General features: G+C 48.1%; 203 protein-coding genes, 2 riboswitches and 1 other annotated feature (2 of these 206 cut by a window edge). Of the genes, 149 read left to right on the forward strand and 54 right to left on the reverse strand.

The genetic code is table 11. The annotated features are described in order from the left end of the window. The 3 genes from B9N86_RS00615 to B9N86_RS00625 form a co-directional block, all read left to right on the forward strand. Positions 1-199 carry the 3' portion of a transposase gene (locus tag B9N86_RS00615; protein WP_208917236.1) on the forward strand. The gene continues 125 nt to the left of window position 1, outside the view, so only the last 199 of its 324 coding nucleotides appear in the window; its start codon lies beyond the left edge, outside the window; its stop codon occupies positions 197-199. Between the two features lie 11 nt (positions 200-210). Beyond that, complete coding sequence (locus tag B9N86_RS00620) at positions 211-1,116, forward strand: IS3 family transposase (RefSeq protein ID WP_280174990.1); 906 nt, start codon at positions 211-213, stop codon at positions 1,114-1,116. A gap of 439 nt (positions 1,117-1,555) precedes the next feature. Continuing rightward, positions 1,556-2,320 (forward strand): TrmB family transcriptional regulator, encoded by a 765-nt coding sequence (locus tag B9N86_RS00625; protein ID WP_208920022.1) that lies wholly within the window; start codon positions 1,556-1,558, stop codon positions 2,318-2,320. A 129-nt stretch (positions 2,321-2,449) separates the two neighbouring features. Here B9N86_RS00625 and B9N86_RS00630 read toward each other — a convergent pair whose 3' ends face one another. After that, positions 2,450-3,643 carry an MFS transporter gene (locus B9N86_RS00630; protein WP_208917238.1) on the reverse strand — a complete coding sequence of 398 codons (1,194 nt, stop codon included), beginning with the start codon at positions 3,641-3,643 and terminating at the stop codon, positions 2,450-2,452. A gap of 246 nt (positions 3,644-3,889) precedes the next feature. Between B9N86_RS00630 and B9N86_RS00635 the strand changes: the two genes are divergently transcribed. The 3 genes from B9N86_RS00635 to B9N86_RS00645 all read left to right on the forward strand — a co-directional run bounded on the left by B9N86_RS00635 (position 3,890) and on the right by B9N86_RS00645 (position 7,218). After that, complete coding sequence (locus B9N86_RS00635; protein WP_208917240.1) at positions 3,890-4,759, forward strand: AraC family transcriptional regulator; 870 nt, start codon at positions 3,890-3,892, stop codon at positions 4,757-4,759. A gap of 134 nt (positions 4,760-4,893) precedes the next feature. Then, entirely contained in the window at positions 4,894-5,859 is a 966-nt protein-coding gene (locus B9N86_RS00640) for an N-acetylglucosamine kinase (RefSeq protein ID WP_208917243.1), read from the forward strand. Positions 5,860-5,910: 51 nt separating this feature from the next. Next, the gene (locus B9N86_RS00645) at positions 5,911-7,218 is read left to right on the forward strand and encodes a 6-phospho-beta-glucosidase (RefSeq protein ID WP_244562909.1); all 1,308 of its coding nucleotides are present in this window, start codon (positions 5,911-5,913) and stop codon (positions 7,216-7,218) included. Between the two features lie 116 nt (positions 7,219-7,334). On the opposite strand, the gene trpS is transcribed toward B9N86_RS00645, so the two are convergent. From trpS to B9N86_RS00665, 4 genes are all read right to left on the reverse strand, one after another. Beyond that, positions 7,335-8,321: a tryptophan--tRNA ligase gene (trpS, locus tag B9N86_RS00650; protein ID WP_208917247.1), complete on the reverse strand. Its 987-nt coding sequence runs from the start codon at positions 8,319-8,321 to the stop codon at positions 7,335-7,337. Positions 8,322-8,374: 53 nt separating this feature from the next. Continuing rightward, positions 8,375-8,657: a binding site (T-box leader), on the reverse strand. A gap of 111 nt (positions 8,658-8,768) precedes the next feature. Then, positions 8,769-9,623, reverse strand: coding sequence for an SDR family oxidoreductase (locus B9N86_RS00655; RefSeq protein WP_208920023.1), 855 nt, complete (start codon positions 9,621-9,623; stop codon positions 8,769-8,771). Between the two features lie 14 nt (positions 9,624-9,637). Further along, a complete protein-coding gene (gene uxuA, locus B9N86_RS00660) occupies positions 9,638-10,729 on the reverse strand; it encodes a mannonate dehydratase (RefSeq protein ID WP_208917250.1) in 1,092 nt (363 codons plus the stop codon). 40 nt (positions 10,730-10,769) lie between these two features. Continuing rightward, positions 10,770-11,450: a GntR family transcriptional regulator gene (locus tag B9N86_RS00665; RefSeq protein WP_244562910.1), complete on the reverse strand. Its 681-nt coding sequence runs from the start codon at positions 11,448-11,450 to the stop codon at positions 10,770-10,772. An 88-nt stretch (positions 11,451-11,538) separates the two neighbouring features. Here B9N86_RS00665 and uxaC point away from each other — a divergent pair, with 88 nt between their 5' ends. The 7 genes from uxaC (at position 11,539) to B9N86_RS30080 (ending at position 17,535) form a co-directional block, all read left to right on the forward strand. Then, the gene (gene uxaC / locus B9N86_RS00670) at positions 11,539-12,942 is read left to right on the forward strand and encodes a glucuronate isomerase (RefSeq protein ID WP_208917252.1); all 1,404 of its coding nucleotides are present in this window, start codon (positions 11,539-11,541) and stop codon (positions 12,940-12,942) included. Between the two features lie 178 nt (positions 12,943-13,120). Next, positions 13,121-13,366, forward strand: coding sequence for a glutaredoxin family protein (locus tag B9N86_RS00675; protein WP_208917254.1), 246 nt, complete (start codon positions 13,121-13,123; stop codon positions 13,364-13,366). A 128-nt stretch (positions 13,367-13,494) separates the two neighbouring features. Next, positions 13,495-13,818, forward strand: coding sequence for a metal-sensitive transcriptional regulator (locus B9N86_RS00680; protein ID WP_208917256.1), 324 nt, complete (start codon positions 13,495-13,497; stop codon positions 13,816-13,818). A 364-nt stretch (positions 13,819-14,182) separates the two neighbouring features. Further along, a complete protein-coding gene (locus B9N86_RS00685; protein WP_208917258.1) occupies positions 14,183-14,383 on the forward strand; it encodes a cation transporter in 201 nt (66 codons plus the stop codon). A gap of 44 nt (positions 14,384-14,427) precedes the next feature. Further along, positions 14,428-16,869, forward strand: coding sequence for a heavy metal translocating P-type ATPase (locus tag B9N86_RS00690; RefSeq protein ID WP_208917260.1), 2,442 nt, complete (start codon positions 14,428-14,430; stop codon positions 16,867-16,869). A 28-nt stretch (positions 16,870-16,897) separates the two neighbouring features. After that, the gene (locus B9N86_RS30075) at positions 16,898-17,257 is read left to right on the forward strand and encodes a hypothetical protein (RefSeq protein WP_244562911.1); all 360 of its coding nucleotides are present in this window, start codon (positions 16,898-16,900) and stop codon (positions 17,255-17,257) included. Next, complete coding sequence (locus B9N86_RS30080; RefSeq protein ID WP_244562912.1) at positions 17,215-17,535, forward strand: hypothetical protein; 321 nt, start codon at positions 17,215-17,217, stop codon at positions 17,533-17,535. The genes B9N86_RS30075 and B9N86_RS30080 overlap by 43 nt, the downstream gene beginning before the upstream one ends. 143 nt (positions 17,536-17,678) lie before the next feature. Here the strand turns inward: B9N86_RS30080 and B9N86_RS00700 are convergent, their stop codons facing one another. The 3 genes from B9N86_RS00700 to B9N86_RS00710 are packed head-to-tail and all read right to left on the reverse strand — an operon-like array spanning position 17,679 to position 21,169. Further along, the gene (locus B9N86_RS00700; RefSeq protein WP_208917262.1) at positions 17,679-19,295 is read right to left on the reverse strand and encodes an extracellular solute-binding protein; all 1,617 of its coding nucleotides are present in this window, start codon (positions 19,293-19,295) and stop codon (positions 17,679-17,681) included. Positions 19,296-19,341: 46 nt separating this feature from the next. Next, positions 19,342-20,226, reverse strand: a complete 885-nt coding sequence (locus B9N86_RS00705) for a carbohydrate ABC transporter permease (protein ID WP_208917264.1) — start codon at positions 20,224-20,226, stop codon at positions 19,342-19,344. A gap of 13 nt (positions 20,227-20,239) precedes the next feature. Further along, positions 20,240-21,169 carry an ABC transporter permease gene (locus tag B9N86_RS00710; RefSeq protein ID WP_425298592.1) on the reverse strand — a complete coding sequence of 310 codons (930 nt, stop codon included), beginning with the start codon at positions 21,167-21,169 and terminating at the stop codon, positions 20,240-20,242. Positions 21,170-21,563: 394 nt separating this feature from the next. Between B9N86_RS00710 and B9N86_RS00715 the strand changes: the two genes are divergently transcribed. Together B9N86_RS00715 and B9N86_RS00720 are read left to right on the forward strand one after the other, a co-directional pair. Further along, positions 21,564-23,846 carry a helix-turn-helix domain-containing protein gene (locus B9N86_RS00715; protein WP_208917268.1) on the forward strand — a complete coding sequence of 761 codons (2,283 nt, stop codon included), beginning with the start codon at positions 21,564-21,566 and terminating at the stop codon, positions 23,844-23,846. 342 nt (positions 23,847-24,188) lie between these two features. After that, positions 24,189-24,575: a MarR family winged helix-turn-helix transcriptional regulator gene (locus B9N86_RS00720; protein ID WP_244562914.1), complete on the forward strand. Its 387-nt coding sequence runs from the start codon at positions 24,189-24,191 to the stop codon at positions 24,573-24,575. A 131-nt stretch (positions 24,576-24,706) separates the two neighbouring features. Here the strand turns inward: B9N86_RS00720 and B9N86_RS00725 are convergent, their stop codons facing one another. From B9N86_RS00725 to B9N86_RS00750, 6 genes are all read right to left on the reverse strand, one after another. Continuing rightward, positions 24,707-25,750: an LLM class flavin-dependent oxidoreductase gene (locus tag B9N86_RS00725; protein WP_208917270.1), complete on the reverse strand. Its 1,044-nt coding sequence runs from the start codon at positions 25,748-25,750 to the stop codon at positions 24,707-24,709. Between the two features lie 251 nt (positions 25,751-26,001). Further along, positions 26,002-27,288, reverse strand: a complete 1,287-nt coding sequence (gene serS, locus B9N86_RS00730) for a serine--tRNA ligase (protein WP_208917272.1) — start codon at positions 27,286-27,288, stop codon at positions 26,002-26,004. 286 nt (positions 27,289-27,574) lie between these two features. After that, positions 27,575-28,351, reverse strand: coding sequence for an ABC transporter permease (locus tag B9N86_RS00735; RefSeq protein WP_208917274.1), 777 nt, complete (start codon positions 28,349-28,351; stop codon positions 27,575-27,577). A gap of 169 nt (positions 28,352-28,520) precedes the next feature. Next, on the reverse strand, positions 28,521-29,219 hold the full coding sequence (locus B9N86_RS00740) for an ABC transporter ATP-binding protein (RefSeq protein WP_208917276.1): 699 nt from the start codon (positions 29,217-29,219) through the stop codon (positions 28,521-28,523). 82 nt (positions 29,220-29,301) lie between these two features. Continuing rightward, positions 29,302-29,826 carry a PadR family transcriptional regulator gene (locus B9N86_RS00745; protein WP_208917278.1) on the reverse strand — a complete coding sequence of 175 codons (525 nt, stop codon included), beginning with the start codon at positions 29,824-29,826 and terminating at the stop codon, positions 29,302-29,304. Between the two features lie 118 nt (positions 29,827-29,944). Next, complete coding sequence (locus B9N86_RS00750) at positions 29,945-30,271, reverse strand: YnfA family protein (RefSeq protein WP_208917280.1); 327 nt, start codon at positions 30,269-30,271, stop codon at positions 29,945-29,947. 240 nt (positions 30,272-30,511) lie between these two features. Here B9N86_RS00750 and B9N86_RS00755 point away from each other — a divergent pair, with 240 nt between their 5' ends. The 6 genes from B9N86_RS00755 (at position 30,512) to B9N86_RS00780 (ending at position 36,022) form a co-directional block, all read left to right on the forward strand. After that, positions 30,512-31,237, forward strand: coding sequence for a threonine/serine exporter family protein (locus B9N86_RS00755; RefSeq protein WP_208920026.1), 726 nt, complete (start codon positions 30,512-30,514; stop codon positions 31,235-31,237). 14 nt (positions 31,238-31,251) lie between these two features. Further along, positions 31,252-31,701: a threonine/serine exporter family protein gene (locus tag B9N86_RS00760; RefSeq protein WP_208917282.1), complete on the forward strand. Its 450-nt coding sequence runs from the start codon at positions 31,252-31,254 to the stop codon at positions 31,699-31,701. Positions 31,702-31,855: 154 nt separating this feature from the next. After that, positions 31,856-32,005, forward strand: a complete 150-nt coding sequence (locus B9N86_RS00765; RefSeq protein WP_208917284.1) for a hypothetical protein — start codon at positions 31,856-31,858, stop codon at positions 32,003-32,005. A gap of 247 nt (positions 32,006-32,252) precedes the next feature. Further along, entirely contained in the window at positions 32,253-33,548 is a 1,296-nt protein-coding gene (locus B9N86_RS00770) for a GntP family permease (protein ID WP_208917286.1), read from the forward strand. Positions 33,549-33,585: 37 nt separating this feature from the next. Continuing rightward, a complete protein-coding gene (locus B9N86_RS00775) occupies positions 33,586-34,776 on the forward strand; it encodes a glycerate kinase family protein (protein ID WP_208917288.1) in 1,191 nt (396 codons plus the stop codon). Between the two features lie 211 nt (positions 34,777-34,987). Continuing rightward, on the forward strand, positions 34,988-36,022 hold the full coding sequence (locus tag B9N86_RS00780; protein ID WP_208917290.1) for a CdaR family transcriptional regulator: 1,035 nt from the start codon (positions 34,988-34,990) through the stop codon (positions 36,020-36,022). Between the two features lie 5 nt (positions 36,023-36,027). On the opposite strand, the gene B9N86_RS00785 is transcribed toward B9N86_RS00780, so the two are convergent. Next, positions 36,028-36,894, reverse strand: a complete 867-nt coding sequence (locus B9N86_RS00785; RefSeq protein WP_208917292.1) for a class I SAM-dependent methyltransferase — start codon at positions 36,892-36,894, stop codon at positions 36,028-36,030. A gap of 222 nt (positions 36,895-37,116) precedes the next feature. Between B9N86_RS00785 and B9N86_RS00790 the strand changes: the two genes are divergently transcribed. Both B9N86_RS00790 and B9N86_RS00795 read left to right on the forward strand, forming a co-directional pair. After that, positions 37,117-37,848 carry an HAD family hydrolase gene (locus B9N86_RS00790; RefSeq protein ID WP_208917294.1) on the forward strand — a complete coding sequence of 244 codons (732 nt, stop codon included), beginning with the start codon at positions 37,117-37,119 and terminating at the stop codon, positions 37,846-37,848. A 99-nt stretch (positions 37,849-37,947) separates the two neighbouring features. Beyond that, entirely contained in the window at positions 37,948-38,904 is a 957-nt protein-coding gene (locus B9N86_RS00795) for a class I SAM-dependent methyltransferase (RefSeq protein WP_208917296.1), read from the forward strand. Between the two features lie 60 nt (positions 38,905-38,964). On the opposite strand, the gene B9N86_RS00800 is transcribed toward B9N86_RS00795, so the two are convergent. Further along, positions 38,965-39,447, reverse strand: a complete 483-nt coding sequence (locus B9N86_RS00800) for a glutathione peroxidase (RefSeq protein WP_208917298.1) — start codon at positions 39,445-39,447, stop codon at positions 38,965-38,967. Between the two features lie 182 nt (positions 39,448-39,629). Between B9N86_RS00800 and B9N86_RS00805 the strand changes: the two genes are divergently transcribed. Both B9N86_RS00805 and B9N86_RS00810 read left to right on the forward strand, forming a co-directional pair. Beyond that, entirely contained in the window at positions 39,630-40,538 is a 909-nt protein-coding gene (locus B9N86_RS00805; RefSeq protein WP_208917300.1) for an ABC transporter permease subunit, read from the forward strand. 12 nt (positions 40,539-40,550) lie between these two features. Then, a complete protein-coding gene (locus tag B9N86_RS00810) occupies positions 40,551-41,447 on the forward strand; it encodes an ABC transporter permease subunit (protein WP_208917302.1) in 897 nt (298 codons plus the stop codon). 24 nt (positions 41,448-41,471) lie between these two features. Here B9N86_RS00810 and B9N86_RS00815 read toward each other — a convergent pair whose 3' ends face one another. Together B9N86_RS00815 and B9N86_RS00820 are read right to left on the reverse strand one after the other, a co-directional pair. Further along, positions 41,472-42,947, reverse strand: coding sequence for an alpha-amylase (locus B9N86_RS00815; RefSeq protein ID WP_208917304.1), 1,476 nt, complete (start codon positions 42,945-42,947; stop codon positions 41,472-41,474). 382 nt (positions 42,948-43,329) lie between these two features. After that, the gene (locus tag B9N86_RS00820) at positions 43,330-44,355 is read right to left on the reverse strand and encodes a YeiH family protein (RefSeq protein ID WP_208920027.1); all 1,026 of its coding nucleotides are present in this window, start codon (positions 44,353-44,355) and stop codon (positions 43,330-43,332) included. A gap of 171 nt (positions 44,356-44,526) precedes the next feature. Here B9N86_RS00820 and B9N86_RS00825 point away from each other — a divergent pair, with 171 nt between their 5' ends. The 12 genes from B9N86_RS00825 to B9N86_RS00880 all read left to right on the forward strand — a co-directional run bounded on the left by B9N86_RS00825 (position 44,527) and on the right by B9N86_RS00880 (position 58,975). Continuing rightward, on the forward strand, positions 44,527-45,426 hold the full coding sequence (locus tag B9N86_RS00825; RefSeq protein ID WP_208917306.1) for a LysR family transcriptional regulator: 900 nt from the start codon (positions 44,527-44,529) through the stop codon (positions 45,424-45,426). A 47-nt stretch (positions 45,427-45,473) separates the two neighbouring features. Beyond that, the gene (locus B9N86_RS00830) at positions 45,474-45,923 is read left to right on the forward strand and encodes a hypothetical protein (RefSeq protein WP_208917309.1); all 450 of its coding nucleotides are present in this window, start codon (positions 45,474-45,476) and stop codon (positions 45,921-45,923) included. Between the two features lie 101 nt (positions 45,924-46,024). After that, a complete protein-coding gene (locus B9N86_RS00835; RefSeq protein WP_244562915.1) occupies positions 46,025-46,888 on the forward strand; it encodes an HNH endonuclease in 864 nt (287 codons plus the stop codon). Between the two features lie 10 nt (positions 46,889-46,898). After that, positions 46,899-47,114 (forward strand): DUF378 domain-containing protein, encoded by a 216-nt coding sequence (locus B9N86_RS00840; RefSeq protein WP_208917313.1) that lies wholly within the window; start codon positions 46,899-46,901, stop codon positions 47,112-47,114. A gap of 644 nt (positions 47,115-47,758) precedes the next feature. Continuing rightward, positions 47,759-48,721, forward strand: a complete 963-nt coding sequence (locus B9N86_RS00845) for an ABC transporter permease (RefSeq protein ID WP_208917315.1) — start codon at positions 47,759-47,761, stop codon at positions 48,719-48,721. Between the two features lie 17 nt (positions 48,722-48,738). Further along, positions 48,739-49,647 carry a carbohydrate ABC transporter permease gene (locus B9N86_RS00850; protein WP_208917318.1) on the forward strand — a complete coding sequence of 303 codons (909 nt, stop codon included), beginning with the start codon at positions 48,739-48,741 and terminating at the stop codon, positions 49,645-49,647. Between the two features lie 41 nt (positions 49,648-49,688). Beyond that, positions 49,689-51,296, forward strand: coding sequence for an extracellular solute-binding protein (locus B9N86_RS00855; RefSeq protein ID WP_208917320.1), 1,608 nt, complete (start codon positions 49,689-49,691; stop codon positions 51,294-51,296). Positions 51,297-51,421: 125 nt separating this feature from the next. Beyond that, positions 51,422-52,810: an alpha-L-fucosidase gene (locus tag B9N86_RS00860; protein WP_208917322.1), complete on the forward strand. Its 1,389-nt coding sequence runs from the start codon at positions 51,422-51,424 to the stop codon at positions 52,808-52,810. A gap of 70 nt (positions 52,811-52,880) precedes the next feature. After that, complete coding sequence (locus B9N86_RS00865) at positions 52,881-54,167, forward strand: alpha-L-fucosidase (protein WP_208917324.1); 1,287 nt, start codon at positions 52,881-52,883, stop codon at positions 54,165-54,167. 106 nt (positions 54,168-54,273) lie between these two features. Then, positions 54,274-55,296 carry a carbohydrate-binding family 9-like protein gene (locus B9N86_RS00870; protein WP_208917326.1) on the forward strand — a complete coding sequence of 341 codons (1,023 nt, stop codon included), beginning with the start codon at positions 54,274-54,276 and terminating at the stop codon, positions 55,294-55,296. 6 nt (positions 55,297-55,302) lie between these two features. Next, positions 55,303-57,921: a transglutaminase domain-containing protein gene (locus B9N86_RS00875; protein WP_208917328.1), complete on the forward strand. Its 2,619-nt coding sequence runs from the start codon at positions 55,303-55,305 to the stop codon at positions 57,919-57,921. A 19-nt stretch (positions 57,922-57,940) separates the two neighbouring features. Further along, the gene (locus B9N86_RS00880) at positions 57,941-58,975 is read left to right on the forward strand and encodes a glycoside hydrolase family 18 protein (protein ID WP_208917330.1); all 1,035 of its coding nucleotides are present in this window, start codon (positions 57,941-57,943) and stop codon (positions 58,973-58,975) included. A gap of 186 nt (positions 58,976-59,161) precedes the next feature. On the opposite strand, the gene B9N86_RS00885 is transcribed toward B9N86_RS00880, so the two are convergent. Then, positions 59,162-61,456, reverse strand: coding sequence for a helix-turn-helix domain-containing protein (locus tag B9N86_RS00885; protein WP_208917332.1), 2,295 nt, complete (start codon positions 61,454-61,456; stop codon positions 59,162-59,164). Positions 61,457-61,963: 507 nt separating this feature from the next. Next, positions 61,964-62,824, reverse strand: coding sequence for a lipoate--protein ligase family protein (locus B9N86_RS00890; protein WP_208917334.1), 861 nt, complete (start codon positions 62,822-62,824; stop codon positions 61,964-61,966). A gap of 248 nt (positions 62,825-63,072) precedes the next feature. Here B9N86_RS00890 and B9N86_RS00895 point away from each other — a divergent pair, with 248 nt between their 5' ends. From B9N86_RS00895 to menA, 6 genes are all read left to right on the forward strand, one after another. Further along, the gene (locus B9N86_RS00895; protein ID WP_208917336.1) at positions 63,073-64,125 is read left to right on the forward strand and encodes an ABC transporter substrate-binding protein; all 1,053 of its coding nucleotides are present in this window, start codon (positions 63,073-63,075) and stop codon (positions 64,123-64,125) included. 119 nt (positions 64,126-64,244) lie between these two features. Further along, positions 64,245-65,063 (forward strand): ABC transporter permease, encoded by an 819-nt coding sequence (locus B9N86_RS00900; protein WP_244562916.1) that lies wholly within the window; start codon positions 64,245-64,247, stop codon positions 65,061-65,063. Between the two features lies 1 nt (position 65,064). After that, positions 65,065-65,805 carry an ABC transporter ATP-binding protein gene (locus tag B9N86_RS00905; RefSeq protein WP_208917338.1) on the forward strand — a complete coding sequence of 247 codons (741 nt, stop codon included), beginning with the start codon at positions 65,065-65,067 and terminating at the stop codon, positions 65,803-65,805. Between the two features lie 51 nt (positions 65,806-65,856). Further along, positions 65,857-66,771 (forward strand): cysteine synthase A, encoded by a 915-nt coding sequence (cysK, locus tag B9N86_RS00910; protein ID WP_208917340.1) that lies wholly within the window; start codon positions 65,857-65,859, stop codon positions 66,769-66,771. Positions 66,772-66,985: 214 nt separating this feature from the next. Then, complete coding sequence (locus B9N86_RS00915) at positions 66,986-67,510, forward strand: DoxX family protein (RefSeq protein ID WP_244563109.1); 525 nt, start codon at positions 66,986-66,988, stop codon at positions 67,508-67,510. Between the two features lie 481 nt (positions 67,511-67,991). Beyond that, positions 67,992-68,945 (forward strand): 1,4-dihydroxy-2-naphthoate polyprenyltransferase, encoded by a 954-nt coding sequence (gene menA, locus B9N86_RS00920; protein ID WP_208917342.1) that lies wholly within the window; start codon positions 67,992-67,994, stop codon positions 68,943-68,945. 345 nt (positions 68,946-69,290) lie between these two features. Here the strand turns inward: menA and gdhA are convergent, their stop codons facing one another. From gdhA to B9N86_RS00940, 4 genes are all read right to left on the reverse strand, one after another. Beyond that, entirely contained in the window at positions 69,291-70,661 is a 1,371-nt protein-coding gene (gdhA, locus tag B9N86_RS00925; RefSeq protein WP_208917344.1) for an NADP-specific glutamate dehydrogenase, read from the reverse strand. A gap of 189 nt (positions 70,662-70,850) precedes the next feature. Next, positions 70,851-70,982, reverse strand: a complete 132-nt coding sequence (locus B9N86_RS00930) for a DUF4023 domain-containing protein (RefSeq protein WP_208917346.1) — start codon at positions 70,980-70,982, stop codon at positions 70,851-70,853. A 286-nt stretch (positions 70,983-71,268) separates the two neighbouring features. Then, the gene (locus tag B9N86_RS00935) at positions 71,269-71,580 is read right to left on the reverse strand and encodes an antibiotic biosynthesis monooxygenase (RefSeq protein WP_208917348.1); all 312 of its coding nucleotides are present in this window, start codon (positions 71,578-71,580) and stop codon (positions 71,269-71,271) included. Positions 71,581-71,707: 127 nt separating this feature from the next. Next, positions 71,708-72,919 carry a DUF418 domain-containing protein gene (locus tag B9N86_RS00940; protein ID WP_244562917.1) on the reverse strand — a complete coding sequence of 404 codons (1,212 nt, stop codon included), beginning with the start codon at positions 72,917-72,919 and terminating at the stop codon, positions 71,708-71,710. Positions 72,920-73,059: 140 nt separating this feature from the next. Here B9N86_RS00940 and B9N86_RS00945 point away from each other — a divergent pair, with 140 nt between their 5' ends. Then, positions 73,060-73,782 (forward strand): response regulator transcription factor, encoded by a 723-nt coding sequence (locus tag B9N86_RS00945; protein ID WP_208917350.1) that lies wholly within the window; start codon positions 73,060-73,062, stop codon positions 73,780-73,782. Next, a complete protein-coding gene (locus B9N86_RS00950; RefSeq protein ID WP_208917352.1) occupies positions 73,779-75,518 on the forward strand; it encodes a sensor histidine kinase in 1,740 nt (579 codons plus the stop codon). The genes B9N86_RS00945 and B9N86_RS00950 overlap by 4 nt, the downstream gene beginning before the upstream one ends. Before the next feature lie 110 nt (positions 75,519-75,628). Here B9N86_RS00950 and B9N86_RS30085 read toward each other — a convergent pair whose 3' ends face one another. Continuing rightward, a complete protein-coding gene (locus B9N86_RS30085) occupies positions 75,629-75,817 on the reverse strand; it encodes a hypothetical protein (protein WP_244562918.1) in 189 nt (62 codons plus the stop codon). A 517-nt stretch (positions 75,818-76,334) separates the two neighbouring features. On the opposite strand from B9N86_RS30085, the gene B9N86_RS00960 reads away from it, so the two are divergent. The 9 genes from B9N86_RS00960 (at position 76,335) to B9N86_RS01000 (ending at position 89,239) form a co-directional block, all read left to right on the forward strand. Continuing rightward, positions 76,335-76,658 carry a transposase gene (locus B9N86_RS00960; protein ID WP_208914383.1) on the forward strand — a complete coding sequence of 108 codons (324 nt, stop codon included), beginning with the start codon at positions 76,335-76,337 and terminating at the stop codon, positions 76,656-76,658. Positions 76,659-76,669: 11 nt separating this feature from the next. Beyond that, positions 76,670-77,575, forward strand: a complete 906-nt coding sequence (locus B9N86_RS00965) for an IS3 family transposase (protein ID WP_280174990.1) — start codon at positions 76,670-76,672, stop codon at positions 77,573-77,575. A gap of 555 nt (positions 77,576-78,130) precedes the next feature. Then, positions 78,131-78,232: riboswitch (purine riboswitch) on the forward strand. A gap of 196 nt (positions 78,233-78,428) precedes the next feature. After that, complete coding sequence (gene ade / locus B9N86_RS00970) at positions 78,429-80,234, forward strand: adenine deaminase (RefSeq protein WP_208917354.1); 1,806 nt, start codon at positions 78,429-78,431, stop codon at positions 80,232-80,234. Between the two features lie 240 nt (positions 80,235-80,474). Beyond that, a complete protein-coding gene (locus B9N86_RS00975; protein ID WP_208917356.1) occupies positions 80,475-81,878 on the forward strand; it encodes a cytochrome ubiquinol oxidase subunit I in 1,404 nt (467 codons plus the stop codon). After that, positions 81,868-82,881 (forward strand): cytochrome d ubiquinol oxidase subunit II, encoded by a 1,014-nt coding sequence (gene cydB, locus B9N86_RS00980; RefSeq protein WP_208917358.1) that lies wholly within the window; start codon positions 81,868-81,870, stop codon positions 82,879-82,881. The genes B9N86_RS00975 and cydB overlap by 11 nt, the downstream gene beginning before the upstream one ends. Beyond that, positions 82,881-84,632: a thiol reductant ABC exporter subunit CydD gene (gene cydD, locus B9N86_RS00985; protein ID WP_208917360.1), complete on the forward strand. Its 1,752-nt coding sequence runs from the start codon at positions 82,881-82,883 to the stop codon at positions 84,630-84,632. The genes cydB and cydD overlap by 1 nt, the downstream gene beginning before the upstream one ends. Next, positions 84,629-86,398 (forward strand): thiol reductant ABC exporter subunit CydC, encoded by a 1,770-nt coding sequence (cydC, locus tag B9N86_RS00990; protein ID WP_208917361.1) that lies wholly within the window; start codon positions 84,629-84,631, stop codon positions 86,396-86,398. Before cydD ends, cydC begins: the two co-directional genes overlap by 4 nt. A 225-nt stretch (positions 86,399-86,623) precedes the next feature. Further along, positions 86,624-88,012, forward strand: a complete 1,389-nt coding sequence (gene fumC / locus B9N86_RS00995) for a class II fumarate hydratase (RefSeq protein ID WP_208917362.1) — start codon at positions 86,624-86,626, stop codon at positions 88,010-88,012. Between the two features lie 168 nt (positions 88,013-88,180). Next, on the forward strand, positions 88,181-89,239 hold the full coding sequence (locus tag B9N86_RS01000) for a hypothetical protein (protein ID WP_208917363.1): 1,059 nt from the start codon (positions 88,181-88,183) through the stop codon (positions 89,237-89,239). A 167-nt stretch (positions 89,240-89,406) separates the two neighbouring features. Here the strand turns inward: B9N86_RS01000 and B9N86_RS01005 are convergent, their stop codons facing one another. Next, positions 89,407-90,996 carry a PTS sugar transporter gene (locus B9N86_RS01005; RefSeq protein WP_208917364.1) on the reverse strand — a complete coding sequence of 530 codons (1,590 nt, stop codon included), beginning with the start codon at positions 90,994-90,996 and terminating at the stop codon, positions 89,407-89,409. Between the two features lie 169 nt (positions 90,997-91,165). After that, on the reverse strand, positions 91,166-92,512 hold the full coding sequence (locus tag B9N86_RS01010) for a hemolysin family protein (protein ID WP_208917365.1): 1,347 nt from the start codon (positions 92,510-92,512) through the stop codon (positions 91,166-91,168). 177 nt (positions 92,513-92,689) lie between these two features. Between B9N86_RS01010 and B9N86_RS01015 the strand changes: the two genes are divergently transcribed. Beyond that, complete coding sequence (locus B9N86_RS01015; RefSeq protein ID WP_208917366.1) at positions 92,690-92,944, forward strand: hypothetical protein; 255 nt, start codon at positions 92,690-92,692, stop codon at positions 92,942-92,944. A 175-nt stretch (positions 92,945-93,119) separates the two neighbouring features. Beyond that, on the forward strand, positions 93,120-94,025 hold the full coding sequence (locus tag B9N86_RS01020; protein WP_210190628.1) for a GNAT family N-acetyltransferase: 906 nt from the start codon (positions 93,120-93,122) through the stop codon (positions 94,023-94,025). A 58-nt stretch (positions 94,026-94,083) separates the two neighbouring features. Here B9N86_RS01020 and B9N86_RS01025 read toward each other — a convergent pair whose 3' ends face one another. The 3 genes from B9N86_RS01025 to B9N86_RS01035 all read right to left on the reverse strand — a co-directional run bounded on the left by B9N86_RS01025 (position 94,084) and on the right by B9N86_RS01035 (position 97,230). Beyond that, a complete protein-coding gene (locus B9N86_RS01025) occupies positions 94,084-95,949 on the reverse strand; it encodes an LTA synthase family protein (RefSeq protein ID WP_208920031.1) in 1,866 nt (621 codons plus the stop codon). 223 nt (positions 95,950-96,172) lie between these two features. Further along, complete coding sequence (locus tag B9N86_RS01030) at positions 96,173-96,862, reverse strand: CidB/LrgB family autolysis modulator (RefSeq protein ID WP_208917368.1); 690 nt, start codon at positions 96,860-96,862, stop codon at positions 96,173-96,175. Continuing rightward, positions 96,859-97,230, reverse strand: a complete 372-nt coding sequence (locus B9N86_RS01035; protein WP_208917369.1) for a CidA/LrgA family protein — start codon at positions 97,228-97,230, stop codon at positions 96,859-96,861. Before B9N86_RS01035 ends, B9N86_RS01030 begins: the two co-directional genes overlap by 4 nt. A 127-nt stretch (positions 97,231-97,357) precedes the next feature. Here B9N86_RS01035 and cidR point away from each other — a divergent pair, with 127 nt between their 5' ends. The 7 genes from cidR to B9N86_RS01070 all read left to right on the forward strand — a co-directional run bounded on the left by cidR (position 97,358) and on the right by B9N86_RS01070 (position 106,858). Continuing rightward, positions 97,358-98,248, forward strand: coding sequence for a cidABC operon transcriptional activator CidR (gene cidR, locus B9N86_RS01040; protein ID WP_208917370.1), 891 nt, complete (start codon positions 97,358-97,360; stop codon positions 98,246-98,248). Between the two features lie 214 nt (positions 98,249-98,462). After that, positions 98,463-100,064, forward strand: a complete 1,602-nt coding sequence (locus B9N86_RS01045) for a catalase (RefSeq protein WP_425298593.1) — start codon at positions 98,463-98,465, stop codon at positions 100,062-100,064. Between the two features lie 149 nt (positions 100,065-100,213). After that, positions 100,214-101,254: an oxidoreductase gene (locus tag B9N86_RS01050; protein WP_208917372.1), complete on the forward strand. Its 1,041-nt coding sequence runs from the start codon at positions 100,214-100,216 to the stop codon at positions 101,252-101,254. A gap of 109 nt (positions 101,255-101,363) precedes the next feature. Next, complete coding sequence (gene pdaA / locus B9N86_RS01055; protein ID WP_208917373.1) at positions 101,364-102,158, forward strand: delta-lactam-biosynthetic de-N-acetylase; 795 nt, start codon at positions 101,364-101,366, stop codon at positions 102,156-102,158. 139 nt (positions 102,159-102,297) lie between these two features. Then, positions 102,298-104,586 (forward strand): ATP-dependent DNA helicase, encoded by a 2,289-nt coding sequence (locus tag B9N86_RS01060; RefSeq protein WP_208917374.1) that lies wholly within the window; start codon positions 102,298-102,300, stop codon positions 104,584-104,586. A gap of 537 nt (positions 104,587-105,123) precedes the next feature. Continuing rightward, the gene (gene rsgA / locus B9N86_RS01065; RefSeq protein WP_208920032.1) at positions 105,124-106,182 is read left to right on the forward strand and encodes a ribosome small subunit-dependent GTPase A; all 1,059 of its coding nucleotides are present in this window, start codon (positions 105,124-105,126) and stop codon (positions 106,180-106,182) included. A 100-nt stretch (positions 106,183-106,282) separates the two neighbouring features. Beyond that, the gene (locus B9N86_RS01070) at positions 106,283-106,858 is read left to right on the forward strand and encodes a MarR family winged helix-turn-helix transcriptional regulator (protein ID WP_244562919.1); all 576 of its coding nucleotides are present in this window, start codon (positions 106,283-106,285) and stop codon (positions 106,856-106,858) included. 149 nt (positions 106,859-107,007) lie between these two features. Here B9N86_RS01070 and ccmA read toward each other — a convergent pair whose 3' ends face one another. The 6 genes from ccmA to B9N86_RS01100 all read right to left on the reverse strand — a co-directional run bounded on the left by ccmA (position 107,008) and on the right by B9N86_RS01100 (position 112,038). Then, on the reverse strand, positions 107,008-107,730 hold the full coding sequence (ccmA, locus tag B9N86_RS01075) for a heme ABC exporter ATP-binding protein CcmA (RefSeq protein WP_208917376.1): 723 nt from the start codon (positions 107,728-107,730) through the stop codon (positions 107,008-107,010). Next, complete coding sequence (locus tag B9N86_RS01080) at positions 107,723-108,544, reverse strand: ABC transporter permease (RefSeq protein ID WP_208917377.1); 822 nt, start codon at positions 108,542-108,544, stop codon at positions 107,723-107,725. The genes ccmA and B9N86_RS01080 overlap by 8 nt, the downstream gene beginning before the upstream one ends. An 18-nt stretch (positions 108,545-108,562) precedes the next feature. Further along, the gene (locus tag B9N86_RS01085; RefSeq protein WP_208917378.1) at positions 108,563-109,147 is read right to left on the reverse strand and encodes a nitrous oxide reductase accessory protein NosL; all 585 of its coding nucleotides are present in this window, start codon (positions 109,145-109,147) and stop codon (positions 108,563-108,565) included. Next, a complete protein-coding gene (locus B9N86_RS01090; RefSeq protein ID WP_208917379.1) occupies positions 109,144-110,487 on the reverse strand; it encodes a right-handed parallel beta-helix repeat-containing protein in 1,344 nt (447 codons plus the stop codon). Before B9N86_RS01090 ends, B9N86_RS01085 begins: the two co-directional genes overlap by 4 nt. 77 nt (positions 110,488-110,564) lie before the next feature. Then, positions 110,565-111,206 (reverse strand): response regulator, encoded by a 642-nt coding sequence (locus tag B9N86_RS01095; RefSeq protein WP_208917380.1) that lies wholly within the window; start codon positions 111,204-111,206, stop codon positions 110,565-110,567. Further along, positions 111,175-112,038 (reverse strand): sensor histidine kinase, encoded by an 864-nt coding sequence (locus B9N86_RS01100; protein WP_208917381.1) that lies wholly within the window; start codon positions 112,036-112,038, stop codon positions 111,175-111,177. The genes B9N86_RS01095 and B9N86_RS01100 overlap by 32 nt, the downstream gene beginning before the upstream one ends. 192 nt (positions 112,039-112,230) lie before the next feature. Between B9N86_RS01100 and B9N86_RS01105 the strand changes: the two genes are divergently transcribed. After that, on the forward strand, positions 112,231-113,529 hold the full coding sequence (locus tag B9N86_RS01105; RefSeq protein WP_208917382.1) for an NCS2 family permease: 1,299 nt from the start codon (positions 112,231-112,233) through the stop codon (positions 113,527-113,529). 174 nt (positions 113,530-113,703) lie between these two features. Here the strand turns inward: B9N86_RS01105 and B9N86_RS01110 are convergent, their stop codons facing one another. Further along, positions 113,704-115,263: an FAD-dependent oxidoreductase gene (locus tag B9N86_RS01110; protein WP_208917383.1), complete on the reverse strand. Its 1,560-nt coding sequence runs from the start codon at positions 115,261-115,263 to the stop codon at positions 113,704-113,706. 269 nt (positions 115,264-115,532) lie between these two features. On the opposite strand from B9N86_RS01110, the gene B9N86_RS01115 reads away from it, so the two are divergent. From B9N86_RS01115 to B9N86_RS01130, 4 genes are all read left to right on the forward strand, one after another. After that, on the forward strand, positions 115,533-116,891 hold the full coding sequence (locus B9N86_RS01115) for a spore germination protein (protein ID WP_208917384.1): 1,359 nt from the start codon (positions 115,533-115,535) through the stop codon (positions 116,889-116,891). Continuing rightward, on the forward strand, positions 116,884-118,002 hold the full coding sequence (locus B9N86_RS01120) for a GerAB/ArcD/ProY family transporter (RefSeq protein WP_208917385.1): 1,119 nt from the start codon (positions 116,884-116,886) through the stop codon (positions 118,000-118,002). Before B9N86_RS01115 ends, B9N86_RS01120 begins: the two co-directional genes overlap by 8 nt. Beyond that, complete coding sequence (locus B9N86_RS01125) at positions 117,999-119,108, forward strand: Ger(x)C family spore germination protein (RefSeq protein WP_208917386.1); 1,110 nt, start codon at positions 117,999-118,001, stop codon at positions 119,106-119,108. Before B9N86_RS01120 ends, B9N86_RS01125 begins: the two co-directional genes overlap by 4 nt. A 76-nt stretch (positions 119,109-119,184) precedes the next feature. Further along, positions 119,185-120,126: an aldo/keto reductase family protein gene (locus tag B9N86_RS01130; RefSeq protein WP_208917387.1), complete on the forward strand. Its 942-nt coding sequence runs from the start codon at positions 119,185-119,187 to the stop codon at positions 120,124-120,126. Between the two features lie 59 nt (positions 120,127-120,185). On the opposite strand, the gene B9N86_RS01135 is transcribed toward B9N86_RS01130, so the two are convergent. From B9N86_RS01135 to B9N86_RS01150, 4 genes are all read right to left on the reverse strand, one after another. Beyond that, positions 120,186-121,304: a GGDEF domain-containing protein gene (locus B9N86_RS01135; protein ID WP_208917388.1), complete on the reverse strand. Its 1,119-nt coding sequence runs from the start codon at positions 121,302-121,304 to the stop codon at positions 120,186-120,188. 134 nt (positions 121,305-121,438) lie between these two features. Then, entirely contained in the window at positions 121,439-122,542 is a 1,104-nt protein-coding gene (locus tag B9N86_RS01140; protein ID WP_208917389.1) for a sensor histidine kinase, read from the reverse strand. After that, positions 122,535-123,230 (reverse strand): response regulator transcription factor, encoded by a 696-nt coding sequence (locus tag B9N86_RS01145; RefSeq protein WP_208917390.1) that lies wholly within the window; start codon positions 123,228-123,230, stop codon positions 122,535-122,537. Before B9N86_RS01145 ends, B9N86_RS01140 begins: the two co-directional genes overlap by 8 nt. A 400-nt stretch (positions 123,231-123,630) precedes the next feature. Next, positions 123,631-124,617 (reverse strand): D-alanyl-D-alanine carboxypeptidase family protein, encoded by a 987-nt coding sequence (locus tag B9N86_RS01150; RefSeq protein ID WP_208917391.1) that lies wholly within the window; start codon positions 124,615-124,617, stop codon positions 123,631-123,633. A 185-nt stretch (positions 124,618-124,802) separates the two neighbouring features. Between B9N86_RS01150 and B9N86_RS01155 the strand changes: the two genes are divergently transcribed. The 6 genes from B9N86_RS01155 to B9N86_RS01180 all read left to right on the forward strand — a co-directional run bounded on the left by B9N86_RS01155 (position 124,803) and on the right by B9N86_RS01180 (position 129,855). Beyond that, positions 124,803-125,198 carry a Fur family transcriptional regulator gene (locus B9N86_RS01155; protein ID WP_208917392.1) on the forward strand — a complete coding sequence of 132 codons (396 nt, stop codon included), beginning with the start codon at positions 124,803-124,805 and terminating at the stop codon, positions 125,196-125,198. A 26-nt stretch (positions 125,199-125,224) separates the two neighbouring features. Next, positions 125,225-126,004: a winged helix-turn-helix domain-containing protein gene (locus tag B9N86_RS01160; protein WP_244562920.1), complete on the forward strand. Its 780-nt coding sequence runs from the start codon at positions 125,225-125,227 to the stop codon at positions 126,002-126,004. Positions 126,005-126,153: 149 nt separating this feature from the next. Further along, on the forward strand, positions 126,154-126,975 hold the full coding sequence (locus tag B9N86_RS01165) for a uroporphyrinogen-III synthase (protein WP_208917394.1): 822 nt from the start codon (positions 126,154-126,156) through the stop codon (positions 126,973-126,975). 126 nt (positions 126,976-127,101) lie between these two features. Beyond that, positions 127,102-127,740: a ThuA domain-containing protein gene (locus B9N86_RS01170; RefSeq protein ID WP_208917395.1), complete on the forward strand. Its 639-nt coding sequence runs from the start codon at positions 127,102-127,104 to the stop codon at positions 127,738-127,740. 126 nt (positions 127,741-127,866) lie between these two features. Next, a complete protein-coding gene (locus B9N86_RS01175; RefSeq protein ID WP_208917396.1) occupies positions 127,867-128,184 on the forward strand; it encodes a phasin family protein in 318 nt (105 codons plus the stop codon). After that, positions 128,185-129,855, forward strand: coding sequence for an AarF/UbiB family protein (locus tag B9N86_RS01180; protein WP_208917397.1), 1,671 nt, complete (start codon positions 128,185-128,187; stop codon positions 129,853-129,855). It abuts the gene before it with no gap. On the opposite strand, the gene B9N86_RS01185 is transcribed toward B9N86_RS01180, so the two are convergent. Continuing rightward, the gene (locus B9N86_RS01185) at positions 129,852-130,415 is read right to left on the reverse strand and encodes a hypothetical protein (RefSeq protein ID WP_208917398.1); all 564 of its coding nucleotides are present in this window, start codon (positions 130,413-130,415) and stop codon (positions 129,852-129,854) included. The two genes, B9N86_RS01180 and B9N86_RS01185, sit on opposite strands and share 4 nt — an antisense overlap. A gap of 137 nt (positions 130,416-130,552) precedes the next feature. On the opposite strand from B9N86_RS01185, the gene B9N86_RS01190 reads away from it, so the two are divergent. The 7 genes from B9N86_RS01190 to B9N86_RS01220 all read left to right on the forward strand — a co-directional run bounded on the left by B9N86_RS01190 (position 130,553) and on the right by B9N86_RS01220 (position 138,417). Continuing rightward, on the forward strand, positions 130,553-132,247 hold the full coding sequence (locus B9N86_RS01190) for a DEAD/DEAH box helicase (protein ID WP_208917399.1): 1,695 nt from the start codon (positions 130,553-130,555) through the stop codon (positions 132,245-132,247). 494 nt (positions 132,248-132,741) lie between these two features. Continuing rightward, the gene (locus tag B9N86_RS01195) at positions 132,742-133,092 is read left to right on the forward strand and encodes a DUF3243 domain-containing protein (protein WP_208917400.1); all 351 of its coding nucleotides are present in this window, start codon (positions 132,742-132,744) and stop codon (positions 133,090-133,092) included. Positions 133,093-133,270: 178 nt separating this feature from the next. Beyond that, on the forward strand, positions 133,271-133,750 hold the full coding sequence (locus tag B9N86_RS01200; protein WP_208917401.1) for a glutathione peroxidase: 480 nt from the start codon (positions 133,271-133,273) through the stop codon (positions 133,748-133,750). Positions 133,751-134,117: 367 nt separating this feature from the next. Next, a complete protein-coding gene (locus tag B9N86_RS01205; RefSeq protein ID WP_208917402.1) occupies positions 134,118-135,479 on the forward strand; it encodes an FAD-dependent oxidoreductase in 1,362 nt (453 codons plus the stop codon). A 154-nt stretch (positions 135,480-135,633) separates the two neighbouring features. Continuing rightward, the gene (locus B9N86_RS01210; protein WP_208917403.1) at positions 135,634-136,248 is read left to right on the forward strand and encodes a DUF4352 domain-containing protein; all 615 of its coding nucleotides are present in this window, start codon (positions 135,634-135,636) and stop codon (positions 136,246-136,248) included. 200 nt (positions 136,249-136,448) lie between these two features. Next, positions 136,449-137,045 carry a TetR/AcrR family transcriptional regulator gene (locus tag B9N86_RS01215; RefSeq protein WP_208917404.1) on the forward strand — a complete coding sequence of 199 codons (597 nt, stop codon included), beginning with the start codon at positions 136,449-136,451 and terminating at the stop codon, positions 137,043-137,045. A gap of 136 nt (positions 137,046-137,181) precedes the next feature. Beyond that, the gene (locus B9N86_RS01220) at positions 137,182-138,417 is read left to right on the forward strand and encodes an MFS transporter (protein ID WP_208917405.1); all 1,236 of its coding nucleotides are present in this window, start codon (positions 137,182-137,184) and stop codon (positions 138,415-138,417) included. A gap of 90 nt (positions 138,418-138,507) precedes the next feature. Here B9N86_RS01220 and B9N86_RS01225 read toward each other — a convergent pair whose 3' ends face one another. Further along, positions 138,508-139,917: an amino acid permease gene (locus tag B9N86_RS01225; protein WP_208917406.1), complete on the reverse strand. Its 1,410-nt coding sequence runs from the start codon at positions 139,915-139,917 to the stop codon at positions 138,508-138,510. A 231-nt stretch (positions 139,918-140,148) separates the two neighbouring features. Here B9N86_RS01225 and B9N86_RS01230 point away from each other — a divergent pair, with 231 nt between their 5' ends. The 17 genes from B9N86_RS01230 to B9N86_RS01310 all read left to right on the forward strand — a co-directional run bounded on the left by B9N86_RS01230 (position 140,149) and on the right by B9N86_RS01310 (position 164,897). Beyond that, positions 140,149-140,994, forward strand: coding sequence for a formate/nitrite transporter family protein (locus B9N86_RS01230; RefSeq protein ID WP_208917407.1), 846 nt, complete (start codon positions 140,149-140,151; stop codon positions 140,992-140,994). A gap of 284 nt (positions 140,995-141,278) precedes the next feature. Further along, entirely contained in the window at positions 141,279-143,342 is a 2,064-nt protein-coding gene (locus B9N86_RS01235) for a molybdopterin-containing oxidoreductase family protein (RefSeq protein WP_208917408.1), read from the forward strand. A 324-nt stretch (positions 143,343-143,666) separates the two neighbouring features. Continuing rightward, positions 143,667-144,644, forward strand: coding sequence for an ABC transporter permease (locus B9N86_RS01240; RefSeq protein ID WP_208917409.1), 978 nt, complete (start codon positions 143,667-143,669; stop codon positions 144,642-144,644). 28 nt (positions 144,645-144,672) lie between these two features. Further along, a complete protein-coding gene (locus tag B9N86_RS01245; RefSeq protein WP_208917410.1) occupies positions 144,673-145,572 on the forward strand; it encodes a carbohydrate ABC transporter permease in 900 nt (299 codons plus the stop codon). A 66-nt stretch (positions 145,573-145,638) separates the two neighbouring features. Next, positions 145,639-147,336, forward strand: a complete 1,698-nt coding sequence (locus tag B9N86_RS01250) for an extracellular solute-binding protein (protein ID WP_208917411.1) — start codon at positions 145,639-145,641, stop codon at positions 147,334-147,336. A gap of 183 nt (positions 147,337-147,519) precedes the next feature. Next, positions 147,520-149,094 (forward strand): response regulator, encoded by a 1,575-nt coding sequence (locus B9N86_RS01255; protein ID WP_208917412.1) that lies wholly within the window; start codon positions 147,520-147,522, stop codon positions 149,092-149,094. A gap of 11 nt (positions 149,095-149,105) precedes the next feature. Continuing rightward, a complete protein-coding gene (locus B9N86_RS01260; RefSeq protein WP_208920033.1) occupies positions 149,106-150,869 on the forward strand; it encodes a sensor histidine kinase in 1,764 nt (587 codons plus the stop codon). Positions 150,870-151,066: 197 nt separating this feature from the next. After that, positions 151,067-152,299 carry an MFS transporter gene (locus tag B9N86_RS01265; RefSeq protein WP_208917413.1) on the forward strand — a complete coding sequence of 411 codons (1,233 nt, stop codon included), beginning with the start codon at positions 151,067-151,069 and terminating at the stop codon, positions 152,297-152,299. 458 nt (positions 152,300-152,757) lie between these two features. After that, entirely contained in the window at positions 152,758-154,008 is a 1,251-nt protein-coding gene (locus B9N86_RS01270; protein ID WP_208917414.1) for a sugar ABC transporter substrate-binding protein, read from the forward strand. Positions 154,009-154,131: 123 nt separating this feature from the next. Beyond that, on the forward strand, positions 154,132-155,019 hold the full coding sequence (locus B9N86_RS01275) for a carbohydrate ABC transporter permease (protein ID WP_425298594.1): 888 nt from the start codon (positions 154,132-154,134) through the stop codon (positions 155,017-155,019). Positions 155,020-155,063: 44 nt separating this feature from the next. Continuing rightward, a complete protein-coding gene (locus B9N86_RS01280; RefSeq protein WP_208917416.1) occupies positions 155,064-155,882 on the forward strand; it encodes a carbohydrate ABC transporter permease in 819 nt (272 codons plus the stop codon). A 42-nt stretch (positions 155,883-155,924) separates the two neighbouring features. Next, positions 155,925-156,914, forward strand: coding sequence for a LacI family DNA-binding transcriptional regulator (locus tag B9N86_RS01285; RefSeq protein ID WP_208917417.1), 990 nt, complete (start codon positions 155,925-155,927; stop codon positions 156,912-156,914). Between the two features lie 40 nt (positions 156,915-156,954). Continuing rightward, positions 156,955-157,716, forward strand: a complete 762-nt coding sequence (locus B9N86_RS01290; RefSeq protein WP_208917418.1) for an alpha/beta hydrolase — start codon at positions 156,955-156,957, stop codon at positions 157,714-157,716. 204 nt (positions 157,717-157,920) lie between these two features. Then, on the forward strand, positions 157,921-160,086 hold the full coding sequence (gene bglX / locus B9N86_RS01295; RefSeq protein WP_208917419.1) for a beta-glucosidase BglX: 2,166 nt from the start codon (positions 157,921-157,923) through the stop codon (positions 160,084-160,086). A gap of 40 nt (positions 160,087-160,126) precedes the next feature. After that, complete coding sequence (locus tag B9N86_RS01300; RefSeq protein WP_208917420.1) at positions 160,127-163,501, forward strand: GH36-type glycosyl hydrolase domain-containing protein; 3,375 nt, start codon at positions 160,127-160,129, stop codon at positions 163,499-163,501. A gap of 71 nt (positions 163,502-163,572) precedes the next feature. Further along, positions 163,573-164,067: a GNAT family N-acetyltransferase gene (locus B9N86_RS01305; RefSeq protein ID WP_208917421.1), complete on the forward strand. Its 495-nt coding sequence runs from the start codon at positions 163,573-163,575 to the stop codon at positions 164,065-164,067. Positions 164,068-164,243: 176 nt separating this feature from the next. Beyond that, positions 164,244-164,897: an MOSC domain-containing protein gene (locus B9N86_RS01310; protein WP_208917422.1), complete on the forward strand. Its 654-nt coding sequence runs from the start codon at positions 164,244-164,246 to the stop codon at positions 164,895-164,897. Positions 164,898-165,058: 161 nt separating this feature from the next. Here B9N86_RS01310 and B9N86_RS01315 read toward each other — a convergent pair whose 3' ends face one another. Together B9N86_RS01315 and B9N86_RS01320 are read right to left on the reverse strand one after the other, a co-directional pair. Continuing rightward, positions 165,059-165,607, reverse strand: a complete 549-nt coding sequence (locus tag B9N86_RS01315) for a GNAT family N-acetyltransferase (RefSeq protein ID WP_208917423.1) — start codon at positions 165,605-165,607, stop codon at positions 165,059-165,061. A gap of 235 nt (positions 165,608-165,842) precedes the next feature. Then, positions 165,843-166,097, reverse strand: coding sequence for a DUF2164 domain-containing protein (locus tag B9N86_RS01320; RefSeq protein WP_208917424.1), 255 nt, complete (start codon positions 166,095-166,097; stop codon positions 165,843-165,845). A 248-nt stretch (positions 166,098-166,345) separates the two neighbouring features. Here B9N86_RS01320 and B9N86_RS01325 point away from each other — a divergent pair, with 248 nt between their 5' ends. After that, positions 166,346-168,079, forward strand: coding sequence for a glutamine--tRNA ligase/YqeY domain fusion protein (locus tag B9N86_RS01325; protein ID WP_208917425.1), 1,734 nt, complete (start codon positions 166,346-166,348; stop codon positions 168,077-168,079). Between the two features lie 90 nt (positions 168,080-168,169). On the opposite strand, the gene B9N86_RS01330 is transcribed toward B9N86_RS01325, so the two are convergent. Then, complete coding sequence (locus B9N86_RS01330; RefSeq protein ID WP_425298566.1) at positions 168,170-169,408, reverse strand: MFS transporter; 1,239 nt, start codon at positions 169,406-169,408, stop codon at positions 168,170-168,172. A 195-nt stretch (positions 169,409-169,603) separates the two neighbouring features. Between B9N86_RS01330 and mobA the strand changes: the two genes are divergently transcribed. Both mobA and B9N86_RS01340 read left to right on the forward strand, forming a co-directional pair. Beyond that, the gene (mobA, locus tag B9N86_RS01335; protein ID WP_208917427.1) at positions 169,604-170,302 is read left to right on the forward strand and encodes a molybdenum cofactor guanylyltransferase; all 699 of its coding nucleotides are present in this window, start codon (positions 169,604-169,606) and stop codon (positions 170,300-170,302) included. A gap of 39 nt (positions 170,303-170,341) precedes the next feature. After that, a complete protein-coding gene (locus B9N86_RS01340; protein ID WP_208917428.1) occupies positions 170,342-170,959 on the forward strand; it encodes a LysE/ArgO family amino acid transporter in 618 nt (205 codons plus the stop codon). Positions 170,960-171,100: 141 nt separating this feature from the next. Here B9N86_RS01340 and moaA read toward each other — a convergent pair whose 3' ends face one another. Then, positions 171,101-172,105 (reverse strand): GTP 3',8-cyclase MoaA, encoded by a 1,005-nt coding sequence (gene moaA, locus B9N86_RS01345; protein WP_208920034.1) that lies wholly within the window; start codon positions 172,103-172,105, stop codon positions 171,101-171,103. Positions 172,106-172,503: 398 nt separating this feature from the next. On the opposite strand from moaA, the gene B9N86_RS01350 reads away from it, so the two are divergent. Beyond that, positions 172,504-173,208 carry a TorD/DmsD family molecular chaperone gene (locus tag B9N86_RS01350; protein ID WP_208917429.1) on the forward strand — a complete coding sequence of 235 codons (705 nt, stop codon included), beginning with the start codon at positions 172,504-172,506 and terminating at the stop codon, positions 173,206-173,208. Positions 173,209-173,397: 189 nt separating this feature from the next. Here B9N86_RS01350 and B9N86_RS01355 read toward each other — a convergent pair whose 3' ends face one another. The 5 genes from B9N86_RS01355 to B9N86_RS01375 all read right to left on the reverse strand — a co-directional run bounded on the left by B9N86_RS01355 (position 173,398) and on the right by B9N86_RS01375 (position 179,087). Beyond that, positions 173,398-176,700 (reverse strand): efflux RND transporter permease subunit, encoded by a 3,303-nt coding sequence (locus B9N86_RS01355; protein WP_208917430.1) that lies wholly within the window; start codon positions 176,698-176,700, stop codon positions 173,398-173,400. A 67-nt stretch (positions 176,701-176,767) separates the two neighbouring features. Beyond that, the gene (locus B9N86_RS01360; RefSeq protein WP_244563111.1) at positions 176,768-177,703 is read right to left on the reverse strand and encodes a TetR/AcrR family transcriptional regulator; all 936 of its coding nucleotides are present in this window, start codon (positions 177,701-177,703) and stop codon (positions 176,768-176,770) included. 107 nt (positions 177,704-177,810) lie between these two features. Next, positions 177,811-178,125: a DMT family transporter gene (locus B9N86_RS01365; RefSeq protein ID WP_208917432.1), complete on the reverse strand. Its 315-nt coding sequence runs from the start codon at positions 178,123-178,125 to the stop codon at positions 177,811-177,813. Beyond that, positions 178,125-178,472 (reverse strand): DMT family transporter, encoded by a 348-nt coding sequence (locus B9N86_RS01370; RefSeq protein WP_208917433.1) that lies wholly within the window; start codon positions 178,470-178,472, stop codon positions 178,125-178,127. Before B9N86_RS01370 ends, B9N86_RS01365 begins: the two co-directional genes overlap by 1 nt. Before the next feature lie 33 nt (positions 178,473-178,505). Next, positions 178,506-179,087 (reverse strand): TetR/AcrR family transcriptional regulator, encoded by a 582-nt coding sequence (locus B9N86_RS01375; RefSeq protein WP_208917434.1) that lies wholly within the window; start codon positions 179,085-179,087, stop codon positions 178,506-178,508. 252 nt (positions 179,088-179,339) lie between these two features. On the opposite strand from B9N86_RS01375, the gene cls reads away from it, so the two are divergent. The 7 genes from cls to ychF all read left to right on the forward strand — a co-directional run bounded on the left by cls (position 179,340) and on the right by ychF (position 187,436). After that, positions 179,340-180,842, forward strand: a complete 1,503-nt coding sequence (gene cls / locus B9N86_RS01380; protein WP_208917435.1) for a cardiolipin synthase — start codon at positions 179,340-179,342, stop codon at positions 180,840-180,842. A 194-nt stretch (positions 180,843-181,036) separates the two neighbouring features. After that, a complete protein-coding gene (locus tag B9N86_RS01385) occupies positions 181,037-181,945 on the forward strand; it encodes a MerR family transcriptional regulator (protein WP_208917436.1) in 909 nt (302 codons plus the stop codon). A 170-nt stretch (positions 181,946-182,115) separates the two neighbouring features. Then, entirely contained in the window at positions 182,116-183,156 is a 1,041-nt protein-coding gene (gene fni / locus B9N86_RS01390) for a type 2 isopentenyl-diphosphate Delta-isomerase (protein ID WP_244563113.1), read from the forward strand. Positions 183,157-183,506: 350 nt separating this feature from the next. Next, positions 183,507-184,337: a UDP-3-O-acyl-N-acetylglucosamine deacetylase gene (lpxC, locus tag B9N86_RS01395; RefSeq protein ID WP_208917438.1), complete on the forward strand. Its 831-nt coding sequence runs from the start codon at positions 183,507-183,509 to the stop codon at positions 184,335-184,337. 24 nt (positions 184,338-184,361) lie between these two features. Continuing rightward, the gene (lpxD, locus tag B9N86_RS01400; protein ID WP_208917439.1) at positions 184,362-185,372 is read left to right on the forward strand and encodes a UDP-3-O-(3-hydroxymyristoyl)glucosamine N-acyltransferase; all 1,011 of its coding nucleotides are present in this window, start codon (positions 184,362-184,364) and stop codon (positions 185,370-185,372) included. Between the two features lie 37 nt (positions 185,373-185,409). Then, complete coding sequence (gene lpxA / locus B9N86_RS01405) at positions 185,410-186,192, forward strand: acyl-ACP--UDP-N-acetylglucosamine O-acyltransferase (protein WP_208917440.1); 783 nt, start codon at positions 185,410-185,412, stop codon at positions 186,190-186,192. 143 nt (positions 186,193-186,335) lie between these two features. After that, the gene (gene ychF, locus B9N86_RS01410) at positions 186,336-187,436 is read left to right on the forward strand and encodes a redox-regulated ATPase YchF (protein WP_208917441.1); all 1,101 of its coding nucleotides are present in this window, start codon (positions 186,336-186,338) and stop codon (positions 187,434-187,436) included. A 65-nt stretch (positions 187,437-187,501) separates the two neighbouring features. Here ychF and B9N86_RS01415 read toward each other — a convergent pair whose 3' ends face one another. Continuing rightward, entirely contained in the window at positions 187,502-188,641 is a 1,140-nt protein-coding gene (locus B9N86_RS01415) for a DUF4179 domain-containing protein (protein ID WP_208917442.1), read from the reverse strand. Next, a complete protein-coding gene (locus B9N86_RS01420; RefSeq protein WP_208917443.1) occupies positions 188,613-189,182 on the reverse strand; it encodes an RNA polymerase sigma factor in 570 nt (189 codons plus the stop codon). Before B9N86_RS01420 ends, B9N86_RS01415 begins: the two co-directional genes overlap by 29 nt. A 279-nt stretch (positions 189,183-189,461) precedes the next feature. On the opposite strand from B9N86_RS01420, the gene prfA reads away from it, so the two are divergent. The 40 genes from prfA to B9N86_RS01620 all read left to right on the forward strand — a co-directional run. Beyond that, on the forward strand, positions 189,462-190,529 hold the full coding sequence (gene prfA, locus B9N86_RS01425) for a peptide chain release factor 1 (RefSeq protein ID WP_208917444.1): 1,068 nt from the start codon (positions 189,462-189,464) through the stop codon (positions 190,527-190,529). A 4-nt stretch (positions 190,530-190,533) separates the two neighbouring features. Then, on the forward strand, positions 190,534-191,409 hold the full coding sequence (prmC, locus tag B9N86_RS01430; protein WP_208917445.1) for a peptide chain release factor N(5)-glutamine methyltransferase: 876 nt from the start codon (positions 190,534-190,536) through the stop codon (positions 191,407-191,409). A gap of 100 nt (positions 191,410-191,509) precedes the next feature. After that, positions 191,510-192,694, forward strand: a complete 1,185-nt coding sequence (locus tag B9N86_RS01435) for an FtsW/RodA/SpoVE family cell cycle protein (protein ID WP_208917446.1) — start codon at positions 191,510-191,512, stop codon at positions 192,692-192,694. Between the two features lie 187 nt (positions 192,695-192,881). Beyond that, the gene (gene spoIIR, locus B9N86_RS01440; protein ID WP_208917447.1) at positions 192,882-193,577 is read left to right on the forward strand and encodes a stage II sporulation protein R; all 696 of its coding nucleotides are present in this window, start codon (positions 192,882-192,884) and stop codon (positions 193,575-193,577) included. A gap of 221 nt (positions 193,578-193,798) precedes the next feature. Beyond that, the gene (locus B9N86_RS01445; RefSeq protein ID WP_244562921.1) at positions 193,799-195,031 is read left to right on the forward strand and encodes an L-threonylcarbamoyladenylate synthase; all 1,233 of its coding nucleotides are present in this window, start codon (positions 193,799-193,801) and stop codon (positions 195,029-195,031) included. A gap of 104 nt (positions 195,032-195,135) precedes the next feature. Continuing rightward, the gene (locus B9N86_RS01450) at positions 195,136-195,696 is read left to right on the forward strand and encodes a manganese efflux pump MntP (RefSeq protein WP_208917448.1); all 561 of its coding nucleotides are present in this window, start codon (positions 195,136-195,138) and stop codon (positions 195,694-195,696) included. A 45-nt stretch (positions 195,697-195,741) separates the two neighbouring features. After that, on the forward strand, positions 195,742-196,320 hold the full coding sequence (locus B9N86_RS01455) for a low molecular weight protein arginine phosphatase (RefSeq protein ID WP_208917449.1): 579 nt from the start codon (positions 195,742-195,744) through the stop codon (positions 196,318-196,320). Positions 196,321-196,440: 120 nt separating this feature from the next. Further along, positions 196,441-196,522: riboswitch (ZMP/ZTP riboswitch) on the forward strand. Between the two features lie 142 nt (positions 196,523-196,664). Further along, on the forward strand, positions 196,665-197,120 hold the full coding sequence (rpiB, locus tag B9N86_RS01460) for a ribose 5-phosphate isomerase B (protein ID WP_208917450.1): 456 nt from the start codon (positions 196,665-196,667) through the stop codon (positions 197,118-197,120). 108 nt (positions 197,121-197,228) lie between these two features. After that, complete coding sequence (locus B9N86_RS01465; protein WP_208917451.1) at positions 197,229-197,816, forward strand: TIGR01440 family protein; 588 nt, start codon at positions 197,229-197,231, stop codon at positions 197,814-197,816. Between the two features lie 59 nt (positions 197,817-197,875). Beyond that, entirely contained in the window at positions 197,876-199,126 is a 1,251-nt protein-coding gene (locus B9N86_RS01470; protein ID WP_280174963.1) for a serine hydroxymethyltransferase, read from the forward strand. A gap of 392 nt (positions 199,127-199,518) precedes the next feature. Further along, entirely contained in the window at positions 199,519-200,148 is a 630-nt protein-coding gene (gene upp, locus B9N86_RS01475) for a uracil phosphoribosyltransferase (RefSeq protein ID WP_208917452.1), read from the forward strand. A gap of 49 nt (positions 200,149-200,197) precedes the next feature. Next, on the forward strand, positions 200,198-201,355 hold the full coding sequence (wecB, locus tag B9N86_RS01480) for a non-hydrolyzing UDP-N-acetylglucosamine 2-epimerase (protein WP_208917453.1): 1,158 nt from the start codon (positions 200,198-200,200) through the stop codon (positions 201,353-201,355). A gap of 176 nt (positions 201,356-201,531) precedes the next feature. Then, positions 201,532-201,765 (forward strand): AtpZ/AtpI family protein, encoded by a 234-nt coding sequence (locus B9N86_RS01485; RefSeq protein ID WP_208917454.1) that lies wholly within the window; start codon positions 201,532-201,534, stop codon positions 201,763-201,765. Then, the gene (locus tag B9N86_RS01490; protein ID WP_208917455.1) at positions 201,758-202,138 is read left to right on the forward strand and encodes an ATP synthase subunit I; all 381 of its coding nucleotides are present in this window, start codon (positions 201,758-201,760) and stop codon (positions 202,136-202,138) included. The genes B9N86_RS01485 and B9N86_RS01490 overlap by 8 nt, the downstream gene beginning before the upstream one ends. A gap of 34 nt (positions 202,139-202,172) precedes the next feature. Next, positions 202,173-202,940 carry a F0F1 ATP synthase subunit A gene (gene atpB, locus B9N86_RS01495; protein ID WP_208917456.1) on the forward strand — a complete coding sequence of 256 codons (768 nt, stop codon included), beginning with the start codon at positions 202,173-202,175 and terminating at the stop codon, positions 202,938-202,940. A 99-nt stretch (positions 202,941-203,039) separates the two neighbouring features. Continuing rightward, entirely contained in the window at positions 203,040-203,252 is a 213-nt protein-coding gene (gene atpE / locus B9N86_RS01500; RefSeq protein WP_208917457.1) for a F0F1 ATP synthase subunit C, read from the forward strand. 95 nt (positions 203,253-203,347) lie between these two features. Continuing rightward, a complete protein-coding gene (gene atpF / locus B9N86_RS01505) occupies positions 203,348-203,836 on the forward strand; it encodes a F0F1 ATP synthase subunit B (RefSeq protein WP_208917458.1) in 489 nt (162 codons plus the stop codon). Then, the gene (locus B9N86_RS01510) at positions 203,833-204,378 is read left to right on the forward strand and encodes a F0F1 ATP synthase subunit delta (protein WP_208917459.1); all 546 of its coding nucleotides are present in this window, start codon (positions 203,833-203,835) and stop codon (positions 204,376-204,378) included. Before atpF ends, B9N86_RS01510 begins: the two co-directional genes overlap by 4 nt. Positions 204,379-204,396: 18 nt before the next feature. After that, positions 204,397-205,911 carry a F0F1 ATP synthase subunit alpha gene (gene atpA / locus B9N86_RS01515; RefSeq protein ID WP_208917460.1) on the forward strand — a complete coding sequence of 505 codons (1,515 nt, stop codon included), beginning with the start codon at positions 204,397-204,399 and terminating at the stop codon, positions 205,909-205,911. A 349-nt stretch (positions 205,912-206,260) separates the two neighbouring features. After that, positions 206,261-207,118, forward strand: coding sequence for an ATP synthase F1 subunit gamma (gene atpG / locus B9N86_RS01520; protein WP_208917461.1), 858 nt, complete (start codon positions 206,261-206,263; stop codon positions 207,116-207,118). Between the two features lie 103 nt (positions 207,119-207,221). Next, positions 207,222-208,622: a F0F1 ATP synthase subunit beta gene (gene atpD / locus B9N86_RS01525; RefSeq protein ID WP_208917462.1), complete on the forward strand. Its 1,401-nt coding sequence runs from the start codon at positions 207,222-207,224 to the stop codon at positions 208,620-208,622. Positions 208,623-208,714: 92 nt separating this feature from the next. After that, on the forward strand, positions 208,715-209,128 hold the full coding sequence (locus B9N86_RS01530) for a F0F1 ATP synthase subunit epsilon (RefSeq protein WP_208917463.1): 414 nt from the start codon (positions 208,715-208,717) through the stop codon (positions 209,126-209,128). Between the two features lie 273 nt (positions 209,129-209,401). Continuing rightward, positions 209,402-209,659: a DUF1146 family protein gene (locus B9N86_RS01535; protein WP_208917464.1), complete on the forward strand. Its 258-nt coding sequence runs from the start codon at positions 209,402-209,404 to the stop codon at positions 209,657-209,659. Positions 209,660-210,082: 423 nt separating this feature from the next. Continuing rightward, entirely contained in the window at positions 210,083-211,423 is a 1,341-nt protein-coding gene (gene murA / locus B9N86_RS01540) for a UDP-N-acetylglucosamine 1-carboxyvinyltransferase (protein WP_208920037.1), read from the forward strand. Positions 211,424-211,882: 459 nt separating this feature from the next. Then, positions 211,883-212,227, forward strand: a complete 345-nt coding sequence (locus tag B9N86_RS01545) for a transposase (RefSeq protein WP_208915517.1) — start codon at positions 211,883-211,885, stop codon at positions 212,225-212,227. Beyond that, positions 212,206-213,135 (forward strand): IS3 family transposase, encoded by a 930-nt coding sequence (locus tag B9N86_RS01550; protein ID WP_208915516.1) that lies wholly within the window; start codon positions 212,206-212,208, stop codon positions 213,133-213,135. Before B9N86_RS01545 ends, B9N86_RS01550 begins: the two co-directional genes overlap by 22 nt. Before the next feature lie 347 nt (positions 213,136-213,482). Further along, entirely contained in the window at positions 213,483-215,294 is a 1,812-nt protein-coding gene (gene spoIID, locus B9N86_RS01555) for a stage II sporulation protein D (protein WP_244562922.1), read from the forward strand. A 59-nt stretch (positions 215,295-215,353) separates the two neighbouring features. Continuing rightward, positions 215,354-216,091 carry a M23 family metallopeptidase gene (locus B9N86_RS01560; RefSeq protein ID WP_208917465.1) on the forward strand — a complete coding sequence of 246 codons (738 nt, stop codon included), beginning with the start codon at positions 215,354-215,356 and terminating at the stop codon, positions 216,089-216,091. 259 nt (positions 216,092-216,350) lie between these two features. Next, positions 216,351-216,638 (forward strand): sporulation transcriptional regulator SpoIIID, encoded by a 288-nt coding sequence (gene spoIIID / locus B9N86_RS01565; RefSeq protein WP_208917466.1) that lies wholly within the window; start codon positions 216,351-216,353, stop codon positions 216,636-216,638. 198 nt (positions 216,639-216,836) lie between these two features. Next, positions 216,837-217,835, forward strand: a complete 999-nt coding sequence (gene mreB, locus B9N86_RS01570) for a rod shape-determining protein (RefSeq protein ID WP_208920039.1) — start codon at positions 216,837-216,839, stop codon at positions 217,833-217,835. A 74-nt stretch (positions 217,836-217,909) separates the two neighbouring features. Beyond that, a complete protein-coding gene (locus B9N86_RS01575) occupies positions 217,910-218,791 on the forward strand; it encodes a flagellar hook-basal body protein (protein WP_208917467.1) in 882 nt (293 codons plus the stop codon). Between the two features lie 49 nt (positions 218,792-218,840). Then, entirely contained in the window at positions 218,841-219,662 is an 822-nt protein-coding gene (locus tag B9N86_RS01580; RefSeq protein ID WP_208917468.1) for a flagellar hook-basal body protein, read from the forward strand. A gap of 12 nt (positions 219,663-219,674) precedes the next feature. Beyond that, positions 219,675-219,875 (forward strand): DNA-directed RNA polymerase subunit beta, encoded by a 201-nt coding sequence (locus tag B9N86_RS01585; RefSeq protein ID WP_244562923.1) that lies wholly within the window; start codon positions 219,675-219,677, stop codon positions 219,873-219,875. Positions 219,876-220,187: 312 nt separating this feature from the next. Next, positions 220,188-220,619 (forward strand): 3-hydroxyacyl-ACP dehydratase FabZ, encoded by a 432-nt coding sequence (fabZ, locus tag B9N86_RS01590; protein ID WP_208917469.1) that lies wholly within the window; start codon positions 220,188-220,190, stop codon positions 220,617-220,619. A 46-nt stretch (positions 220,620-220,665) separates the two neighbouring features. Further along, on the forward strand, positions 220,666-222,384 hold the full coding sequence (locus B9N86_RS01595; protein ID WP_208917470.1) for a phospho-sugar mutase: 1,719 nt from the start codon (positions 220,666-220,668) through the stop codon (positions 222,382-222,384). A 94-nt stretch (positions 222,385-222,478) separates the two neighbouring features. After that, positions 222,479-224,494 (forward strand): DUF5693 family protein, encoded by a 2,016-nt coding sequence (locus tag B9N86_RS01600; protein WP_208917471.1) that lies wholly within the window; start codon positions 222,479-222,481, stop codon positions 224,492-224,494. Then, positions 224,470-225,693, forward strand: coding sequence for a polysaccharide pyruvyl transferase CsaB (gene csaB / locus B9N86_RS01605; protein WP_208920041.1), 1,224 nt, complete (start codon positions 224,470-224,472; stop codon positions 225,691-225,693). The genes B9N86_RS01600 and csaB overlap by 25 nt, the downstream gene beginning before the upstream one ends. Positions 225,694-225,697: 4 nt before the next feature. Next, entirely contained in the window at positions 225,698-226,456 is a 759-nt protein-coding gene (locus B9N86_RS01610; protein ID WP_208917472.1) for a WecB/TagA/CpsF family glycosyltransferase, read from the forward strand. 114 nt (positions 226,457-226,570) lie between these two features. Further along, positions 226,571-227,695 (forward strand): glycosyltransferase family 4 protein, encoded by a 1,125-nt coding sequence (locus B9N86_RS01615; protein ID WP_208917473.1) that lies wholly within the window; start codon positions 226,571-226,573, stop codon positions 227,693-227,695. Between the two features lie 196 nt (positions 227,696-227,891). Then, on the forward strand, positions 227,892-230,686 hold the 5' portion of the coding sequence (locus tag B9N86_RS01620; protein ID WP_208917474.1) for an S-layer homology domain-containing protein. The gene runs 1,078 nt beyond the window's last position; the window shows 2,795 of its 3,873 coding nt (coding positions 1-2,795); the start codon lies at positions 227,892-227,894; its stop codon lies off the right edge, out of view.

Genomic DNA, 230,686 nt, shown 5'->3' on the forward strand with positions numbered 1-230,686 from the left:
GGTTCGTCAATATGAGGATGAGGTGGGAGATCTTATGGTCAAAAAGCAGAAAGAAGCCCAAAAAATAGAGCAGGATGCGGCCAAGTTCCAAGAGCTGCAGCAAAAATATGACGAGGCGATGAAACTGTTGGGGGAGAAGGAACTTGAAAACCACATCCTCAAAGATCTCGTAAAAAAAAAGTATCCCGACTACAAATAGCCTCCTATTGGATTGAGCAAGGCTATCCGATCCGTACCGTCCTACGGATCTGTGACGTGCCGCGATCCACGTACTATTACCGTTTGAAGCATCCTGAACGTCAGCAGCCGATCAGCAACGGACGACCGATCCCGGGCTATTCCTGTGACCAGAACGGAAAGGCCGTCTCTGATACCCGTATTCAAGGGTTTCTTCGTCGTCTGATCCAAGGCCCTCATGGAGCATCTGGTTACCGGAAACTGACGATTTTGCTGCGCCGAAAGTACAAGCTAGTGATTAACAAAAAGAAGGTATACCGTCTCTGCAAGTCCTTGGGGATTCTCCTTCCACAACGAGAAAGAACGAACCCTGTTCCCAAAAGAGTAGCGAATAACCGGGTGGTAAATGGCGCCAACCAGTTGTGGCAGATGGATATTAAGTATGGCTACGTGGCGGGAAAACGCCGGCATTTCTACCTGGCCAGCATTATTGACGTGTTTGACCGCCGAATTGTAGCGTACCATCGCGGGAAAACCTGCCACACCCAAGATATCTTACGTACACTCCAGAAAGCGCTCCTTACGCGTAAAGTGTACGGAGATGAGCAGAAGTTGGTTATTCGTACTGACAATGGCCCCCAGTTCGTCAGCAAGGCGTTCCATGCTTTCTGTGAACAGGCAGGGCTTGAACATGAACGTACTCCGAACCGGACACCGAACAAGAATGCCTTCATTGAGTCCTACCACAGTATTGTGGAACGCGAGTGCTACCAACGACACTGTTTTGAGGATTATGAGGAAGCCTTTTCGGAAGTAGATCGGTTCATTCGCTATTACAACAACGAGCGCATTCATGGAAGCCTTCATGACTGGCCACCTAAGGAGTATTTGCGTTTGGTGAACGAAGGAACGATTACTCCTGCAAAAATTGCGTTATGATGCGATATCCCGAGAATGAGGTGGCTAGTGTCCAAGATTAGGGGGTTAAACCGTCAGGAGCCGCTATTTGTGGCGATTTCGGACATTTCGAATGCTAACGGACACAGATGACGCTATTGCAGGTGCAAATATCCGGTTTCGCCTACTTTTTCGGAAATAAGGTCGCTGGTGTCCGTTAGAATCCAAATCGGCTGATTTTTCACCAAATAAGAGCTGTGGTGTCCGTTAGCCGTAGAATCGTGTAAGCATCAGTATCAGCGTCAGTATCAGCATCAGTATAGGCAAGCGTAACGTATCGGTACTAGCCATTTAGCTAGCCGGAAAGCACTAATTGCTGTTTTGAGTTTCTATAAACATGCATTCCCATTCCACAGTACTGGTCAAGCGTCTCACGCTCCGGTAACATAGAGGGTAACAAGTGAATGTACAAGGAGGAGCTATGCTTCTACAATTCGGTTACTCCCAGTATGAGAGCAAAGTATATGAAACGCTCGTGACGAGCGGCGAGGCGATGGATGCATCGAGTATCGTGAAGTTGTCTGGTGTTCCGAAGGCAAAAATTTATGAGGTGCTGGACCGGTTGGTGGACAAGGGAATTGTCATGGATACGGTATCCGGCAAAAAGCGTACCTATACGGCACTTCCCGTGGAAGCTGTGATTGATAAACTGACGCATGAGTTTGAGAGTGACATTAAGGAGCTTCGCTCAGCGGGTGTTCGCAAAACGGTTGTGGATGATCAGGTGTGGAGTCTGAAATCGCACAGCTCGATCCAGGCGTTCTGCAAACAGATGATAGAGGAAGCACAGGAGTCTGTTCTCGTCTCGATGTGGAGCGATGAGTTTAGTGAAATAACCGATCTGCTGGACCGAAAAGAGCGGGAAGGTGTGCGCGTTGAAGCTTTGGTGACGGGGGATGACCACCCGGAAGTGTCGCTGTCCAAGCTGTATGTGCTGAATCCTACGGCCGATCACGATAAGCTGGAGCGGTTCATGCTTCTGGTGACAGATACGAAGCAGCTTCTATTCGCAGGCGTCGAGCAGGGCAGCTGGCAGGCAATCCGGACACAGGCACAGCCGTTTGTGAAGGTGTTTGTTGAATTTTTCTATCACGATATGGCATTGACTGCATTCAGTCGTAAATATCCAGAGGAAATGTTCAAAGACGAAGAGATTAAAGCGCTTTTGCTCCGGCTGCGCTATTAAGCAAGGACGTAAAGTTTGAAGGAATGATTACTCAGTGCAGCGTCTCACAACAGCAAAGGGGCATCCCACAGGTCAATGGACCTTGTGGGATGCCCCTTTAAGTGTATACTGTATGAATTTGATCCAAGTTTACAACTGCTCTGCGGTTCGGGACGAAGCAGCAGCTTCATCTTTGGCAGGAGCAGAACGGCGAGTTAGCGAGAAGAACGCGACACCGAAGGCAACAGCAGCGATGATACCGCCGACCCAAGGATTGTTGGCTACCGAGCTCTTCTCAATAACGGTGCTGCCGATAATTGAACCCGAGGCGATTCCCAGGTGAAGCATGGAGGAATTCAGACTGAGCTGTGTCTCTGCATTGTCTGGAGCCAGCTGAAGCAGATACGTCTGCTGAGCTGGAGAGATGGCCCAACTGAGCGCACTCCATATCATCATAGCGATCAGGAACACCCAGAACGAGATTTGAGCTGTGAGCATGACCATGAACATCGATACCGAGAAGCATGCCACAATGGCGAGGATCGAACGTTTCGTACCGAAACGGTCAGCTATCCATCCGCCGAACCCGCCGCCTGTTACGGCTGCGATGCCGAACAGGAAGTAAACGACACTCATCATGCCGGGACTGACGTTGAATGTGGACTGTACATAAGGCTGTAGATATCCGTACAAAGTCAGATGACCGGTGAGCATCAGCAGGACGATAAGCTGGGCGCTCACGATTTTACTATTTTTCAAAAGGGCAAGCTGTTCACGTAGCGGTACTACCGGGTTCGGAGCTGTGCGTTTCGTGAATAACGCAATGCCGGCCATAGATAGCAGGCTAAGAATCGCAATAACGAGAAACGGAGCGCGCCAGCCGTAAGCATTACCGATGACCATGCCGAGTGGTACCCCGAGAACAAGCGATCCGCTGATTCCCATATAGATAATTCCGATCGCGCGACCTTTGTGCGATTCCGGAACGAGCGAGGCTGCCATCGAGACGGACAGTACAATGATGACGGATCCGCTCATAGCAGATAATGCACGGGCTGCGATGATTGCTGCATAACTTGATGTGAAAGCTACGATCAGATTACTGATCATAAAGGCAGTCATCATGTACAAATAGAGCTTTTTGCGTTCCATTTTAGCGGTCACATTAATCAGAATCGGACCTGAGATTGCAAAGGCAATGGAAAAGATGGTGATAAACTGACCAGCAGAACTGATGGATATTTGAAGATCCTCTGCAATGAGATTCAGAATGCCTCCAACGATGAGTTCAACCATACCGACGACAAACGCCGCGATGGCCAATATATATACGCGAAAATTCAAACAGACACATCCTTATCTCATAAAGTATCAAATTTAAGTTACTACCATTATAGTAACCTTGGTAATCTGATGCAACCTTTTTCGTGTTCAAATAACCGTATATTCTTTTTAGCCGATTTAAAGTCACCCCGGAGTGATAGCCTGTCCTATATCATCGTGGTAATATTTGATTAATTCGACTTAAAAGGGCAACGTAATGCCTTTTTCAAAGAAATTCAGAACTTTTGATGGAGGTGAATTTGCCAGATGGACAGGCCTCATAGTGTCATTCGTGATCATATTCTTTTTCCGGACAACTCTTTTCCATTTACGGCTTCGACGACGGAAGGGGTTAACCCTGGATTCCAACGTCTGCACTGGCATCAAACTCTGGAAATGAACTACATACGAAGTGGAAACGGTTACTATCTTATTAACGGGATGAAGATTCCGTTTGAACAAGGCGACCTTGTCTTCATTAATAGCAACGATTTGCACCGGGCTTTTGAAACGAAAGATCTGGTGATGGATATTATTATGTTCGATCCCTCGCTTCTGGCCATTGATCTTAAATATGACCCGGAACTGATGCGGCCTTTCCGCGAAGCGGGTGTGGATTTCAGCCATATCATTACTCACGATAAACCTGTTAGCCGTGAACTGGCGCAATTATTCCACCGGATGATGGAAGAGTGCCGTACGAAAGACGATGTTTTCATGAGTCTGATTCGTGCGGATCTGATCCGCTTTCTGGGGCTTGCGAACCGCCACCTACAGGAGACACCTCAGCAGACAGTCCATCTGTCCATGAAGCATCGAGGTATGCATGTGCTGAGAGATGTCCTTCATACAATGGAACTGAATCTTGGTTACGGCTGGACGCTGAATGAACTGGCGGATCTCGCCCATTTAAGTCCGTCGCGGTTCAGTGCTCTGTTTCATCAGGCTGTCGGAACTTCGCCACTGAATTATTTAATTCAGTTGAGACTGACCCATGCGGTACATTTGCTCGAGACAACGGATCTGAAAATTATCGGTATTGCCGAGGAATGCGGGTTTCGGAATCTGTCTAACTTCAACCGGCTGTTCAAACAGCATGTCGGCTTATCGCCAAGTGAACTGAGAGACCAGTCATAATAGGGAGTCAAAGCATATGACAGTAAGATAGTATCAGTTCTTGCGCGTATAGCAGTAGTTTGAGCTGCCGTAGAAGAGTATCTTGTACATATAACAACAGTTTGATCCCGTGATCAGCGGAAGGAGTAATGTACATGAGGAACTATTTGGGCGTGGACGCCGGAGGAAGCAAGACTCATGCCGTTATTGTAGATGAGCGCGGTAATGTGTTAGGCAAAGGAATGGCGGGTAACGGAAATCATCAAATTGACCGTGAAAAGGCGGAAAGCAACATCAACGCTGCCTGCGACGCAGCACTGCTTGAAGCCGGAATCACGAAGAAAGACGTTAGCTTTGCCTACTTCGGATTGGCTGGAGCGGACCGCGAAGCGGATTATGAAATTTTGCGCCCGATGATCGGCGGTATGGGGTATCTGAAGCACGAGATTGCTTGTGATACGATGATCGGCATGCGCGCAGGTACAAACCGCCCTTACGGTGCGGCAATTATATGCGGAACTGGATTTAACAGTGCAGCTCGCAATGCGGATAGCGATGAACTGCAGTATGGCGGTTTTGGCTTTAAGTATGGTGATGGTTACGCTGGAGGGTCGGGTTTAGCCTTGCTTGCGTTCCGGTCCGTTATGAGAGCGTGGGATGGCCGCGGGCCTGAGACGCTATTAACTTCTTTGGTGCTGGATCACATGGGTTATACTTCCGTTGAAGCATTGTTCGGGGACGTGCTGTACGATAAGATATCCATTCCGTCCAGTCTGGTTAAAACTTTGCTGGAAGCGGCTGAAGCAGGGGATGCTGTAGCGGTCTCCATTCTTGAAACCGAAGGTGAAGAGATGGCTAATGCTGTTTGTACCTTGATCAGACGTCTTGGCATGTCGGATGAAACGTTTGATATCGTCTATATTGGAAGCGTTTTGAACAAGGGCAAAAGCTCAATTCTCACCAATGCCATTGAACGCGGAGTTGCCGCACGGGCACCTCATGCAAGATGTGTTCATTTAACCTCTGACCCGGTGGCAGGCGCCCTGATGAGCGCGATGGAGTCGGATGGCCAAGTGATCGACGCCGAGACGGAAGGAAAATTGAAAGCTTTATCTTTTTAAGAGTTCTCATTTCACTAATTCATATAACATCATCTTATGGAGGCGATTCAAGTGGCACAATCAAACGGTCTCAAAATAGCCGTCATCGGCGGAGGTTCCTCTTACACACCCGAAATCGTGGAAGGATTCATTCGCAACTATGATCAAATGCCAATTCGCGAACTGTGGTTCGTGGACATCGAGGAAGGTAAGCACAAGCTGGACATCGTTGGCAACCTGGCTAAACGCATGATTGAGAAATCCGGACTTCCTATTGAAGTTCATCTGACGCTCGATCGCAAGCGTGCGATTGAAGGTGCGGATTTCGTGACGACACAGATGCGTGTCGGCCTGTTGGCGGCGCGGAAGCTGGATGAGCATATTCCGATTAAACACGGAGTTATCGGCCAAGAGACGACAGGTCCGGGGGGCATGATGAAGGCGCTTCGTACGGTACCGGTCATTCTGGATATTTGCCGTGACATCGAGGAGCTGGCACCGAATGCGTGGATGCTGAATTTTACAAATCCGGCGGGTATTGTTACTGAAGCGGTGCTGAAGCACAGCAAAGTTCGCTCGGTCGGTCTGTGCAACTCTCCGATTAACGTCCAGAAGTTCCTGGCTGCAGAGTATCAGGTACCGGAGAAGGACGTACTGCCTGAGTTTGTAGGTATCAACCATCTGCACTGGGTAACCTCGGCCATCGTTCGCGGGGAAGAGAAGCTTCCGGAACTGCTGGACGGCGGAAAAAGCTATACAGCGAAAAACGTACCTACCCTCGGCTGGGATGCCGATTTCCTGAAATCCTTGGGCGCGATCCCGACGTATTACTTGAAATATTTCTACATGAAGGACACAATGTTCACAGACATGAAGGCCTCGCTTGAAAAGGATGGCACTCGTGCCGACATCGTCAGCCGTGTGGAAACAGAATTGTTCGAGCTGTATAAAGACGTGAACCTCGATGTGAAGCCGAAGCAGCTGGAACAGCGGGGCGGAGCTTTCTATTCCGAAGCAGCGGTGAATCTGATGAATTCCATTTACAACGACAAACGTGATATTCAGGCATTGAACGTAGCGAACGGCAATACATTTGATTTTCTGCCGCCGGATGCCAGCATTGAGGTCAACTGCGTAGTGACAGGACAAGGTCCGGTTACATTGGCGCCTAAGAACGTTCCGGAGCATGTAAAAGGCCTGATGCATGCGGTGAAAGTATATGAGAAGTTAACGATTGACGCAGCAGTGACCGGTGATCGCGGTATTGCTCTGCAGGCGCTAGCCCATCATCCGCTCGTTCCTTCCGTTGATGTGGCCAAGAAGGTTCTGGATGAACTGCTGGAAGCACACAAACCGTATCTGCCTGCATTCTTTAAATAATTGATTAGATATTGGACTAATCCTATGGTTTTATAATAAAAAGCCTCCCGTAGAAGAGGAAGATACAGCCTGGTTGCGGCTGTTGTCATCCTCTTCTTGGGAGGCTTTCTACTTGTTTAGAATGTTACAAATCCCATAGCGCGTTTCGCAGCAAGCAGTGTGTCCTGAGCAGCTTCATTGGCACGGCGTGCGCCGTCTTTTAGAATATTGTCCAGCTCTTCAGAGTGGACGATTTCATGGTATGTTTTCTGGATCGGCTCCAGCTTGGTGATGACGACTTCAGCAAGTTCCTTTTTGAGTGCGCCGTAGCCTTGGCCTTCATAGCGCTTCTCAATCGTCTCAATGGAATCGCCTGAAAATACGGAATAAATCTCAATCAGGTTGCTGACCTCAGGTTTGGTATCCCAGTCATAACGGACGTTCATTTCGGAGTCCGTTACGGCTCTGGAGAACTTTTTGCGGATTACGGCTGGATCATCGAGAAGCGACACGTAGCTGTTCTGGTTCGGGTTGCTTTTGCTCATTTTACTGGATGGATCGTCGAGGCCCATGATTCGTGCACCCGTGTCCTGGATGATCGGCTCAGGCAGCACAAATGTATTGCCGAACTTATTATTGAATCGCGTAGCCAGATCGCGTGTCAGCTCGATATGCTGCTTCTGGTCATCCCCGACAGGTACGTGAGTAGTCTGGTAGAGCAAGATGTCAGCCGCCATCAGTACCGGATAAGTGAACAGGGCTGAGCTGACGGTATCCTTACCTTCGGACTTGTCTTTAAACTGCGTCATCCGGCTCAGTTCACCGAAATGTGCCTGTGTCTCCAGTAGCCATGAAAGCTCGGCGTGAGCAGGTACCTGTGACTGAAGGAAAATGACAGCCTTCTTCGGGTCGATGCCTGCGGCAATGTACAGGGCGGCAATGTCCCGGGACCGCTGGTGTAGCTCCTTGGGGTCCTGATACACCGTTACTGCGTGCAGATCAGGGATGAAGAAGTAGCATTCATAGTCGTGCTGGTTAGCCACAAATTGGCTCAGTGAGCCGCTGTATCCTCCAATGTTCAAATCTCCGCTGGGTTTGATGCCTGACAACATTCTTTTGTTCATATTGATTGACCTCCTTAGGTTTATGAAAAAATAAAAAAACACCTCGCCCCTTGCTCAGGGACGAAGTGTTTGACTCCGCGGTACCACCACTTTTCGGCAACCATGTGCCGCACTTTAACATGACGGGAAGAAAGGCTTTAAGTCTGAATGCCTGTTCCGATCACTTCTCCCATGGTAACGGGGGAGAGCCGTCAAAGCCTACTGGCCTGCTGGGCAGGGGTTCGGTTTGAAGCGAAGGGACCCATTCACATACCTCATTGTACCGGACCTCACACCTGCCGCCGGCTCGCTTGGACAATGATGGATAAGCTACTATTTTCCCTTCATCGCTTTCGTGTATTCGTTCCTATAAAGATGCCATACTTCAGAAAGATCGTCAAGCTGGCAACTATCTAGTACAAAAAAAATCCCCGAGCATATAAGCTCAGAGAGTAAGGCTGGTTAATGCTACACGCCGGAATAAGCCATAAATCCGCCGTCCACGGGGATAACGGTTCCTGTTACGAATCCGGATGTGTGCTCATCCACCAACCAGAGGACCGTGCCTAGCAGATCTTCCGGCACGCCAAACCGCCTCATGGGGGTATGGGTAATAATTTTATGAGAGCGTTCGGTCAATGAGCCGTCTTCATGAGTCAGCAGATTGCGGTTCTGCTCTGTCAGGAAGAACCCTGGTGCAATGGCGTTGACCCGAATGCCGGACTCGGCGAGATGCACAGCCAGCCACTGGGTGAAGTTGTTGATTGCCGCCTTCGCTGCACTGTAGGCAGGCACCTTGGTCATCGGCGACGGTGCGCTCATCGATGAAACGTTGAGCACGACTGCGCCCGGACGGCCGACCATACTATGACCGAATATTTGCGTCGGGATAAGCGTACCGATGAAATTCAGCTCCATAACACTCCGGAACCCGGGAACGCTGAGGTCAAAAAAGGTGGATACCTCAGGCATCTCCAAATCCTCCGGCCGAAAAATTTCGTTTGTTGTATTGGCATCCTTGTGATTGCCGCCGGCTCCGTTAATAAGAATATCGCACGGTCCCAGCAGCTCACGTACCGACTGCTCTGCATGGCGCACGCTGTCTGCATCGGTGACGTCGCATAGGGCAGCAACCGCTTCGCCGCCTGCTGCCTTTATCTCGCCTGCAACGAGTTGGCCTTTCTCCACTGTTCGGTTCAGCACAGCTACTTTAACGCCCTGGCGGCCCAGCTCCAGTGCCATTGCGCGGCATAAGACACCGGAACCGCCTGTTACAACGGCTACTTTTCCTTCAAGAGCATGATGCTTCGGAAGCTTCGTGATCTGCGGAGATTCATTCATACGGTGGAAGCCTCCTTTTCCTTGGCGATTCTGGACCTCCCCAAGGAATCCCATACACCCCATAAATACATGATGCCGAGTGCGCGGTCATACAGTCCGTATCCCGGCCGGCACTCCTCACCCCAGATATGACGTCCGTGATCGGGTCTGCAGTATCCATTGAAATCGTTGTCATTATAGGCTTTAACAATGCCTGCGATATCAACGGTTCCATCCTGCGTCCGGTGTGACGTCTCGATGAAATCTCCGTTATCGAATACGCGCACGTTACGGATATGTGTAAACGGAATCCGATCATGGAATTCATGGATCATCCCGATGATATCATTCTCAGGATTCGCTCCGAGAGACCCACTGCACAGCGTTACGCTGTTCGCCGGACTGTCGTATAGCTTCAAGAATCTGCGGATATTATCCTGACTCGTAATGACACGAGGTAGTCCAAAGATCGGCCAAGGCGGGTCATCCGGGTGAATCGCCATTCGAATACCGCACTGCTCTGCCGCCGGAATGACAGCGTTCAGGAAATACTCTAGGTTGTTCCACAAATCTTCTTCCGTCATGTTCCGGTAGGCCTCGAACAGGGAAGTTAAATGAGCAAGGCGCTCCGGTTCCCAGCCGGGCATGGTCAGTGCACTGTTGTCATTAATGTTACGCACCAGCTCCATCGGATCAATGCCGTGAATCAATGCTTTTTCGAAAAAGAGTGCCGTTGATCCGTCGCCAGCAGCCCTATGCAGATCCGTACGCACCCAGTCAAACACCGGCATGAAGTTGTAACAGATGACTTTGACACCGACCTGCGCCAGCTTTTCCATCGTGCGGATGTAGTTGGTTATGTAGTGATCGCGGGAAGGAAGGCCAAGCTTAATGTCCTCGTGCACATTCACACTTTCAACTACATCCAGATGAAGTCCGTACGCTTCTGCTTGTTTATGGACTTCCTGAATCCGTTCCATCGGCCATTCCTCACCGACCGGGATATCGTGCAGTGCCCATACGATGCCTTCTACGCCGGGAATTTGTCTGATCTGGTCAAGCGTGACCGTATCATTGCCATCGCCGAACCAGCGGAATACCATACGCATTTTTCCACCGCCTCTTCCATATAGGATTCGAAACAAACCCTTATATTTTAAAATAATCCGGGTGCTTCTCCTTAAGCACGGTCAAATTCGAGATGATCAGGCTCAAATGCTCCTGCATGACACGCTCGGCATAATCACTGTCATGTCTGCGGATCGCGTCAGCCATTACCCGGTGCTGCTCATACAGGTGGCCCCAATGCGGATCAGCAGACAGCCATAGCATCCGGCTTCGGTTCAGGTGAGCGTTCATCTGCTGAATGACGTTCCAGGTTCCTTGCTTGCGGCAGCCTTCGAATAAAATCCGGTGAAATGCCTCATCCAGCTCGAACATTTGCTTGCCGTCGTGCCGCTCAATGCTTTCCTTCTGCTGTGCCAGATTGGCTTCTAGCTCTGCGAGTTTATCCTCTGGGAAAGATTCGCAGGCAAGCCGGATGACCGCCTTCTCCAACTGCTCTCGCATGAAACGCGCTTCCTCGACGAGCTCGGGATCTATAAGCGACACCCGGGTTCCCCGCTGCGGCAGCACCAGCACCAATCCTTCTTGGGCCAGGCGGACAAAGCTTTCACGGACCGGTGTACGGCTTACGTCGAAGGCAAGGGACATCTCCTTCTCGGACAGCGTCGTCCCTGGCGGAAGCTCCAGGCTCACAATCTGCTGCTTCAGCTTGTTGTACACGATATTTCCGGCTGATCCGGGCTGCATACGCAAAGAATTTTCCACTTGAATCACCTCCTGTCATTCCATACTACCATACTTGTATGGTAGTATGGAACTGATTATTCAGACAAAATCGTGGGAGGGAACAAGTATGAGTCGTTTCGATACAGAATCATTGTTGCTCACCAGTAAAAGCGCTCGAAAGCTTTATTACGATTATGCTGCGGAAATGCCTGTTTTTGATTATCACAACCATTTGAACCCGCAAGATATTGCCGAGAATCGCCAGTTCCGCAATTTGACGGAAATGTGGCTGGATGGGGACCATTATAAATGGAGAGCTCTGCGCTGGCTTGGTATAGACGAAGAGCTAATTACAGGAAATGCCCCCGATAAAGACAAGTTTATGGTTTGGGCCAAAAGTGTCCCGCGTATGGCTGGAAATCCGCTGTACCATTGGACACATTTGGAGCTGTCCCGTTATTTTGGCATACAAGAGAGGTTGACTGAGCACAATGCGGAGGAAGTGTGGGACCGCTGTAACGAGCGGCTGCAGGATCCATCTCTGCGTGCAGCAGGCATACTGGAGAAGTTTAAGATCAAGGTGGCTTGCACGACCGATGATCCCATAGACAATCTCGAATTCCACCGGAGTATCAGAAATAACCCCGACATCAAAACGGTTGTCACTCCGGCTTTTCGCCCTGACCGGGTTCTGGATATTACACATACCGGATTTGCTGGATATGTACAGGAACTGGGAGAGTCCGCTAATGTAACGGTCGATACCTATGCGGGACTCATTGACGGATTGGAGAAGCGAATTTCTTACTTTCACGAGCAAGGGTGCCGCCTGTCGGATCACGGGTTTGGTGCTTTTCCGTATACAGCTGCTACAGAAAAGGAAGCAGCGGAAATTTACAGCAAAGCAATGCAAGGAGTGGCCATTACATCCGAAGAGGAAGGTAAATACCGCACCTTTACTTTGTTGGCGCTCGGCCGGATGTATTGCGCCCGTGGATGGGCTATGCAGCTGCATATCGGAGCGATCCGTAACAACAACGCGCGAATGTTCGCTAAGCTTGGTAAGGACAGCGGGTATGACTCCATTCTCGACTTTCATTTAGCAGCATCATTGAACGCGTTTTTGAGTGAGCTGGATCGGAAGCATGAACTGCCCAAAACGATTGTCTACAGCCTGTACCCGGCACAGTATGAAATGATCGCTGCCACCATTGGCAACTTTCAATCCTCAGAAGTTGAAGGGAAGCTTCAGCTCGGTTCGGCCTGGTGGTTCCATGATCAGAAGGAAGGTATGCTCCAGCAGCTGAAGGCCTTATCCTCGATCGGTCTAATCAGTACCTTTGTTGGCATGCTGACCGACTCCCGCAGTTTTATGTCCTTCCCGCGTCATGAATATTTCCGCCGAGTCCTGTGTGGTCTGTTTGGGGAGTGGATCAAAGATGGTGAGTTACCGGCGGATTATGATTATATTGGTGGCATCATCCAGGATATTTGCTACAGGAACGCTGAACGCTATTTTGAGATCCGGTGACAATTTTACCGTGATAATGAACAATAGACGTACAATTATAAACGATTACTATATTGCCGTAGTTCAGAAGTCTGCAGAAACCCGGGAATATTTTCTTAATAGTAGATAGGGTGGGGGGCTATATGATATGATGAAACTCAATAACGGATGTTTCATTATTCTTTAAGGAGGCCTTCCCATGAAAAAGCTGAAAGTGGAAGTATATACAACGCCAACCTGTGAAGACTGCAGAAACTTCAAGAAATTTTTGAATGACCATGAGATAAGCTATAAGGAATATAGTATCGCCAATGAGCCGAAATATGCTGACGAGCTCCGCAAACGTTCCGGAAAGACGCTTGTTCCTACGATATACATTAATGATCAAGTGTTTTTTGGTTTTGTGTTTAACCGACAGGAGATTGAAAAGCTGCTGTTAGGCTAAACATAATCAAGGATAGGTTTAGGCGGTTGTTTTTATCAAATCTTTAAAGATCCAGCAGATATGTCAGGCATCTATACGGATAGACAGCTGTTATTATAAAATATGTATACCAGAGAGGGGGATCACAAGTGACTGCAGAAAATCAATCACATGCGTCATGTGCAGTTCCAGGTGAACGCAAAAGCCATCATTCCGACAAAACTAAAAACAATCTGATCAGTCGGTTGAATCGGATTGAAGGTCAAATCCGCGGAGTAAAAGGGCTTATCGAGAAAGATACTTACTGTGATGATGTGTTAAACCAGATTTCATCGATCCAGTCAGCGCTGAACGGTGTCGGTAAGCTGCTGTTGGAGCATCACATGAAGAGCTGCGTGATCGAGAGAATTCAGGAAGGCGACGATGAAGTTATTTCAGAACTTCTGGTCACCATGCATAAGTTGATGAAATAAGTTTAATTGATTAGAGAAGGCGTAAAGCTGTGTAAAGGGAAGTACCCGGAACTGCTGATATAAGCGCGTGTATCGTCTGCCACCCATTTTCGGTGTGGCAGTATTATTTTACAGGAATATGAAATTTATTGCTTGACAAATATAGGGTAGGGGGGTAAACTACAAAATGTAAAGAGTTGAAAATGTCAACCGCCCAGAACATGAAGCTAGACAACAGCTTAGATAGATAACAAGTATAAGCGGCAGATAGCACGATAACGATAAAGTCAGCAAGCTGCAAATGATGAATCTTTGGGTTGAAGACTCGATAACTTACAGGTTTCTGTTTAGATTAAATAATCTATTTTGAAGAGGAGAGATTATAATGCAGAACGTTACGCTTAATGTAACAGGAATGTCGTGCGGACACTGTGTCAATTCCATAGAAGGTGCAGTTAAAGAGCTCGGAGCCCATGCAAAGGTAAATCTCGGTGAAGGTACGGTTGCTGTAGAATACGATGAAAGCAAGCTGACGCTTGAAATGGTAAAACAAACGATTGAGGAGCAGGGTTACAGTATTGTCTAATTGCCCTGACCCTACTGCAGACTGAAAAGAGGTGGGATTAGCACATGGGAGTAACAAATGAGTCACTTCAAAAAGAAATGAAAAAAACGACTTTACAGCTAACGGGTATGACCTGTGCGGCATGCGCGAACCGGATTGAAAAAGGTCTGTCCAAGATGGAAGGCGTACAGGAAGCGAATGTGAATTTTGCGCTGGAAAGAGCGGCGGTAACCTTCGATCCGAAGGTCGTCAACGTTCAGCAGATGGAAGAGAAGATTGAGAAACTCGGTTATGGTACGCTTCAAGAGACTGCGGATTTGCAACTCGTTGGCATGTACTGTGCAGCCTGTGCCGTCAAGATTGAGAAGGTTGTAGGAAAAATGCCCGGCGTCTCTAACTCGGCAGTAAACTTTGCGATGGAAAGTCTCCGGGTGGAGTACAATCCGGCGGAAGTAAGCATTCCGGATATTCAACAGCGTATCGATAAGCTTGGATATCAGGCGATGCCCAAGGAAGATCAGCAAGATAAGTCAGAACACCGGGAACTTGAGATCAAGAAGCAAAAGCGCAAACTGCTGATCTCGGCTCTTCTGTCACTGCCGCTGCTCTGGTCCATGGTGAGTCACTTCTCGTTTACATCATGGCTCTGGATACCGGATATATTTATGAATCCGTGGTTCCAATTAATATTGGCAACGCCGGTACAGTTCTATATTGGTAAGCAGTTTTATGTGGGAGCCTATACGGCTCTGCGCAACAAAAGCGCGAATATGGATGTATTGATAGCCCTTGGTACGTCCGCGGCTTATTTCTACAGTCTGTATTTGACCATAGATTGGTTCATTGCGGGAGCGGATGCTCACCACGGACCTGCGATGTATTATGAGACGAGTGCCATTCTGATCACACTTGTGCTGCTCGGCAAGCTGTTTGAGACTTTAGCTAAAGGGCGGACCTCGGAAGCGATCAAGTCGCTGATGGGTCTTCAGGCGAAGACAGCAGTGGTCGTCCGTGACGGTCAGGAGATGTCCATTCCAGTAGAGCAGGTGCTCCGTGGTGATATGGTCATCATCAAGCCGGGTGAGAAGATTCCGGTAGATGGCGAAGTGTTGGAGGGAATCTCAGCGGTTGATGAATCGATGCTGACCGGTGAGAGCATTCCAATAGAGAAGAAGGCTGGCGACGTTGTCATCGGAGCAACGTTGAACAAGAACGGCAGACTGATGATTAAAGCGACCAAAGTCGGTAAGGATACAGCACTTGCACAAATCATCAGGGTTGTGGAAGAGGCACAGGGCTCTAAAGCGAAAATCCAGCGGGTTGCTGACGTGATCTCGGGTGTATTTGTCCCGATTGTTGTAGGTATAGCGATTGTATCGTTCTTGATATGGTTCTTCCTGGTGACACCGGGCGACTTCGCCCGCTCGCTGGAAATTGCGATTGCCGTTCTGGTCATTGCCTGCCCTTGTGCATTGGGTCTTGCAACACCAACCTCTATCATGGCCGGTTCCGGACGTGCAGCAGAGTTGGGTGTCCTGTTTAAAGGCGGGGAGCATTTGGAGTCCACGCACAAAATCGATACGATCATCCTCGACAAAACCGGTACGGTTACGAAAGGGAAACCGGAACTTACGGATGTTGAGGTCAATGGAATAGATGAATTGCAGTTCAAACGATTGGTTGGCGCGGCTGAGAAAAACTCCGAGCATCCGTTGGCGGAAGCCATAGTTGCAGGCATAACTGGTGAAGGCACAACTCTTCCGGCAACGGAACAGTTCGAAGCGATTCCCGGCTACGGTATTCGTGCCGTAGTAGAAGGCCACACCGTGCTGGTTGGAACACGGAAGCTGATGAATCAGCATCAGATTGGAATCGGTGAGGCTGACACCCGGATGTCCCAACTGGAGACAGAGGGCAAAACGGCTATGCTTGCAGCTGTGGATGGTCAATATGCGGGTCTTGTAGCCGTAGCTGATACGATCAAAGAAACGTCCAGAGAAGCAGTCGCTAGGCTGAAAGGTATGGGCATTGATGTCATTATGATTACCGGGGACAACGAACGTACTGCTCAGGCGATCGCCAAGCAGGCAGGCATTGACCATGTCCGTGCAGAGGTACTTCCGGAGGGGAAAGCGGAAGAAGTTAAGAAATTACAGCAACAAGGCAAAAAAGTGGCAATGGTTGGAGATGGTATCAACGATGCGCCGGCATTGGCCATGGCGGATATCGGGATGGCGATTGGCACAGGTACGGACGTTGCAATGGAAGCGGCTGACGTTACGCTGATGAAGGGCGATCTGAACAGCATTCCAGACGCTATCTATATGAGCCGCAAAACGATGTCGAACATTCGCCAGAACTTTATCTGGGCGCTCGGATACAACTCTTTGGGCATACCGATTGCCGCATTCGGCCTTCTGGCTCCTTGGGTTGCCGGTGCGGCGATGGCACTGAGCTCGGTATCGGTCGTATTGAATGCGCTCAGACTGCAACGGATGAAGGTGTAAACACAGCGCGAATGGGAGTTGGGGAGAAATGACGGTTAAGAAATTCGCGGTGACACCGGGCTTTGAGGTCGGGGGAACACTCTTCCGGCCGGAACAGCTCGCTGTGCTCGGTTCCACTGTAGGGCCTGATGCGCTGATTGAAATGACAACCTTCAAACAGCTGTACGTGGCGATGGATGAAGAGCGGATTTCTGAAGTACAGGAGCAGTTGAAGCAGGTCGGTCTGGAGGTACATCCTGCCGGATTCGTATCCAAAAGCCTGATCACATGCACTTTTGCCGGGGTGCAGAGGATGCCGGGCTGGATGTCGCCAAAAGGCTTGACGAAGCGGTGGCCGATCATGAGGTGCCAAGTCCGCTCAAGATTGGATATGCGGGGTGTGCGCTAGGCACAAGCGAACCGCTTTTGAAAGACATCGCCGTTGTCAAAATGAAGGACGTATTTGACATCTACATCGGCGGGGAGCCCAAAGGGATCAAGGCAAACATCGCTCAGCTATTTATGAAAGGTGTAACGGAAGAACAGCTTCTCCCGATTATCCTCAGACTGATCTTTATATTTCAGGAGAACGGAAAGAAGAAGGAGACCTACTCCCGATTTGTAAAAAGAATGACGCCAGAAAAGCTGCATGAGCTGGTTAACAGCTCTATAGAGATTACGGCATAAAGATTCATGACAGGATCTCTGGTCACCGTTGACGGCGGCTTGATCCTGTAAGTATAGTCATTAAACAACAGCCCTCCTTGGAACAGCGTCGAAGGTATACTACGCTTATTCCAAGGAGGGCTTATTTTAAAATATAAGATACTTTATTTACCGATATTTTGATAGCGTTCATAGGCTTTCTTATAAATATCCATATATTCGGACAAGCCCATTTTCTCTACGGTCGATACATACTTATCCCAATCGGACATCGGAACTGCTCCTGTGATGAACTTCGCTTCCATTTCATCGATATAGGTGCCCATATCTGAACCAACTGTAGACATGAAATCCGTCTCTTCTTCCGTATAGTTAAAGGCACTCCAATGCTCTTTGATCTTGTGCGGCTCTGCCTTTTCACCCACAGCAATCGATTCTGGCAAAGATTCGGATCCCTTGAAATATTTCGCCTGCACATAGCCCGGGTAGCTGCCTCCAAGCCACGTGATGTATTTTGCCAGTACCTGGTCCATCGTTAGGCCGTTCGGATTTTTAGTAATCTCCTCCGTAAATTCAAGCTGGCCGTCGGCCGTCTTGGTGTACGTCTGTCCTTCCAATCCCATGAAGTAGAAGGTGGCTCCTTCGTCGCCGTAAAAGTGGTCGATCCAGCGGACGGTTGCTTCCGGATTTTTGTTCTTGTCTGTAATAACGAACGCGCCTGGCCATACAACAGGAACTTTGACGTGGGTATAAAGCTGGTCCCCGTATGGCCCTTTCAGTGCACCAAGTCCGAAGTATCCGGTCTGGTTCATCTGGGTCACCGGATTCGGATTGATGGTCGCTCCGAATATCCCTTCCTGCCCCTTGGCATACAGCGCACTCGTCTTGATTGTGAAAATCTCGTTGTCGATTAGGCCTTCCGTATAAAGCTTTCGTACATATTCAATGACATCTTTATACTTCGGATCTGTTCGAAAGAAACGAAGCTCATTCGTAGCAGGGTCCATATCCACATGCTTGTGGCCGAGTCCCCGGTTGCCGAAGCCCCATGCTCCCCGAAGTTGCTCGATTAACGGGTTGATCCCGGTCCCGGCGTACGGAATTTCATCCTTCTTGCCGTTTCCGTTCAGGTCGGTTTCCTTTACAGCCTTTAAATATTGATAGAACTCCTCCGTTGTTGTCGGTTCCTTCATATTCAGCTTATCGAGAAATTCCTGCTTGACCCATAGCGGTGTTCCAATAAGCATCGGTAGAAACTCAGGGCTGTAGAAGGATGGGAAGGAGTAGATATTGCCGTCGGGCATGGTCAGTCCCTTTTTGAGGTCTGGGTATTTCTCCATCAGGCTCTTGAAATTCGGCGCGTACTGATCAATCAGATCATTCAGCTTGATAAATGTTCCCTGAGAACCGTATTTCATCAGATCGGATGCAGGCACGCGCGCGCTGTAAAAGGCATCTGGATAGTCACCACCGGCCAGCGCCAGGTTGCGCTTTTCGGTCAGGTTATCAAACGGGACCAGTTCAAATTTGACGTTGATGTTGGACATCTTGGCGTATTCTTTCCAGACGAGTGTTTCCTCAAAATTATTGCCGTTCGTAGGCGCCTTTCCCGTGAAAAAAGTGAGGGATACCGGTTCTTTTACGATAGGCATTCCCGTTAAGTTTAAGTTCTCTTTGTTAGCAGCTTTCGTCTGCTCGTCCGTCTTCCCGCCGCATGCGGCAAGCAGGCTTACTATTATGGTTGCAGCCAGCAATAATGAGACCCAGCTTTTTCTTTTCATCAAATCAACATCCTTTCATTCGGGAAAATGAGATTTTATCATCGTGCTAGCCTTTTACGGCTCCGATCATAACGCCTTTAACAAAATATTTTTGGAGGAACGGATAGAGACAGAGCACAGGCAGGTTCGCCACCATGACAGCAGCGTATTTAATAGCCTCGCCTTCCATCACAATTCGGGACTGCGTATCATCTCCAATTCCAAGCATCTCCTGCATTTGGCCTTGAATCAAAATTTCCCGCAGAAACAGCTGCAGCGGATACTTATCACGATCCGTCAGATAGATCAGAGCACTAAAATAAGCATTCCAATGGCCGACACTGTAGAACAAAATCATGACCGCGATAATAGGCATGGACAGCGGCAGGACAATCCGGATCAGTGTGCTCATGTTCGAGCTGCCGTCAATTGCCGCAGCCTCCTGGACTTCGTAAGGAATGCCGTTCTGAAAAAATGTTCTCATAATCAAAATGTTATAAACGGATACGGCCCCCGGTATGATGAGCGCCCACATGGAATTCAGCATTCCAAGACTCTTTACGAGAAGGTATGTAGGAACCATCCCTCCGCTGAAAAACATCGTAAATACCATGAGTGCGGCGATGACATTACGGCCGTAGAAATCTTTTCTTGAGAGCGGATAAGCAGCGGCGATGGACATTACCAGATTGATAGCCGTTCCGACAACGGTATACACGATGGTGTTTCCGTACCCGACGAGGATTTCGTTATTTTGAAAAATTTTGCTGTAGCCGACCAGCGTCAGTTCTTTCGGCCACAGCCACACCTCGCCACGCATGACGGCATCCGGGCTGCTGATGGACGCCATGAGGACGAACACGAGCGGATAGAGCACAGCCACACAAATAAGTATCAAAATGATATGAACGGACCAGTCAAACCACTTTTCGCTTTTACTTTGATTAAACATTGTCATTCACCTCCTACCACAGACTCGTGTTGTTCACTTTACGGGCGATGCGGTTGACGATAACCAGCAGGGTGAAGTTAATAACCGAGTTGAACAGACCAACGGCGGCGGAATAGCTGTACTGCCCGTCGATGATCCCCTTGCGGTATACGTGCGTGGAGATGATGTCCGATGCAGGCATGTTAAGCGTATTTTGCATAAGAAATACCTTCTCGAAACCAACGCTGAGCAAAGAGCCCATATTCAGAATAAGCAGAACGATGATAGTCGGCATAATGCCCGGCAGGTTAATGTGCCAGATCCGCTGCCAGCGGCTTGCGCCATCCACCCGGGCGGCCTCATGCAGCTGCTGGTCGATCCCGGCCAGTGCTGCCAGATAGATGATGGAGCTCCATCCCATCTGCTGCCAGACGCCGGATAATACAAAAATGCTCTTGAACCATTCCGGCTGTGTGAGAAAGTCAATCGGCTTCCCGCCAAGCGAGGTGATTAAGGAATTCAACAGGCCTGTTTGCGGTGACAGGAAAATAAACAAGACGCCGACCATGACAACCGTGGACAGAAAATGGGGCGCATACGTGATTGTCTGGACGAAGCGGCTGAATTTTTTCGAACGAACCTCGTTAATGAGCAGCGCGAGGATGATCGGAATCGGAAATCCAACGAGCAGTTGGTACAGTCCAATGCCGAGAGTGTTGCCGAGCAGTCTCCAGAAATAGTAGCTGTCAAAAAACCGTTCGAAATGCTTGAGTCCGACCCAAGGACTGTCCAGTATCCCTTTGTTAGCGATAAAGTCCTTAAAGGCAATCTGCAAGCCATACATCGGTCCATATTCAAATATGAGAAAGAAAGCGATTACAGGCAGGATCAGCAAGTACAGATCCCAGTTCTTCTTCACGCGTTTGTACACTAGCGAACGGCTCGTTTTGTTTCGGGACTTTATTGAAGCAGTAGGCACAGGGGGGGGAGTAAGCAAGCAAGACTCTCCTTTCTATAGGTCAATCCATGATAGATAAGTTCAAATGGCTCCGGTGCTTACAACTCCCTTTTTGTGAATTTATCCAATTGATTGAATTAATGTTATTGTACAAGGTCCATGTCAACCTCGTATTAACTGAACGTAAACTTGGGTCCGCTCCTTTCCGAAGGTTTGTTATGCATCTTAGCAGGGGAGATGTTAAATGTGAATGAACATTTCTTTAAGTCCTTATCGTCTTATTGGCCGGGATAAAGAAAAGATAACTTTACAAAAAAATGATTGTACATTGCGGAGCCATATTGAGTAAAATGTGGTTGACACATCATCTTCAAACTGTAAAACGGGGGGATATGATAACTTGAAATGGAAATGGTTAAGGCAGAAGAGCTTTGTTTTCCGGATTTATGTCAGTTTCCTGGTCATCATTTTGCTTTTTTCCGTTTTTAATCTCTTATCCGTCCATCTGTTTAGCAAAGGCGTACAGAATGAGATCATTCAATACAATCGAATGATGCTGAAAAATACGGCTGAACGCTATCAGACCCATTTTGAACGGGTCAAAACGCTGGTGTTCGATATATATTCCAAGGATGAAGTGGTGGCTTTTAATCATCAGATTATGAAGAGAAAGGCAGAAGATATTGACTATAGAGCTGCAAAGGACATATTGAAGGATCTGCGGACTCAGACGTCCAATCCGATGTTCTATCTGAACAATTTGGTGATTCATTTTGATAAAGGCAATATTGTTTTGGAGAAAGAAGGCAGTCTCCCAGCAGATATGATGTTTACAAATTTCTATGTGAGCAAGCTTTATCCGGCTTCTTTCTGGAAGAATAATATCCGTTATCCGGGCAATTTTTTAATGCATTCCGAAAGTGATTTCCAGGTATCAGGTCTGAATGATTCGAATACCGCGGGGATTATTCCGGTTTCTTTTCATATGCCGTCATCCCATTATCAGGTTATCGCATTCCTGGATGCGCAGCGGATGAATGAAGCTTTTTATGATGACGCAGAGGATAAGCAGTTTATGATTTTGAAAGGGGACGGATCGGTTCTGTATCGCACGGCGGGCAGTCTGTCAGCGGATGCCATTCCGGAAATTGATGATGATCAGCCTTACAGGTTATCGGACGGCTATTATTTTTTTGAGGAAAAGGATACGGAGAACAGCTTAACCTATGTAACAGCGGTGTCTTCAGCCAGCATTGCCGCCCGGGTGCGGAGCACAAACTGGAATCTGGTGTTCATATTGACGGTGTCAGTTATCATCGGATTATTGATCTCGATGTACTTTATACGGGGTATCCATCGACCGATCAAACAGTTTATGGCGTCTATTCTTCACCGGAATCCCGCCAAACTGGAAAGCAGGGTCCATGAATTCGATCTGATTCATCAGAATATTAGGGATTTAATGCTGGAGAAGGAATCGATTCATCGTGAACTGCAGAACAAGCAATCACTGCTAACCAGCTTTGGTTATATTAACAAGCTCAAGGCGATTGTATCGGATATCAACGAGTGGAAAGATATTGCCGATCTGAACGAGCCGTTCTTCCTTGTCTTGTACCAGCTGCATTTCAAGGCGCAATCTGCGGACAATATGCATGTGAAGAGAAGCAGAATGGCGTACTACATACATGAATACATCAATGTGGTCATCTCGGAATCCATTCCCGGCTCTCATACACTCCAAATCGAGAATAATCAGATCATTTCCCTGATCCGCAGGAATGAGATACCGGGCGATCTCGACAAGGCATTATCCATGCTAAAGGAGCGGCTGGACCATGACCGCAGCTATGTGCTTGTTACGATCGGAATCAGCTCTATATATCCGGACTCTTCTGAGTTTAACGAAGCTTATACCGAGGTGCTGGAACTGGTTCAGCACGGAAGACCTGTAGACGAAACCCAAATTATTCGCGGCCCGCGGCCAGATGCGGCATGGCTGGTGTTTACGATGCAGCAGGAGCATGAGCTGTACGCGAATTTGCAGGCCGGCAATGCTCCGTTCTGCATTTCATTTATTGACCGGATGCTTGATCAATTTAACAGGAAGGAAGCGAGTATCCGTCAACTGCGCAGGCTCGGGGACGGAATTATTACAAGAGTGATGAAGATTCTGGAGCCTTTCAATGCGGCTGATAAAGCCATGGCGCGGCAGCAGATGCAGCTAATGATGGAGTGCTGTACACTGGATCATTTCAAGCAATATTTCTCACAGCTGTTTGATACAGCCGCAGCTATTATCCTGACCAAAAAGGAAGAGCAGGATCCTATTATTTCTTATGTAATGGATTATATCGAGAATCGGGTTGGGAGCGATATCTCGCTGGATCAGCTGGCGGAGAGTCTGAACCTGTCGGCTGCCTATCTTTCCGTATATATCAAGGAGAAGACTGGAGCCAATTTCAGTGAACACTTTAACACGGTACGGATAAGAAAAGCGAAGGATCTGCTCTCCGGCAACGAATTGTCGATACAGGAAATAAGTCTTCAGCTCGGATACAGTAATGTGACCTCCTTCAATCGGATGTTCAAGAAGATGACGGGAATGCCTCCGGGAGAATACCGTAAACGCGAAATGATACACACCGGTCTGGATCGTGATCAGATGCGCACATTATTATAATTACAAAAGAATACCAGCCTTCCCCTTGTAAGGGTGAAGGCTGGTCTTTCTATATATTAGCAACACGGCATAACGATATAACACACCGTCCTGTGACCTCAGGGCGGTGTTTTTGGTATGAGCCCTTACTTTTTGATCTTGAATAGGGTTGAACCTATCTGGGGGATCCTGGCAAATTAGGAATTTCATCGACATTGACTGTCTTATGAGAAAGAGTTAAATTTTTAATTATTAATAGTTTTTAACTATTTAATTTTGCGGGATTTTGGGTTAACACAAAAAGTTATGAGGTGATGGACACTGGACAAAAAAGAGAAATTATCTTACCTGATAGCTTCACATATGAACAGTTTAGTGGTTGGTTTCTCCAAGCTGTTGGACAACGACCTGACGACTTCTCAATATTTTATCCTTCAAATGCTTGCAAGCGAAAATATGTATACGAGTTCTGAGATTGCAAGCGCGTTGGATGTCACTCTTTCAGCTGTAACGAACTTGAGCAACAAGCTCGTCCGCAAAGGGTATGTGGAGCGTATTCCGTCACAGACGGACAGACGAAGTATCTATTTGAAGATTACTGAACAAGGTCTGAACGTTAATGCACAAATGCTAGAGAGGTACAAGGAACTGACCGATGGGTTAGGGTTCGATTTTTCCGAGCAGGAAGTGGATTTGCTCATTGCATCTTACGAAAGAATGATCGAACGTTTACAACAGAACAACCAATAATCGTGACGCTTATAGTTACATACAAACAAAGACCAGCCTATCCCTAGCATGGGGAAAGGCTGGTCTTCTTATATATAAGTAACAGGGCTAATTAGCCTATATTTAGCTATGGAGTTCTGATTCGTAATTAATCAGGGTTTCGTTATGCCGACATCCGCCAGCAATTCATAGGAACGAAGACGGGCTTTATGATCATAAATGGCAGACGCCACAATGATCTCATCCGCATCTGTCATGTCCATGAAGCGATCGAGCTGTTGACGCACTGTAGCCGGGCTGCCGATCGCGGAGAAGCTTAAAGTGCGTCCGACCACGGCTTTTTCCTGTGGGGTCCAGACCGAATCCATGCTGTCGACCGGAGGCTTAAGCTGACCGGTGCGACCACGGATGATGTTCAGAAATTGCTGCTGGGCCGAGGTCGCCAGTCGCTGGGCTTCCTCATCCGTATCTGCACAGATGACATTAACACCAACCATCGCGTACGGCGTCTGCAGTTCTCCGGATGGTTTGAAGTTGCTGCGGTACAGATCAAGCGCGGGAAGTAGATAATCCGGCGCAAAGTGGCTGGCAAACGCAAACGGCAGACCGAGCTGTGCCGAGAGCTGTGCACTGAAGCCGCTAGATCCGAGCAGCCAGATTGGAATATCCAGACCTTCACCCGGAATGGCTCTAACTCTCATTGAGGAGCCGGATGTCGGATGGAAGTAACTACGAAGCTCGCCCAGCCGTTCAGGGAAATCTTGACCGTCGCTGCCGGGGCCACGCCGCAGTGCGCGCGAAGTCAGCTGATCTGAACCCGGAGCCCGACCGAGGCCGAGGTCAATGCGGCCCGGGAACAGGGATTCCAGTGTGCCGAACTGCTCTGCTATGACGAGTGGGGAATGGTTCGGCAGCATGATTCCGCCGGAACCGACCCGCATTTTTTTCGTGCCGGCTGCGATATGCCCAATTACAACGGACGTGGCTGAGCTTGCAATGCCCGGCATGTTATGATGCTCTGCCAGCCAGTAGCGGTGATATCCCCACTGTTCGGCATGCTGTGCCAGCTCGAGCGAGTTTCTCAGCGATACAGCTGCTGTGCTGCCTTCGGTTATCGGAGCCAGATCCAGAATGGATACCGGTATATTTTGAAGCTGCTTGGATGTATGTGAAGAGTTCATATTTTGTTCCGTCATCTAAATAGCCTCCTTAAGATAAGTACTATTTTTTTGTAATACAATAACAATTATATACCTTGTACTGAAATAACCAAAATCCTTTGAATGAAAGGTCAAAACGGTTACTCTGCTCTTTAGATTGACTCAATAAAGGATTGTCATTGGCATGAGAGACACTTTATTTTTATCTTTTATGCCTTCTGTACCGAAATAGCCATGAACAAAGGGACTTCTCAGCGTAGAAGTCCCTTTGTTGTCTAACTTTCATTTTATATTGTCAGCCGCTCCATCCCGTTCAGATAAGGACGGAGAGCTGCCGGGATGGCAATCGATCCGTCCTCCTGCTGATGGTTTTCCAGCAGGGGAATCAGGATACGGGGCGAAGCTACCGCCGTATTGTTCAGCGTGTAGCAGTAACGCAGAGCACCGGTTTTGTCCCGGTATCGGATGTTCGAACGCCGTGCCTGGAAATCAAGCAGGTTCGACGACGAATGGGTCTCTCCATAGGCCCCTCGGCTCGGCATCCATGTTTCAATATCATACTGCTTGTAAGTTTTTTGCGACATGTCTCCAGTGCACACCGCCATAACCCGGTAAGGGAGCTCGAGCAGCTGTAGAAGCTCTTCGGCGTTGGCGGTAATCTCCTGAAGCAGATGCTCCGAAAGCTCTAGACTGGCCTCGCACAGGATGACCTGCTCCACTTTTGCGAACTGGTGAACCCGGTACAGGCCTCGGACATCCTTGCCCGCCGACCCGATTTCGCTGCGGAAGCAGAGCGAGGCGGCAGCAAGTTTGAGTGGTTCGGTAACATCTACCGTTTCACCGCTGTAATACGAGACGAGCGGAACCTCCGAGGTGCCGACCAGCCATTTGTCTTCGTCCGTAATATGAAAGGTCTGGTCTCTGCCAAGCGGGAAGTAGGCCGTATTCATAAGTGCCTCGGTCCGTACCATCAGCGGTACATCGAACAGGGTAAAGCCCTTTTTGACAAGCAGGTCCAGTGCCAGCTGCTGCACAGCCCGGTGAAGCATGACACCAGTACCGGTCAGATAGTAATTCCGGCTGCCGGCAGTTTTGACACCACGAGGAATGTCGATCATTTTGTGCATTTCACCGAGCTCCACATGGTCTCTAAGTGGAAACTCGAACTCTGGAAGCAGACCGACTTTTTTCATCTCTATATTGTCTTGGTCCGAAGCTCCGACAGGGGTGTCCGGCGATACGATGTTCGGCACAAGTGCCAATAGCTCAATGTACGCGGCATCGGTCTCTCGCAGGGTGTTCTCTTGCCCGCCAAGCCGTTCATTGATTTCTTTAACAAGCTGTTTGATATTTTCGGCTTGCTCCCGGTTTCCTTGCCGCATAAGGTTGCTGATTTTCTGTGTGAACCGGTTACGTTCCTGCCGGAGCGCCTCTACTTCTTGCAGCATCGAACGACGTCTCTCGTCCAGATCCATCAGCTCTTTAACCGACAGCTTGATGCCCTTTTGATCCGCTGCCTGCTGAACTTCCGTTTGATTCTCTTTACGTTCCCTTAGCCATTTCATGTCTAACATGGTCACCGCGCTCCTTTGTTTGGATAAAATAAAAAAGCGTCCTAGTCCATATGGGACGAGGGACGCTTTTGCGCTCGCGGTGCCACCCAAATTGATTGAACCGCTAAAGTTTCAGGGTTCAATCCACTTTGATTCCGCGGTAACGGGCGGATCCGGTTAACTTAGGGGGGTATCCCTTGACGAGAACGCCTCGGAGTTGGATGCTCTTCATTGGCCTGATTTCGATATTTGTATCAGTATACCGCAGATATGTTATTTTATTCAAGAGCAAAGCGGAAACCTGTACTCATACCGAGGAAAAATGCTGCTCACGATGTTTACCCGCGCGGCTGGCCGGGCGTTCGCTATCCCAGCGGAAGGTAAATGCAGCCAAGACCAGGCAGACGACGGTAAACCCGGTCAGGATACCGAGCGGCAGTCCTATAGCGGAAAGGGACCCGCCATTGGCCTTTACGGCAATACCCATCGCCTCCACAAGGTAATGAAACGGCTGCAACTGGCCGACGACGCGGACCCATTGTGGCGCTTGCTCCAGGGAATAAAAGGCTTCGCTGGTGAACAGTAACGGAAAGCTCATCAGGTTGGAGATCATGTTGACGTTACTTTCATCACGGGAAAGGTTGGCTGCAATAAATCCGATGGCGGTAAAGCAGACAGTTCCAATAAGAAGTACCAGCAGCATAAGGGCCGATCCGGTTAGGCTGAGTGAGACGCCAAGCAGCAACACGCTGACGATGATTACACATACACTGACGAAAAGTGCCAGCACGGTTCTGGCTCCGGTCATGGCCGTGATGAACGAAAGGGTGGAGAAGGGCGTAGCTCGAAGCAGCTTATAAACGCCGCGGTTACGGTGGGACATTACGTAAAAGGCCGTAACCATGGTCGCGCCAAACAGAACATTAGTGGTCAGTACACCGCTGAGCAGGCGGTCTGAATAGGCCGGATTATCAAAATATAGTCCAAGCCCCACCAGCATGGCGAGCGGAAAAGCGACGTTCCAGACCATCGTATGAATGTCGCGGAATATGCCCCGCAGCATTGTGGTAAGAATCGTAAACATGAACAGGTTCCTCCTTCGTGATTGGCAGCTTTTGCTGCTGTTGTATTCATGATAATTTCAAACATGACATGTGGTCGACCGCCGTCATGCGACACAGCACTGCGCTCTAGGAGCTTCGCGCGGTGAGATTTGAAAAAACTCCGTACACTGAACTGAAGCCACCTCCAGCTTAGGCCTCTGTTAATGAGATATACAGCTCCTCCAGACTTTCAGCCCCGTGTGTGGACAGCAGGAATTCGGGTGAGCCTTCCGCTTGGATTTTGCCGTTACAGATCAGAAGTATGCGCTGTGCAAGCTTATTTACTTCTTCCATGTCATGTGAAGTGAACACGATGGAGGTGCCGGCATCAGCCAGCGACCGGATCAGCTCGCGGATTTCGCGGCGGGCACGGGGATCAAGGGAGGCCGTTGGTTCATCGAGGAACAGCAAATTCGGATCGTGCACAAGCGCCATGGCGATGGCAAGCCGCTTCTGCTGCCCGCCAGATAACCGCAGGGCATCCGTCTTGGCAGCATCAGCCAGTCCGCAGCGTTCCAGGTGGGGCATGAGCTGATGATCTTTCAGCCGCAATCCATAGAAGGCGGCGAACATCCGCAGGTTCTCAAGTGCTGTAAAGCCGGGAAAGAAGGGGGTTGACTGCAGCTGTAAGCCGATGTGGCGGGAAGGCTGAGAAGTCCAGTACGTAACGGACCCGTCATCCGGACGCCGGAGCCCAAGTATGAGATCCAGCGTTGTTGATTTTCCGGCACCGTTTGGTCCGATGATTGCCAGTACCTCACCCTCCCGGATATCCAGATGAATTCCGTTGACGACATGCTTGTGACCATAGGTTTTAACTAAACCATGGGCCTGAATTAATGTTTTCATTCTTTATCACTCCTTTAACCAATGTTTATTATCCAATGTTGGATATATGCTTAAAATAAAAGCCGCAGAGTAGTAGCGGCCTTTATTTCTGTACGAGAGATATTACCTGCCTAAGGAACTTTGCATCCTGGTCCAACAGGGCAATCGCGTTATCAAAGGTAGCTATGGCAATAGGAGTAAGTCCATATTGGCTTTTGATCTCTTTGCCTAATCGCCACTGGGCCAGCGATTCCTCTACCTGCTTCAGGTTCTGTTCCAACAAGCTGACGGCCTCGGAGACAGGGATGTTCTCAATCCAATTGAGTCCCAGTGAGAAGTCTGACTTGGCTGAATGGGGAGGCAGGGTGAGCGTCTCCCGGATCATGCGCTGAAACAGTGACTCGCCATCCTCTGTAATGCTGTATATTTTACGGATCCTGGCGCCGGTTCGTTCTTCAGCCGTGGTAACGATCAGTCCTTCGCTCTCCATTTTGTTCAGTGCGTAGTAGATGGAGCCGGAAAGTACGTTAGCCCACACATCCATTCTGCTGGTCTGAATCAACTGCTGAATTTCATAGCCGTGCATCGGACGCTGGCGCAGGAAAGAGAGCAGAATAAGATTGGTCACGTCATAACTTCCTTCCTGATGGGTTCATGAGTGAAATAATGTATATCCAACGTTGGATATACGGTGTTATCTGGATTATAGAACGTCATGGATATCTTTGTCAATGCTATATTAATGCCTAATGCCTCGGAGCCCCAAGCATAATGGCAACGCCAACGAGACAAACGGCTGCCCCAATCCAGTCATACGTATCGGGCATCTTTTTGTCGATTCCCCATCCCCATAAGACCGAAAGAATGATAAACAAGCCACCATACGCAGCATACACTCTTCCGAAGTCCGGGAATTTCTGAAGCGTAGGAAGAATTCCATACACGACGAGCACGACAGCCCCGATAATCCCGTACCAGTATGGCCGTCCTTCGCGCAGCCACAGCCACACCAGATAACCCCCGCCGATTTCAGCGAGTCCTGCCAGCAGAAAAATAATGATGGAATGTATCATATTTCACCTTACCTATCACAAAAATGTATGTTCGTATTCAAGCCTGGTGATTCAGTTATGCCATATGTTAAGGCCGATGATAAAAATATGCAAAGTATGTTTTTTAGGAGCGCTTTTTCACCCTGTAGTTTCACGGTGCTTATCCCCGGCAAAAATACTATAATAAAGGCAAGTTCTTGACGAGTGACCATAGATCAGGGAGGTACGGGATTGGACGAGCTGCAACGGGAACATGAAATTATGAAAGTCTGCCTCCTCGCCGGCAAAATTATGCTGCAAAGCGGAGCAGAGACGTACCGCGTGGAGGATACGATGATGCGGATCGCCGCATCCTACGGTGTGGACAATAGCCACAGTTATATGACACCAACAGGCATTATTTTTTCAGTGGAGGAGCCGCAGCATATTACGAGGCTGATCCGGATTTCAGAACGTACCACCAACCTATATAAAATTGATCGGGTTAACACGATATCCAGGAGCATTAGCCTGGGCGAGCTGACCATTTCGGAGGCACATCGCTCACTTCAGGAAGTGGAACGAGCGAAGCCGAACTATCCGATGTGGCTTCTTATCCTCATGGCGACCATTTCTAGCGGTTGCTTCCTGATCATGTTCAAGGGAACCTGGCATGATTTTATTCCGGCTGCGATCGCCGGTGGTCTTGGATTCTCCTGCTCGGTCTTTTTGCAGCGGGTCATTCCCGTCCGCTTTTTCTCGGAGTTTTCCGGAGCGCTGATGATCGGACTTGCCGCTGTGTGGATGGTGAAGAACGGCTTTGGTCGGCAGATCGATGTCATTATTATCAGCTCGGTGATGCCGCTTGTCCCGGGTCTGCTCATTACGAATGCGATACGTGATCTGATGGCCGGGCATCTCATCTCGGGGTTGTCCAAGGGAGCAGAAGCGTTTATTACCTCGTTTGCTATTGGCGCGGGTATTGCGTTTATGCTGTCATTTTACTGAAAGGGGGAGGCGACATGTTCATGATATACCTACAACAGATCATAACCAGTTTTATCGCCTCCGCTGCTTTCGGCATGATCTTTAACGCGCCTCGAAAAGCGCTGATGCAGTGTGGCTTCGCCGGTATGGTCGGATGGATGCTGTACATCTGGCTACAGGACATGGAGGTGAAGGCGGTGACGGCGACGGTGGTCGCAGCCTTTTGGGTGACGATGATCAGTTACGTTTTCGCCAAGAAATACAAAACGCCTATCATCGTCTTCAGTGTGTCCGGTATTATTCCGCTTGTCCCGGGAGGCCTCGCCTACAATGCGCTGCGCTACGTCGCTCAGGACCAGTACGATCTTGCCGTTCAGTTCGGAGCCCGGGCGTTCATGATTTCCGGAGCGATCGCGGCGGGCCTTGTACTCGCGGAAGTGACAAACCAGGTGATCAAGAAGATCGCATGGGCTCGGCGTCCATAGAGGAACAACTGTCCGCAGTTTCTGGCTTCAAAGCGGGTGGAATCTGCCCATCATCGAAAATTTTCAAAATATTACTAAATTTAGTAAACTTCCGTCTCATTACTTGTGTTATACATAATAATACCCTAGACGGAAAGGATGCAGGTGATGGGCCGTGAACGAGAAAGAACTGCTGAACAGGAAGGTTATCGTATATTCCTTACTCAGTGCGCTTGTTGTTCTTGCCGGCAGCCGTGCTCGAAACATAAAGTGTACCCGGGATAACAAGAAAACTGCGGAGATGGAATGCCATCAGCAAAAGTAAATGCAACAGTGAAGTACTTATATACAAGTACAGGCCGGGGAAGAATACTCCGGTCTGTTTCTACGTATAAGGGAAAATCAAACTTTGTAACTTACATCACTATTGTGCATATGCACAATAAAATACGTTATGACATCAATAGAATTGACCCCTCATAGTGTTTATACTTAATCCTGTAAGCGTCATCAATTCCATGGAGAATGACAAACATGAAGAGCACCTAAACTTTGCTGAGGAGGCAAACAACATGGATGGGACAGTTATTCATTGGGGCGGAGCCGTTATCGGTCTGATCTTAGCCATTGTACTTATTTTCAAAAAAGTAAACCCGGTCTACGCCTTGTTTGGAGGCGCTGTCATTGGCGGTCTCCTGGGCGGAGCGTCGATTGATCTGACCGTACAGTATATTATCGAAGGAACAAACAGTGTCATGGGTGCGGTTGTACGTGTCCTGGCAGCCGGTGTGCTCGCAGGTATTCTGATTGAATCCGGTGCAGCCGAGCGAATAGCCGAAACGATTGTCGCCAAGCTGGGCGAAAAGAAAGCGCTTTTATCGATTGCGTTGGCCACGATGATCATTACCGCGGTAGGGGTATTTATTACCGTAGCGATTATTATCGTAGCACCGATCGCATTGTCCGTCGGCAAAAAAATCGGTATTTCTAAAACAGCACTGCTGCTTGCTCTGGTTGGCGGCGGTAAAGCGGGGAATATCATTTCCCCGAACCCGAACACGATTGCAGTAGCGAAAGGATTTGACGTGGATCTGGCGCAGGTCATGATCAACGGATTTATTCCCGCAGTTGCGGGCCTTATCGTAACCGTTCTGGTAGCCAAGATGCTAACGAACAAAGGCGTCATGGTATCAGACACGGATCAGGTGGATGATGGAGCATCCAAGAAAGAGAAGCCGAGCTTCGGCCGTTCCATGGTGGCACCGATTGTAGCTATCGTGCTGCTTGCCCTTAACCCGATTGGCAGCATTCTGGACATCGAAGCGCTGAAGGCGTTTAAGATCGATTCGATGATCATTTTGCCAGTAGCTGGCATCATCGGCCTGATCGCTATGAAGCAGACGAAACATATTATTACCTTTACAACCTCCGGTTTGAACAAAATGACAGGCACCGCCATTATTCTGATTGGAGCAGGCGCAATTGCCGGTATAATCTCCAAATCAAATTTGAGCGCAGTTGTCGTTGATACGATTGAAGTGATGGGTGTTTCCGGTACATTTCTTGCACCGCTGGCCGGTATTTTGATGGGGGCGGCTACGGCGTCGACATCCACGGCATCGATTGTAGCGGCAGGATCATTTGGTGAAGCGATATTGTCGATGGGTACGGCTCCACTGAGCGCAGCGGTTATGGTACACACGGGTGCTACTGTTATTGACCATCTGCCGCACGGCAACTTCTTCCACGTCACCGCAGAATCCGTGAAGATGAGCATTAAGGAACGGATGAAGCTGATCCCTTACGAAAGTATTGTCGGTTTGACGATGGCGATTGTCGCTACGATTCTGTACGGATTTATATTTTAAGAAGCTGTAATTTTTAAAGAGATGGGTGGGACTATAGATGAAAAATGATTTCGTAATCGTACTGGCACCGGACTCCTTTAAAGAGAGCATGACAGCCAAAGAAGTGTGCGAAGCGATGGAACGGGGAATCCAGAAGGCTAATCCAGCGATCACTTGCATCCATGTACCGATGGCGGATGGTGGTGAGGGGACGATGCAGTCCCTTGTAGATGCAACAGGGGGTACCATTCATACGATGAAGGTGAAAGGGCCTTTTGGCAACGAAGTGGAGGCTTTCTACGGAATATCGGGTGATGGTGAGACAGGTGTTCTGGAGATGGCTAGTGCAAGCGGTATCCATCTCGTATCCCCGGAGAGCAGAAATCCGCTGGTTGCAACAACTTACGGTACAGGTGAGCTGATCAAGGCGTGTCTGGACCACGGTGTCCGCAACCTCTTGATCGGGATCGGCGGCAGTGCAACGAACGATGGCGGAGCGGGCGTGGTTCAGGCACTGGGCGGCAAACTGTTGGATAGTGAAGGAATAGAACTTCCTTTTGGTGGCGGCCAGCTGGGCAGGCTTGCAAGCATCGATCTAACTCACTTTGATCCGCGGCTTCAGGACATCATGGTGGAAGTGGCCTGTGATGTAACCAATCCGCTGTGCGGACCCAAGGGAGCGTCCCATGTGTTTGGCCCGCAAAAGGGTGCAACACCGGAGATGATTGAACAGCTTGATGATAACCTCCGCAATTACGCGAATGTTATTAAGCGTCAGATGAACAGGGACATTGTTGATGTACCGGGCGCCGGTGCAGCTGGCGGACTTGGGGGAGGATTGATGGTATTCCTAAACGGTGTATTGAAAAAAGGAATCGACATGGTCATTGACTATACCGGACTTGAAGAAAAGGTGCAGCAGGCGGATATGGTGTGGACTGGAGAGGGCGGCATGGACTTCCAGACTCAGTACGGAAAAACCCCACTTGGTGTGGCGATCGTGGCGAAGAAATACAATAAACCCGTCGTAGCTCTAGCCGGACGGATTGGTGATCAGATCGAAGTGCTGTACGATAAAGGCATTGATTGTATTTTCGGAATTATGCCGGGTGCAGCCACAATAGAGGAAGCTTTGGCTAATGGACAGGAAAATGTGGAGAGAACGTCCGAGAACGTGACACGACTGATGCTGTCGCTAAACGGATTGAAACAGCCGGTGATCACTGAAGCCGGAGAGAGAACGAAATAGAGCGCTTTAGAGTAAATAGATATGCAGTAAGATGATGTACTTCAAGAAGCTGGCCGCACATCGGTCGGCTTCTTGCCGTATTCAGCAGGCTGTCGAAAAGCGGTCTGTCTACTGTGAAGATACATCGATCGACGTTTTTCTTATGCGTAAAACGTGTAAACTACGGAGTAGATGTGTAGGCGGAGAACCTGACACTGATAGGAGGCGCAGCATGAAGTTATCCAGACCGCTTGCAGAGAGAATTGCCAATGAGATGATGAACGTCATTCCTTATAATATCAATGTGATGGACGAGAATGGCACCATTATAGGGAGCGGAGACCCGAAGCGTATTGGGACGTTTCATAATGGAGCTTTAAAAGCCATTCATTCAGGCCGGGTTAATGAGGTGTACGAGGTAGGCGGAGGCATGATGCCCGGCGTCAATGAACCGATTATGATGGACGGTGTCATCATTGGTGTTGTTGGCATTACTGGACATCCGGATGAGGTCCGGCCTTTTAGTAAGCTGCTTAAAGTAACGGTGGTTTTGCTTATTGAACAGGAAGTACAGAATAAGAGAAAGCAGGATGAGAGGCAACGTCGGGAAAAGTTCTATCATGAACTGTCCTACCGAAAGACTGCTTATGATCAGGATTTTCTGGAAAGGGCCAAGGATTATGGTTTGGATCTTACCCGGAAGAGTCAGGCGATTCTTGTTCATGGCGCATTGAGCGGCCGGGAGTTCCGTCATTTAGTTCAGGAGTATTCCCATTACTGGAATCTGGAGAATGACAAGACGGTGTTTTTTATGACGGATCATTTCCGGTCAAAGGAATTGCTGGAGAGGCTTCTGGATATTAATGGGATTGTGCGTATTGGTGTAGGCCAAGTTGAGGAACTGGCGGCGCATTCGCTGGAACAGGCTTCATTGGCGATGGAAACAAGCGCGAAGATCAATCCGTCCCGCTCAATAAACCGCTACGATGATCTCAAGTTCATCATTCAGCTGTCTCATGAAGACCGAAAAGAGCTTGGTGCTGTATATAACGTGCTCCACCAGAACGGGGACAAGCTGGGACTGATAGAGACACTGCAGGTATATATTGCAGAGAACGGAGACCATAACCAAACGGTCAAGCGGCTGAATATTCACCGCAACACGCTGAATTATCGGTTAAACCGGATCAGGCAACTGACCGGAAAGGACCCTCGTTCCCTGATTGAACTGTTCGAACTGCTGTGCGGGTTAATGTGGAGACCATAATCTCCTCATTTGATACCGAGTCGCATCCGGTAGCTGAACATAACCTCCCGGGTCTCTCCGTGAAAATATTCCTCTACCTGCTTTCTAAAGGCATCTATCGCCGGATTGAGCTCCTGTATTCCAAGGCGCAACAGAGTTTGAACTCCTCCCTGGCTAATGGCAAGGCCAACATATCTTTCTGCGGTGCATGGTTCCATATGATGAAAGACGATTTCTTTGGCAAAACGAAACAGTCCACTCTCCCGGATATGTTTCAAATGTTCGTTTTTGTTCCATTTATGAGCCTTCCTGCCCTCCTCTATATGCCGATCGATGATGATTTCGCTGAACTCAATCAGCTCATGATAGGATTGCTCAATCGGCCAGTGCAGGCTTGGAGGCCAGTCACAGTCATAGACAGCAAAAATACCCTCTGGACGTAATATTCTTGCCGCTTCTTTAAGTGTGCTTGCCGGCTCCATCCAATGAAAGGATTGCGAACAAGTAATGATATCCACAGAGCTTGCCTCGAGTCCAATTTGGTTGAAGTAGCCGGCAGCGAACGAGATATGTTCCGTGTTATCCTGCTCTTGAAGTTTCTCCTCCGCTTTACCCCGCATGTCGTCGTTCGGTTCAATGCCGATGATCCGTTCCGCTTCGTCCTTCCATACAAAAGAAGATAATCCTGTACCACAGCCGAGATCGACGACAAGCGAAGGCTTTTGCTGCAGATAGCCTGTCAAAATATTAATGACCTGTTCAGGTGCCTCTGGACGGTACTGGTCGTAGGTGTTCTCGTATCCCGAGAATCGCTCCACATTGCTCTGCCGGTTGCCTTCGGGAATGTGCCGAGGGTCCGCACCGGAGCCCAGCGGTTTTGAATGGTTATCCATTGTCTTTTCATCTCCTCACACGGTTTGAACGACTTCGAGCTTAGCTTACGCCCCGGTTAAAGGGACGCTTCTCCCTCCATATTATTAATTATAGCAGAGCTTCTGAATTCCGAATGTATTGTTCTATCACTCACCCCCATTTTTGCAGGTAGCAAGCAGCGAGGCCGTGAAAAAGGTACAATAAAAGGATACTAAACGGATAGTGCAGAGAGAGGGAACAATATGAAACTGGACAAAAGTAAAAAAGCCGTCTTTTTTGATGTGGACGATACATTATATGATCATCTGACCCCGTTCCGCAGGGCCCTCGAGACAATTGCCCGGCCGAAGGAGGGCTTTCCGTATGAGGCAGCCTATCACCGACTGCGTTATTACAGCGACATGCTGTCGCTGGAGCTCGGAGGCGCTGGTTCGGACGACTACGAGAGCGCCGTGGAGGATATGAGACGCCGTCGTTTTCAGCTGGCTTTACAGGAATTCGATATCGAGCTTAGTCCGGAGCAGGCGGAGCGCATGCAAGCGGCCTATATCGGATGCCAGTATGAGATTGATATGTTTGAAGGCGCGCGGGAGCTGCTGCAGCGTCTGGCCGATGATGGTCATGTCGTTGGACTGATCACGAACGGGCCGCTGGAACATCAAATGAACAAAATTGCGGCGATGAATCTCGGGAGTATCATCCCGGCAGATCGGTTATTCGTGTCCGGAGATGTCGGCTGGGACAAGCCGGATCAACGTATTTTTGTTCATGTGAACGAGCGCACCGGAACAAGCCCGGAGCATAGCTATTATATTGGGGATTCATGGCGTAATGACGTCATCGGTGCACTGGCAGCAAGCTGGAACGTGATCTGGTTTAACCACCGGGGGACAACGCCTGAGTCAGAGCACACTCCGCATCACACCGCAGGAAGCTATACAGAACTGGCACAAATCTTGGAGACAGCTCTGTAGTAGTGAAGGCTCATGAGTGTGATTTGCCACTGCTGGCGGCATTCCCATGTTCCACTTATGCCTTCTCGGGCATAAGCTGTACAGAAGGGGGCGGGCGTCTTGAGAATCGACCTTGGGTGCGGCAGTGACAAGCATGCCAATTGTACCGGAATCGATATCCAACCAGGGAAGAATGTCGATATTGTTCATGATTTTGAACAGTCTATTCCACTGTTGGATGATGCGGTTTCCTTTGTCATGGCGAGCCGCAGTCTGGAATATTCCCGTGATTTGCTCACCGTGATGAGGGAAATATACCGGGTCTGCGAGCATAAAGCGCTGGTCTGCATCTTGGCTCCTTATTCTCGGTCCGCCCTTCACATCGCGAATCCGGCAATCCAGACCTATTTCAATGAATATACACCGTTCTACTTGACCTCTAAAGGGTATCACAGAGACCTAGAGATGACCTTTGGATTTACGCCGAATTATATCCCGGAGGAGGCGCCAGGACTTGGGTTTCGCCTTCTTCGAATGGAAATGTTCTATTTCCCGGATGTGAGAGCGACGTACAAAATACCGGACCGTGAGGAAATAAGGCAGTCACTCATCGACGTGGCGGATGAAGTTATGTATCACTTTATGGTTGTCAAAAAACCGGTGACGAACCTGGAGTGTTGTGTGCTTGCAGCCAGTAAACTGGAGGAGCCGAATCGGATAGCGGAGTGGAGGCGAAGGGAGCTTTCTACGTCGGCGACTTCGCAAATTCCGCGGGAGACTTTCGACAATCCACTGTATATCGAACTTGCAGAACCTGAAGACACGGGTTCGACCATTAAACCGGCTGGCAAACCGCCTTCATCGGCCGCTAAAAGAAAAGGGGCATTAAAGATGAAGAAGGGCAAAAAACGAAGCAGGCTGATCCGCGTCAAAAGCGTGGCTCGTGAGGGAGGTGACCCTTCGCTTCAGCGTAATACATCAGCATCTCACGTTTTGTTCGATATCCGCGATCTGTATATAGGAGCTGCCTGGCGCGCTATACGGCAGTCCGGGGAATCAGACGGATCCATAGGTTAAGATACGGAAATGCCTCGCCCTTTTGTTCAGGGGCAAGGCATTTTTGATTTGGATTTGTGATTAGCTGTTAAGTAGAGTTTTGATATGGCTCTCGATCTTCTCTGGTGTATCTGCTGGCGCGAAGCGCTTGATGACTTTTCCGTCCCGATCTACGAGAAATTTGGTAAAATTCCACTTGATCCGTTTCGTACCGAAAGTGCCTGGAGCCTCGGAAGCCAAATGCTTGAACAGCGGGTGTGCACTGTTACCGTTGACATCAATCTTGGCGAATAAAGGAAAGGTGACCCCATGATTGAGCTTGCACGCTTCAGCAATGTCGGAGTTGTTCGCGAGCTCTTGATTCATAAACTGGCTGCTCGGAAATCCGAGTACGGCCAGACCTTTATCGTGGAACGTTTCATGGAGCTTCTCCAGACCGCTGAACTGCGGAGCAAAACCGCATTTGGTTGCCGTATTGACGATCAGCATGACTTGACCCTTATAGGGCTCCAGCGTTTGCTGCTTTCCGCTGATGTTGGTAACCTCGAAATCGTAAATGGACATGAGTGGCTGCTCCTTTTCTTCTGAATGATGTTGGTCCCAAACAACCGCCAAACATACAAGTTTATTTTTTTGCTAAAGAAAATATGTAATTTCTATGGACGAGATTCATAGAGTATGGTTTATTTGACTAATACAACTAAACCAAAATAAGGATATGAAGGGGTATTTAAGGAGGTTATGGTATGCGTTTGAAGACACAGATGCTCCGAACATTAGGAATCAGCCTTCTGGCATTTGTGGTGATCATGTTGATTGTGCTGTTCCCACGCAAGATCGATCTTACTCTAGATGGGAACCTGATTGTTGCTACCTATGACGCGAGTATGGAGCAATTTGTTGCTAATATCAAACAATTTTTCGTGGATGTCTTTCAAAACCAAAGTCTAGGCTATTCCAGATTTAGCGGTGAAACCGCAGGGGAGGCTGTCATTCGAGCGATGGGAAAAAGCCTTGCGGTTATTGGGGCAGCGCTCGTATTAGGCTTTATATTCGGCATATTAAAAGGCATTGCCGATTACAAGCTGTCAAAGACACGCTTTAACATTTTGGGACACTGGACAACCTGGATTTTTCAATCTATGCCGGATTTTTTTGTCCTTTTGATTATTCAATGGTTTATTATTGATCATTTGCCTTTCATAAGGTTTTTTGCTCCAGATGGTTGGCAGTCATTTGCCCTTTCATCTGTTCTGGTATCGTTATACCCGATCGTCTACATAGCCAGCTTGACCTCGGCCTCGCTTGCAGCCCAGGAAGGGAAGCTGTACCTTCTATTTGCCAAGGCTAAGGGCCTCAGTAACCGGATTATTTTGTTCAAGCATATGCTTCGCAACAGTATGGGCACGCTGCTTACACAGCTCCCGACCCTGCTTGTGTACATATTATCTAATCTGCTCATGGTCGAAATTTTCCGGAATTATCCTGGTGCTGCATGGCGTCTCTATACCGCTATAGATTACAACACGTACGAAGGTACCGGCCAAGACTTTGAAGCAGGGATTATAATCGGGATTACGTTCTGCATTATGCTGTTGATTTTACTGGTGCAGTGGATCAGTCATGTTGCCAAAAAATACTATGATCCGATTTAAGAGGTGTGAACGATGAAAAAAGAGAAGAACATTCCTTTATGGATTGGTGTATCTTTATTAGCTATTCTTGGGTTTACTATGTTTGTCGGACCGTATCTGCCGTTTATCGATAAGGAATTGCAGGGTGAACCTCACCGATGGGTGGGGAAAAAGTTGCACCTTCCGGCATATAGCCCTTCCCCTGACAATATCCTTGGCAGTGATAAAAAGGGCGTGGACAATTTGAGCAAGCTCGTCGTAAGCGCCAAAGAGACGATTTTTATGATTTTGACCATTGCTGTGATACGGTATTTGATCGGTGTGCCGCTTGGGCTGCTGGCCCGTAGGAAAAAAGGGATATCTCATTTTATTGTTACGCTGCTGAATAAGGTGTGTTCATTCTTGCCATCTGTTTTTTTCGTAGTTTTGTTGTTAGCGCTTCCGGTGCTGTTATTCTCAACAAGTCGTCTGTACTGGGCCTTATTCATCATCGCGGTGGTTGAAGCAGGGCGGGTTGCTGTCACGGTTCAGGCGAAGGCGAACCGTATTTCGAAGGAGCTGTATGTGGAAGCCGGAACGGCTCTCGGTCTAAGTTCCAAACGGATGATCCGTAAATATTATATACCGGAAATGGTTCCCGAGCTGATCGTTAACTTCTGTACGGATCTCGGAAAAGTGACGATCCTGCTCGGCCAGCTTGCCGTATTAAACATATTTCTGGCCCAGAAATGGATGGAAGTCGATTACTATGTGTGGCAGTTCGTAAACACCCAGTTTAATTGGGCAACACTGATTTCTAACCATCGAACCGAAATTTATATGGGGAAATTCGCATTTGTGTTTTATCCGGCATTCGCGATGATGTTCGCAATCCTAACCTTTAATATGCTTGGGGAAGGGTTCCGTCGCAAGTTTCATCTTAAAGGCTAGAGTGTAACGGTTCCGGCGTGAGTTTCACTTGCCTGAGCCAATATCGACTTCGGGAAGAGCCCAGACGGACACACTGCCGCCATTTACCGGGAAGACCGCAAAGCCATCCTCACCAATGGTAGTGCGGTCTTTCCTCGTGTTGGTGAGATCAACCCATACCTGACCCGCGCGTTCTTTGCCGACATTCATCCGTTTGCTGCCTTCATCGCCATTGGATATAACAACCGCGCAGCCGGAACGGGGAATGTCGGGAACGCCCCAGCGAACCCAGCCGATCGTGTTGGGGTGGTCAAAATAATCATCCTGTTTGCCATATGCCTTATGGTATCGGGCATAAAGCAGCGGATCGATAGCGATTTGTTTTCCGGGTACAGGCGTTTCTCCGCCGATACCGTAGTAATCTCCGTAAAATACGACTGGATAACCATCCTTGCGCAGTAATATCAGGGCATAAGCGCTCTGCTTGAACCAGTCCTGAATCCAGGATTCCAGAGATTCATGGGGCTGCGAATCATGATTGTCAACAAAGGTCACCGCATTTAAGGGGTGGGAATGGACAAGCGTATCGTCAAAAATCTTACGAAGATCATATCCCTTTCCTTCCTTAGAAGCGGCATGGAGCTTGTAATGCAGGGACACATCGAATAAATCGATTTTGTAATCGACAGTATCCAGGAAACTTCGGCATTCATCTAGCTCCGGATTCCAGAACTCACCGACGATATAGAAGGATTCGCCGTGTTCTTGTTTCATCGTGGCGGCGAATTCCTTAATAAAATCATGATTAATATGCTTGATCGCGTCGAGACGGAATCCGCTGCATTGCAGAGTGTTAACAAGCCACTTGCCCCATTCCATCATCTCGCGGCGAACATCAGGGTGACTGTAATCAATATTCGCAAACATGAGATAGTCATAGTTGCCAAATTCATCATCTACATTCTCGCTCCACGTTTTATTCTCACCAACAATCCGGAAGATGCCGCTGCGTTTTTGGCTCGCATCATAATCTGTCCCGTTAAAATGGCTGAAGTTCCATTTGAACGCCGAATAGGTATCACCCCGTCCAGGGAATGTGAATTGTGTCCATCCCTCAATCTCGAAGGGCTTGGAAATGTCCTTAGTCCGATCCTTTTCGTCCACCTGGATCACCTTGAACCGCTCGGTCGCATCGGCTCCCGCTTTATGATTCATGACAAGGTCAACGTAAACAGCTATACCGTGTTCCTTGCATGTCGTTATGGCGTCAATCAGCTCCTGTTTCGTACCGTATTTCGTTGGAACTGAACCTTTTTGGTCAAATTCTCCGAGATCGTAAAGATCGTATACGCCATAACCGGTATCTTTAGCGGATTGGCCTTTTGTGACCGGAGGAATCCATACGGAGTCGATCCCTTTTTGTTTTAATTGCGGCGCAGCATCCTTGAGGCGGTTCCAATGCGACCCGTCGGCTTCAATATGCCACTCGAAAAACTGCATAATGGTATGATTTCTTTGCAATGAACCCATCTCCTCTGTTTTGCTTATCACTATGACTTATGCCATTCCGGCACAGATAGCTAGCTGTGATTACTGTCTTAAGTTCTATAGTTGTTGTTAACCACGTAGAAGAGAGAGTTAAACTCTCCTATGGTTTTAGAGCCGCGCCTATTTAATTTTACCCAAATTACGGATAAAAAAGACGGTCCTCTGACTTCTTCAAAGTAGCATAAAAAAAGCAGAATTTCTCCTGACAGGAAGAAACTCTGCTTTTTTTATTTCTATTGTAGCTGCGTGCCCTCATATTCGTACGCCTCTTCCGGTGAAGTTGGCGTGTGCAAGGTTGTTGTTACGGGAAAACACCGTTAGTTCAGTTGTTCAGCTATCAGCATAGGTGAAATCCTTAGGACATCCAAAAAGTAAGTAATGCAAGCAGTACAGAGGTAATGGTCATCGCTAGCAGCGGGCGCCATGCTTTTCGCAGTGATTGGAGATGAATGTTCAGCCCCAGACCCACCATTGCCATAGCCAGAATAAAGGACGCAGACTTCGCGATACTGCTCTTCAAGCCGTCTGGGATGATACCCTGACCACCCCACTCCACGCTGCCGAGCAGACTCAGGGCAATGAAACCAAGCAGGAACCATGGAAATTCCAGCTTGGAGCCTTTTTCAACCCGTCCTGTACGCCGCATCCAGTACATCAATATAAGACTCAGCGGGATGAGGAGAAAGACGCGGCCAAGCTTTGCAAGCAGGCTGACGGCTAACGCGTCCTCGCCTGCCGGGGCTGCCGCCAAAGCTACATGGGCAAGCTCATGGAGACTGATGCCTGACCATATTCCGTACTGCGTGTCCGTAAGCGGAAGAAACGGCTGAAGCAAGGTGTAGACAACGGCAAACACGGTGCCGATAAAGGCGATGATTCCCGCACCCAGCGCGGTGTCTTCATCTTTCGCTTTCAGGATCGGCGAGACGGCTGCAATGGCCGCTGCACCGCATACGCCGGTACCGATCCCGAGCAGAAGAGAGAGGGAACCATCGGCTTTTAGCCATTTTGCCAGTAGCATCGTTACAAGAATGGCGAAGACCACCGTGACAACATCACGCAGTAGCAGTCCCAGGCCTTGGCTGAATACAATGGCGATGTTGAGTTTTAGTCCGTATAGAATAATGGCGAGTCGAAGCAGCTTTTTGGCTGTAAATTGAATACCGGCTCGAAGTGCTTCGGGATAACCCCATACCTGACGGAACACGGCAGCAATGAGGATGGCCCACGCCAACTGCCCCAGAATGTTTAGTCCGGGAATGTAAGAAAGCCCGTAGCCCATTAGGGCAATGATAAAGGTGAATCCGATCCCGCCGGCCCAGGAAAGAGCTTTATTCCGAAACTCCGGCTGGGGTGTTCTTTGTGGTTCATGGTGTGTCATGGTTTGGTAAGCAGGTTTGTTCATGATTGTAACCTCCGATATGTTCGGTTGGCCTGAATCCATCGTAGCTTAGTTTTTTAAATAAGAAAAATAAATCATTATAATGATCATCATAAGTAAATAGTTATGATAAGCTGATAACATTAGGAAGTCAGTAAGGGGGTTTTTGACATGGATGTATCGTTAGAGGTGTTTGTCACGGTTGTGGAAAAAGGAAACTTTACCCGTGCTGCCGAAGAGCTAAGGATGACCCAACCTGCGGTAAGCCAGTACATACAGGCATTGGAACGCACGGTGGGCGCTAAACTGCTGGAAAGAACGAACAAGTACGTCCGTCTTAATCAGGCAGGAGAAATTGTATTTCATCATGCCAAGGATATTCTGGGAATGTACACACGGATGCAGACATTGGTAGACGATTTGCTGCACCGGGCTAGCGGTGATCTCTCCATTAGCGCAAGTTATACCTTTGGAGAATACGTGCTACCACATCTTTTGGCTTATATGCATGAGGTATATCCCTTGATCCGGCCGAGAATCAACATCGGGAATACGACCGAGGTGGCTGAGGCAATTCTGAATCACCAGGCAGATATCGGAATTGTTGAAGGAGAATACTATCATGAGAATCTTCATATCGAAGCCTTTGCGGAGGATGAAATGTTTGTTATTGTGCCGAATGAGGAGCGCTATGCAGGAAGAGGAGAGATTAGCCTTTCCGAACTTGGCAAAGAGACATGGATCGTGCGTGAAAGCGGATCAGGTACACGTAGAGCAGCTGAACATATGTTTACAAGCCGCCATTTTCAGCCGGATAACAAAATGGAATTCGGTAGTACCCAGTTAATCAAGGAATCTGTGGAAGCGGGACTTGGTGTGACGCTGCTGTCCCACTGGGCGGTCCGGAAGGAAATTTCGCTCGGTACGCTCATCATGCTAAAGCCGGACGGTGAACCGGTGCGTAGACATTTTTCTCTAATTACGCAGGCGACTCCCTACCATACGAAGGCTGCGGAAATTTTTCTGGATCTGCTTCGGATGAATAAAGCCTTTCCAGTTAGTTATGTATGAAACATCTTGCTCTCTAATTGTGTTATAAAGAGTGGAGGTGTGTTTATGTGATGTCGAAATTGTTGGCTGCACTTTTTTCCTCACTGCTGATCTGTCTGGTTGCAGCGTATCTGGATTATACACCGATGGATGTGAGGGAGGCAGGAGTTAGCTACTACTCGTACTTCAGGCTCTTTATTGTAGGTTGGATCATCATATTTCCCATGTATTTGGTTCTCGGAATCCCGCTGTCTCTGATCATGGATGGGGCAGTAGCCCGTTTCTTTTACGAAGCCCCGAAGGGAGTTGCGTTTTGCATGAAGCCAATCTCCTATTTGCTGGCAAGCGTCGCGGCAGGATGGTTATTTTCTCTCTTGGTTGGAACCGGAGGATGGAACACGTATAAATATCCTTTCATGCTGGGTGCGTTGCTCTTTTGGGGGACTCAGGAGATCATTAGGCTCATCGGCAGGAAACTAAGAATGGGCTCGACCCGCCCTCGCCGCAATACCATGTGAGTGACAAATCATGGATTGAGGTATAATAATAGCGAAGAATACATGTTAACCAATAACAGGTTTGGGGTGACATAGACCGGAGCAGTCCGGTGCTGATGCCGATGAACGGAATAGAACAGTCTTTATATAAACAATGCGGACACTGTGGAATGGATAGACCTTTGTCTGAGTTTCGCCGCCGGACGGGGCGCCGTTCAGGACCGAATTCTCGGCGGGGAATCTGCGCGGAGTGCCGCCGTCAGGCGTCTGAAGGAATTTCGGAAGCGATTCTCGAAAAAGAAGATGACCCTTTCAGCCCAATGGATTCATCTCTGGCCAGGGATGATGCGGCTTCCTCTCTCGAGATCGAACCGCCCAAGCCCAAAGCATCCCGCTCGCAGAAACGCCGGGCTGCTCGCAAGCGGGCTAAAACGAGAGCAGCAGAAGCTGCCATTGCAGCCAAATGCAACTATACTGCCGGGGAGCAGCCGGAGCACATTTCTCCAAAGCGGGGTGAAGTCCGCAAGACGGGGGACAAACGCAAGCATACCCCGCCGAATCCGCCAAGACCGCTGCTTCGAACGGCCGTGGCATATGAGCATCTCAATCCGTATGATGTGTCATCGCTTGTGCCAACTCGGGCAGGTACGATACGGATGCGTGGGCGCACCGATAAAGGCCGGGGGTGGCATCAAGAGATTGATCCGGAGCTGGCCATCATCCTGGTGAAAGAGAATGCGGCCGTTGTGGTGAACCGCCATACCATCCGCCGTCTCTACACAAATAAGGGATTCCGCAAATATGTGCTGGAGCGTGATCGTCATACCTGTTATTTCTGCGGGGGATACGGGGATACAATTGATCATTTACTGCCGCGGGCCAAAGGAGGCCATACAACGCCAGTGAATTGTGTCTGTGCATGTATGGAGTGCAATCAATCCAAAGCAGATCGGGATCTCGATGATTTTATGAATTTAAGCCGCTAGAACATCTCCTGTGTCTGCAGGGGATGTTTTCTTTTTAAATCATCCATTCGGCGGAATTAACTGGCTGCTTGTTGGTCTGTTCCAATACGACTTAGTAGCTTCGATCTTCGGAGGACGGGACTCCATCGGGGCGCGGGTAATTTATACAATTGTCGGCCTGTGCGCTTTGTACTCGATTAAATTCTTCAGAGATGTTACAGAAGACGACCGTACATCTGTACGTTAAGCCTCGTTTTGCGATGTTCAAAGGGATAAGGTTTTACAAAAATAATAGGGAGCAACAAACAAGCAGGCCGCCCAAGATTGATTTCTTGGACGGCTTGCTTGTTTGATTTGTTGAAAATATTAGAGTTTATAAATTTCGGCTCAATCTTATAATCAGTTCCTGACATAAAGAGCAAAGTAGCGGAGGGGATGGAATCGATCTGAAGAAGCAAAGCGTTCGCCTTTGTCCCCGAATTTCATCCATTTTAAAAGTTGATTCATAAGAAATTTGGGGACAACAGCGATCGTAAGAACGATCCATCCACGTAGCGGCTTCATTGCTTAATGCAGCACTGATTTTGGATTTGAGCCTAAATTTCACGTGTAAATAATCGAATCTCATCGATGAATCGGGAATTGGTCAAATTTGATTATTGGTAAAAAACGCTTACATTTCAGTCAAAAATGACACATTGTCCAGTTGTCAAAAACGGTTGTCATGAGGTTGAAATCCTTGGTATTAAAGGATTTAACAGTGCACACAAATGACATATTTACGGCGTTTACGAAAGTCGGCTATCGTAAATATGTAAGCGTTATCAAGTTTGACGCACTGTGGGTAACGAAACGAGAGAGAGTCATATCAAATCAGGAAGGGGTGGTCCTATGCAGGATACAAAAACTGTCATTACAAGTAGTCCAGGTGTGACGCTCGGCAAGGGACATAAGAGTGTATGGAAGAGAATGCTTCAGAACTGGGAACTGTATATCTTCATTGCACCCGCATTTTTTTACTTTCTTATTTTCTCCTACGGACCGATGTACGGCATTCAAATCGCATTTAAAAATTTCATTCCCACGATGGGGATTACAGGGAGCCCTTGGGTCGGTTTCGACCATTTTATACGCTTCTTCGATTCTTACTATTTTTGGGACCTGTTATGGAACACATTAAGTATTAGCTTATATGAGCTGGCCATCGGATTTCCGATTCCCATTATTTTGGCACTGGCTTTCAATGAAGTAAGAAATGGCTTCTTTAAGAAAATGGCCCAAACGGTCACCTATGCGCCTCACTTTATTTCGGTCGTCGTTATGGCGGGGATGATTATTACCTTCCTCTCCCCATCGACAGGGATTGTCGTTCATATGATTGAATGGCTCGGATTTAGTGCCCCTGACTTTTTGACGGATCCAAGATGGTTTAAGACAATGTACGTGTTTTCCGGAGTGTGGCAGAGCGCAGGCTGGGGCACCATCATTTACTTGGCAGCGCTTTCGGGCGTGGATCCAGGACTTCATGAAGCTGCAGTCATTGACGGAGCCTCACGCTTCCAGCGGTTACGCCATATTAACATCCCAACCCTCATTCCGACGATGACCATCCTCTTGATTCTGAATATAGGAAGTCTGCTTGGGGTCGGATTTGAGAAAATCCTGCTGCTTCAGAACCCGCTTAACATGGGGTCGTCAGACGTTATTTCAACTTTCGTATACCGCTCGGGGCTTGTGGATGCCCAGTACAGCTTCTCGACTGCGATCGGCTTGTTTAACTCCGTGATCAATGCAGTTCTGCTGGTTGTCGTGAATCAGGTTGTCCGCCGTACGAGCGAAAACAGTTTGTGGTAGAGAGGAGGAGGACATGAATGCTAACGGGTGTTAAAGAAACCAAAAGAGACAAAATATTTCTGATTTGCAACTACTTTTACGTCTTTCTTGCTTTTATCGTGGTGTTCTATCCCTTGGTATATATGCTCAGCGCATCGATCAGTGATCCGAAGCTTGTCAGTTCCGGGGAAATGTGGCTGTGGCCCAAAGGAATCACTTTTGACGGATACAAGAGAGTGTTCGAGAATAGCAGCATTTGGACTGGATACGCTAACACCATTCTTTATACGGTAGTCGGAACCTCCATCAATCTGGTGGTAACGCTGCCAGCAGCGTATGCCCTGAGCCGTAAGGATTTTATCGGACGCAATTTCTTTATGGGCATGTTCATGGTGACCATGTTCTTTGGCGGCGGGCTTGTGCCTACCTACCTTCTCGTCAAGGAGCTCGGCATGATTAATACGATGTGGGCGATTGTCATACCATCGGCCGCATCGATCTGGAATATTATCGTATCGCGTACCTTCTTCCAAAGCTCCATTCCGAAGGAGCTGCAGGAGGCCGCACAGATTGATGGCTGTACCAATATGCGGCTGTTTATTAAAATCATTCTGCCGTTGTCGATGCCGATTATTGCGGTTATGGCATTGTTTTATGGGGTCGGCAACTGGAACAGCTACTTCTCAGCTCTCATTTATTTGAATGATACTGCGAAGTACCCGCTGCAGCTGATTTTGCGCCAGATTCTGGTTCTTCAGGAAATGTCCGCGCAGGGTGGGGGGGCCATCGACGCTTCTACGGCTGCGGCGATGAACAGCAAGGCGGAAATCGCGGCACTCGTCAAATATGCGGTCATCATCGTGGCGACCATTCCAGTTATTGCTATCTACCCATTCCTTCAACGTTATTTTGTTCAGGGTGTTATGATTGGTTCTGTAAAGGGCTGATCTTGCCATAGTTCAATCAACTTTAAAAGGGAGTTGTCGTCATGAAAAAGCTTCGCAAGGCATCATCCATTTTACTCTGCCTCACGCTATCAGCAAGTCTGCTAGCAGCTTGTGGTTCTTCCAAAGGGAATGAAGATGGGTCTTCGGCTTCTGGTTCAACCAACACCGAAGTTAAGAAAGAAGGCTTTCCGATTGTAGAGAAGCCGCTAACTCTCAAGGTTATGTCGCAGGATGCCGGTATAGCAGACTGGAACAAAATGCCTGTACTACAAGAGATGGAGAAATTAACAGGCATCAAGCTGGAGTATCAACTCTCACCGATTGACAGTTTTGAAACGAAGAAGAACCTGGTATTTGCGAGCGGCGATTTGCCGGATATGTTCTACGCAGCCGATATCAAATCGGCAGAACAAGTGACTTATGGCACCCAAGGCGTTTTGATTCCGCTGGAAAAATACATTGATGAAGGTTATGCGCCAAACATCAAGAAAATTTTTGATGAGAACCCGGACATTCGGAAGTCGTTTACAACGCCTGACGGGCATATATATGCACTGCCATTCATTGACGCTGCAGCCGTATGGTACAGAGGCCCTGTGTGGTATAACGGTGAATTCTTGAAAGCGCTCAAAGCAACTGAGCCTAAGACAACAGAAGAATTGTATACGTATTTGAAGCGTGTCAAGGAAGAAGACCCTAACGGAAACGGTAAACAAGACGAGATTCCGCTGACTTCCGTGAAACTGGATGATCTGCGCATGTACTTCTTCGGCTTCTGGGGAATGTACAATGAAGGAATCTATGCCGACAAGGATGGAAAAGTTCACTATCCTTTCCAGGAAGAAGGCTATAAAGGCTACCTTACTTTCATGAACCGTTTGTGGAAAGAAGATTTGCTTGACCATGAAACCTTCTCCCAAACGGCTGAACAGAAAAAGGCAAAAGGGCAAAACAAGCAGATTGCTCTGTTCAGTGATTATCATCCGTACTTCACTCTCGGAGGTGAGCCAAGCGGTGATAACCCGCTGATGACACCAGTGAAGAGTGAAATTGAGGGCTCTCCGGTATACGGCAAGCATCCAGGTATATCTACACAGGGGACCTTTGCTATTACAAACAAAAATCCCGCTCCGGAAGCTACAATGCGCTGGATCGACTATCTGTACAGTTATGAAGGTTCCACACTGTTCAGTCAAGGACCTGAAGGCGTGCTCTGGAAATATAAAGACAAGGAAAACCATGTGAAAGAATGGCTTCCGGTTCCTGGCGGCGGTGACCGTGATGAATACCGCGGCAAACTCACGCCGAACTACGGTATTTTGACACCAGGCATTAATGATCCGGAGGTTGCGAACGGTCTTCGCACCGAGTTTGACGAATGGATTGACAAGCAAAACCAAGAGAAACTTGTACCTATCGGTAAAGCTCCTTTCCCTAACGTTTATCTGACAAATGAAGAGCAGAGCGAGGCGTCGGCTTTATTGTCCGACCTGGACACTTATGTGAAGCAGATGGAAGCGAAGTTCGTTACCGGGCAAGAACCGCTCTCTAATTGGGACAAGTATGTTGCACAAATCAAAAAAATGGGTGGCGACCGTTTAGTCGAGCTGTATCAAGGCGCGTATGATCGTTGGAACTCTGGGAAATAAACCTATTCATGTATAAAAAAACAAAGAAGCCAACATATCCCGGTCAATGATGACCGGGGGTTGGCTATTGTCATTATTGTTCATCCGGAATGCTTACAAGGAAGTCAAGATATTGGAGGTATACCATGCGAGATAACCAATGGGTAGAGGAAGAGCAGGAATCTGTAGTTGAGCAGGGAGTCCACAATTACAGCAGTGAGATGGATTGGGTTAAGCCGGAGGATCCGCTGCTTTTGGAGCGTCTGGAGTGGTTTAAAGACCAGAAGCTGGGTCTGATGATGCACTGGGGACCTTATTCCCAGCTCGGACTGGTTGAATCATGGGCACTAAGCGACAAGGATGAGGAATGGTCACGCAACGAGATCGATTGGGACATCGATGCGGAGGAGTTGAAACGGCAGTATTTTGATTTAAACAAGACGTTTAATCCGCTCCGCTTCCAGCCCGATCTATGGGCTGACCTGGCTGCTGAGAACGGCTTTAAATATTTAAATTTTACAACCAAGCATCATGACGGTTTCTGTATGTGGGATACGCATACAACCGATTACCGTGTCACAGGTCCGGACTGCCCGTTTCATACGCATAAATATGCGGACATTACTAAGCAGTTGTTCAATGCGTTCCGTGCGAAGGGCCTCGGCATCTCCGCTTACTTCTCCAAAGCCGATTGGCACACACCATACTACTGGGCACCCGGGATGCAGCCGGGAACTTTTACATCACGGGGACCTACTTATGATCCGAAGGAATACCCTTGGCTGTGGGAGCAGTTCGTCCAGTTTACACATGAGCAGATTATGGAGCTGATGACGAATTACGGCCGGATCGATGTGCTGTGGCTTGACGCCGGATGGGTCAATGACTACCGCGATCAGAACATCAGACTGGGTGAAGTGGTGGAGAAGGCGCGCAAAATTCAACCATGGCTTCTCTCGGCGGACCGCACGGTCGGTGGGCCATACGAGAATTTGATCACACCGGAGCAGACATTGCCTGAGCGAGCGCTCCATGTGCCGTGGGAGAGCTGCATCACGATGGGATCGGCGTTCTCTTTCCGTTACGAGGACAATTATAAATCGGTGCGTCAGCTCATACATCTTCTCGTGGAAATAGTCGCAAAAGGTGGCAACCTGGCTCTCAATGTGGGGCCGCAGCCGGACGGAAGAATATCCAAGACCGCCATTTCCCGTATCAAGGGCATGGGGGCATGGCTGAATGTTCATGGCGAGGCCATCTATGGAACGCGCGTGTGTGAGCCGTATTCTGTAGGTAACATCCAATTCACTCAAAAAGACGATACAACGTATGCTCTCTACCTATATAGGGATGAGAATGAGGCCGTTTCAGAGGAGCTGTACCTGCCGATTGAGGCTGATTTCAGCCGTATTGATCTGGTGGGCGGTCAGGAAATGCTTGAGTACCGCCGTACGGGGAGCGGCATCACGGTTCAACTTCCGGACAAGGAGCGCCAGGGATTAGCACCGATCGCGCATGTATTCCGTCTTCGGTAAATAGGAAGTAGACCATGCATATAAATAATGGAAAAATCAGACGAGTACATAGGGAAAGGTGTGACCGAATATGCAAAAATGGTTTGAAGACGCAAGGCTTGGGATATTTATCCACTATGGTATTTATGCGGTGGACGGAGTTTCGGAATCATGGTCCTTTTATAACGGGAGAATGTCCTACCAGGATTACATGAAACAGCTGGACGGCTTTACGGCGTCCAAATTCGATGCGGACAAATGGGCCGATCTCATCGAGAAATCAGGAGCCAGATACGCGGTGCTTACGACAAAGCATCATGACGGTGTAGCCTTGTGGGACACACAATACAGCGACTTAAACGTTGTAAAAAAGACTCCAGTCAAACGGGATCTCATTAAGGAATATGCTGAAGCCATAACGAAAAAAGGAATCCGTCTTGGTATGTACTATTCCCTGATCGACTGGTCGCATCCTGATTATCCAAGCGTGTACGAAGGCGGCAAGGTTCCTGAGGACCTCAGCTCAGCCAACCCGCATTCAAGCCCGCTGGATGGCGTTCAGGATCTTGAAAAGTGGCAAAAGTTTCTTGAATTTAACAATAATCAGCTGCGGGAGATATTAACGAATTACGGCAAGGTGGATCTGCTGTGGTTCGACGGCGACTGGGAACGGAGTGCCGAGCAGTGGAATTTACCCGAGTTCAAGCATTATCTGCAATCCTTTAATCCGGATATCATCATAAACTCACGGCTTCAGGGCCATGGAGATTATAAGACGCCGGAGCAGGGGATTCCGATCACAAGACCGGATGGACCCTGGGAATTTTGTACGACCATTAACACATCGTGGGGCTACGTGCCGACGGATGACAAGTACAAATCGCTAAACCAGATTATCCGGATGTTCTGCGATTGCATCTCCATGGGCGGCAATATGCTGCTGGATATCGGTCCCCGGGAAGACGGAACGATTGATAAGAGACAGGAGGACATATTGCTCGGACTGGGAGAATGGATCCGGACCCATGAAGAGGCGGTATTCGGAACCGATGAAGGAATTATGACCCGTTATTATCTGGGTGGCAGCACGGTCTCTAAGGACAAAAAGACATTGTATTTATTCGTATATGACGATCCGAAAGAAAGTGTATGCCTTAAAGGACTGTGCAACCCGATTAAAAAGATCACGGTTCTTCATTCGGGTAAAGATCTTACACATGAAATCCATGGCGGCGTGCCTTGGTTTAATATTCCGGGGACGACATGGATTCATATGACTCCTGAGGATACGCATGAACAGGTGACAGTTCTTAAGCTGGAATTCGACGAAGAGCTGGAGATGTACGGCGGTTCGGGAGCTGTGGTAACCCACAACTAACGATTACAGGGGACGTGTGTTTTTGTACCAGCCTCCCTGATCTAAGGTGGATCATCTGCAAAAGCCACTTGAAACATCTAATGAAAATGAAGCGGAGGGAACGACAATGAACTTAAGTGGAGTGCCGGAGCCGAAGATTGATTACGCACCTAAACACTATATATGCAGACGGGCTCAAGGGACGCTAGTATTGGATGGCCGTGTAGATAAGCCGTTCTGGGCTGAAGCGGATTGGAGTGATGATTTTGTCGATATCGAAGGTGATCTTCGTCCGATGCCAACGAAACAGACCCGGGTTAAAATGCTGTGGGATGATGAGTATTTCTACTTCGCGGCAGAACTGATCGAAGATCAGATTTGGGCGACGCTAACGGAGCGGGATTCCGTCATTTATTATGATAATGATTTTGAGATTTTCATTGATCCGGATGGAGATAGTCATCAATATTATGAGTTTGAGATCAATGCGCTGAATACGGTATGGGACCTGCTGCTGGTCAAGCCTTACCGTGACGGCGGCCCTCCGGTGAATGGTTGGGATATCAGCGGCCTGAAGACAGCTGTGCATATTGATGGCGAGCTGAATCGTCCCGGTGCAGATAACCGGAAGTGGAGTGTTGAAGTGGCGATACCTTGGGCCAGCTTACGGGAATGTGCAGCCGGAAGCCGCCAGCCACTCCCAGGCGAGTTCTGGCGCGTCAATTTCTCCCGTGTTCAGTGGCAGATGGAGGTACAAGACGGCGAATACCGTAAAGTACTGAATCCCGAAACAGGCAAGCCATATCCGGAGGATAACTGGGTGTGGTCACCTATGGGTATCATCAATATGCATTATCCCGAGCTGTGGGGCTATGTCATATTCGCGGACGGCGACACTCCGCAATCCTTTGAGCTTCCGCAGGATGAGCGAGTTAAATGGGAGCTGCGCAGGCTCTATTATCGTGAACGCAATTATTTTGAAGCCCATGGTGAGTTCTCAACGGACAAGAAATTGCTCATGGGCGATGATTCGTGGAGCATTGATCCCGTTATTGAGACGACACGCAGTCTGTTCCAGATTACAACTCCGTCCTTGGACGGGGAAGGCCATATCTGTATCCGGGAAGACGGAAAGCTATGGAAGGAGTGAGAGCAAGTGACAATACAGACATCCATATTTTCAATGGATCACCATACGATGGAGCAAATAGACCGGAAATTCCGTAAGAAGCAGCTCATTGCCAGAGCACGCCAACATGAGTTATTTGATATTTTTCAGGAGGATCTGACCGAAGAAGAGATCTGGGCCTTAAAGTACTTATACGCATACATGCCGGTAAATGATATGGCTGACTATGATGGGTCATTGTTCTTAAGTCATGTTCGTCAGACGCTGGAAATCCGCAAGCGGATGCCTTGGGGTGAACGTGTGCCGGATCAACTCTTCTTGCATTTTGTGCTGCCGTATCGGGTAAATACGGAAAATATCGAGGATTCCCGCGGCATACTGTATAACGAATTGTCCGAGAGAACAAGGGACTTGTCCATGGCGGACGCTATTTTGGAGACAAACTACTGGTGCCATGAGAAGGCAACGTACATCGGAAGCGATCAGCGGACGATATCGCCGCTCACCATGATCCGAAATGCTCGTGGCCGCTGTGGAGAGGAATCCACGCTGGCCGTGGCCGCGCTACGCAGCATTGGTATCCCTGCGCGCCAGGTATACACACCGCGCTGGGCTCATTGTGATGATAACCATGCATGGGTGGAAGCTTGGGCTGACGGCCAGTGGTACTATATAGGCGCTTGCGAACCGGAAGCCCGTCTTAACCAGGGATGGTTCAGTCCGCCTGCCCGCCGGGCGATGCTGATCAATACACGTATTTATGCGGATTACCCGGGACCCGAGGATATTACGGTCTCTGACGAGTGGTTTACAGAAATTAACCTGCTACAGAATTATGCGCCTACACGCACCATCCACGTTACCGTGAAGGATGCACAGGGTGCTCCGGTGAATGGGGCCGAAGTCCATTTCGAACTGTACAATATGGCGGAGCTGTATCCGATCGCTACACTGCCGACGAATGATCAGGGAGAAGCCTGCTTTAAAACGGGTTTCGGCGAACTGGTGATTCGTGCCGTGAAAGACGGTAAGTGGAGTGAAATGAAAGCAACAGTGGCAGAAGACCGCCTTGAGCTTGTACTTGATGCTTTGGATCAGCCCGATGGAACGTTGGACTTCGACTTGGTTCCTCCTCCAGAGCGAGAAGGAGAAGCCGTAGAGACGCTTTCAGGTGAGAAGACCCAGCGGCATAATAGCCGTCTCGAAGAAGGAACGAAGATCCGGACTGATTACGAGAGAACATTCCTGAGCGAGGAGGAGGCGTCCCGGCTTGCCCATACAGCAGGACTTCCGCCGGAGCGGGTATGGGATGTTCTGCAGAAGGCACGCGGGAACAGTCGGGAAATCGCAGCCTTCCTTCAGGAACGTTCCGGTGAGTATGGCGAGTGGCCGCTGCTGATGTTGGAGAGTTTGAACGATAAAGATTTGATCGATACGTTCAGGCCTGTGCTGGATGACCATCTGATCTACGGTCTGCCGCAGCGCGGAGATCTTGATGAGGATACGTTTACCGAATATGTTCTTTGTCCACGGGTCTCATATGAAATGATTGTACCTTACAGACAGATTTTCCAGGAAGCGTTTAGTGGAGACGAGTCCATAGCGTTCAGATCAGATCCCGCGGAGCTTGCCCGAAGACTGGAACGGGGATTTGAGATTTGGGAGGACCTCCCCAACCTGAAGGGAAAAGGGAATCCGCTGGGTACATACAATCTAAAGATGGGCGATCCGGTATCACTGACTATTATGTTTGTGGCTGCATGTCGCAGTTTGGGAATTCCGGCACGTCTGCACCCGAGCGAACAAAAACCACAGTATTTAAAGAACGGTAGCTGGGAAGATGCAGTATTCACTTTAATTGCCTCCGGCCAGAAGGAGAACATAGCCTGGGGAATGCTACGGTTGCTCCGTGATCCAGAGGCAGCGCAGGGCGCTCCGGCAGCTTCTTATTATGAAAACTTCACATTTGCCCGCCTTGAGAATGGAGTGTACAAAACGCTGGTCTATCCTTATGGCAAAACCGACGTTTATGATGAGGCGTTCGAGGTAGAGCCGGGCGCTTACCGTTTAACGTCGGGTATACGCCTTAAGGACGGTACGGTTAGAGTACGCTTCACTTATTTCACCGTACGTGCTAGTGAGCAAACGGACGTTACTCTGACCTACCGTGAGATGATGGAGGACATCCCTGTGCTCGGTATTTTAGACCGCAGCAGCGCCTTTACACAACTGGACGGAAGTTCGAGAACACTGGGAGATCTTATTGGAGCAGAAGGCGCCATTGTTGCATGGCTTGAGCCTGAGCGGGAGCCGACCAAGCATCTGCTCCGTGAGCTGCGAGAACTGGCCGAACCAGTCGATGCGTTGGGGATTCCGGTCGTTCTTGTGGTCGGTGATTCGGAATGGACGGCTTCATTTAGCCCTGAGAATGTTAGAGAGCTACCGTCACGTACGATTTTTGTACGGGATTCAACCTATGCTTCTTTACCGGATTTCATATCGGAATCCCCTGCTCATGAAGCCGGATTCCCACATCTCTTCGTGCTCGATAGTGAGGATCAAATCCGATATACATCATCCGGGTATAAGATTGGCACCGGGAAGGAAGCCTTACACATTTTGACTGGATTACTTCAGAAAGCTTAAAGGATCGGAGTGAAGAGGAATGTCAGAGCAATATATTGCGGCCGGCTATGTCGTCGATGCCGTGCTTCCAGAGATGACGCGGGAAGATTTATTGAAATTAACGCATTTGAATGTGGCCTTTGGTCATGTTCGGAACCATGAGATCAGCACAGAGCATTTGAAGCATACCGAGGTGGTCCGGAAAATAAAGCTGGAGCATCCCGAACTTACGGTGCTGCTGTCGGTAGGAGGGTGGAGCGCTGGCGGATTTTCTGAGGCGGCTTCCACCGAGGAAGGAAGAAATAGCATGGCGGCTTCGGCAGTGCGGGTGCTAAGCGAGATTTCTTTTGACGGAATCGATCTGGATTGGGAATATCCCTGCTACGGCGAAGCTGACATTGAGTCGAGTCCTGATGACAAGCAAAACTTCACTTTGCTTCTCAAGACAATCCGGGAAGCTCTAGATGTGAAAGGCTCACAAGATGGACGTCATTATTTGCTTACGATTGCGGCAGGCGCAGATCAGTATTACGTAGACGGCACGGAGATGGATCAGGTACAGCAGTATCTGGATTTCGTCCAGCTAATGACCTATGATATGCGGGGCGGTTTTCAAATTCTGTCAGGACATCATACGAATCTATACACGCCGCCCGGCGATCTGTTCCGAATTAGTACAGACGCTTCCGTGAACCTGTTTCTCCGGGCAGGAGTGCCAAAGGAAAAGATCGTGATCGGTACCGCATTCTATTCCCGTGTCTGGAATTCGGTTCCGGACCGCAATCAAGGTCTTCATCAAATGGCTGGCAGCACCGGCGGGTACGGACCCGCTTATACTGAGCTTGCTGCTGACTACATCAATAAGAACGGTTATATCCGTTATTGGGATGAAGAAGCTTGCGCACCGTATCTGTTTAACGGATCCAGCTTCATATCCTATGATGACGAGGAATCTATTCAGTGCAAGTGTGAATATGTGAAGGCCAAGGGGCTGGCAGGTATCATGTTCTGGGAGTACAGCTGTGACAAGACGCACCGTCTGCTCGGTGCATTGTATCAAGGACTTCAAAGCTAAACTTTTGATTGTTTATTGTGGTAAAAGCTTTTCGAAGAAAAGCTAGCATCGGGAGCGTTACAAAACTTTTCGAAGAAAAGCTAGCATCGGGAGCGTTACAAAAGCTTTTCGAAGAAAAGCTCACATCGGAAGCACAAAAAAACCAATTCACCCAAGGCAATGCCTCGGGGAATTGGTTTTTGTCTATTATCCGGTGTACTCCTCATCCTCATCATCAGGGGGAACGGAGGCTCCGTTTTGGCTATGCATTTTACGGTACTGGCCAGGGGTGCAGCCCATTTCTTTTTTGAATTTGCGGATGAAGTTTGGTGTGTCCAGGTAACCGACGCGTGTAATGATGTCTTTTAAAGGATCGGCTGTATGCAGGAGCTGCCGGATCACTTCATCCATCCGTTTTTGCCATATATATTGGGAGAAGTTAATGCCCATCTTCTCTTTGAAAGAGCGGCTGAAATAAGAAGAGGAGATGGAGTACTTGGATGAGATGGTTCCCAAACTTAGGTCGTAATCTGTGAAATTTTCGTCGATAAAGGATGTAATCTGTTCAATCAAGCTGCTTTCTTCTGTCTCGCTCTTGGCCTCGACCTGGGCGCAAATGTCTGCAGCAAGGCCTCCAAGCTTCTTCTCCAAATCCTCCAAAGAATCAAAGTTGGTGACTCGCGGAATCTCATTGACGACATGGTGAATGCCGAGCTCCGAAGCGGTTTTCAGCATCGTGTTAAGAATATCGAAGCAAATGCAGCGCAGAAGCGGCACCGCAGGCTTTTCCGCTTTCAGGTTGTTGAGCGCGGTGGACACCATCTGGACGGCCACATCATAGCTGCCCTGTTTCAGGCTCTGAACGAGCTTCAGCAGCACGTCCTTCGGTACCCAGAAGGAACAATCCTGGGTGCCAGAGAGTTTGTTGAAGAAAGTAGTACTGCCCTCACCATTGAGCATGGATGCTTCAAAAGCGGTCGATGCTTCGATGTAGGATTGATTCAGCTGTTCTGAATGGCTGTAGCGTGTACCTGCTCCAATGGCAGGAGATAGACCTGTTTGTTCTGTTACCATCTTACGCAGAGCTTCGACAATGGATTCCATCAGGGCTTGCAGACGGGCATCATGTCCGGTTTCGGTGTCAAATCCGACAATGAGGGCCAGCCGGTTGGGCTGAGGAAGCTCGACACCATACATGTGTGCGGAAAGCTCCGGCAGCTCCACTTCGTTCATCAGTTGCATGATAGATCTCCGGTCTGGATTGTCCTCTATAGGAAAAGCGTGAGCTTCCCAGCCCATGCAGACGACAAAATAATGGGAGCGGTTGAAGCGGATGCCAAGAGTTTCTTTGAATTCGGTAGTGAATTCCTCCGTATGGCCATGCTTCAGCAATAGCTGCAGGATATGATTGCGGGCGTAGGGCTCCTGAAGATCAACGCGCTGGCTGTAGTCATGCAGTGTTTTTTTGATCCATTCCAGCTCGTTGCTGGATGTGGGCGTATCGGTGACGGTTTTTAGCCGCACAAACTCCATCAAGTCGGAAATAGGATGGTACTGCTTCCGCGCCAAAATGATGGCAAGAATGGTACCCATCACGACCACAAGGGAAAAAACAAGAACAATAATGGTCTGGATATGAACAATGCGGCTAAAAAACTGGCTGCTCGGCATGGCTGTCACATAAGTCCAGCCAGCGTCTGACTTGACGGATACGACCGAATGCGGCTCATTGTTCAAGGAGAGACTGTGCGTTCCTGGTTCGAGCCTGAACAAGGCGTTGACGTCCGTCGCGGTAATCGTTTCACCCTGGTGATTGGCGGCAAGCACTTGCCCGTTATTGTCAAAAATATAAGTCATACCATGGTAGTCACTAAGAATAGATTCGATTAAATCGGTCAGATTTGATTCGTTAATCAGAAACATGACCGTTCCGTGTGGAGTTGGATTGTTTGGCGTGATCGGTACAAGGTAGGCTAGCATGGATTGCTGTCCCCGAACTCCTTGATCGACTTTTTCTGCTGGACGCATCATTGGAAAACGCACCGTATTCAAATCATGGATCAGGTCTGTTTTGTTCCAGTTATGAAATGTGTAGCGCCCGTTGAAGACATCTAGGTTCTCCAGGCCCTGAGCGGAATAAATTTTCTCGTCACCACGGAAGAACAGAAAAAGCTCATTAATGATGGAACTTGTCGCCTTGTATTTGGCCAGAGCTCCAATTGCTTCCCGGCTGTAGTAAGGGTGGTGAACCCAATACGACGTAAGCTGCTCATCGTAAGAGATGCGTGATGCCATATCCTGCAGTTCCTTCATGCGTTCATCGATAACGGTCTTGGCCTGTGTCATCTGATTGACGTTTGTCTGCTCGATTTCAGAGCGGAGAGTTTGTACGGCGCTCTGATAGATAAAGAGAGTCAGAATAATGAGCGGAATAAGGAAAATAGCGATATAGGAAAACGTATATTTAAGCAATAGCTTGGACTTGAAATGATTCCATTTCATGAAGAAACCTCCTAGGCCGCATCTCTAAAGGGATAGCTGCTAATAAAATTGTAAGGTAAACGTTTTCATAAATCAATGCATATAAAGGGGGCTTTTTCCTGAATCAGGTAAAAAACAAGAAAAACAAAGAAAAATCAAGTGTGAACGGGCGATTTGAGCCTGAATCCCTAAAAGGAGTGCCCGAATCAGTTATGGTATATCTGATTCAATGTGCCTACCCAACATGTTGGGCAATAGGGAAATAGTATACTATCATTGCCAACCCCGTCCCTGTTGGCTACAATGCTTTAAGCAGTATACATATGATGAGCGTTTAACCGCTCTTGTACAGACTTGGGGTGAGCAATCTGAAATCGTACGTAAAACAACAAGCTCCATTATCATTTATTGCTATATTTCTCCTCCCAGTCGATGACATTATAATGCTTGGTAGAAATTAAATCGCATGCTTCTAAGCCATATGTATAAACCGAAGAAACCGCTCCGAAAGGGGCGGTTTCTTGTGCTTTATTTCCGGATATAACGCTGTCGTAGGGAGCGGGCCATCTCGCGGACATCATCCGGGGTAGGAAGATCCAGCTTGGAGGCGGCGGATGCGATATCTGCTGGGTCCATGGCTGCCTGCCATTGACGGATGACCTTCTTGACCGATTCAGTAAACATCGCGGCTGCATGAGGTCCTAATTCCGCCAACTCCTGAAGGCTCGCGGTCGACTCCGGCTGAACCAGCGGATAGTGGGCTGGATCGGCGTCAGCGGCGGCCCCGTCATAGAAGGAACGGACAAGACCCGCCCGTTCTGCACCGGAGCCTTCGGCGATAATGAACGCCTGGATAATGAAGGACTTGTTCTGTCTGCGCTGGGCAATGCCGCAAAATTTGCGTCCACCAATGCTTAAGTCATATGCGCCTGGACAGAACGCTCCGGCAATCTCTCCAGTATCCACCGTATACCCGGTATCCCGTAATGCTTCGCGGATCAAATGCACCATTATTTCGAAATCTTGATGAAAGTCCTGATTGTGGTGACGGTTCTCCCCGAGTGGCAGAATAAGAGACAAATTTACAACGCCTGGATCCAGAGGCACGGCAGCACCACCTGAGTGGCGGATCGCTGTGTCGTAACCAAGATCGCGGAGCTTCTGCTCGGACTCGGCTGCCTTGGGCAGTCGGCTGTCTCTCACGCCCATAACGAATGCACGTGGATGACGCCATAGATGACAGATTGCGGGGCCGCCACGGCCAGTCTGTCGGCACAACAGCTCGTCCAGCGCGAAGGAGTAGAGCACGTCTGGTTCGGTTAGGTCCTGGCTGCGGTCCAGCAGCAGAATGGGACCTGTCTCAATAGGCAGGCATGAAGTTGTAGTCATGACAGAGGGGCCTCCTTCAATATAAAGAACCGTCAAGTTGGTTCAGTGATTTCCACATATACTCCGTACCGGCTCCTACACTTGTGCTACAGGATCGGCATTTTAAATCGAATATGTACAGAATACCATAACGTGAGATTGAAACAGTTTTTTTCCTTTAATTTCCGGTAAAATCAATTGACATCCCGAGGTATTCTTTTTATAATCCTAGTAAGTTTATCGGCTTTATATATAAAGGGGGATTTACCATGGCAAAAAGTGCCCGACGTATTAAAGGGCTGATGATAGGGCTGCTGTTGATCGCTATGCTGGCGGTTACAGCCTGCGGCAGTGACGCCAAGCAGGGAAACAGCAGTGAATCGGCCGGAGGAAACGGTGAAGCCAAGAAAGATTTTGTAGTCGGATACTTGAATGTCATGGACGATGCGCAGGCTATGCTCGCTTATGAGGCGAAGCTGTATGAGAAGCATGGATTGAACGTGAAGATGCAGCAGTTCAAGAGTGGTACGGACCTTATTAAAGCGATGGTCGGCAAGCAGGTGGATGCAGGGGTGCTCGGGTTTACGAATGCTGTTTCATGGGCCTCTAAGGGTGCTGGGTTAAAAGTTGTCGGTGGAGCACAGCTCGGATTTCACAGTGTGCTCGTAAAAGACGACAGCAGTATCGTGAGTGTGGCAGATTTGAAAGGCAAGAAGCTTGCCTCCCAAGGCCAGGGAAGCACGGCGGATATCGTTCTGAACGGTGTCGTACTGAAAGAAGCGGGACTGACCAGCAAAGATGTGCAGATGGTATACGTTGACCCGGGCCAGGCTATTCAGTCGCTCGCTTCCGGCGCGGTGGATGCAGCATTCGTGTTTGAACCGTACGACAGTATCGCTACCCACACGTTAGCCGCGAAGCAAATATATGAGATCGGCAAAGTATGGCCGTTCCCTTGCATGGTCGTCATTACGACCGATGAGAATTTGGAGAATAATCGTGAAGCGGTAAATCAGCTGCTAGATGCTCAGAAAGAAGCAATCGAAATGCTTCAGCAGGATCCGAAGAAATCGGCCGGCCTCATCATGAAGCATTTTGTGGACTCGGATACGATGGAATCCCATCATGGCGGCACTGTCGAATCGGTCGACGTCATCAAGCAGGCGATCGAAACCCAAGTGTTTAACTGGGATATCACGTCGGACCAGATAACCCGCATGCAGGAAATATCCGACATGATGAAAGAGCAGGGTGTTCTGGAAAAAGAAGTGAAGGTGGCAGATATTATCGATTTAAGCTGGCAGGATCAGCAGAAGAAGTAACGAGTAACAGTAGAAGTCGGATATTTGACTTGTCAAAAGATACGCCCTATCCGAAGCGATTCATCTCATGATTAAAGTTACAAGTTTTCTCGGCTAATTCATAAAAAGGAGAGTTTCTGGTGAATCCATCCTACACGAAAATTCCGCGGACTAAACCGAAATCAGGCTCCTTCTGGCGAAAAGTGCTTCCCTATCTGCTTGCAGTAGGGAGCCTTCTTGCTATTTGGCAGATTACGGCGTTGTTTCTGCCGTCCTATCTGCTGCCTGATGTGCCTGATGTGTTTGTTCGATTGTTCAGCAGCATTCAAGATCCTGAATTCCGAGGCCACATCGGGGACAGCCTAATTCGGCTGTTGTGGGGATATCCGCTTGCGTGCGTGTTCGGTGCGTTGCTTGGCCTAATTGGCGGCATATCCAAAGGTTTCGCGGTATATCTACGGAGCCTGATATCTATTCTTCAGGCAATACCTCCGATTACATGGGTGCCATTTTTCGTTATATTACTAGGCTTTGGCAATAAAACCATCATTACCGTCATCATCATCGCCAGCTTCTTCCCCATGGCGCTCTCCGTATTGAATGCAACGGAGGGCGTAAACCGGACGCATCTGGAGCTTGCACGGGTTATGGGCGCAAGCCGCCGTCAACTGCTGGCAAAGGTGTTCGCGCCTGAATCGCTCCCGGCTTTTGTTACCGGGGCGCAGGTCGCTTTCGGGAATGCCTGGCGTTCATTGATCGCAGCAGAAATGGTCGGTGGTGCTATGGCGGGCCTAGGTTTCTACTCCCGCTGGCGCGGTGAGGTTGCCGACATGGAAGGTGTGCTGATGAGCATCATTGTCATCGGAACGATTGCGGCGTTGCTCGATCTGGTGCTGCTTGAAGGATTAAAAAGAAAGCTGCTGCGTTACCGTTACGTCCAACCGGGAGGAGATGAATAGCATGCAGACCATCCATGTAGATAACGTATCCAAATCCTTCGGGTCATTGAACGTGTTGGAGCAGGTGGATATCACCATCCGCCAAGGCGAATTTGCTGCCATTGTTGGCCCTTCAGGCTGCGGAAAAAGCACGGTGCTCCGCATGATCGCGGGTCTGGAACACCCGTCGGACGGAAAGGTTACAGCGAGTGAGCAGAGTATTGTTGAGCCGGACCCCAGCCGGATGCTGATCTTTCAGGAGCATGCCTTGTACCCTTGGCGAACAGTGGAATTTAACGTAGGTTTCGGTCTGGAGCTTGCAGGTATTTCCAAAAAGGAACGCAAATCCCGTGTTGACGCCATACTGGAGAAGGTGGGGCTTGGCGGATTTCAGAAATACTATCCGCACCAGTTGTCCGGCGGTATGCGACAGCGGGCATCTATCGCCCGAGCCTTGGTCACGAACCCGGAGGTACTGCTACTTGACGAGCCGTTTGGCGCATTGGACGCGATTACCAAGATCTCGATGCAGAATGAGCTGCTTACTTTATGGGAAGGCACAGGCAAGACGGTGCTTCTGATCACACATGATATCGATGAAGCTATTTATTTGGCGGATACGATCTATGTGATGAGCCCTCGTCCGGGCCGGATCGTGGAGTCGATATCTACGGACATGCCGCGGCCGCGCAACCGTAACGGTGCGGAATTTGTAGCCCTGCGGGAACGGATTATGAAGCATCTGGATTTGAGCAATCATTGACTCTTGGAATATCCTATTAATCATTCTGCTATTACAAAGGAGAATACCACCATGGGAATATACGATAATATTGTAGATTTGATCGGCGGAACACCGATGGTCCGGCTGCAGCGTATCGTGCCGGATGGGGCAGCCGATGTGTATGTGAAGCTGGAAATGTTCAATCCGTCCGGCAGTGTGAAGGACCGGGCAGCCTTTAATTTGATCGATACGGCCGAGAAACAGGGAGTGCTTACACCGGGAGGCACAATCATTGAACCGACAAGTGGCAACACCGGCATCGGTCTGGCTATGATTGCAGCAGCCAAAGGCTACCGGGCCATTCTGATCATGCCGGACAACATGTCGAAGGAACGGATTAATATTCTGAAGGCTTACGGTGCGGAAGTGGTACTGACGCCGAGCAGTGAACGAATGCCCGGATCCATCGCCAAAGCCTTGGAACTGAAGGAGCAAATCCCGGGCAGTTTTATCCCACAGCAGTTCGAGAATCGGGCGAATCCGGACATACACCGTGTGACAACAGCGCCGGAAATATTGCAGCAGATGGAAGGCCAGCTGGATGCGTTTGTTGCTACAGCGGGAACGGGCGGGACGATTACAGGCACCGGCGAGGAGCTGCGGAAGCATCTGCCGGAGCTGCATATCGCGGTAGTAGAGCCGAAAGGATCACCTGTATTGTCTGGTGGACAGCCAGGACCCCATAAGCTGGTTGGCACAAGCCCCGGATTTGTGCCGGATATTTTGAATACAGACGTCTACGACGAAATCATTCAGATTGCGGATGATGATGCGCTGCAGACGGTTCGTGATTTGGCCCGGAGGGAGGGTATTCTGGTCGGCCCATCGTCCGGTGCATCGGTCTTCGCTGCGATTAACGTAGCCAAGTCGCTGGGCGCTGGGAAACGGGTTGTGTGTATTGCGCCAGATACCGGAGAGAGATATTTGAGCATGGATATTTTTTAATAAGTGTTTAAGCTGTTCCATTCTTGTTATGGACACAACAAATTTGAAGTTTTCTGAAAATAAAAGTTGTGTCAAATTTGTGAATATGGTTATATATACTATATATGCATTTATATTCCAAGTTATTCTTTGAACAAGAATGGAGATGATGTGTTTGGGGAGGCAGGATTTAAGAGAAGGTCAGTATGTGGTGGTACCTGAAAATCCAGTGTCGATGTTTCTGTTCGGTAGTATCCGCTCGGCGTGGATCTGGTTGATTTTGCGATTGTATTTGGGGTATACATGGCTTTCAGCAGGCAGTAAAAAAATGACCGCTGACGCTTGGACAGGAAGCGAAGCGGGAGCCGCAATCCAAGGCTTTGTTAAAGGAGCGCTTGCGAAAGCGGAAGGCGGTAAGGATGTCCCCAGCTGGTATGCATCATTCCTGGAAAATGTTGTGCTACCTAACGCCAAGCTCTTTTCGTATATGGTGGCGTTTGGAGAAGTATTGATTGGCGTGGGACTTATCGTGGGTCTCCTGACAGGCATTGCCGCCTTCTTTGGCGGAACGATGAATGCAAGTTTCCTTTTTGCGGGCTCCGTGAGCATAAATCCGCTGTTGTTCATCCTGGCGACTTGGCTTGTGCTGGCATGGAAAGTGGCAGGTTGGTACGGTCTGGACCGGTGGGCTCTGCCGTTATTGGGCACCCCGTGGACCCGCCGGCGCAGCACGACGAAAGAGGATGAAGTTACTTCATAACGGAATAGCTTACGTCGAAGCACCCTTTAGGACAGGTTCAAGCCGCATATGCGCTTCTGTCCAAGGGTGATTTTTGTCGTTAAGAGGTTGTTCAAAAAGTCCGCTTTTGATCACGAAGTGAATCAGGAAGTGGGCTCGGCATCGAATCTTGAATTCAGCTAAAATGTTTCCTCCGGAAACATCTCAAGTGCTCACGTACCCAAAACAGCTGATGCTTCCGAAGACGTTTTCTACGAAAACGTGCAGCTCCGCTCCTCAGTCCCTAGCTTCATCCAACTGAGGCGTTTGAAAAAACGCACATCGGAAGCATAAGCTTCGGTGCTGAAAACCGACCTTTTTTAACACGCACTTTAAGTGAAATCAGAGCCGATTTGCAACATTTTTCACAAAACAACCTGTTGTCAAGAACAATTCCCACAGCTAAATGATAAAAATTAATCTATCCTATTTTTAGATAATTTATTAAGAAGGATGGATGGAGATGGGAATCAAACCGTTTTTAAAACTGGTGGAGATTCAGACGAAGGTGGCGAGCATGATCCCATTTTTGATCGGGACGATGTATGCGCTGTTCCGCTTTCAGCAGTTTGACGCATACCACTTCGTGCTCATGCTGGCATCGCTGCTCTCATTTGACATGGCGACCACGGCAATTAACAACTACTACGATTATAAAAAAGCGATCAAAACTCATGGCTTCGGCTATGAATTTCATAACGCTATTGTGCACTATAAGCTGAAGGAGCGGGCAGTAGTGGCTGTAATCGTGATCCTGCTGCTGACTGCATTCAGCACAGGTATTGCCCTGTTTCTAGATACCGGACTTCTGATTCTGCTCCTGGGCGGGATGTCCTTTGCAGTTGGCATTCTGTATTCCTTCGGGCCGATTCCGATATCCCGGATGCCACTCGGTGAGCTGTTCTCCGGTTTGTTTATGGGTTTTGTCATTATTTTTATCTCGACATGGATTCATGTGGATGAAAGTCAACTTGCAAGTCTTGTATTAGATGGAGGGATGGTTCTCCTACAGGTCAATCTGCTTGAAGTCATTCTGGTGTTCCTGATTTCTGTTCCGGCCATTCTCGGTATTGCTAACATCATGCTGGCGAACAATATTTGTGATGTTGAAGACGACATCGAGAACAAACGATATACCCTTCCGGTTTATATCGGCCGCCCGAACTCCATAATCCTGTTCCGTATCATGTATTATTTCGCTTATGTGGACCTGATTGTGCTGCTGTTCTTGAAGGTAAACCCGATCATTCTGCTGCTCGTCCTGTTGACGATTATTCCGGTACACAAAAACATAAGAAAATTCACTGCGAATCCGTCCAAGGAAATGACCTTTGCGAATTCCGTCCAGAACTTTGTCATGATGAACATGGCCCGGATTATCGCACTTGGCACAGCGGTTCTGCTGACCAGTCTGTAGTATATTGAATAAAAAGCATACACAAAAGCCTCCGTCTCAAAGGGATGAAACGGAGGCTTTTGTGCGTAACCCCATCAGCGCGATAAAGCAACAAGGGGGCAGAGATGGCTTTTTCAGTTTATTACAATCCATCCCCTTGCACCGTCAGGTCTCAGGCTGATGACAAAGTCAAAAAGAAGATGATGGATACCGCCTTACCTGATGCGCTTATCAGCTTCCGTTAGACTTTGCCTACAATCTGAAACCCGAGTACAGGGTATGGGCCGAAACATTAACATGTAACAATTAAGGTTTACTGCTTATACCGAGTAACCCAACGAATCAATAAATAGATTTAAAAGTTCTTTAAACAATACCTTGAGCGAGCATAGCATCGGCTACTTTACGGAAGCCGGCAATGTTGGCGCCAACGACAAGGTTGCCAGCACAGTCAAATTCCTCAGCCGCCTGCACGCTACTGTTGTAAATGTTTTTCATAATCTGATGAAGTTTGCTGTCCACTTCTTCGAACGTCCAGGAAAGTCTCATCGAGTTCTGGGACATTTCAAGTGCAGATACAGCTACACCGCCCGCATTTGCCGCTTTGGCAGGACCGAACAGAACGTCGTTCTTCAGGAACAGGTCGATGGCTTCCAGAGTGGAAGGCATGTTGGCTCCTTCACCGATCGCTTTCACACCGTTGGAGATCAGGATGGCCGCAGATGCTTCATCAATCTCATTTTGCGTTGCACATGGAAGAGCGATATCACAAGGAATCGTCCAGATACCCATCCAGCCTTCTGTGTATGCCGCATGCGGATGCTCTTTCACATATTCGCTGATCCGTTTTCTTTCCACGTCTTTCAGACGGCGAACGGTTTCGAGGCAGATACCTTCAGGATCGTACACATAACCGTTAGAATCACTGCAGGCCACAACCTTTGCACCGAACTGCTGAGCTTTCTCGATCGCATGAATGGACACGTTACCGGAGCCGGATACAACGACAGTCTGGCCTTCAAAGCTCATTTCTTTGGAGTTCAGCATTTCTTCTACAAAATAAACACAGCCATATCCTGTTGCTTCAGGACGTCCCAAGCTTCCACCGTACTGAATGGATTTACCCGTCAGGACGCCTGCTTCATTACCGCCGCGAATACGCTTGTATTGGCCGAACATATAGCCGATTTCACGTGCGCCAACACCGATATCACCAGCAGGTACGTCAACGTCTGGTCCGATATATTTATACAGCTCTGTCATGAAACTTTGCGTGAAACGCATAACTTCATTGTCGGATTTGCCTTTTGGATCGAAGTCGGAGCCGCCTTTGCCGCCACCGATCGGGAGACCTGTCAGGGAGTTTTTCAAAATTTGCTCAAAGCCGAGGAATTTAATGATGCTAACGTTAACGGAAGGGTGGAAGCGGAGGCCGCCTTTGTACGGTCCAATGGCACTACTGAACTGAACACGATAGCCGCGGTTAACCTGGACTTTGCCTTGATCGTCTACCCATGGAACCCGAAAGGTAATGACGCGCTCAGGCTCAACGAGCCGCTCTAAAATTCCAGCAGATTGGTATTGTGGACATTTGGTGAGTACCGGAACGAGTGAATCAAGGATCTCTTTGACGGCCTGGTGGAATTCAGGCTCATTCGGGTTGCGCTTTTGTACAGTCTCAAATACGGATTGGACATAAGATACCGCTTCTTGCGATTGTTGTGCAGTAAGATTCATGTACAGGTCCACCTCTCTCATAAATATGTATTATGTTGTATTTATCAAAAATCCAGCATCCTTGCAAGTTAAAATTTATACATCAATGATAATTATATATACATTTTTACCTAAAAAATGCTTTCAGAAAGTATACGATTAGTGCAAATAAACAGCGATCTTAGGATCGCTGTTCTGCTCATCGGCGGTTTACTTCTTCGTACCGTGCTGTTTTGTAGGTAATTGTGCATTCGGCGTACCCTTACCGTGATTTTCCTTGTTATGACGGGCTTTTTCGGCATTATCTTTCATCTTTTCTACGAATTCATGTGTGTTTTCCATGATGAAATCCTCCTTTAAAATGGGATCTGCCGGGTTTCGGCATCGTTCCTGTTTACTATATCCCAATTAGTAAAATTGTATTGATAATGTGAATTTTTATGAAGCTGTTACATGAAGTTTACACCGGTCATAAAACTTTCCTATCATGTGGTGAAAAAATAGTGATGACAGCGCTCTATTTGTGAAATAGGAGTCGAAAAGTACTAAACAAACTCAGCAAATTGATGTTAAATCCACAAATATAACAAACCCGTGAAAAGCCTAAGCTTCTCACGGGTAACAAGGGTTAACCTATAGGTGGGTTGCTGACAAGTAACTCATATTTATTGAGGGAAGCACCCAGAATAAACTCGCTGCCTCCTCCGCGGTGTGACTGACGGAAGGATTCGCTGGAAGTCCAGCCTTTAAAAGCTTCCTCGTTCTCCCACACCGTACAAATCTTGAGTTCCTCGGCTTCGGCACCTTCCTTGGCCTCATGCCATACTTCCATCCGGATGAACCCCGACATCTCCTGTACGCCTTTCGCCTGCGCGAACCGCTCGGATAGTTCCTTGCCATGTCCTGGTTTGACTTTGATCGAATTCGTTACTACCAGCATTTTTGTTCCTCCTTAGGCTGTAATCCGGCTTACCTTATCCGGTATGTCAGTCGATGATATATCTGCATGTCCATTATACCTTATGGGGGCAGGCGATTTCATCTTGGAGGAATCACCCCGAGGCTCCTCAAGAAGAGGAAGCCTCTGTCTGAATTGGAGGACTCTTAGGTTTCTTTGGCTTCGCCTGCCCGCTCCATGACCAATAGGTACCGATACGCAACAGGAACTCGATTGGACCTGTTCGGAAACGGTTCAGATACAGCAGACTGCACATGGCCTGAGCTATATAGATACCGAGTGCAATTAAGATGCCAGTCAAAACACCGAGTCTACCGAACATTCCAAGCCCGTATCCGTAAAAGATCGTTGTACAGATGACGGTTTGCATGAGATAGTTCGTCAACGACATCCGGCCAACCGCTTCAAATGAACGGAAGACAACATTTCTGTTGGAAGAGAGGGCATAAATATAGGCAAACAGATAAATGTATCCAAGCGCTAGAATTTGAGCGCCTGCCATGTGCAAAATCCCACTCCATGCATGGCTAGAGCCGAGCATGATTGATGCCGTTTTTGCGGCGATACCGAACGGGACAAACATGATCGCGTACCGCAGATACGATCCTTTTTCCTGTTCCGGAGATATAAATTTACCGCGTTTGGCCGCAGCCATCCCGAACAGGAACAAGGCTCCGAGAATAAGGGGGGTCAGAAGCAATATAAAGAACATCATCCCGCCAGGCAGACCAAGTGGATCTGAAGTATTCCGGTGGTTCATAATTTCTGAATAGGTCCCGGTACCATATAAATTGATTGTCTCCCTAACGTGGGTCTCCATACGCATTACATCCTCAGGAGACGCTGCGGAGGTACCACCATAGCTGATCCCGATGCTAAGAAGAAGGAAAATAATACCCCAGATCATTAAAGTCTTCGGCTTCCGGTTTACAAATAATAGAAGGAAAAAACTGATGCCACCGTAGAAGAGCAGAATATCGCCATCCCAGAGCATAGAATGCGCAAAACCGAGAGCAATCAGCAATATCGAACGTCTTACCACGTTACGCCCGTATTTCAGACCCTTGGCATTCATACTCTCTTTCATCTTAATCATGCTGTACCCGAACAGGAACGTAAAGATCGGCATGAAGCTGCCTTCGACAAATATTTTTAACATATCATGACCGATCAAATCCAAGGATGAAGGTTTAAACAACCACATTTCATCTTTTCCGAACATACCGTATTGAAAAATTAGCATATTGGCCATCAAAATGCCCAGTAAGCTGAAGCCCCGAATCGCATCAACAGCGACAGCTCTTTTCCGTGGATTTCCCACATTAATCACCTCTTGGAATTCAGTATATCGTCCTAACTTAAATTACTCAGAAACGGCAACCTAACTTTTTCTTAACGATAGGATGATTGTTTAACTGCTGTTAAGGTTGTTGTGCTAGCATGGTATCGGGTGAAGATAATATGGAAAACACAAAAATTTTAATCGTTGATGATGAACCGGCTATTGTAAAAATGCTGCAGATGGTACTTCGCAAGGAAGGTTTTAACCGTATCTATACAGCTGGCAGCTGCGCTGAGGCGCTTCGCGAAATGGAAGTGCACCGGGCTGATATTGTGCTCCTGGATGTTATGCTGCCAGACGGAAGCGGATTTGATATCTGTTCGAGGCTTCGGACGTTTGGAAGTCCGCATGTTTTATTTCTGACAGCTAAGGCGTCCGACCTGGATGTGCTGACCGGCTTCGCCATGGGCGGGGACGACTATGTGACAAAACCGTTTAATCCGCTTGAGATTGCTGCGCGCATTAAGGCCCGGCTTCGGCGGGGCGGATGGGGTAACACAGGAGTTCAGGTACAGGAACAGCCGATACAGCGAGTGTGGGATTTCGGCCGCTTTGTACTGGATGAGACGGCAGGAGAGTTGAAGGTGCTCGGTGATCCGGTGCCTTGTCCAGCCCAGGTGTTTCAGCTGCTGTTATACTTTTGCAAGCATCCTGGCGTTGTTTTTTCCAAGTCACAGTTGTATGAGGCGGTGTGGGGAATTGATGGGATGGGTGAGGACAACACCGTAATGGTACATATCCGCCGAATCCGGGAACGGATAGAAGAGAACCCGAGTGATCCACAATATTTGGTCACAGTTCGTGGGTTAGGCTACAAGTTGGTTAAGGAGTCAAAAAGATGAAGGTAAGCAGACGACTTGCGTTTCATTTTACATATCAGCTGGTTGCCTTCTCGCTGTTCATGTTCATGCTTCTCGTTACGCTTTTGTTTGTGTTGACCAAGCATGTCGCGAACGAGGAAATTCGGCGCAACTTTCCTTCGGGTGTTCTAACCAGTATAACGTCGGAAACGGTGACGGAGAATGGCGTTGTCAATCTGCAAGGATATTGGAAAGAGCTTCTATATGAGCGGAATATGTGGCTCCAGGTGGTTGACATGAAAGGCCGCGTTATCCATGCTACGAACACGCCTAAGGATGTGCCTTCGTCATATTCAGTTAGCCAGTTGCTGGAAATCAAGGAGGAGCGGCGACTTGGCAAATATACGATGGGGTTGGAGATGGATCTGACATATAAGGATCCCTTGTTGTTCTTGCTAGGTGGGGTAAATGAAAGTACGGACCGGCTGAGATCCTGGTTTACAGAGTATCAAGCTGGCGGCTTGCTGGATTCGTCAAAGAAAGAGCGGTTGGAACAAGAGGTCCGAAGAGCAGGAGGCTATCTGTATATCATCGATGGGGAAGGGGCCATCAAGCAGAAGATTGGTGAGGCTATTGGTGACAAAAAGAGCTATCATCCACTTGAACTAATGTCGATGCAGGAAGCGCCGGGTACCTATGCAACGAATGCGAATGTGTACTGGGACCAGGCCAGTGGAATGACCTGGGTGTATCATACGCCGTATGATACGATCGGCAAGCAGCCGATCATGAACCAGCTTCTAAGCGTTGTGGTGTGGATATGCATCGTCGTGTTAGTCGCTGCGTTAGCTATGTCGATCTGGCATGGATACCGATACAGCCGTCCGCTGTTGCTGTTTACCGGATGGTTCGAGCGGATGGGCAGCGGCTCCTACGAGGAAGTGCTCACCCCCAAAGACCGTAAGAAAGTATTCCGAAAGAACGGGAAGCTGCGAATGCCCTACAAGCTGTACAAGGAAGTTATTCATTCCTTCTATCATATGGCCGAGCAGCTGGCAGCAACCGAGAGAGAGCGGAAGGCACTGGAACAAAACCGGGAGGAATGGATGTCCGGTATCTCTCATGATCTTCGAACCCCCCTGTCTTCCATTCAAGGATACGGCTACATGCTGGAAAGCGCAGCGGAAGACTGGAGCCCAGGCGAACTGCGTGAGATGGGAACCGTCATACGGGAAAAAGGGGACTACATGCTGGAGCTTATTGATGATTTCTCGCTTGTATTCAGGCTGAAGACAGAAATCCAACCGCAGGATATGTGCCCGCTTGATCTGAATGAGCTTGTCCGCCGCGGTGTGTTGAAATACGTCAACGACGCAACGCTTGACGGCGTGACGTTTCAGTTCGAAGGCGGTGATGAGCCGGTGCTTACGGCTGGTAGTGCCAAATGGCTTCATCGTCTGATGGATAACCTGATCTCCAATGCCGTTAAGCATAACCCACCCGGGGTTACGGTTACAGTTGGTGTGGAGAAGCGTGCCAATTCTGCTGCGATCGTAGTGAAGGACGACGGTGTTGGTATGGACGAGGAAACGAAGCGGAGCCTGTTTGAACGTTATTACCGTGGGACGAACACGGAGGGAAGCATCGATGGATCAGGCCTTGGGATGAGCATTGCAAAAGCTATCGTGGAAGCCCATCACGGGACAGTAGAGATCCAATCGGAGATCGGAAAAGGAACCTGCATCAGGGTTATTTTGCCCCGGGGTTTGAAAGATTAATGAGCCATTGAATATTTAAGATGAGAGGGCTGTTTCCATGCGAGATGCATATGGGAAACAGCTCCTTTTTGTGTGGATCCGAAGCTATGAAGTTTCGAAAGCTGTGATATTCAACTAGTTGTTGAGAAAAAGCCGGAGGGATAATATTCATCCTCTTCAATCTCAACATCGGGATAACGCCTAAATACGGATTCAAATGATTTGTCTTCAATGAGATCATGAATAACCTGTTCAATCCGTTCCCTGGTCACTATGTCGATTAACACCATATCACTCGACCAAAAATAAGCGCCGTTCATGCATTCGCCTGTCTGATTGTTCTTTTCCCGTAAGGTCTGAATGTTGTTATATGTAAAAAAGGTGGCGATCCACTTTGAACGGTCAGGAAATACAATGATGACATCCGAATTCGTATCTGTCTCATCTCATGTTCCTTTAGCCCATTTCTCTGCTTCAATCCAAATATACATCTTCTTGTTAATATCTTTCATGACTCTCCGCCCCCTTTAATGCTTGAAATAAGTATATCAAGTATAGTTATGGATTAAGTGAGTCAAAACAGCAATTAGTGTTTGACGGCTAACTAATGGCTAGTGCTGATACGATGCGCTTACCCATATTGATACTGATTTTTATACAATTCTACGGCTAACGGACACCACATCCCTTATTTGGTGAAAAATTAGCCGGTTTGAATTCTAACGGACACCAGCGACCTTATTTCGGAAAAAGTAGGCGAAACCTTTATAGCCCCCTAATCCAATTGGACACTCCAAGGTACCTCAGATACACTAAAAAGAAATGAGGAGTCCGTCCATGAAAAGACGATTTCGATGCCCGGTTGAGGCGAAAAAAGAGTATGTCGTAGAGGTGCTGTCTGGTTACCGGACAGAGATCGTTGCGAGAAAACACGGCATGTCTCCCAAAACGTTAAGCGGCTGGGTTCGTCAATATGAGGATGAGGTGGGAGATCTTATGGTCAAAAAGCAGAAAGAAGCCCAAAAAATAGAGCAGGATGCGGCCAAGTTCCAAGAGCTGCAGCAAAAATATGACGAGGCGATGAAACTGTTGGGGGAGAAGGAACTTGAAAACCACATCCTCAAAGATCTCGTAAAAAAAAAGTATCCCGACTACAAATAGCCTCCTATTGGATTGAGCAAGGCTATCCGATCCGTACCGTCCTACGGATCTGTGACGTGCCGCGATCCACGTACTATTACCGTTTGAAGCATCCTGAACGTCAGCAGCCGATCAGCAACGGACGACCGATCCCGGGCTATTCCTGTGACCAGAACGGAAAGGCCGTCTCGGATACCCGTATTCAAGGGTTTCTTCGTCGTCTGATCCAAGGCCCTCATGGAGCATCTGGTTACCGGAAACTGACGATTTTGCTGCGCCGAAAGTATAAGCTAGTGATTAACAAAAAGAAGGTATACCGTCTCTGCAAGTCCTTGGGGATTCTCCTTCCACAACGAGAAAGAACGAACCCTGTTCCCAAAAGAGTAGCGAATAACCGGGTGGTAAATGGCGCCAACCAGTTGTGGCAGATGGATATTAAGTATGGCTACGTGGCGGGAAAACGTCGGCATTTCTACCTGGCCAGCATTATTGACGTGTTTGACCGCCGAATTGTAGCGTACCATCGCGGGAAAACCTGCCACACCCAAGATATCTTACGTACACTCCAGAAAGCGCTCCTTACGCGTAAAGTGTACGGAGATGAGCAGAAGTTGGTTATTCGTACTGACAATGGCCCCCAGTTCGTCAGCAAGGCGTTCCATGCTTTCTGTGAACAGGCAGGGCTTGAACATGAACGTACTCCGAACCGGACACCGAACAAGAATGCCTTCATTGAGTCCTACCACAGTATTGTGGAACGCGAGTGCTACCAACGACACTGTTTTGAGGATTATGAGGAAGCCTTTTCGGAAGTAGATCGGTTCATTCGCTATTACAACAACGAGCGCATTCATGGAAGCCTTCATGACTGGCCACCTAAGGAGTATTTGCGTTTGGTGAACGAAGGAACGATTACTCCTGCAAAAATTGCGTTATGATGCGATATCCCGAGAATGAGGTGGCTAGTGTCCAAGATTAGGGGGTTAAACCGAAACCGGATGTTTGCACTTGCAATAGCGTCACCTGTGTCCGTTTACATTCGAAATGTCCGAAATCGTCACAAATAGCGGCTCCTGAGTCCGTTTGCTCTCAAAACTACTTATTGTTCGACAAATAACCAGTCTTATAGCGAGCAGTGCAGGTATACCTTATGGCGCCATCGCCATTTATTCATCGGTACGATGAAGTCAAAGTCAAGCACTGATTTTGAATTTGAGCCGGATAAGTATTTTAAGATCTGCTTCGAAGCAGCGGGAGCGTTCGCTAAAAGCTTTCCAAAGGAAAGCTCGCATCGAAAGCATACGCTTGCCCCTGAATTTCTCCCCCTTAAGAAATAATTCAGGGAAATTCGGGGGCAACAGCGATTGTAGGAATGATTCGTACGCGCAGCAACTATTATATGTATTAAACATACTCACTCCTCTGATTGACATACTTGCTTTCAAATATCTCCCACTCTATTGACTTACGACACCAAAGGATTATAATTCTTACAACAACTGAAAAGATTTTTATGTATATGCCAGAGAATAAGGCTCAGGCGTCTCTACCAGGTTACCGTAAATGACTTGACTACATAAAAGCTGAGAGAAACATCATCCTTCGAGTAAACCGAGGTCTTACAACACGTTAAAGCCGCGTGACGTATTCGTATGGTATAAATTCAGACTCTCTCTTCCTTTATGTATTGTTGATAACCCGGACAGAAGCGCTGTCCGGGTTATTTAGTGTCTAGTCATGGGGAAACCTGAAGCTATAAAGTTTCGATAATCATAAGGGAGAGTGTCATATATGAGTTCACAAAAGAGACAGAAGCGTTATGAGGTCAGCTACCGGCTTGGACAAATCGCAATGGGACAGGCAGCAGCGGAAACTGTGATCAAGGACGGCACACTCGTTAACGTGTTTACTGGAGAGCTTCAGGAGCATGTCGATGTTGCCATGGCCTTTGGAAGAATTGCTTATATCGGACAAGCTGATCATACAATCGGTGAGAATACGAATGTGATTCAGGCGAACGGGCGATACATTGCACCAGGTCTGCTGGACGGACATATGCATGTGGAAAGCACGATGCTGACGGTAACCGAATTCGCCAAAGCAGCGATGGCTAAAGGCACAACTTCCATCTTTATGGATCCGCATGAGATTGCGAATGTATTCGGTTCAGAAGGCGTACACTGGATGCATGAAGAAGGGCAACAGCTTCCACTTAAAGTATTTACAACTTTTCCTTCTTGTGTGCCAGCTACAACGGACCTAGAAGACGCTGGCGCGGCACTTGGCGTAGCCGATATTGAAGCGGGACTACAGTGGCCGGGTGTGGAAGGCCTCGGCGAGGTAATGAACTTCCCGGGCGTCGTTTATGGTGACCCCACCATGTGCGGAGAAATTGAGGCAACCTTAAAGGCAGGCAAAACCGTTACCGGTCATTTTCCTTCCGAGGATGAGCGTATGCTGCAGGCTTATATCGCTTCAGGTGTCAGCTCTTGCCACGAAACGGTTACTAGGGAGCAGGCGCTGCAGAAGGTCCGACTCGGTATGCATCTGATGATCCGTGAAGGTTCCGCATGGCATGATGTTAAGGAAGTTATCAAAGTAGTAACGGAAGATAACGTGTGTACCGATAACATGTCCCTTGTGACAGACGACGTCTATCCGATGACACTGCTGAATCTTGGTCATCTGAACCATGTTGTACGCCGGGCGATTGAGGAAGGCGTTGATCCGGTTAAGGCCATTCAGATGGGCACGATCAATGTGGCTCGGTACTTCGGTATGGAGCAGGAAATTGGCAGCATCGCACCTGGTAAAGCGGCGGATATTTTGCTTATCGATGATCTGAAGCAAATGGTGCCTTCGCTTGTTATTGCTGATGGTGAAGTGGTGGCGGAATCCGGAAAGATCGTAAAAGAATTCCCGGTTTATGAATATCCAGCGGAAGCCCGCAGCTCGGTACGGCTGCAGCGTGCTCTAACCGCCGATGATTTCCTGCTGCGCAGCAAAGGAAATGCCCCACAGACACAGGTAAACGTGGTGCGTGTTATTGAGAACAGTGCCCGAACCGCCAAAATGACGGCGACCCTCCCAGTGATAGAGGGCATTATCCAGCCAGATTTGGCACAGGATGTCATCCAGATGGCTTGCATTGAGCGCCACAAGGGAACAGGGCAGATATCCCTCGGCTTTGCGAGCGGATTTCAGTTAAAATCAGGTGCAGTCGCCTCCACGGTGGCACATGACAGCCACAACCTGCTTGTTATGGGGACGAGCCCTGAGGACATGGCGTTTGCTGCCAATGAGCTTGCCGCCTGCGGCGGGGGCATGATCGTGGTACGGGACGGCGAGGTGCTAGCCAAGGTGGCGATGCCGGTGGCAGGTCTGATGGCGGATCGTCCGCTGGAGACGGTAGCTGCTGAAGTGGTGTCAATGGAGGAAGCGTGGAAGGAACTGGGTTGCCCGATGAATGCGCCGTTTATGACCTTCTCGTTGATCGCACTGCCGGTTATACCGGATATTCGGATCACGAACCGGGGACTGGCTGATGTGACCGAGTTCAAGTTGATTGAAACCGAAATTGGGCCATCCACGGTTTAAAAAAAACGAAATGATTGAGACACTTATCATTGCAAAAAACAGGGTGACCAACCATGGTTCACCCTGTTTTTTTCGTATTTTTATTGAGAACGTGATTTTCGTCACAAATTTATAACTATTTAACCCCTTCCAGGCACTTTAATGTGATAAATATCACAATTCTTCCGTTCGTCGTCTGAGAAAATAATAAAAGATAAATTTTAAAGCTTTATTACGTGAACCAAAAGGAAGGGGTATTTTATGGATCCGGTTATGCTCGCACGTATCCAGTTCGCTTCGACAACCATTTTTCACTTCATCTTTGTTCCGCTGTCCATCGGCTTGGCATTTCTGATTGCCATTATGGAGACGATGTATGTCGTCAAGGGCAACGAAGTATACAAGAAGATGGCAAAATTCTGGGGTAAACTGTTTCTCATTAACTTTGCTGTAGGGGTCGTTACCGGTATTTTGCAGGAATTTCAGTTCGGTATGAACTGGTCGGATTACTCCCGATTTGTCGGGGATGTGTTCGGAGCGCCGCTTGCGATTGAAGCGTTGCTCGCATTTTTCCTGGAGTCCACGTTTATCGGACTGTGGATTTTCGGATGGGACCGCTTGTCCAAGAAGGTTCACCTTCTTTGTATTTGGCTCGTGTCCTTCGGTACAGCAATGTCGGCTTTCTGGATTTTGGCCGCCAACTCGTTCATGCAGCGTCCTGTTGGATTTGAGATGAACAATGGACGCGCCGAGATGAATGATTTCTTCGCTCTGATCACGAATGGTCAGCTGTTGGTTGAGTTCCCGCATACGGTATTCGGGGCATTGGCCACAGGCGCATTTCTCGTTACGGGGATCAGCGCATACAAGCTGATGAAGAAGAAGGATATCGATTTCTTTAAAAAATCGTTTAACATTGCTATCATTATTGCTCTGATCTCCTCCGTGCTCGTTGCTCTCTTCGGTCACCAGCAAGCACAATATCTGGTGGATACACAGCCTATGAAAATGGCTGCAGCCGAGAGTCTGTGGGAAACGAGTGATGATCCGGCTCCATGGACGGTTTTTGCCGGGATTGATCCGGATAATCAGAAAAATACGATGGAATTGAAAATTCCTTATATGCTCAGCTTCTTGTCCTATAGTAAATTTTCCGGTGAAGTTATCGGAATGAAAGAACTGCAGGCACAGTATGAGGAGCAGTATGGACCTGGTGACTACATTCCACCAGTCCGGACTACATTCTGGAGTTTCCGTATCATGGTCGCTGCAGGCTCTATTATGATTTTGCTCGGTTTGTACGGCACATGGTTGACAATGCGCAAGAAAGTAGAAAAGGCAGGGAAATGGTTCCTGAGAGTATTACTGTTCAGCATATCACTGCCGTTTATCGCCAACACGGCGGGATGGATTATGACAGAAATCGGGCGTCAGCCTTGGACTGTATTTGGATTGATTCAGACGAAGGACAGCATCTCGCCAAACGTAGGCGCAGGTTCCATTCTGTTCTCACTCATTGCATTCAGTACGATTTATGCTGTGCTGGCTGCGGTAATGGCTTATCTGTTCGTTAAAGTTATCAAGAAAGGGCCATATGCGGTGGAGGAAGACGATCACAACGCAGCTGACCCGTTCAATAAGGGGGGAATCGGCAATGTCTCTTAGTGAGCTGTGGTTTGTACTGGTTGCCGTTCTGTTTATCGGGTTCTTCTTCCTGGAAGGCTTCGACTTTGGTGTAGGTATGTCAACACAATTCTTGGCCAAAAATGATACTCAGCGCCGGGTGCTTATCAACTCTATTGGCCCGTTCTGGGATGCAAATGAGGTGTGGCTGATTACGGCAGGCGGAGCGATGTTCGCGGCCTTCCCGAACTGGTATGCTACGCTGTTCAGCGGATTTTACCTTCCGTTCGTCGTTCTCCTGCTAGCCTTGATCGCCCGTGGGGTCGCATTTGAATTCCGTGGCAAGGTCGGGGATGCACGCTGGAAAAAGGTTTGGGATGGTGCCATCTTCACAGGAAGCATCCTCCCTCCATTCCTCTTCGGTGTAGTGTTCGCCTGCCTAATCCAGGGATTGCCGATTGACGAATCGATGCAGCTTCACGCTGGATTCTTTGATGTAGTCAATCTGTATACGGTTGTAGGCGGAATCACGGTAGTTATGCTATGCTTGCTGCATGGACTCATGTTTACGACACTCCGCACCATAGGAGATTTGCAGGAGCGTGCCCGGGTTATGGCCCGGCGCCTGTTGTTCCCGGTTGCAGCGCTGCTTGCGCTATTCGGAATTATGACGTATTTCATGACAGACGTGTTCAAAGTTCGGGGCGGCATATTGTCAGCCGTACTGGTGCTTGGTGTTATTGCATTCCTGGCAGCCGGTTATTTTATGAAAACCAAGAAAGACAGCTGGGCGTTCGGTATGACTGGGGCGGTCATCGTCCTGTCGGTTATGTCCGTGTTCATCGGATTGTTCCCGCGTGTCATGATCAGCTCGATTAACAGTGCGTTTGATCTAACGATCCAAAACGCCGCCTCAGGGCAATACTCCCTTAAGGTGATGACGATTGTGGCGGTTACACTGCTGCCGTTCGTATTAGGTTATCAAATTTGGAGCTACTACGTTTTCCATAAACGGGTACATGAGAAGGAGCATTTAGAGTACTGATGGGTAAAGATCTGCTGGGATACAAAGGAGTCAAGACGGTATTTCTCGTCGTCGCCGTATGTACCCTGGCACAAAGCATGGCCATCATATTGCAGGCAAAATGGTTGGCGGAGGTTATCTCCGCCCTATTTGCCGGATCCTCTCTGCAGGAACAGTACAGTAAAATGGTATTGTTCCTGCTTGCTTTTCTGGCACGCCACGCCATTGGGCTGCTGCAGCAGGGCATAGCGCAGCGGTTTGCCGAGGAGACGGGCACGGACCTGAGAAAGCAGCTGATGGATAAGCTGTTCCATATGGGCCCGAGATTTGTCCGGTCCGAGGGAACAGGCAATGTGGTCACGCTTGTGCTGGAGGGCATCGCCAAATTCCGCAAATATGCGGAATTAACCATACCGCGGATGATGGGGATGGCTTTTACTCCTGCGTTGGTATGGTTGTATGTGTTTTATATAGATCGTATTTCGGCTGTGATCTTGCTCGTAACGATGCCGATTCTGATCATATTTCTAATTTTGGTTGGCTTGGCAGCACGGAAGCAGACGGAACGCCAGCTGCATACGTACCGGATGCTGTCCAACCATTTCGTGGATTCCCTTCGCGGTCTGGAAACACTGAAGTTTCTGGGGCAGAGCAGGAGGCACAGCGAGAGCATCGGAGAGGTGAGCGAGAGCTACCGTAAGGCAACGATGCGCACGCTTCGTGTCGCGTTTCTGTCATCTTTTGCACTCGACTTCTTTACCATGTTGTCCGTCGCCGTTGTGGCGGTCAACCTGGGCTTGCGTCTGATCAACGGCGGTCTGGAGCTGCTGCCGGCTCTGACCATTCTTATTCTAGCACCGGAATATTTCCTGCCAGTACGTATGGTGGGAGCGGATTTCCACGCTACCCTGGACGGCAAGCAGGCAGGTGAGGCCATCCAGGAGATGATTAAGGATGAGCCGAATAGCAGTCCGGTGAATGGGCAGACAAGTGGAGACAGCAATGCACCTGAGCCTGTGTTGAATTGGAAGGACAGTAGCGAGTTGGAACTGTCCGGTATCAGCATGCGGCATGATGAGAATGGTCCTGCATCTCTAGAGGGTGTAAGCTTCCGGTTGAAAGGCAGAGGCCGGATCGGCATCGTGGGTGAAAGTGGTGCAGGTAAATCCACACTGATCGACATTTTGGGGGGATTCCTTGCACCAACCAGCGGCGAAGTTATGCTGGATGGGGTGAAGCTGCAGAATACAGCTTCTGAGGCATGGAGAAAGAACGTGACTTACATTCCGCAGCATCCGTATCTGTTCGGCGCCTCACTTGCCGATAATGTCAAATTTTACGCTCCCGACGCTTCGCGGACTGAGGTGGAGCGAGCGGTGGAGGCGGCTGGGCTGACCGCTGTGGCAGCATCTCTGCCGAACGGCTTGGACGAATTGATTGGCGGCGGAGGTCGGAGTTTAAGCGGAGGACAGGCGCAGCGGGTCGCGATGGCGAGAGCATTTTTGAGCCAGCGTCCTGTCCTGCTGCTGGATGAGCCGACGGCTCATCTTGATATCGAGACCGAATATGAGCTGAAAGAGACGCTGGTATCCCTGTTTCAAGATAAATGGGTGTTTCTTGCAACACATCGCTTGCACTGGATGACGGAAATGGATTACATTCTGGTGATGGATCAGGGACGACTGGCCGAGGCGGGTACACATGAACAGTTAATGGCACGTAAAGGTGTATATTACGGCCTCATCACATCGCAAATGGAGGGAGTGCTTTGAAGCAGGAACAGTGGTTTCGTCCGTATGTCACAGCCTATTTCTGGCGTTTTCTGCTCATTGTGATCCTGGGTGTGCTGACTATACTGTCCGCGTCGATGCTCATGTTTACCTCGGGCTATCTCATCTCAAAGTCGGCGCTTCGGCCCGAGAACATTCTGATGGTGTATGTGCCGGTCGTCGGTGTGCGCACCTTCGGGATCAGCCGGGCGGTTATGCACTATGTGGAGCGATTGGTAGGGCATGATACCATTCTCCGCATCTTATCCAAAATGCGTGTCCGGCTGTATCAGCTGCTGGAACCGCAGGCGCTTCGTTTTTCCTCACGCTTTAAGACGGGCGATCTGCTAGGCGTGCTTGCCGATGATATTGAATACCTGCAGGATGTGTATATTCGCACGGTATTCCCTGCTATTGTGGCTTTGGTGCTGTATGGCGGTACAATCATCGCTATCGGCACATTTGATCCGTGGTTTGCACTCTTGATGGCGGCGTATGTGTTCCTGCTCGTCTTTGTGCTTCCGATCGTGTCGCTGCTGTTTACCAAGCGTAAGAACCGGGAGATTAAGAATGAGCGTGCTGCTCTGTACCAAAAGCTGACTGACGCGGTGCTCGGTATGGGCGAGTGGTTCATTAGCGGCCGGCAGAAAGATTTCCTTACAGGATATGAACAAGACGAAGCCAGCGTTGACCGCACAGACCGGTCATTGAAGCGCTGGGGACGATTTCGCGGCTTTATCAGCCAGTGTGTGGTGGCAGCAATCGTATTGTCCATGGTGTATTGGTCGGGACAACAATATGCGGATGGCCACATAGATGTTACGCTCATTGCGGCGTTTGTGCTCGTTGTATTTCCACTTATGGATGCTTTCCTTCCAATCTCGGAAGCGGTCGAACGGATTCCGCAGTATGAGCAGTCCATAAACCGGCTGAATGGGATCAAGGAAGAAGTGCCTGATCACCTGCAAGGCGCAGGAAGTCAAGCTGGTATGACAAGGGATGAAGCAGCGGCTATCGCCCTTAACGGTGTTCACGTAAAGGTTGAAGATGTCTTCTTTGACTACGGAGAGCAGCGGTCCGGTGATCGGCCTACGGTAGGTGGACTTTCGCTGGACATTCCGCAAGGGGCGAAGATAGCTGTGATCGGACGCTCCGGAGCCGGCAAATCGACGCTGCTGAATTTGATCCAAGGAGTGCTCTCTCCAGTAGAGGGGCGCATTACGATGAATGGTACCGATGCTTATCAGTTTGGTGATGGTATGGCATCCGTAGTGTCTGTGCTGAACCAAAGTCCGCATCTGTTCGATACGACACTGGCGAACAATCTCCGGCTTGGCCGGATGAATGCGTCTGATGAAGACCTTCAGGATGCGGTTCGGAGAGCTCGGTTGAGTGACCTCGTGGACTCCTTGCCAGAGGGCTTTGAGACCCGGATGCAGGAAACCGGGCAGCGTTTCTCCGGCGGAGAACGGCAGCGTGTGGCGCTTGCCCGTATTTTACTGCAGGACACACCGGTTGTCATACTTGACGAACCGACCGTAGGGCTCGATCCGAAGACGGAGCGCGAGCTGCTGTCCACCATGTTCGCAAGTCTGAAGGGTAAGTCGCTGATCTGGGTGACACATCACCTGGTTGGTGTGGAGCAGATGGATGAAATTGTGTTTATGGAAGAGGGCTGCATCGTCATGCGTGGCACACATGCTGAATTGATGAAGCGTTATCCGCGCTATCGCCATTTGTATGAACTGGACCGTCCAGTTCAGCTGTAAACAAGTACAGTTGGCTTTAGCGGCGGAAGAATGAGGGCTGGGATGGCCAGAGGAAACTCTGGTTGATCCGAGCTCTTTTTTGTTTTAATCCCATGCCCTTTGGTGCTTCGGTACGTATTAGACTCATTCGACGTCCAACATTTTCCTTTCAACTGCTAATTATGCGATAATAAGACGATATGGAATATAAAGCCTTTTAGATACATGCAGAGGAGGACAATGAAAATGGATTACCGTATTGAAAAAGATACCCTGGGCGAGATCAAGGTGCCTGCGGATAAGCTATGGGCAGCTCAAACCCAGCGCAGTTTCGAAAATTTCCGAATCGGCACGGAACGGATGCCGATGGAGATTATCCGGGCCTTCGCCATTCTGAAGAAGAGTGCAGCTATTGCCAATGCTAAGCTTGGTAAGATGGATTGGGATAAAGCGGATGCCATTGCAGCAGCGGCGGATGAGATTTTGGCCGGGGAGCAGGATGAACATTTTCCGCTTGTCGTCTGGCAGACAGGCAGCGGCACCCAGTCCAACATGAATGTGAACGAAGTGATCGCAAGCCGTGGCAACCAGTTTCTGCAGGAAAAGGGGATAGCGCAATCCATCCACCCGAATGATGATGTCAATAAATCACAAAGCTCGAACGACACCTTTCCGACAGCCATGCATATGGCCGCATTGATTGCAGTGGAGGAGCAAGTTCTCCCCGCTCTACAGCGGCTGAAGCATACGTTAGCGGTGAAGAGTGATGAATATAAGGATTTGATCAAAATCGGCCGCACCCATCTTCAAGATGCGACTCCACTGACGCTGGGACAGGAAATCAGCGGTTGGCACCGGATGATGGAGAAGTGTGAGCTTATGATTGCTATGGCAATGGAGCCGCTGCGGGAGTTGGCAATCGGAGGTACAGCCGTCGGAACCGGAATTAACGCTCATCCGAGTTTCGGCGAAATGACAGCAACGGAGATTAGTGCCGAAACCGGCAAAAGCTTTTCTACTGCAAGTAACAAGTTCCATGCGTTGACAAGTCACGATGAGCTGGTGTTTGCGCACGGGGCGTTAAAGGCATTGGCCGCCGATCTGATGAAGATTGCGAACGATGTGCGCTGGCTGGCGAGCGGTCCCCGCTCAGGCATAGGCGAGCTGACCATTCCGGCGAACGAGCCGGGAAGCTCTATTATGCCGGGTAAAGTAAACCCGACCCAGAGCGAAGCGCTGACGATGGTCGTCTGTCAGGTGATGGGCAATGATGCGGCCATCGGCTTTGCAGCAAGCCAGGGCAATTTTGAGCTGAATGTGTTCAAACCGGTGATCATCTATAACTTCTTGCAGTCGGCACGACTGCTGGGGGACGCGATGGATTCGTTCGATCGGAATTGTGCGGTAGGGATTGAGGCTAACCTGGACGTGATCCGTGGCAACATGGAGCGTTCCCTTATGCTTGTCACCGCATTGAATCCTCACATCGGTTACGAGAATGCAGCGGCCATTGCCAAGAAGGCTCACAAGGAAGGTTTGACACTACGGGAGGCGGCACTTGAGAGCGGTTTGCTCTCTGGTGAGGATTTTGACCGGATTGTCCGTCCTGAAGAAATGATCCGGCCGAAAGAGTAAACCGGATTCTCCATACCGGAAAGGGTAATGTAAGCAGCAATATCCTATCGAGAGCCCAATTCACTACGGTGAAAATGGGTTCTTTGTTTGTCTGGGGACCACTGGTATAATAAGGTTTGGAAAATGGAACATGATTTTTTAAGTTCTAAATAAAGGAAGGATGCTAAATTGAAAAAACATCAGTGGGTTGCTACGTTTCTCTCTTTGATCTGCACCGGTCTTGGTATGTTCTATATCGGTACACCGGGTATGATTGTGGGCGGTATAATTCTTATGGCACTGCAGGGTGCCTCACTCTTTATTTTTTTTATGACGTTGGGATTTTTAGGACTAATCGTGGCTCCCGTGGCATTGGGAGTGCATATCGTTGGACTCATTATAACTGTGGTCTACTTTAATTACAGAACACCCAAGGATCCGTTTAAAGCTCAGAAGAGGCAGCGGCAGTTCTCCTCTCCATGGAAAATTGCGGTGCGTACGGTGATCGGTGCAGCTCTTTTTGTAGGGGCTATTTATGGCGGATACACTACGGGGTCGGAACCTTTCACCAAGAGTGGTGCGGAGAAACGGGTAGTTCAGGAGGCGGCCGAGAGCTATCTGAAGCAGAAATACAATGAATCATTTAAGGTAACGGATGTGAGATATACCTGGGCGACCGGCACTTATTATTTGAGGGCACATCCAGAGCAAAATCCTGAGCTGGTATTCCGGCTGGAGAGCAATGACGACAATCCTCCAGAAATATCGAATGAGAATTACTTGAATGAGTTGTGGGCGCTTCAGCTCAAGGAAATCCTGACACCTTTGGCTGATGAGTTATATCCACAGACTGCATTCCTAAGTACATGGGTGAACGTCGGTCATAACCAAACAGTTGAAAGAAACTATAGAAATCTAAATAGTGAGAATGGAGCAGCGGTCGGCAGCCAGCACGTTAGCCTGACTGTATTTGCGGATCTTACCGCAGATAACCTCTTAACGGAGCAGGAACGTGTGATGGAGTTGGTTCAGCGAATGCCGGAAGTGATGGTGGAAGGTAAGACGGGTATTCAAATTGATTATTATCCTTCTGAACTGAACACCCCTGGCAACGTGAAGAAGATTAATAAAGGTACCTTTGATGAAGGTTTTAATGGTGGCAAGCAGACTCACATCTTCAGGGTCGATGATATTTCGGAAATTACATCCGCCAATGACATTGAGATCAGAGATCTTAGTAAGGATTAGGTTTTTAAAGAAGACAGGAAATATTCCAAGCGTCTCATAACAGACAAAGGGGGTTCCCAGGTCAAAGGACCTTTTGGGGAACCCCTCTTTTTATTGCAGTCAAGCTAGGTTTGATTGCGGCGCGGGGGGATATTGCGTATCAGTGTCCTGACTCTGAACCACAAGGGCTACATGCTTATGGTCTGTTTAGAGTCGCGGTATAGCGACATTTTATTGACTAAGAACGTAATCAGGAATGAACAGAGTAGGCTGGCCGCCATAGAGATCAGAAAGCCAACCGTATTGTTCGAGGTTACTGGCCCGAGGAAGGAAGGGACATAGGCGGTTCCTCTCACTTCGAACATGCCAACTAGTAGACCGCCGAGACCGGCGGAAGCAATGGCTCCGACAAACACCAGCTTGTTCGAGAACATAAATGGATAGGCAGCTTCGACAAAGGTGCCGAAACCCATATTGATCGCGAAACCTGGGGCCGCAACAGCGGCTTCTCCCTTGTCGCGCGGAGCGATGATGTTGGCTAATGTTATACCTGCGGAAACCATCACGAGGCCTACCATATCGACGGCTCCAAGAAAGCTGTTGCTTGTCCGTTCCATCTCCAACAGCACGATTGGCAGAATGGCAGCATGATAGACACCGCCGATAATAGCAGGCCAGATCAGAATACCTGCGATCAGACCAGCGAAGGCCGGACTCCAGGAGACAAGCGTCTCTATCAGGTAACGGATCGATTCCCCTGCAGCCAGGGCAACAGGAGCAATCAGGAAATAAACGAACAAGCCGGCAATGAGTCCGGATACTCCCCCGGCCACAATGTTGACGGTAGTAGCAGGGAATCGCCATTCCACACACTTGCGGAATACATAGTGAACGATCAGACCGGCACCGATACCGCCGATCATGCCCCCAATGATGCCTCCCTCAACGGAGAGAACGCCCGCAACAATACCGGCGACAATGGAAACCTCATCAAGTTCTGAAATCTGCTTCGCGGCAATGACCGCAATGATAACCGGCAGTGCTTTAATCATCAGGTCAAATACAGCCGTAAGTTGGGACAGACCGGGGATTTTACTGGCCGCGAGTATCAATGCCATTCCGATAAAGCCAGGCAGCGAGGCCATCATGATTCCGCGGATATTGATTCGTTTCCAAGGCGAGGTGCCGGAAGCGGTACTGTCAGCAGATACAGCCGCGCCGCCAATGACCGGACGATAAGGCATCCTCCAATGCTTGCAGAGTGACGTGACAAACGCGACGGCACGGGTACGGTTCGTCGTGCCAGTCGTACCGGATGCAGAAATGACCTGTACGCCCTTGGATTGAAGCATGGCCATCGAGGTGCCCCCGGTTCCCGTGACCGGCACCTTGTGCCGTGCGGCTGCTTCAAATGCACGACGGTTGGTGTTCTCAGGATCGGCACTCATGACGATTATGCCTTCGATTTCACCGAGATCGATCTGTTCGGCGATTTCCTGGTCCAGCCGCTGAGCTGCCTGATTCACCTCTTTAAGAGTGCCCTCGGCAATGATGACGGGTGCTCTCTTAGAGATATTCCAGCTGTAAAGTGCGGCTCCTGTTGTATCTTTGGCTGAATCCATAGAAGTCTGTGCAGCGATAAACTGCAGCGCTATACACGTCAGCCCGGCGCTCTCCATTTGCAGTAATATTTCATCCAGCAGCTTTTGAGGTTCTTTTCCCCCCAGGTTATATAGGTTCCCCCCGCTGCTTCCAATAATTGCGATTTGTCGGTGCATTTCTATCGGCCTCCTATATCATCTGACCATAATATACTATATTACATTAGAGTTGCACTCTATTAAAGTATAAAAATATAAAGTTTTCATATTTTTATACCATTCAAAAAACGATGCCCTGTAGAGAAGGCTTCCTCTACAGGGCATCGTTATGTCTATTAGATTGTGCTTATTTTCCAATCTCTTCAGCAACAGCAGCTTCGGCTTCCTGCTGTTCCGCTGTTTCTTTGAGAATTTGCAGCTTGGTATACCGGTGTGTTTTCTTCTCGAGAACCGTAAAGGTCAAGTCACGGTAGGTCCAGCTGTCACCTTTGACGAGCTCGGAGTTATGACCGTACAGCCATCCGCCGATCGTGTCGAGCTCATCTGTGTTCAGATCGCAGAGCAGCAGATCATTTACACGATTGATGGATACCTTTCCGTCTACGATAAGACGGTTCGGTTCCGGTTGAACCAGATCGCGTTCTTCATCGTCATCGAATTCATCGCGGATCTCTCCGACGATTTCCTCCAAAATGTCCTCAATCGTAATCATACCGGAGGTACCGCCATATTCATCAATCAAGACGGCCATATGCGTACCTTCCTGCTGCATTTTCTTTAGCAGTTTCTTGATCGGAATGGCTTCCGATACAGTCATGGCCGGGTGAATAAGTTTGGAAAGATCGATATTGGAATTGTCATCGAACTCCAAGAAGAACTGCTTCGTGTTCACCATGCCGACAACCTGATCCTTATCCCCGCGAACAACCGGGAATCGGGTATATTGTTCTCTTTTAATAATCTGCAGGTTAGCTGCAAGAGGTTTATCTACATAAAGACATACCATATCGGTACGAGGCACCATAATTTCTTTAGCTAGCAAATCGTCAAAGGCAAAGATGTTGCTAACATAGCCATATTCGCTTTGGTTGATCTTACCGCTCTCATAGCTTTCACTAAGGATCATCCGCAGTTCCTCTTCCGAGTGGGCTTCCTCATGCTCACTGGCCGGGTGAAGGCCGAAAATACGGACGAGGCCGTTCGCGGATCCGTTCAAAAGCCAGATGAACGGATACATGATGCGGTAAAACCATATGATAGGTTTGGCTGTCATGAGTGTGACTTGCTCGGCTTTTTGGATAGCCCATGTTTTAGGAGCAAGCTCACCAATAACGACGTGAATATATGTCATAAAGATAAACGCAAACAAGAATGACATGGCTCCTGAGAGCTCGACAGGCAGTCCAAGTGCGTCAAATATCGGGTGGAATATGGCCTCAAACGTGCTTTCGCCCAAATAACCGAGGCCGAGAGCTGTAATGGTAATACCCAGCTGACAGGCAGATAAATATCCGTCAAGATTGGTAATCACTTTTTTTGCAGCCAGGGAGTTTTTGCGTCCCTCAAGCACGAGTTGGTCGATTCGGCTGGTACGAATTTTTACAATAGCAAATTCCGTCATAACGAAAAACGCTGTAAAAGCAATAAGAAGTGCTACTAAAAATAAATTGAAGCCTATACTACTACCATCCAATCAAAACACATCCTTTTCTTTTCTGGTCCGAATTTGTTTTCAATAGCTTACTACAAAGCAAGATGCAAATATGCATTACCATCAACATAATTCGACCTGAATTTTAAAGGTTCAAGCAGCATGTGCTTTAAAATCAGAAAAATATGAGCAGTCTGTAGACTGAATTTGGTCAAACGGGTGGATATCAGATACATTTGGCGCGGTGCAGCAGACAGAATCCGTTCCGGTACGGGACCGGTCGGTATCGGAGCTGGTGCGACGCGACTGCTCTTAGCCAGTGCCAATTCCTGTGATGGAACAGCGGATTTGGATTTATCCTCCCCACTAATGGGAGTAAATGAAGCCAAAACACTCAAGCCAAGTGCCACATACACGAATCTGCTTATCCTTCGTATGGGGTCCAATTCGTATGTCTCACTCCTATTAACTTAATGGGCGTTACCTTGTAATAAACTTTAATATTGTCGTTTGACTATATTATTCGTAATATATTTATAAAAAGAAAAACCATGCTGAAAAAAAGGTATATGTTATCTATAATAAGAAAAAGTAAGTGCACATGTCAAATGGCGCCATATGGAGAGCTTCTAATCAACCATTTTGGCATGTGGACGAAAAGGAGATCACGATGGAAATTCATTTCAAACGAGCAAGTGAAATTCCCGCAGATAAGTTGCTGGATATTTGGAACGCGTCTTTTGAGGATTATCTGGTCAATATGAGTATGGGACTGAATCTGTTTATTCGCCGCGCGGCCTTTGAGGAATTGGACTTCGAGGGTTCCGTTGTCATGTATGTGGATGATGAGCCCGCTGGATTAACGATGAACGGTTACCGGAAGTATGGGGAAGAGTGGAAAGTGTGGAATGGGGGCACCGGTATCGTTAAATCCCGGCGAGGCCAGGGGTTGGGGCGACATTTGATCGAAGCAAGCCTGAATACATACAGAACACGCGGTGTGAACACTGCTTTGCTGGAGGTTTTTGTACAAAATGAACCGGCTGTACGCCTCTATAAATCATGCGGCTACGAAGAAATTGAAAGACTTCGTTTCATGTCTTGTGATGAAGATTTGGAAGCTTCCATATTCGGTAGCGATGATCCGGGATTTCGCTATAAGACAGGAGTTCCTTCGGAAGTTGGCGCTTTGGATTTCTATGATCATAGCGGCCCGTGGCAGACGCATTGGCAGTGTCTTAAGGGAGGGCAGTCCTTGATTCTGTCGAATGGGCTGACCCCACTCGGATATGCTCTTTACCGTAATGACTTTGATGAGGCCGGCAAGCATGTGTCGGTAGTTGTAACGAATATCGGCGTTCATCCGGATGTGGAGAACCCGGAAGACGTCTTGAAGGCGCTCCTTCGTTATGTGATGAAGCCGGAAGAGCAGGGGCTGAAGCGCCATGCTAACCATGTGCGTTCGACTCGGCCGCTTCTTGGCAGTCTTCTGGATCAGGCCGGATTTACAAACACCTTTGAGCTGCTGCATATGAAGCAGGATATGCACAGGTGACAAAAAACAAGGGGCGTCTCTACAGGTCATCAAGACCTTGGAGATGCCCCTTACTTATTTATTTACTGCTGTGTTCCGGTAATTGCCGCAAGTAGCTATCCGATAGATGAAGCAGCTTAAGCGCCCGGTCAAACTCGTCTTTGGAAGCTTTTGTTGCCTCCTGTGAGGTGTGCGGCAACGGGTGGAGAGTGCCGTCCTCAAAAGTGTTGCCTGGCATAAACAAGGTTGTATTGTTAATGAACGTCCCGGAAGGCAGGTAATAGCGTTCCGGTAGCAGGTTGTAATCCTTTTGGTTCAATAGATCCTGGCCAAAGTGCAGCTGATCATCTAGTGATATGCCAGTCAGGTTGGCGATCGTTGGTAAAATGTCCACCTGGCCGCCGATTGGTTCCATAACTTCAGGCTCGATGTATCCTTCGCTATGGATCATAAGCGGAATGTTGATCATGTCAGCAGACACATAATCACGGCCGTATATTTCTTTCATAAGTTCTTTATCTTTATTATCCAACGAATAAATCGGCAGACCTAAATGGTCTCCGTATACGATGACGAGACTGTTGTCCCAGATGCCGTCTTTTTTGAGTAGCTCGATAAACTGGCCCAGTGCGTAGTCCGCGTAGTTCTGAGAGCGGATATAATCGCCTACAAAGGTCCCTTCATATCGCTCCGGCAGCGTCATCTTATACTTGGATTCGGGAATCGTAAACGGATGATGGGCGGTCATGGATAGGACATGGGCATAAAAGGGATTGCCGGACTCGCTCATTTTTTTAAGCTGTTCCGCTGTTTTTGTATATAACACCTCATCGGAGGAGCCGAAAAATACTTTATCGGGCTCACCGAAGAAATCTTTATCGTAATATTGATCAAACCCGAGTGCCTTATACAGCTCACCGCGGTTCCAGAACTCTACAACATTCGTATGGAATGTAGCGGACTGATAGCCGTCCTTCTTCAGCATCTTAGGCAGGCTTGGCAGCTGCCTGTCCGCATAGTGCTGGGCGGCTGCTCCGCGCGGTGGGATATAAAAGGACGTATTTACAACAAATTCAGCATCGGACGTATTGCCTTGACCGACGTTTTGAAAGAAATTCGGGAAATAAAGGCTTTCATTAGCCAGCTTGTTCATAACCGGTGTAACTTCCTGACCGTCCAGTTTCAAATTTATTAAGAATTGCTGGAATGATTCCATCTGGATGATGATGACGTTCTTTCCTTCAGCAACCCCCTGATATGCGGGAGTGGATACGGGAGTAATTCCTTTTAGTTTATTGACTTCGTCCTGGTTAATGGACTTGGCGTCTGCCAGCTCCGTATCATCCTTCTGGAAGATGGTGTAGGCCTCATAATTGAGAATTCCCATCTCCTGTGCTTTGACAGTTTCATTCATGCTGGCACGGTTAGGGAGAATTTGGAACAGACAGATGACTAGGGAAATGACGAACATCGTCGACGCAAAGGAACGTCTCCCTTTTTTCGAATGTTTCTGTTTCCAGGTCTTGATCCGGTCGCTTCTCCAGAAGAGAACGAACAGCACGATAATGTCTGTGAAGATCAGCAGAAAATACGGGTCCATGAGTGAGAAAACACTGTTGCTGACTGCAGTCACCTGATTTACCTGCTCCAGAGCATGATAGGTTACGATGACACCGTAATATTTATAGTACATAATGGCTGCGAAAAAAATTGCGGTAAGGAGCAGGTTTACGGTCATGTAAGCTGCCATCTTGCGTTTGGAAGCGAACCATTCGATCAGGCTGAACACTAACCAGATGAAGGGGATCTCGGTAATAAGCGGACGCCAAGGTATTATATCATCAAAGATTACCATCCAAGCCAGGTAGCTTTTAAGCAGCATAATGACTGAGAAAAAAATAAATGGTCTTGTAATCGTTAACCGAAACCGGTTCGATGCGAACACCAGTACCGCCTTCCTTTCAATCCGCAAGGGGGCTGATGGATTCAACACAACCTCGCGTTTTCTTATAATTTTTGTAAAAGGATGAACAAAATCATTATGCCTTCTATTGCACATGGTTGTCAAAGACACAGGGCACACGTTCACGATTTCATCCAACAAAAATATAGATTAAACAAAAAAAACCGGCTTAGAAAGCCGGTGGAGGAAAACTTGTTGAATATGGTTAGAACAGAAATGACATTAAGATCGGTGCAGCACCGAGTGTGAACAGCGCGGCGAGTATCATGGAGATACTTGAAATGGTCCCTGAAAGGGAACTGAACTCGAACGCTTTGGAGGTACCCGTACCGTGAGCACTTGTTCCAAACAAGATCCCGCGGGCGATATCGCCCTTGATCCTAAACACTTTCATAACGGACGGGCCGACCATGGAGCCGAGGATACCGGTCATAATGACGAATACGGCCGTCATGTTCGGAACACCACCAATCACTTGGGAAACGTTCATAGCAATCGGGGTGGTAATAGATCTCGGTACGAGGCTGGTCGTCAGGGAGCTGCTTAGATGCAGCCATTTGGCAAAAAAGGCTGACGATATGATCGCCATAACCGATCCGGAGACGACACTGACCATAATTTCGGCCGCGTGTTTTTTGAGTGTCTGAAAATTTTTATATAGGGGTACAGCAAAAGCTACCGTTGCCGGCTGCAGTAGATCGCTGAGCCACCCAGCTCCTTCGTTATAAGCTTCATAGGAAACCCCGGTCTGCGTCAAAATGATAATAATGGCGATTGGGGTGATCAGGAGCGGAGATAAATACACTTTTGATTTTCGTTGATACAGCTTTTTGGCAGCCCAGTAAATGATTGCAGTCAGGGGGAGGCCAAACCATGCCAGCCAGGATAATGTCATGGGTTCTTCCGCTCCTTTCGTCTGGATATAAGTGTAGCCATCAGCCCGGAGCTGACCATAACGGTCACCGTGCTAAGTAATACGACAGCGAGTATTTGAATCCCGTCGCTCTTAAGCATCGGGAAATAGTTCATGACACCAACAGCAGCCGGAATAAAGAACAGTAACAGTTCAGCAAGCAGCCAGCTGGCTCCAAGCTCAATCCATTCCAGGCGGATCACTTTGGTTTCTAGCAAAATAAACACGAGTGCAATACCTAAAATGCTGCCAGGTATGCTTAGATTAAGCAGTCCGGCCAGTTTATCCATGAGTATAGAGATAAGCATGAAACCGGCCACTTGGAGACTTCCTTTGATGATTTGTTTCACGACCGGTCTCTCCTTTCTTTTCATCGTTAATGAAAATTTTACAACAATAACTTTCATAGGTAAAATGCATATATCGAATCAATGTCATTCCATTTAGTAATACATGACATGTAGAGGGGGCTTTTTTTTGGACATCCGGCATTTACAGTACTTTTTGGAAGTAGCGCGTCTTCGCAGCTTTACTAAAGCAGCAGAGATGTTGTACATAACCCAACCGACGATCAGCAAGACGATTAGAAATATGGAGGATGAGTGGGGAGTTACCCTCTTTCATCGGCAGGGAAGGGGTATCGAGCTTACCGATGCGGGCCGGATTATGTATCAGCAGGCACAACAAATGGTTGAGGCCTTTCAGCGGGTTTCGGACGAGCTTGAGGATCTGATGAATTTGAAGCGGGGACATTTAAGAATCGGACTACCGCCAATGATCGGTTCCAGCTTTTTTCCGGAAGTGATCGGGCAGTTTCATCATAAGTACCCACAGATTACGATCCAGCTCATTGAGGATGGAGCCAAGAAAGTGGAAGCGGACGTGGAGAGCGGGCAGACCGACATTGGCGTTGCCGTGCTGCCGGTAAACGAGGAAGTGTTTCACTATTATTCGTTCATTCAGGAGAATTTACTTCTTCTGCTCCATCCGTCTCACCGGCTTGCTGGACGTGATTCGGTTTCCCTTGTGGAGCTGGCGGATGAGCCCTTTGTATTGTTTCGAGAGGACTTTACACTGCATGACCGGATTATCCGGGAGTGCATCGGAGCGGGATTTGAGCCGCATGTCGTATACGAAAGCTCGCAGTGGGATTTAATCAGCGGGATGGTTGCGGCCAATCTGGGCATTGCGTTGCTACCGGAGACAATATGCAGAGAAATCGATGCTTCGCGTGTCACGATCCTTCCATTAGATAATCCGTCCATACCATGGCAGCTCGGCATGGTATGGCGCAAGGATCGGTACTTGTCCTTTGCCGCCAGAGAGTGGATTTCATTTACCCGCTCCCTGCTTGGGGAGAAAGGGTAAGAGGAAGGCTCAAGAAGCCTTCTCGCCTTCAATAGGCGGGGAGGTTTCTTTTGTTATGAGCATGAAAAACTGTAGTAAATGAGAATATCTAGATGTTCATACATTTTGATGCGATGGATATAATATCCATAGTAAAGAACGTAGCGACTCGATTTATTTTGCAAAGGAGATGAATGCAGTGAAAGATCAGGAGTTTACAGAAGGTGGTCGGCAGTTGGATCAGGACCGGGAGAGCTATTCCCGAAATGCCGGGGAAACGGAGCAGCACAACACACTGACAGACCGTCAGGGCCATCCGATTCATGATAACCAAAATGTGAGAACGGTTGGTAACCGCGGTCCTATGACACTGGAGAACTACCATTTTCTTGAGAAAATCACTCACTTCGACCGGGAGCGTATACCGGAGCGTGTCGTTCATGCCAGAGGTGCAGGCGCGCATGGCTACTTTGAGGCATACGGCAAAGCGGGTGACGAACCGGTCTCGAAATATACCCGGGCAAAACTGTTCCAAACGCCAGGTAAGCGTACCCCGGTGTTTGTTCGTTTCTCAACCGTGGTTCACGGCTCGGGTTCTCCAGAAACACTTCGCGATCCTCGTGGCTTTGCTGTAAAGTTTTATACGGAGGAAGGCAACTGGGATCTGGTGGGTAACAACCTGAAAATCTTTTTTATACGCGATCCGTTGAAGTTCCCGGATATGGTGCATGCATTCAAGCCGGATCCGGTGTCGAACGTTCCCGGACCGGTCGGCATGTTCGACTTCGTCTCCCGATCACCGGAAGCGACACATATGATTACATTTGTGTTCTCCCCTTGGGGGATTCCGGCAAACTATCGTCAAATGCAGGGCTCCGGTGTAAATACATATAAGTGGGTGAATGCGGAAGGTACCGGAGTTCTGGTGAAGTATCACTGGGAGCCAATCAAGCAGGGCATCAAAAACCTGACCCAGAAGGAAGCAAATGAAATTCAGGGAATGAACGACAGTCATGCGACACAGGACCTGTACGAGGCGATTGAGCGCGGTGATTATCCGGAATGGGAACTGTGCGTTCAAATTATGAGTGATGACGACCATCCGGAGCTGGAGTTTGATCCGCTGGATCCGACAAAGTTGTGGCCTGCCGATCAGTTCCCCTTCCTTAAAGTAGGGAAAATGGTGCTTGACCGTAATCCAGAAAATTATTACAACGAGGTGGAACAGGCCGCCTTCGGTACAGGTGTGTTGGTGGACGGACTGGACTTCTCGGACGACAAGCTGCTTCAGGGCCGAACGTTCTCCTATTCCGATACCCAGCGTCACCGGGTAGGGACGAATTATTTGCAACTGCCGATCAATGCTCCGAAAAAAAGGGTGGCGACGAACCAACGAGGCGGTCAAATGCAATATTTTGTAGATAAAGCACCGGGTCAAAGCCCGCATGTGGATTACGAGCCGTCCATGACGGACGGTTTGAAGGAAGCCCAGCAGACAGCGAAGCCGCATCAGCCGAACTATCATGCCAATCTCGTTCGCGAGAAGATTGATCGTCCGCTCGACTTTAAGCAGGCTGGAGATACGTATCGGGCATTTGAGAACTGGGAGCGGGATGAGCTGATCAGCAACCTGGTCGCTGCCTTGATCCAGTGTGATACCCGCATTCAGGAGGTAATGGTGGAATACTTCACGAATGCGGATGAAGAATACGGAAGACGGGTAAGAGAAGGTCTTGATCAAGCCAAGAAAGATCGCGGTAGTGACGCTAGCAAGAGCATACGGGATGAAGCGGTGCAGGATGCCGAGAGAAAAAGTCACGATGCTGATCCGTACTAAACAACAAAATATGAACGCCGCTCGCAGATACGATGGTCGGGCGGCGTTTTTTCTTTGCTGAGAGCGGAGTTGAAGTGCTAATATATATATTCTAAGAAGCCTATTGACAGTAAAGTATATTACATAAATAAGAAAGTGGTGGTCGAAAGATGACGATACAAGTGGGTATTATTGGTTATGGATTATCCGGCTCTACTTTTCATGCGCCTCTTCTTACGAGCATACCGGATTATCGAATCCGGGCAGTCGTATCTTCTAATCCAGATAAAGTAAGAAAGGATCTTCCCAGCACCAAGGTAGTTAGTCATGTGGATGAGCTGCTGCAGGATGAAGAAATTGCGGTTGTGGTGGTGGCCAGCCCGAATGCGACCCATTTTGAATACGCTCAAAAGGCAATCGAAGCCGGAAAGCATGTGGTTGTAGAGAAGCCGTTCACAGTCACTTCAGAGGAAGCGGACACCCTGATCCGTCTTGCACAGGAAAAAGGGGTTCTACTGACGGTGTACCATAATCGCCGCTGGGACAATGATTTTCTCACAGTGCGCAACTTGCTGGAAACCGGAGCCTTGGGCAAGCTTTCCGTGTATCAAGTGCATCACAACAGATACCGTCCGCTGGTTCAGCAGCGGTGGAAAGAACAGCAAGGACCTGGAGCGGGAGAGTTGTACAATTTGGGCTCTCACCTGATCGACCAGGCTCTGTTCCTGTTCGGTAAGCCGAAGACCGTATGGGCTGATATACGTGCTGAACGCGAGGGGTCGGAAGTTACGGACTATTTTCATCTTGTATTCGGATATGAGAAGTACCGTGTTATTTTGCATTCCGGCTCTCTCGTTCGGCAGGCAGGACCGCGGTTTGAGCTGCACGGGGATAAAGGCAGTTTCCTGAAGTATGGGCAGGATCCGCAGGAATCGCAGCTGAAGCAGGGAATGCACCCTGGCGATAGCGGGTGGGGAGAAGACCAGCCGGATCAGTACGGCGAGTTGGCAACGGAACTTAGCGGATTGGCTGTTCAGGGTGAAATCGAGACCCTGCCGGGAAGATATCAGGCATTCTATCAGGGCCTTGCTGAAGCGATTTTGGAAGGATCTGAGGTGCCAGTGAAGCCCGAGGATGCACGCGACACGATTTCCATGATCGAGTATGCCATAGAGAGCCATCGAAAGGGCTCCATAATCACCGTGTCCTGATCGGGCACATAAGTTTCCTCTGTTCGTGGGATAGTATGCTGTAATAGCCCTGTCATGACAAGTGACGGTGGGCGACCGACTATACCACGGAGAAGGAGAGTACAAAAGCATGAATAAACGTTGCGTTCTTCGAGTGACGTCTATAATTACGTTGTGTTTTGCACTACTGTTGACGTTTTCGCTCTCGGCTTTCGCATCGGGCAGCGGGCCTTTCCATTTCGGCTTTAAGCGAAGTGTGAACGGTAAGCTTCCGTCTATTGATCAGGAGGGCTTTAAAGAGCTCCTTAAGAAGCATGGCGCTGTCTTTATGGGAGATTCCAGCAAGAAAGAATTGTACATGACGTTTGATAACGGGTATGAAAATGGATTTACCGCGGGAATTCTGGATACGCTGAAAGCCAAAAAGGTGCCAGCAACCTTTTTTGTAACGGGCCATTATGTTAAGACGCAGACAGAACTTCTGAAACGGATGACAGCGGAGGGGCATATTATCGGTAACCATTCCTGGAGTCATCCAGACGTGTCCACGATTTCAGCGGAAAAGCTGACGGAGGAGCTCGATCGGGTAAAGACCGAGGTTACTAATGTAACTGGGCAAAAAGAGATGAAATACCTCCGGACACCGCGCGGAATTTTTAACGAGCGCTCTCTAGCCGTGAGCAAGGAGCTGGGTTATACGAATGTGTTCTGGTCGCTCGCTTACAAAGACTGGGACGTAAACGCCCAGCGCGGCTCCCAGTATGCTTATGAGAAAGTGACAGCGCAGCTCCACCCTGGTGCCGTCATGCTGCTCCATTCCATCTCCCGCGACAATGCGGAGGCGCTCGGTCGTATTATTGATGAAGCCCGGAAACAGGGCTACGAGTTTAAAAGCCTGGACGATATGGAGATAAAAGCGCCGTAACAGCATATATTTAGAGCGAGCACATTTCATGGCATATTATCAGTCATGAAATGTGCTCGTTTTATTTGCATTTTGCACCTCAGGAACGGATGTTTGGTATAATACGGACCAGAAGATTGTGTTCAAAAGGAGACCGCATATGCCTCATACCATTCAAATATCCGTAAGGCCGCTGGTAGAGTATGTCTTTCGCAGCGGAAGCATTACCTCCGGCTTTCGGACGGCGACAACGCTGACCGAGGGAACGAGAGCACATCAGCAGATCCAGCGAGAATACGGAGAACAGGATCAGAAAGAGGTCCATCTGGAAGCCGAAATTCCTTACGAGGATCTGATATTTGCTGTAGAAGGGCGCTGTGACGGCCTTATTGTGGGAGAGGGACCGGTCATGATTGACGAGATCAAGTCCACCTCCGGTAACCTTGACGACATCGGAGAGGATTCTTATCCGGTTCACTGGGCTCAGGCAAAAATGTATGCTTACATGTATGCCAAGCAGCACGGTGACGAGGAAATGGCCGTTCAGCTGACGTATTTTCAAATACCAGTCGGGAATATAAAAAGGTTCCAGCGTACTTTCGGCTTTGAAGAGCTGGAACGTTTTGCATTGGAGGTAGCGGAGGCTTATGCACCTTACGCTACCCTTCTGCGTGAGCATGCCAAGCGGAGGAACGCGAGTATACGTGATCTCGCATTTCCATTTCCCGCTTACCGGACAGGCCAGCGCAAGCTGATGGGCGCCGTATATAAGAGCATCGGAGAAGGCCGGCGTTTATTCGCCAAGGCTCCAACCGGCATCGGCAAGACGATTTCCACGCTATTCCCTTCTATTAAGGCAATGATGGAAGGAACCGTACAGCGGATCTTTTATCTCACTGCCAAAACGATTACCCGGACGGCGGCAGAGGAAGCCGTAGCACTCATGCAGTCCGGGGGATTGCATATGCATACTGTGACACTAACGGCGAAAGACAAAATTTGCTTTGGCGCGGAGGAAGGATGCGGACAAGAATCCTGTGTTTTTTCCGAGGGCTATTATGACCGCATCAACGGGGCAATACTGGACCTTTTGCAGCACGAGACGTCGATTACGCGCCCGGTCGTTGAGGCTTACGCACGTAAGCACCGGGTCTGCCCATTCGAATTCTCGCTAGATGCCGCTTATGCAGCTGACGCCGTTATCTGTGACTATAATTACGTGTTTGACCCGCGCGTCTCGTTCAAACGGATGCCGGAAGAGGTCAAGAAGCGGAGCGTACTTCTGGTGGATGAAGCTCACAATTTGGTGGACCGGGCACGTGGGATGTTCTCGGCAGAACTCAGAAAATCCATGTTTCTGGAAATTCAGCGAACCTTTAAGGAGATTAATCCGGGACTCTATCAAGCGGCGAAGACGGTAAACAACCGCTTTATTGTGTTCCGCAAGGTCAGCAACGAAGAAGAACGTATTGTGGGATCGCATCAGCCAGAGATGATGGATGAGCTGTTGGAGGACTTTGTCCTGCATGCCGAAGCCGAGCTGATGACCGGAAAAGGCGGGGAAGAGGTGGAGCAGCTGCTGGAGTGTTATTTTGCCGCTCAGGCTTATTTACGAATCTCCAAGCTATATGACGATCGGTTTGTAACTTATGCGGAAATGGACGGCAATGAGGTGTTCTTGAAGCTGTTCTGCCTGGACCCCTCGTTTTTGCTCCAACAGGCCGGGAAGAACTACCGCAGCACGGTGCTGTTCTCAGCGACCTTAACCCCGCTAATGTATTACAGGGACATGCTCGGAGCGGAGGAAGAGGACTACAGTCTCTCCATTCCGTCACCGTTCTCCCATGAACAGCTAGATGTCCGGTTGATGCCTACTTCTACCCGATACAAAGATAGGGATCGCAACAAGGACGCTATTGTCAATATGTTGGATAAGTTGGTGAAAGAAAAACCGGTCAATACGCTGGTATTTTTGCCTTCGTATCCGTACATGCAGGCTGTGTATGATGGCTTTACGGTGTTAAACCCAGGGGCGCGGACGCTGATTCAGGGTCACGCGATGCGGGAGGATGAGCGGGAGTCTTTCCTGGACTCCTTTCAAGCGGATGCCGAAGTGCCGTTGATCGGCTTCGCTGTGATGGGCGGTATTTTCTCGGAGGGGATTGACCTAAAAGGGGATCGGCTGGCCAGCGTCGTTGTTGTCGGCGTCGGGCTGCCTCAACTGTCCTTCGAGAATGATATTATCAAGGAGTATTTCGACCGTAATGAGAAAAACGGCTACGACTATGCTTATGTGTATCCCGGCATGAACAAGGTATTGCAGGCCGGGGGTAGGCTGATTCGTTCCGAAGAGGACCGGGGAACACTCGTATTGGTTGACGACCGTTTTCAGAATCGTCAGTACCATGCTCTTCTGCCGGAGGAGTGGCGGTATTACCGTAGGATATAACATCTGTTTTGAAGTGGTAAATGTTGACACATGGGGATGCCGGATCTATAATACGGATATACTTTTGAGAAAAGGAGGCTGATGTTAATGAAAAACTTGATGAAACGTATGTACACGTTAGCGTTGGTCTCTACGGACGGGGAAAGATAGTCGTTTAATTCGTGCCCTTGCGACGATGAAGGCAGGCATGAATTCTGATGACGGGCCGCAGGAGACCTTACACGGTTTCTCGCGGTTTTTTTCATTTCTAAGGTCGTCCTCTTTATCATGTGTGTGATTGATGAAGGGGACAGCTGCCTTGTGGAAAGCAAACCGCAGACAACATTCTGCGGTTTTTTTGAATTATAAGAGAGTATAAATTTGGAATTTTATACTTGGCTTATATTTCTCGAAGAAACGCCGCAGCCCTTAAAAAAGGACACTGAGGGCGTTTCTTCTTGCGTTTAACTATACCAATTGGATAAAGGGGTTATCGGCTTGAATCGTGAAACAGTAGAATTAACGAAGTATGGATGGAATCAACATTGGCAATCACTTATGGACAGTATGCAGGACCCTAATAAGCCGCTTGTTCCCGGCCGGGTTACAGCTCAATATTCTAAACAGTACCGAATCATAACGGAAACAGGGGAGAAAACTGCCGCAGTTACAGGGAAATATGAATACGAAGCATTAAGCCGCAGTGATTTTCCTGCCGTTGGGGACTGGATACTCGTAGAGCCTCTGCAGGGAGAGGCGAGAGCGGTCATTCACAGGCTTCTTCCGCGGGCCACGGCCATGACTCGTAAAGAAGCCGGGAGTGTGCCGGATGAACAGGTTATTGCGGCTAACACGGACACCGTATTTATTGTCAGCGCGCTGAATCAGGATTTTAACGTTCGAAAAATTGAGCGGTACCTGATCGCAGTATGGGAAAGCGGATCACAGCCTGTGGTGCTGCTAACAAAGGCAGACTTGTGTGATGACCCCGATGAATATGTATCACAGGTTGTATCTTCAGCGCCGGGCGTACCTGTACACGCGGTAAGCTCCGTGCTGGATCAGGGGAAAGAAGATATCTCACCGTACCTCATGCCTGGACATACGGTTGCGATTACCGGTTCCTCCGGCGCAGGTAAATCTACATTGCTCAACTGGCTTTCCGGCGAGGAGATCCAACGTGTTCAGGGTATTCGGGAAGAGGATGCCAGAGGAAGGCATACTACGACGCATCGGGAGCTTTTCCTCCTGCCAGGGGGAGCCATTATGGTGGACACACCGGGGATGCGGGAGCTTCAGCTGTGGGACTCAGCAGGTGGCTGGGGGGAGACGTTCTCGGACATTGAAGAGCTTGCCGGACTGTGCCGTTTCCATGACTGTCGCCATGAATCGGAAGCCGGCTGTGCCGTCCAGCAAGCGCTTGATGATGGAACGCTGGACCCGGGGCGCTTTACCAACTATAAGAAAACGGAAAAAGAGCTCGCATACCTCGCTAAGAAGGAGAACAGCGCTTCGAAGCGACAAAAAGAACATGGGCGGCCCCATTCATCTAAATCCCGGAGGGATAGAAGAGCAGGCGGATATTCTTTCTCGAATGACGGTTATGATTACGATTGATCGTTAAGGTATCGCTTTGACTTTAACCATTTTCAGTTGTATATTTGGGTCGCTTAATTAATAGGCATATTATCGATTTATGTCGAGAGAGAGGTGCGTCATGTCAGAGACAGACAAACGGCAAGCTTGCGGCTTCGCTAGCGAAGGGGATTCCAACCAAGAGGAGAAAGCTTTTGGCAGCGACGCTGCTGGAAGGCTTATGCATATCTTCAGTCTGTTCCGCAAGAAGAAGTGGGACCAAATATCGATTTCTGGATATACATCCGGTGAGATTAAGGTCCTGATGACGCTGAAATATAAGGAAAAATCTGATGCGGAGCAGGGTTTCGAGGAACGGTCTGAGGGTGGTCAAGGCCTCAAAGTGTCCGAGATCAGCAATTACATGCGGGTAACTTCACCGACGATCACCCAATTTATCAACGGATTAGAGGGAAAGGGTCTCGTAGAGCGTGTCATGGATGAGAAGGACAGACGCGCGATCCGTGTCAAACTGACGGGTGAAGGAGAGGAAATCGTCCGTCAGGCGCATGAGGCGTTCAAGGTGAATTTCAGAGGCCTGGTCGCACATTTGGGAGAAGTGGAAAGCGATGAGCTAACCCGGCTGTTAACGAAGGTATACCAATATATGAGTGAGACTGAAATCAAGTTGAACTCGTCAGAGACGAAGAAACAATAGAGGGGATGGCCAGTTCAGCGCTACACACGAAGTAGGCTAACCTAACACGAAAAAAACCACCGTAGGGTGGTTTTTTTGTTCACCATTTTGCAAAATTCGATTCCAGTGTTTCATGGATCATATATTGATGAAGAAGAAGTTCGTTTGGATCAATATACTGCGACCAGATCGGAGAAAGCTCCATATAAGCCGCCGGCATTCCGGTACTGCTGCTTCAGCTGGTCTGCACTTCCAGAATACCGGACCTGGCCGGCATCTAGAAAGATGACCTGATCAGCCGTCTGTTCTGCAACATTTAACTGGTGAGTGGAGAACACGATGGTCTGTCCTTCCTTCGCGTTTTGTCGCACAAGAGCAGAGAAGGAATCCATCCAGAACGGGTCAAGCCCGTTGGTGGGCTCATCCAGAATAAGCAAAGGGGGCTTGGCCAGCATGGCCTGGGCAAACAGCAGCCGTTGACGCATTCCTTTGGAGTAGGCCGACACTTTCTTATGCCCGAACTCCTTAAGTCCGGTCATCTGAAGCAACTCCGTGACCCTCTCTTTGGGTGCGTTTCTTAAGGAGGCGTAGAACTGTAGTGTCTCCTGAGCGGTTAGGGCATCCCCAAACTGAAAATCATCCGGCATATAGCCGATGCTGTCCGCATAGGTTTTCCGGTCTTTAGCCCACTGCAACCCGTTTACCCGGATGGTTCCTGCAGTGGGCTTAACTATGCCGGTTATCATTCGAAGAATGGTACTTTTCCCGGCACCGTTACCGCCGCATAGGGCGAGCACATCGCCGGGCTCCAGAGAGAAGCTGATAGGCTGGACAATGGTCTGTGTCTTGATTGATTTGGTCACCTCTTCGAGCTGAAGCACCTTGTCAGACATGTCTTCTCCCCCTCTCAAGCATAAATACAGCAGCCAAGAACATAACGACTATCCACACAATACATACGAACAAAAAAGTGACGGTTCCCTCAGGCTGATACATCCAATTAACCCATTTATAATATTCCGGCCCAAGGACTGAACCGCCGCCTAGTTTAATGACCAGAAAGAGCCGGGAAATCTCTGCCGGGTTTAAGAACTCAAGCAGAAGGAGTAGCGGTTTGATCAGCGTGTACGGAACCAGGCCTAGCACGGCAATAAGCAGGGTTGGCCAGCCCAGAACGAAGAAGAACCAGATAGCTACACTGTAAGTTAACGCTTGCCAGCGGTTTTTGCATAGGGTCCCGATAAACATAGCCGCGCCGAGAAACAGAAGAACAAGCAGCACAGAGAACATGAGAAACAGCATAAACGATTTCCATGTATAGGAATGGGTAACCAACGAGCTGATGATCCCAGATAAGCCGAATCCAATAAATACGATGATGAGCAGAACATACGTCATTCCCGTGAATTTTCCCATCAGATAGGCGGATGAACTCAGGGGATACGTCGACAATAGCTGCCAACCGCCTTCTTCTTTCTCCGCCGTAATAGAGAAGGAACCAAGTAACAGCGTCATGAGTGGGAGCAGGTAAAGAATCAGGTTGATCATCGCACCGGTCGTTCCGGAATAATCTACAGTTCCCTGCTGGGACTGTATGGCCAGGAGTGCCAGACTAAACAGGGCGAACAGGACCATGAAGGAATAAGACCAAGGGTTTCGAAAGCCAAGCTTGATTTCGCGTAGGGCGATCACCCTTATGGCGCGCATATCAGGGAATTCCTCATCTTATTTATGTTCCTTGTGTCCCGGGCTATCGTCTTTTCCCTCATGCTCCTGATCCTCATGAGCTTCACCCTCATGGTCCATGTTCCCATCATCGTGCTTCTGGTCGCCATGCATTTTTTTCATCATTTCTTTGTCAGACTCCCATTTGTGCCCGTCAAGGTTTTCACTGGTCATGATCTGTCCGCTGCCTTGTTCACTAACAAACTTTTCAGCATCGGCTTTTTCCGCAAAGGAAATGACCCCATAAGCCATTGGAGTTCGAATGCTCTTGTCATATATGTAAGTGGCATTTTCCAACAGGATCCATGCTTTTGTATGATAGTCTCTTACAAACTGGGCTCCGATTTGCTCGGTTCCATTTTTTTGCTTCCAGAGGAACAGATCGCCCAGGTCGTCAAACTTCAATGTCTTTTTATCTTTAAGCTGGATTTGGACAGCGTACTCATTGTCCCCGACCTGCATTTGACAAACTTCGCACTTGTCCACATTTTCGTCGATGTCCGCGGCCTTGTATTCTTCCTTGCCACAGCCTGCGGAAATAGCTATCGTCAAGCATAGCGTAATTATGGTGAGCATTTTTTTCATGGTTTACTTCCCCCATACCGGTAAATTGAATATAAACTTATGGCCAGCAGCAGGACAGAGAGCGCTGCAATTTTGTAGTTAGCAGTGATCCCATCTCTGGCTGGAGCCTCCACCGGCTTCAGCAGGGGAGACATGTCTTTTAACCAGTCTTCCGTTCCGGTGTGAAACAGCTCTTCGAGAAATGGCAAGCCCGGCGAATGAAACAATAGCTGAAATGCGGGTACGGTTCCGGTCACTTTCAGAAAGAAAGGATTGATCTCATACGGAAGATCGCTGAATCCTGACCCGATCAGGTCGAGAACTTGGGCGTCGTCCCAGTAATTTCCGTCTACATTATTGTCCGGACTGTTCACAGATTGGGCAGGAACGACATTGGACAGAAATGTGTTGGCGCTTAACCGGTTGTCGTTCGAGTCCAGCATTTGCAATCCGATGAAATTGCTCGTCACCTGATTATGGGTCAGCTGGTTGTCCCGGGATTGCTGGATGAACAGGCCGACACGGTTCCCCTGCACTTCATTTCTTTCGATGATGGATTGGTTCACGTCATACAGCAGAAGCCCTTGAGAGTGGACATTGCTGTTCTGCTTCCTGAAATGGTTGTTCCGTATTTTTGCGTTGCTGACACTCATCACCATTGCTCCGGTCACGTTCATCAAGCCATTGTTGCTGCTCAAGAGCAGATCCTCCGTGAACATGAAATGAAAGCCGTAGCGTGAACGGGATACCTTATTTTCCTGCACGATTAATGACTTGCCTGACTCGACATAAATACCGTCCTGCATGAGATCAATCGTATTTCCCCTAATGGTATTGTCATCGGACTCGAACAGGTCGATTCCATTTCCCCTTAGGACCGTTGCTGGATCCCGGTTACGCATTTTCTCTCCGACGATGATATTGTCTGTCAGCACATTGTTATGAGCCGCCCGCAGGTGGATGCCGGAACCAAGCGTCTCTACTGTAAGAGAATGCAGTTTATTGCCGGATGAACCGACAAGGACAGCCGGAACTGCAGCATTTTGATAAGAATGGACAACGGTCAGGCCGTCCAGTGTAATGCCGCCGGATTTCAGAGTCAGCGCAGGTTGTTCACTTTCGTTCACAATTTTGCCATTTTCCATCTTTAGTGTGAGCGGTTTATCAATTGTTACGGGCCCACTGTATGTGCCCGAGCCCAAATGCAGCACTTTCCCTCGCGGTGTTTTGTCGATCAGCGGCTGCAAGGCAATGACTTCTTCCTTAGCCCTAGCGGTACCGATCAAGGGAAGGATGGCCGTGATAAGAACTAGCAGCAGAATTACACAGAATGCCGTACGTTTAAGATTTATGGCATGCATCAATTTCCCCCTTCCGGTTCCAATGTTCCCTATCTATCCTAAAGAAATGCGCTGTTCATGGGTATGACTCGAAAGAGTCATTTGACCCAGCCCTGATCGTAGGCATAACGTGTCAACTGAACACGGTTATCGAGATGAAGCTTCTGCATAATATTTTTTAGATGGTTCTTGACCGTATGCTCTGAAATGATAAGATCCTCAGATATTTCCCGGTTTGTCTTTCCTTTGGCAACCTGCTCCAATATCTCTTGCTCCCGGGTCGTCAGCGGAGAATGCTCTGATGCTGCTACCGGCTTGGTGGAGAATTCCTTAAGCAATTGGACGGCAAGTTCGCGTGACAGGGGGGCTTCATCCAGAGCGATTGCCTTCAAATACTCCAGCCAGGCTTCTGGATTTAGATTTTTTAGCAGGTACCCTTGGGCACCTTTTTTTATAGCTTCGAACAGATCGGCGATGTCATCCGAGACCGTGACGATAATGATTTTGACATAGGGATAATCCCCTTTGATCTGCCGGGTTGCTTCTAGTCCGCTCATGTCCGGCATGTTAATGTCCATAAGGATCATGTCAGGCATATATTTTTCCGTATACAGGAGAGCTTCCTCTCCATTCCAAGCTTCTGCAACGATTTCAAACGCCGAGTCCATCTCAAGAATTTCCCGGATGCCTTGTCTTGCGTGTTTATGATCATCCGCGATTAGAATTCGAATGGGCTGCATAAGCGACATCCTCTCTTTTTTCAATGCATAAGATAGTCTGTTGACCTTCTCGGGATAACTTCATAAGCCATCCTAGCCTTTCGGCTCGTTCTTTCATAATTTTCAAGCCGAAGCGTTCGGGATACTCTAAAGGTTGTCCGGTAAAACCTTTTCCGTCATCCGTAATCAGCACCTTCCATCCGCCGGGTATATGTTCTCCTTCGATGGAAATGAGCTCTGCATCGGCATGCTTTCGTATATTTTGAAGCCCTTCACGGATAGAAGAGTATAGTTCAACCTTTTCCTTGGTCGAAAGATCTTCATCCCGAATGTTCCAATCTATGCGTACGCGCTGACCGCTCTCATCTTCAAACAGCTCGGCTAAATGTTGTATGGAACTCTGCCAGACAAGAGTTTCGCTTTGCGGAGGCTGACGAAGGCTGCAAATGGCTTGTCTTACGTATTCATTAATCTGCTGGGCCGTCATCCGCAGGCTGGTGTATAAGGTAGAATTTTCATTGTTATCGGTATTTTTAATGCGGTCAACTTTGACGGATAAAAGAAACAGGGATTGGGCGATTCCGTCATGCAGCTCCTGGGCTATAATCTCACGTTCTTGCAAAACAGTTTTAGCGGCTTGTTCTTTCAGCAGCTGTTGTTGGAGCTCTTCCATTTTGCCGAACAGCTTGAGCAGGAGCGTAATGCTAACGAGAAAAACGAGTATCGGCGCGAGCCAGTTCCCGAGTTCCATCGAAATATAGGGGAGCAAATATTCATGGCGGACAAACTCCCATACGCCGATCGTAAGCGTTGGAATAAATAGAATGAGAATTTTGATCATTTTATAATTCATAGGTTTCACCTTCGTTTCAGAATTAGTTGTGAGCCTTCATATAATCTAATTCCAAATGGCGGCTTTTTCAATTGCCCGATGGATCTAAACGCGAGACTGATTAGATTTATCATTTTGCGGGAAAATAAGTCGTTGTGTGATTTATCGTTTGTGCTCTACAATGGAAAAATCACAGCAAGAAGGGATGTTACCATGTTCAAGTTGAAAGAACGCAATACGACGATAAAAACCGAGGTGCTGGCGGGGCTTACGGTCTTTTTGACCGTGGCTTATATCATCATCGTCAATCCGATGATCCTGAAGGACGCCGGAGTACCTTTTGATCAAAGTTTTACAGCCACGATTGCTGCAGCTGTCATTGGCACCCTGTTCATGGCACTGTTTGCGAACTATCCGATCGTGATTGCGCCGGCCATGGGGCTGAACGCTTACTTTACGTATTCCGTTATCGGAGGACATGATATCCCTTATATGGTAGGTTTCTCGGCCGTATTTATTTCGGGGATTATTTTTCTGCTAATCTCTTTAACCTCGCTTCGTACGAAGCTGATTCAAGCGATTCCTGAAAACTTGAAACATGCGATTGCAGCGGGGATCGGGCTGTTTATTGCTTTTATCGGTATGCGATTGTCCGGTATTATTGCAGACCATGAGACCAATCTGGTCACACTCGGCGATTTTACGGAGCCTGGCGTGGCTTTGACATTGGTCGGAATCGCCGTAACGATCGCGCTTCTTGCCCTGAATTTTAAAGGTGCGCTGTTTCTCGGAATGATCATTACCGGAATTATCGCCTGGCTGACCGGTCAGCTGCATTTTGATCAAGGCTTTATTTCCATGCCGAAACTGCCCGAGGGCATTCTCGTGTACAACCCGATCACTTCGATCGGCGATGTTATTGAGTACGGGCTGTACAGTGTAGTGTTCTCGTTTCTGCTCGTCATGCTGTTTGATACGACAGGCGCCATGCTCGCTATTCTGAAGCAGGCAGGCCTGCTGAAAGACGGCAAGCTGGACCGTGCTGGAAGCGCCTTTGCGGCGGATTCTGTCGGTACCATTGTTGGCTCCATGTTCGGGACAAGCCCGACTGCAGCCACGGTGGAATCCGCGGCAGGTGTCGGAGCAGGCGGCAAAACAGGCCTTACGGGCATCACCGTAGTTGTGCTGTTTATCGCAGCGGCTTTTTTCAGCCCGTTGATCAGTTCGTTGTCAGGGGTGGCGGCTATTACGGCACCAAGCTTGATTATCGTCGGTTGCATGATGATCCGCAGCGTTTCGGATATTGAGTGGAACGATTTTGAAGAGGCGTTTCCTGCCTTCCTGGTCATTATCAGCATGCCGCTGACATCCAGTATCGCTAATGGTATTGCCCTCGGTTTCATCTCCTATCCGGTTATGAAAATCGCCAAGCGGAAGTTTCGTGATGTGCATCCGTTCGTGTATGTATTCGCGGTGCTGTTCCTGATTCAGCTTATATTTTTCGCACATTAGAGAGACTTAGAAAGACAGTTAGCTACGCTAACATTTCACATTTTCTGTAATGAATCATGCGCTTCCGTTGATGCGGCTGATGGATATGGAGATCTTATTGGATCTGGTTAAATTAGAAAAAAGGCAGGCTCATACGGACGGAAGTGTCCCCTTGAGCTTGCCTTTTTGGTTTGATTATTCGTAAGGATCTAGCTTTTTAAGCGGGTCAATCGCCGGACCCTCCAACACTTCACCGTCATATCTGTACCGGGAGCCGTGGCATGGACAGTCCCATGACCGCTCGCCTTCATTCCATTCGGTTTCACAGCCCAAGTGCGTACAAGTTGTATCGACCAGATACAGATTCCCCTGCTCGTCCTTATAGGCTCCGGCTCGCTGACCATTATGACGGACGACAGCGCCTTCACCTACCTGAAGCTCTTCAATATTGCTGTTGGTCATATCTACTTTGCCGGAAATAAACTCTTTGGCGACTCCGGCGTTTTGTACAATAAATGTCTTCAGCGCCGGGTCGGCATTGAATCGGGAAGGTGTATACAGTTCCGTGTAAGGATTGTCCTTGCCTAGAATCTGATCCGTAATGATCTTTGCGGCGGCCGCACTGTTCGTCATGCCCCATTTCCGGTAGCCGGTAGCCACCAGAATCCGGTCCTGCTTCGAGGTGATGGGTCCGATGTAAGGCAGCTTGTCCAAGGTAATTAGATCCTGTGTCGACCAGCGGAACGGGATATGGCGGGCGCCGAGGAGTTCTCCGGCAAACTTCTCCAAATTTTCGTAATGGCTGTGTGTGCATTCACTTTTGCCGGTTGGATGATTCTCGCCTCCGACGATCACCAAATCCTCACCGTTATAGGAGACAGATCTCAAGGAACGAGTGGGATTGTCGACACTCAGGTACATACCTCCCGGGTAAGCCTTATCCGGTTTCACAGCAAGGGCATAGGAACGCTCTATATGCAGTCTTGTAAAATAAAACCCCTTCCCCATCCCATCATAGAAAGGAAAGTGTGACGCGGACACGGCAAACTGGCATGTAATGCTGTGATTTCCTCGCTGGGTTTTGATCGTAATCGGCCCTTCGGTTTCCGCTTCGTCCCCGATAGCGGTGTTCTCGTAGATCACTCCACCCATCTTGAGGAATTCCTCAACCATACGCTTCAAATAGGCCAGCGGGTGGAATCGGTGCTGTCCCGGCATCTTAATCGCTCCGCGTACCGGTATAGGTAGCGGTATGGATTCCAGCCATTCTCCGGGAATGTCTAGCTTCTCATATGCCTTGAACTCATCCTCCAACTTTGATCGCATATTTTGCTCATCCAAAGTGTAAATATAGGCATCTTCCTGCTCCCAGCCGCAGTCAATGCCCCATTCACCGATCTGATTCCCGATAAAATTCATCGCTTCAATATTGGCATCATAATAGAGCCGTGCCTTTTCCTCGCCGAAATGCTGTATCAACTCATGATAGATCATACCGTGTTGTGCCGTTACTTTAGCGGTCGTAAATCCGGTGGTTCCGTCCAAAATCCGTCCGGCATCGAGCAAAACGACCTTTTTTCCTGCCTTTGCTAACAAATAAGCGGTAGTAATGCCGGTGATACCGGCACCCACGACAGCTACATCGGTCTCAATATCCTCCGCCAGCCGTGGAAAAGAAGGAAGTTCCGTTGTTGCTCTCCAAAGGGATTCCGGGTATTGCTGAAGTCCTTGCTCCATCCGAACCTGTTCATTCATTCTATTAAAGCCCCCTCTATGCAAAATGCATGCCATGATCTTATCTACCTGTCATCCATTATTACCACGGTCGGGGAAAAAGAAACGAGGCAAGCTTTAAGACAAGTCCATTTACTCCTTCCGGTTAAGTGTAAGGTTGTCCTTTCTGAATGAACACTAGATGGGATATTTGGTGCTTTACTAATAATTTGGCACTTATTTGCAAATCATACCCTCAAACAACTTGCCACGTGAAGCAGATTGATGATAAAGGGACGAGGTGATAGGGAATGGAAAGGCGAAAAGACAGCACGGAGAAGACCAAGCAATGGCTGTTGAACCAGCTTGAGAACGTTGGGGATCAGGAACAGGTTCATCTTACGGACGGCCGCGAGGAAGTCGAGCTTATTTACTTCAAAAGCATGTGTGACCCTACCTTTGTCAGCGAAAATTTGATCAACCGTTATTACGAAATTCACAATATGCAGGAGTATTGCGATTATATAAAGTCATATCCATCCAGTAATGAAGTGCAGGATGAGGATGAATTGCTGGAGAGTTTACTCAAGGGGTATGTAGCGGTATTTACCAAAGAGCATATTTATCTGTTCGATGCACTGCTGGTTGAGGGAGCAGGTGTATCGACGGCGGATACGGAAAATGTCATCCAGGGACCGACGGACTCCTTCACGGAAAATATAGATACCAACATGAATCTGATTCGGCGCCGCTATCAGACGGCACATTTGAAATCCGAATATCTGACTGTAGGTAAAATGTCCAAAACCCGTATCGCTATATTATATGATGATCGCCGGGTGGACCACTCTGTACTTAAAGAACTGAGAAAACGGCTGTCTATAATTGATGAGGATATTGTACAATCGGCATCGGAGATCGAGCGGTTCACGATGAAACCCAGCATGCGGCTGTTTCCTACCATGATGCTCAGTGAACGGCCGGACAGGACGGTTTTGAATTTGTCTCAAGGAAAAATTGCGGTTCTTGTCGATACGGATGGATACGTTATTCTGCTCCCAGCTATCTTTAATGATTTTTTTACAGCGATGGATGATCAGATTCAGCTGCCCCCAATCGGGTGGTTTCTTAAGGGTGTCCGATATATTGGCTTGTTCTTGACGGTGTTGCTGCCTTCTCTTTACGTGGCCTTTACCTCCTATAATCCGGAAATATTGAAGATGCAAATTACTTTGCTCATTGCAGGCAGCCGGTCGACCGTACCGTATCCGTCCTTCATTGAGGTTTTATTTATGCTGCTTGCGATGGAATTTCTGACGGAAGCAAGCGTACGTCTGCCTAAAGCAATCGGCCCTACGGCAACGACCGTAGGCGGTTTGATTCTGGGAACAGCAGCCACCGAAGCAGGTCTTGTCAGCAGCATCATGATCATTCTGGTGGCAGCCGTAGCGATTACGAACTTTGTTATTCCTGTAACCATGATGAGCTTCGGGATTCGAGTGTCGAAATACATATTTATCGGGCTGGCTTCATTATTCGGGTTGGTCGGGATCGTGCTTGGCATCATTACGATGATAATGTATTTGGCTAGTCTCCGTAGCTACGGCAAGCCATATTTGAAAATGTTCGCCGTGGACAAGAGTGCGAAGGAGGGACGAGGAAATGGTTAGAAGCACGTATTTCTTCTACCTCTTTCTGTTGAATGCGCTAATTAATCTGGTCAACTTTGTTCCGCGTACGCTCATCCAAGACCGGTTTCACGGCTCGGTCATGTCTCTAATTATTGCCTTGCCTATTGGCCTCTCACTGATGTTACTATTCGCTAGAATGATCTCTAAATTTCCGCAGCAGGGACTGCCAGAAATTATGAGCCGCTTCCTACCGAAATGGGTCGCCAAAGCATTGCTTATTGTAATGGGTTCTATTTGGTTCATGTCTAGTATTTTAACTCTAGTCGGTTTTTTGGACATGACGAACCGCTACATTAGTCCAGACGTTTCTCCTTTTGTCGTTCTGGTCGGTTTTCTTCTGGTGGTGGGCCTGAGTGCCCGGCTCGATTCCGAGTCGATTCTATATGGCTTGGAAATAGTTCTGTATATGACGGTTCCACTGATCGTTTATATGGTGTGGCGTGTATTCAGCAGTCCGTTTTACAGCTGGGACGCATCCAAGCAGGTTATCACCTACTTATGGGAGAGACCCAAATATCAGGCGCTTGCCAGTGCGACGTATGTGTTCACCGGTTATATCAACATGACTATATTTAACCGGGTTTTCGAAAAGCTTCGGATACGGCATATTTGGTTGTTTTTTATTGTGGGCCTCTGCACGCTTGTCATAGCTATGTTTTCGTCGATCGGATTTCTCGGTGCAGAGGGTGCCGATCAGCATGTGTATCCCTCCTTTTCTACGGTAGATTCTCTGCGGATTCGGTATTTTATTATCGAGCGGATGATTTATGTGTTTTATGTCGTCTACATGTGTTTGTCGCTCGTCAATTCAATTATTCATTGGCATGTGGCAAAAGAACTGTTAATGGGGGTATTCAGTAAAGCCTCTGTCCATGTGCCTAATGACTCCAAAAACATAAAAAAACGCCAGAAGACAGAATGGTGGATCTTGGCTGTGTTTTCCTGTATCGTATACGCTTTTGCACTGACTCTGGACCAATTCACGATGACCCAAATGGGTATTATTTTCCTGAATGTCCGTTTTGCGGGTGAATTTATCCTGCTTGGATTGATGTTTTACTTGGTTATGCAGAGGAGGAAGAGAGTTTGAAACTTCTCAGACGGATACTTGCTGCGTTATTGTGTTCTTCCCTACTGGTGACAACCGGCTGTGAGTTTCGGGACATTGACCTTCGGTTGTTCGTTGTTGCGATGGGAGTAGATTTGATCAAAGATCAACCCGATATGCTGCGTTTCAGTTTTAAGATGGAGATACCTACCGGAGATCCAAAGTCCGGAGAGGAGAAATCGATGGTCATTACCCAGGACTCTTCCACTGTAGCGAAGGCTGTTAGGGAGCTGAAATCCAAGGTAGATAAAGAGCTGGATTTTGGACATTGCAAAGGTATGATGTACGGAGAAGCTTATGCGCGCAAAAACATTCGTGGAATACAAGATTGGACGGTCCGTCGCCGGGATATGCAACTTCTCATGTATCCTGCGGTAGCTATACCTACCGCAGAAGCTGTTCTGAAAACCCAACCTCCCACGGAACGGATTGCTGGCACTTCTTTATTTTTGGCGCTGAGTGAAGACGGCACAGAATCCCCTTATATTATCAAGACATATTCTTTTGATCTGGCTCGCCGGATATCAGAGGAAGGGATGGACCCCATTTTGCCTGTCGTTGAAGTTCAAGGCGAGACGCTGATGAATATTAACCGCATGGCGCTGATGAACAAGGAGAAAGTGAAGGATATTCTGTCCCCTGAGGAAACCAAGTTGTTCAATCTGTTGTACCACAATAATTTGAGAAGTGACTTCAGTACAAAGCTGGATGGCAACCTATTTGAGATCAATGTTACTAGCACAAGAGCAGGTTACAATATTAAGACCCTCGAGGCAGGTAAGGAACGTATTCAATATAAAGTCCGGCTCGAAGGAATACTGGAAGAGAAGGAAGGAGGGGGGCAGCTGACGCAAGGAGAGGTTAAAGAGATTGAAAAAGCTCTGAGCAAAAATATTACTGATGATGTGACCAAGCTGCTTGTGAAAATCCGCAACACCGGTCTGGATCCGCTCGGATTCGGACTGCGTTACTATGGTACGCATTGGAACAACGAGACAGAGGTTAAACAATGGAAAGAGATGTATCCCCGTATCCAGTTCCTTGTTGATGTCCATACAAAAATCAGATCCTCCGGGTACAACCGCTGACGTTAAGCACTATCAATTGTGGAAGATTATGTTAAAATAAGAGTGGGTATCTATCTTGCACAAGGAGGTTCCGAATATGGAATTCAGAAGATTAGGCAGCAGCGGATTAAAGGTAAGTGACATCAGTCTGGGAAGCTGGCTGACGTACGGCGGCTACGTTGAACGGGAGAATGCTGTGAAATCAATCCAGACAGCCTATGGCATGGGTGTAAACTTCTTCGATACGGCTAATGTCTATGAACAAGGTGCTGCTGAAATGGTTGTCGGAGAGACGTTAAGGGGATTTCCGCGTGAATCTTACGTACTTGCTACAAAGGTATTTGGTAAGATGGGTGATGGACCTAATGATCAGGGACTATCCCGTAAGCATATTATGGAGCAGTGCCATGCCAGTTTGAAACGCCTTGGTACGGACTATGTAGATATTTATTATTGTCACAGGTTCCACACGGAAACACCGGTTGAGGAAACACTCCGCGCACTGGATGATCTGGTTCGTCAGGGTAAGGTGTTGTATGTCGGTGTCAGCATGTGGACCGCGGCTCAGATGGAAGAAGCATTGGCGGTTGCGGACCGTTATCTGCTGGACCGGATTGTCGTAAACCAGCCGTTGTACAACATGTTTGAACGCGGCATTGAGGATGAAATTATTCCGCTTGGCGAGAAGAAGGGCATCGGTCAGGTCGTATATTCCCCACTGGCGCAAGGCGTGCTGACAGGCAAATATGCATCCCGGGAGGATGTGCCGGAGAATAGCCGCGCGTCCAAACTCGGGTCGGACCGACTTAAGATTAGCGAAGAGCGTATCAGTCAGGTACAGGCTCTTGGCCACATTGCGGACGAGCTTGGCATTAGTGTAGGACAGCTGGCGTTGGCCTGGATTTTACGTCAGGGCAATGTGTCGAGTGCCCTTGTCGGAGCAAGCCGTCCTGAGCAGGTAGAGGAGAATGTAAACGCGTCGGGCATTAAGTTGTCGTCTGACACGTTGACGGCTATTGAGGATATTCTAAAGAAATAAAAATAGAAACGGATCCGTATGATGACGGATCCGTTTCTTACTATATATAAGCATTTAGATCAAGCATTTAATCTTGTATATCGGCTAAGAGTAGTTGCGGTACAGATCCGATTCCGGCCACCGTTTTTCGCCCGGTATAACTCCCGGTCAGCTTGCTTAAGCAGATCGCCGGCATCCGAAGCTTGTATCGTATCCGGATGTACAGCAGCACCGATCGAGACCGTTATCTTGAGCCTTGTCCCGTCTCCAGGATCAAAGGAATGGCCCTCCACGGCGGCTCGGATCTTCTCGGCAAGTAGCGATATTTCAGCTGGAGAAACCTCAGGAACGAGTATCGAAAACTCTTCACCGCCAGTGCGTGACACTTCGCAAAATGAACGAGTGTGATCCTTCAGCACCCTGCTGAGCTGCTGCAAAACGGCGTCTCCGACCGCATGGCCGTAGGTGTCGTTTATTTTTTTGAAGTGATCGATGTCGATTGCGAGGACTCCGAGCCGTTCATTGAAATGATGGGCTTCAAGAAAGCGTTCGGACAGAAGCTGTTCGAACTGCCGCAAGTTGTTCAGATTGGTTAAATAATCGGTTTCCGAGTTTTTCTTCATTTGCAGAAACAGCTTGTTGGAGGTGTTAATATATTCCGTCAGGGCGTAGATGACTAACGTCCCGAGCACCGAGATGATTAATTGGGTTAAAAAGAATTCAAAGACGCTACCCTGTGACTTTAAATTAATCATCATGACCACCAGAATGACGAGCATACCCGTAACGTTCATGATCATCATTTTGATCAGGCGATGACCTCGAAATCTGGAGATGAGTCCACATAGGATCCCAATCAGAAACATACCTGCGGCAGCGATTGCCGAGGAGGCAGTCAGACCGAGTAACAGCAATCTCCCAGCCGCGATCAGAATTCCTGCAATAAGGGATGGCAGCCAGCCCATATAACTCGCTATGACCACAATCGCCAGGTGGCGCAAATCGGCAAAAAGCAACGGATTGATCGGGTAAGAATAGTACATTAATATGATGCCGTAAATCCCAAAGAGCAGTCCCGCATTTATTTTTACGATAAAGGAGGGGGACTGTACACCGACAACATATTTTTGAGATAACAGTCCCGATATATATATGAAAGTTACAAATACACAGAAATTCGTAAAAAGTATGTTAATCATAAGAAGCATTCCATTCCTTTCACACACCGAAATGAACGGCATGGATTTCATAGGGATGTAAAAAGAAAACGTTACTTCCTATTTTATCGGACAATGGAATTGTATGTCGAATATGAAGTTTAAGTTGAGGCTGTTTATTTTGAACTGCTACTAAATGGAAGACGGACTTCAAACATCGTTTGCACCTCGCTGCTGCTGACACGGATCGTTCCGTTATGCGCATCGATAATGCTTTTGACAATGGCAAGGCCAAGCCCGGCTCCGCCGGTTTGATCAGTACGAGAGGCGTCCGCGCGATAAAACCGATCAAATATATGATTTATGGAATGGGAAGGGATAGGCGGCCCGAAATTAATAACCTGTACGATGGCATGGTGCTGATCCCGGTTGACCGTCAGGTCAATCCTTCCGGCATCTTTGCCGTGCCGGATGGCATTGGAGAGCAGGTTCTCGAAGGTTCGCATCAGCTTGTCCCCGTCTGCTGCAATCATTATTTTTTCTTCAGTTGCCGTAAACATTACTTGAACATTGTCTTGACGCGTATGACCTGCTAAGGAGAAGTCAGCAGCAAGCTGGCCGAGTAGCTCCACGAGGTTAATGTCTGCACGGTTCAGGGGTGAGTATCCCATACGTGTATAATCAAAGAGGTCGTTCACAAGTCTGCCCAGACGCATCGACTTCTCAAAAGCGATGTCTGTATAATACCGCAGCTCTACTTCGTCTTTATACCGGTCTTCGCTAACGAGCCGCAAATAGCCGATAATGGAAGTGAGCGGTGTGCGCAGGTCGTGGGATACGTTGCTAATCAGCTCGTTTTTAGCTTGTACGGCCATACGCTCCTCTTCCATAGAAAGTTTGAGCTGCTTGGCCATCCGGTTAATGTGATCAGCCATCAATCCGAACTCATCCTCGGATTTCACCTTGATCTCCTGATTCAGCTCGCCCCGGGCAAGCCGATTCGTGCCTTCTATCAGCTGATTCATCGTGGTGATCGTTCTTCGGCTGAGCAGCAGCACAATGCACACAAACAGCGCGATGCCGCTGATCGTGGCAAGAATGGGAAACCCAAAAAAATCCTCAAGGAATCGGTTCACCAAAAAAAGCTGATCCACCCATGTGTTATTCCAGTATTTCCGGCCGAGTATCCTTGCCCCTTGACGAATGCCGAACAAAATAAGCAAGGTCAGCGCCCCGCTTATGAAGAACAGGTTAATAATTTTCCACTGAAATTTACGCATTGATCTTATACCCGACGCCCCACACGGTCTGAATAAGCTTATAACCTAGCTCCTTTTCAAGCTTGTCCCGCAGATTACTAATATGAACCATTACGGTATTGTTGGAAACGTAATATTTTTCTTTCCACACCTGTTGAAAAATATCTTCCGCGCTGAATATTCTACCCGGCTGGCGCGCAAGAAGATAAAGGATATCGAATTCCCTGGCTGTGAGGGATACTTCTCGACCGTTCGCTGTTACTTCATGTGTGGAGCGGTTGATCTCGAGTCCGTCCAAGTACAGGCTTGCAGGAACCGAAGCCTGATGCTCAGCGTTATACTGTAGAGAACGCCTTAGAAGCGATTTCACGCGGGTCGTTAACTCCAATGGATTGAAGGGCTTGATCATATAATCATCGGCTCCGGTCATGAGCCCCAGTATTTTATCCATATCCTCACTCTTGGCGCTTAACATCAATATGGGAATAGACGATGTTTCCCTAATCTTTCGGCAGGCGTCCATCCCGTTCAACTTGGGCATCATGACATCGAGTATGATCAGAACAATGGAACCTTCCTTTTGCCCCAGCTGTAAAATCGCCTCTTCCCCGTCATGAGCCTTGATGACTTGATATCCTTCATTCTCTAAATAGATGGAGATCAAACCGGCAATTTCTTTATCATCATCTACAACTAATATGCTTCGCATAAACGATCCTCCATTATTTAAGCCCCATTGGTTTTCTAGTTCTGTAATAGAAGTTGTTCAAAAAGTCCGCTTTTGATAAGAAAACCTCTACCGAGGCCATTCAAGGATGAGCGACCGCGATTCAAAGGTTGGTTTTCTTGCGATATAGAATTTCATCAGCTCCGCTGATAACTTATAAATTCTATATCTAACACGAAGTGAATCAGGAAGTGGGCTCGGCATCGAATCTTGAATTCAGCCGGTCCTAGCATATGCTTACGAAGTATGTTTCCTCCGGAAACATCTCAGGTGCTCACGTACCCCAAAACGTACGCTCCGCTCCTCAGTCCCTAGCTTCATCCAACCTTCTCGGTGCTGAAAACCGACCTTTTTGAACACGCACTAATAGATTCAGTGTACCCTAAAAAACGGACGTTATGGTATCCCAAAAAGCACTCTGTCTGCGAAATCCATAATCCATCAGCTTCCTAGTTTCGGTAAAGCGTTCATTGGAGTTTCCTGCACCCATAACGACGGAAATTAGCCGGCTGCCGCCGCGTTTAGATGTTCCAGTGAAGCAGTAGCCTGCCTGCGATGTGTACCCGGTTTTGAAGCCGTCAATGCCGTTATAAGCGTGAGCTTCACCAGGGAGCATGAGATTGGTCGTATGCAGCGATATTTCCCTTTGGGGGATGTAAATATCTTTTTGCCCGGTCACTTCCAGTACATCCGGATAAGTTTGAAGAAGCCATCTCGTAAGCAAAGCTGCGTCCCGTGCGGTCATTGCCGTATCCGAGTAGGAAGCGGCTTCTGCAAAACCGCTGAGATCACCGGATGTAAGGCCTGAAGCGTTCGCGTATACCGTCTTGGCGGATAAGCCGATATGTTTGGCCTTCTCGTTCATTAGATAAACAAATTCTGTTTCGGATCCACTTAGATGCTCTGCGATCGCTACAGCGGCATCGTTTGCGGAGTGAATGACAAGTGCGTCAAACATCTGCTTCAAGCTGTAGATTTCACCTGCCGCTATACCTATCTGAGAACCCGGTACCCCCGCGGCGTAATGGCTGACAGATACATCCTCATTCCATGAATGATGTCCCGAATCGACAGCCTCTAGGACAATAAGCTCGGTCATCATCTTCGACATGCTGGCTGGGGGCAGTGCATGATCGGCGTTATGTGAATATAGAACTTTACCGGTATCGGCGTTAATCAGTACGGCTGCCCGCACTTTTAATTGTGGAGGGATGAATATCTTTATTATGTATACTGCAATCAAAATGACGCCCAAGGTGAGAAGCATAAGGGAGAGCTTGGATCGTATCCTCCTGTTCTGCCGCCAAGGTCGAACCCGGGGTTTCTGCAAGTTTTGTGCAGCGGATGATTGGTTTGAAATAGATTTCATTACTGACTTTCTCCTCTCCCGTTTCTGGTAATATCCACTAGTGTAGACAAATGGAATTAAGTATTTATAAATTGATTCTTAAGAAATGATAAAGATTAGTTCTCATCAACTTGAACGGGAATGATTGACCTTAGAAGGATTAAGATTTATACTTGATCTAAAAATAAATCAAAAGGGTGAATACCTTGAAATCATTAAATTTAACGACACAGCGTCAAGCAGTTTACGATGTGATTAAGCAGTCAAAGGATCATCCCACTGCTGCGGACATCATGAACCGGTTAATGGAGAAAGGTAATAATCTGGCATACGGTACGGTGTACAATTCACTTCGCTATTTGACAGATAAGCAGCTCATCCGGGAATTGAAGCTTGGTGAAAGTGCGAGCCGCTATGATGCCCGTACCGATGATCATCAGCATATTATGTGTGAGGTCTGCGGCAAGGTGGATGAGGTCATGACCGAAGTTCCCAAGGACTGGGCCGAAACCGTCTCGGAAGAAACGGGGTATGTTGTAAATCACGCTCACGTAGTGTTTGGAGGGGTGTGTCCGGAGTGTCAAATCAAGCGGAACAAATAATTGAAGGATCGAACGATATATATTCGATGAAGGGATGGCAGGCAAGTAATCCATATGGTCGACCTGTTCCGGAGGAGCCGACAGGAGAAACATGTCCGGTGTCTTTATACCGGGCAGCCATGATCAGCCGTTCCCCCGGCCGTGTACATGAGCTGGTCCGTACCTTGTCGGAGAACTGCTTTGACGTCATGGTGATGCGGCGGTGGGAACCGCTACTGCAGTCCGCGCTCAATACGGGTTTAATTGTTGTGGATATGACAGCATGTAGAGATATGGCGGAATTTGAAGGTGAGCGGAATGTGCTGATTCCATTGGCAGACCGTCTGAATGTCCCGGTGATGTATCTCGTGAGCGAAGAGCTGATGAGCTGGGCAAGCGGAAGACTGCTACAGGAAGAGCTTATGGTGTGGCCTCCACGTTCCAAGGAAACGCTGCTGTATCAGGTTCAGCGAGCTATTCGGGTGCATTCCATGTCGGCATCTCCCTCTGGAGATCTTACGGATGTCAGCCTGAATAAGTATAAGGATTTATGGATCGACCGGGACAAAATGATCGTACAGAGAGGACAAACACCTATACATTTAACAAAGACAGAATATAGTCTGTTTATCCTTCTCATGGACAGTGAGGGCGCTGTCCGCACCCGTGAAGAGCTGATGAGTGAAATCTGGGATACCGATTTTCTTGGGGGCAGCAATGTGGTCGATGTTCATATTAAAAGTCTGCGTAAAAAGCTTAATGATAATGCGGGCTCACCGCGCTATATCGCAACAGTTAGAGGAGTCGGATACCGCTTGGCGGATTGACTTCTCTCTTTTTTTTGTTGGCGGAGTCTATGGATGATCACCGTAAATAAGACCAAAGTGGCTTTATATAAACTGGCAGGGCAAGTATACTGTATTAAAATAACAAAACATAGCAGATAAGAGGGAAGAGAAGAACGGGAGGCGAAATTATGGCTCAATATATGAAGGGGAAAGTCATTGCATTGGCGGGCCCCCGCAAGGCAGCAGACATGGCGAAATTGGTGGAGAAAATGGGCGGAACACCTGTGCTGCGTCCAGCTCAGGGAACAGTTTTTCTGGATGATGAGGCACTGAGAGAGTCTATTACGGCTTGGGTGAGCGAGCCTCCGGCCTGGAATGTGTTCACAACGGGGATCGGCTTTGAGGCCATTATGGCGGCAGCGGAACAGATGGAAGTGTCCGACAGATTGCTTGGGATCATAGAAGGTACACCGATTGCGGCAAGAGGGTACAAGACAGTAAACGCTTTGAAAAAACACGGGCTTGTGCCGGTTGTAAGAGACGATGATGGTAGCACGGCTGGTTTGATTCGCTCATTTGAATCCCATGATCTGAACGGAAAACGTGTTATGCTGCAGCTGCACGGTGAATCGGCGCCGAAGCTGGTATCATGGATGCAGGAAAGAGGAGCCGAGATCGTTCAGATCTTGCCGTACAAGCATATCCCTCCAGAAGAGCAGGATCTTGAGCTGCTGATGAATGAAATTATTGAAGGTAAAGTTGATGCGGTTGCCTTCACCAGCGCGCCGCAGTTCCGATTTCTGTTGGAGTTTGCCCGCAGTCAGGGCAAGTTCGAGGAGCTTGTACAAGCTTTCAGCGGCAAGGTTACCGCAGCGGCTGTTGGCAAAGTCACGGCTCAGGGCCTCCGAGAGGAAGGCATTGAAGTGAAAGTGGTGCCGGAAGAAGAACGAATGGGCAGCATGATGGTTGAGTTGGGACGATATTTCGTTGGGGCGTCGATTTCTTCTTGACGGCTATGATTATGTTCAGGGCAGAACGGGAAAATTGGTACTACGCCCCTTGATCTCGATGTGAACAGACCAACGCTGCCATAGTAGCAAAGCGGTTAACATCATAATGTAAGGAGGATTTAAAGAATGGAAAGAAGAAAAGCACTATTAATTGGTAGCTACACGCACCCTAAATTTCATCCGTTGCAAGGAATAGACACGCAAATTTCTCATCTGCTCAATGATATGTTCACGGTACAGTGTACCGAAAATCATAAAATGCTAAAGGAAAGCAATCTGTATCCCTATGATCTTTGCATTGCTTACAGCGATTTGTGGGACGAGAAGGTATCACCTCAGCAGACGGCGGGTCTGCTTTCGTACGTGAGCGGAGGCGGTGGACTGCTGGTGCTGCATAATGGCATTACACTGGCAAACCGTTATGAATTGGCCCAATTAATCGGTGGTCGCTTCGACGGCCATCCGCCGATTCAGAAGTTATCTTTTGCACCGGCTGCCCCGAGTCATGACATTATGAAAGGGATCGAGCCGTTTGAGCTGGAGGAAGAACCATACCGGTTCATATTCGATCCGTTTACGGATAAAACGGTGCTGCTCCAGTATGAATATGAGGGCGATTTCTGGCCGGCTGCCTGGTGCCACACGTATGGAATTGGAAGAGTTGTGTTCCTGATGCCGGGCCATCACGAGCCGTCGTTCTTGCAGCCTTCGGTAAGGTCTATGATCACGCAGGCTGCAAAGTGGGCGTCGCGGTTTCCAGGATAAACAATGATAAGCAAGGGTTAATAAAGACCTTTTCGGCAATGATGGACGTGTGACCGTTTTTTCTTGCATGTATTCAGGTTATAATGATTTCAATGCGACAAAGACAACGATCGGGAGGGAAAAGCGATGAGTGATCTTTTTAAGAAAGCAATCTCGTTAGGATTAGGCCTTACCGTAGTCAGCAAGGAAAAAGTAGAAAAAATTGTAGATGATTTGGTCAAGAGGGGAGAACTGGCTCCCGATGAATCCAAGGCGCTGGTAAACCGACTCATTGAGCGGGGCGAGGAAGAGCAGTCTCAGATCAAATCAATCATTTATGACCAAGTGAAACGGGTTCTGTCCGAACTGGATGTCCCTTCAGAGAACGATGTTGCCAGCCTGGAACAGCGCATCACGGCTCTGGAGATGAAAGTTGCAGAGTTGGAAGGGACACGGTCCGAATAAATGGCTGTCCGCATCAGGCATGCCGGCCGTTACCGGGAAATCGCCATGGCGCTTATGCGTCATGGCTTTGGCTATATGGTGGAGGAGATGGGGTTGTTCCATATTCTCTCCCTCCCTGTAAAGTGGATATCACGGGAGGAGCCGCAGAGCATCAAGCTGGGAGAGAGGATCCGAAGGGTACTCGAAGATCTCGGCCCGGCCTTCATCAAATTCGGCCAATTGGCTAGCACACGCTCAGATTTGCTTCCTGACCATATCATCCAGGAATTGGTGAAGCTGCAGGAGCGTGTTCCACCCTTCTCCTCAGAAAGTGCCAGAGCCCTGATTGAACAAGAATGGGGTATGCCCATTGACCAGGTGCTTCAATCATTTGAGGACCATCCGCTTGCTGCAGCTTCGATTGGTCAGGTGCATGCTGGAGTGTTGAAGAGTGGAGAAATGGTAGCAATCAAGGTCCAGCGTCCCGGGGTCGAGAATATGATTGGAAGAGACCTTGAAATTCTGAAGGATATCGTCTCATTGGCTGAGAAGCATTGGGATTGGGTGAAGCAGTACCGGGTGGACCGGATGGTGGATGAATTTACCCGTGCCGTGATGACGGAAATGGACTATAGTCATGAAGCGAGGAATGCGGAGAAGATCGCAGCCCAGTTCAGCGATAGTAAAGTCATTGGAGTTCCGGCTATTTACTGGGAATACACGACATCCCGTGTACTGATGATGGAATATGTGAAAGGCATTACACTTAGCCGCAGCAAGGAGCTGGCAGACAAGGGATATGACCTGAAGGCCGCTGCCGAGCATTTAATTGAGGGAATGCTCCATCAGATATTTATCGAAGGCTTCTTCCATGCCGACCCTCATCCCGGCAATTTGCTGGTGAAGGAAGATGGAAAGCTAGTATTTTTGGATTTCGGCCTTGTCGGTCATTTGAGCGAGGATATGAAGGATCATCTGTCAGGGCTCGTTATTGCGCTGATGAGGCGGAATACGGAAGGCATGATCCGTGCGGTTCTTCGGATGGGAATCGTACCGGAAGACTGTGATCTCGAACTTCTAAGGGCCGATCTGGAACGGCTGAGAAATGAATATTATGATGTGCCTTTTGCACAGGTGCGTGTTGGTAAGGCGCTGAGTGATCTGTTTGGGGTGACCCAGCGTCATCGAATTGCATTGCCCCCGGATCTGACACTGCTGGGAAAAGCGATGCTGACACTTGAAGGCGTTATTGAGCACCTTGACCCTGAGGTCAGCATTATTAATATGGCTGAACCGTTTGGAAGGAGACTGCTGAAGGAACGATTCAATTCCCGGCGAATCGGCCGTAAAGTGCTGGACGGTGTTACCAATCTTGCGGAGAGTTTGTTGGACCTGCCTGGACAAGCCAAACAGTTGTCGGCACTAATCAGCAAGGGCAAGCTGAAGGTGGAGATCAGTGTGCCGGAGTTGCAGCTGCTTATGCGCAAGCTGGACCAGATCAGCAACCGACTGTCCTTCAGCATCGCGCTCCTCGCTTTCAGCATTATTATGGTCGGATTGATTCTTGGCTCATCCTTAAGCCAACAGCAGACGGCGTTGTGGAGCTTTCCGGCGATTGAGATTGCAATTGTTGTTGCATTACTCATGGTGGTGTGGCTGCTGTACTCTATTTTTAGATCGGGAAGGTTCTAGCCGGGAAGTTTATAGCGGGTTCGTTTGCGGTATTGAATCCATGTCTGGACACCCATAAGCTCCCATTCGATAATATGGTAGAATAGCGCGATTGAAAGAGCTCCAAGCAGCCCACTGATATGAACGCCAGGAATAATGAGTGAGATGAAGTACAGGATGAATGTGTCCGTGATGATTGTGACCGATTGTTTGGCGTACACGGATACATCTCGTCGCACCCATAATCTTAGCAGGGCAATGCTGATGGGATGGATGAGACTCTCGAACAGAAGAAATCCCAGCAGTATAATCAGAGAAAAGCTGAACAGGCTCCCCAGGCTTTCGTAAGATAGCACTTGACGGTATTCACCGTCCATTTGAAAAATGATTGTAAACAGAGCAGAAAATAGTGCAATCGGTACGATAATAAATACAGACAGCATGGGAATGAGCCACAATTTCACCCGTAGGGGGACAGGCTCTTCACCATCGCGCCTTGTAATATAATTGATGGTCATATTCATAATACCGAACAGCACCATCAGTACAAAGAAGGCTAGTATAAGCTCAAGTGCATTCATACCTGGACCTCCTTGAACGAAATAAGTGAGCTACATATTGACATTACCAGAGAGAGGAACATTTGTCAGTTTCTTTCCGTATGTCTTTCTAATGAATCCGGATTATACCGGGAAATAATATAAATGAGGTGGAACGTTTGCCGAACTTTCAACAACTGGGTATAGACGAACAAATGGTACGGACGTTAAAAGAACAAGGAATTACCGTGCCGACGCCGGTACAGCTGGAAAGCATTCCGCTGTTGCTGGATGGAAAGGATGTCATTGCCAGAGCACGTACCGGGACAGGCAAAACGCTGGCTTTTATGCTGCCAATTTTGCAACGTATCGATCCGAAGCGGTCGTATCCGCAGGCACTGATTGTGGCACCGACGCGTGAACTCGCATTGCAAATTACGGAGGAAGCGCGCAAGCTTACTTCAGGTGTGCAGGACGGAGTTAAGATATTAGCTGTATATGGCGGCCAGGATGTGGAGAAACAGTTGCGTAAACTGGAGGGCGGGCGCCATCTTATTATCGGCACGCCAGGAAGGCTGCTGGATCATTTGCGCCGCGGCACACTTGAGCTTGGCGGTGTCAAACAGCTCGTGTTGGATGAAGCTGACCAAATGCTGCATATGGGCTTTCTGGATGAAGTTGAGGCCGTTATTGCGGCTTTGCCGTATCGCCGTCAGACGATGCTCTTCTCGGCGACTATGCCGGCAGGTGTGAAGCAGCTGGCAGGGAATTATATGAATCAGCCGGTGGACATCGTTGTAAAAGGTGCTTCCCCGATCCCGCTGGAGCAGATCAAGCAGGTTGTCGTAGAGTGCAGCGATCGGGCGAAGCAGGATGCGCTCCGAGGCATGATTGAACAATACCGACCGTTTCTGGCGATTATTTTTTGCCGGACGAAGCGCCGGGCGACAACACTGAACGAAGCGCTTTTGGCTCATGGATATGAATCGGACGAGCTGCATGGTGATTTGTCACAGGCGAAGCGTGAAGCCGTCATGAAGCGGTTCCGTGAAGCGAAGCTTCAACTTCTGGTGGCAACCGATGTTGCGGCACGGGGATTGGATGTGGAAGGCGTCACCCATGTGTTTAACTATGATATGCCTCATGATGTTGAGAGTTACATCCACCGGATTGGCCGTACGGGGCGCGCGGGTGGCAGCGGTGTCGCCGTGACGTTTGCGGCTCCGAAGGACCGTGGTGATCTCGAGCGCATCGAGCATGGTATATCGATGCGGTTAAAACGTACACGATGGGATGGACAGAGCGGTGAAATGCGTGAAGCCTCTCCTAAGGGTAGTCTGGATAAAGATAAACCACGGAGAACGGGTAGCGGATCATCCCGTGATCGAGATCGTTCAACGTCTGACCGTGACGGCAGTGGTCGTAAGGGCCGGGATATATCGGCTCTACGAGATTATGATCGGAGTGAGGGACGCAGACGTCCGGATGCCGGAGGACGTGGCGGTAATGCCAGCCGTGCTCAAGAAGGGCGGGGCGGCCGGAATGAATTGTCGGGCGGTACCGGCAGCGCGCGGAAGAACCCGGGTAACCGAGGCCAAAGCAGCCCAGATCGCGGCACATCTGGGGGCCGCGGGCAGTATGGTATGGACCGGGGTACTGGTGGATACCGAGGTCAGGGTCAAGGCGGACCGGACGCTGGCAGAGGACAAGGCAGCCGGAGTCAGAGCGGAACTGGCTCTGCCCGAAAATCGCAAGACGCAGGCAGAGGCAGAGCTTCTGGCGGGCGCAGCTCGACCGGACCGGACCGTGGCAGCTTTAACAGCCGTCAAGGAGGAAGAAGTCAGGGCGGCGGACGGCGGGGCAGAAACCGTTAATAAGTAGGCATATACGTGTAAACCTTGATTCAAGCTTGGCATAGCAGGTTAATTGACACTCCCACCCCTAAAAGGGCAAGTCTGCTGGCGCAGATAGGATTCTTGAGTAGTTAACGCCCTCAATCCATTTCTGTTTTGGACAACTCTCAAGTTTAGGGCGTGTCATCGCCCCTCCTAAGACAGTGCATATAGCATCTTAGGCTCTCACCCTATACCAGATGAGACAGATTGTTTGCTCAAATGTTTTAGCGTCTTGTTCTTGACGACTTATTACATTTTACGTGGCGAAAGAGTTAGTCGCCACAACCCCATATGTATACTATTTTCAAAGAGCGAGCATACGTTCACTATACCCTAACTGGCAATGTAGGACAATGAAGCTGTCTAATGCAGCCCTTGCCCTAAGCCGATTCATCCCATGCCTAAAGGCTAGGGCTTTTTCGGCTAGAATCTGTAAAATACGTTACCATAGTCAAAAATTAGGAGGCGTTACCATGTCTGAACATAATCATGTAGTGAAAAAAGATGGCGAACTGGATATGAGTAAGATGGATGACGCAATAAACCGGATTGACGATGGGGAGAAGGATCGGATATTAAATGATTTCGATTCTTTCAAATCGTATTTACACAAACGTATTCAACTTGCGCAAAGTATCGGCCTGAACGAGGAACAGCTGGCACAAGCTGCCGAGAAAGTGGCTGGATATTTGGCAGCGAACGAAGAGCCCCGCAACAGTGAGGAAAAGCTTTTGCAGGAGCTGTGGAAAGTTGGAACGCAGGAGGAGCAGCATAATCTGGCTCATCTGTTACTGAAATTGGCTCAGGGTGGAACTGTACAATAATCCTCAGTATTGCCTAATCCTTCTCCGGTTGAGACCGGAGAGGATTTTTTAATTCTTGTATCCTGATATTTGTTTTTAAGATATCGTTTTCGGTATGATAGTTAGCAAGAGATGATAAAGGTTCCCAAGTTTCCAAGTACAGGAGCCTTGTCCTCTAAACGAAGGGGAGGGAATGGATTTGACTCTTTACGAATTGAACGCATCAAATTCGGCAGGACGCGATGTATCTTTGGAGGATTACAAAGGTAAGGTTCTGCTTATTGCTAATACAGCCAGTAAATGCGGACTCACACCGCAATATGGAGAGCTTCAGAAATTGTACGATCAGTACCGCGATCAAGGCCTTGAGATTCTTGGGTTTCCGTGCAATCAGTTTGGTGGACAAGAGCCTGGTACGAGTGAAGAGGCAGCTTCGTTCTGCCAGCTGAATTATGGTGTAACATTCCCGGTATTCGCCAAAGTGGACGTGAATGGTGAACAAGCCCATCCGCTGTTCCGGCATTTGAAAAATGAGCAGCCGAGTGACACACCCGATGGTGAAATCGTATGGAATTTTACGAAATTTCTGGTGGACCGTAATGGGAAAGTAGTTCAGCGCTTTGAACCGAAAGAATCGCCTGAAGTGATGAAAGAAGCGATCGAGACACTGCTTGGGTAAGAACTAGCTGCGTATGCTTGCTGCACATCATTAATACAAGAACCACCGGAACAGGCCTTGCAGCCTGTATCCGGTGGTTTTTTTGCTGACCAGAGAGCAGTATGCGAGTGGAGTCAAATCGGGCAATGCATGAGGTTCCGTTATATCCAATATTACCCTATTTATTGTCAAGACGTCACTTCACATATAGTATGTGAAATTGTGAACAAAGTATGACGATTGCGACATACCTATTGCAATGTGAAATAAATCACACTAGAATAAAGGCTAATCAAAGGTGAAATAATTCACAAGAGATCAAGCATGATTCTGTACCAAACAGACCATCTTAAACAAATAAAGATATATTCTGAGGAGGAACCTACCCATGAAAGTAGCAGTTATCGGATGTACACATGCCGGAACGGCAGCCATTGTCAACACAGCCAAGCTTTATCCTGATGCCGAAATTACCGTTTATGAGCGAAATGATAATATTTCCTTTTTGTCTTGTGGTATTGCGCTTTATGTAGGAGGCGTCGTTAAAGATCCGGATGGATTGTTCTACTCTTCGCCGGAGAAACTAGATGAGCTTGGTGTGAACACCAAGATGCTTCATGAAGTTCTTTCCGTGGACACCGATTCCAAGACCATGAAGGTCCGAAATATGACGACAGATGAAAGCTTTGAGGACTCTTTTGACAAACTAATTGTTACGACCGGTTCCTGGCCGATTGTCCCTAAACTGGATGGAATTGATCTTGATAATATATTGCTCTGTAAAAACTACAACCATTCCAATACCATTATTGAAAAAGCGAAGGATGCCAAGCATATTACCGTGGTGGGTGCAGGCTACATCGGTGTCGAGCTTGTAGAAGCCTTCCAGATGAACGGCAAACAAGTAACGCTGATTGACAGTGAGGAACGAATTCTCAATAAATATTTGGACCCTGAATTCAGCGGGAAAATTGAGGAATCCTTCCGGGACAAAGGCATTGAGATGGCGTTGAATCAGACCGTACAATCGTTTCAGGGACAAGATGGAAAGGTCAACCGTGTCATTACGGATAAAGGAGAAATTCAAACGGATCTGGTTATTCTCTGCATCGGCTTTCGTCCGAACACGGAGCTGCTGAAGGGTCAGGTCGATATGCTCCCGAATGGAGCGATTATTGTAGACAAATATATGCAGACTAGTAAAAAGGATATTTTTGCCGCTGGGGACAGCTGTTCCGTGCATTATAATCCGACAGGAAAAACGGCCTATATCCCTCTTGCGACGAATGCCGTACGGATGGGTACTCTGGTAGCGCGAAACCTTGTGGCTCCGACGACAGAATACATGGGAACTCAGGGAACCTCTGGTTTGAAAATATACGAACTCAATATTGGTTCCACAGGATTGACCGAAGGGGCTTGTGCAGCGGAGAAAATGAATGTGGACACCGTCACGATTACCGATCATTACCGTCCGGAATTTATGCCGACGTTCCAATCAGTAACGCTGAAGGTCGTCTTTGAAAAAGACAGCCGCCGGATGTTGGGTGCACAGATTATTTCTGAAGTGGATTTAACCCAGTCCATAAACACCCTTTCAGTATGTATCCAAAACGGGATGACGATCGATCAGCTTGCATTCATCGATTTCTTCTTCCAGCCGCATTACAACAAGCCTTGGAACTTCCTGAATACTGTAGGACTCGCGGCATTGCCTGAGGTAAATGCGAAACAGCCGGTTCACGCATAAGCATGTTGAAGCAATAGAATATTTCTGTTTTCGTTTGATGGAGCCTCCCTGCAAGGGGGGCTTTTTTGTATAATTGGCAGGATTATGGAAGTTTATGGCGAATTAATCCATGTTAGAGAAGAGAACAGAATTTGAATATGGAGGATGAGAGACGATGACTACCCGTAAAATAGTGATCTTAACTGTAGCATTTTGCGGTCTGCTGCTGACCGCTGCATGCACCAATGATAAAGAACAATTTACGGAGACACTCACAACCACAGTAGTACAGAATCAGGGGACAGAGGCTGGAAGTGAATTGGAAAGCAAGCCGGAAAGTGAGGCGGTAGAGAAGGTGGAGGACTCTGAGGAGGCTTCCAAGGAGACGGTTGCTAGGGCGCCTTCGGATCAACCTGCAAAGATCGGAGAAGCGCTTAATTATCACGGTATGATCGTCGCCGTTCATTCCGTCAGGGAATCGAATGGCGATGATTACCTGAAGCCTCAGGAAGGTAACGTTCTGAAAGTTCTTGATATAAGCGTGGAGAACACGGGAGATGAGGAACTGGTCGTTTCCTCGGCTCTTTCGTTCAGTTTGTCTGATGACAGCGGAGAGATGTATATGCCTGTTGTCACTTCCGATATTAAGCAAAGCTTGGACGGCAAGCTCGCCCCGGGTGAGAAACTGCAGGGAGAGATCCCATATGAGGTAAGTAAGGAGGTCAAGGGTCTAAAGCTGACATATATGATTCCGTTAAAGGATGGAGAAGCGGTGTGGACCATTGAATAAGATGACTTTTCTATGTGGATGATATGATTATGGAAGGTTGGATAAGGATGCCGGAAAGCCGGCATCCTTATTCTGAATAAAGCTGCTAGAAGGCTTGTCACTTTACATTGGAAGACATATCGAATAAAATTAAACCGTATAGTCGGTTTTTTGTTGAATACATAAAAGAACCAACTGTTATCTGTAAGGGAGGGTTTGCATTGACTACCGATAAAGCACTCAGAAAACGCGACCTGATCCTCGACAAAGCGAAGGAACTGTTTATCCAGCGCGGATATGCTGCTACCTCTATGGATGATCTGGTCCATTACATTGGTGTCAGTAAAGGAAGCATCTATTACCACTTTAAAAGCAAAGAAGAGCTCTTTCTTCAGCTTCTCGCTCGGCAGAACCGGGAGTGGATGGATGCTTGGACAGAGAAACAAAGCAGTTTTACGAGCTTTGAGGAGAAATTATACGGTATTGCGGAACATATGGTGGATGACTTCCAGAACCCACTCGCAAAGGTGGGAGAGGAATTTTATATCAGCAATCCGGATAATAAGAGTCTGTTGGATCAGATTCTTACCATTGTGCTAGGACCACGGAAGCTGTATCGTGAAATTTTTCTGGAGGGTGCTAAAGAGGGATTTTTGCCAGAAAATGATGTTGATGAAATTTCAGTTATTTTTGCATCGATGCTGGACGGACTTTCCACTTCTCTATATGAACGCTCTACTGAAGAATTGCGTTTATTGTACCGTAAAGGTGTCGGTTACTTTCTGCACGGGGTGATGGGGGCGAAAAGTGTTCAATAGCTAAACCAGCTATAGTCTCTAATTGTTTAAGTGTAATTGTCGCGGACAGTATCCGGCTTAAACGAGCGGGTATACTGTTTCGTCGATTTAATATAAACCGACCAGTCGGTTTAATCTATTATAGGGGGAAATGTCTATGAAACATCTAATTACGAACCGTTCGTTTGTTCTTCTGATGATGTCCGACCTTTTACAAAATGTCGGCATCTGGATTCGTAACATGGCTTTGCTGTACTTTATTATGGAGAAAAGCGGGAATAGTCCGGTTGCGGTATCTCTGTTGACCGTGATCCAATATGCTCCAATATTCATCTTTTCAATTATAGGAGGCGTTCTGGCGGATCGTTGGCGTCCCAAGCGAACGATGCTTTGGGGGGATATACTCAGCTTTCTGTCCATACTCCTCGTTTTGTTTGTCGTTATGGCGGGATATTGGCAGGCCGTCTTTGGTGTAACGCTCATATCAGCGGTGGTGTCCCAATTCTCGCAGCCCTCTTCAATGAAAATAATTAAACGCTGTTTACCGGATGAACACGTTCCGGCCGCAACGGCGCTGTTACAGACGATGATGTCTCTCTTTATTATTGCGGGGCCGATTGTAGGGACAACGATCTACCAGACTTTCGGGCTGGAGGCATCGCTCATCAGTTTGCTTGCGGTATTCGGTGTGTCGGCGATTCTAATCAGTTTCATTCCGTCTTCGATCGACGATTCAACAGGTGTGGAGGCGTCATCCGATAGCTCGTTTATGAAAGAGCTCCGTGAAGGATTCTCCTATATCAGAACGAGCCAGCTGATTAAAACGATGCTTGTTGTTTATGTCATCCTGGCACTGGGTTCTGGATTAATTCAGCCGCTTGATATTTTTGTCATTACGGAACGGCTTCACCTGGATATGACAAGCGTACAGTGGTTCACAGCGTTAGAAGGCTTTGGCATGCTCATCGGCGGTGTCATCGCTGCAGTTATCGCCGGGAAGTTGAAAGGTTCTGTTTTGTTGTTCAGCGGACTTGCCTTTCTGGGTATATCCACTTTTGTTGAGGTACTGTCCATATGGCCGGGCCTGACCGGAACGATGCGTTTCCTGACAGGCTTGCTTCTGGCGATGGCCCAGACAGCCTTGATGGCCGTTATGATTCGGCAGGTGGATGAGAAATTTGTAGGAAGGTTAAATGGGCTCATGACTCCGGTCTTTACCGCCATGTTACTGATTGGGTCGGGAAGCACAGGCATGTTCATGGCTTCCACCTCCATCGTCGTTGTATATTTCACGGCAGGTATTCTGTTTTTACTCGCTTCCGTAGTCAGCCTGAGACTTCCTTTCTCAGTTGAGCCGGCATCATCTATGCAAGATGTGGCTAAGGAGGTGTAAGGATACAGCACTAAAACACAGTATAAAGGGACCATCTTCAAGGCACTAAGTGTGCTTGGGATGGTCCCTTTTATATAGAAGGAAGAAATCTTATTCAGACGGTTCATCTTTACCAAGTCTGCTATTCCGGTATCCGTAAGCGGCGTAAATGATTATCCCGATCACGAGCCATACAATAAAGCCGATCCAGGTGATACGCTGCAGCGTAGTCAGCAAGTATACACAGCTGATGATTGCAATCAACGGAAGCCACGGTACAAAGGGCACGCGGAATGTGCGTTTCAGGTCCGGATGGGTTTTGCGCAGCACGATAATCCCGAGCGATACGGAGATGAAGGCGAACAACGTTCCGATGCTTGCGAGATCGGCCAGATTACCAAGGGGAACGAGGCCGGAGAACAGTGCGACCCCAATACCGGTTACCCAAGTGCTGAATTGCGGCGATTTTGATTTGGGATGAACGGAGCTCATTTTTTTCGGCAGCAGTCCATCCCGGCCCAGTGAATACAGCAGTCTGGATTGCCCGAACATAACTCCCATAAGCACCGTTGTCAGACCAGCGATGGCCCCAAGCGATATAAAGTACGACATCCAGTCCTGCTGGATATACAGCAGTGCAAAAGCGACTGGGTCTTTCACGTTCAACAGGTCATACGGAACGAGACCCGTCAGAACAGCGGTAACAGCTACATATAGAACGGATACGATGGCGAGCGATCCGAGAATGCCGATCGGAAGGTTCTTCTGCGGCTGTTTCACTTCTTCCGCTGCTGTTGCAATGACGTCGAATCCGATATACGCCAAGAAAGCGATGGCTGCACCGGTCATAACCCCTCCGAATCCGAAGGGCATGAAGGGAGTCCAGTTATCCGGTTCGACATAGAACACACCGACTCCGATAAACAATAGGATGACGCCCACCTTGAGATACACCATAAACGTGTTTAGACGGGTAGATTCCTTGGCACCGCGGGAAATGACCCAAGCGACAACCAAAGCGATGAAAATGGCTGGAACGTCAACGTAAGTGCCCTCGGCAGGGTTAAAAGCGCTGCTGATCGCGGTCGGCAGATGAATGCCGAATCCCGCCAGTACGCTCTGAACGTAACCGGACCAGCTGCTGGAGACGAGTGCACTGGCAAAGCCATACTCCAGAACAAGATCCCAGCCCAAAATCCAGGCGAATCCTTCTCCGAAAGTAGAATAACTGTAGGTATAGGCGCTTCCTGATACGGGTACTGTTGAAGCGAATTCCGCATAGCACAGCGCGCAGAAGGCACAGATAATGCCGGCCAACAGGAACGAGAGAATTAGTCCCGGTCCCGCATGGGTAGCCGCTGTTACCCCTGTTAATACAAAAATTCCTGTCCCCACAATAGAGCCGACGCCAAGGACGATGAGGTCCAGTGCGCCCAGCTGTTTTTTCAAAGAGGAACGAACCTCACCGCCATGCAGAATAGGGATTGGTTTTTTGCGAAGCAGATTTTGTTTCAAGCTCATAAATGGAGTCTCCTAGATGTTATTTAGATAGATTTCCCGATGTATGACCCATCCATTCAGTCATTATAGAGAAAAAATAAATCGAATTAAAGCCTTAAAGCGTTAACAGCGAAGAGGTAATGCTTTACAGTACACAAACGTGACATAATTTACGTTCGAAAATTTTTACTTACGTTAAAATGAAATAAAATAGATAACTTTTAAGATAAATAGTACAAAGGGGATAGAGGGATGGCATACTATAAGCCGCAACAGATTGCGGAGATTACAGTGGAGAATGGGGTCAAAAAAGCACATAATCCACTTTTGACCGTATTGATTCTTGGCTTTTTGGCCGGAGCATTTATTGCGCTAGGTTATCTACTTAATATACGTGTAATTGCCGGTACACCTAAAGAGTTGGGCGGAATAGTCAGCTTAATCGGTGGAGCCGTGTTCCCGATCGGACTCATCTTAGTTTTGCTTGCCGGTGGGGAGCTGCTTACAGGCAATATGATGGCGATATCACTGGCTAAAGTGGCAAAGCGGATCACTTGGGGCGAAGCGCTTAAGAATCTGTCCCTCATCACCTTGAGCAATTTTGTGGGCGCGATATTTGTGGCTTACTTTTTCGGACATGTCGTTGGATTGACGAGCAGTGGTGTTTATCTAGACAAAATGGTGGATTTGGCGGGACATAAGCTGGATGACAGCTTCCTGCAGGCATTCATTTCCGGTATCGGTTGTAACTGGCTTGTAGCATTAGCCGTATGGCTCTCCTACGGGTCTGACAATATGAGCGGCAAAATTCTCGGAATTTGGTTTCCGACCATGGCTTTTGTAGCAATCGGATTTCAGCACGTGGTAGCTAATATGTTCCTAATTCCAGCAGCGATTTTTGAAGGCTATTTCAGCTGGGGAGAATACTTCATGAACTTTATTCCTGTCTGGCTTGGCAATATGGTCGGAGGTGCGATATTCGTAGCATTGGCATACTGGGCTGTATACCTGAAGGATGGTAAACCGGCAGCGGTTGATCAGGGGCAAGCTCCGGCTAAAGCGGGCTATTCACCGGAATTGAAGAAGAAACACGCCTAATTTATAAAAGCATATAAAAATAAATTCGCCATGCCAGGTTTCGGGGGAAGAAACAAGGCATGGCGAATTTTTTTGGGAGTAGTCCATGATACGGCAATAAGAGAAAGGGTCTGGTTCCTCTTACATGCTCTTGTTACGAACTTACCCAGCTGGCTGAAGGCTGAAACACATAAGAAGAAGGAATTTTAGAAAAAGTTTTAGAAATGTGTCTACTTTACGAAAAAGCCTTCTTCGTTTTAAGATAAAGTGATCAATGCAGCCAAGTTCAAGGGGGAGATAACGGAATGATTCATGAGGAGAATGGCGTATTCCCAGCGGTTTGTCCGCTGGATTGTCCGGATACTTGCGGCCTGTTGCTGCATAAAGAGAACGGGAAAATTGTGAAGGTGGCTGGAAATCCAGAGCATCCTATCACACAGGGCGCAATCTGCAACAAAGTACGGAACATGGCGGAACGGGTGTATCATTCGGAACGCATATTATATCCCCTTCGCCGGACCGGCCCAAAAGGCGCTGCGATTTTTGAGCGGATTAGCTGGGATGAAGCGGTGTCGGAAATTACGGAGCGGTTTAAGACGCTTTCCAAGGAATATGGGCCCGAAAGTATTTTGCCGTATAGCTTTTATGGTAATATGGGCGTACTCGGCGTAGACGGAATGGACCGGAGGTTCTTCAACGCACTCGGCTCGAGCAAGCTGAAGCAGAGCATCTGCAATTCAGCTGGAAATGAAGGCTGGAAGTCGGTAATGGGTTTTAACGGAGGGACCATTCCGGAAGAGACGGTTCATGCGGATGTAATTATCGTCTGGGGCGGCAACATTGTCAGCACCAATATGCATCAGGTTGTGCTGGCTGAGAAAGCACGGAAAAACGGGGCCAAGGTGGTCGTTATTGATGTACACAGAAACCAGACCGGGCAGTGGGCGGATTGGTTTATTCCGCTTCATCCGGGAACCGATACGGCGCTTGCTGTTGGTATCATGCATATCTTGTTCCGGAATGGTCTGGTGAACGAGGCGTTTATGCAGCAATACACCTTGGGACATGAGGAGCTTAGGGAGCATGTGAAAGGGTATACGCCTGAATATGTATCCTCGGTAACGGGCATTCCTGCCAGCGATATCGAAAGATTAGCGGCTATGTATGGCCAGGCAGAGGCCGCTCATATCCATATTGGCAACGGACTTCAGCATCACGACAACGGTGGTATGGCCGTACGCAGTATCACTTGTCTGCCGGGTCTTACCGGGCACTGGCTGAAGCAAGGCGGCGGTGCAACCAAAATGAACGGCGGATATAGCAGCATGAACAGCGAAGCGTTGGAACGGCCGGATCTGCGCCCGAATCCGGAAGCCCGTAGAATTAACATGAATCGGATTGGTGAGGCACTTGCCATGACGGACAAGCCTATCAAAGGGCTGTTCGTTTATTGCAGCAATCCGCTTGTTGTAGCACCGGATACGGAGCGGGTGCGTGCCGGATTTGAACGGGAGGATCTGTTCACAGTCGTGCATGACTTGTTTATGACGGATACGGCCAAGTACGCCGATATCGTACTGCCTGCGACATCCTCTTTCGAGAATACCGATGTGTTCGCTTCTTACTGGCATCAATATATACAATTACAGGAACCAGTCATTCCAACTCAGGGTGAGAGCAAAAGTAATATGGAGCTATTCTCTCTTCTGGGACGCGCAATGGGCTTTAATGAGGCTGCTTTCTCTGAAAGTGAAGAAGACATGATTGCTCGTGCCCTGGATCATCCGGACAATCCGTACCTGAACGGGGTTACCTTGAGCGGTTTAAAAGAACACCGTCATGTGAAGCTGGATATGACGCCATACGCCTCGTACTTGAACAACCTGCCGACGGCATCGGGCCGGATCGAGCTGTATTCTACTGCAATGGAGACAGCAGGGCTTCCGCCGCTGCCGACCTATGTACCGCTGAAGGAAGGATATGACGGCATTCGTCGGGGACGGGGCCATAAATACCCACTGATGTTTATTTCGCCGCCGAACCATAACTTCCTTAACTCCACATTTGCCAATGTACCCAAACATCAGAAGCTCGAGAAGGAGCCTTTTCTGCAAATCCATCCGGAAGATGCGGCAGAGAGGGACATCGAGGATGGCATGTGGGTTACCGTATATAATGACCGTGGTACATATGAGGTACGCGCCAAGGTGACGGATAAAATGCTGCCTGGTACGGTTGTAAGTCAGGGACTGTGGTGGGAAGGTGAGGGGCGCAAGCAGCGGGCAAATGCTCTCACATCAGATCGGCTGTCTGATCTCGGTGAGGGTGCTACCTTCTTCTCGACTGTGGTTGAGGTAAAGCTTAAATAGTAGGCATAGGTGAAAAATAGGATGTTATAAAGCATAGTTATTCTGGGATAACGGTTAAGCGGCCGAGACCAGAATCTATTAATAAAGGGCTGTCCTTTATGGTCTGTTACGACCTAAGGACAGCTTTTTTTATACTTTTTTAAATAAGCAATTATTAAAATATCCCGTAGAAGTATAAAAAATCGGGGTTTTATTATATAGTTTCAATAAATTCCCAAAGGTAGAATATTCTTAAGTGAAGTGCAAACGGTTACTTACAGATGAATAGAGACGATTTCTGAAGTACCGCAGGTATCTATATCAATTGAACACGGGAGGAAGAACATGCCGAAAGCGACAACAGAACAGCAGCAACCACCGGTGTCCCGGCAGCTTAAAGCTCACAACAAAAGCCTTTTAGTACGCTTTCTGAAGCAATGGGATGTCCAGCTGATGGTCATTCCAGGAATTATTTTGATTTTCATATTTTCCTATCTGCCGATGTACGGGGTATTAACCGGATTTATGGATTACAACCTGTTCACAGGCTCGAACATCTGGGAAAATCCCTGGGTAGGATTTAAGCATTTTGAAGCTTTTTTCAACGCCCCGGAGTTTGAGAGGCTGATCCGCAATACGATTATCATCAGTTTACTGAAATTTTGCATCGGTTTTCCGGCGCCAATTATACTCGCGCTCATGCTGAATGAAGTTCGCCATATGTTTTTCAAGAGAATTATTCAGACCATCACTTATTTGCCTCACTTTCTTTCATGGGTTATCGTGGCGGGTCTTACCATGGCCATGCTCTCCACGGAGAATGGAAGCATAAACATGATTCTGCAACAAGTGGGGGCGATAGACGACCCGATCAACTTCCTCTCATTGAAAGAATATTTCTGGTCAATCCTGATTTCGGTCAATGTGTGGAAAGAAATCGGATTCTCTTCTATCGTGTATCTGGCGGCGATCGCCAGTATCGATCCGCATTTGTATGAAGCTGCGGACATTGACGGAGCAAGCAAGTTTAAACAAATCTATCTCATTACGCTGCCTTCCATCATACCTGTAGTCGTTATTTTCATGATTCTTGCCATCGGAAATCTGCTAAATGCGGGTTTTGAAGACATCTTGCTCTTGGCGACTAATCCGGTGCTGAGGCCAGTTTCGGACGTAATTGATACTTACGTATATCGCGTGGGCCTTGGGACACATCGCTATTCCTATGCGGTTGCTATCGGATTATTCAAGGCGATCATTAGTATCGGGATGCTTACGATTGCAAATTATGTAGCCCGCAGATCCGGTAACAGCTTATGGTAAGAACCAGTCCGCCCGTAGGAGGTACAACATGTTAAAAAGAATTAGCTTTAACGACAAGGTCATGCTTGTCGTGATATATACCTTGCTCAGTTTACTGGCCTTCTCGGCTCTCTATCCGTTCTGGAATGCGATCGCCGTATCATTCAACGTGGGCGTAGATACCGCAAAGGGCGGGATCACTTTCTGGCCAAGACAGTTCACATTGGAAAACTATGAAATCATATTGAAAGACGAACGTTTGATAAACGGATTTCTAATATCTGTAGCTCGTGTCATTGTCGGGACGGTAAGCTCTATATTTATGACTGCCCTCCTGGCGTATGGAATGACCCGAACATACCTAATCGGACGTAGCTACTACATGGTGTTCTTTGTTTTCACGATGTACTTTGGCGGAGGATTGATTCCGACCTATCTCCTGATCCGTTCACTCGGTATGATGGATACTTTTGCGGTGTTCATTATTCCGTCTCTGATCGGTGTGTGGAACATGATTGTTTTCCGGACCTTCTTCAAGGGCCTTCCGGTCGGATTGGAAGAATCCGCAAATATTGATGGCTGCAGCACATGGGGCATATTCTTCCGGATTATTCTTCCTCTGTCCGGACCGGTTATCGCTACGCTGGCTCTGTTGACAGCTGTTGCCCACTGGAACGACTGGTTTCTGCCGAGCATTTATATCACCAACGAGAAATTGCTGCCGATCCAGACGATATTACGTCAAACCTTGAATGCCAATATTGTATCCGGGCAGAGCTCTTTGCTGGATAGCGCATCGGTTGCACTTATGGAGAAGACAAAGCAAATCACTTCGAAATCGCTCACAATGGCGATGATGATCGTTGTGACCATGCCGATTATCGCAGTATATCCTTTCTTGCAAAAGTATTTTGTCAAAGGCGTACTGGTAGGCTCACTGAAAGAGTAGCATGGGGAACGGTTTAAGGCGAATAGCTTTGAACATATATATTCAAGAATGAGAGGGGTTTAGTGAATGAGAAAGATGAGGAAGCCGCTACTAGTCATGGTATCGCTGTTTCTGGTCCTGGTTACGGCACTAGCTGGGTGCAGTAAGTCCGGTGACGGCAATACGTCCAATCCTGGAACAACAGTGAAGAACGAGGAAAAGAAGGAAAACAACGAAAACAAAGAACCACCAGCTGAAAATACAGATAGCAAATGGGTACTTGGAGAAAAACCGTTGGAATTTTCGGCTTACGCCCACTATAATAATTCCGATTTCCCTAAATATGAAAGCACTCCTATCGGTAAATATCTTAGTGAGGAAAAGCAGGTAAAAATCAATATGATCGCGGCAGCAGGAGCCCACTCCCAAAAGCTTAGTGCGATGATGGCGTCGGATGAGCTGCCTGAAATGATCTGGACGGATCGTAATCATCCGGATATGGAAAGACTTCTCAAGGCAGGAAAGCTGGTAGCGTTTGATGAGTATCTGGATAAGTACCCTAACTTGAAAACGTGGATGGGCGACGATCTTAACATGCTACGTGCAGAAGATGGCAAGCTGTATATGTTCCCGAACTGGTATTCAGCCAATCCTTTTGGTAATGCAGGTTACGTTGTTAATAAAAAAATCTATGAAGAGCTGGGAAAACCTAAGCTCGAAACAACCGACGATCTGTACGACTACCTGGTCAAAGTAAAAGCGAAGTACGGTGACAGCATTATTCCTTTTGAGCCGCATCGTGCACAGGATATGCAAGGACTGGGTGTTCTGTACACAGCATTCGGTGAAGGTGCACTTTATACTTATCTCAACAGTGGCTTGCGCGCCGTTCCGAAGGACGGCAAACTGACGTCCGTATTGACTGATCCGGTATTCCGCGAGGCTCAGAAATACATCGCTAAGTTGTATAGAGAGAAACTCATTTCTCAAGACGCCTTTAACCAAACCGAAGACCAGGTATTAGAAAAAGTTATGACAGGAAGAGTAGCCGTATTTGCCGGATCCAGTCCGACAACGTTTGCTGGTGAAGCGCAACCGGAATTAATCAAAAACGATCCGAACGGCGGATATTTCATGATCTGGCCAATACACAAGCCAGGTCTGGATAAGAATAAAATTTACCCAGGCACGTACACGAGTTTTGGATGGAACGCGGCGTATATTACAACAGCTGCCAAAGACCCTGAAGCGATCTTCGCTTTCCTTGACTGGTATACAAGTCCAGAAGGTATGAACGTTCAATTCTTTGGTCCAGAGGGCAAGAACTGGAAAGGGTTTGATGAGGAAGGCAAACCGAATTTCCCTGAGACTTATGATCCGAAAGAAGTAGCCGAAATTCAAACCAAGAATGAACCGGTTATGTTTGTAGGTAATACGAGCTACATTGATCCTGCCAAATACAAATACATGGCAAAGCTTCCGTTCGAGGAGCAGGATTGGAGAACGCGTTATCAACAAACGATCACTTGGCCTACTCAATATAACGTAACTGAATTTATTAATCTTAATCCGGATCCAGAGTCTGAAGAAGGCGTTATTCAGACATCCGTCGATGAAATGTTCCTGGAGATTTACGCCAAATCAGTTATGGCCGGAAGTGACGAAGAAGTCGACCAAATTCTCGATCAGGGCAACAAGGATTTAGTGGGACTTGGCTATGAGAAACTTCTGGAATGGCGTACTGCTAAATGGCAGGATAACTTGACTAAAATGAATAAAAAATAATGGAACTGAGTCAATAAAGTGTTGATGACATCCCAAAGAATCCATGGATTCTTTGGGATATCTCTATTTTAACATCCAATTTTTTTCTTATTTTGTAGTACCTGATAGGTGGCTTGTCGAGTATGATAATGGTATGATCGCGGATTTATAGGATAGGTTCCGACAATGATCTGGGGGGATTCCATGTACAAGGTACTGTTGGTGGATGATGAAGAACTTGACTTGGAAGGGATGAAGAGATTTATTCCTTGGTCCGATCTGGGCATGGAAGTGAAAGGGAGCGTAAACAATGCACTGTCGGCTTGTGAAATTATGGAGAAGGAAACGATTGACATTTTAGTCAGCGACGTCAATATGCCCTACATGTCCGGACTTGAGCTTGCGCGCATTGCGCTTGAACGCAAACCTAATATACGGATCATATTTGTCAGTGGATATCAGGAATTCAGCTATGTACAGCAAGCATTGTCCTTGAAGGCGTACAGCTATGTATTAAAACCGATGAATGACAGCGAACTGGTTTCTTCATTACTTAAGGTAAAGCGGGATCTGGATGAAGAAATGAAACAGCGCGAGGTGGAGAAGGCGTATCACGAGATGATACCTATTGTCAAAAGCGATATTCTCATTCGTCTGCTCGAAAGAGAGGAATCAGAAGAATCGTTATCCAAGATAACGATGTCTTATGGTTTCGATCAGATGAACTGGCCGGTTCGCGTAGCGGTTATGGAGCTGGATAATTTGCCTTGGAGACAAGCAGGGGACTTTACTTCGCAGCGGAAAATGTCGAGGGTATTTTTGCAGCAAATTCACGAAAGTATAACTGGTCTCGGCATGATCCCCTACTGCAAGTTTTCTTCTCAACGAATTGCATTATTACTTGAAGACGATTCGGCCAATCGAATGGTGAGTACATTGACCGAAAGAGTACAGCAGCATCTATCGTCATCGATTACAACGGGAATTGGGGAACCTGCGCACGGGATGGATCAGCTGCAAATGTCCTACCGGCAGGCAGTAGAGGCAGTTGAAGGGAAGATGTTCCTGGGTAAGGGAAGTGTGATTAAGTACGAGGATGTAAGTGCTGAACCGGGGATGCTTGATGCACGTATGCTAGACGAACGGATGACCGCCCTTTTGAACGCGATGGAGGGGTACGAACTTGTTCAAATCTGTGATGAGCTCGAAAAATTGTTCGGAACGATAACGAGTCTGCGCTCCCGATTTACCGTTCATAATATGTCCAACTATATTATTTGGAAGCTGGATCAGTATTTAAGCAGTAGAAATGAAGACTTGTTTGAGCTGCTGGGCATGGAAATTCATCATTTGGATATTTTGATGCAGTTTGAAACCGTCAGTGATATACGTTCATGGTTTAGACAGCGTATGTTTGAAATTTCCGAGAGACTGTATGAGAAAACCAATTCGAAGGATAGCAAATTCATTCGAAATGTCATCAACACCATGAAAGAGCGAATGAGTGAGAATATTACGATTAAAGATATCGCGCAGCATTTTTCTTTTTCTCCCAGTCACATTGGCTTTCTGATCAAGGAGAAGTCAGGAAATACATTTAATGAACTGTTAGTGCAGCTCCGCATGGAAAAGGCATGTGAGCTGCTAAGACAGCCCGGAATGAAAATCTATGAAGTGGCCGATCAGGTAGGGTATCGGTATCTTCCGTATTTCAGCAGGCAATTCAAGGAGAAGTTCGGTATCACTCCGATGGAATATCGAAAGAGAGAGAATGAATGATTATGCGCTCCATGCCATCCATCACAGCTAATAAAAAGAGGCTGGGATACATACCGATCGGATACAAGCTGATACTGACTTTTTTGATATTTATATTGTTACTGGTTTCGGTAAACTTCTATATATCCCATTCTATGTATGACGCTTCCATGCGTAAGCAGACCCGTGTGAACATCCAGGGAACGTTGATGCAGATACGTGATAATGTGGCCTATAAAGTCGATGATATCGTTCAAACATCCTTCACGCTCTACGACGATCAAGCCCTGATCCAGAGTATTCGGAAGAAGGAGACGAGCTATAATAATTATAATCGAATGACTAAGGTGATTAAACCGAAGCTGGAGAGCGCCTCAAAAGCCATCGGACTGAATTTAAGGCTGTCTGTCTATTTTCATAATGAAACGATCGATCAAAAATACCAGATATGGGAAAAGAAAAATAAACAAGACTTTGCCGAGCAAACGTTTGATATTTATCATATGAAGCATATCATTAATAAGTTCTGGTATTTTACGCTGCCGAAAGAAAGATATAACGTGACGATGTTGTGGAAACAGGTTGAAGAGGATGAGAGGGATGGACGTATCTCGCTGATTCGCCGTATAGTTGACATGCAAAACCCGCTTGAAATTGAGGAAGTGGGAATTATGCGGTTTAGCGTACGTATTTCAGAATTGTTCGAAAGTGTCGACTACACGAAGCTTGGGGAAGGCAGCATGCTGTCGGTGGTGGACCCTGTTGGGAATGTCGTATTTACTTCAGGAAAAGCGATTGAAGAAGATAAACAGAACTATTTGACGATTGAAGAGAGTCTGCCACAGCAAAACTGGAAGATCGTTGCGCAAGTTCCACTTAACATTATCGAACAGGAAGCCAAGCGGGTTCGTACCGTTTTTATTATTATTTGTATACTGTGCGTGGTGCTGTTTACATATGCGGGATTTTTAATTTCTCAGTATTTTTCCAAACGAATTATGAAAATTGTATCGGTGCTTAATTCATTCCGGGAAGGGGATCTGCATAAACGGATTGCGTATCGCGGAAAGGGAGAGTTCCCTCAGATTGCTAATGCCTTGAACGCAATGGGCGAGGATATCGAAGCTTTAATCAATAAAGTGTATCTGACCCAGCTGCAAAAGAAGGAAGCAGAGCTTGAAATGCTGCAATCGCAGATTAACCCTCATTTTTTGTACAATACGTTGTCGTCTATTAATCAGCTTGCAAAATTCGGTGAAACCGAAAAACTTCAGAACATGGTTGTGCAGTTGGCGCAGTTCTATCGTCTTACCTTAAATTCAGGAAAAACGATGATTCCGATTGCGGCAGAGGTTGAACAGGCGATCGCTTATCTGGATATCCAAAAGGTGAAGTACGGCCAGCGTATGGAAGTGAGCTTCGATATTGATGCGGATATATGGTCTTACGAAACGGTAAAGCTGATTTTGCAGCCTTTTATCGAAAATGTGCTGAAACATGCCTGGAGCGGGGATCGGATTCATATTCGAATTTCTGTAATGAAGGAAGGCGACTCCGTTATATATCGGATCATTGATGATGGTCTGGGCATGAAGCAGGAGAGAATTGATGAAATATTTGATCCTCGAGATGATAGCCACATGGGCTGCGGTATTCGGAATATCGATCAACGGGTGAAGCTACATTACGGCAATGAGTATGGCGTATCCATCTTCAGCCGGGTCGGGATCGGTACTTCCGTGCAAATCCGTATACCGGCAAGAAAGCGGAATCTGCAGGGCAGAAGCAAAGAGTAGTAACAATAGCTGGCCGGTTTCCGCCTTGTCGTCGCTAAGGTGAAGCGTCACTGAAAGTTCTTGCTTGAGACGCCAATTTGAGCAATACTGTATTTTGAGGCCAATACTAATTTTTTTTGTTATACGAAAAATAGAAAAGCCCATTGGGGCTTTTTTCTTTTGTAGAGATTAATTCTTACGAGTTACGGGAGTGACAGATGAAATTTTTACAGCAGTATCCTAAAGAAGTAAGGGGTTTTCTCGTAGCGAGCCTCGTGAATTCCGCCGGCGGTTCACTCATGTGGCCGCTGACAACGATGTATGTGTTTGATGAGCTCGGACGCAGTATGCAGGACGCGGGGCTTGTTATTTTGCTTCAGTCTGTGGGCGGCATAGCTGGACAATTGTTTGGCGGTGCGCTATATCACCGGATCGGTGTGAAAAGGCTGATCGTCGGTTCGCTGGCGCTGAATGCGCTCGGACTGTTCTCGTTGCCGTTTATTAACGGCTTCTGGCCTTTCTTGCTCCCGATGATGTTGTTTATCGGTTTTTGTAACTCGGTATCCTTGCCAGCGATTCAGGCATTTATCGGTTTCCGATTTGCCGACCGTCGTGGAGAGCTGTTTAACGTTATTTATGTAGCCAATAATATCGGGATTGCTCTAGGGACTGCTATGAGCGGGTTCTTAGCCGAAATTTCGTACCACCTGAGCTTTGTGGCAAATGGATTGACTTCAGTCGGTTTTGCGATCTTTTTCTTGACCTATCTAAGCCGTCTTGACGGATCGGGGGAAAGGGAGGAAGAAGGCCATCATCCAAAGGTAAAGACACCGTTACCTGCAGGACCTGGTGCAAGGGCGCTTTTGGGGAACATCCGGATCTACTTGTTCATGGGTTTTGGGTCGCTCTTTATGTGGTTTGGTATGTCGGTGTGGAATACCGGTGTATCGCCACATATTATTTCAGAAGGGATGCCAAAGACCGCCTTCAGTTACTTGTGGACGCTTAACGGCATTCTGATCTTTGCTGCCCAGCCGCTGACGACACTCATCAAGCGGTGGTTCGCCCGTACCGAAACGATGCAAATGACGATAAGTGCCGTATTTTATGCAGCGGCATATATGGTCATTGTTGTGATGAACAACTACCCAGGCTTTGTGCTAGCTATGGTGCTTGCGACACTCGGTGAAATGCTGATCTCACCAGCGATACCTGCATTCATTGCGGATCGTGCCGGAAATGCCGCCCCGTTCTACATTGGAGTAGCTGGCGGCATGGGCTCGGCCGGAAGAGTTTTCGGACCTTACGCCATGGGCACGCTCTATGATGGCGGAGGACTGACACCGGTAGCCTGGTTAGCTGTGGGAACGGCGGCGATGTCGTTCTTGTCATTTATTATTCATGCTCGGCTCAGTAAGGGCCGTCCAGTACACGAGAGCATTTCCGCATAAAAGTACAAGTCATTCGAACGCTCTAACTACTCTAGGTGATAGAGAAACATACATGGTTATGAAAGCAGCAGGCGCAAATTAGAGCTTGCTGCTTTTGTAATTTGTGCAAACGATGTTACACCATATGTCAAAAAAAGACTTAAAAAAATTTAAAAAAGCATATTGAAATCGCTCTCAGGTGGCGCTATAATGAACCTGTCGAAACGTTTCAAAACATAACACGAATATTTAAGTTATCAAGCAATCAACTAGAATATTACATCATCTCCATGAGCACCTGCATACGTGGACAAAGCATGAGAAGGTGCTTGATACAAGCAATAAAGGGACAAAAGGATTATAAATCAACTCATTATCCGGCGTCTTTATTTTTTCGAACGAAATCGAAACGTTTCGAAGTAAGTGCTTTCAATTTACGTTTTACAGGCAGGTAAATAAAAAAACGGGGTGAATGTAGAATGAAAAAGAAATCATTATCTCTGATCTTGGCAACACTTCTTGTGTTCTCAGCAGTTTTAGCCGGATGTGGTTCGAAGGAATCTGATAGTTCTGCTGGAGAAGGCGGAGCCAAGGACAAAGAATTGAAGGTTTGGCTTATGGGCGACGAAACAGATAAGACCTTGATTAATGAATTTGAAGAAAAAAATCCTGGAATTAAGGTGAATGTTCAATCCATTCCTTGGGGCAGCGCGCACGATAAACTCCTTACGGCAGTTGCATCCAAAAGCGGACCCGATGTAGTACAGATGGGCACAACCTGGATTCCGGAATTTGCAGGAGCCGGAGCTCTGCTGGATCTGACGCCATATCTGGATAAATACCCGGCTTTGAAACAAGAGAATTATTTTGACGGCGCCGTAGAAACGATGAGTTACGATGGCAAGGTTGTCGGTATTCCGTATTACGTGGAAACACGCGCACTGTTCTACCGTACAGATACTTTGGCTGAAGTCGGCTATCCGGAAGGTCCGAAATCTTGGGATGATATGAAGGATGCGGGTAAAAAGCTGGCAGCTAGAGGAGAAGGCAACTACGCTATAACGATCGATGCTAAAGATATGAACTATCTGTCCATGTTTGCTTGGCAGAATGGAAGCGCAATGATTGATGAGAACCGTACGCCTCACTTTAACGAACCGGAATTTATGGGAGCTATGGAATATCTGAAGAGCTTCTATGATGATGGAATGACACCGATCGCAACCGACCTGGATCTGTTTGCTGCATTTAAAGACGGAGTGTTTCCGATGTTTATCAGTGGGCCTTGGATGATTTCGGGTGTCAAGGAGAAAGCACCTGAGATTGAAGGGAAGTGGGCTACCACAACGCTTCCAGCCAAAGAAAACAATTCATCATTTCTCGGTGGCGCAAACTTGTCTGTATTCAGCACTACCAAGAACGCAGAAGAAGCTGTTAAATTCATCGACTTCATGAGCCAAAAAGAAACGCAGCTGAAAAACTACGATATATCCAAAAACCTGCCTGCTGTAAAGAGTGCATGGGAAGACGCGCGATTTGAAGATCCGATCATTGCTACATTCGGAAAGCAGTTAGAAAGCGCCAAACCAGTTCCGTTCATTAAAGAATGGGATGCCATTTCCCAAGAGGCAATCGCAGCCTTTGAGAAAGTTACCGTTGGCGGTGCTGACATGAAGACAGAAATGGATCAGTTGAACACGAAGGCTACTGAGCTATTGTCGAAGAAATAAAAATTAGTGTTACGCAGCCCGGCTTGTTTCGTCATAGGACGAAACAGGCCTGACTGCATCAAGGAGAGTTACGTATTACCGGAAACCTACACTTACAGGAGGTGAATGACATTGCAGAACTTTATCAAGCGCTTTAACCGATATAAGTATCCTTATATGTTTATTGCGCCCGCGATTCTGCTGCTTTTGACGTTCTCGATCATTCCTATCATCATTGCACTGGTCATCAGTTTCACGGATATTGACCTTGCCGGTCTGGCAGATTACTCAAACATTCAAGGCGTCGGCTTCGACAATTTTATTAATGTTTTTAAAGATCCGGTTTTCCTGAAATCCGTTTATAACACTTTGTTCTATGTTATTATCGGGGTGCCGCTCGTTGTACTGCTTGCCATGAGCGCTGCACTGCTGCTTAACTACGGTACGGGATGGTTGTTTAAGATGTTCCGTGTTGTCTATTATATGCCTTCCATTACGAACATCGTGGCGGTCGCGGTTGTTTGGGGTTACTTATACAACAGCCATTATGGCCTCTTTAACTATATATTGTCCTTGGTTGGAATTCCGGCACAGCAGTGGCTGACCGATCCGACACTTGCGAAGCTGTCACTCATATTGTTGGCGGTCTGGAAATCTATCGGTTTAAACATGATTATTTTCCTTGCTGCACTGCAGGGTATCCCGCGTTCTTATTATGAAGCTGCGGAGATCGACGGTGCGAACAAGCGGCAGAAACTTTTCTTTATTACAGTGCCGCTGCTTAGCTTTGCAACCTTCTTTGTAACGATTACAACGCTGATTGGCTGGATTCAATTCTTCGAAGAGCCGCTGGTCATGACAAAAGGCGGTCCGTTGAACGCAACGATGTCGATGGCGCTATTCATTTACAACAACGGCTTCCAGCTCAGCAATTTCGGCTATGCGGCCGCAGGATCATTTGTGCTCTTCATCATTCTCATTATCACGACGATGGCGCAATTCGCCTTGAAGAAAAAAGATGTTGAGTATTAAGTTCACGCGGGAAAACCGTATCGTAACCGAAGGAGGTATAGAGCATGGCATCTAAAAGAATAGAAAAAACACTCATGACGGCTCTGCTCATTGCAGGAGGATTACTAATGATGATCCCGTTTATCTGGATGATCACTTCCTCATTCAAGCCGGAAAATGAATTTACGGCGATTCCGCCGACACTCTTACCGAAAGATTTTACCTTTCAAAATTATGTGGATTTGTTTGTGAAGATGGACTTTTTGGTTTACCTGAGAAATACACTTATTATCGTGTTTTTTGGGTTCATTGGCTTAATGCTCAATGCGATTGCAGGGTATGCATTCGCCAAGTTCGAGTTTCCGGGTAATAAAAAATTGTTTTACCTCGTGCTTGCAACGATGATGATTCCGGGGCAGGTAACGATGATACCTGTCTACCTGATTATTAATGCAATGGGTTTGACGAACACGATGGCGGGCATTGTGCTGCCGGGTCTGGTTGGAGCCTTCGGTATTTTTCTGTTCCGTCAGTTTATGACGACGATTCCGATGGACCTAATCGAGGCAGCCCGACTGGATGGTGCAGGAGAGCTGCGGATATTTTTCCGGCTTATTGTCCCGATCACCAAACCGGTATTTGCGGTACAAGGGATATTGACTTTTATCGGCGCCTGGAACAGCTTTTTGTGGCCGCTCATAATGGCGAACGATCAATCTCTTTATACGCTTTCCGTCGGCTTGCAGCTCCTTAAAGGCCAGCACGGTAGTGATTTCGGTTTGCAAATGGCAGGTGCGGCATTTATGGTCGTTCCGATCATTATCATTTTTTCTTTTTTCCAAAAGCACATTATAGAAGGATATACGATCTCCGGTATGAAATAACAATAGATAGAGTTTTTCTTGGAATAGAAGGGGCGGAATGAAATGGCAACGATAAAGGATGTGGCGAAGCTTGCTGGGGTTGCATTGTCGACTGCTTCGTATGCGTTAAGCGGCGATAGCAGGGTGAGTGCCAAGACAAGGTCAAAGGTGCTGGAGGCGGCAAGGCAGCTGAATTATCGTAAGAACGGTTTTGCCATGGATTTGAAGCGTAGCCGCACAAAGACAATCGCCCTCATTTTGACCGATCTTTCCGGACCGTATTACTCAGAGCTAATCCGCAGCGTGCAGGAAGTGGCGCTGGCCAACGGTTATGATCTGATTGCTTGCAGTTCTATTGGCGGTAGAGATTCCACGGCAGTCAAATTTTTGCGGGAGAAGCGGGCAGACGGCGCAATCGTACTCGCGCCTAACATTCGTGATGAAGTATTGATTGAAACCGCCGGGCCCCGATTTCCGATTGTTGTGATGGATCGGGAAATATCCAGCGAATATTTGGTCAATGTTCTTGTAGACGGTGTGCAGGGCGGTTATACCGCTACCCGCCACCTGATTGACGCCGGTCATAGAAGTATTGCTTATATAAGCGGTCCGAATGACTCGTACGACAGCCAGCTTCGCTATCAGGGATATTTGCGGGCGCTGTCGGAGGCGGGTTTAGAGGAGCAGTCGAAATGGCGGCTTAGCGGCAATTTCGTACGCGAGGGTGGCTATAATGCCACTAAAATGATGATTATGCAGGGATCGCTTCCGTCAGCGGTGTTTTACGGTAATGACGAGATGGCGATCGGGGGACTGAAGGCATTTGAGGAAAGTGGGATATCCGTGCCGGGAGATGTATCCGTCATCGGATTTGACGACATTCAAATTGCCGAGTATGTGAATCCGCCGTTAACGACGATTCGTCAGCCAAAGAGTGAGGCGGGTTCACTTGCTGCACACTTGCTCTTTCAGATCCTGGGTGGTGAAGAAGTGAACAAGGAGTACATGCTGACAACCGAAATGATGGAGCGCGAATCCGTAGGCAAAAAATAAAGTTCTGATGGATGAAGTACCGACAGGGAGGTGAAGAAGTATGGCATGGATAACATGTGATTTTTTTGCAGAGACGCTTGGACTTTCCACGAGTATTCATGTATTTTTACCGCAGTCAGGCTTAGATCCATCCAGCCATTCTTCCAAGCTGCCGGTGCTATACTTACTGCACGGCCGGGGAGCTGATCACACAGAGTGGATGCGGAATTCGTCTATTGAGCGGTATGCTGAGAGTAAGGGCATCGCATTGGTTATGCCAGGTGTGGGACGAAGCTATTATATGGATATGGCTAACGGATTGCCATACTTTACGTTTCTTAGCGAGGAGCTTCCTCAGCTTGTTAAGTCGTTTTTTCCGATATCGGACCGAAGAGAAGACACCTATGTGGCAGGAATCTCGATGGGCGGGTATGGTGCGTTCAAGCTGGCTATGAGTTATCCGGAGCGTTTTGCAGCTGGCGCAAGTCTGTCAGGTGGGCTCGATCTTGCCAGTCGTGCTGCTGGACCGGCCTTTCAGGAGTCTGAAATCCGCGCGCTCTTTGGTAATGTGGACAGGTTGAAAGGTAGCCGGAACGATCTGTTATTCTTGGCCGAGAAATTCGCGGCACACGAAGGGAATAAACCAAGGTTGTATCAGTGCTGCGGAACGGAAGATTTTTTGTATCAAGACAATCAAACCTTCCGTCAATATGCGGAGAACCTGGGGATCGAAGTGACTTATGAGGAAGAACCGGGTGAACATGAATGGGGATACTGGGACTATAAAATCCAGCGTGTGCTGGATTGGCTGCCCCTGCCCTGATTTTTTGCGTCTCTATTTTGTGAAACGTTTCGATTAAGGAGGCGTTATTGGCCCCTTCTTAACCGGATTATTGATAGGTGTTTTAAGAGGTAAAATGCTTTTAAATCAATACAATTTTGGTTTTTTTCGGAGTTAAAGGTATTTTATCAAAACGTTTCGAATATTACATTGCAGTGTCCGACAAGGACAAAAGGAGGATGGGGAATGGCAGATCAACAACTGTTTTCTCTTGTGGAGCGGATGACGCTGGAGGAGAAAATTGCACAGCTTATGCAGCTGGCTGTTCCTTTTTTTGAAGGAGCTGAAGAATCCGGGCAGATTACAGGACCGATGGAATCGCTCGGCATAACGGATGAAGTCGTGCGAAATAGCGGCTCAGTGCTCGGTTTGGCGGGCGCAAAAAAGGTCATAGCCGTTCAGGAAGCCCATCTGCGTAACAACAGGCTGGGTATCCCGCTACTGATCATGGCGGATATCGTTCACGGTTTTAAGACCATCTTTCCGGTGCCGTTGGCCATGGGGTGCTCTTGGGACCCCGGGCTGGCAGAGCGGAGTGCAGAAATTGCTGCCCTTGAAGCTTCGGTATCCGGTCTTCATGTAACGTTTGCGCCGATGGTTGACTTGGTACGTGATCCCCGCTGGGGACGTGTGATGGAATCCACCGGTGAAGATCCGTATTTGAACAGCGAATTTGCCCGAGCTTTTGTGCGGGGATTTCAGGGGAATGACCTCAGCGGTGATGTTCACCGACTTGCGGCTTGCGTGAAGCATTTTGCCGCTTACGGAGCAGGCGAAGGCGGTCGTGATTACAATACGGTGGACATGTCGGAACGGCAGCTGCGGGAGTATTACTTGCCTGCTTACAAGGCAGCGCTGGATGAGGGCTGCGAGATGGTGATGACAGCCTTTAATACAGTGCACGGGGTTCCGGCTACAGGCAATAAACGATTGATGCGTGACTTGCTGCGCAGCGAATGGGGCTTTGACGGTGTGCTGATCTCTGATTGGGGAGCGGTGAAAGAGCTGATCCCCCACGGGGTAGCCGAAGACGAGGCAGAGGCAGCACTAAAGGCGATTCAGGCGGGTGTGGACATTGAAATGATGACATCTTGTTATATTCACCATTTGCCGGAGCTTGTAAGTGAAGGACGGGTGGATGAGAGTCTCATTGATGAAGCCGTACTGCGTATCCTGTCCTTGAAAAAGCGATTGGGGCTGTTTGAGCGTCCGATGAGAGGGGCAGATCCCGAAGCGGAGCGGGAGCTCGTATTCTGCGATGAGCATCGCCATGCGGCACGTGAGGCTGCAGCCAAATCCTGTGTTCTGCTGAAAAATAACTCGGTTCTGCCGCTGCAGCCTGAGCAGCGTGTCGCGCTGATTGGTCCTTTTGCTGCAAGCGGAGATATTCTGGGCCCATGGTCATGGACGGGCTCGAAAGAAGACGCGGTGACAGTGGAACAAGGACTTCGGTCCAAACTGTCTTCAGGAAGGCTCATAACAGCCGAAGGCTGCGGAGTGAGCTCTATGACCGAGCAGCAGCTGGAGGAGGCGTTGAAGGCCGCCAAGGAAGCCGATGTTATCGTGCTTGCGCTGGGTGAGGATTCCGAGATGAGTGGAGAAGCGGGCAGCCGGGCATTCATTACGCTGCCGGAACCACAGCTTGAGCTGATTAAGCGTCTCAAACCGCTGCAGAAGCCGATGGTTGTCGTCCTGTTCAATGGCCGACCACTGGACCTGCACGGTGTGCTGGATAAGGCGGATGCGGTACTGGAAGCTTGGTATCCGGGAAGTGAAGGCGGAGCGGCTGTAGCTGAACTTTTGACAGGAGAAGTGAATCCGTCTGGCCGTCTCAGCATGTCTTTCCCTTATTCGGTTGGACAGGTGCCGGTGTATTATAACCACTTTAACACCGGACGTCCGAAAGACGCACCAGACGCGCAGGAACGCTATGTATCACAGTATTTGGACATCCCGAATGAGCCGCTGCTGCCGTTTGGATTCGGACTCAGCTATACGGATTTTAGTTACGGGAAAATGAAGTTGTCGGCTGAGGAAATGTCACCCGATCAGCCTCTTGAAATTACAGTCTCTGTTACGAACGCCGGAGATATGGCTGGTGAAGAGGTGGTACAACTGTACATCCGTGATATGTCAGGTGAGGTTGTAAGACCACTCAAGGAGTTGAAGGCTTTCCGCAAGTTGCTACTGCAGCCGGGTGAACAACAGGACGTTACCTTTACTCTGACGGAAGAACAGCTTCGATATCACCATTCCGATCTATCCTTCGAAAGTGATGCAGGACAGTTCTGTATCATGGTTGGAAGGAACAGCGAGGACACAGAGACACGACAGTTTAAACTACGGAAATAGAAATAAAGGTATGTATTTTTACAGAATAGGAAGTGAAACGATGACAGCCAAGATTGAAAAGAGAGATTCAAAAGTAGTTCTCCAGGCCGGAAAATTGACGTTTTCGTTTTTGCCAAGTGGTGATCTTTATCAAGCGACTTACGGCAACATGATGATTAACCAGCTGCTCACGAATCCGATTGACGGTGCCGTAAGCAATTTATTTTTAAGAATTCATACCCCGAACGGCATTGAGGCCGTACCGCTTCTGGGTGTGCATTCGAAAAGCCTTGTCACTCGTCTGGATAACCGGATGATGTGGGAAGGAAACGCTAGTGGTGTTACTTACAAGGTTTTGTTCACCCCAACGGACAGCGGTATATGGTTCTGGGATGTTGAGCTTCAAGGGGAAGGGATTCAGGTCGACCTTATGTATGGGCAGGATATCGGGATCGCACATCCGGGCGTAGTTCGGACCAATGAGGCATATTTGTCCCAGTATATCGACCATGCCGTGTTTGAACAGGAAAAGAACGGATACGTCATCTGTTCCCGTCAAAATCAGCCGCAGGGCGGTGTATTCCCATACCTCCAGCAAGGCTCGCTTACTCAGGCGATCGGTTATGCAACAGATGGCTTTCAGTTTTTCGGTCTTTCTTACAAAGAGACGAATACACCAGAAGCTCTGTACAAGGAAAGCTTAGCGAATGAAGTGTATCAATATGAATTCGCTTATACCGCTCTGCAGTCACCGTGCGTGAAGCTTGATGGCTCGGCCCGGTTCGTATTTTACGGGATGTATAAAGACAATCACCCGGATGCTGTCACATCTCTGGAATTCCAGGATGAGCTTCAGGCCGTATGGCAGGTTGAATCACAGCGTATCACAGAGGCTGGGGAGAAGCTCCCGCGTGTGGAGCATTCATCAATCTTGGGAGATCACCTGCGTACATTGCCTATGACGGAAGATGAGCTGAAGGTCTTGTTCCCTGTACGCCGACAAGAGGAGTGGGTTGGGGAGGAATTGCTTTCATTTTTCACGGATACCTATGAACATATCGTCTTGAAGGAAAAAGAGCTTCGCGTTGAACGCCCGCACGGTCATATCCTGATGAGCGGCAATAACGTGTCACTCGGCAGCTCTGCGATAACGACAACTTCATATATGTACGGCTTGTTTAACTCCCAGCTGGTTATCGGCAACACCAATTTCAACAAAATGATGAGCAACGCCCGGAACGCGCTTAACGTACCCAAAACGTCCGGACAGCGGATCTACATCGAGATCGATGGGAAATATCGTCTGCTGAGTATGCCATCTCTGTTCGAGATCGGCTTTAACTATGTGCGGTGGTACTATAAGACGGAAGATGACATGCTGATTATTACGAACTTTACGGCTGCGGCAGCACCGGAGGTGACATTGCAAGTCCGTTCCGAAAGCGGAAGAGCTTATCGTTATCTGGTGACCCATCAGATGACGATGCATGTCAATGAATATGAGGTTCCTTATCATATGGTCCAGGAAGACGATATGCTTACGTTCCGAGCAGATCATACTTCGCTCAGCGCATCAGTGTACCCGGATCTTCATTACCGCCTTCAGGTGACGGGAGCCGATATGCATGTTACAGACGAGACCCGTCTGGCAAGCAACGTCGTACCGGGCAGTGCTTCCTTAAGCGTATTACAGCTCAGCGAAAGCGCCGACTGGACAATGACTATTCAGGGCAGCCTTGATAAAGATGTGGCTCCTTTGCAGGTACGTCAAGCCGAAGAAGAAATAACAAGCTATCGCGCGTTCTACACTTCCGTAATGAATGGATTCAACCTGAGCTTTAAGGATGGTCATGATGACAGCTTGTTCAAGGTGAATGCTCTGGCCTGGTGGTATACCCACAATATGTTCGTTCATTACTCCGTTCCGCACGGTCTGGAGCAATACGGCGGCGCGGCTTGGGGAACACGTGATGTGTGCCAGGGACCTGTGGAATATTTTATGGCTACTCATAAATACGAACAGGTACGGGATATTCTGTTTGAGGTGTATTCCCACCAATATGAAGATGACGGCAACTGGCCGCAGTGGTTCATGTTTGACAAATACGCCGCTATTCAGCAGGAAGAGAGTCACGGAGACATCATCGTATGGCCGCTGAAGGTGCTCGGCGATTATTTGGCAGTTACTAATGATTACAGCGTTCTGGAGCAGGCCGTTCCTTATACTAGAAAACATAGCTTCGATTTCACGGAGGAACGGTATACCGTACTTGAGCATGTGAAGAAGCAACTTGCATACATTCAAAATCATTTCCTTCATGATACACATCTGTCCTCTTATGGGGACGGAGACTGGGACGACACGCTTCAGCCAGCCAATGCCCAGCTGAAACAGTACATGGTCAGCAGTTGGACTGTAGCTTTGACATACCAGACCTTGAATCAGTTCTCTCGTGTCATGGAGAATGCCGACCCGGCAATGGCCCAGCATGTGCGAGGCCTGACGGAAGGAATACAGCGTGATTTCAATCGTTATATACTCAAGTCGGAAGTCATTCCTGGTTTTGTATATATGGAAAGTCTGGAGCAGAGCAAGTTACTGCTTCATCCGACAGACCAGGAGACGGGAATCCAGTACCGTCTGCTGCCAATGACGCGCAGCATGATTAGTGAGCTGTTAACGCCTGAGCAGGCGGAGAGCCATTATGAGATCATCCGTGAACAACTGTTCTGCCCGGATGGGGTAAGGCTGATGAATCGTCCTGCCGTGTATGCAGGCGGCGTCAGCACACACTTTAAGCGGGCGGAACAGGCAGCGAATTTCGGCCGGGAAGTCGGTCTGCAATACGTTCATGCACACATCCGTTTTGTTGAGGCGATGGCAAAGCTCGGCAAGAGCAGTGAGGTATGGAGCGGGCTTGAGCTCATTAACCCGATCGGTATTACCGAGGTTGTGCCAAATGCGGAGCTGCGTCAGAGCAATGCTTACTTCAGCAGCTCGGACGGGAAGTTTAATACCCGTTATGAAGCTCAAGAGTCTTTTGGTGAACTGCGGAGCGGTCGTGTTCCTGTTAAAGGGGGATGGAGAATTTACTCCAGCGGCCCAGGGATCTACATGAACCAGCTGATCTCGAATGCCCTTGGTATCCGTGAAGCGGGAGGGGATTTGGTTATTGATCCGGTTCTGCCTCAATCACTGCATGGTCTGCAGTTCCAGTTCCAATATGCTGGAGCTCCAGTAACGTTCAGCTATCATGTGGATGGTGTGGAACCGTCCCGCGTTACGATTAACGGACAAGATGTGCATACCGATACGCTTCAGAACCGTTACCGTACAGGAGGCGTACGCATTTCAAGAGACGACTTCAAGCGGCTGGCTGGAGACAGCGGAAGTGGTTGCATCGTGGAAATTTACTGCGGGGTGCCTCAAAAATAAATATTTCATTATGTAGTTGAAGCTAGCTGATATAATAAGGAGGATTGTTATCGAAACGGAGGGATGAGACGATGAGTATCAGTCTACAAACCGTGACGATCCGATTCTCCGAAATGAAGGACGCGGCTCATCTTATGGAGCTGGACGATCTGGTATGGGACAGGAATACGGCACCCGAGCCGCTGCACTGGACCTCAAGGGATAACTACTTGCTGCACTGTCCGCCTGGATCCCAGCTCGTGGCTGTCAACGGTGATGACGTATGTGGATATGTCGGATTCTGTGCACCGACCGGGCTTGAGAGTAACAGCCATGTGTACGAGCTGAATATTGCCATACATCCTTCGTATCAGCGAAGCGGGATTGGGCGCCGGCTTATACAAGCAGTCCAGGATATGGCCCGGCTGGAGGGCAAGACTAAGCTCAGACTGCGGGTGCTTTCCTGCAACCCGGGCGCGATCGCCTTTTACAAAGCGTGCGGATTTCAGGAAGAGGGCCGATTGGTTCAGGAGTTCTTCGTGGATGGACGTTACGTGGACGATATATTAATGAGTTACTTCATATAATATTTCTGAGAATTGCCCGGCATATTTCCGGGCTTTTTCCTATGCATCGATCATGCACTGTCACTAAGGGACGGTTGCTGCTGAATACCGGTCTGTTCTCTTCCTCCATTGTGGCTAGACAATGCCTTTGTGTCTGCACTATAGTTAATCAAAAGAAAAGACGGAGGGATTATTCTATGACAGCAGGCATTGGCATTGTGTCCTTGAATGTGGGCAAGCCTGTAACCGTTGATTACCTCGGCAAAGCCTTGTCGACAGGCATCTACAAGCAGCCGGTCCAAGGGCCGCTGTATTTGGGTTCTGCTAATTTTGCCGGAGACGGACAGGCTGATCTTGTGAATCACGGAGGTCCGGATAAGGCGGTGTGTGTGTATCCTTTTGAACACTATGCCTACTGGGAGGAAGTTTTGGGGAAGAAGATGGAACATTCATCATTCGGTGAAAACCTGACGGTAAGAGGCTTGCTGGAAGATGCCGTCTGTATCGGGGATGTGTTTAAGGTTGGAGATGCAGTTGTGCAGGTGAGCCAGCCGCGCTATCCTTGCTTCAAGCTCTCTCAGAAGCACGGAGTAAAGGATATGCCTGCTCAGGTTCTGGCAACGGGCTACAGCGGGTTTTATTTGCGGGTACTGGAAGAGGGGCATGTGTCCGCGGATTCGCAGCTTGTGCAGTTGGAATCCCATCCCGCACAAGTAACCGTTCTTGAGGTTCTAAAACTGCTAACGAACGGAAGACAGGATGAAACGGGACTGCGGCGGATGGTGGAAATTGAGGCATTGGCCGAAAAAGTACGTCACAAGTTTGAAGGTTGGATCGAAAAGCTGCAATAGCAGTGGTACGTTCACTTTAAGTTGATAATAAAAAGTGAAAAAACCGTCCCTCGGCTGGATCGCGGAAGAAGGACGGTTTCGGTCAACAAGTTCATTAGAATTCATGATGATTGCGGGCAATTGCAGATGAAATCCTTTTTTTAGCATATATAAGCACTTTGTTATCTCATCCGTTTCCATTCGCTTTGAATCATGCCGTACACCGCATGATTGACAAATCCCTGTGGAAGCTTTTCCGCCTCACGGATAATGCCTTCCAGGACGAATCCGAGCCGTTCCGGAATAGCTCGGCTACGGCGATTGGTCGTAGCACAGCGGATTTCCACGCGGTTCAGACCCATGCGCATTAGGGCATGATCGGTTAAAGCCCGGCAGGCGCTTGTCATAAGACCTTGTCCTTGAAACTGCTTATCCAGCCAATAGCCGATGCCGACCGACCGGTTGTGCCAATCGATCTCGTGAAACGATATCGTTCCTGTCAGCTCTTCACGTACCCAAATGCCGGCGGAGAATCCGCCATTATCCGCAGCCTGCTTCATGGCTCCCTTGATATAGTTGGCGCTATGGTCCACTTCCGTAACGGAATCCACCCATGGAAGCCATTGGCGCAGACGGTCACGTGACCGATCTGTAAGTTCAAAGAGGGCGCGTGCATGCTCAGGTACAAGCGGCCGCAGTTCCACATGATCATCCAAGGCATAGGTAAACATGATACAACTCCTTTATCTCTAAGAATGTTGATTGAAGAGGTAGTTCAAAAAGTCGTCTTTTGATCACGAAGCAATTCAAGAAGCGGATTCGACATCGAATCTTGTGTTCACCTTCGAAGTCCGGTGCTCATGTAGGTTTTGCCTACACTCCGCTCCTCCTTCTTCAGGTTCTCACAACCTTCTCGGTGCTGAAAACCCGACTTTTTGATCACGCACTTGAAGGGTAAGCTTTAGCTCAGCGCGAAGGCTTCACCTGTTGTTCGAGGGCGTAGATATCCTCCTCCAAGGAGACCATCCGCTGGGTGACCAACTGTCTGCAGTCTTCCAGGGCATGGTTGTATATGTATGGACTGATTCGGGACATAAAAAACTCCAGCATGTTGTCCGCTGCCAGATGCCCGAGCGATTCTCCGCGCTCTTTTTCAAAATATTCCTGAATCTGCTCGATGATTAGCTCGCGCTGCTCTTTTGGAAATTTCATCGGTTTCATCGGTTGAACGGACCTCCTTTTCGCTATTTTCTTCCATGCTACCTTATTAAAAAGCCCTAGTCAAAGCTGTTTTTGTCGATTGGCATACATGTTCTTTTCCGCTCAACTGTCTTTCGGAACAGGATTACGGCCCGTCTGCTATCAAGACGCTTTAATCCCTGCAGATTCCTTGAACAATCGGGGCGTAAGGGGTATATTTAAGAGAAACACGTTTATACAGGAATAGAGAGAATAAACAGGATGAAAGGTTGATTAACGTGGAGAACCAACCAGTAACACCCTCCAACTTTATAAAAAACGTCATTACCGAAGACCTTAAATCCGGCAAAGTGAAAGAAATTGTTACCCGCTTCCCGCCGGAACCGAATGGCTACCTTCATATCGGCCATGCGAAGGCGATCTGGATCAATTTCACGTTGGCGGACGAGTTCGGCGGTAAAACGAATCTTCGTTTTGATGATACGAATCCGGTCAAGGAAGATGTAGAATATGTCAATTCCATCAAGGAAGATGTGAAGTGGCTCGGCTACGACTGGGAACAGCTGCGATTTGCTTCGGATTATTTTGAAGAGATGTATAGCCGTGCTGTTTTGCTGATCAAAAAAGGAAAGGCATATGTGGATGATCAGTCTGCAGAGGAAATCCGCGCGAACCGCGGCACGTTGACCGAGCCAGGACAGAACAGTCCATATCGTGACCGCAGTGTGGAAGAGAATCTGGACTTGTTTGAACGGATGCGTGCCGGAGAGTTCTCCAACGGAGAACGTGTTCTCCGTGCCAAAATCGATATGTCCTCACCGAACATCAACCTCCGCGATCCGGTTATTTACCGTATCTCGCATGCGCACCATCACAATACCGGGGACAAATGGTGCATTTACCCGATGTATGCTTTTGCACACCCGCTTGAGGATGCGATTGAGGGTGTAACGCACTCTCTTTGTTCGCTAGAATTCGAGGATCAGCGTCCGTTCTATGATTGGATTATCGCTGAATGCGAAATGCCAAGCACTCCGCACCAGTATGAATTCGGCCGTTTGAATGTGGCTCAGACGGTAACGAGCAAGCGTAAACTTAAGCAGCTTGTTGACGAGAAGTATGTGGATGGCTGGGACGATCCGCGCATGCCGACGATTTCCGGTCTTCGCCGTCTCGGATATACACCGGATGCGATCCGCAATTTTGTGTACGAGACAGGGATTTCCAAAGCATATGGCCAAATAGACCGTCAAGTTCTGGAGCATTTTATCCGTGAGGATCTCAAGCTGAAGGCACCGCGCACGATGGCTGTGCTTGACCCGCTTAAAGTCGTGATCACCAACTATCCGGAAGGACAGGTGGAATGGCTTGAGGCAGAGAACAACACCGAAAACCCGGAGATGGGTGTACGTCAAATTCCATTCTCCCGTGAGATATATATTGAACAGGAAGACTTTATGGAGAATCCGCCGAACAAATACTTCCGCTTATTTCCGGGCAATGAGGTTCGCCTGAAGCATGCCTACTTCATTAAATGTAATGAGTTCATTAAGGACGAGAATGGTAAAGTCATTGAGATTCATTGCACATACGATCCGGAGACGAAGAGTGGAACCGGATTTACGGGCCGCAAGGTAAAGGGCACGATCCACTGGGTAGAAGCTACCCAGGCTGTCCCTGCTGAATTCCGCCTGTATGAGCCGCTCATCAAGGATGAGGAGCTGGAGGAGGAATTGGAGCAAGAGGTGGCAGGAGATATCAATCTCTCAGAGGAAGCTGTCGAGACTGCCGAAAAGACGTTCCTTGACTACGTGAACCCGAACTCCCTGCAGATTGTAAACGGCTTTGTGGAGCGGAACATGAAGGATGCCAAGCCGCAGGATAAATTCCAGTTCTTCCGTCATGGTTACTTTAATGTAGACTCTAAGTATTCTGAGCCAGGCCGTCCGGTATTTAATCGGGTTGTATCCCTGAAAAGCTCTTTCCAGCTGCCGAAATCCTAAACAGCTGATGTATGATGTGGTTGAATTAGCAAGGCCCGAAAGCTCCCCATTGGGGCAAGCTTCCGGGCCTTGTCCTATGTTCTGTTCATTTTATTCACCGGGTAGCGTCTCTTCCTCAATATCCTCATCAGCTTCATTGGCAGACGTCAGATGGTATTCTTGCTTGCGCAGTATATACCACATCCATCCAAAACCGATTGCACCTACCAACGCCAGCATCATGCCGATCTGGTACATGGTCTGGGCACCGAAATTTTGAAACAGCCAGCCGCCGGCGATGCCGCCGATCACACCAGAAATCCCGCTCCAGGAAAGGGTGTAAATCGCTTGCCCTGAGGCGCGGTACGACCTAGGGACAAATAGCATGGTCAGCTGGGTCCCAACATAGAAATAACCGCCGAAGGTGATGCAGTGCAGGACCTGAATAAAGGCAACTTCCAGTGGAGTAGTGGCCTCAGCCATCAGCAGCCAGCGCAGCGAGAAGAGCAGGCTTACAACGGTTAGACAGGCAATCATTACGTTGATCTTGCGTTTCAAGTAACGGTCACAGAGCAGGAAGACGACTACCTCGAATATGGAGGCGAAAAAAATCGCTAATCCTACCGTCTGTTTGGTGCCTCCGAGATCCAGAATGTACAGGGACATAAATGTATTGTTCATCGTATTCGGAATAGAGACAACAATGCCCAGCAGAATGAACCAGACGAAATACGGATTCAAAAACAGCTTGCTGAGTCCACGGACACTTACTGTGGCAGAGGCGGTCGCCTTCTGGATATTCGGAAGGGACAGCATGAACACGGCGGCTATGACCAGCATAATGGAAAATACAATTGAAATCCGTCCTGATCCTAACCGTTCGATCACAGGTCCAGCCACAACGGCTGTCAGTGCCCAGCCAAGCGAGCCCCACATCCGGAACGAACCGAACTTGTGACGAGTACCTTCAATGTATCCAAGAATAAGCGAGTTTGTCTGCGAGAACATGGGTGTCTGGAAGAAATAAAAGAAAATCATCGACGTATAAATCATGGTGTATGTGTTCGCTTGAAAAACAAACTGGACAAGCAGCAAAGTTCCCGTCATCATGAAAATAAGGACACGTTTGATATTATCGGCCCGGTCGCCCCAATACCCCCAAAATGGGTTGGCAAACACGGAGACGAAAGGGGCAATAGCCATCAGGCTACCGATTTCCACTTTGTCCATTCCGATATCTTGCAGATATAGTTGAAAGAACCCGGTGAATATAACCATGGTTCCATAAATGAAAAAGTTAAAGAGTTTCAGTGACTTTAATGATGATTGATCGTAGTTCATATCCCGCAAGTGGGTGTCATTCCTTTCAAACCGAGTGCATTACAGAGAAATAGCTTAAACAGCCGATTATCCTCTCTCAATGTATCACGCATTGAAAAGGGATACAAACCAACTTCTATGTTTTTACCCATTTTTTACTAATGTAATACAAGTGTAATATATGAGGGGAATTTCTTACATTACAGCTATTGGGGGAGAGTAGGGATGGAAAAACTCCAGAACAAACGGGCATTTGCGGCTGTTCCGGGCACGACGGGAATCGTATTGGCCGGCGGGGCTTCCCGGAGGATGGGGTGCGATAAAGCGATGCTGCCTGTAGGTGGGGTGGCATCTATAGAAAGGACAGCTCTAAGCCTTGGCGAAGTATGCGATGAGGTGCTTCTTTCCCTGAATGATCCGAAACCGTATGGCTTTCTGGGACTGCGGTCTGTAAGAGATATATTTACCGGAAAAGGGCCTATGGCGGGACTTCACGCTTGTTTATCTGCTTCCCGCTCGGCCTGGAATGCCGTAGCGGCTTGTGATATGCCATTTGTTACCGCTGATATTATACAGGTGCTTTTGCGGATAGCCGCTGAAGATCCCTTGACACCAGAGTCAGGAATACGGGTCAGAACAATGGCCCGTCACGATGATGTTGCTCCACGGGATGCCGTTGTTCCTGTTATGGATGGGAAGCCGCAGCCGCTCCTTGCCGTTTACCACCTTGATGTCTGCACAAGTTTGGAAGATCGCTTGCGCCGGAATGAGCTGCGCATGATGGATTGGTTAAGCGATTTGAACGTTCTTTACATTCCGGTAGAGGAACTGGCCCGGCTGACGGGGATAGACGCCGCGAGGGGGCTGTTTAATATGAACCAGCCTGAGGATTATGAGACCGCTTGTCAGTGGGAAGTTGAATGAGGATCATTAGAGAATGATCGTTAAAAGGGGAGAGAGCAATTGATCGAAGCGATTCTCCATGCGGTGCTGCTGGCTTTCGGGCTGATTCTGCCGCTAGGTGTGCAAAATGTATTCATTTTTAATCAGGGAGCGGTAAACTCGCGCTTTATTCGTGCATTACCTGCTGTTCTAACAGCATCGGTATGCGATACACTGTTGATCTTCGCGGCAGTAGGGGGAGTTTCACTCGTTATTTTGAAGTTTGCTTGGCTCGAAACGACGATATACGCCGTGGGGGTTCTGTTTCTGCTCTACATGGGATTCAGTATTTGGAGATCCAAAGGCGGAGGAGGCGGACAATCCGCTCCGCTGTCTGCCCGCAAGCAGGTACTTTATGCAGCGTCGGTTTCCCTTCTGAATCCGCATGCGATATTGGATACCATTGGCGTAATCGGGACGAGCTCACTTGCTTACGAAGGTATGACCAAATGGATATTCGCATTGACTGCGGCAATCGTTTCGTGGCTGTGGTTTCTAGGTTTGGCATTGGCAGGTCGGACGCTGGGCAGAGTAGATACGACGGGCCGGAGCATTGCGGTGCTGAATACCGTCTCGGCCTTGATCATTTGGCTGCTGGCTCTCTATATGGCGCTGCAATTGTTCGGTATACTTACATAGCGAAAACGTCTATCGACGTATCTTTAAAGAAGATAGAGAGCATTTAATGGTAATTTTTCTTGAGAGATAAGGATGCAGTTTCCTCTGTAGTTTTTTATCTCTAAACAAAAGAAGCTCCGCAGCTGCGGAGCTTCTTTTGTTTTACCCGCCGATTTGCGACATACGCCGGTTGGTCGGGGTATGGCTTTGAGCTTTTTTTTCAAGAGCCAGGGCCATCTCGTGGTTTTGCGGTTTGCTGCCGAGTGCTTTACGGAACAAGGAAGCCGTGGCTTCAGGATCGTGAGCAACACGGCGGACATTGTATTCATCCGACCAGTACAGACACGCTTTAATATGTCCGTCAGCCGTCAGACGCAGCCTGTTGCAGGAGTCGCAAAAATGGTCACTTACCGGATGGATGAGTCCAAAAGTGCCTGCAGCACCCTGTATTTTCATATTACGGGAGGGGCCGTTGCCCGCAGGTCCCTGGTCATCTTGAATGGTCCAGCCGGCTTCGTGGCATACATCCGTCACATGGCTAAGCGGAATGTATGTTTTTCGCCATTCCTCTGAAGCCTGCCCGATCGGCATATATTCTATAAAGCGAACGTGCAGCGGACGGTGAATCGTCATCGCTACAAAATCCCGTATCTCATCCTCATTAAAGCCTTTCATAAGTACCATGTTCAGCTTGATTGGATCAAGCCCGACCTCATATGCAGCTTCGATGCCCTCAAGCACCTTCCGTACATCTCCACCCCGGGTAATCTTGGCATAGCGTTCTTTGTGCAGCGAATCAAGGCTGATATTAATCCGGGTAAGTCCTGCTTCTTTCAAAAGACGGGCTTTGGAAGATAACAAAAGCCCGTTCGTCGTAAGTGAAATATCTTGAATTCCTTCTATATCTGAAATCATGGCAACCAATGACTCCAGATCTTTACGGACGAGTGGTTCACCGCCGGTTAACCGTACTTTGGATACGCCCATAGGTGCGAGTACCCGCAGAACGGAAGCAATCTCTTCATAGCTCATAATCTCGTCATGCGGCTGAAACACCATGCCTTCTTCTGGCATGCAGTACACACATCGCAGATTACAGCGGTCCGTTACGGATATTCGGATATAGTCATGTATCCGCCCAAAGGAGTCCGTCAAAGGTTCAATCATCGGTTTCATCTATCGGAATCCCCTTTCCAGCTTGGCATGGTCACATTGTAGCGATTGCTGTAGCGGGAGTCAATGGAAGGGAGGTTAAAAAATATTGAATTTTGAACAGTTAAATTTGTTGTAAAAGCCGGAGCGTGTGAATTGTATCACAGAAAACGTTTACAAAGTTCATTATACTGAGCTTACAGGCACATGCTTCTCCCCTGAAAAGTGTGCCGCTCATAGAATAGCTGAACCATCCAAGTAAGGATGGTAAGCGTGTTTTCAAAATGATTTCCGAAATTTTCCGAAACTTTCGGAAATCATTTTTCATAAAATTACCCCATCCTAGAATCTTTTAAGATATAATGTGAAAGATATCAACATCCAACAAAGAGATCACCATTAGGAGGTTCGATATGACGATATCATCATCTGTTCGAACATTGGAGGTACCTGACGTCTGTCACAGGTGGTTGGAAAATCGAGGGACGATTTATCAGCTACTCACTGAATTTTTGGGCCACTGGCCTACACTGTCTTTAGTTGCACATTGGAGCCGCAGCAGCGGAATTGGTAAAGCGGCGGAGCTGACCCGCGGAGGACGCGAGCTCATGCAGTACTTGAGCGGTCGTTCACCGGAGGAACTCGTACGAATTTGCGAACGGGAAGGCGCAGAGTACCGCAGATTGCTGCAGCACTCGAAGCAGCGGCCGCTTGCAGAATCCCGTTATTCTCCTTATTCGTGCCGTGCACAGGATCTATCTGACTTTTACGCTTCAGCTGGAACCGCCTTTAAGAAAGTCAGCGGAGAGCCTGACGATCATATTGCGATCGAGCTTGAATTTATGACCATACTGCATGATCGCATGCTGAACAGTGCATACTGCGAGGACAGCATGCTGCGTCTGATAGATATACAGAAAAAATTTCTGGAAGAGCATCTACTCACCTGGACTCCAGCGATGTGCAGAGAGCTGAATGCTTCTACGATAAGCCCGCTTTACTTGGCGGTTTCACGTTTACTAGAAGAGTTCCTTGAATATGATTTGTCAATGCTCCGCACCTGGAAGCAGTCTTGTCTGGCTGCAGATGAGCCGGTCCGTGAAGTCGTGTTGGTGTAACAGAGAATAGCGATCAAGGTATATAAGGGCATGCTTTCCAGATGGAGAGCATGCCTTTTTTGTGTGTGGGGTGTAGAAGCAACGCTATATAAACACCAAAAAGGGGTAGCCTCCGCAGTCTAGTTCAGACCTTTGGAGGTAGCCCCTCTATGGAATGTAATTCTTTAAGCGTTACGTTAAGTGCTTGATTTAATCTTCGATCCGCTTTTTGCGGAACTTCATCAGGAATTCATACACAATAGGTACGACGACCAGCGTAAGCAGCGTTGAGCTGATCAAGCCGCCGATAACGGTAATGCCGAGTCCGCGGGAAATGATGCCTGCACTGCTCTCCCATCCGAACACAAGCGGGAGCAGAGCGCCAATCGTGGCGAGTGCGGTCATCAGAATCGGACGAAGGCGTGTCGCTCCGGCTTCAAGCAGCGCTTCGCGAGTAGACAAGCCATCACGTTCCTTGTGAATAACACGGTCGATCAATACGATAGCATTTGTCACAACGATACCGATCAGCATGAGTACACCCATCAGTGCGGATACGTCCAGCGTTACACCCGTAATGAGCAGGGCGATAATCACACCGATGACAATGAACGGAAGCGAGAACAGAATCGCAAACGGTGCGAGCGCACCACCGAAGGTGACAACGAGAACGAAGTACACGATGGCGATGGCTGCCAGCATAGCGAGCCCCAGCTGTCCGAAGGTGTCATTGATCTGTTCTGTAACTCCGCCGAAGCTAACAGATACACCCTCAGGGAGTTTCATCTCGTCCACTTTTGCTTGCAGGTTAGTGGAAGCAGTACCTACGTCGTTTGTAATCATATCAGCATTAACGGTAACGACCATCTTGCCGTCGATACGCATAATAGAGTCAGGTGATGTACCTTTTTCCACTTTTGCGACATCTTTGATCGGAATCTCCATTCCGAGCGGCGAAGTGATGGTTTCGTTTTGAATATCCTCGATACTCTTATATGTTTGACTGTCAGCTTCGATATACACTTTATATGATTTATTGTCGATTTTCACTTCAGTCAATACCGGACGCTCACGAACCGGGCTGAGCTTCATAGCCAGTTGTCCGGCAGTCAGGCCGAGCGAGCTGAGTTTCTCCTGATCGGCTACCAGTGTGTACTGTTCATAGGCTTTAGACAGGCTGGTTTTTGCATTTTCAAAGTTGGCGGTGTCTTTCTTAGCCAGTTCCAAAATGTCTTCAGCTACAGGCTTGATCTGCTCCAGTGTATCACCAAAGACATTGACGGTAAGCTGGCTTCCACCAAAGCCACCCATGTCCATACTGGACCATTGGCCTTCCGGAACTTGTTTCTCCAGTCCTTCCACCAGATCTTTCTTTACATCCTCAAAGTTTTTCGTATCTGGATCATACATGACATAGAACAATCCCGAATTGGCTGAACCCATACCGAGTGGGTTGCTGCCGCCGATGGAATATTGCATGCTTTGGACTCCATCTTGACCGAGAATGTATTTCTCGGCTTTCAATGCACGCTGCTCCACATCTTCCAGACGATCGCCTGGCTGAGGAGAGTAGGTAACCATCGCATATTTGTCCTCCTGCTCCGGCAGGAAGCTGACACCAACGAACTTGGTCAGGAACAAGCTGCCAACCAGAAGAACAATGGCAATTCCGAAAGTGATCAGTTTATGGTTCAGGGACCATCTCAGTACGGATTGATATCCGCGGGCAAGGGCGCCTGGTTTTTCATCATGATTATGCTTGTTCTTAAGTCCTTTGCGGAACATGGAGTGCGCCATTGCAGGCACGAGAGTGACCGCTACAACGAGAGAAGCGAGTAGGGCGAACACCATCGTCATGGCAAAAGGAATGAACAGTTCTCCAACCATGCCGCTGACAAGTACGAGCGGCAGGAACACCGCGATCGTAACAATCGTCGATGACAGGATAGGCGTAAACATTTCGCGGGTAGCCGCGCCAATGAGTTCACGACCTTTCAACTTCTCGCTCGAGAGCGACAATCGCCGATATATATTCTCGATAACGACGATAGAGTCATCGACTACCCGGCCGATTGCAACCGTCATGGCACCGAGGGACATCATGTTCAGAGTAATGTCCATTTGCTGCAGACAGAGCACGGCAATGAGCAGTGATAAAGGTATCGAGATGATCGAGATGATGGTGGAACGGATGTTGCGCAGGAAGATCATAATGATGATCACGGCGAACAGCGCTCCGTATAAGGCTTTAAAGAGCATGGTATGAACGGAATCCTCGATCGGCTTGCCTTGATCCAGCATGATCGTCAGGTCCATGCCCGGATATAGTTCCTTAAGTTCTTCTGCCTTGTCCTTGACGCTGTTAACAACATCCACCGTATTTGCGTCGTTTGCTTTAACGACTTGAACACCGATGGATTCTTTGCCGTTCGTCCGGGAGATGGACTCCGCTTTACCGATGACTTCAATATCGGCAATTTCACCTAACTTCACGGTAGGGATACCGAAGGAATCGAGTCCATTAGGCGTTCCTGCTTGCGGAGAAGTGCCAGGCGCTTGCTGACCTGCAGCGGGTGGTTGACCTGCATTTTGCCCAGCAGAACCGGCATTTGCACCACCATCCGCTCCAGCAGCCGGTGTCCCCCCAGCGGCAGGTGATCCGGCTCCAGCAGCCGGTGTCCCCCCAGCGGCAGGTGATCCGGCTCCAGCAGCCGGTGTCCCCCCAGCGGCAGGTGATCCGGCTCCGGTAGCATTTGAGCCACTGACCGGCATAACCGGAATAGCGATGTTTTTCAAATCATCGATGCCAATGATGCCGCCATCAACCGCGACGGCCTTTTGTGACTGTTCCATCTCGAACAGTCCGAGTGGTGCATACAGAGCAGAGCCTTGAACAATTCCTTTAACGGTATCTTCCGTAAGGCCGAGCTCATCCATTTTCTTCTGGTTAAATTTCAGCTGTACTTCATTAACGAATTGGCCGGAAACCTGAAGGGAAGCAACACCATCCAAATCTTCCAGCTTCGGTACGATGTCGTTCTCAGTAATGCGTGTAAGCTCATCAAGGGATGTGCCTTCCTTATTCGCGATACTTAAGGATACGACTGGCATGGAGCTCATGCTAAACTTGGAAATTTGAGGTTTCTGCACACCATCCGGCAGCTTGACCTCGTTGAGTGCTTCCCGGACCGCTGCCGTAGCGTTATCCAGATCAGCGCCATAATTGAATTCGACCATAAGATTGGACACATTCTCCATCGATGTGGAGGTGACCGTCTTAACCCCGTCCACATTCCGAAGCCGTGTTTCGAGCGGTTTGCTTACATCCTGTACTACGCCTTCAGGCGCTGCCCCCGGATAAATGGCCGTGACACTCAGGAAGGGAACATTAATGTTCGGTATGGTCTCCTGTTTCATGGTCATTCCGCTGTACAATCCACCGAAAATAATAATGATTGTCAGCAGCCAGATGGCAAATTTGTTGCGAAGTGAAAAGTTAATAATTCCTTTCATAAGGCGGTTGTTTCTCCTCTCCAAAAAATCTTTTTTTGTCTATGAATCTACAGGCTTTCCTTGAATCTCATCCATCAGATGCAAGATAAAGATCCAGGACACTGTGGATTGTTGTTTTCAGTTCTCCGTACAGCTCCTTCATGCCTTCAATCCCTTCAAGGTTCCGGAGCATGCCTTGCAGCACCACCCGGCGGGGATGAAGTTCGAGCAGTTCCTTCTCCATCAGACTGAGTGAGTCCAGACAATCGCGCCGGACGTCTGGTTCCAGAGGGAGTTCTTTAAGCTGAACTTTCATCGACTTGATGACCACCAGAGGGTGACGTGAGAAGTGAGACTCCTCTGGAGGAATGCCATTAAGCCGTTCCCAAGTTTCTATAGGTACAAGAGGATCTGGGCGCCTGCGCAGCAGGCTGTCTGTCACATCATCAAGCATGACAACAAGGTGGTCCGCCAAAATACCAACATTCAGCGGCAGGCCTGGCATGAATAAAAACCGGATGTACGAGCCCAGCATGCCACCGACAAACATCCCAATTTCCATCGTGTAAGGCGTAATCTCAGCGCCGTATACGGAAGAAAGCTTATTTTTAAACCACAGAAGAGCTTTACCTATTTCTTGGTGAGCACATTGACGATCAAAAGGGGACTTGCCAGGTCCGGGATTCTCGTGAGTTTGCTTCAGCAAAAACTCGCGTACCTCCAGGAAATGTACCAGGAGCACCTCAGTTTGCTTGCGCAGCTGCTCCTTCGGTGCAAGTTGAGATTCCTGGTCTACTTTAACAACTTCATCCCGGATCCGGAGAGCAATATGTTCATAGATACTTTTCTCCAGTTCCTCTTTGGATTTAAAATGGAGATACAGGCTGCCCTTCGACATCCCGCATACTTCTGCAATCTCCTGCATGGAGGTCGCGGCAGACCCCTTAGTAGAAAACAGCTGCATGGCGGTCACCAAAATTTGTTTGCGTTTCTCCGCCGTCTTATCCGACAATCTTTCATTCACCTCGCCCAAGAACTATGTAGTTCTACGATTGACCCATTGGTCAAAATTAATTATATATAAAAAAAACGACCGTTACAACTTTATGTAACGGCCGTTCTTTTGAACAATTAAGTGAGAACTTTTAAGCCTACAGCAGCGCATAGAATCATGGAAATAAACAACACTCTGCGCCATTCCTTCGGCTCCCCGAACAGAAACATGCCGGTTACAGCACTGCCTACCGTACCGATACCGGTCCAGATAGCATAAGCGGTTCCCATTGGAATTGCTGTCATCGCATAGGACAGAAGAGAGAAGCTGCCGGCAAAAGATGTAATCAACAGGGTCAGGTAGGCCAACCCTTTGCGCTGGGAAACGCCTTTAATTCCAATTACACCTGTAACCTCGAAAAGTCCGGCAAATATCAATGCGATCCAAGCCATTAGTTCGCCACCTCCTGGTCTTGACCAGCAGAATCATCGGTTACGAGCTTAAGCCCAATAACGCCCGTCAACAGAATAGCGATCAGAATTACTTTGGTAAGTTTAAACGGTTCTCCGAATAGGAGCATTTCGGTTGTGACTGTCCCTGCAGTACCAATACCTGTGAAGACGGCGTAAACGGTTCCCACCGGAAGGCGTTTTGCTGATTCTATAATAAGATAGAAACTTATAATTATGGCAATCGCAGTACCAAGCCACTCCCATACACTATTGGAATGACTCAATCCTATAACCCAGATGATCTCAACCAATCCGGCGACTAATACGTATAACCAATTTCGGTTCATAACAGATGCTCCCTTTAGTTAGAATTCTTGATGTTATCTTTCCTTTGTAACGCCCGACCAATACACAGGCCATGCTTGCTCAAGCCGGCGGAGTGAACGCTCTTCACCCCCGTAAAGTATTTCGACGTCGATTCCGTCCATCAGCGTCAGAAAGGCTGAGGCAGCCTGTCTCGGATGCCGGATAATCGGTCCTTTAACAGGGCAGCCAGCGGCCAGAAGACGTGACAATTGATCCTCTTGACTGTCGAGAAAAGGGTAGAGGATACCCATAACCTCGTTATAAAGCGAATTTGGTGGGAAGAACGACATTCGTAAAAAGAACTTCGCCTCATCATCTTCGTGATACTCGCGCTGTCTCTCCGTCAGACATCCTTTTAACTGCTCTTCCAGAGGAAGTTGTTCGTGTTCAATGAAATAGTGTCTGATTCGTTCCTCCTGCCTTTGAAAAACAGACTGAAGCACCTTCATGAATAGATCCTCTTTGCTTGCAAAGTGTGCATAAATCGATGGCTTCTTAATACCGCAATCATCGGCGATATTTTTTAAAGAAGCCCCCTCATAGCCGTCTCTGGCAAAATGGGTTAGTGCCGCCTGCATTATATTTGATGAAGTCATATTTTCAATCCACCCTCCTAACTAACGATCGTTAGGTTTATTTTTTCAAATTGGGAGTCAGTTGTCAAGAAAAAAGCAAAAAAAATTTTCGACAAATATCCTGAACATATGACGCTGAAAGGTTACAACTTTGTCGTAATTGGGGATTTCTGTATCCTGCTCGTAGGAAGAACGTATGACTTCATGTAGAATATGGTGGACAAGGTAAGTGAACATTGGAAAAAGTGATTGGTGAGAGTGGGGTTACAAGAAATGAGAAAGGGAATACAGGCTGTTATCATATCGGCGATATTGTTCGCTTTTTATTACTTCGGTTTCGATTATTTTGGTAAAACGGCCGGTACGGTTGTCAGTGTGTTCTCTACGCTGACGGTTGTTTCCATTGGTTTAATGATTTTTATGGAGAACCGCCATCCGTCAGCAACGATGGCTTGGATATTGCTGCTGGCCCTGATACCGATCGTGGGTCTCTTTTTTTATTTGCTGTTCGGGCAGAACTATTTCAAACGTAGAAAGTACGATAAAAAAGCACAGCGTGATATTTTGGCGTACGAAAGTGAAGTGCTTCAGCGCAGTATTCCGGATCTGACTTCGTTCCGGCAGGATCATCAGCAGCTTCTTCAGCTGTCGCAGCGTCTGGCACGTACGCCGATCTCCTTTTCGACAGAAACAAAGGTGCTCACGAACGGCGAGGAGACGTTCTCCGCTCTTCTTCCTGAACTGCAGAAGGCGCAGCATCATATCCATATGGAGTATTACATTTACCGGGCGGATGAGATCGGTACACAAATTCAGAGAATCCTTATGAATAAAGCAAGAGAAGGCGTGTCCGTAAGGTTTATGGTCGATGCCGTGGGTAGTTTGCAACTACCTAAGTCATTCTTGAATGAGATGAAGGAAGCTGGTGTTCAGGTCGCTGTGTTTGGCAGTCCGCGAACGATTTTTTTTACCAGCCGGGTCAACTACCGCAATCACCGCAAAATCGTTGTCATCGACGGCAGTGTAGGCTTTATAGGCGGTTTGAACATCGGAGATGAATATTTAAGCCGCAACAAAACGTATGGTTTCTGGCGTGATACGCATATGCTTGTCCGGGGCGAAGCCGTACGAACGTTGCAGGTTATATTCATGCAGGATTGGCAGTACGTTACAGATGAAGTTGTAACCGAGCAGGAATATTATTCACCGGATCTGTTGGAGAACCGGAACGGAGTGGTGCAGATCATCGCAAGCGGACCGGATAATGAGCGAAGGGCGCTCAAAAATATTTTTTTCTCTATGATCGTATCGGCTCGTAAGTCAGTATGGATTGCAACACCGTATTTTATTCCGGATGATGATATTTTGACAGCTCTGCGTGTAGCTGCTCTGGCAGGATTGGATGTGCGTATTCTGTTTCCGGCGAAGCCCGATAAGTGGCTTCCGTTTCTAGCGTCGCATTCCTACTTTTCGACTCTTCTCGATGCGGGAGTCCGTATTTATGAGTACGAAAAGGGATTTTTGCACTCTAAACTGTTGATTGTGGACGGTGAGATTGCGACCATTGGAACAGCAAATATGGATATGCGCAGCTTTCACCTGAATTTTGAAGTGAACGCCTTACTCGTCGAGACGGAGAGCGTGCAGCAGATGGTTAATGATTTTGAGCGCGATTTGCAGTATACGAATCTTATTGACCGGGATACATTCATGAATAAGCGGATCATCGTTCGTCTGCTGGAATCAGGTGCACGTCTGATGTCACCACTGTTGTAAGGTTGATTTCGGCAGCTATAGTAATAATTAAAGAACCACCGATGCAGGCAGTAATTGTCTTCAGCCGGTGGTTCTTTGTATGTGCGTTGATTTTATGTCTAATCGACAGACGATTGGTAAAAATGTATAATCGATGTACTAAATTTGTATAAAGTCGGAAGCCCCCAGATCATTACCGAAAGGCAGGGAAGCATTTGTACTCCATTAAGCAGGTGTCCACAATGCTGGATATGCCTACCGTTACAATCCGAGCCTGGGAGAATCGTTACGGTGCTGTAAATCCGCTTCGAACGGAATCGGGTTACCGCATGTACTGTCCGGAGGACATAGAAGATCTACGTTGGCTGAAAGAGCAGGTGGAGCAGAAGGGTATCAGTATCTCTCAGGCTGCCCGCCTGCTGAAAGCGGACAAGGCTGCACAATCCAAGGCAGGCTCCTTTCCCGTTCTGGCACCAATGGGTGCGGATGAGGCTTTTGATCAGCTAAGCGGACAAATATATGAAGCTTTATTTGAGTTTCAGGGAGAACGGGCGAATAAGCTGATAGACTATGGCTTTTCTATTTACGGCTATGACGCAATGTTCTACAAAATCTTGGTTCCTGTGCTTGTGCGAGCGGGGGATGCATGGCAACACGGGCAGGCATCAGTTGCACAGGAGCATTTTATAACCGAACTGGTATCCCGGCGCTTCCTTCAGTTTTTCCATCTCTTCCCCATTCATTCCTATTTACCGAAAGCGTTGTCGTTCTGTCCGGATGGAGAGTATCATCAGGTAGGTCTGATGCTGTTCTCCCTGCTGCTGCGGCGAAGTGGTCTGGATGTCTTTTATCTTGGTCCCAATACGCCGTTGGATGGGCTTTTGCACATTATCGGCGCTCACAGAATCGGCATTGTCTGTATCTCTATAACAGATCCGGACTTCGTGCCTAAAGTGGATGAGTTTATTCGTCTTACTTCTTCACACTATCCATCGGTACGTTTTCTGCTCGGGGGACCAGGGTTTGAGGGGGAGAATACGACAGCGTATCCGAACTCAGTTTTGTCGGAGCCACCGGAGAAATGGCAGGAATGGATAAACCGTTTCATTGGACGAGTCGTTTAAACATGTTTAATGGGTTTAAACAATATATGAATGCAGAAAATACATAGAAGCGTAATCTAGTAACGGCTACTTAACGGGAGGGACGTATGAACAATCGGAACAGGCAAGAGGCTCCTGCCAGCGGGGAGATTAGAGTTTCTGCTAGTGAGATATTTTCGGATAACAAAGGCATGCTCCTGCCGGAGGTGCCCACAGGCGAGCGAAAAATAGAACATGTCCGGTTATGCCTTGAGGAAGAAGTAGGAGGCCGGGATGTGACAACGGGGTTTGAGAATTACCGGTTCCGGCATGCGGCTCTGCCAGAGGTGGACTTTGACGATGTGAGTCTGGAAACCTCTTTTCTTGGGTTCTCTATGGCAACACCTCTTTTGATCAGCTCCATGACTGGAGGTAGCAAGGCAACAGGGGAGATTAACATGCGTTTGGCTGAAGCCGCGGAGCGGCGAGGTTGGGCGCTTGGTGTCGGCTCGATCCGGGCCGCTGTGGAGCGCGGAGAGCTTGCATCTACGTTCCGGGTTCGAGAGAAGGCGCCAAACATTCCGGTTATCGCCAATCTTGGCGCGGTGCAGCTCAATTACGGATTTGGTCCGGATGATTACCGGCGGGGCGTGGACATTGCCGGAGCAGATCTACTCGTGCTGCATTTGAATGGACTGCAGGAAGTGTTCCAGCCCGAAGGCAATACCCGATTCGGAGGGCTGTTGCCCAAGATCGAAGAACTATGCCGGGTACTTGAAGTCCCGGTAGGCATCAAAGAAGTGGGCTGGGGAATTGACGGCTTTACAGCGCGAAGCCTGTTGGATGCCGGAGCTGCATTCATTGATGTGGCCGGAGCCGGAGGCACTTCCTGGAGCCAGGTCGAGAAATTCCGCAGCAGCGATCCGGTCCGTCGTGCGGCGGCGGAGGCGTTCGCAGGCTGGGGCAATCCGACCGCTGACTGCATAATCGAGGTGAGAGAGGCCGCACCAACCGCTGCCTTGATTGGCAGCGGAGGCCTAAACAGTGGTGTGGATGCGGCCAAGGCCCTTGCGATTGGTGCCGACCTGGCAGGCTTTGGCCGAGGACTGCTCGGCTCGGCAGTGTCTTCCGAGGAGGCACTGGACCAGAAGCTGGCGCAGGTTGAGCTGGAGCTTCGCACGGCGATGTTCGGAATCGGAGCGGTAAATATTACGGCTCTGAAAGAGACGGATCGTCTGCTAAAACGGTTTTGACTTCAAAACTTTTTAGTCCTCAATATTCAAAACCAAACGATTACTTCGAAAGACCTTTAATCCGACAAGGATTAAAGGTCTTTTTCTTTTTATAGAAACTAAGCACTGTTTCAACAGGTCTTGATATGTAAATGGCGTCTTATCAGAATTTTTATATATTCGTAAAACATGTTCAAATTCAAAAAAAACTTTTGCCAATTTGCACTAAAAACCTTATATTAGGAGTACGTATGGAAACAAGTGTTCCCTTTTGGGAGTGAGGAGAAGGATATTAGGAAGGACGTCCAAACATAGTCCACAATCGGATTATGAAACGTTATCATATACCAAGGTGAAAGGGCGATCAAATAGTGTATCAACAAACTATTGGTAGCAGTTTTAAATTAGAAGGCATCACCATACACAGTGGAATTGTAACATGTATGACTCTTCATCCTTCACGACCTAATAGTGGAATTGTCTTCAGAAGAACTGATGTGGAGCCATTTGAAATTATTGAAGTGAAAGTTAAAAATGTATCAAACACTGAACGTTGCACCCAACTTACGAATCATAATGGATATTCGGTCTCTATGGTTGAACACGTTATGTCTGCTCTTCGTGGCATGGCCGTTGATAATGCTATTATTGATATCAACGGCGAAGAAATTCCTGTTCTCGATGGGAGTTCTTTAGACATCGCTACTAAAATATCAGAGGTCGGTCTTTCCAGACAGAATGTTGAGAAAAAATATCTTCGTTTAAAGAAAAACGTTAGAGTTGAGATAGGCAAGTCATTTCTTGAAGCTTTCCCCTGTTCTGCCATGTCATATACAATTGGTTTTAAGAACGTACATAATCTGCCTTTTCTTTCTGATCAGATAGCATACTTTGACTTCGAATTAAATGATTACCTGAGTGATATTGCACTTGCACGCACATTTGGATACGAAAAAGATATTAATTACTTAAGAAGCAAAGAACTAATTAAAGGCGCCTCTTTGGGAAATGCGGTACTGATTGGCGAAAGTGGAATCATGTCCAATTTGCGTTTCCAAGATGAATTTGCCCGTCACAAACTTTTAGATGTCATTGGAGATTTGGCCTTGATTCCTCCCTTTTTGGCAAAAATAAAAGGCGAACGAACCTCCCATCATCTAAACATACTTCTGGCACGTAAAGTTCTAAAGCATCTCTATTAATATGAATTAATAAGGAGGGTAAATATGGCATACAACTTAAAATCAATTGCACAGGCATTGAATGGGTCTTTAGTGGGTGATGGTGATATTGTTATACACAGTATTGCCTCCTTTTTGAATGCTAAGGATGGTCAAATTGCTTATGTATCAGGAAAAAACGTCAATAAACTGACTACATGTTGCGCTTCTGCCTTGGTTATTCCTGACAATATTGTATGTGACTTTCTTATTCCAGTCATCAAAGTAAAAAACCCAAGACTGGCCTTCGTTCATTTAGTGGGTATGTTTCAAGATAAAATTGAGAGTAACGGCAAAATTACATCAAGTATGATCGATGTATCTAGTAAACTTGGTTATTGTATACAGATAGATGACGGTACAGTGATAAAAGAAGGCGTTTCTATTGGAGATCATACTGTTATTGGTTCAAATTCGTTCATTGGTAAAAACGTCTTTATTGGGGAAAATTGTTTCATACATCCTAATGTTACTATTTCAAAGGATACGGTGATTGGCAACAATGTTATCATACATTCCGGTTCTGTCATCGGTTCTGATGGATTCGGGTATGAATGGGATGGAGAAAGACATGTAAAGATTCCTCATGTTGGAAACATAGTAATCTTTGATGATGTCGAGATTGGAGCTAATACTACAATTGACCGTGGCACTATTGATTCTACAATAATTGGAAAGGGCACCAAAATAGATAATCTTGTCCAAATTGGCCACAACGTTCAAATAGGAGAACACTGCCTCATCGTTGCAACAAGCGGCATTGCTGGTTCGACAACAATTGGGAATCATGTCACTTTAGCAGGTGGATGCGGTATTACAGGTCATGTTTCTATTGGTGATCACTCTATTATCTTAGCAAGAACATGTGTGGGAAAAGATTTGCCACCAAAATCAGTTGTCTCTGGTATTTATGCTCGTCCTCATAAAGAACAACTGAAAGAGCTTGCGGTGCTCTCCAGGCTTCCCAGAACAATAAAAGAAATTAATAAAAAACTAGAAGTGTTATTAAAAAAATAATGACAAAATCAGTATCTTAAAAACGGAGGGATAAAATTTGATTCATCCCACAGCGATCATACATCATACAGCAATAATCGGAGAAAATGTTGAAATTGGCCCGTTTAGTATAATCGAGGAGAAAGTAAAGATTGGAAGCGGATGTAAAATTGGAAGTAGTGTTTGTATTGGTTCACATACAGTATTAGGCAGGAGCAATCACATATTTCAGGGGGTTGTAGTCGGTTCCGCCCCATTGGATAAAACATATAAAGATGAAAAGACATACGTCATTGTTGGTGATAACAACGTCGTAAGAGAGTACTCAACGATCAGCAAAGGAACGTTAAAAGGCGATGGTATAACACGAGTCGGCAATAACAACTTCATTATGACCTGCGTTCATATTGGGCATGATGTTGTGATGGGTAGCCATATTGTTATCGCTAGTAGTGCACAAATTGGGGGTCATGTTGAAATTGAGGATAATGTGACTATTGGTGGCCTGACTGGAATTCATCAGTTTTGTAAAATTGGTAGGCTTTCTATGATTGGAGCTGTAAGTAAAGTTTCTCAGGATATAGTTCCTTACTCGCTAGTTGACGGTTCTAGAGCAAGTATATGCGGTGTCAATATGGTTGGATTAAAAAGAAGTGGTTTGTCAAATGATGAAATCAAAATCATAAAAGAAATTAATTCCATCTTATTTCGTAGGAAGTTATTACTTACTCAATCTATTGATATTATAAACAAAATGCCCCAATCAGAATTCAAACAGCATACGCTTGATTTTTTGCATAAATCTAAACGTGGCATAGCCAGAATGAAGCGGCTCGCTTAAGGGAAACTTTGCTGTCGGTATTTGCCCGGGCCAACGATTTTGGTATCCTTTTGAATAAGAGATATTCATGGTTTGAACAAAAGGTATGATCTGATATAATTAGTAGGATTGTTTAGAGAAACCCATAAGGAGTTGTCACATAAATGGCTTTAAAAGCAGGAATCGTCGGTCTGCCGAACGTCGGCAAATCCACATTGTTTAACGCAATTACACAGGCGGGGGCGGAATCAGCCAACTATCCGTTTTGTACAATTGACCCTAACGTTGGTGTCGTGGAAGTGCCGGACGAGCGGCTCGACAAGTTGACCGAACTGGTGCAGCCGAACAAAACTGTACCTACCGCATTCGAATTCGTGGATATTGCAGGTCTGGTCCGCGGCGCAAGTAAAGGAGAGGGTCTTGGGAACAAGTTCCTCGCTCATATCCGTGAAGTGGACGCGATCGTGCATGTGGTAAGATGCTTCGAGGATGAGAATATCACTCACGTAGACGGTAAGGTGAATCCGGTCAGTGACATTCAGACGATTAACCTGGAGCTGATTCTGGCTGACCTCGACAGCGTGGAGAAGCGAATTGAACGTACGAAGAAGAATATGAAGGGCGGCAACAAGACTTACGCACAGGAAGTCGAACTGCTGGAGCGCGTGAAGGAAGCTTTGTACAATGATCAGCCTGCCCGCAGTGTGGAACTCAGCGATGAAGAGAAACTGATCATTCGTGACTTGCATCTGTTGACATTGAAGCCGGTTCTGTATGCGGCGAACTTGAGTGAGGACGGCGTGAACGAAGCGGACAGCAATCCGTACGTGCAACAGGTGAGAGATTTTGCTGCAGCCGAGAACGCTGCTGTCGTGCCGATCAGTGCTAAAGTGGAAGCTGAAATTGCCGAACTCGAAGGTGAAGATAAGGCTATGTTCCTTGAGGAACTGGGCCTTGAGGAATCCGGTCTGAATCGTCTGATCAAGGCTGCTTACAGCCTGCTTGGACTCTACACCTACTTTACGGCAGGGGTTCAAGAAGTTCGCGCATGGACGATCCGCAAAGGAACTAAAGCACCGCAGGCGGCAGGTGTCATTCATACTGACTTCGAGCGTGGATTTATCCGTGCAGAAGTGGTTTCCTATGATGACCTTCAAGCAGCCGGTTCGATGAACGGGGCGAAAGAGCGCGGCCAGCTGCGTCTGGAAGGTAAAGACTACACTGTAAAAGACGGCGATGTTATGCATTTCCGTTTCAATGTGTAATTAACAATGTATTGAAAAAGACAGGGGTCTCTTTGTGGAGGCGCCTGTCTTTTTCATAGCCTTTTTTATTTCAATGTTATCGGAAGAGTGATCTCCAAATCTGGAAGATACTCTATTTTTGGGATTCCATTTGAGTCTAGCTCGAATTGATTTCTATTTTCATTTTTATATAAATACTTATATGTCTTAATGGTTATTGATTTGGGGATTGATTCAAACGGTTCAAACCGGGAATCAGTTATCATAACATTGCCGTCTGTTGGATTCCATCCATTTGCATTAATTAATTTTAATTTATTGCCCTTTTCATCGAATATATCGTAGCCCAAAAGAGGAAGAGATGATGCAATCTCTAGATTTTTAGATAACTCAATACGTGTAGTTAGGCTGGTTGTAATCGGCGTAAATTCTACTTTATCCAACTTCAAATTGATATTCTCATATTGACGACTTATTGATGGATTAAGAGCCAGATTATCCTTTGTATTCTTTTCAACTGGAATATCAATTTCAAATGGCTCCTGGATACCCAATACTGAAATTTTCAATGTTAAGTCAAATTTATCAGGAAATACATTTCCCCCTTGGTTATGTCGATCTGAAAATTGTATAATTGCACTATTGTCTTCTATACTGGGAATAATATATGGATCAATAGAATTGCTTGTATTAGCAGGCGCATAAGAGTTGACTGGTTCTCCATTAATGAAAAGTTCTATGCTGCTAATTAGTTCCTGCATATTCTTATCTAAATATTTTTTCACCGAAGACTGATGCTCAATACCAATCGACACACGTGTGCCATCAAACATTACGACTGGCACATTTAGTTTCAAATTGTCATGAGAATCGCTTGAATTAACAGTTGTAACCAGACCCTTTTCATCTGCAGTTTTCAGACCAAGATCACCAGCAAATTTAAAGATTGAATTTATTCCGGGAATTTGTTTAATAGATGCTGCCATCGTTGGCGAAATAAATCCTGAACCCATTAAAATCAAAAACGCAGAAGCTACAGCTATTATTGTTTTACCCGCTCTATTTTTATTGCGAGTGGCTATAACTCTGGAATTTGCTGCTTTACTGTTTACTTCAGCATATTTCTCCATAGTACGCTCAACTAAATCTACTTCAATAGGTGTTTCTCTAATCAAACTTTGTAATTGATTAAAATCTTTATCCTCCAGTTTTATACGAGTGTTCATAGATTTTTCCTCCTTCTATTTTTTGCTGAATCAATTTTTTTCGAATTCGTTCATATTTTTTTCGAATGGTAGTGGGTTTAATGTCCATAATCGAAGCTATTTCGTCATAGCTATATTCCTCAAGAGAACGAAGTAAAAGAATTTGCCTTTCTTCCATATTTAGATTGTCTAATAAATCATGGATCAGATCGGTATATTCATTTTCCATCTTGTAGTCATTATTTATCTCGTATTGCATTAAGGATTTATAACGTTTGCTTCTTATCTTAAGTAGATCTGTACAATGATTTCGCGCTATTGTATAAAGCCAAGCTGAAAAAGAGACATTGTAAGAAAAACGCGTTATATTCTCCAACCCTTTAATAAAAATATCTTGAGCAGCATCCTCAGCCTCTTCATGACTTTTAAGTAAATAATAGCAATATAAAAAAATACGTTTTTGAAAGCGACTTATAATATAAGCGTAAGATGGAATATCCCCTAACTTTATTCTCTCCAGTACGGACATTAATTCGCTATCATCCATATTTGATTGATTCATCTTTATCCCCCCTTTCAAAATATACAACTGAAAAACATGGGCTTTTGTGACAAAGGAGAAAATTCCTTTTCGTTCATACCTTCTATTTCAAGGAAAAAGATATTTCCATCTATATGCTAAACTGGGTATCTCCCTTCTAGTCAAATCAGTTGATTCATGTTAAAATAAAAAGTCGTTTGTTACTGCTGTATTACGGTTTATGCAATGACCTTTGTTAATAAATGACGTGCTTTTGTTTAAACATAATTAGGAAATATATATGTAGAGAGGTGAATTCCCTTGTTGGACCGATTGCAATCCCTTGCGGACCGTTATGAAAAGTTAAGCGAGCTGCTCTGCGATCCCGATGTTGCAAACGACTCGAAAAAGTTGAGGGATTATTCCAAAGAACAATCCGATTTGCAGCCTGCTTACGAGGCCTTTGTTGAATATAAAAATGTGATTGACGAGCTTGACGCTGCCAAGACGATGCAGGGCGAAAAGCTGGATGATGAGATGCGTGAAATGGTGAAGATGGAAATCGACGAACTTAGCGCACGTCAGCAGACACTTGAAGAGACGATCCGCGTTCTGCTTCTGCCGAAGGACCCGAATGACGATAAGAACGTTATTGTCGAAATTCGCGGAGCGGCAGGTGGTGATGAGGCGGCACTGTTCGCTTCGGATCTATACCGGATGTACACCCGTTATGCGGATACCCAAGGCTGGAAGGTTGAGTTAATGGACGTCAACTCGAATGATCTCGGCGGATTTAAGGAAGTTATCTTCTTGATCAACGGCCGCGGTGCTTACAGCAAAATGAAGTTTGAAAGCGGAGCACACCGGGTACAACGTATTCCGACAACGGAATCGGGCGGCCGCATTCATACGTCCACCTCGACAGTTGCGGTTATGCCGGAAGCTGAAGAAGTGGATATCGAAATCCATGATAAAGATATTCGTGTGGATACATTCTGTTCCAGCGGTGCAGGCGGACAATCCGTTAACACGACGAAATCTGCGGTACGTGTCACGCACGTTCCAACAGGTATCGTTGCGACATGTCAGGACGGAAAGTCACAGAACTCCAACAAAGATAAGGCGCTGCAGGTACTTCGTACCCGTATCTATGATATGATGCGTCAGGAAGAAGAAGCAAAATATTCCGGCGAGCGTAAGAGCAAGGTAGGTACTGGCGATCGCAGTGAGCGGATCCGTACGTACAACTTCCCGCAAAGCCGTGTGACGGATCACCGGATCGGCTTGACTTTGCACAAGCTGGATCAGGTGATGAACGGAGAAATTGAGGAAATCGTTTCAGCCTTGACCCTTGCGGAGCAAGCAGAAATGATGGATAGAGGAGAATAACGCTTTGGAGCGGAAATTATTCGTATCGACGCCGGAGCGCAGCATAAGAGAAGCCTATATAGAGGCTTCTTCTTTTTTAGAAAACTGCGGCGTACTGGAGCCGCAGCGTAATGCCCAGTTGCTGCTGGAGTTTGTGCTTAGGTTGACCGGTACAGCCTACTATATGGCGCTGCCGGAAATCTTCCCAGAGGAGCGGCGCACAGCATGGGAAGAGGCCGTTAACCAAAAGGGAGACGGTGTGCCTGCGCAGTATATAATCGGAGAGCAGGAGTTTTATGGTCTTCCCTTTGAGGTGACATCGGCCGTACTCATTCCACGTCCGGAAACAGAGCTGCTGGTAGAGGCCGTGCTGAAGCATGCCGACATGGCATCCAGGCTTACGGTCTTGGATATCGGTACCGGGAGCGGCGCCATTGGTGTGAGCTTGGCGCTGAAATCGCCCAAGTGGCAGGTACTTGCTAGCGATATTTCTCCGGAAGCACTTCAGGTGGCCGAGCGTAATGCGAAGCGATTAGGTGCGATTGTAGAATTTCGCCAAGGGAATCTGTTGGAGCCGTTTGCTGGTCTTGCACCCGATATTTTGGTGTCCAACCCACCTTATATTCCGGCGGAGGATATTGAAGAGCTGCAGCCGGAAGTTCGGGATCACGAGCCGCGCACCGCACTTGACGGCGGTGAGGATGGCTTAAATCCTTACCGGATTATGATGGAACAGCTGCCTCTATTGGCATCAACGCCGCGCATCATTGCCTTTGAGCTTGGCATGGGCCAGGCGGAAGATGTGGCAGACCTGCTGCGTTCGACAGGATATTGGAACCGTATCATTACGGTCCCGGACCTTGCTGGTATTGATAGACATGTATTGGGAATTTCGCTGTAATTGTCATTCGGCCCTTTTTTTCTTACAATAGTAAGTATGAATGTTAAATTGCCTTCAGGGCGCAGGTGGAGCGTGAAGCTCCGGCACAGGGGGACCGAAGATGCTTCAAAAGATTAAAAAGATTGATTTTGTTATAGTGGCTGTATTGGTCATGTTGATGATTATTAGTATTACGTCGATATACAGTGTTACCAAGGGAGATGTGAAATTTGATGGCTCCCATGTCAAGATGATTCTATATTATATAGTAGGTTTTATTGCCTTTTTTGGAATGAGCTTACTGGATTTTCGTTTTCTAATGAAATATGCGTGGTATATTTATTTTGGTGGTTTAGCACTGCTACTGTTTGTCATGTTTTTCGGGGCAACCATAAACGGTTCGCAGGGCTGGATCTCGCTTGGTTTCGCCAGCTTGCAACCGGCCGAGATGTTCAAGCTTGTTTTGATTATTATTCTCACGTACGCACTAGTTCGCAAAAACAAGCCCCGACTGTCCTTTATCCAGGACGTGATCCCGGTTGGCCTGCTTGCGTTCATTCCATTCGTGCTCGTCATGGGAATAAACGACCTCGGGAATGCGCTCAGTTATGTCATTATTTTGTTGGGATTGCTTTGGATTGGCAACGTCAAATTTTCTCATGCTTTGATCGGGCTGGTTCTGGTAGGCGGCATAGCTGTAGGTGGTGCTATGGCCTATGTCCATTATCACGATGAGATTAAGGAATCCCTCGGCACGGGTTCACGCGCCCACTGGATGGAACGGATAGATCCTTGGCTGGTACCGGAGAAGGCTACAGCCAAGGCAAGCTGGCATACCCATAATGCCAAGCTAGCTATAGCATCCGGCGGCATGGGCGGAAAAGGCTTTATGGAGGGAACGTCGGTGCAGTCGGGTCGCGTGCCTTACACGTATTCAGATTCCATCTTTGTGCAGATCGCGGAGGAATACGGATTTATCGGTTCTTCTGTGCTGCTGCTTTTGTATTTTGTTTTGATTCACCGGATGATTCTGATCTCACTGGAGTGCCGGGAACGTGCGGGTCCATTTTTGATCGTCGGCATTATATCGATGTTCTTATACCAGATCTTTGAGAACATCGGTATGTTTATTGGTCTTATGCCGCTGACGGGAATTACGCTGCCGTTTATCAGTTTCGGGGGAACGTCACTCGTCATCAGCATGGCCAGTATGGGTGTGGCAATGAGTGTGAAGCTGCATGGACGGGAGATTGATGAAGATCTGCCGGAGCCGAGCACGCATCGGACAGTTGCCAAGCAAAGCTAGAACCAGTTAAATAGAAAATATATGAATTTCAGTACACTCTGGTACTCTAATGATTAAGCCCTTCGGGGCTTTTTTGTTTGTTTTCTATTCTATCTTTTTAATAAAAATGCTAGATTGCACGTTTATCTCTCTCTCAGCCGGACATACTGATAGACATCATAGATTATCAGGAGAGGCGGCTAGCATAATGAGAAAACATAGCGAGACACTCCGTATTATTGTAAAACAAATGATCATGCTCTTATCCATATTGTTTATGGTTGTGATGGCTTGGGAAGGACAACGGATTGACGCGGCAGTTGCGGGAGGCCCGATTCCGGAAGAATCGATCCGGCTTCGTATTTTGGCTAACTCGGACAATCCGTCTGATCAGCTCGTCAAGCGTGAAATTCGTGATGCTGTTGTAGCTCAAATGCAGAGATGGGTTTTAGAATTGGACAATCCGCAAAGCCTGGAGGAAGCAAGAGAGTTAACACGGAATCATCTGCCAGAAATTGAGCGGTTGGTTGGGGAAGAGCTATCCAAGCGTGGAATCACTTATGCTTATGATGTGAATTTGGGAACCGTGCCGTTCCCGACAAAGCTTTACGGTGGAACTGTGTATCCTGCGGGGGAATATGAAGCTGTCCGGATTACACTGGGTGAAGGCAAAGGCCAGAACTGGTGGTGTGTGCTTTTCCCGCCGCTTTGCTTCATTGATGCAGGCAGTGGCGATGCGGCTGCCCAGCCCGTAGACAACGCAGTAAGAACGGCTTCAGTGCAAGCCGACGACAAGAATGCTTCGGAGGAACGGGGCAATGCTGCTTCAAGTGAGCCTGAGGTGCGGTTTTTCCTATTCGACTTCTTCATCAGTTTGTGGGATTGGATTGTCGGGTTGTTCTAGGCTGCTGGTCAATTCTTCATCGTCATTGGTAGCGAAATATGATACAATTTCAAGCAGAAGAGTGCTTTCTCTTTAGCGAAGGGGCCGCCATGAGGCTGCCGGGGCTGGAGGTTACAAGCGCTTTTTCTTTTGGATAAATGGTGATAGCAATCCATTCTGGCTTGGTGTTTGAGCATGCTGCCGAGCTAGGTGATCTATAATAAAGAAAGCTTGGGATAATAATGGAACGAAAAGAGAACGGGAATCTGGAACAGGGCCTTCACGCCGGGGGTAAGGTTACGAAACTGTGGCGGGTGTGCGTCGATCATGAAGCCGGAGCAGCAGCTTCTGCTACCGTACAACCACTGGTCGGCGGCGCAGATCATGAGCAGGCGGGATTTCCCTTATGGGCTTTGGGATCAGATGATGCCATAGCTCTAAATGAGGCTGGTGCGGTGCTTGCGGGCGGAGGGACTGTAGCTTTTCCAACGGAAACGGTATATGGTCTCGGTGCGGATGCCCGAAATACAGCTGCGGTGGAACAGATTTTTGCTGCAAAAGGGCGCCCTTCCGATAATCCGCTTATTGTGCATATTTCTGATACGTCTCAGTTGGACGAGCTCGTGCTGGGAGTGAATGATACGGAGCGGCGGTTGATGGAGGCTTTTTGGCCGGGACCGTTAACACTGGTCCTGCCGGTGAAGCCCGGCGCGGTATCTCCGCGCGTGACGGCTGGACTAGATACGGTTGCGGTCCGCATGCCGGATCACAGGGTGGCGCTGGCACTGATCAGCGCCGCAGACTGTCCGGTTGCTGCGCCAAGCGCAAACCGTTCAGGCCGGCCAAGCCCTACGCTGGCTGGCCATGTGTTTGAGGATCTGGCCGGTGCCATCGACGGCATTCTCGACGGCGGCCCCGCGGGGGTCGGCGTCGAGTCGACGGTCGTCCAGGCTGGCCAGGACGGTACTGTGACGGTGCTGCGCCCCGGCGGCGTCACGGAAGAGCAGCTTGCCGCGCTCGCGGCAAGCGTGCAGCGCGACCCGGCGCTTGCGCGCGCCGGGAGCGCAGACAGCCCGGCGCCACGCTCGCCGGGCATGAAGTACACGCACTACGCACCCAAGGGTGCCCTGTGCATCGTCCAGGGGCGGACGGCTGATGCCGTGTCCGCCAAGATCCAGGCCGAGCTTGACGCCGCCGGAGCGCGCGGGGAGACGACCGGTGTGCTGTCGTTCGACGAGCACATCGGTCGCTACCGCGCGGACGTTGCCGTCTCGCTCGGCAGCCTGGCCGCACCGGAGGAAGCGGCACACCGGCTCTACGCCGGGCTGCGCCAATTCGATGAAGCAGGCGCGACCTTTATCCTGGCAGAATCCTGCCCGGATAAAGGTCTTGGCGCCGCGGTGATGAACCGGCTGCTGAAGGCGGCGGGTCATCATATTATATTTGCGTCCGATGATGGGCTTGCCTCAGATTAGGCGAGCGCGACACAGGCATGAATCCGTCCACAAGGGTTTTAGGCATCATTCCCCCCTTGTCCGCATATGGTGTACAAGACCATAGGGACTTGGGGGAAAAAGGCATGTTGGAAACGTCTGTCCAGTTAGGGCAACTCGCGACGATCCTGATTATGGCCGTGGCGCTGGGCTTGGATGCATTTTCACTCGGTATCGGTGTTGGAATGAGAGGCATCCGCCTGAAACATGTCCTGATCATCAGCCTGCTGATCGCCTTATTCCACACGCTGATGCCGCTGCTCGGTTTGTTTGCTGGTCGTTATGTTGGCGTTTTGCTCGGACAAGTTACGGGGCTCGCTGCAGGAGGCCTGCTTGTGCTGCTGGGGGGACATATGATCTGGAACTCTTTTCGCAAAGAGGAAGGTCGGCCGGTGAATCACACCACGCTGCTCGGAATGCTTCTGTTTTCGCTTAGTGTCAGTATCGACTCTTTTTCGGTAGGGGTTTCGCTTGGCATGTTCGTGAATGATACGGCGATCATTGTAACTTCTTTCGGCGTGATCGGAGGCTTAATGTCGATTTTCGGACTGATGCTCGGCCGGAAGGCGGGTAGCAGACTCGGTGAATATGGAGAAATGACCGGCGGTGTCATTTTGCTGGCATTTGGTTTGATGTTTATATTTTGATACAATGACGGCAGTAAAAGATACACTTTCGGGGAGGTGGAGACCGTGAAAAACATATTGTTCGTCTGCACCGGCAACACCTGTCGCAGTCCTATGGCTGAAGGTATGCTGCGCAAGCTCGCCAAGGGGAGAGGGATTCCGCTTGAAGTTCGTTCCGCAGGTGTTTCGGCTGCAGAAGGAATGCCAATCTCACGTCATGCTGAAGCAGTACTCCGCGATCAGCAGATTAAGGACGGTATGTCCTCTAAGCCACTGAGTATGGATCTTGTCGAGTGGGCAGATCTGATTCTGACATTGACGTTATCCCATAAGCAGTATGCGATTCGTCAGTTTCCTTATGCGGCGGACAAGGTTCATACGCTAAAAGAATACGTCGAGAATGATGTGCAGGTGCTTACGGATCTGCAGGAGCAGGACAGTCTGCTGGCATCCATGGAGATGATGAGATCCCTTGGCATTGAGCTTCAGGAGAAAGACAAGGTTCGGTTAATCGAGCTGCGTCAGCGTATTCCGAGTTTTGATATTTCCGATCCGTTCGGAGGTTCGCTGGAAGAGTATGAGGAAACTGCGGCAGAAATCCGTTCAGCGCTGTTCCGATTGCTGGACAAGCTGGAGAGAGAGTAAGTAACGTGATTTGCGGCTGTACAGTTCCCGTTATAGTTGAAGTCATTTACCGATCATAATTATGAATAAATATTCGTTGCTTTTCTTTTCCGTATGTTTTAAGATGAAGGGGAAAAACACGGATTCCGGTGTAACTGGCGACGAAGTGGATGAAACCACGATGGAGCACCGGAACATACGGCCGGTCGCCTGGGCAAAGAGCAATTGGTGCACGATACACGTGCGCGGACTGCTCTTTTTTTCGTCTTTTGCTAACAATTTGGGTTATAATGAAACAAGTTGTTGTACGAGCATTTTGCAAAAGTGCCGACACAAAAGATGAAACATACGAGGAGGTTTTTCATATGAAAATCGCATTGGGCACGGATCATGCAGGTATTCGTTTGAAAGAGGAAATTACGGAGGTCATTCGGAATCTCGGGCATGAGGTCGAGGACTTGGGCTGCGGCTGTTCCGACTCGGTAGATTATCCTGACTTTGCGCTTCCGGTATGTGAAAAGGTCGTATCCGGAGAAGCTGACCGTGGAATTCTGATCTGCGGAACGGGAATCGGCATGAGCATTGCGGCGAATAAGGTTCCAGGAATTCGCTGTGCGCTGACACATGATGTATTTTCGGCAAAAGCTACCCGCGAGCACAATGATAGCAACGTGCTGGCACTTGGTGAACGAGTGGTGGGCCCCGGCCTTGCAGCAGAAATCGTTACAGCTTGGCTGACGACAGATTTCAGTCAAGGTGAGCGGCATGTTGGCAGGGTGAACAAAATCAAGGCCATTGAGGAACGCTATCTGAAGGGATAAGCTCGTACTGCAGGGATGAACGGTAACTAAGTAACCTAAGTAACTTAAGTAACTAAGACATCAGGCAGTTGGCTTTCAGACTATCGCATCCAAGGAGGGCTGAAACACATGACAGATTACCCGGTTGACCATGCTTTGAGAGAACAAACGGTAACGATTATGCGGGAATTGGCTGAGGCTGCAGGTCTCAGGGCAGGCAAGGTGCTGGTCGTCGGGACCAGCACAAGTGAAATCACCGGCCGCCGGATTGGTACCGGCGGTGTGCTGGAGACCGCGCAACAGGTGCTGAACGGAATCGCAGAGGTACAGGCTGAGTTCGGTTTCGATACGGCTTACCAGTGCTGCGAGCACCTGAACCGTGCGCTTGTTGTGGAACGGAAACTACTCGAGCGATTGGGACTGACGGAAGTAGCTGCAGTACCCGTTCCTAAAGCGGGAGGATCTATGGCGTCTGCCGCTTACCGGAGCTTCGATGATCCGTGTCTGGCTGAGAGCATCTCCGCTCATGCGGGTATCGATATTGGTGAGACGATGATCGGCATGCATCTGCGCCGTGTTGCGGTACCATTTCGACCGAGTATTCGGTATATCGGGAAAGCTCGTGTGACAGCGGCATTGACGAGACCGAAATTGATCGGTGGAGAGCGGGCTGTATATCGGATGGAGCAGGAGATTGATAGGGCGGCATGTGATTAGACGTAGTTGTGATTGATGATTAACCATATATTATTTTTTAATTTAGGGAGGATACGAATATGATGGAACATTTGCGCAAGAGTGACCCGGCAGTACTGGAAGCGATGGATTTGGAACTGAAGCGCCAACGCAGTAACATTGAACTTATCGCTTCGGAGAACATTGTTAGTGAAGCTGTTATGGAAGCGATGGGATCAGTGCTGACGAATAAATATGCAGAAGGCTATCCAGGCAAACGCTACTATGGCGGCTGCGAGCGCGTTGATATTGTAGAGGATCTGGCACGTGACCGTGCGAAGCAGTTGTTCGGTGCTGAGCACGCTAACGTCCAGCCTCACTCCGGTGCACAGGCGAACATGGCTGTTTATTTGGCTGCGTTGAAGCCGGGCGATACGGTACTCGGTATGAACCTGGCACATGGTGGGCACTTGACGCACGGTAGTCCTGTCAATGCATCCGGCCTTCTGTATAACTTTGTGGCATATGGTGTGCAGGAAGATACCTTCCTAATCGATTATAACGAAGTGCGTAAAGCAGCCTTCAAACATCGTCCGCGTATGATTGTTGCCGGCGCAAGCGCTTATCCGCGAACCATCGACTTTGAAGCACTGGCTTCCATTGCAAATGACGTGGGTGCCTTGTTCATGGTTGATATGGCTCATATCGCAGGGCTTGTTGCTACAGGATTGCATCCGAACCCTGTACCTCACGCACATTTCGTTACCACAACAACTCACAAAACACTGCGCGGACCGCGCGGCGGCTTGATTCTGTGCAAACAGCCATGGGCTGCAGCTATCGACAAGGCGGTATTCCCGGGCACCCAAGGCGGACCACTTATGCACGTCATTGCATCCAAAGCAGTTGCGCTGGGTGAAGCGTTGGACCCATCCTTCAAGGAGCATGCTGAAAAAGTAGTGAAGAACGCCAAAGTACTTGCGGACACACTGATTTCTGAAGGGCTTAACATCGTATCCGGCGGAACCGATAACCACCTGATGCTGGTGGATACCCGTAATTTGGACATTTCCGGTAAAGATGCTGAGAAAGTGCTAGATTCTATCGGTATTACCGTGAACAAAAACGCGATTCCATTTGACCCTACAAGTCCGTTTGTAACAAGCGGTATCCGGATCGGTACCCCAGCTGTGACTTCCCGTGGCATGGATGAGGAAGCTATGGCTACGATCGGCAAAATTATAGCTATGGTCCTCCGTCAGCCGAAGGACGAGGCAACACTCGCAAAAGCTGGTCGTATGGTAGCTGAATTGACAGAGAAATATCCGCTGTATCCGCAATTGAAATACTAATCAATGCAACTTGGTTAGGTGAGGTAATGTAAGGCGCTCTTCGGGCCCCGTCTTCGTAGAAGACGGGGCTTTTGGTTCTTTCAGCACGATTTGGCATCTTTTTGAACAGAATGGAAACGATAGTATAATGCCAGGTTTTGCTAATGCGCCCTGACTTTTTAGAGCGCAAGAAACATGATGGATACAGGTGTAAAATCACCACGGGGAATGATATAATAGACAAGATTTATGGAGCTCACTAGATTTTACGCCCATATTGAACAAGCAGAAACGATTTCGTTGTCCTTTTCCAAAGGGCGATGACGTTTCTGCGAGAAATATAAGAAAGTATAAAATTCCATTTTATGCCTTCTTATATTTTAACATATCGTAACCAACCGGAGGGACCTGACATGGGAAAATTGGTGATTTGTGATCACCCATTGATTCAACACAAACTGACATTTATCCGCGATATGCGGACCAACACGAAAGATTTTCGCGAGCTGGTTGACGAAGTGGCCACACTGATGGCTTATGAGATAACCCGCAGTATTCCGCTGGAATCGATTTCCGTGCAAACTCCGGTAGCTGAGACCGAAGGAAAGGTTATTTCCGGCCGCATGCTGGGTCTGATTCCGATTTTGCGTGCCGGTCTGGGTATGCTTGACGGTGTCGTTAAACTGCTGCCTGCAGCTAAGGTAGGCCATGTGGGCCTGTTCCGCGATCCTGAGACCCTGCAGCCGGTGGAGTACTACACGAAGCTTCCAACGGATGTAACAGAGCGAGAGTTGATCGTCATTGATCCGATGCTCGCGACGGGAGGATCCGCTATTGCGGCAATCGACGTCCTGAAGAAACGTGGCTGCACGCAGATCAAGATGATGAACCTGGTGGCTGCACCTGAGGGTGTTAAAGCTGTACAAGAAGCGCATCCCGATGTTGATATCTATGTAGCTGCTTTGGACAAGGGTCTGGATGATCATGGTTATATCATTCCTGGACTAGGTGATGCAGGAGACCGACTTTACGGAACCAAGTAACAACGTGTACGTATAAGTATGGAATGTATGTAAAGAGGGGGAAGCGAACATGTCTAAAGTGAAAGTGATGACCATATTCGGCGTTCGTCCTGAAGCAATCAAAATGGCGCCGCTCATTCTAGAATTGCAGCGTCACCCCGAGCATATTGAATCGGTGGTCTGCGTTACGGCGCAGCACCGTCAAATGCTCGATCAGGTGCTGGATGTGTTTAAGATTGTCCCGGACTACGATCTAGATGTAATGAAAGACCGGCAGACACTGAATGAGATAACAATCCGGGTGCTGGAAGGTCTGGAGCCGGTTCTGCGGGAAGCTAAGCCTGATATCGTGTTGGTGCACGGTGATACGCTGACGACGTTCCTCGCTAGCTACGCGGCGTTTTTACAGAAAATTCAAGTAGGGCATGTGGAAGCGGGGCTTCGTACATGGAACAAGCTCTCCCCGTACCCGGAAGAGATGAATCGCCAACTAACTGGCGTTCTCTCGGATATTCATTTCGCTCCAACGGATTGGTCTGCGGATAACCTGCGTAAAGAGAACAAAAACGAGTCAACCATTTACGTCACAGGCAACACAGTAACAGATGTGTTTCAATATACGGTACAGCCCGATTACACACATCCCGTTCTGGACTGGGCGTCAGGCAAACGTCTGATTCTCATGACAGCGCATCGGCGTGAATCCCAGGGAGAGCCGCACCGCAATATTTTCCGTGCAATTAAGCGTATAGCGGATGAGTTCGAGGATATCGCGATTGTTTATCCGGTGCATCCGAGCCCTGCGGTCAAGGAGCCTGCACACGAAATCTTGGGCAGTCATCCTCGCATCAAGCTTATCGACCCGCTGGATGTGGTAGATTTTCATAACATCTATGCCCATACGCACCTGATCTTAACGGATTCTGGTGGTATGCAGGAGGAAGCTCCTTCGTTCGGCGTGCCTGTATTGGTGCTTCGCGACACGACAGAACGGCCGGAAGGCATAGATGCTGGAACGCTTGAATTGGTAGGAACGCACGAAGAGGATGTTTATGGGCGGACAAAGGCTCTGCTTACCGATAAAGAGCTGTATGAATCCATGAGTCAGGCAGCAAATCCTTACGGTGACGGCCATGCTTCCGAACGCATTGTCAATGCGATTTTGCACCATTTTGGTGTTGTAAGTGATCGTCCAGAAAAATTTCACAGAATGTTCACAAAATCATAAATAAGTGGCTTCTGGTGACAAAGTTCACAGCATACAGTTGTACTGTACGGTTCTGGCGGCGTTTTGCGCAAGTCAGATTGCGTAAAACGCCTGATTTTACACGCTAAAATGGAGTTGTCGATTGATTGACAAAGCCTTGTTATATTCAGTAAAATGAGTTGGGATTAGAGGTTTATATGAAAAATCCGAATAGTCAAGAACACCCTTGGTTGATTGCACTTTATATTAGTGGTGCCGGTGGTTTGCTGGCAGTTTACATCCTTATCGGTTTTTTTGGAGGGAAGTGGCTGGCTGAAATGCTGGACGGGCCCAGATACTGGCTTGCGATTGGAACCGTTACAGGGCTCTTTGTAGGGATTTTGAATATTGCTCTTCTCATTAAAAAGTTTTTGGGGGCGCAAAGTGAATGATTTGACGACATCCATTGTGAACGCTGTAACGAGAGTGACACTGCTCTTATTGTCCGTCTTCTTCATGGGATGGGCTTTATATGTCGACTATCGCCCGATTTTTGTAGGACTTATATTGGGTTTGGTAGGCGGCTTGATCAATGTTCGCTTTCTTTCCTTTAAAGTGCGGCAGTTGGCTGACTTGGCAATTAGCCAGGAACGTAAACGGTTCAGCTTTGGATTTGTCACAAGACTTTGCATCGCGTTTCTGATTGTGATGATTGCGGCGAAGCTCGAGCAAGTATCGCTCGGTGCAACCATTGCCGGACTGTTCATCCCCCAGCTGTTGACCATTCCAGTCAGCATTATTGTTAGCTTGCGAAACAAGAATTGATTAGCGCTAATTGGAAAGGGGTGAAAACAATTAAATGCATGAATCACCAATTATTAAACTTGGCGGATTTAATCTAGATCTGTCGGCCGTGCTAATGCTTTTGGTAACCGGGATTATTGTATTTGTACTGGCACGGTTATCAGTTCGAAATCTATCCGTAGAAAACCCTTCCAAGCTTCAAAATTTTATGGAATGGGTCGTTGAATTTGTACAAGGTATCGTATCGAGTGCCATGGATCTGAAAAAGGGCAAACCATACATATCGCTTGGGTTGACCCTAATATTATTCATCTTTGTAGCTAACCTGTTGGGATTGCCGTTTTCTGTAATCACCGATTTACCGGCGGATTTCGAAGTTTTCGGTAAACCGATTTTAGCTACAATCGGGCTTGAGGCTGGTCACTTTGCACATGTATTGTGGTGGAAGTCGCCAACAGCAGACGTATCGGTTACCGCGGGACTGGCTCTTATCGTCTTCCTACTCATGAACTACTTGGGTCTGAAGTTGAATCGCAAGCACTATCTGAAGCATTACATTGAGCCGTACCCTGTATTCCTGCCACTGAACATTATTGAGAACCTGGCGAAGCCGGTCGCACTGGCCATTCGTTTGTTCGCTAACATTTTTGCTGGTGAGGTATTGATTACGGTTATTCTGAAGATGGGATTCTTAGGAATTCCGTTCATGGCAGTATGGCAAGGCTTCAGTATATTCATTGGTGCATTGCAAGCCTTTATCTTTACCATCTTGACTATGGTATACATCGCACAAACAACGATTCACGAAGAAGAAGCGCATTAATAAACTCCTAAGAAATTCAGGCGCGTATAGCGAAGAATTTCAGCAGAGATATATTATATTACTACAAATTTGAACCAATTTTAAGGAGGATATTTAATAATGGAATATTTGGCAGCAGCTATTGCAGTAGGTTTGGGCGCATTGGGCGCAGGTCTTGGTAACGGTATGATCGTAAGTAGAACAGTAGAATCCATCGCTCGTCAGCCAGAAGCACGCGGACCATTGCAAACAACGATGTTTATCGGTGTTGGTATCGTCGAGGTAGTACCACTCGCTGCTACCGTTATCGCTTTCTTGATCATGTTTTCTTAATAACATTACAACGGTTTGGCGGGGAGGGCCGATGCCATCCGCGCCTTCGTTTTGTTAAGAACTGCACTTCGCAATAGTGGAAAGGAGTGACTTCAATGACAGTATTATGGGAGAATATTGTAATCACAATTCTAGCATTTGGTATTCTATATTTTCTGCTTCACAAGTATGCGTTCAACAAGCTGTTCGCCATTATGGAGAAGCGTCGTGAATTAGTCATGAGCCAAATGAATGAAGCTACCCAGACCCGGGAGCAAGCAATTACTTATGTTGAACAACAGAAGCAGGCGCTTGAGCAAGCTCGTCAAGATGCGCATGAAATCATCGAACGTTCTAAGCAAACTGGCAACAAACAGGCTGAACAGATCCTGGAACTCGCTAACGAAGAAGCGAACCGTATCAAATCAGAAGCTGTGCGCGACATTGAAAGTGAGAAGAACAAGGCGGTTGCTGCACTTCGCGAGGAGCTGGGCAGTGTATCTGTTAAGATCGCTTCTAAACTGCTTGAGCGGGAAGTGAAGAACGATAACGTACAGGAAGAATTGGTGGATCAATACCTTAAAGAGGTAGGAGGCAGACCATGAGCCAAGAAACGGTAGCAGCCAAGCGGTATGCGCGGGCGCTGTTCGAAGTAGCGGCTCAGCAGCAGAAGGGTCTGGAAGTGGAACAGGAATTGAGAGTAGTTGTATCGGCTATCGAAGGAGACGCTGACATACAGAAATTCATCTCCACCCCCAATATTCCCCGTTCGGTTAAGATGAATGCCTTGAACAAGGCACTCGCAGGAAAAATATCGAAGCCTGTTCTGAACACAATTGAGCTGCTTCTGGAAAAGGGACGCACAGATCTGTTCGCTGAACTGCTGAACAGCTATGTGAAAATTCAGGGAGCTAGCCTCGGAATGGCCGATGCCGCAGTATACTCCACATACCCTCTGAGTGATCAGGAGAAGGAGCAAGTGGCTGCAGAATTCGGACAGATGGCACAGCAAAAAATCCGCGTGACCAATGTCGTTGACGAGAGTTTGCTGGGCGGCCTGAAGGTCGTCATCGGTGACAAGCTGTATGATGGCAGCTTGTCAGGCAAGCTGGAACGTCTTGAAAAGTCTTTTAACAGACAAGCATAGTAGATAGGGGTGAAAACGTTGAGTATCAGACCTGAAGAAATTAGTACTTTAATTAAAAGTCAGATTGAAGAATATAAATCCGACATTACTGTCTCTGAAGTAGGTACGGTTATTCAAGTAAGTGACGGTATTGCTCGCGTATACGGCCTGGAGAACGCTATGTCCGGGGAATTGCTAGAATTCCCGAACGGGGTCGTAGGTTTGGCGCTCAACCTTGAGGAGAGCAACGTCGGTGTTGTTATCTTGGGCCCATATACCGAGATTAAAGAAGGCGACCAGGTTAAACGTACAGGCCGCATTATGCAGGTTCCTGTTGGCGAAGCTTTGCTCGGCCGCGTTGTGAACCCGCTGGGTCAACCACTTGACGGTAAAGGCCCGATTGCGGCTACTGAATTCCGTCCAGTTGAGAGTAACGCACCAGGTGTTATCGACCGTAAATCTGTACATGAGCCGATGCAAACAGGTATCAAAGCTATTGACGCAATGGTTCCAATCGGCCGCGGACAGCGTGAGTTGATCATCGGTGACCGTCAGACAGGTAAGACAACCATTGCTATTGACACGATTTTGAACCAAAAAGGCAATGGCGTGAAATGTATTTATGTAGCTATCGGGCAAAAACAGTCCACGGTTGCACAAGTTGTTGAAACATTGCGCCGTCACGGTGCTTTGGAGTACACAATCATTGTAACTGCTTCGGCTTCTGAGCCAGCTCCGTTGCAATATATCGCTCCTTATGCGGGTTGCGCAATGGGTGAGTACTTCATGTATAAAGGTGAGCACGCTCTGATTATCTATGATGACTTGTCGAAGCAAGCAGCGGCATACCGCGAATTGTCCTTGCTCCTTCGCCGTCCTCCGGGTCGAGAAGCTTATCCGGGTGACGTGTTCTATCTGCATTCCCGTTTGCTGGAACGCGCTGCGAAACTTAGTGATGAGCTCGGTGGTGGTTCATTAACCGCTCTGCCATTTATTGAAACACAAGCTTCCGACGTATCCGCGTATATTCCTACGAACGTAATCTCGATTACAGACGGACAGATCTTCCTGGAGTCCGAATTGTTCTACTCAGGTCAGCGTCCGGCGATCAACGTGGGTATTTCCGTATCCCGTGTCGGTGGATCTGCACAGATTAAAGCTATGAAGAAGGTTGCCGGCGGTATGAAACTCGACCTGGCCCAATACCGTGAACTTCAAGCATTCTCCCAGTTCGGTTCCGACCTGGATAAATCCACATTGGCTCGTCTGAACCGTGGTTCCAAGTTGATGGAAATTTTGAAACAGGGCGTAAACCAACCGCTGTCCGTTGAACAGCAGGTTGTGAGTTTATATACTGCTGTTAAGGGTTACCTCGATGATATTGAGGTTATTGATGTTCGCCGTTTCGAGAAAGAATTCTTGGCGTTTGTTAATAGCAACAGCCCAGAAATTCTGCAATCGATCCGCGATACTAAAGACTTGGTGGCGGATAACGAGAACGCACTGAAGAGTACCATTGACCAATTTAAAAAAGGCTTTGCGGCTTCGAAGTAAGCTCCTCGGCTGAGTAATAGGAGGGGAGCCGGGCAATGAATGCCCGGTATCCTCTTTCATTATATGGAATGCTGTTCTTGGCTTAGCCAAAGCTAGGTTAATGCTTAGGAAGTTAGCTTTGTCTTTGCCGAAGTTTGGTATGCTTACGAAATAACTTTGGCTCGCCAAAGTTTAGTTTACGCTTTCGAAGTTAGCTTTGGCTTCGCCAAAGCAGGTCTGTGCTTACGAAGTAACTTTGGCCTAGCCAAAGTTTAGTTTACGCTTTCGAAGTTAGCTTTGGCCTTGCCAAAGCTTGGTCTATGCTTACGAAGTAACTTTGGCCTAGCCAAAGTTTTGAGGTGGTGAAAACATGGCAAGAGGATTACGTGACATTAAACGGCAGATCAAGAGTATCCAGAACACCAAGCAGATCACCAAAGCAATGGAGATGGTTGCCGCTGCCAAGCTTAGAAAAGCGCAAGAGAAGGCAACTTCCGCCCTTCCTTACTCGGAAAAGCTGAAAGAAGTGGTAGGCAGCATCGCGGCTGGAACCCAAGGGATCAGTCATCCAATGCTGGAGAAGCGCCCAGTTAAGAAAACCGGTTACTTGGTCATTACCTCGGACCGCGGCCTTGCCGGTGCGTCGAACTCCAATATTTTGCGTAAAGTATCGGCTGTTCTAGCAGAACGCCATCAGTCTAAGGATGAGTACTCCATCTTCGTTATCGGACGTAAGGGCCGTGATTACTTCCGCCGCCGTGATCTCCCGGTTGTGGAAGAGCTGACAGAATTGTCTGACAGTCCTACTTACGCGGACATCAAGTCCATCGCGAACGCGGCAGTACGTCAATATGAGTTGGGTCAGATTGATGAGCTCTTTATTTGCTACAACCGTTTCGTGAATGCTTTGACTCAGGATCCGGAAGTGGATCAATTGCTTCCAATGGAGAACATTGGGGGCGGAGTGAACGTATCGAGCTACGAATATGAGCCATCACCAGAAGGTGTATTGGAGATTTTACTTCCGAAATACGCGGAGACGCTCATTTTCAGTGCGATGCTGAATGCAAAAGCAAGTGAGCTTGGTGCTAAGATGACAGCAATGGGAGCAGCTACGAAAAACGCAAGTAAGATGATTTCCGAGCTTACTCTTACGTATAACCGTGCCCGTCAGGCTGCGATTACACAGGAAATTTCCGAGATTGTGGCCGGTGCCGACGCTCAATAATTTTTATAATTAATAGATACTGTTACGGATATACGGCACGATGTGCCGCTTTACGATGATCGTTCGCTATATAAGGCGAGCGGGTAGGAGGGAAAACGAAAAGATGAACAAAGGACGCGTTGTCAGCATTACAGGCGCTGTAGTTGACATTGAATTTCAGCGCGGTCAGCTTCCCGAGATCTTTAACGCCATCAAAATTGAAGGCACCGTGGAAGGCGGCCGTTCTATTGATCTGACTTTGGAAGTATCCAACCATTTGGGTGACAATCTGGTTCGTTGTATCGCGATGTCGTCGACAGACGGTCTCACTCGCGGTCTGGAAGCCGTAGATTTGGGTGCACCTATTACAGTTCCTGTAGGATCCGCTACCCTTGGTCGTGTATTTAACGTACTGGGTGAGCCTATCGATAATGCAGGTGAGGTAGTTTCTGAGACTAGCAACCCGATTCACCGTGAGGCACCAGCTTATGACGAGCTCTCCACACAAGCAGAAATGCTTGAAACTGGAATCAAGGTTATCGACTTGCTGGCTCCATATCAAAAAGGTGGTAAAATCGGCCTTTTCGGTGGTGCAGGTGTAGGTAAAACCGTTGCGATTCAGGAACTGATCAACAACATTGCTCAAGAGCATGGCGGTATTTCCGTATTTGCGGGTGTCGGCGAGCGTACCCGTGAAGGTAATGACCTGTATCATGAGATGAATGATTCCGGCGTTATCAGCAAAACAGCAATGGTGTTCGGACAGATGAACGAGCCTCCGGGCGCACGTCTTCGTGTAGCTTTGACAGGTTTGACCATGGCTGAATACTTCCGTGATCAGGAAGGAAAAGACGTTCTCCTGTTTGTCGACAACATTTTCCGTTTCACTCAAGCAGGTTCTGAAGTATCCGCCCTCCTTGGCCGGATGCCTTCCGCGGTAGGTTACCAGCCAACGCTGGCATCTGAAATGGGTCGTCTGCAAGAGCGGATTACGTCTACGAAAAAAGGTTCCGTTACTTCCATTCAAGCAATCTACGTACCGGCGGATGACTATACAGATCCAGCTCCGGCTACGACGTTTGCTCACTTGGATGCAACAACCAACCTGGAGCGTAAAATTTCCGAGAAGGGTATCTACCCAGCGGTGGATCCACTTGCTTCCAGCTCACGGATTCTGGCGCCTGAAATTGTCGGCGAAGAGCATTACAATGTAGCTCAAGGCGTTAAACAAATTCTTGCCCGCTATAATGAGCTTCAAGATATTATCGCGATCCTAGGTATGGATGAGCTGAGTGAGGACGATAAAGCAATCGTTTCCCGTGCTCGTCGTATAGAACGTTTCCTTTCCCAACCGTTCCACGTAGCGGAGGCGTTTAACGGGATGCCAGGTACTTACGTGCCTGTTAAAGAAACCATACGCAGCTTCAAAGAGATTCTGGATGGTAAGCACGACAATCTTCCGGAAGCTGCTTTCCTGTTCGTCGGCACAATCGAAGAAGCAGTAGAAAAAGCAAAAACTATGTAAGCTGACGCTCCGTGATCGGCGGGCCGTCCGTACAACTACGAACGACGCCTGCTACGCGAGTTTTCTGCGGAAAACGGTGAGGAGGGATGGAAGTGAGCACCTTTTTGTTAGAAATCGTAACACCGGACCGTCTCGTTTATTCCGAGCAGGTTAACAGTGTTACGGTGCGCGGGGTCGAAGGGGAACTGGGAATTTTGCCAGGACACATCCCGTTTGTAACTCCACTTCAGGTAGCGCCTTTGTTCGTGAAGGTCGGAAACGAAAGAACCCCTTTTGCTGTACAAGGGGGCTTTGTGGAAGTTCGAAAGGATAAGGTTGTTATTTTGGCGGAGAGCGCTGAGAGAGCGGGAGAAATCGATCTGGAGCGTGCTGAAGCCGCGAAAGAACGTGCTGAAACCCGCCTGAATGTGCGCGGACGACAAGATGAAATCGACCACCGACGTGCTGAATTGGCTCTTCAACGGGCAATGAACCGGATTAACATATCCGACGGCAATGGACGGTAAAATTAAAGGATTAAAGGCAGTCTGCTATAAACAGCAGGCTGCCTATTTTTTTTGGGGGTAATAGCTTTATATCTTTTAAGACAAATGTGTGGACAGTCATTAAAAAATAGCTTAATAGCTAATTAATTCATTTATGTGACCTTCTGATCAATTTTTTTTATTTCCGAGGAAATGGTATGAGAAAGTACTGGATTCTTACCGCTCTGACAAGTATTATAGAAGAGTCGGTCCTTTTTGAGGATGATATATATCGAATTAATGGAGGAGGGAGCAATGAATCAAGATATTTCGAACACTGTTACCGGTGCCGTTGGCATAAGCGGATTGTTATCTATTGTCATTTCGCTTGTCTGTATAGCGCTGGCGTGGTGGGCATTGCAAACTTTAAAGTTAGATTTGGTAATCCGCAATCCCAAAAGCCCACAGGGCAAGTTGCTGCATCTGCTGCTTGCAGTGGTGCTTGGACGTTTTGTAGCCGAATTCTTTATCGACTATGTCATGTGGAGCCAAATGATCCGATATATGTTTTAAAGCTGTGAATTAGCGCTTGTTTTAATTATTGTTTAAGTGGTTATGTCTCTGTTAGGTTGCTGAGCGTAAGATGTCGAATAAACACATTTTATTATGTCAACACTGAAAATAAGTATTCTGACCGGGCGAACTTTACGACTTCCGGACTATAACGTTCACCCGTTTATGAACTGTGTCACCAAGAATAATTTCCAGCATAGGTTACTTATACAGAGCCAGACTGCGTATAACCCGGATGTTTCTCATAAAGATATCAGGAACATCATTAACAATTGAGGTATTAGCTTCCTGATGGCAGAAATTAGTCCTAAAATCGCTTGAAGGGCGAAAAGCATCAATGATAAGATGGAAGTTAGTGAATTGGAAATTCTTTAATCAATGAATTATATTACAGCAAAATTATGGACGCGGAGGGAAACCATGATGAGCAAATTTATCGTCCGCGGTGGCAAAAGACTGACCGGAAGCGTCAAAGTCAGCGGAGCAAAAAATTCAGTTCTTCCGATCATCGCTGCCTCTCTCTTAGGGGAAGTAGGAGAAAGTGTCATTATCGATGCGCCTCCACTTGACGATGTAATCACAATTAGCAAAGTATTGGAGTCGCTTGGTGCAGGCGTTACATATCAAGACGAAGTCATACGTGTAAATGCAGAGCACATAACTACATGTGAAGCACCTTATGAGTGGGTGCGGAAGATGCGCGCCTCTTTTTTGGTCATGGGACCACTTCTGGCACGTTTCGGTCAAACCCGCATTTCACTTCCGGGCGGATGCGCTATCGGTACAAGACCGATTGATCAGCATCTAAAAGGTTTTGAAGCGCTGGGTGCGGAGATCAGTCTCGGGCAGGGGTATATTGAAGCTAAAAGTAATGGGAGGCTTCGTGGCGCAAAGGTCTATCTGGATGTTGCCAGCGTAGGTGCTACCGAAAATATTATGATGGCTGCCACATTGGCAGAAGGCGTAACAACGATCGAAAATGCGGCGAAAGAGCCGGAAATTGTCGATTTGGCTAATTATTTGAATGGCATGGGTGCCATTATTCGCGGAGCAGGTACCGGCATCATTCGCATCGAAGGTGTCGAGAAGCTGCATGGTGTGAAGCATCATGTTATTCCGGATCGTATTGAAGCAGGAACCTTTATGGCTGCTGCCGCAATCACCGGTGGTGATGTGTATGTGGAAGGCGCTATTGCGGATCATTTGGGACCGGTGATTTCCAAAATGGAAGAAATGGGCGTAACGATTCAGCCGGATGAAAACGGAGTTCGCGTCATTGCGGATAAGCCACTGAAGGCTGTAGACGTTAAGACCTTACCATATCCGGGATTCCCTACAGATATGCAATCACAGATGATGGCTCTCCTACTCGTTTCTGAAGGCACAAGCGTGGTTACAGAAACGGTGTTTGAGAATCGCTTCATGCATGTGGATGAATTCCAGCTGATGAATGCTGAAATCAAAGTAGAAGGCCGTTCGGCCATTGTGACCGGAGGTTCCCATTTAACGGGGGCGAAGGTATGCTCAACGGATCTTCGAGCTGGCGCTGCTCTGATTTTGGCGGGACTTGTTTCGGAAGGAACGACTGAGGTTAGTGGTATTCAGCACATTGACCGGGGATATGTTCATTTGGCTGAGAAGCTCTCCGGGTTGGGCGCAGATATCTGGCGTATTTCGACAGAGGAAAAGGATTACGAAAAAGTGTCCAAGACCACTAAGACCGAAGACAGCAAGTTGTTCACAGTACAGCCGACTTGGGTGTAATAACAATCTGCAACTTCGTATGACGGAACAATGATTTTTATACGAAGGGCCCTGCCGTAATGGCAGGGTCTTTTTCGTGCGCGTAGAAAGATCCAGTTGGTGGGAATCACTGTGCTAAGCTCCCAGAGCGCAGTGCGGCGTCTGGCTTAGACATAAACCAATAGGGATGGCTACTCATTGTTTCTTGTTAGGAATACTATATGGTATAAACGATGGATTGTATCAGAGGGTTTTAAATGAAAGAAAAATATTTAAATGGTTCATGACCAAAGTTTACTGATATGTTTAACGTCTAAACGGGCTGCTATCTGTTAGCGAATGATTAAGGTCCGCGTAATGATCAAACATGATGGGAGAAGTAATGTTGTATGTTATACAACAATGCTATAAAGCCCCCTAATCAACTTGGACACTTTCAGAATAAATAATATACAATTAATTTATCTGGAGGCAGTCACTATGAGAGTACAACATAGTAAGTTCGACGAGCTGCGGATACAGGTCGTCGAAGAAGCACTTGAACGGGGGAATGTAGCACTAACAGCACGAAAACATGGCCTCTCCCCTTACTCATTATATAAATGGGTTAAACAATATCGAGATGAGGTGGAGATGACGATGAGTAGAAAGAAGAACATGGACAGACTTGAAGTTCAACCTCAAACTACAGGTGATTGGAAAGAAAAGTATGAACAAGCCACCAAGTTAATTGGGGAAAAAGAACTGGAGATAGCCATCCTCCGAGACCTTGTAAAAAAAACTCATCCACACATCCAATGGAAGTGGCCCGGCAATGGATCCTAAAAGGTTATCCGGTAAGCAAGATCCTGAAGCTGTGTAATGTGCCTCGGTCTACTTACTATTATCAACGTAAGACCACTACCAATTCAAAACAATCAAATAAATCTGGGCGCCCAAAGCCAGGTTATTCCGTCACGTTTAACGGCAAAAAAGTAAGTGATGGACGAATTAAACAGATAATCTTAAAACTTCTTGAAGGTGAAGAATCTGCTTACGGATATCGAAAAATCACTCTTGTGTTACGTAGACGGCACGCTATTAAGATCAACAAGAAAAAGGTATACCGACTTTGTAAAGAACTCGATATTCTAGGCAAACCTAAAGAGCAGAAAGCGGCCTATCCACGCCGTCTAGCTAACAATATGGAAGTAACCGGTCCGAACCAGTTGTGGCAGATGGACGTTAAATACGGCTATATTGCTGGCCTACAGCGTTACTTCTATACGGCAAGTATTATCGATGTATACGACCGCAACGTAGTGGGGCAGTATCGCGGCAAGGAGTGCCTTACAAAAAGTCTTGTTGATACGCTTTATAAAGCATTAATCAAACGAAATATCTTCTCTCAAGAGAAAGAGTTAGTAATCCGAACGGATAATGGCCCTCAGTTTAAGAGTCACAAATTTGGAAAGTTCTTCGAGACACACAAAGAATTTATTATTCATGAACGTACACCGAATCGCAGCCCAAACAAGAACGCGTTCATTGAGTCGTTTCACAGCATCTTAGAACGGGAGTGTTTTAAGCGCCATATTTTTACGGACTTTCAAGAAGCATTTATGGTGCTGGACCGATTCATGGACTTCTACAATAATCGAAGAATCCATATGAGCTTGTATGGGTACTCGCCTGTCGAATTCGCTGAAAAACTTAAGAAAAATGAAGTGAACGCGTTTAAAATCGCGGTATAGTGCGTTCACTACAAGTTCCTTTACAAAGTGTCCAATATTCGGGGGCCTGACCGAATGAACGAACAGGATGCCTGAACCTACTGATATTGTTGCAGATTCTACAACAATTCTTCCTATCTCTATTATTGTATTTTATGCAACAATTCGTCCTTCGCCGCTATAGGACAGGATAAAGTTGCGTTTTATACAACATTCACTGAATTCTGTTGGATTTCTCTCTCTTAAAAGGGTTCTATCAACTGAAAAGTTCTCATACTTATGAGTACTAGCAATTGGAGGAATAGGAGCACTTATAGAATTGGCGACGAAAACTTATGTGCTCCAATCTGCACAAAGGAGAGAGCCGAATGAAAGATTCGAAGGTTCGAATACAAATTCCGGTTACTCCGGAAAAAGAACGTCAACCGGGTAACCAGAATAACAGGCGGAAAGAGGGACTCAATGTTGTCACTGGATCAAAAACACCTGTACTGGAGTGGAAGTTTCCACCGCTTGAGAGGATGGTTGAGGGAACGGAAGATATAGATAGCTCTGAAAGCATATCATCATCAGGAAAGACTTCTGAAGAGACGGAAAAAATAGTAGATCAATCCTATGTAGAATCAACAGAGCGACTTGAACCATTGCAGGTGGTGGGCACATCTGGATCAGATACAGGAAGGACACAGGGTGACAGGTTCGGTAAGAAGGATAGGATGGAAGTAGGCTCATTGAATAACAACATAGATGCCGGAGAGTTTTCATTGGGTAGTTTGCCAATGAGTGCTGCGTATAACTCTGAGGCTGGACATTCTGGGAGTGGGGGGCATGTGGCCCCGCATCGTGCTGCTGAACAGACTAATGATAAAGTCCACGATACCCTGCTTCGCGTTGTTGCACAGCTTGCCGGTGGCGACCCTGGTGCTCCGCCTCGTGGTGTAGCCCCCGCTGCTCCGCTTGGCGGTGGGGACCCTGCTCCCCCGCCTCGTAGCGGAGACCGCGCTGCCCCGCACGGCGGCCAGCGCTCCGCGCCGCCTCCTGCCGGCGGCGGCGCACCGCGTGAGGACCGCACGTTCCGTGTGCGGCCCTCACGCTTCCGGCGCCGCGGCTTCGCCGCGCGGCGCCCTGCGGCCCCCGGCCGGCGGGTGCGGCTGCACCCCGCCGTCTGGGCCGCCGCGGGACTGCTGGCCCTTGCGCTTGCGGTGCCGCTGCTTGTGGTCGCTCCAGGCGACCACAAGCCCGCACCGCCCGCGCCCGGGCCGGCGCCCGCCTCTTCCGCCGCTCCGCAGGAGGCGGAAGAACCCACGGTGTCCGTCTACTTAACGAAGACGGACACCGTGGAGACCCTCCCGTTGGAAACCTACATTGTCGGCGTCGTAGCCGCCGAAATGCCGGCGGAATTCCAGCTGGAGGCACTCAAGGCCCAGGCCATCGCCGCACGGACATTCATCGTGCAGCGACTTAAGTCCGGCAACAAGAGCGATGTGCCGGACAACAAGAGTGATGTAACCGATACGGTCAGCCATCAGGCTTACATATCGAAGGAGAAGCTGGAGAAGGAATGGGCGGCTCTTGGCAAAGAAGGTGAGCTGGCTAAGCTGCGCCAGGCTGTGAAGGAAACGAAAGGGATTGTGATGACGTACAAGGGCAAGCCGATCACGGCTTCTTTTTTCTCGACCAGCAATGGCTATACGGAAAATTCAGAGGATTATTGGAAGAACGAGATTCCGTACCTGCGAAGTGTGGAGAGTCCATGGGACAAACAAATCTCTCCCAAATATAAATCTACCGTCCGCATGCCTCGTGACGAATTTATTGAGCGTCTGGGATTATCGGATACAGCCATTCCGGTATCAACATCAGGCGGAAGCTCTAGCTTATGGAAAGTAATCTCATACACGAAAGGGAATCGCATCCAGGAAGTGAGAGTCGGAGGCAAAAAGTTTACAGGACGAGAAATAAGAGAGAGATTGGACCTTCGCTCTAGTCAATTCAGCTGGAGTTTGAAAGACGGAGAGGTAGAGATCGTTTCCTACGGCTATGGCCACGGTGTCGGCATGAGCCAGTACGGCGCAGAAGGAATGGCAAGGGAAGGCTATAAGGCGAAGGAGATTCTGCAACACTACTATACCGGTATTTCTTTTGCCGAAACTTCAAAACTTCTCTCTTCAAAAAAATAATAGAGATGCACGTATAAAAGAGTTTACCCCGGTAACAATGATTACTGAGGTGATTGCAAATGAATGAACAGAACAAAAATAGTCAACCCCGCGAAGAAGCTCCTAAAACAGCTCAAGGAGAACCGGCGGTAACGTCGTCTTCGTGGAAAAGAATGTTGTCCAAACGGTGGGTGTTCCCGGCAGCTTATCTGGCAGCAGCGGCAATTATACTAACCCTCGTGTGGGTCTACCAGGACGCTAGCCAAAAACCGCTGAAACAGCAGACAGCCGTAACGGAAGCCGAGAAGGGTATCGATACCAAGACTGCAACGGGTGGTAAAAAAGAGGAAGTCGTAGAAGTCATCGCCAATTCCCAGAGCATGATCTGGCCGACAGCCGATGGCGCAGAAGCTACTGTTGTAAAGCCGTTTTATGATGCGAAAGCTCCGACTGAGCAGCATCAGGAAGCCATGGTACAGTACAACGATACCTTTACGCCGAACTTGGGTATTGACCTGGCCCGTAAAGATGACAAGACATTTGATGTAACCGCAGCGCTGGATGGCAAAGTAACCCGTGTGGAAGATCATCCTGTGAATGGAACTGTGGTGGAAATCACCCATCCTGGAGAGCTGAAGACCGTGTATCAAAGCTTGAGCGGTGTGAAGGTGGAGCAGGGTAAAGAAGTGAAGCAGGGCGAGACGATTGCTTCTGCGGGACACAGCGAGTTTGAAAAAGATCTTGGTAACCACGTACACTTTGAAGTGTATGATGGTGAAAACCTGGTCAACCCGATGGAGCTTCTTCCGAAAAATTAAATTTTTCAGATGATACACAGCGCCCACCGCGCATGAAAGGCAGGATGAATTTCCTGCCTTTTTTCTTTGTCCTCAAGGCTTTGTAAGCACCGGACACCCTGACAGATACCCGATAAAATGGAGCAAAGCGCTCAGTCAGGTCAGCATGTCCCTAAAATAAATGGGACCGATGGAGCTTGTCACCCCGTGAAACCGCGAATATCCCGCCATGCCACTCATATAATGTACCAAACTATCCACACAGTAGGGAGGCGGGAGCGTGCACGATTACATCAAAGAGCGGACCATTAAGATCGGACGCTGTATCGTGGAAACGAGGCATACGGTCCGGACGATTGCCAAAGAATTTGGCGTGTCGAAAAGCACGGTGCATAAGGACTTAACCGAACGTCTGCCGGAGATTAACCCGGACTTAGCGGATCAGGTTAAGCATATTCTCGAGTACCATAAGTCGATCCGCCACCTTAGAGGCGGCGAAGCCACCAAGATTAAATACAAGAAGACGACCAGCGGCAGTCGTGAGCCTGTTGCAACAGCGAAATCCTAACTATAGGGCTTAGGTCGCTAGATTGACGTTGAATCCCTCCCCTGAAGTATGATATGTTAAAAGATGGTATCATATCGAATGATGAGACCTTGTTATGCCGAATAGCATCATGCCATGCTGCTATTTGTCGATCCTCGGCAGTTATGCTCGGAACCAACATTCACGTACCATAAAATAACACTTTGGGGGCTTTTCATGATGCTTAGCAAGGATATTGGAATCGATCTCGGGACAGCAAACGTGCTTATTCACGTCAAAGGGAAGGGGGTAGTGCTAGACGAACCTTCCGTAGTGACCATTGAGAGCGACAACAAAAGAGTCCTTGCCGTCGGGGAAGATGCACGGCGCATGATTGGGCGTACCCCAGGGAACATTATGGCGATTCGCCCGCTCCGGGATGGGGTCATCGCTGATTTTGAAATTACGGAAGCAATGCTTAAGTATTTTATTGACCGCGTAGGCGCCCGCAGCTGGTACAGCCGCCCCCGCATCCTTATTTGCGCACCGACGAATATTACGTCTGTGGAGCAGAAGTCGATCCGGGAAGCGGCAGAACACAGCGGTGCCAAAGATGTGTTCCTGGAGGAAGAGCCTAAAGCGGCAGCGATTGGCGCAGGCATGGATATATTCCAGCCTAGTGGCAACATGGTCGTGGACATTGGGGGCGGCACGACAGACGTGGCCGTCCTGTCCATGGGCGATGTGGTGACTGCTTCTTCCATCAAAATGGCAGGGGACAAGTTCGACGAGGCCATAACAAAATACATTAAGAATAAATATAAATTGTTAATCGGAGAACGCACAGCTGAAGATTTAAAAATATCCATCGGTACCGTCCGTCCGGGTGGACGTCAGGCGGAGATGGATATCCGCGGTCGGGATATGGTTTCAGGTCTGCCAATTACGGTGACGGTAACCTCTGCTGAGGTGCAGGAAGCGTTGTGGGATCCAATCTCATCGATCGTTTTGGCGGCAAAATCGGTTCTTGAGCGGACACCGCCAGAGCTTTCAGCTGACATTATTGATCGTGGCGTTATATTGACAGGCGGTGGTGCATTGCTTCATGGGGTGGACGAGCTTCTGACGGAGGAGCTGCGCGTGCCAGTGCTGATTGCTGAAGATCCGATGCATTGCGTTGTAAAGGGAACGGGCATTATGTTGGACAATTTGGATAAAGTGGTTAAGAAAAGATTCTAATCTTCCGATATAAATAGGGAGTAAATGAATTTTAATGGAGCTTTTTATCGGTCCATGAGAAGGGAAGTGCCTTCATGTTAAGAGGACTTTATAACGCAGCTGCAGGTATGATTACACAACAGCGGCGTCATGACACCATAACGCAAAATATCGTTAACGTTAATACGACAGGGTACAAGCAGACGGACAGCGTTCAGCGCTCGTTCCCTGAAGTGCTCGTGTCCATGATCGGCGGTGAGCCAGGAAACGAGCACCGCACACTAGGTAAGTTGAGCACAGCTGTGTTTGCGGAAGAGAGTTTGTCGCTGCATAAACAGGGAGCTCTCCGTGAAACCGGGAAAACTTCCGATTTCGCCATCGTTTCCGAGCTGGGGCTCGTTGATCCGGGAACCGGGGAGAACATGAGTTTTGACGCTTCGGGCAAATATATTGATGGGAATGGTGAAGTAATTTACCGTCCGCAAGCTTTTTTCACAGTACAGGATGAGAATGAGGAAGTAAGGTACACAAGAAACGGACAATTTCATGTGAGCCAGGATGGGAATCTACTGACATCCACCGGATACCAAGTATTGGATGCCAATAACACGCCAATTGTATTGACAGGCCAAGCTGGTAACTTTACAGTGAATGAGCAAGGGCAAATCGTGGATGAAGCCGGTAATCCTACTGGCGTTACGTTGGGGATTAGTGTGGTAGACAAGCCTCATGAACTTGTTCGGGAAGGCAATGGCGTTTTTCGCCTCAACAGCACGGATGAAGACGGTACACGTTTTCTCGCCGCAGGTGATAATGCGATCGTTCGTCAGGGCTTTATCGAAGCGTCCAATGTGGACCCTTCGCAATCGATGGTCGAACTGACCGCAGCACTCCGTGCGTATGAGACGAACCAGAAGGTCGTTCAATTTTATGATAAGTCTCTCGAAAAGGCTGTTAATGAGATCGGCAGAGTCTGATAAAGTATCTGTCTATAGAGCTAATGTCTACTCCACAGGAGGTTAACGTATGAATAACTCCATGATTAGTGCCATGGTGTCCATGAACGCGATTCAACAGCGGCTGGATGTGATTGCTGATAATATCGCGAATGTAGATACAGTTGGTTATAAGAGCAAGGATTCATCTTTTGAAGATGTGCTGACTCAGGTGCAGGGACATCATAAAGATTTCACTTTGGATGGAAGAGCTACACCTCCGGGATTCAACATGGGTTACGGCATGAGACTTGCGTCGATCGTTGAGAATACGGATCCAGGTTCTCATAAGGAAACGGGGAACCCGCTTGATCTTGCGATTGAGGGCAATGCGATGTTTGCGGTGGAAGGTAACGGCGGTGTCGCGTATACCCGTGAAGGCGGTTTTCATGTATCGCCTGACCCGCAAAATCCGGGCTTCGTGAATCTGGTAAACAACCAGGGCTATAAGGTTCTGAACCAAGATAACAACCCGATCCTCATTCCCGAGAACGGTAAAGTTGCTGTAGATGCAGCAGGACAGGTTCTGGTCGAAACCCCTGCAGGAAGGTCTGTTACCGGAGTGCTGAAACTCGCTGAACTGCAGCGTCCGGAAGGACTGGTACAGATGGATGGGAACCTGTATATGCTTGCCGCCGGCTTGACGGAGGCGGAGGTGTTCGAACAGGCAGCGGCTAATGCTGGTCAGCCACCGAAATCAGAAGTTCGATCCGGCTTTTTGGAGCAGTCCAACGTGAATTATTCGGAAGAAATGACGAAAATGATGGAAGTCCAGCGTGCATATCAGCTGGCTGCACGTGCGCTGAGCTCCAGCGACACCATGATGAACCTTGCCAACACTATGCGAGGATAGGTGGTATGAAGCGTGAGTGAAGCTAGTGAACCAGTACGGCGTAAGACATCTAGATGGAAAATTGCGCTCAGAATTATGGTTCCGATCTTTCTTCTGCTGGCGCTGGCCGGTGGAATGGTTTTCGGTTATGTCATTTTAGGCAAACAGGATATCGGTGAAGCCTTCAAGTGGAGTACTTGGAAACATGTTTTTGATTTGGTCTTTGCTCCTTAATCGGAGCGAGGATTTGACAACGAATAACGAATTGAAACTCCCTTAGGGAGTTTTCTTTTTTTTCAGTATGACGGTATAATGGGATGGACTATTTCATCAATAGCTTAAAAAAGGGCCTCCTCTCAGGTGAATACCTGTAGAGAAAGCCCCTTATCTCAACCTTCACCTCTGCAGTGGTGAAAGATATCCTTAGTTTTTTCCGTAAACGTCTTGTTTTATGCATGATTTGGCATGAAGCAGGCCTCTGTGGAACGATTTACATCTTTCACAGGGAGTGCTTGGCGGGTACGTACATAAGAAAGGAGTTTTTTTGTGCTGAACATCGGACAAATTCAAGAGATTATTCCTCATCGCCCACCGTTCCTGCTCGTGGACAAAATTGTGGAGATCGAGGCCGGCAAGTGTGCCGTGGGAATCAAGAACGTTACAATTAACGAGCCTTTTTTTGTTGGTCATTTTCCGGAATACGCTGTGATGCCTGGTGTGCTGATCGTTGAAGCTCTTGCTCAGGTAGGGGCTGTGGCCATTCTGAGCGTAGAGAGCAACCGTGGTAAGCTCGGTTTCCTCGCAGGCATCGACGGGTTCCGTTTCCGTGGGCAGGTTGTACCTGGAGACACACTGCGCCTTGAAGTGGAAATCACCCGTCTCAAAGGTATGATCGGTAAAGGAAAGGCGACTGCCACCGTGGATGGCCGCATCGTAGCCGAAGGCGAGATTATGTTCGCTCTACAAGACAAAGCATAAGTGAAACTCCGCTAACAATTTTCTTTGGATAAGGAAGGGATGAATCATGGCTGAAATGAGTCAGAGAACAAAGGATACCGTTCAGCGCTGGCTAAACGATCCATATGTGGACGAAGAGACAAAACAGGAGCTACGCACCTTTGAAAATGATCCCCAGGAGCTGGAAGAACGTTTTTATCGTGATTTGGAGTTTGGTACCGGAGGTCTTCGGGGCATTATCGGCCCGGGCAGTAACCGGATCAATAAGTATACGGTAGGCCGTGCTACTCAAGGGTTAGCTCGATATATCTTGGAGGTTCATGGCGCAGCGGAAGGCAAGCCTTCGGTTGTTATTGCCCATGACTCCCGTCATTTCTCTCCGGAATTTTCACTCGAAGCGGCATTGGTGCTTGCTGGTAACGGAATCATCGCGAAGCTGTATCCGTCACTGCGTTCCACTCCGCAGCTGTCGTACAGCGTTCGCCATCTGGGTGCGACCGGTGGTATTGTCATCACGGCAAGTCATAACCCGCCAGAGTACAATGGTTATAAGGTGTATAATTCTGAGGGAGGCCAATTAGTACCCCATGAGGCAGAGGTAGTTATTTCTCATATACAGGAAGTAGATTCTTTTGCTGCGGTGAAGAAGATGACCCAGGAGCAAGCGGAGGCAGAGGGGCTGTTGGTGTGGCTCGGAGACGAGGAGGACCAAGCTTTTATCGATACGGTAGCAGATATTAGCGTGAACCGTGACGCGATCTCCTCCACACTAGGTCAGGATATCAAGATAGTTTATACCCCGCTGCATGGTGCAGGGAACATGCCGGTCCGCAAGGTGCTGGAGCACATTGGCTTTAAGAATGTGTTTGTTGTTCCAGAGCAGGAACAGCCGGACGCTGATTTTTCAACTGTGAAGTCGCCGAATCCTGAGGAACGCGAAGCGTTCACCATGGCGATGAAGCTTGGTGAGGAAGTCGGAGCGGATATCCTGATCGGAACAGATCCGGATGCCGACCGTATGGGCGCTGTTGTGAAGAACAGCCAAGGTGAATACGTGGTATTGACCGGAAATCAGTCCGGTGCGATTATGATCCACTATCTGCTGAGTCAGCTGAAGGAAGCAGGCAAGCTGCCGGATAATGCAGCCGTTGTCAAAACGATTGTAACTAGCGAGATGGGGGCAACGATTGCCCAGTTTTACGGAGCAACCGTGCTGAATACTCTGACGGGCTTCAAATATATCGGTGAAAAGATGACTCAGTTCCAAAAGACCGGTCAGCATACATTTTTGTTTGGATATGAGGAAAGCTACGGTTATCTGGCAGGCACTTATGCACGCGATAAGGACGCGGTTCTTGCCTCTATGTTAATCTGTGAGGCTGCTGCTTATTACAAAGGGCAAGGCAAAACGCTCTATAATGTGCTGGAAGAGCTGTATGATCAGTTCGGATACTTCTTGGAGAACCTGGAATCCCGCACACTGAAAGGCAAGGACGGGATTGCTCAAATCCAGGGCATTATGAGTGATTGGCGGAGTGCTCCTCCAGAGCAAGTAGGCGGTGTTGCGATTGAGACCGTGCTAGATTACGCGCAAGGCCTAAATGGGCTGCCGAAGGAGAACGTGCTTAAATACATGCTTGCAGACGGTTCGTGGTTCTGCCTGCGTCCATCTGGAACGGAACCGAAGATTAAAGTGTATTTTGCGGTCCGGGGCCAATCTCTTGAAGATGCACAGCAAAAAATGCAAAGCCTCTCAGGTCAAGTGATGGCCAGAGTGGATGCTTAATGAATAAATAATAGAGATTTAAACGACCGGGATTCTTTCGCACTTGATGTTCAGAGGCGGAGGAATCCCGTAAGTTCAATGAGGAGGAACTTTCGTGTATCAGAATTGGAAACGCTGGAATATGGCCGCCCGCAAGTGGCTGTGGATTCTGGTTGTTCTGGGCGTTGCGGCCGCCCTGCCTGTAGGCTATGACCGCTTACAAACGGAATCGACATCCAAAAATGTCGAGTTTGTGTTTGATTATCGTGACTTGGTGGATATTTCCGTATACCGGACGCGTCCGCAGGATTATATAGCAGAGCAGCTAGACCGGTTGAAGCAGGCCGGTGTCGGTAGCATGGCTTTATTTGAAAGTACGCTAGATGAGTTCGTTAAGTCACGGCGGATCACGCTATACGACGGGCAGCAAGTGGCCGATCTGACAGGAAAGGTCATCTCCCCTAACGAGAATTATACGTACGTTGCCTTTAACAATGAGGATAGCGTAACCCATATCAAACCTTTGATTGAAGAGACATTTACGAGACTGGGCATTTCGGTTCGTCCATGGACCTACAACGATGCTGAGGGGTTGATTCTGGAGACACCTAGATCGAATGCTGTGTTGAAGCCGATGTCTCCAGACCCGATTACGATGAAAATGCTTCGGGATAAAGGCTTTGCCATTGTGCCGCGTTTGTCGGACAGTACACCGTATGATCAAGCGTATATGGAAAAACTCATAGCCTATTTTGCCGACAATGGGGTCAAACGCCTGTTGTTCGACGGTGATTCGGTTAAAGGCTTTAGTGATGATGAGGAAATGGAAAGTCTGAAAGCCTTTGGAGAGCTGCTGAACGAGCATAACATCGGGCTTACGGCGATCGAAAATATTAAGAAACCACAAAAAGGCTTCACTACACTTGCCTATTTAACGGATTATAACGTAGCACGTCTATACTCCCTCAGCGAGAGAGATGCAACGCTGGAAGTGGAAGTCATTAGTGACCGCTTTGTTTTGGCATCCAAAGACCGGAACATTCGGATGTTTTACTTGAACGCTGAACCGCTCAGAGATACAACAACAGCTTCGATTACGGATCCGATGGATAACCTGATCGAGAGCTTGACGGAACCGGGCAATGCGATTAAGGATATTCAGGAGAATGGCTTTACCATCGGACAAGCTGAGGCGTTCCAGGTAGCTGATTCCTCCATGCAGCGTTACTTCAAAGCTGTGGCTGTGGTTGGTGCTATTGCACTAATTTCACTAATGATTTCTTATTTTATTCCTTTCCTGGCGATTCCGGCCTTTGTTATCGGATTAATTGGAAGTGCCGGTCTGTACGTGCTGAGACCAGAAATGATGGAACAGGCCTTGGCTTTGGCAACTTCGATCAGCGGACCTACGGTTGCCATGATACTCGCAATAAGAAAAGTAAACAGCAACCAATCTTTGCCGGATATGAGCGTTGGAAGACGAGTGACACACGCGATTGTGCTGTTCTTCAAGACAACTATTCTTTCACTTGCAGCCGTGCCGCTCGTAATCGCGCTGCTTAACAATGTAACTTACATGCTGGTGCTGGATCAGTTCCGCGGGGTTAACCTGTTGGCTTTGGCTCCGATGGCATTAACGGCTGTGTATGTGCTGCTGTATCGCGGCGGAAACGCAACCCGAGGTGGTGTGATAAAGCTGCTCAAGACGCCAATCACATTATTATGGGTTATCGCTGCCGGTGTTTTAGGTGTTATTGGAATGTACTATTTGAGCCGTACAGGTAATGCGGGATCTGTATCTTCGATTGAAATGGCATTCCGTTCATTCCTTGAGAACACAATCGGTGTCCGTCCGCGGAATAAAGAATTCCTGCTGGCTCACCCGATCATGCTGCTCGGTCTGTTCTTGTCCTTTAAATACCGTCACGCGGCCTATCTGCTCATTGTCGGCGCTATGGGTCAATTGTCTATCGTAGGAACGTTCACACATATTCATTCACCGATTTACATTTCGACGGTTCGGGGCCTACTCGGTCTTGTGCTCGGATTAATTATTGGTCTGATTGCTATCTATGTATGGCAAATCGCGGAAAGGATCTGGAAAAGATGGTCTCCACTTCTAAGACAATAGTCATTTCCGGGTATTACGGATTTAAGAACAGTGGCGATGAAGCAGTACTAAAGTCCATTCTGACGGCTCTGGAAGAACAGGGAAAGGCGGCAGGTATCATGATTGAGCCTGTCGTGCTTTCCATCGACCCTGAATGGACCTCGAAGATGTACGGTGTACGTTCAGTGCACCGAATGCAGCTGGGCGAAGTTAGACGGGCTATTAAGGAAAGTGATGGATTAATTAGCGGAGGCGGCAGTCTGCTGCAGGATGCAACAAGTCCGAAGACGATTCCCTATTATCTGGCCATTATTAAAATGGCACAGTGGCTGCGGAAACCAACCTTTGTATACGCACAAGGCGTTGGTCCTGTAAACCGCAAGATATTTAATCCGATGATACGATCCGTATTCCGGAAATGTTCTTATATATCGGTTAGGGATGTTCAATCGGGCGAGCTTCTCCAGTCGATGGGAATTCGTGCTGAGGACATCCACGTTGTACCTGATCCTGTCATGGGCCTGCCGCTGCCTGAGGGTATAACATCAGTGGATCAATCGCTTGTAGATCAAGCGGATGGTGATGCATCCGTTGAAGGCAGTTTATTAGAGGATAACGACGTTGAAATGGAAGCTGCAGATGAAGCGATTAAACAACACAATGGCGAGCTTCCTGTTATCGGAATCTCCGTCCGCTTCTGGGATCCGGAACGCCGGGAGCTGAACGCTATAGCTGATGGCCTGAAGGAACTGATGAGAAAACGGCCTGTGCATCTTCGGTTCCTTCCGTTTCATAAGCCGGATGATGAAGAAGCTTCCCGGTATATTACCGACAGGATGGGTGATATTACATCATACGGCGGAGTAATAAGTTTCTACCGGGAAGAGCAGCAGCCTCAGGACATGCTTCGTGAGGTAAGCCGTTGTCAGTTGATTCTAGGCATGCGGCTGCACAGCCTAATCTATGCAGCTAACCAGAGAGTACCGCTCATTGGAATATCGTATGATCCGAAGATCGATCATTTTCTGAATCGACTCCATAGTGCAGCCATAGGGAGCAGTGAATCTCTTGTTCCCGCGGATCTTACTCGGCACATGACAACACTGCTGGATGGCTCGAAGGCATGGAAAGAAGAACATGAAGCTCAGATTGCACAGCTCAAGCTGGAAGCTCAGCTTCCTGCCAGGCACATTGTTGAATATCTAGGTAACAGAAGGTGATAGTGTGAAGCAGACAACTACGATTCCGAGCGTTTCAATTTTCGGTATACCTTTTTCCAAGCTGAATATGAATGATACGGTAAAACACTTGACGGAAGCGGTCATTTCCGGCCGTCCACATCAGGTGATTACTGCTAATCCGATTATGGTGATGGCTGCATTGGATGATCCGGAATATAAGAAAATGATGCAAAACGCTGATTTGATTGTTCCTGACGGTTCCGGTATCGTATGGGCAGCGGGGGTAGGCGGTGATCCGCTTACGGAACGTGTTACCGGATTTGACATGTTACATGAATTGATGAAAGTCGGAGAAAACTATAGATGGAAGTTCTACTTGCTTGGAACAACGCCTGAAGTGATTCAGGAAGCAGCCGAGCGGTTACAAATGCAATATCCGGCAGCTATTATTGCCGGCTATCGTGATGGTTTTTTTGGACCGGAACAAGATGATGAGGTCATTGAAGGTATAAGAGCGGTATCTCCTGATTTACTGTTTGTTGCCCGTGGGGCTGACACACAGGAGCCATGGATTGCCCGTTACAAGGAACGTCTCGGTGTACCTGTCATGATGGGTGTTGGCGGCAGTTTTGATATTATTTCGGGTAAGTCCAAGCGGGCCCCCAAGGTATTCCAAAAGCTGCGGCTGGAATGGTTTTATCGTTTACTGAAGGAACCAACCCGGTTCAAAAGAATGCTTGCGCTCCCGAAATTCGCAGTTAAAGTGCTGCGCGAGAAAGAAAAAGTCACTAAAACTAACTAATTAACTCAATTTTGTGAGGAAAATCCGGGAAATCGCCGGAAATTGGCATTGGTTTTCGGTTGCGAAGGGAGTATAATTCAACACGGTAGACAATATTGGGGGTTGAATGATTACATGGTAACGATATACATCATCGGGTTTGTCGTGTCTTTAGTACTCGCTCTGTTCTTGACACCGCTCGTGAAGAAATTCGCGATAAAGGTTGGCGCTGTGGACGTTCCTGATGCCCGGAAAGTGCATACACGAATCATGCCCCGGCTGGGCGGATTAGGAATTTATCTGGCTTTTGTCCTTGGATTGATCGCCGTGCTCCCTTTTATTCCGGAAAGTCTGTCCGTGCGCGATGCGAATTTTCTGAAGGCATTTCTGATTGGCGGATCCATGATCGTGCTGATCGGAGCATTGGATGACCGCTTTCAGCTGTCAGCAAAAGTAAAGTTTTTGGCTCAGATTGTTGCAGCGTGTGTCGTCGTATTTGGATTTAATATTACTGTTGATTTTGTTAATATACCTTTCCAGGACAGTTATTCAATGCTGGAAAGCTGGATATCTATCCCGCTTACGATTTTTTGGATTGTCGGTGTAACGAACGCTATTAACCTGATTGACGGACTGGATGGTCTGGCAGCCGGCGTCTCCGCTATTGCCATCGGCACCATTCTGGTCATGTCCTTCTTGATGGGCAACACGACAGTAGCATTGATCTGTCTGCTCTTGCTTGGTGCAATTATAGGATTTCTATTCTTTAACTTCCATCCGGCCAAGATCTTTATGGGGGATGCAGGCTCGTTGTTCCTTGGTTTCAGTCTGGCCATGCTGTCCCTGCTTGGTTTTAAGCAGATCGCGATTGTCTCCTTCATTACGCCGCTGATCATTATCGGTGTGCCTTTGTCGGATACTTTCTTTGCGATCATTCGTCGGAAGATTCAGAAGAAGCCGATCTTTGCTCCGGATAAAGGGCATTTGCATCACTGCCTGCGCGAACTTGGCTTTAGCCATCGTCAGACCGTGTTGGTTATTTATGGGATCTCTGGATTCTTTGGTGTGCTGGCTGTTATTCAGTCCTCGGCGGCCATGCATGAAGCGAACTGGGTCACTTTTGTAGTTATCTGTATTATGATGTTCTTTATGCAGATCGGTGCTGAGGTTATCGGATTGGTTGGCAAGACCAAGCGTCCGTTGCTCGGATTGATTAACCGGTTGCGTGTGAAGACGAACGCGGAGTCCCGGACGAAATAATAAGCGCTACAGCCTGACGATTTACTATTTATAGAGATGTTTCCTGTTATCGTAAAATCATTTCATACACTTGCACAAAATGTGTACAAGCAGCCTCACCCAAAAAGGGTGAGGCTTTTTTGTGATTTTTTCTAAAATATGGCGTGATAGGTGCCGATATAAGACTTATCTGACTTTACAGAGGAGAGATGATTTAATGCAGCGTACGAAGAAGCCGATTATTTGGCTGATGATGGTGGCTCTGGTTGTATCGTTAATACCGGCAGGGCTTACACCAGTCGCATCGGCGGCAGATAAGCCGACTAGTTATTTCACTCCGGATATTTCCGAACTGCGAAATACGGTTGATTTGACACTGACGCCTGGACCCAATCAGATAGCCAGAGATAAAGTATACAAAGTAACAGAATCACAGCAGACCATTACTGGAACGTACAGGATGGTTACCGATTCCACACTGGGAGCTAACGTCCAACTGCTGAACTGGGATCAGACTAACAATCGGTGGGTTGAAGATCCGGCCCGTGTTTCACCGGCAGTCGTTACACTCGACACAGAAAGACCGGATCAGCGTTTCAAAGCAAACGTTACCCTCTATCCGGGCATGAACCGAATTACATTTACGGGTCAACAGGGACAAGTTGAACGTTCCGAGACGTTTTATGTTCTGTTTGATCAAGTCCCTTACGTGGAGAAGCTCCAGGTCCTCGGGGGTTCGGATAATCTGGATTTAAATGAAGGTGCTCAGATTGTCGTGAACCGGCAAGAGATTACCCTGCAGGGTAAAGCCATGAACACTACAAAGGTGACAGTATCAATCAATGGCGGTCAGGCGTTGTCAACATCGCTGCTGCAGGACGGCAGCTTCTTCTCGCCACAGCTTAAACTGAACCCGGGTGTGAACAATCTTAAGCTGGTCGCGCAGAATGGTTCAGACTCACTCACATTTAACTACTCTTTATTCTATTTCGATGAGAAGAATCCGGTCGTGAAGCTCGACCTGGTGGATTCGATCGGCAATGCTCAAAGTATGCTTGGCGTGCAGCCGGTCTTTACCGAGGATAGAGAGAGCACGAAGGTTCATGTGCAGATGTTGATTCCTCAGGATGAAAACAAAACGAAATTTAGTGAAAGTGCCGAGATTAAGGTCAACGATACCAAGGTGACACCTGTGTTCACGGAAGAAACTTTTATTCCGAACGTTAAGGATAATACACCTTCATATTGGCTGGTATCTTTTGACATTAATGATGTGGCTTTTAAAAAGGATGCGAACGGCGCGGTTCTGGTTGATCAGAATCATACCTTATCCGTAACCTACGGCACCAAGACGGTCAACAAACGGATGGACTTTCAATTTATGAGAGGGCAGACGGTCATTACCGACCTGAAATATCTCAAAGGATATGAAGGAGGCAACATCGACAACCTCCCGGCAGGCGAGCCGCTGAACGGAGCGAAGGTGAATTCGGGGGATTTCTACATCTTGGTTACCACGAACGGCAGACCGGATCCGCTGACCGGTTTGACGGCTAACTATCTTCCGCTTGGAACAAGCCCAATCAGAATAGAATATGTTGCGTCCAAATCCGATACGAGTCATGTCTACAAAGTCGTTGGGTTGAAGAACGGTAACCAGACGGTACGCTTTAACTATAACGGTTCGACCGCGTACAAGGACGCTACCATTTCCTTTGCATCCAAGAACTATATTTATGTTGAAAATCTAATCGATGGACAGACGTATACGCTCGATTCGGGAAGTGGCAATTCACTGGCAGTCAAGGGTCAGTATATTGACTTTGAAGATACGATCAGCAGTAGCTACTTTCTCGCTGAAGTTTTCGTTAACGGTAAAAAAGAAAAGTCAACAAACGCTTCCGAGAATCTCGATCCTACGTGGCTGAACACAGCCACCGGTGCATTCCATATCAATCTGAACATTTCGATGACTGACGGGCCGTTGGTATTCGGAGAGAACAAGATTATTCTGACCGGAACAGGAAAGGACGAGAAGGGTCAAGCCCGGGAGATCCGGAAGGAGTTGCGGATCTATATTGTGGATAACAATGTATCCACGGTCAAGAACTTTCAGCCGGCATTGGGCAAAGACCGCCCAAGCTTTCCGCCTAGAGAGTTCAGCTCGGATGATCCTCAGTTGAAACAGATCTTTAATTTAACTCCTGAGTTTATTTACAACGATAACAAGTATACAACAAGCCTGAATACGTATGACCTGGTTCTGCGAGGTAGTGGAGCCGTCAAGATGAATCTGAACATAGGCACCAAGAATATCCTGTCTGTCGATCTACCGGTGACCTCAACGCAGAATGAAACGGTTACTTTTGCAGGGGATCGGTATTCGTATGATTTCGCAGGGAACCAGAACGACTTCATTATGCGGGTTCAGGATCTCACTGCGAATGCACCGGGTACCCATGTGTACACTCTGGAATTAATAAATGAGACCGGAGCCAAGACAACCCAGCGATTGGAATTGGTTCGTGAGGTAAGTGCATATCGAATTCTTTCTCCTCAACCAACAGTCGGTAAACAAATCGTAGTTAATAAGAACTTTGTTCGCTTTGATATTGAAGCAGAGGGAGCAACAGAGGTACTCATAGGCAAGGATCCGGCCGTGAAACGTACGGATCTAGGGAAGGACCGCTTTGTGTACGATTATGTTGGACTGAAACAGGATAAATCCAACAAGATTAAAATTACCATCAATCGGGCAGGTACAAAAGTTACGGACACTATCGAAGTATTTTATACAGGAACCGTAGGTGTGGATGCACAATTTATGGCTCCAAAAGTAGCGACAAAGTATACCGTCTTTAATAAGGAACTGCAGCTTAGCTTTCCTAAAGGGACGGTAATGCAGAGCACGGATACAAGAGGAATCGCAAAGTACTACCCTGATACCAAGCTTCTGTTTGGGATTGCAGAGCCGATAACCGGAATTGTTGAACGCCGGAATGATTACGGCAA

It is taken from the genome of Paenibacillus uliginis N3/975 (assembly GCF_900177425.1).
Classification (GTDB): Bacteria; Bacillota; Bacilli; order Paenibacillales; family Paenibacillaceae; genus Paenibacillus_AQ; species Paenibacillus_AQ uliginis.

What these genes read in the sequence shown, in the direction of transcription:
- B9N86_RS00625 (WP_208920022.1), top strand. Translation starts at nt 1,556, where the DNA reads ATGCTTCTACAATTCGGTTACTCCCAGTATGAGAGCAAAGTATATGAA.
- B9N86_RS00635 (WP_208917240.1), top strand. Translation starts at nt 3,890, where the DNA reads ATGGACAGGCCTCATAGTGTCATTCGTGATCATATTCTTTTTCCGGAC.
- B9N86_RS00640 (WP_208917243.1), top strand. Translation starts at nt 4,894, where the DNA reads ATGAGGAACTATTTGGGCGTGGACGCCGGAGGAAGCAAGACTCATGCC.
- trpS (WP_208917247.1), bottom strand. Translation starts at nt 8,321, where the DNA reads ATGAACAAAAGAATGTTGTCAGGCATCAAACCCAGCGGAGATTTGAAC.
- uxuA (WP_208917250.1), bottom strand. Translation starts at nt 10,729, where the DNA reads ATGCGTATGGTATTCCGCTGGTTCGGCGATGGCAATGATACGGTCACG.
- uxaC (WP_208917252.1), top strand. Translation starts at nt 11,539, where the DNA reads ATGAGTCGTTTCGATACAGAATCATTGTTGCTCACCAGTAAAAGCGCT.
- B9N86_RS00675 (WP_208917254.1), top strand. Translation starts at nt 13,121, where the DNA reads ATGAAAAAGCTGAAAGTGGAAGTATATACAACGCCAACCTGTGAAGAC.
- B9N86_RS00685 (WP_208917258.1), top strand. Translation starts at nt 14,183, where the DNA reads ATGCAGAACGTTACGCTTAATGTAACAGGAATGTCGTGCGGACACTGT.
- B9N86_RS00690 (WP_208917260.1), top strand. Translation starts at nt 14,428, where the DNA reads ATGGGAGTAACAAATGAGTCACTTCAAAAAGAAATGAAAAAAACGACT.
- B9N86_RS30075 (WP_244562911.1), top strand. Translation starts at nt 16,898, where the DNA reads ATGACGGTTAAGAAATTCGCGGTGACACCGGGCTTTGAGGTCGGGGGA.
- B9N86_RS00700 (WP_208917262.1), bottom strand. Translation starts at nt 19,295, where the DNA reads ATGAAAAGAAAAAGCTGGGTCTCATTATTGCTGGCTGCAACCATAATA.
- B9N86_RS00705 (WP_208917264.1), bottom strand. Translation starts at nt 20,226, where the DNA reads ATGTTTAATCAAAGTAAAAGCGAAAAGTGGTTTGACTGGTCCGTTCAT.
- B9N86_RS00720 (WP_244562914.1), top strand. Translation starts at nt 24,189, where the DNA reads ATGAACAGTTTAGTGGTTGGTTTCTCCAAGCTGTTGGACAACGACCTG.
- B9N86_RS00725 (WP_208917270.1), bottom strand. Translation starts at nt 25,750, where the DNA reads ATGACGGAACAAAATATGAACTCTTCACATACATCCAAGCAGCTTCAA.
- serS (WP_208917272.1), bottom strand. Translation starts at nt 27,288, where the DNA reads ATGTTAGACATGAAATGGCTAAGGGAACGTAAAGAGAATCAAACGGAA.
- B9N86_RS00735 (WP_208917274.1), bottom strand. Translation starts at nt 28,351, where the DNA reads ATGTTTACGATTCTTACCACAATGCTGCGGGGCATATTCCGCGACATT.
- B9N86_RS00740 (WP_208917276.1), bottom strand. Translation starts at nt 29,219, where the DNA reads ATGAAAACATTAATTCAGGCCCATGGTTTAGTTAAAACCTATGGTCAC.
- B9N86_RS00750 (WP_208917280.1), bottom strand. Translation starts at nt 30,271, where the DNA reads ATGATACATTCCATCATTATTTTTCTGCTGGCAGGACTCGCTGAAATC.
- B9N86_RS00755 (WP_208920026.1), top strand. Translation starts at nt 30,512, where the DNA reads ATGAAAGTCTGCCTCCTCGCCGGCAAAATTATGCTGCAAAGCGGAGCA.
- B9N86_RS00760 (WP_208917282.1), top strand. Translation starts at nt 31,252, where the DNA reads ATGTTCATGATATACCTACAACAGATCATAACCAGTTTTATCGCCTCC.
- B9N86_RS00770 (WP_208917286.1), top strand. Translation starts at nt 32,253, where the DNA reads ATGGATGGGACAGTTATTCATTGGGGCGGAGCCGTTATCGGTCTGATC.
- B9N86_RS00775 (WP_208917288.1), top strand. Translation starts at nt 33,586, where the DNA reads ATGAAAAATGATTTCGTAATCGTACTGGCACCGGACTCCTTTAAAGAG.
- B9N86_RS00780 (WP_208917290.1), top strand. Translation starts at nt 34,988, where the DNA reads ATGAAGTTATCCAGACCGCTTGCAGAGAGAATTGCCAATGAGATGATG.
- B9N86_RS00785 (WP_208917292.1), bottom strand. Translation starts at nt 36,894, where the DNA reads ATGGATAACCATTCAAAACCGCTGGGCTCCGGTGCGGACCCTCGGCAC.
- B9N86_RS00790 (WP_208917294.1), top strand. Translation starts at nt 37,117, where the DNA reads ATGAAACTGGACAAAAGTAAAAAAGCCGTCTTTTTTGATGTGGACGAT.
- B9N86_RS00800 (WP_208917298.1), bottom strand. Translation starts at nt 39,447, where the DNA reads ATGTCCATTTACGATTTCGAGGTTACCAACATCAGCGGAAAGCAGCAA.
- B9N86_RS00805 (WP_208917300.1), top strand. Translation starts at nt 39,630, where the DNA reads ATGCGTTTGAAGACACAGATGCTCCGAACATTAGGAATCAGCCTTCTG.
- B9N86_RS00810 (WP_208917302.1), top strand. Translation starts at nt 40,551, where the DNA reads ATGAAAAAAGAGAAGAACATTCCTTTATGGATTGGTGTATCTTTATTA.
- B9N86_RS00820 (WP_208920027.1), bottom strand. Translation starts at nt 44,355, where the DNA reads ATGACACACCATGAACCACAAAGAACACCCCAGCCGGAGTTTCGGAAT.
- B9N86_RS00825 (WP_208917306.1), top strand. Translation starts at nt 44,527, where the DNA reads ATGGATGTATCGTTAGAGGTGTTTGTCACGGTTGTGGAAAAAGGAAAC.
- B9N86_RS00835 (WP_244562915.1), top strand. Translation starts at nt 46,025, where the DNA reads ATGAACGGAATAGAACAGTCTTTATATAAACAATGCGGACACTGTGGA.
- B9N86_RS00845 (WP_208917315.1), top strand. Translation starts at nt 47,759, where the DNA reads ATGCAGGATACAAAAACTGTCATTACAAGTAGTCCAGGTGTGACGCTC.
- B9N86_RS00850 (WP_208917318.1), top strand. Translation starts at nt 48,739, where the DNA reads ATGCTAACGGGTGTTAAAGAAACCAAAAGAGACAAAATATTTCTGATT.
- B9N86_RS00855 (WP_208917320.1), top strand. Translation starts at nt 49,689, where the DNA reads ATGAAAAAGCTTCGCAAGGCATCATCCATTTTACTCTGCCTCACGCTA.
- B9N86_RS00860 (WP_208917322.1), top strand. Translation starts at nt 51,422, where the DNA reads ATGCGAGATAACCAATGGGTAGAGGAAGAGCAGGAATCTGTAGTTGAG.
- B9N86_RS00865 (WP_208917324.1), top strand. Translation starts at nt 52,881, where the DNA reads ATGCAAAAATGGTTTGAAGACGCAAGGCTTGGGATATTTATCCACTAT.
- B9N86_RS00870 (WP_208917326.1), top strand. Translation starts at nt 54,274, where the DNA reads ATGAACTTAAGTGGAGTGCCGGAGCCGAAGATTGATTACGCACCTAAA.
- B9N86_RS00880 (WP_208917330.1), top strand. Translation starts at nt 57,941, where the DNA reads ATGTCAGAGCAATATATTGCGGCCGGCTATGTCGTCGATGCCGTGCTT.
- B9N86_RS00885 (WP_208917332.1), bottom strand. Translation starts at nt 61,456, where the DNA reads ATGAAATGGAATCATTTCAAGTCCAAGCTATTGCTTAAATATACGTTT.
- B9N86_RS00890 (WP_208917334.1), bottom strand. Translation starts at nt 62,824, where the DNA reads ATGACTACAACTTCATGCCTGCCTATTGAGACAGGTCCCATTCTGCTG.
- B9N86_RS00895 (WP_208917336.1), top strand. Translation starts at nt 63,073, where the DNA reads ATGGCAAAAAGTGCCCGACGTATTAAAGGGCTGATGATAGGGCTGCTG.
- B9N86_RS00905 (WP_208917338.1), top strand. Translation starts at nt 65,065, where the DNA reads ATGCAGACCATCCATGTAGATAACGTATCCAAATCCTTCGGGTCATTG.
- cysK (WP_208917340.1), top strand. Translation starts at nt 65,857, where the DNA reads ATGGGAATATACGATAATATTGTAGATTTGATCGGCGGAACACCGATG.
- B9N86_RS00915 (WP_244563109.1), top strand. Translation starts at nt 66,986, where the DNA reads ATGTTTCTGTTCGGTAGTATCCGCTCGGCGTGGATCTGGTTGATTTTG.
- menA (WP_208917342.1), top strand. Translation starts at nt 67,992, where the DNA reads ATGGGAATCAAACCGTTTTTAAAACTGGTGGAGATTCAGACGAAGGTG.
- gdhA (WP_208917344.1), bottom strand. Translation starts at nt 70,661, where the DNA reads ATGAATCTTACTGCACAACAATCGCAAGAAGCGGTATCTTATGTCCAA.
- B9N86_RS00930 (WP_208917346.1), bottom strand. Translation starts at nt 70,982, where the DNA reads ATGGAAAACACACATGAATTCGTAGAAAAGATGAAAGATAATGCCGAA.
- B9N86_RS00935 (WP_208917348.1), bottom strand. Translation starts at nt 71,580, where the DNA reads ATGCTGGTAGTAACGAATTCGATCAAAGTCAAACCAGGACATGGCAAG.
- B9N86_RS00945 (WP_208917350.1), top strand. Translation starts at nt 73,060, where the DNA reads ATGGAAAACACAAAAATTTTAATCGTTGATGATGAACCGGCTATTGTA.
- B9N86_RS00950 (WP_208917352.1), top strand. Translation starts at nt 73,779, where the DNA reads ATGAAGGTAAGCAGACGACTTGCGTTTCATTTTACATATCAGCTGGTT.
- B9N86_RS30085 (WP_244562918.1), bottom strand. Translation starts at nt 75,817, where the DNA reads ATGAACGGCGCTTATTTTTGGTCGAGTGATATGGTGTTAATCGACATA.
- B9N86_RS00960 (WP_208914383.1), top strand. Translation starts at nt 76,335, where the DNA reads ATGAAAAGACGATTTCGATGCCCGGTTGAGGCGAAAAAAGAGTATGTC.
- ade (WP_208917354.1), top strand. Translation starts at nt 78,429, where the DNA reads ATGAGTTCACAAAAGAGACAGAAGCGTTATGAGGTCAGCTACCGGCTT.
- B9N86_RS00975 (WP_208917356.1), top strand. Translation starts at nt 80,475, where the DNA reads ATGGATCCGGTTATGCTCGCACGTATCCAGTTCGCTTCGACAACCATT.
- cydB (WP_208917358.1), top strand. Translation starts at nt 81,868, where the DNA reads ATGTCTCTTAGTGAGCTGTGGTTTGTACTGGTTGCCGTTCTGTTTATC.
- cydD (WP_208917360.1), top strand. Translation starts at nt 82,881, where the DNA reads ATGGGTAAAGATCTGCTGGGATACAAAGGAGTCAAGACGGTATTTCTC.
- fumC (WP_208917362.1), top strand. Translation starts at nt 86,624, where the DNA reads ATGGATTACCGTATTGAAAAAGATACCCTGGGCGAGATCAAGGTGCCT.
- B9N86_RS01005 (WP_208917364.1), bottom strand. Translation starts at nt 90,996, where the DNA reads ATGCACCGACAAATCGCAATTATTGGAAGCAGCGGGGGGAACCTATAT.
- B9N86_RS01030 (WP_208917368.1), bottom strand. Translation starts at nt 96,862, where the DNA reads ATGACATTATCCTGGCTGGCATGGTTTGGCCTCCCCCTGACTGCAATC.
- B9N86_RS01050 (WP_208917372.1), top strand. Translation starts at nt 100,214, where the DNA reads ATGACGATACAAGTGGGTATTATTGGTTATGGATTATCCGGCTCTACT.
- pdaA (WP_208917373.1), top strand. Translation starts at nt 101,364, where the DNA reads ATGAATAAACGTTGCGTTCTTCGAGTGACGTCTATAATTACGTTGTGT.
- B9N86_RS01060 (WP_208917374.1), top strand. Translation starts at nt 102,298, where the DNA reads ATGCCTCATACCATTCAAATATCCGTAAGGCCGCTGGTAGAGTATGTC.
- rsgA (WP_208920032.1), top strand. Translation starts at nt 105,124, where the DNA reads ATGGACAGTATGCAGGACCCTAATAAGCCGCTTGTTCCCGGCCGGGTT.
- B9N86_RS01070 (WP_244562919.1), top strand. Translation starts at nt 106,283, where the DNA reads ATGTCAGAGACAGACAAACGGCAAGCTTGCGGCTTCGCTAGCGAAGGG.
- ccmA (WP_208917376.1), bottom strand. Translation starts at nt 107,730, where the DNA reads ATGTCTGACAAGGTGCTTCAGCTCGAAGAGGTGACCAAATCAATCAAG.
- B9N86_RS01080 (WP_208917377.1), bottom strand. Translation starts at nt 108,544, where the DNA reads ATGCGCGCCATAAGGGTGATCGCCCTACGCGAAATCAAGCTTGGCTTT.
- B9N86_RS01085 (WP_208917378.1), bottom strand. Translation starts at nt 109,147, where the DNA reads ATGAAAAAAATGCTCACCATAATTACGCTATGCTTGACGATAGCTATT.
- B9N86_RS01090 (WP_208917379.1), bottom strand. Translation starts at nt 110,487, where the DNA reads ATGCATGCCATAAATCTTAAACGTACGGCATTCTGTGTAATTCTGCTG.
- B9N86_RS01095 (WP_208917380.1), bottom strand. Translation starts at nt 111,206, where the DNA reads ATGCAGCCCATTCGAATTCTAATCGCGGATGATCATAAACACGCAAGA.
- B9N86_RS01100 (WP_208917381.1), bottom strand. Translation starts at nt 112,038, where the DNA reads ATGAATTATAAAATGATCAAAATTCTCATTCTATTTATTCCAACGCTT.
- B9N86_RS01105 (WP_208917382.1), top strand. Translation starts at nt 112,231, where the DNA reads ATGTTCAAGTTGAAAGAACGCAATACGACGATAAAAACCGAGGTGCTG.
- B9N86_RS01110 (WP_208917383.1), bottom strand. Translation starts at nt 115,263, where the DNA reads ATGAATGAACAGGTTCGGATGGAGCAAGGACTTCAGCAATACCCGGAA.
- B9N86_RS01115 (WP_208917384.1), top strand. Translation starts at nt 115,533, where the DNA reads ATGGAAAGGCGAAAAGACAGCACGGAGAAGACCAAGCAATGGCTGTTG.
- B9N86_RS01120 (WP_208917385.1), top strand. Translation starts at nt 116,884, where the DNA reads ATGGTTAGAAGCACGTATTTCTTCTACCTCTTTCTGTTGAATGCGCTA.
- B9N86_RS01130 (WP_208917387.1), top strand. Translation starts at nt 119,185, where the DNA reads ATGGAATTCAGAAGATTAGGCAGCAGCGGATTAAAGGTAAGTGACATC.
- B9N86_RS01135 (WP_208917388.1), bottom strand. Translation starts at nt 121,304, where the DNA reads ATGATTAACATACTTTTTACGAATTTCTGTGTATTTGTAACTTTCATA.
- B9N86_RS01140 (WP_208917389.1), bottom strand. Translation starts at nt 122,542, where the DNA reads ATGCGTAAATTTCAGTGGAAAATTATTAACCTGTTCTTCATAAGCGGG.
- B9N86_RS01145 (WP_208917390.1), bottom strand. Translation starts at nt 123,230, where the DNA reads ATGCGAAGCATATTAGTTGTAGATGATGATAAAGAAATTGCCGGTTTG.
- B9N86_RS01150 (WP_208917391.1), bottom strand. Translation starts at nt 124,617, where the DNA reads ATGAAATCTATTTCAAACCAATCATCCGCTGCACAAAACTTGCAGAAA.
- B9N86_RS01160 (WP_244562920.1), top strand. Translation starts at nt 125,225, where the DNA reads ATGAAGGGATGGCAGGCAAGTAATCCATATGGTCGACCTGTTCCGGAG.
- B9N86_RS01165 (WP_208917394.1), top strand. Translation starts at nt 126,154, where the DNA reads ATGGCTCAATATATGAAGGGGAAAGTCATTGCATTGGCGGGCCCCCGC.
- B9N86_RS01170 (WP_208917395.1), top strand. Translation starts at nt 127,102, where the DNA reads ATGGAAAGAAGAAAAGCACTATTAATTGGTAGCTACACGCACCCTAAA.
- B9N86_RS01175 (WP_208917396.1), top strand. Translation starts at nt 127,867, where the DNA reads ATGAGTGATCTTTTTAAGAAAGCAATCTCGTTAGGATTAGGCCTTACC.
- B9N86_RS01180 (WP_208917397.1), top strand. Translation starts at nt 128,185, where the DNA reads ATGGCTGTCCGCATCAGGCATGCCGGCCGTTACCGGGAAATCGCCATG.
- B9N86_RS01185 (WP_208917398.1), bottom strand. Translation starts at nt 130,415, where the DNA reads ATGAATGCACTTGAGCTTATACTAGCCTTCTTTGTACTGATGGTGCTG.
- B9N86_RS01195 (WP_208917400.1), top strand. Translation starts at nt 132,742, where the DNA reads ATGTCTGAACATAATCATGTAGTGAAAAAAGATGGCGAACTGGATATG.
- B9N86_RS01205 (WP_208917402.1), top strand. Translation starts at nt 134,118, where the DNA reads ATGAAAGTAGCAGTTATCGGATGTACACATGCCGGAACGGCAGCCATT.
- B9N86_RS01210 (WP_208917403.1), top strand. Translation starts at nt 135,634, where the DNA reads ATGACTACCCGTAAAATAGTGATCTTAACTGTAGCATTTTGCGGTCTG.
- B9N86_RS01220 (WP_208917405.1), top strand. Translation starts at nt 137,182, where the DNA reads ATGAAACATCTAATTACGAACCGTTCGTTTGTTCTTCTGATGATGTCC.
- B9N86_RS01225 (WP_208917406.1), bottom strand. Translation starts at nt 139,917, where the DNA reads ATGAGCTTGAAACAAAATCTGCTTCGCAAAAAACCAATCCCTATTCTG.
- B9N86_RS01230 (WP_208917407.1), top strand. Translation starts at nt 140,149, where the DNA reads ATGGCATACTATAAGCCGCAACAGATTGCGGAGATTACAGTGGAGAAT.
- B9N86_RS01235 (WP_208917408.1), top strand. Translation starts at nt 141,279, where the DNA reads ATGATTCATGAGGAGAATGGCGTATTCCCAGCGGTTTGTCCGCTGGAT.
- B9N86_RS01240 (WP_208917409.1), top strand. Translation starts at nt 143,667, where the DNA reads ATGCCGAAAGCGACAACAGAACAGCAGCAACCACCGGTGTCCCGGCAG.
- B9N86_RS01245 (WP_208917410.1), top strand. Translation starts at nt 144,673, where the DNA reads ATGTTAAAAAGAATTAGCTTTAACGACAAGGTCATGCTTGTCGTGATA.
- B9N86_RS01250 (WP_208917411.1), top strand. Translation starts at nt 145,639, where the DNA reads ATGAGAAAGATGAGGAAGCCGCTACTAGTCATGGTATCGCTGTTTCTG.
- B9N86_RS01255 (WP_208917412.1), top strand. Translation starts at nt 147,520, where the DNA reads ATGTACAAGGTACTGTTGGTGGATGATGAAGAACTTGACTTGGAAGGG.
- B9N86_RS01260 (WP_208920033.1), top strand. Translation starts at nt 149,106, where the DNA reads ATGCCATCCATCACAGCTAATAAAAAGAGGCTGGGATACATACCGATC.
- B9N86_RS01265 (WP_208917413.1), top strand. Translation starts at nt 151,067, where the DNA reads ATGAAATTTTTACAGCAGTATCCTAAAGAAGTAAGGGGTTTTCTCGTA.
- B9N86_RS01270 (WP_208917414.1), top strand. Translation starts at nt 152,758, where the DNA reads ATGAAAAAGAAATCATTATCTCTGATCTTGGCAACACTTCTTGTGTTC.
- B9N86_RS01280 (WP_208917416.1), top strand. Translation starts at nt 155,064, where the DNA reads ATGGCATCTAAAAGAATAGAAAAAACACTCATGACGGCTCTGCTCATT.
- B9N86_RS01285 (WP_208917417.1), top strand. Translation starts at nt 155,925, where the DNA reads ATGGCAACGATAAAGGATGTGGCGAAGCTTGCTGGGGTTGCATTGTCG.
- B9N86_RS01290 (WP_208917418.1), top strand. Translation starts at nt 156,955, where the DNA reads ATGGCATGGATAACATGTGATTTTTTTGCAGAGACGCTTGGACTTTCC.
- bglX (WP_208917419.1), top strand. Translation starts at nt 157,921, where the DNA reads ATGGCAGATCAACAACTGTTTTCTCTTGTGGAGCGGATGACGCTGGAG.
- B9N86_RS01300 (WP_208917420.1), top strand. Translation starts at nt 160,127, where the DNA reads ATGACAGCCAAGATTGAAAAGAGAGATTCAAAAGTAGTTCTCCAGGCC.
- B9N86_RS01305 (WP_208917421.1), top strand. Translation starts at nt 163,573, where the DNA reads ATGAGTATCAGTCTACAAACCGTGACGATCCGATTCTCCGAAATGAAG.
- B9N86_RS01310 (WP_208917422.1), top strand. Translation starts at nt 164,244, where the DNA reads ATGACAGCAGGCATTGGCATTGTGTCCTTGAATGTGGGCAAGCCTGTA.
- B9N86_RS01315 (WP_208917423.1), bottom strand. Translation starts at nt 165,607, where the DNA reads ATGTTTACCTATGCCTTGGATGATCATGTGGAACTGCGGCCGCTTGTA.
- B9N86_RS01320 (WP_208917424.1), bottom strand. Translation starts at nt 166,097, where the DNA reads ATGAAACCGATGAAATTTCCAAAAGAGCAGCGCGAGCTAATCATCGAG.
- mobA (WP_208917427.1), top strand. Translation starts at nt 169,604, where the DNA reads ATGGAAAAACTCCAGAACAAACGGGCATTTGCGGCTGTTCCGGGCACG.
- moaA (WP_208920034.1), bottom strand. Translation starts at nt 172,105, where the DNA reads ATGATTGAACCTTTGACGGACTCCTTTGGGCGGATACATGACTATATC.
- B9N86_RS01350 (WP_208917429.1), top strand. Translation starts at nt 172,504, where the DNA reads ATGACGATATCATCATCTGTTCGAACATTGGAGGTACCTGACGTCTGT.
- B9N86_RS01355 (WP_208917430.1), bottom strand. Translation starts at nt 176,700, where the DNA reads ATGAAAGGAATTATTAACTTTTCACTTCGCAACAAATTTGCCATCTGG.
- B9N86_RS01365 (WP_208917432.1), bottom strand. Translation starts at nt 178,125, where the DNA reads ATGGCTTGGATCGCATTGATATTTGCCGGACTTTTCGAGGTTACAGGT.
- B9N86_RS01370 (WP_208917433.1), bottom strand. Translation starts at nt 178,472, where the DNA reads ATGAACCGAAATTGGTTATACGTATTAGTCGCCGGATTGGTTGAGATC.
- B9N86_RS01375 (WP_208917434.1), bottom strand. Translation starts at nt 179,087, where the DNA reads ATGACTTCATCAAATATAATGCAGGCGGCACTAACCCATTTTGCCAGA.
- cls (WP_208917435.1), top strand. Translation starts at nt 179,340, where the DNA reads ATGAGAAAGGGAATACAGGCTGTTATCATATCGGCGATATTGTTCGCT.
- fni (WP_244563113.1), top strand. Translation starts at nt 182,116, where the DNA reads ATGCTCCTGCCGGAGGTGCCCACAGGCGAGCGAAAAATAGAACATGTC.
- lpxD (WP_208917439.1), top strand. Translation starts at nt 184,362, where the DNA reads ATGGCATACAACTTAAAATCAATTGCACAGGCATTGAATGGGTCTTTA.
- ychF (WP_208917441.1), top strand. Translation starts at nt 186,336, where the DNA reads ATGGCTTTAAAAGCAGGAATCGTCGGTCTGCCGAACGTCGGCAAATCC.
- B9N86_RS01415 (WP_208917442.1), bottom strand. Translation starts at nt 188,641, where the DNA reads ATGAACACTCGTATAAAACTGGAGGATAAAGATTTTAATCAATTACAA.
- B9N86_RS01420 (WP_208917443.1), bottom strand. Translation starts at nt 189,182, where the DNA reads ATGAATCAATCAAATATGGATGATAGCGAATTAATGTCCGTACTGGAG.
- B9N86_RS01435 (WP_208917446.1), top strand. Translation starts at nt 191,510, where the DNA reads ATGCTTCAAAAGATTAAAAAGATTGATTTTGTTATAGTGGCTGTATTG.
- spoIIR (WP_208917447.1), top strand. Translation starts at nt 192,882, where the DNA reads ATGAGAAAACATAGCGAGACACTCCGTATTATTGTAAAACAAATGATC.
- B9N86_RS01445 (WP_244562921.1), top strand. Translation starts at nt 193,799, where the DNA reads ATGGAACGAAAAGAGAACGGGAATCTGGAACAGGGCCTTCACGCCGGG.
- B9N86_RS01450 (WP_208917448.1), top strand. Translation starts at nt 195,136, where the DNA reads ATGTTGGAAACGTCTGTCCAGTTAGGGCAACTCGCGACGATCCTGATT.
- rpiB (WP_208917450.1), top strand. Translation starts at nt 196,665, where the DNA reads ATGAAAATCGCATTGGGCACGGATCATGCAGGTATTCGTTTGAAAGAG.
- B9N86_RS01465 (WP_208917451.1), top strand. Translation starts at nt 197,229, where the DNA reads ATGACAGATTACCCGGTTGACCATGCTTTGAGAGAACAAACGGTAACG.
- B9N86_RS01470 (WP_280174963.1), top strand. Translation starts at nt 197,876, where the DNA reads ATGATGGAACATTTGCGCAAGAGTGACCCGGCAGTACTGGAAGCGATG.
- upp (WP_208917452.1), top strand. Translation starts at nt 199,519, where the DNA reads ATGGGAAAATTGGTGATTTGTGATCACCCATTGATTCAACACAAACTG.
- wecB (WP_208917453.1), top strand. Translation starts at nt 200,198, where the DNA reads ATGTCTAAAGTGAAAGTGATGACCATATTCGGCGTTCGTCCTGAAGCA.
- B9N86_RS01485 (WP_208917454.1), top strand. Translation starts at nt 201,532, where the DNA reads ATGAAAAATCCGAATAGTCAAGAACACCCTTGGTTGATTGCACTTTAT.
- atpB (WP_208917456.1), top strand. Translation starts at nt 202,173, where the DNA reads ATGCATGAATCACCAATTATTAAACTTGGCGGATTTAATCTAGATCTG.
- atpE (WP_208917457.1), top strand. Translation starts at nt 203,040, where the DNA reads ATGGAATATTTGGCAGCAGCTATTGCAGTAGGTTTGGGCGCATTGGGC.
- atpF (WP_208917458.1), top strand. Translation starts at nt 203,348, where the DNA reads ATGACAGTATTATGGGAGAATATTGTAATCACAATTCTAGCATTTGGT.
- B9N86_RS01510 (WP_208917459.1), top strand. Translation starts at nt 203,833, where the DNA reads ATGAGCCAAGAAACGGTAGCAGCCAAGCGGTATGCGCGGGCGCTGTTC.
- atpG (WP_208917461.1), top strand. Translation starts at nt 206,261, where the DNA reads ATGGCAAGAGGATTACGTGACATTAAACGGCAGATCAAGAGTATCCAG.
- atpD (WP_208917462.1), top strand. Translation starts at nt 207,222, where the DNA reads ATGAACAAAGGACGCGTTGTCAGCATTACAGGCGCTGTAGTTGACATT.
- B9N86_RS01535 (WP_208917464.1), top strand. Translation starts at nt 209,402, where the DNA reads ATGAATCAAGATATTTCGAACACTGTTACCGGTGCCGTTGGCATAAGC.
- murA (WP_208920037.1), top strand. Translation starts at nt 210,083, where the DNA reads ATGAGCAAATTTATCGTCCGCGGTGGCAAAAGACTGACCGGAAGCGTC.
- B9N86_RS01545 (WP_208915517.1), top strand. Translation starts at nt 211,883, where the DNA reads ATGAGAGTACAACATAGTAAGTTCGACGAGCTGCGGATACAGGTCGTC.
- spoIID (WP_244562922.1), top strand. Translation starts at nt 213,483, where the DNA reads ATGAAAGATTCGAAGGTTCGAATACAAATTCCGGTTACTCCGGAAAAA.
- B9N86_RS01560 (WP_208917465.1), top strand. Translation starts at nt 215,354, where the DNA reads ATGAATGAACAGAACAAAAATAGTCAACCCCGCGAAGAAGCTCCTAAA.
- mreB (WP_208920039.1), top strand. Translation starts at nt 216,837, where the DNA reads ATGCTTAGCAAGGATATTGGAATCGATCTCGGGACAGCAAACGTGCTT.
- B9N86_RS01575 (WP_208917467.1), top strand. Translation starts at nt 217,910, where the DNA reads ATGTTAAGAGGACTTTATAACGCAGCTGCAGGTATGATTACACAACAG.
- B9N86_RS01580 (WP_208917468.1), top strand. Translation starts at nt 218,841, where the DNA reads ATGAATAACTCCATGATTAGTGCCATGGTGTCCATGAACGCGATTCAA.
- B9N86_RS01595 (WP_208917470.1), top strand. Translation starts at nt 220,666, where the DNA reads ATGGCTGAAATGAGTCAGAGAACAAAGGATACCGTTCAGCGCTGGCTA.
- csaB (WP_208920041.1), top strand. Translation starts at nt 224,470, where the DNA reads ATGGTCTCCACTTCTAAGACAATAGTCATTTCCGGGTATTACGGATTT.
- B9N86_RS01615 (WP_208917473.1), top strand. Translation starts at nt 226,571, where the DNA reads ATGGTAACGATATACATCATCGGGTTTGTCGTGTCTTTAGTACTCGCT.